The sequence below is a fragment of the Streptomyces sp. Pv4-95 genome (genome assembly GCF_045782725.1).
Taxonomy (GTDB): Bacteria; Actinomycetota; Actinomycetes; order Streptomycetales; family Streptomycetaceae; genus Streptomyces.
Genome location: NZ_CP127172.1, coordinates 2,918,602 through 3,149,287 on the forward strand (window position 1 = coordinate 2,918,602; position 230,686 = coordinate 3,149,287).

Genomic DNA, 230,686 nt, shown 5'->3' on the forward strand with positions numbered 1-230,686 from the left:
GCGGATCAGGGAGCAGCTGTCCGGGCGCATGACGGCGTTCGTCGGGCACTCCGGCGTCGGCAAGACCACCCTGGTCAACGCGCTGGTCCCGGACCGCAGCCGGGCCGTGGGCCACGTCAACGCGGTGACCGGCCGCGGCCGGCACACCACCACCTCGGCCCTGGCGCTCCCGCTGCCCGGCGACTCGGGCTGGGTCATCGACACCCCGGGCGTACGGTCCTTCGGCCTGCACCACGTCGACCCCTCGCGGGTCATCCTGGCCTTCCCCGACCTCGTGCCGGGTACCGCCGAGTGCCCGCGCGCGTGCAGCCACGACGAACAGGACTGCGCGCTGGACCAGTGGGTGACCGACGGGCACGCCGATCCGGCACGCCTCTACTCACTGCGCCGGCTGCTGGCCACCCGCGAGCGACGCGAGGGCGACTGACTCCTGGGTTTGCTGCCGCCCCGCCGAGGTGAACGAATAAACTCACCAAGTCCGGCGAAGCGGTCACCGACTGACGGAGGCACAGGAATATGGCGTGGCTGCTGGTCGTGGTGGCGGGAATCCTGGAGACGGGCTTCGCGGTCTGCCTCAAGCTGTCACACGGCTTCACCCGACTCTTCCCCACCATCGCCTTCTGCGCCTTCGCCCTGGGCAGCTTCGGTCTGCTGACGCTCGCCCTGCGCAAACTCGACGTCGGCCCGGCCTACGCGGTCTGGACCGGCATCGGCGCGGCCGGCACGGCGATCTACGGCATGATCTTCCTCGGCGACGTGGTCTCCGTCCTCAAGCTCATCTCCATCACCCTCGTCATCGTCGGCGTCATCGGACTGCAGCTGTCCGGGGCGGCGCACTGAGGGGTTCCGACACCCGCTGACGCTGCCGACGGGCGCCCGTGGACGGTGACCGGCGGGGCTCCCGTCTCACCCGGGGCGAACCGCCTCTCCACCGGGCAGCCGGGCGAACGCCCCTCGCACAAGCCGCGACACCGCGTCCGTCTCGGCCTCCCGACGCGCCTGGGCCGGGCTCCCCACGGCGGACGGCCCGGCGCCGGGCCCCGCCGGGGCGACCACGCAGGACAGCGTCAACCGCGCCGCCGTCTCGCACGCGGCGCCCAGGGCGGGGAGTTCCTCCTGCGGCCAGTCCGGCTCGAGTGCCGCGACCGCCCGGTCGCAGAAGCGGCCGACCAGTTCGCCGGGCCCCGGCAACGGCCGCTCGGCGGACGGCACGGCGCGCTGTCCGGGCAGCCTCGGGCGGGGACCGCGCTGCGGCGCGCCGGGCGGGGGTGGCAGGCGCTCGCTCCAGCAGCCCGTCAGCGCGGCTCTGACCAGCGGGTTGGCGCGCGCGGTGCGCAGCGTCCAGGCCGCCGCGGCCACCACCCGGCCCGCCGCGGCATCCCTCGGTGCGGCGGCCTCGGGAGCCGGCCCGGTCTGCCGCAGCACCCGTTCCACTCCTTGGAGATAGCGCTCGGTCTCCCGGCTGACGAGGGCGCGGGCGAGCCCTTCCTTGCTGCCGAACTCGTTGTAGAGGGTCTGCCGGGACACCCCGGCAGCGGCCGCGACGTCCACCATCCGGACAGCCGCCCACGCCCGGGTCGTCAGCGCCTTGTAGGCGGCATCCAGCAAGGATTCTCGCGCAGCGGGCATCCGTCGCCTCCCCGGCAGCCGGCCCATGCGGCCGGTGTGCGCACAGAATTGACGGGGCGCCAGGGACTGTCAAGGGTCACCGCAGGGCGGGCCGGAAGGCACCACACGCCTGGCCCGGCATGGCCGTGTGGCTCCTGCGTATACCAGTGGATACTGTTCGCACATGCCCGACTATCACGATGATCTTCGCCTCGGCCATGTCCTCGCGGACGCCGCGGACGCCGCGACCATGGAGCGGTTCAAGGCTCTCGACCTCAAGGTCGAGACCAAACCCGACATGACCCCGGTGAGCGAGGCGGACAAGAACGCCGAGGAGCTGATCCGTGGCCACCTCCAGCGCGCCCGGCCACGCGACGCGGTGCTCGGCGAGGAGTTCGGCAGCGAGGGCTCCGGTCCACGCCGCTGGATCATCGACCCGATCGACGGGACGAAGAACTACGTGCGCGGCGTGCCGGTCTGGGCGACGCTGATCGCGCTGATGGAGCGCGGCGAGGGCGGCGACCGCCCGGTGGTCGGCATCGTCTCCGCACCGGCCCTGAACCGCCGCTGGTGGGCCGCCGAGGGCCTGGGGGCCTACACGGGCCGGAGCCTGACCTCCGCGACCCGGCTCCAGGTGTCGAAGGTCGGCAGCATCCAGGACGCCTCCTTCGCCTACTCCTCGCTGACCGGGTGGGAGGAGCGCGGCAGGCTCCCCGGTTTCCTCGATCTGACGCGGGACTGCTGGCGCACCCGCGGTTACGGCGACTTCTGGCCGTACATGATGATCGCCGAGGGCTCGGTGGACATCTGCGCGGAGCCGGAGCTGTCCCTGTGGGACATGGCGGCCTGCGCGGTCGTCGTCCAGGAGGCCGGCGGCCGGTTCACCGGCCTGGACGGCAAGCCCGGCCCGCACAGCGGCGACGCGGCGGCCTCCAACGGCCTGCTCCACGACGATCTGCTGAATTACGTCGGCGACGCAGGGCACTGACCTGCGAAGGGGCGGATGCGCGGACAACCGTCCGCGATCCGCCCCTTGTTGCATCCGCCTGGGCATGTGAACATGAGAATCCGCCAGTTTGTGAACTTGTGAAATCTTTCGCAAGGCGCATTCACCAAGGAGGTGGCTCCACTCCATGCCCATGTTCGTCAAAGACGCCATGAGCACGGTGGTCCTCACCATCGGGCCCGCTCACACCCTCCGCCAGGCCGCGCAACTGATGGCGGCCCGACGCGTCGGCGCGGCCGTCGTCCTCGACAGAGACAACAGCGGCCTCGGCATCCTCACCGAGCGCGACATCCTCAACTCCCTCGGCGCGGGCGACAACCCCGACCGGGAGACCGCCCAGACCCACACCACCTCGGATGTGGTCTTCGCCGCCCCCGACTGGACCCTTGACGACGCAGCGGACGCGATGGTGCGCGGCGGCTTCCGCCATCTCATCGTGCTCGACGACCACGAGCCGGTCGGCATCGTCTCGGTCCGCGACATCATCCGCTGCCGGTCGCACGCCGTCGAACGCGTCGACGCCGTACCCGCCTGAGCCGAGCCCGCCTCGCCTCCGGCCCGCCGAACGGGCCGGAGGCACTCACGGACGCACGAAGAGGCCGGAGCCCCATGGCGTCCGGCCTCTTCGTTTGTTACGGCAAGCGGCCCTTGTGCGAGCCCCGCGGCCGGCACCACGTCGCTGCTGCGACGGGATCGGGCCGCGAGGAACGGTCAGCCGCGCAGGGCCTGTACCGCGGCGTCCAGCCGCTTGCCGTAGTCCGCGTCCGCCTTGCGGAAGTTCTCGATCGCGCGCTGCGCGATGTCGTCACGGGAGACCTTCGCGATGAAGCCCGCGAGGTTGTCGATCAGGCGCTCCCGCTCGTCCTCGGACATCAGGCGGTAGAGGTCCCCCGCCTGCACGAAGTCGTCGTCCTCGGCATGCGAGGGGGCCGCGGTCTCGCCCGACCGGCCGGTCACCGCGACCGGCTGCCACAGCGGCCGACCGGTCTCGGCCGGACCACCGAAGCTGTTCGGCTCGTAGTTCTTCTGGCCCTTGTGACGGCCGTCGTAAAGGGCGCCGTCCCGGCCGTGGCTGCGCGCCTCGGTGGCGTGCGGGCGGTTCACCGGCAGGTGGTCGGCGTTGATGCCGACGCGGTAGCGGTGCGCGTCGCCGTACGCGAAGAGACGGCCCTGGAGCATCTTGTCGGGGGACGGGCCGATGCCCGGCACGAAGTGGTGCGGGGAGAAGATCGACTGCTCGACCTCGGCGAAGATGTTCTCCGGGTTGCGGTTGAGCTCCAGCTTCCCGATCTCGATCGGCGGGTAGTCCTCGTGCGGCCAGATCTTGGTCAGGTCGAACGGGTTGAAGCGGTAGTCGGCCGCATCGGCCGCCGGCATGATCTGCACCTGCACGGTCCAGCTCGGGAAGTCACCGCGCTCGATGGACTCCCGCAGGTCCCGCTGGTGGCTGTCGGGGTCCTCACCGGCGAGCTTGTTGGCCTCGTCCTGGGTGAGGTTCTTGATGCCCTGGTCGGTCTTGAAGTGGTACTTGACCCAGAACACCTCGCCCGCTTCGTTGTTCCACTGGAAGGTGTGCGAGCCGTAGCCGTTGAGGTGACGGTAGGAGGCCGGGATGCCGCGGTCACCGAACAGCCAGGTCACCTGGTGGGTGGACTCCGGCGAAAGCCCCCAGAAGTCCCAGACGTTGTCCGCCTCCTGCGAGCCGGTGTACGGGTCGCGCTTCTGGGTGTGGATGAAGTCCGGGAACTTGATGGCGTCCTTGATGAAGAACACCGGGGTGTTGTTGCCGACGAGGTCGTAATTGCCCTCTTCGGTGTAGAACTTCAGCGCCCAGCCGCGCGGGTCACGCACCGCGTCCGCCGCGCCGAGGTTGCCCGCGACGGTCGAGAAGCGCAGGAAGGTCTCGGTCTGCTTGCCGACCTCGGAGAGGAACTTCGCCCGGGTGTACTTCGTGACGTCCGCGGTCACCGTGAAGGTGCCGTACGCACCGGCGCCACGGGCGTGCACGATGCGCTCCGGGATGCGCTCGCGGTTGAAGTGCGCGAGCTTCTCGATCAGGAGCTGGTCCTGAATGAGACCAGGGCCGCCGATGCCGGCCGTCTCGCTGTTCTGGTTGTCCGCGACCGGGGCCCCGGTCTCCGTGGTCAGCGGTCCGGTGGTGCTCTCTACCGACACGTGCGCCTCCTGAAAGTTCATTTCACCTGCCCTGGGCTTGCGCCGGAGTCGATCCTACATTGGACATTGTCTAAGTCAAGAAGAGGACGAAACTCGTACCGGATCCGGCCATGGACGGCCGCTGCTACTCTGGCCCTATCTGACTGATAGGTGATTGGCATGAGTGACCTGCTGGAACGACTCCGGGGACGCGGCTGGCGGCTGACCGCACAGCGACGCGTCGTGGCCGAGGTCCTCGACGGGGACCACGTCCACTACACCGCTGACGAAGTACACGCGCGGGCGAGCGACCGGCTCCCCGAGATCTCCCGCGCCACCGTCTACAACACGCTCGGCGAGCTGGTCTCGCTCGGCGAGGTCATCGAGGTGAGCACGGACGGCCGCGCCAAGCGGTACGACCCGAACGCCCACCACGACCACCAGCACCTCGTCTGCTCGCAGTGCGGCACGATCCGCGACGTCCACCTCCAGGGCGACCCGCTCTCGGCCCTGCCGGAGCCGGAGCGCTACGGCTTCCAGGTGTCCGAGGTCACCGTGACCTACCGGGGCGTCTGCCCCAACTGCAGCGCCGGCTCCTGACACCGGAGCCGGCCGCCCGTTCCGCGCGGCCCGAGCCCGCGCCCCCGAGGGGGCGCGGGCTTGTTGGCGTGCGCGAGAGCAACAGGCGGCCCCACCGAGCAGACACCGAGACATGAGGGCGTCCGTCCGTACCGGGATCCCGGCGGGGGCCCCGCGAGGGCCGCAGGGCGCCGCCCCTCCGTACGCGAACATGACGAAGGCCCGGATTCTCGAAGAATCCGGGCCTTCGTCTTTCAGTAGCGGGGACAGGATTTGAACCTGCGACCTCTGGGTTATGAGCCCAGCGAGCTACCGAGCTGCTCCACCCCGCGCCGTTGTGTCCTTACTTTAACCCCAGGCCGACGACCAGCGCAAATCCCTTGCCGTGGGCCCAGGGCCAGGTCTCCTCGACCCGGCCCTGGGCTCGCGGCGCCACACTAGGCGCTGAGCTCCTCCTGAAGCGCCGTACGCAGCCGTGCCGCCCGCTCCGCGACCTCCGGCGGCCCCAGCTCCACCGACCGCGCACACCAGCTCTGCGCCTCGGCCAGCGCGCCCCTGCGAGCGGCCAGCAGCGCCAGCCGCAGGGCTGCGCGGCCGTGCCCGGCATCGGCGGCCCGCTGCCACCACAGGGTGGCCTCCGGGAGGCTCCCCTCACGGGCGAGCAGCAGCCCGAGATTGAAGGCGCCGTTGCTACTGCCGGCCTCGGCCGCCGCGCGGTACCAGGTCGCGGCCTCGACCACATCCCCCCGAGCCGCCGCGAACATGCCAACTCGAACCTGCGCACGGCGATGCCCCTGCTGGGCGGCCCGCTCGTACCACTGCCTGCTCTCGTCGTCCGGCTCCCGCCCGTCGTCCAGCCGCCCGGCGTCGCGCGCCTCCACGGACCTGCGGTCCAGCAGGTCGGCGAGCCGGAAGGCCGCCTCGGGGCTGCCGCCCCCGGCCGCGCAGCGCAGATGGCGCTCCGCGTCCTGGGTGTCGCCCTCACGCAGCTGCACCATGGCGACCTGCAGCGCCGCCTCGGTGTGCCCGGCCGCCGCCGCCCGCTCGTACCAGGCGTGCGCCATCCGGTCCTCACCGCGCCCTGCGAACAGGATGCCGAGGTTGAACGCCGCGTCCACGCTGCCCGCCTCGGCCGCCTTGGAGAACCACGGCTCGGCCCCCGCCGCGTCGCCACGCTGCAACAGCAGGATGGCGAGCGCGTTGGCCGCCTCGCGGTGCCCCGCGTAGGCGGCGCGGCGGTACCACTGCTCACCGCGCCCGGCCCGGCCCTGCTCGGCGCAGAGCAGCCCGATGTTGTAGGCGCCGTTGACGTCCCCGGCGTCCAGCGCGGCGCGGTACCAGCGCTCGGCGGTCTGCAGTTCGCCGCGGTCGGCGTGCAGCGCACCCAGGGCGTTGGCGGCATTGCCGTCGCCGTCCTGGGCGGCGCGCCGCCACCACTCCGCCGCGCTCTCCTCGTCACCGGCGTCACGCAGCAGGAAGCCCAGCGCGCAGGCCGCCCGGGCTTCGCCGTCCTTGGCCGCGGACAGATACCAGCGTCCGGCCTCCTGCACATCGCCCCGGTCCTCCAGGAGCGCGCCCAGTTGCAGTGCGGCGCGCCGGTGGCCGCGCGCGGCGGCCTGGCGGTACCACTGCTCGGCCTCGGCGGCGCGGGTCAGCTCGCCGTACGCGGGCTCCACCGCGCGGTCGGTGTCGCGGCCGTCCTCGATGACGCGGGCCAGGCGGTACGCGGCTTCGCGGTGGCCGCGTTCGGCGGCGGCCCGGAACCAGCGCTCGGCCCCGATGTCGCCGCGGTGCTCCAGCAGGTCGGCGAGGGCGTACGCACCCAAGTAGTGCCCGGACTCGGCGGACTGGCGCAGCCAGTACTCGGCGGCGGGCTCGTCGCCCCGCTCGCGGTAGTGCCTGCCCAGTGCGTGCGCGGCCGCGGCGGAACCGGCGACGGCGGCGATCCGCCACCAGCCGGCCGCCTCCTCGGTGTAGCCCCGCTGGTGGAGCAGGACACCGAGGTTGTTGGCCGCGGCGCGGTCACCGGCCGCGGTGGCGGAGCGCAGGTGCGGCTCGGCGCCGTCGAGGTCACCGCGGCGCAGCAGCATCGCGCCGAGCGCGCTCATGGCGGCGGTGTCGCCCGCCTCGGCGGCCCGGCGGTGACCGGTCTCGGTCACCGCGTCGGACGCGTCGGACACCTCGGCGGCCTCCATCGCATCCAGCCGCAGCTCGGATTCGCGCCCGTCGTCGGGCGCATGCACAAACCGGTCTGTCTCCAACAACCTTGCCTTGTCCCCCATAAGAGCCATCGTCGCATCACCCGTAACCCGCGTACACCTGGAATACCGCAGCCAGTGAGGTCACTTCAGCGGTTTGTCGACTTCCCGACACGGCGACTTGTCAAACTCAAGCACACAGGTTTCCCACAACGGCCGTTCGACTCGGCCGTGACCCGCAACCCGACCCGAACGCATGACGAAGGCCCGGATCCTTGAGGATCCGGGCCTTCATCTTCAGTAGCGGGGACAGGATTTGAACCTGCGACCTCTGGGTTATGAGCCCAGCGAGCTACCGAGCTGCTCCACCCCGCGCCGTTGTGTCCTCAAGCTATCACGGGGCCGCGGGGGCCTCTGACCACCGCGGATGTGCGGCCACCGGTTCGCACCGGCGGCCGCACCCCGGCCTGCTCCCGGCCGGATCGCGTCAGTCGCCCGACTTACCTGCCTTCTCGGATGCCTCGGCGGCCCGGTCCAGCGCCGCCTTGAGCTTCTTCTGGGCCTCGCCGTAACCGGCCCAGTCACCCGAGGAGCGCGCCTTCTCGCCCTCCTCGTAAGCCTTCTGGGCGTCGCCCAGGGCCTCCTGCACCGTCTGGTCGGACGGTGGCGGCTGGGTCGTGTCGCCGCCGGCGGGCGGTTCCTCCGTGCCCGAACTGGGGGCCTTCTTGCCGAACACGACATCCAGCGCGTCCTTGAGGGAGTTCTCCAGCACCGGCTTGTTGTCGCCGTAGCTGACCAACACCTTCTTCAGCAGCGGGTAGTTGGTGTTGGCGCCCCGCAGGTAGACCGGTTCGACGTACAGCAGTCCGCCGTCCAGGGGCACGGTCAGCAGGTTGCCGTACTCGATCTCCGAATCACCGAGCTTCTTGAGGATGTTCAGCTCGTTGGCGATGCTCGGATCGGAGTTGAACTTCGACTGCACCAGCTGCGGTCCCGGCACCGGTGTCTGCGACGGCAGTTTCAGAAGTCTGATCTTGCCGTAGTCGCTGCTGGTCGCATTGGCGTCGACGGCCATGAAAGCGCCCAGGTTGTCGCGTTTGCTGGGCGTGAAGGTCGTCGTCAGCGAGAAGGTCTGCCCCTTTTGATCCGGCATCTTCAGGCTCAGGTAGTACGGCGGTACGGCGTTGCCCGACTTCGTCGTCGGGTCGTTGGGGATCTGCCAGCGCTCGGAGCCGGTGTAGAAGGTGCCCGGGTCCGTGACGTGGTAGGTGGTGAGCAGCTGCCGCTGCACCTTGAACAGGTCCTGCGGATACCGCAGATGCTCCTTGAGCGACGGGCTGATGGAGCTCTTCTTCTCGACCGTGCCGGGGAAGGACTTCATCCAGGTCTTGAGAACCGGGTCCTTGGTGTCCCACTGGTAGAGCTTGACCGAGCCGTCGTAGGCGTCGACCGTCGCCTTGACGGAGTTGCGGATGTAGTTGACCTGGTTCTGCTGAGCCACCACCGCCCGCTGTCCGTCGGTGAGCGAATCGGCGGTGGTGTCCCCGAGCGTGGTGCGCGAGGCGTAGGGATAGCCGTTGCTGGTGGTGTAGGCGTCCACGATCCACTGGATCCGGCCGTCTATCACCGCCGGGTAGGCGTCGCCGTCGATCGTCAGCCAGGGGGCGACGGATTCGACCCGCTCCTTGGGCGTGCGGTTGTACAGGATCCGCGAGCCCTCACCGATCGCGCCGGAGTAGAGGATCTGCGGCTCGCCGAACGCCACCGCGTAGGCGGCGCGGTTGATCGGGTTGCCGAGGTTCACCCCGCTCCTGCCGGTGTAGCTGTAGCTCTTCTCTCCGCTGTCGTCGGAGTAGTCCAGCTCCTTCTGCGGACCACCGACGATGGAGTACTGAGAGGTCTTCTCGCCGTAGTACACCCGCTGTTGGTACTTGCCGAGCTGCCCCTTGGCCGGCAGATCGGACTCGGTGTACTTCGGACCGCCGCCCTCGGCGGGCTCGGTGCCCTTCGCGGCGACCGCGCCGTAGCCGTGGGTGTACTTGAAGTGGTCGTTGATCCAGTTGCGCTCGGGGATACCGGCGATGTTCAGCTCGCGCAGACCGATGACGGTGTCCTGCTCGGCGCCGTCCTTGTCCTTGTACCGGTCGACGTCGAGGGTGGAGGGGAACTGGTAGTACCCGCGCACCTGCTGCTGTTGCTGGAAGGCCGGCGAGACCACGTTGGGGTCGAGCAGACGCATGCTGGCCGTGGTGTCGGCGTCCTCACGCAGCCGCTCACTGTCCGCCTTCGTGGCCGGCTTGTAGTTGCCCTTGTAGGGCGTGACCCCCGAGTCCTGGATGTCGTACGCGTCCCGCGTCGCCTTGATGTTCTGCTTGATGTACGGCGCTTCCTTGGCCTGCTCGTTCGGCTGGACCTGGAACTTCTGCACGATCGCCGGATACAGCCCGCCGATGAGGATGGCGGAGAGCACCATCAGGCCGAAGCCGATCACCGGCAGCTGCCAGGTGCGGCGCCAGAGGGTGGCGAAGAACAGCACCGCGCAGATCACCGCGATGCAGAACAGAATCGTCTTCGCCGGCAGATAGGCGTTGGCGTCGACATAGCGCAGACCCGTCCAGTTGTCGGCCGACTTCAGGCCGCTGGACTTCACCGCCAGGCCGTACCGGTCGAGCCAGTACGCGATCGCCTTGAGCGAGACGAAGATCCCCAGCAGCACCGAGAGATGACCGGTCGCCGCGGCCGTCGCCCGGGATCCGGGGCTGGTCAGCCGCAGCCCGCCGTAGAGGTAGTGGGTCAGCGCGGCGGCGATCAGGCACAGCACCGCACAGGCGAAGCCGAAGCTCAACAGGAAGCGGTACCAGGGAAGATCGAATGCGTAGAACGAGACATCCATCCCGAATTGCGGGTCTTTCTGGCCGAACGACACGCCATTGACCCACTGCAGCCAGGTGCGCCACTCACCCGACGCGGACGCACCGGCGATCAGGCCGACCACGGCACCGATCGCGATCAGCGCCCACTTCTTGAACGGGGCGATGCTCATCCGATAACGGTCCAGGCTCTGCTGCTCCGTGGACATCGCGCTGAGCGGTGGCCGCAGCCGGTGCGCCAGCCAGACGTTGACGCCGACGGCCGACGCCATCAGCACGCCGAAGAAGAAGAACAAACCGATCTTGGTCCACAGGGTGGTGGTGAAGACCGACGAATAGTGGACCGAGCGATACCAGAGCCAGTCGGTCCAGAACCCCGCGAACATCACGAAGAGCATGGCCAGCACGGCCAACACACCCAACGTCATGAGCAGGGTCCGGATCCGCCGGGACGGTCGGCCGACTCTGATCCGTGGCCCTGTCGGGCCTCCGCCGCGGTCCGGCATCTGGAAAGCCAAGGTGCGCACCTCGAAGTTCGCTGTCGTGTTGAGCAGGCCCGGCGATAGTAGGACCCACTGATGCAACTTACGAAGGCTTTACTCGGTTCCCGATTTCCGGGGTTCACAAGGCACGATGTTGAGCATGACCAACCTCCCCGTTGACGGCACCCCCCTCGCCGCCAACCCACTGACCCGCGCGGTGCTCGAAATCGACGAGTACAGCGCCGGGCTCGGCTGGGATCAGCCCGCCCGACTGTTCGCCCTCGTCGACACCGCCAAGCTGCGCGCCCAGGAGCCCTCGCTCGCCGCGCAGCTCGGCATCGACGACTCCACCACCACCTCCCTGACCCCCGTCGAGCAGGACGAGATCCCGGCCGGCGTCCCGCTGGACGAGTTCCTGGCCACCATCGCCTGGCCGGAGGCCGTCACCGGCTGCGCGATGACCGTGGAGCGGCTGATGCTGCCGCCGTCCGCGGAGGACTCGGTGCCCGAGGGCCTGGACGACGCGCAGCTCGCCAAGTGGGTCGCCGACCACCCGGACCGTCAGGAGGTCCGGATGACGGTGGGCGTGCTGCGGGACGGCTCGCGGGAATCGGCGCTGCGGCTGCGCGAGAAGGACTCGACGTCCGAAGTGCTCACCGGCGCCGCCCTGGTGCCGGGCCTCGCGGACGCGCTGTCCGCGACGTTCGAGGGCTGAGCCACCCGATCACGAAGCCCCGGCCGACGACGGCCGGGGCTTTCGGGTCTCCGGGCGGGCGGCGGGACCCGCCGGCCTACGACCGGCCTGCCGGGCTGCAGCTCGGCAGGCCGTCGGTGTCACCCGAGCGGATCTTCTGCAGTGCGCTCACCGCGTCGCCGATGGTGTTGACCTTGACGAGGGTGAGGCCGGGCGGGGTGTCCTTGGCGGCGGTCGCGCAGTTGTCCTTCGGCGTCAGGAAGAACTCCGCGCCCTTGTCCCGAGCGCCGACCGTCTTCATCGAGATGCCGCCGATCGGCCCGACCTTGCCCTTGTCGTCGATCGTGCCCGTACCGGCCACGAACTTGCCGCCGGTCAGATCCTGCGGCGTCAGCTTGTCGACGATGCCGAGCGCGAACATCAGCCCGGCGCTCGGCCCGCCGACGTCGGCCAGCTTGACGTCGATGCTGAACGGGAGGATGTGGTCCACCTCGGCCTGGATGCCCACGATGGCCCGGCCGTCCTCCGCCTTCTGGGTGGTGAGCGTGATGTCCTTCGTACCCGTCGAGGGCCGCTTGCCCTGCTTCTCGGCCGCGGCCGCCGTCTTGGCGGGGATGATGGTGAAGCGGACCTTCTCGCCCGGCTTGTGCAGGGTGACGAGCTTGGCGACGCCGGCGGCCTCCGTGACCGGCTTGCCGTCCACCGCCTTGATGACGTCACCGGCGTGCAGCCGGCCGTCGGCCGGCATGTCCTTCACCACGGAACCCACGACGGTCTGGGTGGCGACGGGGATCTTCAGCTGGCGCAGCGCGGACGCCTTGGCGCTCTCCTGGGACTGGCTGAACTCCTCGGCGTTCTCCTGATCGGCCTCCTCGGCCGTCTGCCCCTCGGGGTAGAGGGTCTTGTGCGGCACCACGGCGTTGTCGTGCTCCAGCCAGCCGTAGACCGCCTCGAAGAGGTTCATGGTGTAGTCGGGGCCGGTGACCCGGACCGTGGTCATGTTGAGGTGACCGGTCGTCGGGTACGTCTTGCGCCCGGAGATCTCCAGCACCGGCTCGCCGCTGTGCTCACCCAGGGTGTTGACCGTCGGGCCCGGCGACATCTCCGCATACGGCACGGGGATCAGCACCCCCGCGCAGAGCAGCGCGATCAACATGAGGGTCGAGGCGAGCAGCGTCGCGGTGCGGCGTGGCATGGAACGACAGTACGGGACGGGTATGACAACCGGCCCGCGGGGCCGTCCGTCCGGGGAGCTGCCCCGGGCCTCCCCCGCATGGCGGGCCGTCACTCCTCAGAGCGACGGCCATTGCTCGTGCGTACGACCGGGGAACGTCAGGCCGCGTCCGAGGCGGGCTCGGAAGCGGAACGTTCCCTCTCCATCGCGTCGCGGAACCGGGCGTACCCCGCGAGCTCCGCGACATCCCCCGTCTTGCGATTTCGCTGCGCCCAAGTGCTCCACACCACGGCAACCATCGCAGCGAGAACCGGAATCAACAACCAGAGGAGTGCACCCACAGCGGCCTCCCGACCCTTTGCGCGACCGCAAATCGACGAATAAGCAGATTACCCATCCAACAGGTCAACGCTCACGCCAGGGGGTGGGTTACGCAACCGGAACGCCGGGGCACCTATTCGGCCCCGCGTTCGGAAAACGAGGCCCGGCCGGGGGCCGTTGCCTCGATGGGTGGCGCGTCAGACGCCGACCCATTCCTCCGTACCGTCCGAGAAAGTCTGGTGCTTCCAGATGGGGACCTGGTGCTTGAGGTCGTCGATCAGTTTCCGGCACGCCTCGAACGCCTCGCCCCGGTGCGGGCAGGACACGGCGACGACGACCGCAATATCTCCGATGGCCAGTTCGCCCACCCGGTGGACGGCGGCCAGCGCACGGACCGGAAAGTCGGCGATGACCTTCTCGGCGATGCGGCGCATCTCCGCCTCCGCGGACGGGTGCGAGGAGTAGCCGAGGCCGTCGACGTCCGCCCCGCCGTCGTGCGAGCGGACCGTGCCGACGAAGAGGGCCGTGCCACCCGCCGCGTCGTCCCCGACGGCCGCGAAGACCTCGTCCACGGACAGCGGGGCCTCACGGATCGCGAGCAGCCGTATGGGGTCCGCGGCGCCCTGCTCACCAGGGTGCTCACGGCCGGACGACGAGGGGGTGCGCGTGCCAGACATACTCCCCATCGTGCCCCACCGGGAGCGCCCGGGGGAATCGCCGTTTCCACCGGGGCTGCGGCCGCGGCACTGGAGGCTCGTACAGCCCGCCGCCGGCCGGGTCAGATGCGGCGGCGGGCCTTGCGGGCACGCCTGACCAGCGCGGCGGTACCCAGCAGGGCGACGGTGGCGCCCGCCGCGCCCGCGGCGGTGGCGTCCTTGCGGCCCAGCCTGCGGCCCGCGACGGTGTGCCGACCCGCGACCTCCTCCAGCAGCTCGGCGAGCACCTCCTCGTTGGTCCACCGGGGGCGCCAGCCCGCGTCGTGCAGGCGGCTGCCGCTGACCACCCAGGGGTGCATCGTGTACGCGAGGTCCCCGGCGGGCGACGGTGTCAGGCCGATGCGGTGCAGGCGGGCCGCGGCGCCCAGGGCCACCGACGACGGCAGCTCCATGCGCCGGATGCCGCTCAGCTCCTCGACCTCCTCCTGTTCCAGCCAGCCGTCGCAGCCGACCGCCAGCTCCCCGTCGACCTTCTCGAGCGCCGCGTATTCCAGGGCGCTGACCAGGTCCTCGACGTGGCAGAACTGCCAGGTGGGCCGCGATCCGGCGACCACCAGGAGGCGGGGCGATTCGAAGTAGCGGGTCAGGGCGGTGTCGGTACCGCCCACCAGGACGGTGGGGCGCAGCACGGTGACGTTCAGGCCCGGGTGTGCGCGGGGGGCGCGGTAGGCGAGGTCCTCGATCTCCATGAGGTCCCCGACACCGGTGGCGTCGGCCGTGGCGCGCAGCTCGGCGTCCTCGGCCAGCGGAACGTCGTTGTCGGGCAGCGCCCCGTAGACCATCGCGGAGGTGCACAGCACGACCCGGTGGACGCCTGCCGCGGCGGCCGCGGTGAGGACGGTCTGGGTGCCGCGCACGTTGTAGGCGGTGCGGGCGGTGGCGTCGGTCTCCAGGTCGAGGTCGAGTGCCAGGTGGACGACGACGTCCGCGCCGCGCAGCTTCTCGGCGATGGCGGGGTCGCGTACGTCCAGGACGTGCCAGTGGGCCTCCGCGACGTCACCGCGCCGCTCGTCGATGGCGATGACCTCCTTGACCTCGTCGGATTCGGCGAGGGCACGGGTCAGGAGCGCGCCGACTCCGGAGGCGGCTCCGGTGACGGCCACGACGGGCCGGCGCAGCGGCCGGTCCGTGGCGCCGCCCGCGGTGCCGCCCGCCTTGTCGGGCGTGGCCGCAGCGTTTCGCGCTGCGCGAACGGTCGGATCTGGGGAACTCACCGGGCGTCTCCAGCGGTTGTCTTCAGTACGTACGCGTGCTCACGCGTGCCGTACCAGGTGGCGTCCATCCTGCCGCAGCCACCGCGACAGCGAAGCACCGAGCCCCGAAGCGGTCCGGGTGTCTACGCTGGAGGTGATGTCGGGCAGTCGCCGTCGGCCCCGGCCGGCGGCCCTACGAGCCGAGGAAACCCGTGAGTGACACCCCATTTGGATTCGGCCTTCCGCCGGAGGAGCCGGAGGACGGCGACAACGGCAAGAAGAAGGGCGGCCAGGGAGGTAGCCAGGACCCCGCGGACCCGTTCGGGTTCGGCGGCGGGAGCGGCGGCGCGGACAATCCGTTCGCGGCGCTCTTCGGCGGCATGGGCGGACCCGGTGGCGAGATGAACCCTGGCGATCTGGGCGCCGCGTTCCAGAAGCTCGGCCAGATGCTCTCCTACGAGGGCGGCCCGGTGAACTGGGACATGGCCAAGGACATCGCGCGGCAGACCGTCGCGCAGGGCGCCGAGGACGGCAGCAAGGACGCGAGCCTTTCCCCTGGTGAGCGGTCCGCGGTCGAGGAGGCCGTGCGGCTGGCCGACCTGTGGCTGGACGGTGTGACGTCGCTGCCGTCGGGCTCCGGCTCGGTCGTGGCGTGGAGCCGCGCCGAGTGGGTCGAGGAGACCCTGCCGGTGTGGAAGGACCTGGTCAACCCGCTCGCCGAGCGCGTCGGGGCGGCCATGGGGGATGTGCTGCCCGAGGAGATGCAGGCCATGGCCGGCCCGCTGCTCGGCATGATGCGCTCCATGGGCGGCGCGATGTTCGGCACCCAGATCGGCCAGGCGCTGGGCGTGCTGGCGAGCGAGGTCGTCGGCTCGACGGACATCGGGCTGCCGCTCGGCCCGGCCGGCAAGGCCGCCCTGCTGCCCGGCAACATCGCGTCGTTCGGCGCGGGCCTGGGCGTGCCCGAGGAGGAAGTGCGGCTCTATCTGGCCCTGCGCGAGGCCGCCCACCAGCGGCTCTTCGCCCACGTCCCGTGGCTGCGCTCGCATCTGTTCGGTGCCGTCGAGGGCTACGCGCGCGGCATCAAGGTCGACACCACCAAGCTGGAGGACGTGGTCGGCCAGATCGACCCGCAGCATCCCGAGGAGCTGCAGAACGCACTCCAGCAGGGCATGTTCCAGCCCGAGGACACCCCGGAGCAGAAGGCGGCACTGGCCCGCCTGGAGACGGCGCTCGCCCTCGTCGAGGGCTGGGTGGACGCGGTGGTGCACGCCGCCTCCAAGCCGCATCTGCCCTCCTCGGACAAGCTCCGTGAGACGTTGCGGCGGCGCCGTGCGAGCGGCGGCCCGGCCGAGCAGACGTTCTCGACGCTGATCGGCCTGCAGCTGCGTCCGCGCCGTCTGCGGGACGCCTCCCGCCTGTGGGCCTCCCTGACGGACGCCCGGGGGCTGGAGGGCCGCGACGGCCTGTGGGAGCACCCGGACATGCTGCCGACGGCGGCCGATCTGGACGACCCGGACGGCTTTGTGCACCACGAGCAGCCGGACTTCTCCGAGCTGGACAAGATGCTGGGCGAGGCCGCGAACGGCGCCAAGCCCGACCTGGCCAAGCCCGCCGCGGCATCGCCCGAGGCGCCGGCCGCCGAATCCGAGGGCAAGCCCGAGGCGTCCGGCGAGGGCCCCGCGGACGGCCCCGACAAGGGCACCGGCGAGGGCAAGGGTGACGGCGACAAGTGAGTCTGCGTGAGGAGGCGGCGCGGGTCCTCAAGGAGTGGCCCGCGCCGTCGTCCGACCAGGAGCAGCTGCGGCTGACCTATCTCGACCACCTCGCCGCTCATCCGGACGGCATGTGGAAGCCCTGCAAGGAAGGGCACGTCACGGCGAGTGCCCTGGTGATCGATCCGGCCCGCGGCCGGGTCCTGCTCACCCTGCACCGCAAGCTGCAGATGTGGCTGCAGATGGGCGGCCACTGCGAGCCGGAGGACACCTCGTTGGCCGAGGCGGCGCTGCGTGAGGCGCGGGAGGAGTCCGGGATCGCGCAGGGGCTGACGCTGCTGCCCGGCGGCCCGGTGCGGCTGGATCGTCATCACACGCCCTGCGCCTGGCACTTGGACGTCCAGTACGCGGCGCTGGCCCCGGAAGGAGCGGTCGCCGCGATCAGCGACGAATCGCTGGACCTGCGGTGGTTCGCCTACGACGAGGTGGCGGGCGTCGCCGACGCGTCCGTGGTGCGCCTCGTCGACAGGACCCGCGCGCTGCTCTGAGGGCCCGCTGCCGCCCATCGGGCGACAGACAGCGCCGCGGCGCCCGTCCCGGACCGGGACGGGCGCCGCGGCGTTGCGTCAGTTGGTGAAGATGTTGCCCTGGTTCTGACCGTGGGCGCCGTGCTGCCCCATGCCGAACTGGGCTGCCACACCGGACCCGATGACGGCCTGCTGCGGCGGCAGCAGCTCACTGGGCTGGACGAGGGCGTACCCCTGCCCCAGGAAGCTCAGCTCCCAGCCCTCGCCCGTCCCGCCGCGGCGCCGCCACACCCCGGAGGAGTGCGTCTGCGCCTGCATCTGCACCCGCAGCGAGGCGGACCAGGCGACGACGGCGTCGGCGTCGGCGTTGACGTACGTTTCCGGCGTCACCTGGAGCATCAGCGGCTGGCCCGAGGTCATCAGCGCGACCTTGCCACGGCCGGTGATGTTGAGCTGGTACTTGCCGGTGCCGGAGATGCCGTACTGGCTGTCGACGGAGACGACCTCCCAGTGCAGGCCGGAGTCGAGCGCCAGGACATAGCTGCTGTCGATGGTCAGACCGTCGTGGTCGACATCGACGACATGGACGTACTGCGCGAGGTTGGCGAGGTAGACCGTGCCCTGGCCCGAGACCCGCATCAGGTCCAGGCCCTCACCGGACCCCGCGCGGGTGCGGCGCTGTCCCTGCGTCTGGTAGTTGCCGTCGAATTCGAGCAGGCCCTGATAGGCGACCATCGTGCCCTTGCGGGCGAGAAGGTCCTCGTGGCCCTGGAGGGCGACGCGCAGCAGCTGCTCGTTCTGCAGCGCGTAGCGGTCCTGGGTCTGTGCCTCGGTGAAGGCGAAAAGCGGACTTTGCATGGCGTGTTCGGTCCTCCCCCTCAGCCCCGGGCCCGGAGCCGGTCGGTGCTGTCCTCGCTGGGCTGGACGACGACGAAACCCTGCCCGGAGAAGCCCAGTTGATAGGCCTCGCCGCTGCCGCGCCCGATCATCGACGACGCCTTGAAGCTGCGCTTGCCCTTCATCTTCAGATGCGTGGACCACGCGACGAGCGCGTCCGGGTCCACATACGTCTCGTCCTCGCCGCGGCCGCAGTCGACGACGATGGGCGTGCCACGGGAGGTCAGCGCCACCCAGCCGGTGCCGGAGATGGCGACGTTGAAGAGCCCCTGGCCGGCGAACTTCGCCATCCCCTTGACGCGCTGCACGCCCCACTGGAGGTGCGCGTCGAAGGCGAGGAGATTGGTGCCGTTGACGGAGAGCGCCTCACCGTTGAGGTTGATGCAGACCACGTCGGCGCCGTAGTCGGCGAGGTAGAGCAGGCCGTCGCCGGTGCACTTCATCAGCGGGGCGCCCTCGCCGGTCAGCCACTGGGAAGCCATCTGGCGTACGGCGGGCGGGTTCGGCTCGTACTGGACGAACCCTTCGTAGGCCACCATCGAGCCCGTGCGCGCGAAGACGTCCTGGCCGCTCTGCATGGCGATCTTCACCATGGCACTGCCGTGGTTCTCCATACGGGCGGCGGGCGGGGTCGGGACGTAGCCCGAGAGCTGTTGCTGGTTCATGTTCACGGGCTCCCTCAGACCTCGTAGGGCTGGACGACGATGAAGTTCCCGGGCGCGCCCCGGAACTGGAGGTTCACGGTCTCGCCGGAGTGGCCGGGGAAGGCGTGGCGGCGCAGGCTCACCTGGCTGGAGATGATCACCTGCGAGGCCGCGGACCAGGCCACGATGGCGTTGGCGTCGGCGAAGGTGGTCGGGGTGACCGGCAGCACGACCGGCATCCCCTGGGTCTTGACGACGACGGTGCCCGTCCCCTGGAACTGCATGGTGAACAGGGCGCCACCGGGGATGCCGTGTCCCTCGATGCGGCGGATCTCGTGCTGCAGCGACTCGTCGAAGGCGAGGACGCTCTCGGCCGACACGCAGATGGCGTCGCCCTGCAGCTCGATGGGGTGGATATGGGCGCTGTTCTCGGCGAAGAACACCTGGCCCTGGCCCGAGCAGCGCATGAGCTGCATTTCCTGGCCGGTGGCGTTGCCGACGATCCGACCGCGGAAGCCGGCGCCCTTGTAGCTGAAGTCGACCTTGCCCTGGTAGAGCACCATGCTGCCCTGGCGGGCGAGCACCGCTTGGCCCTCGACGCCGAGGTCGACGCGGATGAGCTTGGGGTTCTGCGGCGTCCACCGCTGACCGGTCGGGGCTTCCTTGTACTTCTCCAGGACGGTGCCCAGATCGGGGCCGGCGCCCTGGGGCACCGGGGCCTGGCCCGGATGCGGGGCGCCCGGCGGCTGCTGCTGGCCATAGGGGGCGGGCTGGGCCGGGTACTGACCCGGCTGTCCGCCGTACCCGCCCGGGGCCGGCTGGCCGTACGGGGCCTGCGGCGCGGGCTGGCCGTAGGGCGCTTGCGGCGGCTGCCCGGGCGCGCCGGGCGGCGGCACGGGGGCACCGGGCGGCGGGGCCATCGGCGCGGCGATGGTCGGCGCGCTGTGAACCTGCGGGGCGGTGGGCTGCTGCGGCTGCGGCACGGTCGGCTGCGGCGGCTGCGCGGCGGGCTGCGGAGCGCCCTGGGGCGGGCCGAAGTCCGGCGCGGGCTGCGGCGGCACGGGTGCGGCCGGGGCCGCGAACGTCGGCGCGGGGGCGGCCCCGGCCGGTGGCGCGAACCCGGGAACGGCCTGCGCGGCGGGAGGCTGTTCGGCCTCCGCCTCCTCCGCGACCTCACCGCCGAAGTTCTTCAGCAGCGCCTCCAGGCCGCCGTCGAAGCCCTGCCCCACGGCGGCGAACCGCCACACGTCCTTGAGGTAGAAATCGCCCAGCATGACGGCGCGCTCGGTGCTGAACTCGCTGCCGTCGAAGGAGTAGCGGGCGACCTCTTCACCGCCGGCGACGATACGGATGTAGCCGGGGCCGACCTGCGACATCTGGCCCGCGCCGTCCAGCGCGGCGCTGAAGGACAGCTTCTGCACCTGCTGCGGGATGCGGTCCAGGGTGACCCGGAAGGACTCGGTGTCGCCGGCCTGCGGACCCAGCTGCTGGATCCCCTCCTCCGGCGACTTGGGCTGGTTGAAGAAGATGAAGTAACGGTCGTCGGACAGCCGCTCGTTCGCGTCGAGACCGAAGCAGCTGATGTCGAAGGTGAGCCCGGAACCGGCGATCTGCACACCGACGTACAGATCCGTCCCCGGTGTCAGGTCACTGATCTTGGCCTTGTGGCCCCGCTGGAATTCCCTGGCCATACGTAACGACCGTCCCCCGCTCCCGCTGTGAGTTCCTGTGCGCGCCAGGCTAACCGCTGACGCCGACAACGGGCGATGCCGGGGAGCGGTCGATCCTGCCGGGCACGGCTCTCATTCGTCGCGGGCGACGGGCAGATGAGGCAGCCGGTCGGCCGCGACCACGCCTTCGAGATAGCCGCGGGCCCGCTCCGTGCGCGGGTAGGACTCCAGCAGCCGCCAGAACCTGGGCCCGTGGCCGGGGACGAGGAGATGCGCGAGCTCGTGCAGCAGGACGTAGTCGACGACGTACTCCGGCATGCCCTGCAAGCGGTGCGACAGACGGATGCTGCCCTCCGCGGGGGTGCACGATCCCCACCGCGTGTTCTGGTTGGTCACCCAGCGCACCGAGGCGGCGCGGGCCCGGCCCTCCAGATGCTGGCCGGACAGCCGCTCGGCCCGCTCGGCAAGCTCACCGTCGCCCAGCATGCGCTTGCTCTCCTGGGCGGCGAGCTTGTCCAGCATGACGGTGACCCAGCGCCGCTCCTCGGCCTCGGACATACGGGCCGGAATCAGGACAACGGTGCGGTCGCCCTCGCGGTACGCGGAGACGGTTCTGCGCCGTCGCGAACTGCGGCGCACCTCGACCGCGCTCGTGCCCGGGCTGTGCACCGTCGGGCTCGGAGCAGCCCGGCGCGAGCTTTCTGCGGCACGGCGCAAGGGCGTCTCCCCGGAGCCGCGAGGGGAAGAGTCGGCGGGCACGTGCCCGACGTTACCCGCTGGAGCTGCGGGAAGTCCCGCCCCGCGGACGGTTCGCCCGCGAAACACTCCATGGCGGGCACGGCTTGTACGACTATTACCCACCGCCTGTGGACAACTTTCCGCACCGCCGCGGCGCACGGCGCATGCTGACAGCCGGACCACGAAGAACGGGGGCGGATATGCATCCGATGCTCAAGCCCGCGCTGCGGCGCGGCTGGCGGGACAGGGAAACGGTGCGGTTCGGCGTGGCGCCGGCCCACGCGGTGGTCGTCGGCCCGGTCGACACCGCCACCGGCAGCTTCCTCTCAATGATCGACGGCACCAGAAGCATGCAGCAGCTGGTCGAGGAGGCCCGGTCACTGGACCTGCCTCCGCAACACGCCCGGGGCGTCGTCGACCGGCTCGGCGCCGCGGGACTGCTGGAGGCACCCACCGCGGGCGGACCGGCCGCCGACGCGGTACGGGCCGACGGCCCCGCCTGCGAGCGCCTCCGGCCCGACCTGGCATCCCTGTCCGTACAGCACCCGGAAGCCGCCGGCGCCCTCGGCCGGATAGGGGCCCGCCGGGCGGTCCGCGTCCGGATCCGCGGTACGGGACGGGTGGGTGCCCAGGTCGCGGCGCTGCTCTCGGCCGCCGGGATCGGCCGGGTGGACGTACTGGACGGCGGTTCGGTCGCGCCCGCGGACGTCACACCGGGCGGGCTGCCCGCGGAGCGGATCGGCGAGCGGCGCGACGTGACGGCCCGGCGGCTGGTCCACCAGTCGTCCCCCTGGTCCCGCAGACCCCGCCCGCTCGTCCCGGTGAGCGACTCCGGCGAACCCGGCCTGTCGCTGACGGTGCTCACCCCTCGCGACGGCCTCGGCGCCTACGCCCCCGACCCCGTACTGTCCGAGCCGCTCCTCACCGCCGGAATCCCACACCTTTACGCGGGCGTGATCGAGGGCACGGGTGTGGTGGGACCTCTGGTACTGCCCGGCGGTTCGGCCTGCGCGCGCTGCGACGAACTGCGGCGCACGGAGGAGGAACCGGCCTGGCCGCGGCTGCTCGCGCAGTGGCGGTCGGGGCGCGCGTCGCCTGCGGTGCCGGCGTGTGACGCCGCGCTGGCGACGGCGGTGGCGGGGCTGACCGCCGTGCAGGCGCTGACGTTTCTCGACGGTGGCCTGCCGCCCTGTACGGGTGCACGGATGGAGGTCGCGCTGCCGTGCGCGGACGTACGCACGGTGCGGATCGAGCCGCATCCGGAGTGCGAATGCGGTGCAGCTCGCCTCACTTGTGGGGCGGGCCCCTCGGATCCGCGGCCACAACACGCCACAATGACGGAGTAACCCCGGTAGGGGGACAGTGTGAGTTGGAGGGGCGCATGTCTGATCTTCCCCGCAAGGCGGTCACCCGCACCGCCAAGCTGGCCGCGCTGCCACTGGGGTTCGCCGGCCGCGCCACCTGGGGCCTGGGCAAGCGGATCGGTGGCAGGTCCGCCGAGATCGTCGGCCGAGAGCTTCAACAGCGCACCGCGGAACAGCTCTTCAAGGTGCTCGGAGAGCTCAAGGGCGGGGCGATGAAGTTCGGGCAGGCACTGTCCGTCTTCGAGTCGGCACTGCCCGAGGAGATCGCCGGACCCTACCGCGCCGCCCTGACGAAACTTCAGGAAGCGGCGCCGCCGATGCCGACGAGCACGGTCCACTCCGTGCTGGCCGAACGCCTCGGCGAGGACTGGCGGGAGCTGTTCGAGGAATTCGAGGACAAACCGTCCGCCGCGGCATCGATCGGGCAGGTCCACCGGGCGGTGTGGCACGACGGCCGCGAGGTGGCCGTCAAGGTGCAGTACCCGGGGGCGGGCCAGGCCCTACTGTCGGACCTGTCGCAGTTGAGCCGTTTCGCCCGGCTGCTGGGCCCGCTGATCCCCGGCATGGACATCAAACCGCTGATCACCGAACTGCGCGACCGGGTGTCGGAGGAACTGGACTACGCCCTGGAGGCGGAAGCTCAGCGTGCGCACGCCGAGGAATTCGCCGACGATCCGGATGTACTGGTGCCCGCCGTGGTCCACCAGAGCGACCAGGTGCTCGTCACCGAATGGATGGACGGAGTGCCGCTGTCCGAGGTGATCGCCGACGGCACCGACGAGCAGCGGGACCGGGCCGGCCAACTGCTGGCGCGCTTCCTCTTCTCCGGACCGGCCCGCACCGGCCTGCTGCACGCCGACCCGCACCCCGGCAACTTCCGCCTGCTGCCCAAGGACGACCCGGACGGGACCGGAGAGGAATGGCGCCTCGGCGTGCTGGACTTCGGCACCGTCGACCGGCTGCCCGAGGGCCTGCCCCCGACGATCGGCACCTCACTGCGGATGACGCTGGACGGCGAGGCCGAGGCGGTCTATCAGCAGCTGTGCCAGGAGGGCTTCGTCAAGGAGACCATCGACCTCGACCCGGACGCGGTCCTCGACTATCTCCTGCCGATCATCGAACCGGCGCAGGTGGAGGAATTCACCTTCACCCGCAGCTGGATGCGGAACCAGGCCGCCCGGATCGGTGATCCCCGCTCCCCCGCGTACCAGTTGGCCAAGAGGCTCAACCTCCCGCCTTCCTACCTCCTGATCCACCGGGTCACCTTGAGCACCATCGGCGTGCTGTGCCAATTGGGGGCGACGGTCCGGCTGCGCGAGGAGCTGGAGGCATGGATGCCCGGATTCATGGCCGCCGAGGAAGCGGAGATCGCGGAGTTCGGCGAGCACCTCACCGAGGAGGCCGCGGAGGACACCGTCGGGGAGAGCACGGCCTGAGCACACCGGTCCGGTCGGCACACCGGCCGTCCGGCCCTCTTCCCACCACGGCGATCACACCAGGATCAGCGCCGCTCACCTGCGCCGGACGTCATCGGCACGCCCCGGCACTGCCGGAGGCCCCGGCAGCGTCGACGCTCACCACCAGGACGAATCCAGCCGACCTTCGATGGCCCGGATGTTCTCCCGCGCGCAACGGTCGCAGAAGTAGCAGCGCTCACCGTTCTCGACGGAACAGGTCCAGGTCGGCGAGGCACCCTCGGCGACGGCGCCACAGCGGGCGCACACGATGCTCTCCGTACTCAACTCCGGTTGCTCATGTGTCCTCTGGTCCACCATCCGACGATATCCCCGCCGACCTCGCGAACCCGGATACAACGCACCACGGGGCCCGCCCTCTCGGACGGACCCCGTGGCGGCGCGGCACGGTCGTGCGGCGTTACTGCATCACGGCCATGGCCAGCGCGCGGCGGGCACGCAGCGACGCGCGTTCGGCGCGACGCTGCATACGCCGCGCGGCGGCGAGCCGGTGGGCCCTGCGTTCGGATTCGGCCTCTTGCAGGCGTTCATGCATATGCGCACGAGCCAGGGCTTCTGGGATGAGTTGCATGGCGAGGTTCCTGTTCTGACGCGACTCGGTCGCGCTGGAGTTCACGGGGGCGGGTGTCTCGGTGAAAGAGGGGTTCATCGTGGGGTCCTGCTTCTTGGGATCCCGTGTGACGGGACGGTCGATCGTTCCTGTGCCGGTGATGCTCATGCCGCAACCGGGTTCTTGCGCGGACGGCCACGCGGACGCTTCCGCGGTACGACGACGCCCTGGACGAAGAGTTCGCCGCCCCAGACGCCCCACGGCTCACGACGGTCCTTGGCGCCGGCGAGGCAGGCCTCACGGACGGGACAGGTCTGACACAGGGTCTTGGCGTACTCGACGTCGGCCGGGGACTCGGCGAAGAAGACCTCGGGGTCGTAGGTCCGGCACGGTACAGCGGCGCCGAGGCGGTCGATCTCGTCGTCGAGCTCGGTGAGGGGCAGCAAGGAGTTCTCCTGAGGGTCGGGCGGAGGGATCAGGTCGGTCGCTACGGACGGGGTGTGCGTCTGGAGTTGCACGGTGGTGTGTTCCTCGTCTGTCGGCCCGGCTGGTGGCTGGGCGCGTTGGGCAAAACAAAAGGGCCGCGGATCCCGGTGTGGGTTCCGCGGCCCTGGAAGGTGCCGACCTGATCGTGCCGATCAGGCTGGATCTCTCCAGGGTTCGAGGCCGCGGTAGGCCCACATTTCATGCTTCGTCTGGTACGTCTTCGGGGATCCGGCACCATTGGCCGCCTCGAAGGCAAAGGCATTCGCCACTGCCGCCGCTGCTACCGCAGGTGCCTCGCTCGGTCGCGCGGTGCGCTCGCCGGCCGTCAGGACGGCGAGGGACTCGGGGCGCGCGACCTCGGAACCGGACAGGCGGCCGAAGCCGGACAGACCGGTGCCAAGGAGCGAGGAGCCGAGAGCGCAGGGGGCGACGACCGAGAGATCGGTCATTTTGTCCATCTCGATAATGCTGATCACTGGGCTCGCCTCCTCTCGGCGTCTCGGTGGACCGGGAATCCCGTTCCAAACATGTTCAAGTACAGCACGGATCCATCGGAACTCGGAAGCCCGTCGTTTCCGTGCTCCCGAAGGCTATGGCGATGCGCTCCGCGCGCGCAAACTATTTTTCCGACGAGTTTTTCGCGCCGTCCTCGGAGTCGTCCTCCGAAGCCCCCGCGAGCTCCTCGCCGGCGCAGAGCGCCAGCACATCCGTACCGAAGCGGTCCAGCTTGCGCCGTCCCACTCCTGAGATGCCCGCGAGCTCCGCTTCGGTTCCCGGAACGGCCTCGGCAATCGCCATCAGCGTCTTGTCGGTGAACACGCAATACGCGGGCTGGCTCAGCAGGCCGGCCTGCTCGGCCCGCCAGTCGCGCAGGCGCTCGTACAGCCCCTCGTCGAGGTCGGACGGGCAGTCCTCGCAGCGCATCAGCTTCATCTCGCCCGCGTCCGTCAGCGTCTTGTTGCAGACGCGGCAGCGCGCGGGACCGCGAGGCTTGCGCCGCCTTGCCCCCGCCGCCTCCGCGCCACGCTCCACACCGCCTACAGCCGCACCCGGCACGCGACGCCCGGCCGAGGCACCGGAGCCGGGCCGCAGGCCGCTGAGGAACCGGCTCGGCCGCCGCGAGGCCCGGCCGCCGGGAGAGCGCGCCAGCGACCAGGAGAGACCCAGATGCAGGCGGGCGCGCGTGACGCCGACGTAGAGGAGCCGGCGCTCCTCCTCTATCTGCTCATCAGTCTTGGCGTAGGTGATCGGCATCATGCCCTCGGTGAGGCCGACCAGGAAGACAGCGTCCCACTCCAGGCCCTTCGCGGCGTGCAGCGAGGCGAGCGTCACCCCCTCGACGGTCGGGGCGTGCTGGACGTTGGCGCGTTCGTCCAGCTCGGCGACGAGGTCGGCGAGGGTCGCCGAGGGACGGGCCTTGGCGAAGTCCTCGGCGAGCCGGACCAGCGCCGCCAAGGACTCCCAGCGGTCCCGCACCGCGCCCGAGCCCGCCGGCGGCTCACCCGTCCAGCCCATGTCGCTCAGCACCGCCCGCACCTCGGACGGCAGGTCGACGGCGTCGTCGAGCAGCGCGTCGTTGGAGCCGAAGCGGGCGGCGCCCCGCAGCTTGATGCCGGCCTCGCGCACCTCGGGCCGCTCGAAGAACCGCTCGGCACCGCGCAGCTGATACGGCACACCGACATCGGCGAGCGCCTGCTCGTAGACCTCCGACTGGGCATTGATACGGAAGAGAACCGCGATCTCACTGGCCGGCACACCGGAGGCGATGAGGTCCCTGATACGGCGGGCGGTGCCCTCGGCCTCGGCGGGCTCGTCGGCGTACTCCACATAAGCGGGCTCGGGCCCGGCCTCGCGCTGCGACACCAGCTCCAGGCGGTGCTCGGCGGCCCGGCCCTTGGCCTGTGACAGCAGCCCGTTGGCGAGGTGGACGACCTGCGGCGTGGAGCGGTAGTCGCGGACGAGCTTCACGACCGTCGCGTTCGGATGGCGGGTGCGGAAGTTGAGCAGGTGGTCCGGGGTGGCGCCGGTGAAGCTGTAGATCGTCTGGCTGGCGTCGCCGACCACGCAGAGGCTGTCGCGGTCGCCCAGCCACAGGTCGAGCAACCGCTGCTGCAGCGGGCTGACGTCCTGGTACTCGTCGACGACGAAATGCTGGTACTGCGAGCGGACCTGCTCGGCGATGTCGTGCCGGTCCTGCAGCACCCCGACGGTGAGCAGCAGGACATCCTCGAAATCGATGGTCCCGCGGTCCCGCTTGAGCTGTTCGTAGGTGCCGTAGATCTGCCCGATCTCGGCCGGGTCCCGCGGGGCGTCACGGCCCGCCTTCACCACCGCGGCCGGGTAGTCCGCGGGGACGGTCTGGGTGACCTTGGACCACTCGATCTCGCCCGTGACATCGCGCAGCTCGTTGCGGTCCAGGCGGATGCGGCAGCGGGCGGCGGCCTCCGCGACGAGCTGGATCTTGCGTTCCAGCAGCCGCGGCACGTCACCGCCGACGGCCTTGGGCCAGAAGAACTGGAGCTGACGCAGCGCCGCCGAGTGGAACGTCCGGGCCTGCACACCGCCCGCCCCCAGCTGGCGCAGACGTCCACGCATCTCGCCCGCCGCACGCGCGGTGAAGGTGACGGCCAGCACACTGGCGGGCTGGAGAATGCCGGCCCGCACGCCGTACGCGATGCGGTGGGTGATCGCGCGGGTCTTGCCCGTACCGGCGCCGGCCAGCACACACACCGGACCGTTCAGGGCCGTCGCCACCTCACGCTGCTCGGGGTCGAGCCCGTCGAGCACCGCGTCAGGAGAGTCGGGGACCTGCGGGAAGAGAGAGGCGTCCGTTGCTGGTGTCACCCCGCCATGCTGCCAGGTCCGCGAAGCAGCCCGGAACGTTGTCCACAGCTGCAGGAAAGCGGTCGTACGAGCTCGAAGCCCTGTGGACGAACGACGACCCGAGACCGCGCCGGACGGGGCTCGGGGCCCCATCCGGGGGGGGGGGTGGGACCCGGGACCCACCCCCACCAGGCGCCCGGCGGATTCCTGTCCTGGTGGGGGCCGGTTTGCCGTGGGTCGGAAGGGGCTCGGGAATGGTCTGGGTACGGTGTGCGTTCTTTCCCTTGTCGCCATGTCGGCTTCGGCTCCCGGCGGCATCGAACCCAGACTTATCGAAGGAGCGCGGGACGCATGGCGGGCACTGTGACGATGTACAGCACGACCTGGTGCGGTTACTGCCGTCGGCTGAAGGGCCAGATGGACCGCGAGGGCATCGCGTACACCGAGATCAACATCGAGACCGACCCGGAGTCCGCGGCCTTCGTGGAGAAGGCGAACGGCGGCAACCAGACGGTGCCGACCGTGCTCTTCCCCGATGGTTCGACGCTGACGAACCCGTCGCTGGCGCAGGTCAAGCAGAAGGTCGGCGCCTGAGCGCACGCGCAGTGAGCGGCCTCACAGGGGCCGCCCGCGAGGGGCCGTCGATCGGTTCGTTGGTCAATTCAACGGACCGATCGGCGGCCCTCTCGCTTGCGCAGACCTCACGCGCCCCCGCTCGACCGATCATGCGGACGCCCGACAAACCGGTCGCCCGGCCATTGGGCCGCCCGGCCATTCGATCGCCGGGCCACCCCCCTTCTCGGGCGGAGGGCCTCAGGGCTTGGGGAGCGGCTTGCCGTACCAGAGTTCGATGAGGCGGGCGGCGATGGAGATGCCGTAGGGCGGCAGGACCTCACCTGATTCGAAGGCGGCACGCAGGTCCTCGCGGGAGAACCACCGGGCCTCTTCGATCTCCTCGCCGTCCACCTGGATCTCGGAGGACGTGGCGCGGGCCATGAAGCCGAGCATCAGGCTGGACGGGAAGGGCCAGGGCTGGCTGGCGACGTAGTCGACCTCGCCGACGACCACACCGGCCTCTTCGAAGACCTCCCGGGCCACCGACTGCTCGATGGACTCCCCCGGCTCGACGAAGCCGGCGAGGGTGGAGAAGCGTCCCTCGGGCCAGTGGACCTGGCGTCCGAGGAGGGCCCGGTCCTCCTCGTCGGTGACGAGCATGATCACGGCCGGGTCGGTGCGCGGGTAGTGCTCGGCGCCGCAGGCCGGGCAGCGGCGGATGTGGCCGGCGGCCGCGATGACGGTGCGTTCGCCGCAGCGCGAGCAGAAGCGGTGCAGTCGCTGCCAGTTCTCCAGGGCGACGGCGTGCACGAGCAGTCCTGCGTCCCGCGGCGACAGCAGCAGTCCCGCCTCGCGCAGGCCAGCCGGGCGCGCGGACTGGTCCATGCGGCCGGGGAGGGAGTCCTTCTGCAGGGCGAAGTAGCTGACTCCGTCGTCGTCGGTGCCGAGGTAGTAGCGGTGCGCCTCGGTCATCGGCGCCTCGAAGGACGGCGTCATGATCAGCTCGGTGCGGCCGTCGGGGGTGTCGTCGATCAGCGCCTGGCCGCCGGACACCACGAAGACGCGCGTCGTCGGGTGGCTCCAGGCCGCCGCGAGCCAGGCTTCGTCGAGCCGGTGGTGCGCGGAGCGGTCGATTCCGCTCGGCGCGCTGAAGGTGAGCGGCCGGTCGGCGCTGTGGTCGGTCCAGGTGGTCACTGCTGTTTCCAACTCCCCCTGTGGCGTGGGTGGTTGCTGCGTGCGGGCGCCGATCGGTACGGCTGTGGGGGCACCTCCCGTGCTGTTCAGGCTACGGGGAGAGCACGGGTCAAGCGGTGCTCCAGTTCTCCGCCAGGTCACCCCAGAGGTGGGCGGCCGTCTCGACGCCCTTCATCAGCAGGTCGAGTTCGACCTTTTCGTTCGGGGCGTGCCAGCCGTCGGAGGGGACGGAGATGCCGAGGAACAGCACAGGCACGCCGAGGACGTCCTGAAGGTCGGCGGCCGGTCCGGAGCCGCCCTCGCGGGTGAAGCGGATCTTCTGGTCGAAGGCCCGTCCCATGGCGCGGACGACGGACTGGAGCGCGGGGTGGTCGAGCGGGGTGAGGCAGGGCCGGGTCGCGCCCCAGAAGGTGATGTCGTGGCGGATGCCGGCGGGGAGCCTGGCGGCGACCCAGTCCCGGACGGACTGCTGGACGGCTTCCGCGTCCTGTCCTGCGACCAGTCGGAAGGACAGCTTGAGCTGGGCTGTGGACGGCACGATGGTCTTGCCGCCGGGGCCCTGATAGCCGCTGCCGATGCCGTTGACCTCGGCGGTGGGGCGGGCCCAGAGGCGTTCCAGGGTGGTGCTGCCGGTCTCTCCGAGGGTGGCGTGGGAGTGCGCGGTGCGCAGCCATGCGGCTTCGTCGAAGGGCAGCTCGGCGAAGAGGGCGCGTTCGCGGTCGGTCAGTTCGATCACGCCGTCGTAGAAGCCGGGGATGGTGACGCGGCGGTCGTCGTCGTGGAGGGCGGCGACGAGGCGGGCGGCTTCGGTGGCGGGGTTGGGTACGGCGCCGCCGAAGGAGCCGGAGTGGATGTCCTGGTCGGGGCCGTACAGGTCGACCTGGCAGTCCGTCAGGCCGCGCATGCCGGTGCAGACGGTGGGGGTGTCCTCGGACCACATGCCGGTGTCGGAGACGATCACCGTGTCGCAGGCGAGGCGGTCGGCGTGCTTCTGGATGAGGGCGGGGAAGTTCGGTGAGCCGGACTCCTCCTCACCCTCGATGAGCAGCTTGAGGTTGACGGCGGGGGTGGTGCGGCCCGTCGCGGCGAGGTGGGCGCGGACGCCCAGGGTGTGGAAGAAGACCTGGCCCTTGTCGTCGGCGGCGCCGCGGGCGTAGAGCCTGCCGTCGATGATCTGCGGCTCGAAGGGGTCGGTGTGCCAGCCGTCCTCGACGGCGGCGGGCTGCACGTCGTGGTGGCCGTAGACGAGCACGGTGGGGGCTGCCGGGTCGCCGGAGGGCCACTCCGCGTAGACGGCGGGCAGGCCGTCGGTCTCCCAGACCTCGGTGGTCGGGAAGCCCGTTTCGGCGAGCTTCGCGGCCAGCCAGCGGGCGCTGCGGCGCACGTCGTCGGCGCGCTCCGGGTCGGCGGAGACGGAGGGGATGCGCAGCCAGTCGGCGAGGTCGCCGAGGAAGGTGTCGCGCCGACCGGTGAGGTACGCACGGACGGCGCTGTCCGGGGTTGTGCTCATACGCCCGAGCCTATCGGCCTTCCGGGGGAAGTCCGTCGTCGGTCTCACCGAGCAGGATGCGCTCCAGTCCGGCTCTGCCGGGCAGCCTTGGGGGTCTGACGACTTCGCCGCTGCGGACGTGGAGGAAGGCGGCATCGACGGCGGAGGGGCGCAGGCCGTGGCGCTCGGCCCAGGCGAGGCGGTAGATGGCCAGCTGGAGTGGGTCCGCGGTGCGGGTGCGGCCGGTCTTCCAGTCGATGATCTCGAAGTGGTCGCCGTCGGGGCCCGGGGTTTTGTAGACGGCGTCGATGCGGCCGCGGATGAGGCGGCCGGCGAGTGTGAGCTGGAAGGGGGCTTCGACGCGGTACGGGGTGCGGTGGGCGTACGGGGTGCGGGCGAAGGCTTCCTTGAGGGCTTCCAGCTCGGCTTCGTCGGCGATCTCGGTGGGTTCGTCCGGGTCGGCGCCCGGCAGCTCGTCGGGGCCGAGGAGCGGCAGGGGCAGCTCTTCGAAGCGGGATTCGACCCAGGCGTGGAAGCGGGTGCCGCGCCGGGCGGCGGGCTGGGGCGGGCGGGGCATGGGGCGGGCGAGTTCGCGGGCGAAGCCGTCCGGGTCGGCGGCGAGGCGGAGGAGCTGGGAGGCGCTGAGGGCGAAGGGCAGGGGGACGTCGCGGACGGTGGCGCGGGCTCGGCGGAGTTCGGCGGCGAGGGCGCCGAGGTCGCGGTCCCAGGATCCGACGGTGCGGCGTTCCTCGGGGAGGAGGGAGCGGGGGGTGGCGTCGAGGGGGCCGGGGAGGCTGAGGTCTCCGGGGGTTTCGGAGGCGGCGGGGGTTTCGGGGTCGGCCGACTGCGACCGAGGGGTGTCCGGTGCGGAGCGCTGCGCGATGATGTGCGGCCGCCGCGGGGCGTTGCCAGTGCCGGTGCCCGTGTCTGTTCCGGTGCCGGTGCCAGTTTCGGTGCCGGCGAGCGGCCCCTCGATCCGGTCGTCGAAGGGGTCGGCGGCGTCGAAGGGGTCGGCTTCGGGGACGTCGTCGCCCGCAGGCCCTGCCTGGTGCCCCTCCTCCAGGGTGTCGTCCGGCGGCGGGGGCCCTTCCGGGTCGTACGCGCGGAGCCCACCGGAGGCAGCGTGCAGCGCGGCGCCCGGAGCACCCGGCGCCTCCTCCCGCAGGTCCGGCTCGCCCGGCCCCTCCGGCCACTCCGGCCCGTCCAGCGGCTCCGGCCCGTCCGGCCACTCCGGCTCGTCCGCCCACATCGCCTCGTCCGCCCACTGCGCGCCGTCCCGCGGGCCCGGCGCCTCCGCGGAGGCCGCACGGTGCTGCTGCCCGGTCGGGGCCGGCCGCTCGCGTCGTGCCAGGTGGGCGCGGACCGTGGCGGCCGCGGCGCGGCGGCGGGCGGTGGCGGTGGGGTCCAGGGGCAGGGGCCAGTCCTGTTCGGTGGCGGCTTCGGAGAGGGCGGGGTTCTCCGCGTCCTCCTCGGGGGCGTCCGCCCATGCCTCGATCTCTCCGTGGCCCGACTCGCAGTGTGCGCGCAGCGCGTCGAGGAAGGCGGAGGGGCCGCGTGGCCGCTTCTGGTTGGGGCCCCACCAGTGGCCCGAGCCGAGGAGGAGGGAGCGGGGGCGGGTGAAGGTGACGTAGCCGAGGCGGAGTTCTTCGGTCTCCTGGTGGTGCTTCATCGCCTCCTTGAAGTTCTTCAGGCCGCGGGCGGTCCAGTCCTCGATGTCGGGGAGGGTGGCGTGGTCACCGCGCAGGGCGTGCGGGAGGACCTTGGGCTGGGTGATCCAGGACTCGCGGGCCTGTTCGCTGGGGAACTGCTTGCGCACCAGGCCGGGTACGGCGACGACGTCCCATTCGAGGCCCTTGGACTTGTGGGCGGTGAGCACCTTGACGGTGTTGCCGCCGCCGGGGAGGGAGCTGTCCAGGCCCTTTTCGTGCTGGACGGCGGTGCGCAGGAAGCCGAGGAAGGCGAGCAGGGTCGCTTCGCCGTCGAGGGCCGAGCCGCCTTGCTGGGAGGCGAAGCCCGCGGCGGTGTCGAGGAAGGTGCCGAGGGTTTCGCGGCGGCGGGCGGCGAGGGCGTGCGGCGACGCGGACAGTTCGACTTCCAGGCCGGTGACGGCCAGCACGCGGTGCAGGACGTCCATCAGGGGGTCGCTGAGCGAGCGTCGCAGGTCGCGGAGTTCGGCGGCGAGGTAGGCGAAGCGGACCCGGGCGTCGGCGGAGAAGGGCAGGCCGTCGTCGGGTCCTTCGGTTTCCAGGAAGGTGTCGAGGGCGTCCGCGAGGGAGATCGTTTCGGCCGGGTCGACGCCTTCGACGGCCTCGGCGAGGCGTTGGTCGGGGTCGTCGGTGGGGCCGCCGTGGTGGGCGAGGGTGCGGGCGCGGCGGCCCAGGAGGGCGAGGTCGCGGGGGCCGATGCGCCAGCGGGGGCCGATCAGCAGGCGGACCAGGGAGGCGTTGGCCGTCGGGTCCTGGAGCACCTCGCAGACGGCGACGAGGTCGGCGATCTCCGGGAGGTGCAGCAGGCCGGAGAGGCCGACGACCTCGACGGGGACGTCCCGGGCGACCAGTTCGCCCTGGATGCGGGCGAAGTCGCCGGCGGTCCGGCAGAGCACCGCGATCTCACCGGGTGGGGTGCCGGTGCGGACGAGGTGGGCGAGGGAGTCGGCGATCCAGGACAGTTCCTCGGCGTGGGTGGGCAGCAGGGCGCAGCGGACGATGCCGTCGCGTTCGGCGCCGGGGGCGGGGCGGAGGGCTTCGACGCCGGCGTGCATGTCGCGCAGCGGGGCGGCGAGGCCGTTGGCGAGGTCGAGGAGCCGGCCGCCGCTGCGGCGGTTCTCGCTCAGCGCGAAGCGGTGGGCGGGGGTGCCGTCGGCGAAGGGGAAGTGTGCGGGGAAGTCGTCGAGGTTGGCGACGGAGGCGCCGCGCCAGCCGTAGATGGCCTGGCAGGGGTCGCCGACGGCGGTGACGGCGTGGCCGGTACCGGCGCCGAAGAGGCCGGAGAGCAGCAGGCGCTGTGCGACGGAGGTGTCCTGGTATTCGTCGAGGAGGACGACGCGGAATTCCTCGCGCAGGATCCGGCCGACGTCGGGGCGGGTGGTGGCGAGCGTCGCGGACAGGGCGATCTGGTCGCCGAAGTCCAGCAGGTCGCGGCGGCGTTTCTCGCTGCGGTAGGCGGTGACGAGGTCGAGGAGTTCCCGGCGGCCGCGGGCGGTTTCGGGGACCTTGCGCAGGTCGGCGTTGGAGAGACGGACGCCGTCGAGGGCGCTGAGCAGGTCGGTGTCGTGGGTGCGGAGCCGGTCGGGCGCGACGAGGTGTTCGGCGAGTTCGCCGTCGAGGGCGAGGAGGTCCTCGACGAGGGAGGGCAGGGACTTGGTGAGTGTGGGGTAGGGGCCGGGGGCGGCGCGCAGGACCCGGGCGGCGAGCTGGAAGCGGGTGGCGTCGGCGAGGAGGCGGGCGCTCGGTTCGAGTCCGATGCGCAGGCCGTGGTCCTTGAGGAGCTGTCCCGCGAAGGCGTGGTAGGTGGAGATCCGTGGCTCTCCGGGGGGCTGGTCGGCTCCGGGGCCTTCGGGGAGGAGGTCGGGGTCGGTGACGCCCGCGGCGAGGAGGGCGGCCCGGACGCGTTCGGCGAGTTCGCCGGCGGCCTTGTTGGTGAAGGTGAGCCCGAGGACCTGTTCGGGGGCGACCTGGCCGGTGCCCACCAGCCAGACCACCCGCGCGGCCATCACCGTCGTCTTGCCCGATCCGGCTCCGGCGACGATGACCTGCGGGGCGGGCGGGGCGGTGATGCACGCCGTCTGCTCCGGTGTGAACGGGATGCCGAGGAGCTCTTTGAGCTGCTCGGGGTCGGTGATGGGGGCCTGCACATCGGAAACCGTAGCGGGCCCCACTGACAGTCCCGGCGGGCCGGGTCTCGAAGCGGCGGGCGGCGGGCGGTCGGGTAGCCGCCTGCCTCGCCGGTCCCGTCGCCGGTCGTGAGCCCGCGGCGGGCGGCCCGTATGGCGCCGGTCCCGCGGATGCCCGGTGATGGTCGTCACTCCACCACGTGGCGTCCCTCCGGCTGGGCGCTGCACGAGGCGCGGAAGGTGCAGTGGGTGCAGTGGGTTCCGGTGGTGGGCGTGAACCGTTCCTCCAGGACGCGGCCGGCGGCCGTGGCGAGCAGGTCGCCGACCCAGTCCCCTTCCAGCGGCGGCTGGGCCTGGACGGTGGGCCGCGCCTCGCCGCCGTCCTTCTGCGGCGCGCCGAGGCGCAGGTGGACCAGTTCCGCGCCGCCGGGGTCGGGGGTGCGGCCCTCGAAGGAGTCGTCGACGGCGCCTTCCCGGACGGCGAGCTGGTAGACGGCGAGCTGGGGGTGGCGGGCGACCTCGGGGCCGGTCGGTTTCTGCTTGCCGGTCTTGAAGTCGACGACGTAGGCGCGGCCCTGGGGGTCGCGTTCGACGTGGTCCATGCTGCCGCGGATGCGGACCTGGTGGTCGCCGGCTTCGAGGGTGACGTCGAAGCCGTGCTCGGTGGCGACGGTCTCGCGGCCGCGTTCGTCGCGTTCGTTGACGTGCCAGCGCAGGAAGCGCTCCAGGGCGGCGCGCGCGTTGTCCTTCTCCTGGCGGGACTTCCAGGGCGCGTCGAAGGCCAGCGCGTCCCATACGGAGTCCAGGCGTTCCATGAGGACGGTCAGGTCGGCGGGCGTGCGGCCGGAGGCGACTTCGTCGGCGAGGACGTGGACGACGTTGCCGAAGCCCTGGGCCGCCGTGGCGGGGGTGTCGGCCTTGACCTCCCGGCCCAGGAACCACTGGAGGGAGCAGGTGTTGGCGAGTTGGTCGAGGGCGCTGCCGGAGAGCACGACGGGCCGGTCGCGGTCGCGCAGCGGGACGGCGCTGTGGGTCGCGTCGTGCAGGCCCCACCAGCTGTCGGGGTGGGCGGCCGGCACCAGTGCGTTGCCGTCGTCGTCGCGCAGGCCGGCCAGTTCGGCGAGCCGCTGTGCGGCGGCCTCGCGCAGCGCGGGGCTCGCCTCGGGGTCGACGGTGGTGGCGCGCAGTTCGGCGACGAGGGCGGCGACGGAGAGGGGGCGGCGGGGGCGGCCGGTGACGTCCTGGGGTTCGACGCCCAGTTCGGTCAGGAAGCGGGACGGCTGGTCGCCGTCGTCGGCGGCGGCTTTCACGGCGGTGACCACGAGGCGTTCGGCGGCGCGGGTGGCGGCGACGTAGAACAGTCGCCGCTCCTCGGCGAGCAGGGCGCCCGGGGTGAGGGGTTCGGCGAGGCCGTCGCGGCCGATCCGGTCCGCTTCCAGGAGCGAGCCGCGGCGGCGCAGGTCGGGCCAGAGCCCTTCCTGGACGCCGGCGACGACCACGAGGCGCCATTCCAGGCCCTTGGAGCGGTGGGCGGTCATCAGGCGCACGGCGTCGGGTCGGACGGTGCGGCGGGTGAGGGTGTCGGCGGCGATGTCCTGGGCGTCGAGTTCCTCCAGGAAGTTGAGGGCGCCGCGGCCACCGGTGCGTTCCTCGGCGCGGGCTGCGGTCTCGAAGAGGGCGACGACGGCGTCCAGGTCGCGGTCGGCGTTGCGGCCGGCCGCGCCGCCGCGGCGGGCGGCCCGCTCCAGGCGCTGCGGCCAGGGTGTGCCGTCCCACAGTTCCCACAGGGCCGCTTCCGCGGTGCCGCCGCCGGCGAGGAGTTCGCGGGCCTTGCGCAGGAGGAGACCGAGGCGTTGGGCGCCCCGGGCGTACGCGGGGTCGTGGGCCACCAGGCGCTGGGGTTCGGCGAGTGCTCGGGCGATCAGTTCGTCGGAGGGTCGGGGCAGGGCCCGGCCGGCCGCGCGTTCCTCCTCGCGCAGGGCGCGGCCCAGGCGCCGCAGGTCGGCGGAGTCCATGCCGCCCAAGGGCGAGGTGAGCAGCTCCATGGCGGTTTCGGCGTCGATCCGGGCGGCGGGGTCCTCGTCGGCGGCATCGCCACCGGGGTCGATACCGGGGCCGTCGCCGGTGGCGGAGTCGGGGCCGGTGGCGGTCCCGGCATCCGTTCCGGCGTCGGCATCGGTGGCGGCCTCGACGATCGCGGTGGCATCCGGGCCGGTGTCCAGCGCCGCCCTGGCTGCGGCCCGCAATGCGCCCAGGAGCGGGGCAACGGCGGGTTCGTGGCGCAGCGGCAGGTCGTCGCCGTCGATGTCGAGGGGCACTCCGGCGGACGTGAGGGCGCGGCGTACTGAGGGGATGGACCGCCCGCCGGCGCGTACGAGGACGGCCATCTCGCCCCACGGCACGCCGTCCTCCAGGTGGGCGCGGCGCAGGATGTCGGCGATGTTGTCGAGTTCGGCGCCCGGCGTCGGATAGGTGTACGCCTCGACGCGGCCGCCTTCCCGTACGGGTGTCGGCTCGCGGTGGGCGCGCACCTTCCGGGCCGGGAGCCGGGTGAGGGGCATTCTGCGGGTCAGCTGCCGGGTGGCGGCCAGCAGGGTGGCGCCGGCGCGCCGGGAGGTGCGCAGGACCGCGACCGGTGCCGGGGAGCCGTCGCCCCGCGGGAACGTCACGGGGAATTCGAGGATGCCGTTGACGTCGGCGCCCCGGAAGGCGTAGATCGACTGGTCGGGGTCCCCGAAGGCGACGAGGGTGCGGCCGGGGGCGCCGGGCGTGGGCGCCGCGGGGTGGCCGGCCAGGGCGCGCAGCAGCCGGACCTGGGCGACGTCGGTGTCCTGGTATTCGTCGACGTAGACGGCGTCGTAGGCGGCGCCGAGCCGGGCCGCGACGTCGGTGCGCTCGGCGAGCAGCACCGCGCGGTGCACCAGCTCGGCGTAGTCCAGTACGCCTTGGGCGTCCAGGACGTCGAGGTATTCGGCGAGGAAGCCGGCCGCGGCGCTCCAGTCGGGCCGGCCGGTGCGCCGGGCGAAGGCGCCGAGGGCGTCGGGGCCGAGGCCCAGTTCGCGGCTGCGGGCGAGCACCGCGCGGACCTCGTCGGCGAAGCCGCGGGTGGTCAGGCAGGCGCGCAGCTCGTCGGGCCAGTTCACCTGGGCGCGGCCGGCGGCCGCCAGCTCCGCTTGGCCTTCGAGGAGTTCCCGGACGACGAGGTCCTGCTCGGGGCCGGACAGCAGCCGCAGGGGGTCGGCGAAGAGGTCGGCGTCCTGGTGGGCGCGGACCAGGGCGTAGCAGAAGGAGTGGAAGGTGGTCGCCTGCGGGACGCCGCCGCGGCGGGCGGGGCGGCCCTGCGCGGGGAGGCCGGCGGGCAGGGCGTGCGGGCCCAGGCGGGCGGCGAGCCGGTCGCGGAGGGCGACCGCGGCCTTGCGGCTGAAGGTGAGGACGAGGATGCGTTCGGGGTCGCCGCCGGCGCGCACCCGTTGCGCCACGGACTCCACCAGCGTCGTCGTCTTTCCCGTGCCGGGGCCGGCGAGGACCAGCAGCGGGCCGTGCCGGTGGTCAACCACGGCGCGCTGGGCTGCGTCCAAGACAGGAGGATCCACCGGTCCCGGCGGGGTACGCACCAGTCGGTACGCGCCGGAGGCATCCCGCCGCGCCGCCCGGTGCGGCTGCGTCGGAGGGATGGCCGAGAAGGAGGAGCTCACGTGGATCGCCGGTCCTGGAAGGAGGTGCTGGTCGTGGTGCGGTGGGTGACGCCTGGCCGCGCGCCCCGGGGAGGAGCGGCGGTGCGGGCCGAGGTGCGCTGCGCGCCGGAGGGCGGGGCAGCGGTGACGGCAGTGCCCGACGGTACGCCAGGCCGGGCCGGGGTCGCAGCGGACGCCACGGCCGGGCGGACGGGTCCGGCGGCCGGGCCGGCTGGCCCGGTGGGTGTGCTGTCGACGGCGGGCGCGGGTGCGCTGTGCTCGGGGCGGCTCGCGGGTGTGCCGAGAATCATGGCCGCCGTGCCGACCGTTCCCGGCGTCCGGTGCGTCCGGGACATGCCGGACGTGCCGGGACTTCTGGGCGTTCCCTGCCGCTCGCCCGCGCTAGCCGTCCCCGCCGCCCCGGCCGTCCGAGCCGTCCCCCGCGTCCCGGCCGTCCCAGCGGGCCCGCCGCATGTCGAGCCGCGGTATGTGTCCCTCGGCCGTCCGCGACGCGCCGCGCAGGGGCGTGCCCTCGTCCCGGTAGTGCGCCAGCGCCCGCAGCTCGCTGCCCGGCAGCAGCGCACCGTCCGCGCGGACCACCCTCCACCACCGCACGGCGCCTCCGTAGAGAGACATCACCCGCCCCACCTGCCGGGGCCCGCCGGCGGCCGGCGGGTCCTCCCCGGCCAGCCACTCCGCGACATCGCCGTAGGTCATCACCCGGCCCGCCGGGATCAGCTCGGCGACACCGAGCACCCGCTCGGCGTACTCCGGCAGCTCCACGGGCCCGGCGCCGCGCCCCGAGGGCGCGGCGGCACCGGGTGTGCCCTCGTCGTCCGCGCCGTGCGCGGCCGCCGTATCTCCGGTCCCACTCATTCGGCCCATCCTGCCGCACCCCACCGACAACGGCCCCCGGTCCGGGCCCCGGTGGGCGGCCCGGCGTGTCCCGCGGCCGGTGGCCGCGCGGGGCGCGGGCGCGGTGCGGGGGCCCGCGTTCCGCTTTCCGCGTCCCCGAAATGCACCCTGATGCCCCGCTCCACCGCCCGGCCGTGCCACCATCTTCCGGACGGTGACTGGTGATACGAGATCAAGAAGAGACGGACGAGCAGCAGGGTGCGGTGCCTCCACGGGAGGCGGGCGCCCCTGACGCGCTGGCCGTCGGCGCCTCCGACGCCGCCCAGGAACCGACCGCCCGGACCAGGCGGTCGAAGCGGCGGCAGGCGGCGGAACAGGGGAAGCACCAACGGGAGCCGGCCACGGCTTCCGCTACCGAAAAGGCGAGCACGATCGAGAAGGCCGAACGACCCGACGATTCCCGGAGACCGGAAGGGCCCACGGAGCCCGAGCCCCCCGAGCTGCGGAAGGAGGAGCGCGAGCAGCCTCAGGCCGAGGACCGGGACGCCGAGGACCGGGATACCGAGGCGGGCCGCGGCACGCCCCGGACCGGCTCGCACCGCGCCGACCTGGTGGCCGACGAGTGCGGCGAGTTCCACGTCGACCGCGTCTCGGGCGACGAGCCGCTGCTGCCTGCCCGCGTGCACCGCCCCGCCGACCTGCTGCGGCTGCTGCTCGGCATCGCCGGGATCGCGCTCGTCCTGGGCCTGGCCACCTTCGCGCACGGCACCACCCAGGGCCTGGAGAACGACATCGGCAAGGGCGCCGGACAGGCGCCGCAGCTGCTGATCAACCTGGCCGGACTGACCTCCAGCGTCGCGGTGCTGATCGTGCCCGTGGCGTTCGCCGTCGAGCGGCTGATCAAGCGGGACGGCCTGCGGATCGCGGACGGCGTGCTCGCCGCCGTACTCGCCCACGGCGTGTCGCTCGCCACCGACCTGTGGGTCGCCGAGGCCGCGCCGCCGTCCATCCGGGACGCGCTCACCCAGCCCCTGGAGAACGGCGCGCTCACCCCGCCCGTGCACAGTTACCTCGCGCCCGTCATCGCCTATATGACGGCGGTGGGGATGTCGCGGCGTCCGCGCTGGCGGGTCGCGATGTGGTTCGTACTGCTGCTGGACGCCTTCGCGGTGCTGGTCGGCCGCTACACCACCCCGTTCGCGATCGTCACGACCGTGCTGATCGGCTGGACCGTCGCCTACGGCACCCTCTACGCCGTCGGCTCCCCCAACGTCCGACCCACCGGCCAGAACCTCCTCGCCGGGCTGCGCCGCGTCGGCTTCCACCCGGTCAGCGCGATGCGCGCGGAGGACGCCGCCAACCCGGACAGCCCCGACAGCCCCGAGCACGCCGACCGGGGCCGCCGCTACATCGTCACCCTGGAGGACGGCCCGCCGATCGACGTCACCGTCGTCGACCGCGAGCAGCAGGCCCAGGGCTTCTTCTACCGCGTCTGGCGCCGCCTCTCGCTGCGCGGCATCAACCAGCGCCGCAGCCTGCAGTCGCTGCGCCAGGCCCTGGAGCAGGAAGCGCTGCTGGCGTACGCGGCGATCGCGGCCGGCGCCAACGCCCCGAAGCTGATCGCCACCTCCGAGCTCGGCCCGGACGCGGTGATGCTCGTCTACGAGCACGTCGGCGGCCGCGACCTCGACGCGCTGGCCGATGAGGAGATCACCGACGCGCTGATGCACAGCGCCTGGCGGCAGGTCGAGGCCCTGCAGTCCCGGCGGATCGCCCACCGGCGGCTGGTCGGTGACGCCCTTTTGGTGGATCGTTCCGGCAACATCGTTCTGACCGAGCTGCGCGGCGGTGAGATCGCCGCCGGCGACCTGGTGCTGCGGATGGACATCGCCCAGCTGCTGACCACCTGCGGCCTGCGGGTCGGCGCCGAGCGGGCGGTCGCCGCGGCCGTCGAGGTGCTCGGCCCGGACGCGGTCGCCGACAGCCTTCCGCTGCTCCAGCCCATCGCGCTCAGCCGCACCACCCGCGCGACGCTGCGCCAGCTCGCCCGGGAGCGCTCCAAGCGGGAGCGTGAGGCGGTGCTCGCCGCGTCGGAGGCCGCCAAGGAGGCCCGGGAGGCGCTGGCCGCCGCCGGGACGAAGGACCGCAAGACCCTGCGGGCCGAGAAGATCGCGGAGAAGAACGCCGAGAAGCGGGCCCTGGACGAGGCCACGGAGGAGGCCCGCGAGGAGGACCTGCTCTCCCAGATCCGGCAGCAGGTGCTGCTGATCCGCCCGACGGCGGTGATCGAACCGGCCCGGCTGGAGCGCCTGAGCCCGCGCATCCTCATCAGCTGGATCGCCGGCGCCTTCGCCGTGTATCTGCTGCTCTCCCAGCTCACCGACTTCAACCTCGGCGATGTGATCAGCGAGGCCCAGTGGGTGTGGGTGCTGGTCGCGATGTTCTTCTCGGCGCTCACCTACATCGCCGCGGCGATGAGCCTGCTGGGGTTCGTCACCGAGAAGGTGTCGTTCGTGCGCACCGTCGTCGCGCAGATCGCCGGCAACTTCGTGAAGCTGGTGGCGCCCGCGGCGATCGGCGGTGTGGCGCTCAACACCCGCTTCCTGCAGCGCGCGGGCGTCCGTCCGGGCCTTGCCGTGGCGAGTGTCGGCGCCTCCCAGCTGTTCGGTCTCGGCAGCCACATCCTGCTGCTGCTGACCTTCGGCTATCTGACGGGCACCGAGCGCACCCCGCAGATCTCGCCCTCCCGTACGGTCATCGCCGGCCTGCTGACCGTGGCCGTGCTGGTCCTGATCGTCACCGCGGTGCCGGCCCTGCGCAAATTCGTCTCGACGCGGGTGCGGTCGCTGTTCGCGGGAGTGGTCCCGCGGATGCTGGACATCCTCCAGCGGCCGCGGAAGCTGGTCACGGGCATCGGCGGGATGCTGCTGCTGACCGCGGCGAACGTGATGTGCCTGGACGCCTCCATCCGCGCGTTCGGCGGCGGCGACAAGATCAGCTACGCCAGCATCGCGGTCGCCTTCCTCGCGGGCAACGCACTGGGCTCGGCCGCGCCGACCCCGGGCGGTGTGGGCGCCGTCGAAGGCGCGCTGATCGGTGCGCTGACGTTCGCGGGGCTCACCGCCGACACCGCGTTCCCGGCGGTGCTGCTGTTCCGGCTGATGGTGTTCTGGCTCCCGGTGCTGCCGGGCTGGGTGGCCTTCAACTACCTGACCCGCAAGGGCGAGATCTGAGGACCCCGGCGGGGCGCCGCAGGGTGCTCAGGGCGACGGCGTGAAGCCTTCGGACCAGTCAAGGTGGAACGGCGGGCCGGGCGCCGTGGGGTTCCATCCCTCGCGAAGGGCCGCCTCGATGGCGCGGGCGACGTCCGACGGCAGGACGGGACCGGCCTCACGTCCGAGCCAATTGCCCGGATGCGGCTGGTTGGTGGTGACCACGAGCGGTGCGCCGGCGGCGTCCGCGTGCTCGACCGCGAACCTGCACGGTGTCCAGGCCAGGGACTGGGCGTAGGTCGGCCTGCGTCGCAGTCGCCAGCGGTAGGCCGTGCCGTCGACAACGATGCGTCGTGCTCCCTTGCGGCCCAGCGCCATGACTCCTCCTCGACCCGGGGGGATCCTAGCCAGGCCGGGTCATCTGCCGCCTCGGTCCGAGGGCCTGCGGTCCCCTGCCGTGCCGAGTCCCTCGGGCTCGGGGAGCCGGTAGAACGCGGCGGCGTTGCTCCACAGGACCGCGTCGGCGTGTTCCTCACCGACGGTCCGCACGATGAGCCCGAAGTCGGCGTCCGCGAACGGGCGGCGGGCGCGCGTGGACGGGAGATCGGTGCCGACCATCAGCGCGGTGGGATCGGCCTTCATGATGGCGGTCATGGTGTCGGCCGGGTCGAGGTCCACGCGTCCAAATCCCGTGGCCTTGACCTTGACGCCCTTCTCGACCAGCTTCAGCAGGTGCGGCAACCCCTCGCGGTGCAGGCCGAGGTGGTCGATGCTGACCGCGGGCAGTGCCGTCAGGGTCGACGTCAGGTCAGGCAGGTCACGTGCGTCGATGTAGAGCTCGGTGTGCCAGCCGGCCACGTCGTGGACGCGGCGGGCGAGCCGGTCCAGCGTGTCGAGTGTGGCCGATCCGCCGCGGCGTACGTTGAAGCGGACCGCCCGTACCCCGGCGGCGTCGAGGCGGGAGATCTCCTCGTCCGTCACCGTGGCCGGGACCTGCGTGACCCCGGCGTAGGCGGGGCCGAGCGCGGTCAGCGCGGCTTGCAGATAGCCCTGGTCGAAGCCCTGGAAAGACCCCGAGACCACCGCGCCGCCGCGGATCCCGAGTCCGGCGACGCGCTCGCGATACTGCTCGACGGTGAACGCCGCCGGCAGATAGCCGTCGTTCTCGACCAGCGGGAACCGCGGGTCGATGATGTGCAAGTGGGCGTCGAAGACGGGACGTTCGAGCCGCTGCTGATCACTCTCGCTCATGCCGGCACCTCCGCGGTCGCGTTCAACCCTCGGTCCGAGGGGCGTACAGGTCGAGATCCCAGTTCTGGCCGACGAGATCGTGGCCGAAGCTGTGGTGGTTCTCCTCGTCGGTGAGGGTGAACCCGAAACTCTCGTAGATCCTGCGCGCGGACACCAGTACGTCGTTGGTCCACAGCGTCACCCGCCGGTAGCCGGCCTCACGCGCGAAGGCCAGGCATTCCTCGACGAGACGGGTGCCGAGGCCAAGGCCCCTGGCAGCCGGGGTGACGAGCAGAATCCGCAGCTTGGCCACGCCTGGTGCGTCTCCGGCGACCAGGAAGACGCAGCCCGCACGCTCGCCGTCCACCTCCGCGATCCAGGCCGCCTCGGTGGCCGGGTCGTGCTGCGCGCCGTACTCGCCGACGATCTTCGCCACGAGCGCCTCGAACCCGGCGTCCCAGCCGAACTGCCGGTCGTAGACCTCTCCGTGGGCCATCACCGCCCAGCCCAGATCGCCCGGGCGGTCGGCCCGGCGCACCACGACGTGCGGGTGCCGGCCTTGCCTCGCCATGGTGACCCTCCGATGCCCATCCTTCACGAACCGCAACTGACACGACCGTGTCAGTAGCTTTAGGCTAGGCGCATGCCCCCGAAAGCGCCAACGCCGTCCGCGCGGCAGGTCGAGCTGCTGGAGGCCGCCTACCGGTACGCGCTCACCCACGGCCTGTCCGACCTGTCCCTGCGCCCGCTGGCCGAGGCCATCGGCTCCAGCACCCGGGTGCTGATGTTCCTGTTCGGCAACAAGGACGGCCTGGTGCGGGCGCTGCTGGCCCGCGCGCGCACCGACGAGCTGGCGATCCTGGACCACCTCAGGCGGGCCGACGGGCCGGTCGGCCTGGTACCGGCGGTCGACCAGGTCTGGGCGTGGCTCGCCGCCGGCGAACACCGCCCGCTGCTGCGGCTGTGGGCCGAGGCGTACGCCCGCTCCCTCGTCGAGCCCGATGGCGCCTGGGCCGGCTTCGCCCGCGCCACCGTGCAGGACTGGCTCGATGTGCTGGCGGACTGCCAGCCGGCGTCGGAGCGGGAGGGCGAGGACGGCGCCACCCGCCGCACCCTCGCCCTGGCGGTACTCCGGGGCGCCCTGCTCGACCTCCTCGCCACCGACGACGAGCCCCGGGTGACCGCCGCCGTCCGACAGCAGCTCACCCTAATGCGCGGCTGAGGCGGGCAAGGCCCCCTACCGCTCGGACGACGCCGCCAACGGCGTCCAGGCAGCAAAAAGCGGGCTGCGACCAGAAGTCGCAGCCCGCTACGTCGAAGCGATCAGTAGATCGGCTTCTCCGGCTCGACGGTGTTGACCCAGCCGATGACGCCGCCACCGACATGCACCGCGTCGGCGAAGCCGGCGGACTTCAGGACCGCGAGGACCTCGGCGGACCGGACACCGGTCTTGCAGTGCAGGACGATCTTCCGGTCCTGCGGGAGGTCCTGGAGGGCGGTGCCCATCAGGAACTCGTTCTTCGGGATCAGCCGGGCGCCCGGGATCGAGACGATCTCGTACTCGTTCGGCTCGCGGACATCGATGATGTCGATCTTCTCGTCGGCGTCGATCCACTCCTTGAGCTGCTTCGGAGTGATCGTCGAGCCGGCCGCCGCCTCCTGGGCCTCCTCGGACACGACGCCGCAGAAGGCCTCGTAGTCGATGAGCTCGGTGACGGTCGGGTTCTCGCCGCAGACCGCGCAGTCGGGGTCCTTGCGGACCTTGACCTGCCGGTAGGTCATCTCCAGCGCGTCGTAGATCATCAGGCGGCCGACGAGGGGGTCGCCGATGCCCGCGAGAAGCTTGATGGCCTCGTTGACCTGGATGGAGCCGATGGAGGCGCACAGCACACCCAGCACGCCGCCCTCGGCGCAGGAGGGGACCATGCCGGGCGGCGGGGGCTCCGGGTACAGGCAGCGGTAGCAGGGGCCGTGCTCGCTCCAGAACACCGACGCCTGGCCGTCGAAGCGGTAGATCGAACCCCAGACGTACGGCTTGTTCAGCAGCACGCAGGCGTCGTTGACCAGGTAGCGGGTGGCGAAGTTGTCCGTGCCGTCCACGATCAGGTCGTACTCGGCGAAGATCTCCATGACGTTCGTGGAGTCCAGCCGCTCTTCGTGCAGATTGACCGTGACGTGCGGGTTGATGCCCAGGACGGTGTCCTTGGCGGACACGGCCTTGCCGCGGCCGATGTCGGCCTGGCTGTGGATGATCTGGCGCTGGAGGTTCGACTCGTCGACCTCGTCGAACTCCACGATGCCCAGCGTGCCGACGCCGGCCGCGGCCAGATACATCAGCGCGGGCGAGCCCAGGCCACCGGCGCCGACACACAGCACCTTGGCGTTCTTCAGCCGCTTCTGCCCGTCCATCCCGACGTCGGGGATGATCAGGTGGCGGGAGTACCTGCGGACCTCGTCGACGGTGAGCTCAGTAGCTGGCTCGACCAGGGGTGGCAGCGACACAGAAGACCTCAACAAGGGATTGGTCGATCTCAATACGATGGTTCTTCCCGTAACACTGCCACGCCCTTCTTCATTCCGAGACACCCGGTCCGATGCGCGAGACGAATTCGTCCCAGTAGCCGGGCAGCGACTCCCAGGCATTTCCGCCCTGGTCACGGCGGTCGGTGAAGTACACCGTGCCGGCGCCCTGCCAGCGCGCGATCCGCAGCGCCTCGTCCAGATGCGTCCGCGGCACGCCGTGGACGAGGTGGCAGAACCGCTCCGGCGGGTAGTCGGCGGTCCACTCGGCCACCTGTGACCAGCGGTAGTCGGCCCAGGCTCCGGTGAAGGTGACCAGCTGGTCGGCGGACTCGGCATAGCCGGGGAACGGGTGCGAGCCGTGCCCGAAGACGAGGTACGAGTCGTCGAGGAGCGTGCGCAGGGTGGTGGCGATCCGCCGGGTCTGGGGCAGCAGTGTCCGGTCCGTGGGACAGCGGTCCATCCAGAAGCCGTCCACCTTGTACCACTCCAGATAGCGGTGGGCGTCGGAGATCAGCTCGCCGAAGGGGCGCGCACCGCGCCCCGTGTCGAGGTGTCCCAGCAGCCGGACACCCGTCTCGCGAAGGCGGGCGGCGGCGGGCATGCAGTGCGGGTCGGGGCGCGCGCCGGGGCCGTTGGAGACGTTGAGCACCGCCCAGTGCACCGGTGCCACCGGGACGTAGCCGTGGCCGGGCCGGTCCCGTAGGGGTTCCGGCGGCAGTACGAACCCGCGTGAGCAGCGGAGCAGTTCGGCCCATTCGGTGGGCGCGAGCAGCGGGTGGGCGAAGCCCGGCACCCCGACGCCGAGCGGGCCGGTGCCGGTCGGGGCGCGGGTGGTGTCCGCGGGGGTGCTCAGATACGACATGCGGCCTCCATCCAGATGTCGGCGAGGGACTCCTCCAGGCCGATCCGCGGGCGCCAGCCGAGCCGGTCGCGCGCGGTGCGCACGTCCGCCTGCTGCCAGGTGCCGCAGCCGTCGGGGTAGGGATAGGTGGCGGGCGGTGCGCCTGCCGGGTGTTCGGCGGACGGGCCGGGGATGACCAGCCGCGCGGGCGGTGAGTCGAGTTCGTGCAGCGAGCCGGCGAACCCGGCGACGCGGGCGAGGACGGACGCGGCCTCGCGCAGCCGTACGGCGCGGCCGGTGCCGATGTTGACGACGCCCTGCGCCGCGGAGAGCGAGGCGGCGTGCACCGCGCGGGCGATGTCGCGGACGTCGACGAAGTCCCGCTGGACGCCGAGACCGCCGAGTTTCAGCTCGCTGTCGTTGGCCTGCATGGCACGGCGCATGGCCTCGGCGAGCCGGCCGAGCGGTGAGCCGGCCGGGGTGCCGGGGCCCACCGGTGAGAAGACCCGCAGCACGACGGCGTCGAGGCCGGAGCCCAGGACCAGCTCGGTGGCGGCCAGTTTGCTCACGCCGTACGGCCCTCCGGGGCGGGGCACGGCGTCCTCCGCGGTGGAGGAGCCGGGCTGCGAGGGCCCGTACTCGGAGGCGCAGCCCAGGTGGACGAGCCGGGCGCCGCAGCCGCTGCGGCGCAGCGACTCGCAGATGGTGGCGACCGCGACGGTGTTGTGGCGGGTCAGGTCGCGGGCGCCGCCGCGGGTGGCGCCCGCGCAGTTGACGACGACGCCGGGGTGGACGGCGTCGAGGAAGCGGGTGAGCGCGCCGGGGCTGCCGGTGGCCAGGTCGAAGCGGACGTCGGCGTCGTCGCCCCGCCCGAGGGCGGTGAGCTGGACGGCCGGGTCGGCGAGCAGACGGTCGGCGACGTAGCGGCCGAGGTAGCCGTTCGCGCCGATGAGCAGCACCCTCATCGTGCAACCCCCCGGTGCCCGTGGCGTGTGGTCGGGTGGACGTTCATGTGTCGCGCTCCTATGGCGGATGGGAAGTGGTGCGTCGGCTTCGGCCGCGGGTTCCGCGTCCGCCCTGGGGGCGGCCACGTGGGGGGTGGGTTCTGCGGCGAAGGGGGCGAAGCGGCGGAGGCGGGGCGCCGTTTCGGGGGTGGTGCGTGGTGTGGGGGCCCGTGAGGGCGGTTCGTGCGGGGTGCCGCGGCGGTGTGGGGGCCGAGGGATATCCCGAGGGTCACGGCCGGTCCGCCTCCGCGGCCGGGGCGGGCGAGTGCGCCCAGGCTCCGGTCAGCGCGCGCAGGCCGTACAGGAGCAGGCCGAGTGCGGCGGCGGTGCAGGCCACGGCGGGGACGGCGGCCGGTCCCGCGGCCGTGGTCAGCGCCTCCACCGGGCGGCCGAGCGGGGCGAGGCCCGGGAGCCGGGCGGTGAGGACGGTGACCACGGCGAGTGCTTCCAGGGCGGCGGCCGAGGCGAGCCCCGCCGCGGCCGCGTCGCGGAAGCCGTGCACGGTGAGCAGCCGGGCGAGGAAGAGCAGCACGCCCAGGGCGGTGGCCGCGGCGATCTCCCTCGCGCCGGTGCCCCCGAGGAGCAGCCCCGTGCCGACGAGCAGCGCGACCTGTGCCGTGAGGAAGAGTCCGGTGGCACCGAGCAGTAACGGCCGTACCCGTGCGGCGAGTTCGCCGAGTCCGCGGCTGGTGGCGAGGCCGCGCCTGCCGCGTACCGCGAAGAAGCGGGCGCACCAGGCCGCGGGGGCGACCGCGAAGGCGAGTGCCACGGCGGTGGCGACGGCCGGGTGGGGGTGTGCGTGCGGCAGGTCCGGGCCGCCGGCCAGCAGTTCCGTCAGCAGCCAGTCGCCGCAGAGGGCGTAGCCGGCGGTCCAGCAGATCCACGGTGTCGCGGAGGCGCCGTGCCGGCGTGCCCGCAGGGGACCGGACCGTACGCTCAGGCGCACCGCGAGGGCGACCAGGACGACGCCGGCGAGGGCGACCGCGGGCCGGGTCCACCAGGTGGTGGGGGCTGCGGAGGCGAGTGCGGCGACGGCGGCCGCGCAGACGGCGCCGGGCAGGAGGTGCAGGACGGCGCGCACGCTGCGGGAGCGGGGGGCGGGCTCCGGCCGGGGCGCGGCGACGGGGGCGGGCTCGGCGCGCGGGACCCGGGCGTAGAGCTCTTCGGCGAGGGAGAAGACGTCGCGGTGCCGGCAGCGTGCGGCGGTGCGGTCGGTGACGCCGTGTGCCTCCAGGCCCGCGGCGATCTCCAGTGCGTCGACGGCGCGTGCGCACAGTTCCTGGTGGCGGTGCATCAGGGCCCTGACGGGGTCGGCGGGGCCGCGGCGGGGCGGTCGCGCGGCGGGTTCCTTGCGGGTGGCCGGTGGCGGGGAGGGCGCCGCGGACTGCTGACCGTCCAGGCCGGCCGTGGGTGTGGCGGGCCGGTCGTCGGTGTCGATCGTGCCGATCGGAGCGGCGGACCGGCCGTCCCGGACGCCGTGGCCCCGGGGGGTGAGGGGGCCGTCGCCGGGCGCGGTGCGCTGTGTTCGGGGCGCGGTCATGCCGTGTCTCCTCTTCCTGTCCCTGTGGCCTGGGCGCGGACGGCTTGGGCCGAACAGGAGAGGGCGGCGCGGCGCCGCGGCGGACGGGCCGCCGGGCGCATGCGGCCGGCCAGGGCCGGGCGCACTCCGGTGCAGACGGGGAGGGCTGCCCGGCCGGCGGCTCTGCGATGGCCGTGCGCCACATCCGTCATACCCGTCGCCAACGCCACGCCGATCACGCCCACGGCACACACCACGTCCAGCACGCCCGTCACCACCGTCATGTCCATCACGCTCACCACGTCCGCCTCATCGCCTCTGGTCTTTGTTCGTCGTCCGCCGCGCCGGGCCGATATCGGTCCGGCCCGCGCGCGGGCCGCGGCTCCTCGCGTCCGCTCATGGGCCCGCCGTTCGCCCGGGCGCCGGGAAGCCGCCGGCTCCGACCGGCACACCGGCCGCGGGAGCGTCCCCCGCGAAGAGGGAGAAGCCGTCGCCGTCCCGCGAACCGTCGGCGGCGCCTTGACCGGCACCCGCACGCCTCGGCGCCCCGCCGTCGGCAGGGCCCGCGCCGCGCTCGCAGTACGCACCGGCCTCGCCGTACGCGCCCAGCGGCTCCGCCGTTCTCGCGGACGGCACCGCTCCCCCGCCCGGGTGCTCGGCCGTCGCCCGTAGCGTCCGCACCGCCGCGCGCTCCGCCTCGGGCGTCGCCCAGCTCGGTGTGCGCCCGGCCGACGCGGCGCGGGTGGCCGCACCGGGCGCGGCCCAGCGGCCGGGGACGTGGGACTCCGCGGGGCGGGCGAAGGGGTGCGGCACACCGTGGGCGTCCAGCGCGCCGGACTCCGCCGCGCGGCCGGGAGCGCGCGACATCAGCTCCAGGTAGATGCCACGAAATGCCGCGACGTTCTGCTCGACCGTGAACAGCTCCAGCGCCCGCGCACGGGCCGCGGCACCGAGCCGTGCCCTGCGGGCCGGGTCGCCGAGCAGCGCCCGGCAGGCGTCGGCGAGGGCCCGGGGGTTGCGCGGCGGGACCACCAGACCGGTGCCGCCGATGGCCTCGCAGACCGCGCCGACGTCGGTCGAGACCGTGGCCCGACCGCAGAACATCGCCTCGACCAGGGAGCGGGGAAAGCCCTCGATGACGCTGGAGAGCACCACCACCGCACCGGACGCGTAGGCGTCCTCCGGGGTCGGCACCTCCGGGCTGCCGATCTCCTCGAAGCTGACCGGGTTCTCGCCGACGGTACGGGCGTCGGCGGCCTCGTCGGGGAACAGTTGGGCGGCCAGGGCCCGGCAGTGCGCGAGATAGCCGGGGGCCTGCGGATCGCGGCCCGGCCCGCCGACGATCCGCAGCGTGGCGTCCGGCTCGGCCTTGCGGATCTCGGCGAAGGCGTGCAACAGGGCGACGATGTCCTTGGCGGGTTCGATGGCGCCGACCCACACCAGGGTCTTGGAGTCGTCGGCCGCGGCGTCCGGGACGGCGGCGAAGCGGCGGGCGTCCATGCCGGGGTAGACCGTGCGCAGCCTGGCCCGGTCGGCGCCGCAGCGCTCCTGCCAGCGCCTCGCGTGGGTGTTGCCCGGCGTGATCAGCGCCGCCCGGGCGTAGGTCTCGGCGGTCAAGGCCCCCTGGAAGGCGGCGAGCAGGGCGCGCACCGGGGCGGTCAGGGGGGATGCGGCGCGCGCGAGGTAGTGCTCCCGCAGCCGTACGCCGTACTCGGTGACCAGCAGCGGGGTACCGAAGAAGCGTTTGGCCAACAGGCCGGGGAGGGCCGCCGCCCCGGCGGAGGTGGCGTGGCAGAGTTCCACACCGCCGAGCCCGCGGCCTCGGTCGTCCTCGCCGCCGCTGTCGCGGCAGTTGTCGCCGTACCAGTCCAGCGACAGCGGACGCAGGGCGATTTCCAGCTGCTCGGTGACGGCGAGCAGGTCCTGGATCTGTGCGCCCTGGGCGGCGGGCAGCCCGCGGGGAGCGCGGCAGGCGCGCTCCAGGAGGCGTACGGCTTCCTCGGAGCGGAGCAGTGCGGGGAGTCCGCCGTGTTCGCGGGCCAGTTCGGCGAGCCCGTAGAGACCGGTGGCGAAACGGTCCGCCTGCCCGTTCGCGGTGTCGGTGGCGGACTGCGGGCCGCCGGTCGCGTCCGGGGTGTGCACCGGGGTGAACGCCGCGGTGAGGTTGCCGAAGTGCTCGGCGAAGGCACGGCGTTGTCGCCGGCCCGCGCCGCGGCCCCGGCGCTCCTCGGGATGTCTGCGGTGCTCCTCGGGGAACTCGCCCCACAGCGGCGCGCTGCGCACCAGCCCGACGTGCGGGGGCAGTTCGACCCGGCCGCGGGCCTCCTGGCGGGGGTCGGTGCTCAGGGCGTAGATCTCGAATTCATGGCCGGTGAGCCCGCGCACGAGCCGGTCGCACCACACGCGCGACTCACCGGATGCATACGGGTAACCACCCTCGGTGAGCATTCCGATGCGCACGAGTGCACCCCCGTCCTCCCATATCGGCGTCCTTGGCGCGGCGGACTCGCCGCCACCTGCAGGAAGAAGCTACGCAAAGGGGCCGGTGGTGCGATGGACGGTTGTCCATCGCACCACCAAAAGGGGTGAACGCGCGTAACTTTCCCCTTCGGGGCGCGTTTCAACGCGCTATGTGAGGGGCAAGGCACCGTGCGTAGCGGACCCGGCGGGCCGCGACCTGCGGGGCGGGCGCCCGAAACGGCCTCCGGTGGCTGCCGGGAGGCCCCTGCGGAAGGCGTCGTACAACCGGTCGACGGCCGCTCTGCGGCACGGCGACAGCGGCCGACACCCCGCGATGGGACCCGTGCGCGCACGGGCGGCTTCCGACGAGAGCGGCCGCGCGCCGTCCCGGAAGGTCAGCGTTGCGTCGGGAACGGCCAGGAGTTGGGCCGGCAGGTGGCGCCGTCCGTGGTCAGGAACTTCGTCTGCTGCATCATCACGGGCGCGAGGGCGCCCTGCCGGCTGCAGCCCTCGTGGTTGTGCCCCAGCCGGTGGCCGACCTCGTGGTTGATCAGCATCTGACGGTAGGCGAACATCTCGTTCCGGCCGTAGGTCTTGGCGCCCTGCGCCCAGCGGTAGGCGTTGATCATGACGCGGTCGGTGGCCGCCGAGTCACAGGAGACGTTGTCCTGGGTGGTGTCCAGACCGGACTTCGCGCACCACTTCGCGGTCGTCCCCGGGCTCGCGAGCGTGATCACGAAATCGGCGTCGCCCGAGCCCACCCGCTGGAAGGCGCGCTGACCGCCGTGCGCCCAACTGCGTTCGTCGTTGAGGGTCTTGTGCACCGCCTGGGCGAACAGCTCACCGTCCAGGGGCATTCCGTCCTCGATGTCGACGCGGTAGCGCAGCACCTGCCCGCGGCCGGGTGCCTTCGCGTCGCCGCCGGCCGGGGTGAACGTCCCGTCGGCCGTCAGCTTCGGGTCGAGCGGAAAGGCCTGCGCCATCTTCTGGGCGTACGAGGCGGGCTTGGCGTCCGGCTTGGCAGGGGCCTGCGTCGGGGCGGCGTCGTCGAGACCGTCCGCCCTGTCCGGGCCGCTGCGGGGCTGTACGTCGCCGTCCTTGTGCTGCTCGGCGACCTGTCCGGCGATGACCACGGCAAGCACCGTCGTCACGGCGGCCGCCGCCGCGCCGGTGAACGTCCGCCCCTTGGCGCCCTTTTTGGCGGCTCGCATCGCCTCGGCGCCGTGCAGCGGGGCCGGCTCCGTCTCGCCGTCCTCGTCCATGCCGTCCGCGCCGAACCCGGCGCGCGGGTCCTGGTCGTCGGCCTCGGTGTCCTGGTCGGACTCGCGGTCGAAGACGACCGACCGTCCGGTGAACCGCCCGCCGGGCGGCACGCCGTCCCGGGTTTCGCCGTCGTCGCCGTGCGGTCCCGCGCCCCGGCCCGCGCCGGGCGCACCGGCCCGGAAGACGTCGTCGTCCGCGAAAGCCTCCACATATTCGCGCCGCGGCCCCGGCGCGCCCTGCGGGGCGAGCGGGGTGACGAGTCCGCCGATGGCGGGCCCGCCGAAGCCGTCGGGGACGCGCGCGCCGGAGCGCGGCCCGCCTGCCGGGCCGAATCCGGTTGCCCCGGCAGCGCCGTGCCTCGCGCCGGCCTCGGGCTCGGCCGCCCGGGGCCGCGGGATGCGGGGTCCGCCGGACGCCGGGGACGCGCCCCAGCCGCCGCCGGGCTCCCGCTGTTCGGGGTGGCCGCCGCGCGTACCGGGCTCCCATGACCCGCTACCGGATCCGCCACGGCCGGGCTCGCCGGAGCCCGAAGGCCCGGACGGCCATCCGTCGCCCTCCGCCCGGCCGCGCCGACGCCGCCCCGGCCCCGGGGAGGCGCCGCGGCCGTCGGCGCCCGGCCGGGCATCCGGGTCGGGCGCACTGTGCATGTCGGGCACGCCGTACGGATCGGCGGGCCCCGGTGTGTCTGCTGGATTCTCCGGCCGGCGGCGGCTATGGCGTCCCACTGGGCGTGTCAGCTCCTGCCCGCGTCGGCGGTCTTCTCGGTCACATCGCTGTCGAGCAGCTCGCGGAAGGCCCGCGCCACCGCCTCCGGGTATTCCATCATCGCCACGTGTCCCGCCTCCGGCAGCGTCAGCAGCCGCGCCCCGCGGAACGCCGCGGCCGCCCGCCGGGCCATCCGGTAGCCGACCAGGCGATCGCGTCCACCGTAGACGAGGAGAGTGGGGGCGAGCACCCGTTCGGCCTGCCGCCACAGATTGTGCTGCCCGCCGAGGGTGTAGGCGTCCACCAGTCCGCGCGCGGAACGCTCCATCACCTCCCAGAAATAAGGGAGTTCGAGGCGCCGTGCGTATTCGTCGACGGCCGAGGTCAGGCCCTCGGGGGTGACCCGGCCGGGGTCGCCGTAGCAGAGCGAGAGCACCTCGCGGGTGCGGCGCTCGGGCGTCCATTCGCGGGTGAGCCGGCTGAAGAGCCGGGCGATGCCGGGGACGGCGAGCAGCGCGGTCGGCACCGCCGACAGCTGCGGCCGCAGCTCGGGAAGCGCGGGCGAGATCAGGGTCAGGGTGCGGACGAGGTCCGGGCGGACGGCTGCCACCCGGGTGACCGCGGCGCCGCCCATGGAATTGCCGACGAGGTGCACCGGCCCGTGCCCGGTGGTGTCGAGATAGCGGATGACCGCGCGCGCCTGCGCGGAGACGGAGTAGACGCCGTCGTCCGGCGGGGGTGAGTAGCCGAAGCCGGGCAGGTCGAGCGCCTCGCCGTCCACCCGGTCGGCGAGCAGCGGCATCAGGGCGGACCAGTTCTGCGAGGAGCCGCCGAGGCCGTGGACGAACAGGGCGGGCTCGCGGGGGCCGGAGCCCTCGCGCCGGCCCGGGGCCGTGCCGTCCGGCGACCGCACGGTGACCGTCAGGCCGGGCAGGTTCACGGATCGCACCGTCTCGCCCGCGCCACCCGCCCGGGGGCCCGGTCCGGCTGGCGGGACCGGGAGGGCGGCCCGGGTGTCCGGCGACTCGGTCGAAGACATGGGCACGATGTTACGAGATGATCACGCGGCCGATTGTGTGTTCGCTGTCACACACCGCATCGCGCTGCCGCGGTCACTCTCCTAGGCTCGTAGCAAGGGCACGCTGCCCGGCCCCTGCTTGATGCCCGTGCGAGGGAGGGAGCCACCATGCCCGTCGACCCGACCGATCCGGAAGCTTTCGAGGGCGAGGACGACGTGAACGACGCGACGGAGATCGATGTGGAAGCGCCCGAGAACGATGCCGTGGAACAGCACGCAGACGTCGAGGCGCAGTGGGACGAGGCCCTCTCCGACGCCGACCCGGCCTCCGCGAACGAGGCGGATCTCGCGGAGCAGGCCCGCGTCGTGGAGCTCAACGAAGACGAATACCGATGACCTGGGCTGTTATGTCAGCTTCGAGCGGCGTCCACGGAGCGAAATTCTCACCTCCGACGACGCACAGCCGCATTACCCAAAAGTACGATGGCGGGCGTGACGCACCATCTTGCGTGCGCCGCGTACGGAACCACTTCTGGGAGGCAGCGTGAGCGCCATCGAGCAGACCGAGGCGGCACGCCCGCGGGGCACACGCCTGCCACGCCGAGCCAGGCGCAATCAGCTTCTGGGCGCGGCCCAGGAAGTTTTTGTCGCGCAGGGCTACCACGCGGCCGCCATGGACGACATCGCCGAGCGGGCGGGCGTCAGCAAGCCGGTGCTCTACCAGCACTTCCCCGGCAAGCTCGACCTCTACCTCGCCCTGCTCGACCAGCACTGCGAGTCCCTGCTGCACTCGGTGCGGACGGCGCTGGCGTCGACGACCGACAACAAGCAGCGGGTCGCGGCGACGATGGACGCCTACTTCGCCTATGTCGAGGACCCGGGCGGCGCCTTCCGCCTGGTCTTCGAGTCGGACCTCACCAATGAGCCGGCCGTCCGCGAGCGGGTGGACAAGGTCTCGCTGGAGTGCGCCGAGGCCATCAGCGCGGTGATCGCCGAGGACACCGGCCTGTCGCGGGACGAATCGATGCTGCTCGCCGTGGGCCTGGGCGGCGTCTCGCAGGTGGTCGCGCGCTACTGGCTCTCCTCGGGGAGCAAGGTCCCCCGCGACAACGCGGTGCAGCTGCTGACCTCGCTCGCCTGGAAGGGCATCGCCGGCTTCCCGCTGCACGGCTCGGACGCCCACTGACCCGTCCGGACCACCCGTGACCCTATGCGACGCCGGTCGCGGCCTTGTGCCGCGGCCGGCGTCGCGCGTGTTCGCCGCCGGGGGGCGCGCGTGTTCGCTGCGGGCGTGCCCCAAGGCGTCCTGCCGACCCCCGCGCCGGGCTAATGTGTGCTGCGTACGGCGCGGATGACCGCGCACCCTCCCCCAGCTGACGCCGGGGGACACCCAGACCGTCGGAGGGACATAAGCCGTGGAGGTCAAGATCGGCGTGCAGCACGCACCCCGCGAGATCGTTCTGGAGAGCGGGCAGTCTGCCGAAGAGGTCGAACGCGCGGTGGCTGACGCGCTGGGCGGCAAGTCACAGCTGCTGAGCCTGGTGGACGACCACGGTCGCAAGGTCCTGGTCCCGGCGGACCGTCTGGCCTACGTCGAGATCGGCGAGCAGACGGCCCGCAAGGTCGGGTTCGGCGCGCTCTGAGCGGGGGGCGCCGCATGCGGCGCCCGCAGTTGTCGCGAGCGGCGGCCCGGGGGAGTTCCCTCCCCGGGCCGCCGCTCGCGTCGTTCGGCCCCTCCCCCGGGCGCTCCGCTGCCCGCCCGCATTCCGCTTGTGCCCGGCCGCGGACGGCCCGGCTGCCGCCGTTCGTGTCATCGCGGCTGCTCTGATCAGGCACGGCTTGCCCGACAGGAGGGTTGCCGGGCATACCCCCTGGGTACGACCGCCTACGACCGATTTGTTCGACCGATCGGCCTGTCACGCGGGAGGGAACAGCATGATCTGGGAAGCGCTCGGCGCCGTGATCGTCGGCTTCGTCATCGCCCTGTCCGCCATGCGATGGCTGTCCGACCGGTTTCCCGCGCGCACCCTGACGCTCGCCACGGGCCCGGCCGCCGCACTGTTCGGCGCGCTGCTGACCCGCTCCATCCTCGGCCCCGGATACCCCGCCCAGGTGCTGGTCGCCGCGATCGCCATGAGCGCGGCCCTGCTCTCGGTGCTGCTCCGCCCGGGACGGCGCGGCGCCACGGCGCTGAAGAGCCACCGCACCGCCTGAGGACCCAGGGCAGCCCTCGGACGGTCGGGCTCCGTACGGCGAAGGACCGGTGACCCGCGGGTCACCGGTCCTTCGCCGTACCTCGTCCTGTTACGCCGCGAGCCCGAGCGCCGCCATCCGCTTGGTGTGCGCCTCGGTGATCCGCGAGAACATCCGGCCGACCTCGGCCAGGTCGAAGCCGTCCGCCACGCCGCCGACCAGCATCGTGGAGAGCGAGTCACGGTCCGCCACGACCCGCTGCGCCTGGGACAGCGCCTCGCCCATCAGCCGCCGCGCCCAGAGCGCGAGGCGCCCGCCGACGCGCGGCTCGGCCTCGATCGCGGCACGGACCTTCTCGACGGCGAACGACGCGTGGCCGGTGTCGTCGAGAACGGCCAGCACCAGGCCGCGGGTGTCGGAGTCCAGCCGGGCCGCCACCTCGCGGTAGAAGTCACTGGCGATCGAGTCACCGACGTACGCCTTGACCAGGCCCTCCAGCCAGTCCGACGGCGCGGTCTGGCGGTGGAACTCGTCCAGCGCGGCGGCGAACGGCTCCATCGCCTCGTTCGGCTCCGCCTCGATCTGCGCCAGCCGCTCCCGCAGCCGCTCGAAGTGGTGGAACTCGGCCGATGCCATCTTGGCCAGTTCGGCCTTGTCGTCCATCGTCGGCGCGAGCTTGGCGTCCTCGGCCAGCCGCTCGAAGGCGGACAGCTCGCCGTACGCGAGCGCGCCGAGCAGGTCGATCACGGCCGCGCGGTAGTGCGGGTCGGCGGATGCCTGCGCCCAGTTCTGGGCGGCGATCCCGGTGTGTTCTTGCGCGTCAGCAGCGGCGTTGTCAGGCGTCTCCATGACGGGCACAATAGCCCGCTCGGCCGCCCTGGGAAGGCCCTGGTCAGCCACCCGGGCACACCGTGCGGGGCCCGCGGCGCGGTGTCCCGCAGGACGTGATGAATTCCTCACTCATACAAGCCTTCGGGTGCCGCGCCTCATCCGGGGTACAGTGGTATTGGCCCGCCGAGTATCGGTGGGTCGTTCCACGAATGCGGATGCCCGGTCGGTGGCCCGATCGGCTCCAAACCGACCGCCCTCCCCCGCGGCGCGTACCCAGACGTACGGACCGCAAGAGGGACACCGCTCGCGGCTGGAGTGCCTGAGCGTTGGCAGTGGTCCCGCACCATCCGGCTGTATCAAGCCGGCCCCCGTACGAACCCGTACGAAGGTGCGGTACGACCCCCTTCGCCGCCTCACGCCGCGTCTCACAGAAGAGGCAAGATTCTGTCTACGTTCCGAGAGCTCGGGATTTTCCCCGAGACCGCCGAAGCCCTTGAGGCAGTCGGCATCGTTTCCCCCTTCCCCATCCAGGAGATGACGCTCCCCGTTGCCCTCTCCGGCAGCGACGTCATCGGCCAGGCCAAGACCGGCACCGGCAAGACCCTGGGTTTCGGCCTGCCCCTGCTGGAGCGCGTCACCGTCCCGGCGGATGTCGAGGTGGGCCGCGCCAAGCCCGAGCAGCTGACCGAGGCGCCGCAGGCCCTCGTCGTCGTGCCGACCCGCGAGCTCTGCCAGCAGGTCACCAACGACCTCCTCACGGCCGGCAAGGTGCGTAACGTCCGCGTGCTCGCCATCTACGGCGGCCGTGCCTACGAGCCGCAGGTCGAGGCCCTGAAGAAGGGCGTCGACGTCGTCGTCGGCACCCCGGGCCGACTGCTCGACCTCGCGGGCCAGCGCAAGCTCAACCTCTCCGAGGTCAAGAGCCTGGTCCTGGACGAGGCCGACGAGATGCTGGACCTGGGCTTCCTTCCCGACGTCGAGCGGATCATCCAGCTGCTGCCGACCAAGCGGCAGACGATGCTCTTCTCCGCGACGATGCCCGGCCAGGTCATCTCGCTGGCCCGCCGCTACATGTCGCAGCCCACGCACATCCGCGCCGCCGCGCCGGACGACGAGGGCCAGACCGTCGCCAACACCACCCAGCACATCTTCCGCGCCCACTCCATGGACAAGCCGGAGATGGTCTCGCGCATCCTCCAGGCCGACGGCCGCGGCCTGGCGATGGTGTTCTGCCGTACCAAGCGGACCGCTGCCGACATCGCCGACCAGCTCGCCAAGCGCGGCTTCGCGTCCGGCGCGGTGCACGGCGACCTCGGCCAGGGCGCCCGCGAGCAGGCGCTGCGCGCCTTCCGCAACGGCAAGGTCGACGTCCTGGTCTGCACCGACGTCGCCGCCCGCGGCATCGACGTCGAGGGTGTGACGCACGTCATCAACTACCAGTCCCCCGAGGACGAGAAGACCTACCTGCACCGCATCGGCCGTACGGGCCGCGCGGGCGCCAAGGGCACCGCCGTCACGCTCGTCGACTGGGACGACATCCCGCGCTGGAAGCTGATCAACAAGGCGCTGGACCTCCCGTTCGACGAGCCGGAGGAGACCTACTCGACCTCCCCGCACCTCTACGAGCTGCTGAAGATCCCGCAGGGCACCAAGGGCGTGCTGCCGCGTGCCGAGCGCACCCGCGCCGGCCTGGCCGCGGAAGAGGTCGAGGACCTGGGCGAGACCGGCGGCCGCGGCCGCGGCGGCCCGCGCAAGGCCGCCGCTGCCGCCGAGGTGGTGGAGGAGCGCCCGCAGCGCACCCGCACCCCGCGCCAGCGCCGCCGCACCCGTGGCGGTACGCCGCTGGACGGCGCGCCCGAGGCCAAGGCCACCGGCTCGCTGAACACCGCCGAGGGCACCGAGGCACGCCAGCCGCGGCGCCGCCGCCGGACCCGTGGTGCCGCGCAGGGCGGCGCAGGCGCGCCGGCCGCCGTGCAGGCGTCCGAGGTCGCGGACAAGGTCGCCGACGCGGCCGCGGTCGCACCGGCACAGAGCGCACCGGCCGGTGACGCGACGGAGGCCCCGGCCAAGCCGCGCCGCCGCCGCACCCGTGCCGCGCGCCCCGAGAACGGTGAGGCGGCCGCGGTCGCCACGGCCGAGGGCACCGCCGTCGCCGCCGAGGCGGTCGCCGTGACGGACGCCGTCGAGGCGCCCGCCAAGCCGCGCCGCCGCACCCGGGGCGCCGCCAAGGCCGCCGCGGAGACCGCGGTGGAGAGCGTGCAGGCCGTGGTGGACACCGCACCGGCCGAGGACGCCGCTCCGGTCAAGCCCAAGCGGACCCGCAAGAGCGCTGCCGCGAAGGCCGCGGAGGCTGCCGTGGACACCGCCGAGGGTGTCGCTCCGGTGAGTGACGAGGCCGCTCCGGCCAAGCCGAAGCGCACCCGTAAGGCCGCCGCGGCCAAGCCCGCCACGGACGCGCCGGACGCCCCGGCCGAGGATGCCCCGGTCAAGCCCAAGCGCGCCCGCAAGAGCACCGCCGCCGCGAAGCCGGCGGAGGAGCCCGCCGCGGACGCCCCGGCCAAGCCGAAGCGGACCCGCAAGGCCGCCGCGGCCAAGCCGGCCGTGGACGCGACGGACGCTCCGGTCGTCGAGGGCGAGGCCAAGCCGGTCCGCCGGCGCACCCGCGCCAAGGCTCCGGCCGCCGAGGTCACGCCCGAGAGCTGACCCGGACCACCTGACGGCCCGGCCCCGCACTTCGCGGGGGCCGGGCCGTCGGCGTTCCCGGCCGCGGCGGCCCGTCATGCCAGGTGCGTGCGAAAGGCCGCTCCCCGTACCGCGGACCGCCCGCGGGGGGGGCGACCGCCCGTGGGCCGCGAGGACTCCGCCTCGGTCGCACCGCGAGCCCGTCCCGCTAACCTCGCCTCATGAGCAGGCCGCCCAGTCTCACGTTGCCCCCGTGCGCCCGCGCGTACCGACTCGACACCGAGCGCGGTGAGTTCGCGGTGCACGACGCCCGGCCCGAGGGCGCCGTCACCCCGGTCGGCACCGCCCTGGTGGTGCCCGGATTCACCGGCAGCAAGGAGGACTTCATCGCCCTCCTCGCGCCGCTCACCGCGGCCGGCTTCCGAGTGGTCGCGGTCGACGGCCGCGGACAGCACGAATCCCCCGGTCCGCGCACCGAAGCGGCTTACGCGCAGAAGGAGTTGGCGCTGGACGTCCTCGCCCAGGCGCGGGCGCTGGGCGGCGGCGAGGAGGCGCCCCTGCACCTGCTGGGGCATTCGCTGGGCGGGCTGATCACCCGCGCCGCGGTGCTGCTCGACCCGGCGCCGTTCCGTTCGCTGACCGCGCTCAGTTCGGGCCCCGGCGCCATCGACGGGTCGCAGCAGAGCCGGGTGCTGACGCTGATCGACGCGCTCGGCCGCTGGGACATGGAGACGGTCTGGCAGGCGATGCGGGCGCTGGATCCGCCCGAGGCGGCGGACTCCGCGACGCCGCCGGAGGTCGGCGAGTTCCTGCACCGCCGTTGGCTCAACACCGCCCCCGAGCAGCTGGTCGCGACCGGCCGGCAGATGATCGAGGAGCCCGATCGGGTGGCCGAGCTGGCGCAGCTGCCGACGGCCAAGCACGTCGTCTCCGGGGCCGTCGACTACGCCTGGCCGGTGCCCTCGATGGACGCGATGGCCGAGCGGCTGTCCGCCCGCCGGACGGTGATCGAGGGGGCCGAACACTCCCCGAACGCCGAGTGCCCGCAGGCCACGGCCTCGGCGCTGGCGGAGTTCTGGCGGGACAACGGCTAGCGACGCGGGTGGGCCGAGTGGCCGAGGGCTGCGGGGCCGGGGAGGACAGCGGCACCCGGCTCGGTGAGCATCGAGGGGAGCGGTCCGTCGGGCGGCCGCCCCGTCCGCGCAGGGAGGCCATCAGCATGACCGAGAACCGGCAGCATGCGGAGCAGGGCATCGCGCTCACCCGCGTCTTCGAAGCGCGCCGCGAGCTGGTGTTCCGCGCCTGGACGACTCCCGAGCACTTCGCCTACTGGTTCGGCGGGGAGCTTCAGGTGCCGGTGGACCGGATGGTGATGGACGTCCGGCCGGGTGGCGCCTGGGGCCTGGTCATGCGGGCTCCGGACGGGCGCGAGATGCCGTTCTCCGGCGTCTACCACGAGGTCGCGGCACCCGAGCGGCTGGAGTTCACGATCACGGACACCCCGACGCCGACCGAGCCGGACGAGTTCGTCCGCGTCACCCTCACCGACCTCCAGGGCCGCACCGAGATGGTGTTCCACCAGGACGGCGGCAATCTCACCGCGGAGCAGTACCGGCAGGCGGAGGCGGGCTGGGCGGGCTTCTTCGACCGGCTCACCGAGCTTCTCGCCCGGGCCTGAGCCGGTACGGGCCGAAGGCCGGCACCCGCCCGGCTAGTACTGCCCCTGGACGTGCTCCCAGAAGCCGTCCCGCAGGACCCGCCGCAGGTCGGCGTGGCCGCGCAGCGAGTGCCGCAGCAGGGCCTCCGCGGCGGTCAGCAGCTCCTGGTCGACGGTGCCGGGCAAATACGGGTGACCGGGCAGCAGGTCGGCGACCCACTCGCGGCCGCGTTCGGCCAGCCACTGGGCAGCGATCCGGGCGCCGACGAAGCGCACCTCCTCGCGGGCGGGCGCCGGGCCCTCGCCCGCCGACGTGTCCGGGCATTCGACGCCGGCCCGCCGCGAGACGTAGGGCTTGCAGAAGTCCAGGTCGAAGGTGCGCTGGCTGTCGACCTCCCACAGCAGCGGTTCCGCCTGGTTGCGGCCGCCGGGGGCCTCGATGCCCCACAGGTGCACGCGTGCGCCGTAGCCCTGTGCCGCCTCCACCGCGGAGACCAGGTCCTCGTCGCCGCCGATGAGCACCGCGTCGCTGATCGCGCGGTGCCGGGCCAGCGACTCCAGATCCGTACGGATCAGGGAGTCGACGCCCTTCTGCTGGTTGTTGGCGTTGAGGTTGCCGAGCCTGACCTTCACATCGGGCAGCTCCGCGATGCGCTGCTGCTCCTGGGTGTGGATGCGGCGGCGCGCGCCGTCGTACCAGTAGACCCGCAGCAGCCGGCTGTCCGGAAAGATCATCCGGGCCCGGTCGATGAACGCCTCGATGATGCCCTCGGCGTCCAGGTCGAACGCCCTGCGGTCCTCGGTGCCGGTGACCAGGCGTCCGGCCGCGGCGTACACATAGCCCGCGTCCACGAAGGCGGCATGGGTGGACGGGGTGGTGGCGACCTCCGCGAGAACCCGGGTGAGCAGCTCATTGGTGCGCTCGATACCGGCTTGCAGCGCGGCGAGGTCTGGGGAGCCCGTGGGCTGGACGTCGTTCATACCGCGTCCATTGTCCGGGCGGTCACTCTGCGGGCACAACCGCTCTCGCTACCGGCGAGTACTTAGACCGTCGAAAATTTTCTTTAGCGTAGGGAATGATTCTCGGGGCACCCCTGTTGTAGCCCCTGGAAGGTCCGGCAGCGAAGCCGGGCATTCCCGATGAAAATAGTTCTCCTCAGGAGGATCACAGACGAAGGGAGAAGCCGGTGCGCTTCGAGATCATGCGTTTGGACGACGTCGACGGCACGGCCGTGGACAGCACCGTCGTGGACGCCGCCTCCGTCAACCGGATCGTGCAGCAGGCCGCCTCGATCGGCCAGCGCATCTACATCCGCCCGGCAGATACCGCCGCTCGTTAACGCCGACTCCGCCCGCCCGATGAACAGCTGAACGCAGACGCCGCAGCGCCCCCGTACGAAACACGTCGTACGGGGGCGCTGCGCTGCCGGGGGGCCGGGCGCCCGCCTCAGGAGCCCTGGATCACCTGCGTGACGCCGTTGATGATCTGCTGCACGGCGAGCGCGGAGAGCATCATGCCCGCCAGCCGCGTCACCAGCACCACACCGCCGTCCTTGATGACGCGGATGATCACCAGCGAGAACCGCATCACCAGATAGAGCACGACATGGATCGCGACGATCGCCGTCCAGACCGCGAACTGCGCCGACGCCCCGTGGGCGTGCTGCACCGCCAGGATCACCGACACGATCGCGCCGGGCCCGGCCAGCAGCGGCATCCCCAGCGGCACCAGGGCGACATTGACGTCCTTGGTCTGGGTCGGCTCCTCCGACTTGCCGGTGAGCAGGTCCAGCGCGACCAGCAGGAGCAGCAGACCACCGGCGATCATCAACGCGGGCGTCGAGATGTGCAGCCGCCCCAGGATCTGCCGGCCGAAGATGCCGAAGACGGCGATGACGCAGAAGGCGACGGTGGCCGCCTGCCAGGCCATCCGGCGCTGCACCTTGGCCGGCCGGCCGGAGGTCAGGGCCAGGAAGATCGGGGTGATCCCCGGCGGGTCCATGATCACGAAAAGCGTGACGAAGAGAGTACTGAAGACGGCGACGTCGAACACGGTGATGGCCTTGCGAGAGGTGGTACGGGACGAACGGAACAGGGCGCGGCGAGGGCAGGCCCCGGTGGGGGAAAAGGACAGCGGGGCGGCGCGCGGGCCGGGGCGGACCCCGGCGCGCGCCTGTGCGGCCGCGGCGGGGGCTACCGGTCGGGGCTCAGCCGCCCGCGCCGGGGACGGGGAAGGCGCCGGTCGCGCGGCGCACGATCTCCCCGTAGATCTCAGGGTCGGTGGTGTGGTCACCGAGGCTGCAGGTCTTGCGGCTGCCGTGATAGTCGCTGGAGCCGGTGGTCAGCAGCCCGAGGTCGCCCGCGAGGGCGCGCAGCCGGGCGCGGGCCGGCCCGTCGTGGTCCATGTGGTCGACCTCGATGCCGTCGAGGCCGGCCGTGGCCAGTTCGGCGATCGCGCTCTCCGGGACGCAGACACCGCGCTTGACGGCCATCGGGTGCGCGAAGACGGTGACCCCGCCCGCGGCCTTGACCAGCCGGATCGCGTCGAACGGATCGAGTTCGTGCTTTTCGACGTAGGCCCGGCCGTCATTGCCCAGCCACTGCGGCGTGAAGGCGTCGGAGACCGAGGCGACCACACCCAGCTCCACGAGGGCGCTGGCGACATGCGGGCGCCCGACGGCACCGCCGCCGGCGATCCGCGCCACCTGCTCCCAGGTGATCGGCACCCCCAGCTCGCGCAGCTTGGCGACCATGCCCTGGGCACGCGGGACGCGGTCGTCGCGGACCAGCTCCCGCTCTCGGGCGAGTTCGGGCTCGTCGGGGTCGAAGAGGTAGGCGAGCATGTGCAGGCCCACGCCGTCGAGCCGGCAGGAGAGTTCGGCACCGGTGACCAGGGTGAGCCCCGCGGGCAGCGCCGCGCGCGCCTCGGCGTGGCCGCCGACGGTGTCGTGGTCGGTAAGCGCGACGACGTCCAGACCGCCGGCCGCGGCGTTGCGCACGAGTTCGGCGGGGGTGTCCGTACCGTCCGATGCCGTGGAGTGGGTGTGCAGATCGATGCGCACGACGCGAACTCCAGACTTCCTGCGGGACGGGCACGGCGGCACGGGCCTGGTGGCACCGACGCCGAGGGGGGACCTCAGAAGGATACCGGCCGGGTGCGCGTGACCTCGTCGGGAGGGAGGGGGGACCCGGCCCCGCGGACACCCCGGGGCCGGGCCTCGGTCAGTTCAGGATCCGCGGCGAGAGCGCCCCGCAGGGCAGCAGGTCCACCTCGGCGCCGGCCTCCCGCAGATCGGTCAGCACCAGCTCGTCGTACATCAGCAGGGCGGACTGTTCCGGCCAGGCGATCGCCCACAGCCACAGCCCGCGCGCCTCGCCCGCGAAGACCGCTCGGTCCGGGGGCGCGCCGTCGACATGCCACATCGGGGTCGGGCGGCCGGCGGCCAGGACCTTGGCGTGCGCCGGCTTGTCCACACACATGCCGGGGCCGGGGTCGGGGCCCTCGATGCCGGCGTAGCGCGCGCCGAGTCCGACGCCCAGTTCCTCGGCGATGAGCAGGAGTTCGCCGGGTCCGCCGAGCGGGCCGGGCCCTGAGCAGGCCACCGCGGTCGCCCGTCCGCCGCTGCGCTCGTCACCGGCGCAGGCGACGCCGGTGAACAGCCAGCCGACCGGCAGGGGCCACGGCATCCATACGGGCACCTGGGCCCGGTGCACGACGACACCGAGCGCTTCGACGCTCGGCGGAACGACCGGCTGGAGTGGGTGCACGCTGCCGTGCACGGCGCACTCCCAGGTGTCGTGGAAAAGACCGGGCGCCCGGACCCGGCCACCGCACTTCGGGCAACTGGGTTCGCCCCTCATAGGGCCCAACGGTCCTCCAGCGCCGCCGTCGCGTCAAGGACGATCACCCGTCCGATGTGCCTGATATCACGCCCCGCGCGGATCAAGACGGCCTTTTCGGCCGCCTTGTAGTTGTAACTTGCATCCTTTAGTCCAGCTAACTTATTATGTGTATACATCAACGATCTCTGGGCGGCGGCTCGCCCGGAACCGCGAAGTCCGGCAACGGGAAGGGGACCCGCAGCATGAAGAGCAGCAGCCGCGGCGGCACCGAGAAAGATCCCTTCGAAGAGGGCGGAGTGTCCCTCCTGCGCCAGCCCAAGGCCGTCTGGGCCACGGCCGGCGCCTCGGTCGTCGCCTTCATGGGCATCGGCCTGGTCGACCCGATCCTGCCCTCGATCGCCCAGGGCCTGCACGCCTCGAACAGCCAGGTCTCCCTGCTGTTCACCTCCTACTTCCTGATCACCGCCGTCGCGATGCTGATCACCGGCTTCGTCTCCAGCCGCATCGGCGGCCGCAAGACCCTGCTGGCCGGCCTCGCACTGGTCGTGGTCTTCGCGGCGCTCTCGGGGATGTCCGGTTCGGTCGGCGAACTGGTCGGCTTCCGCGCCGGCTGGGGCCTGGGCAACGCACTGTTCGTGTCCACCTCGCTCGCCGTGATCGTCGGCGCGGCGGCGGGCGGCAGCGCGGCCGCGATCCTGCTGTACGAGTCAGCGCTGGGCCTCGGCATGGCCTGCGGCCCGCTGCTCGGCGCGATCCTGGGCGACCTGAAGTGGCGCTACCCCTTCTTCGGCACCGCCGTCCTGATGGCCATCGGCTTCATCGCGATCACGGCGTTCCTCAAGGAACAGCCCAAGCCGGCCCGCAAGACCTCGCTGCTCGACCCGATCAAGGCCCTCGGCCACGGCGGGCTGGCGTCCGCCGCCGTCTCGGCGTTCTTCTACAACTACGCGTTCTTCACGGTGCTGGCCTTCACGCCGTTCGTGCTGAACATGTCGCCCTACAAGTCGGGCGGCGTCTTCTTCGCCTGGGGCGTCCTGCTGGCGGTCTTCTCGGTGATCGTCGCGCCCCGGCTCCAGCACCGCTTCGGCTCACTGAAGGTGCTGGGCGGCTCCCTGGTCCTGCTCGCCGCCGACCTGCTGGTCCTGGGCTACGGGGACCACACCACCGCCATCGTCTGCACGGTCCTCTCGGGCGCCTTCATCGGCCTGAACAACACCGTCTTCACCGAGCTGGCGCTGGGCGTGTCGGACGCGCCGCGGCCGGTGGCGAGCGCGGGCTACAACTTCGTGCGGTGGTTCGCGGCGGCCGCGGCGCCCTTCCTCGCGCCGAAGATCGAGGAGTGGACCGACATCCACATCCCGTTCGTGGTCGCGGCCGTGGCGGCGGTGATCGGTGCGGCGATCGTCGCCGTCCGCCGCCGTGCGCTGACCCTGCGGGCCGAGGAACTGGAGCCGCGGCACGCCACCGAGGACGGCGTCACCGTCTTCGCCGGCTGACACCCCGATGCCGTACGCACGGCCGTGGAACCGCCCCGGGCGCCGCTCCACGGCCGTGTGCGGGCGAGCGGCGGCCCCGGGAGCGGGAAGGTGACATCGAGCACTCCGGCGGGGCCGTCCGGCACCTCAGCCGTCGAGCGGCACGCCCTTGCGCAGCGGGTCGCGCAGATCCGTGCCGTGCTTCAGCCAGCGTTCCTCCAGCGCCTCGGCGCCGTGCACCCGCTTCCAGGCGGCTTCGTTGGGCGTCATCGGCAGCAGCGGCAGAAAGCGGACGGGCTCCAGCGGCTCGTCCAGCTCCAGATCCTCGACCAGTCCGCCGGGCGCGCTGACCAGCACCGAGGTGAAGGCGGCCCCCGGCCACAGCGGCTCGCCCACGTCCAGCGAGGCGCCCGGGGCGACGATCAGCCCTTCGACCTGCGGAGACGCGGCGAGCACGGCGAGCGGCCTGAGCACCTTGTCGGTCTCCGCGCTGCCGGGTCGTACGGACAGCACGAGTTCGGCACGGGGGCCGCGCAGCGGGTCCGCGAGGACGGCCGTGGGGTCGGCCATCGGCTGGGCCGACATCCCGAGCGTGGCGTAACGGACGACCCCGTCGCCGACGAAGCGGAGCACCTCGATACGGTCGGTACCGAGAAACGTGACGGCGGCGCGCGCGTCCGGCTCACCCAGGGCCGTGCGCAGCCGGGCTTCGACCAGCTCAAGAACGTCAGACATGCCGCGAGCATAAGACGCGTGGAGAACACGCAAAGCGGCACCGTAACGCTTCAGGCGGCTGATAGCCTTGCCGTCTGGTCAGGGAATGACGTCGTCCCCCAACGGGGACCGGCCGGAGGAGGTGGGACTGCGGTGGATCCGAGTCGACCGTGCAGTACCGATAGTTCTCCTGTCATCCCCCTCGCGCAGCGAATCTCCTGATCCGAGAGCTTCCGTACCCCGCCGCCCAGCGGCGAAACCCGTGAAGTGCCTTTGCGCCGGATGTAGATGACGGAAGAGCGCCTTCGACTCTTTGTTCTGTTTTCTGCGAACTGCCGTCAGCACCACCGCACGGAGCGCCGCCCGCTTTGCGGACGTACGGCCGATGACGCCTCGTACGTCCACGTTCCGGGCAGCGTTACCTCCCCGCGCCCTGGCTGACGGCCGGCCCGTGAAGGAGCCTGCCATGTCGATGATCCGCGACCTGCGCGCCGCCGTCCGCCCGTCCCGGCGCCGCGACGACTCCCCGTACAGCTACCCCGCGACCACCTCCGCCTGCGCGAACAGCGCCATCGTGGACTGCGGCGTCTACCGCGAGGGGCGCCGGGTGCGCGAGCACCTCGCCCCGGCCGAGGCGATGGCGAGCGTGCGTGCCGACGGCGGTTTCGCCTGGATCGGCCTGCACGAGCCGACCGAGGCCGAATTCGCCGGCATCGCCCAGGAGTTCGGCCTCCACCCGCTCGCCGTGGAGGACGCCGTCCACGCCCACCAGCGGCCCAAGCTGGAGCGCTACGACGACACCCTCTTCACCGTCTTCAAGACCGTCCACTACGTCGAGCACGCCGAGCTGACCGCGACCAGCGAGGTGGTGGAGACCGGCGAGGTGATGTGCTTCACCGGCCGGGACTTCATCGTGACGGTCCGGCACGGCGGGCAGGGCTCGCTGCGCGCGCTGCGCCACCGCCTCCAGGACGACCCGGAGCTGCTGGCCAAGGGGCCGTCGGCCGTCCTGCACGCCATCGCCGACCAGGTGGTCGACGGCTACATCGCGGTGGCCGGGGCGGTCCAGGACGACATCGACGAGGTGGAGATCGACGTCTTCAGCTCGGGCACCAACGGCAAGGGTTCGTCCAAGGGCGGCGACGCCGGCCGGATCTACCAACTCAAGCGAGAGGTGCTGGAGTTCAAGCGGGCGGTGTCGCCGCTGCTGCGGCCGATGCAGCTGCTGAGCGAGCGCCCGATGCGGCTGGTCGACGCCGACATCCAGACCTACTTCCGGGACGTCGCCGACCACCTGGCGCGGGTCAACGAACAGGTGCTGTCCTTCGACGACCTGCTCAACTCCATCCTCCAGGCCAACCTCGCGCAGGCGACGGTCGCGCAGAACGAGGACATGCGCAAGATCACGTCCTGGGCGGCGATCTTCGCGGTGCCGACGATGATCGCCGGCATCTACGGCATGAACTTCGAGTACATGCCGGAGCTGCACTGGAAGTTCGGCTATCCCGCCGTCCTGCTGGCCACCGTCGCGATCTGCTTCGGTATCCACCGCGGCTTCAAGCGCAACGGCTGGCTCTGACGCCGTACAGAAGCTGTATCCGGGAGCGCCAGACCGGCCCCGGGGCGTCCCGGGGCCGCCCATTAGGCTGAGCCGTATGACGGAGACCGTGTCGCAGGCCCTGCAGGATCGGGCGCTCATCGAAGAGGCCACGAAGAAGTCCGGCCTCATCTGGGTGCGGGGGACGACGGGCCCGGCACGTGCGCTGTGGCACGTGTGGGTCGACGGCGCCGCCTGCCTCATCGGCGACGGCGAGGGCGAGCAGCCCCTCGCCGACCTCGGCCTCACCGACGGGGGCACCGCCACCGTCACCGTGCGCAGCAAGGACAAGGGCGGCCGGCTGGTCGCCTGGCAGGCCCGGGTCGCCGAGCCGGCGCCGGAGAGCGAGGCATGGTCGGCCGCCGTCGGCGAGCTGAAGGGCAAGCGGCTCAACGCACCGGACGCGGACACCCTCACCCAGCGCTGGGCGCGCGAGTGCCGGGTGCTGCGGCTGGAGCCGACCGGGGAGACCGAACAGCGCCCCGGGGCCATGCCGGACGGTGCCCATACGGCCCCGCCGCTGCCGTCGCCCGCCATCACCCGGCGGCCCGTCCCCGCCGCACTGCCGAAGCTGCTGCGCCGGGGCCGCAAGGGCTGATCCGAGGGCGGCCACGGGGCGGCGTCCGATCACCGCGCGGGCCGTACGCCCCCTTGCCGCCGCGAAGGGTCGTCAGCCGTCGCCGGAGATCCGGTGGCCGTAGTCGACGACCTGGTCCTTGGCCGGGGCCTGGAGCGGCACGCTCTTGCCCCAGTCGGCGAGCCGGACCACACCCGCGCCGCCCGCCCGGTGCAGCCGCAGCGGATACGGCGTGCCCTCCAGGGAGACGTCCAGGGTGCCGCCGGAGCCCGCGGCGGCGGCCAGCCGGATGGCGCGGACCCCGTCGATGTCGGTGTGCTCACCCGTCGTCAGCTTGCCCCGGAGCCCCAGCAGGCTGCTCAGCAGCATGTCCTTGTCCGTGAAGCCGCTGAAGCGCTTGTAGACGGGATCGGCGGCGGGCACTTTGACGTACTTACCGCCGAGTTTGGCCGCCGCGGCCGCGTCGGGGGTGCCGGCCTTGGCGTTCTTCTCGCCGGCCCAGAAGGCGGCATCGGCCTTCAGATAGAGCGCGTCGCCGACCCTCAGCAGCTGGAACGCCGCCGCCTTCGTCGTCAGCTCGCCCTTGGCGCCGTTCTTCGCCAGCCGCATGTCGAGCTTGTAGGTCCGGCCCTGGCTCACGACGTTGCCGGACAGCCGGACCGTCTCGGCACGCTCGGCCGCCGCCCGCGCCTTGGCCTCGACCTTCGCGGCGGGCAGCTTTCCCATCCCGTTGGTGCCGGCGTCCGGGTCCTCCTCGGCCCCGCAACCCGCCAGCGCCGCCGCCAGGCCCGCGCACACCGCCCCCACGAGCGCCGCCCGTCGGATGCGACGGCGGCCGGCCAGGGGTCGGGGGCTCGCCCCCGAGGGGATTGCAGTCACGTCGGCTCTGCCTCCTGATGCGGTGACCTCGACAGCAGACGGCAGCGTACCTGGGCCGTCGGCGGTTTTCGGCGGGGTGCCCGGCCGGACGCCATACGGCCGTTCCACCGGGGCGGCGGCGACCCGGGCGCGTTAGCCTGAACCCGGACCGAGGCCATATTCCAGGCAGAACGGGAGAAAGGTAGGCCCCTGCATGGCGGTGGTCTTCGTCTCCCATCTCTCCGGCGTCGCCGTCTTCGATCCCAACGGCGACCAGGTCGGCCGGGTCCGTGACCTGGTCGCGATGCGACGGGTCGGCAACCGCCCGCCGCGCCTGCTGGGCCTCGTCGTCGAGGTGATCAGCAGACGCCGGATCTTCCTGCCCATGACCCGGGTGACGGGCGTGGAGTCCGGCCAGGTCATCACCACCGGCGTGATCAACATGCGGCGCTTCGAGCAGCGGGCCTCCGAGACCCTGGTGCTCGGCGAGCTGCTGGACCGCCGGGTGCGGGTGGTCGAGACCGGTGAGGAGGTCACCGTCCTCGACATCGGGATCACCCAGCTGCCGGCCCGCCGAGACTGGGAGATCGACAAGGTCTTCGTCCGCAAGGGCAAGGGCGGCGCCCTGCGGCGCAAGGGCGAGACGCTGACCGTGGAGTGGTCGGCGGTGACCGGCTTCTCGCTGGAGGAACACGGGCAGGGCGCGGAGAACCTCCTCGCCACCTTCGAGCAGCTGCGGCCCGCCGACCTCGCGGGCGTGCTGCACCACCTCTCCGCCAAGCGGCGCGCCGAGGTCGCCGCGGCGCTCGCCGACGACCGGCTCGCGGACGTCCTGGAGGAGCTGCCCGAGGACGACCAGATCGAGATCATCGGCAAGCTCCAGGACGAGCGGGCCGCCGACGTCCTGGAGGCGATGGACCCCGACGACGCCGCCGACCTGCTCTCGGAGCTTCCCGAGGAGGAGAAGGAGCGGCTGCTGGCCCTCATGCGGCCCGAGGAGGCCGCCGACGTCCGCCGGCTGATGTCGTACGAGGAGCGCACCGCGGGCGGCCTGATGACCACCGAGCCGATCGTGCTGCGCCCGGACGCGACCGTCGCGGACGCGCTGGCCCGGGTCCGCGACCCGGACCTCTCCCCCGCGCTCGCCGCCCAGGTCTACGTCTGCCGGCCGCCGGACGAGACCCCCACCGGGAAGTACCTGGGCCTGGTGCACTTTCAGCGGCTGCTGCGGGACCCGCCGTTCACCCTCGTCAGCTCGATCGTCGACACCGATCTGCCGCCGCTGCCCCCCGACACCCCGCTGCCCGAGCTGACCAGCTATCTGGCGACGTACAACATGGTCGCCGCGCCCGTCGTCGACGAGAGCGGCGCGCTGCTCGGCGCGGTCACCGTCGACGACGTGCTGGACCACCTGCTGCCGGACGACTGGCGCGAGGCGGAGATGCACGGCGAGACGGCGACGGGTGTGAGCGGCGAGGCGTATCTCAGGGAGGCCGGGAATGGGCGCTGAGGAGCGGGAGAGCGCCAGGGAGCGGTCACGGGTCCACGGGGCGTCCGCGGTCCGCCGGGGAGCCCCTGAGCGGCCGCGGGTGCGCCTGGACCAGCCGCGGGCGCCGCGCCGTACGCTCTGGCCGGAGTACGACCCGGAGGCCTTCGGGCGGCTGTCGGAGAAGATCGCCCGCTTCCTGGGGACCGGCCGGTTCATCGTCTGGATGACGGTCATCATCATCCTGTGGATCATCTGGAACGTGGGCGCGCCCAGCGGGTGGCGGTTCGACGAGTACCCCTTCATCTTCCTGACCCTGATGCTGTCGCTGCAGGCCTCCTACGCGGCGCCGCTGATCCTGCTGGCCCAGAACCGGCAGGACGACCGGGACCGGGTCACCCACGAACAGGACCGCAAGCAGAACGAGCGCTCCATCGCCGACACCGAGTACCTGACGCGGGAGATCGCCGCCCTGCGGCTGGGCCTGGGCGAGGTCGCCACCCGCGACTGGATCCGCTCCGAGCTGGCCGACATCATGAAGGAACTGGAGCTGCGGCAGATGGTCGACGCGGAGAGTGACGAACGCGACCGCTGACGGCCTTTCCGGAGGCCCACTCCAGCGCCGTACCATCGGTGCATGGCTACCGACACGCCCACAGGCTCCGCGTCGAGTGCGTCCGCTCCCGGCGAAGATGCCGTCCGCGCCGCCCTCGCTACGGTCAACGACCCCGAGATCCACCGCCCCATCACCGACCTGGGGATGGTCAAATCGGTGGAGATCGCGGCGGACGGCGCGGTCACGGTCGCGGTCTATCTGACCGTCTCCGGATGCCCGATGCGCGAGACCATCACCACCAACGTGCGTGAGGCGGTCGAGGGCGTCGAGGGCGTCACCGGTGTCACCGTCGAGCTGGACGTGATGAGCGACGAGCAGCGCAAGGAGCTGGCGACGTCGCTGCGCGGCGGCACCGCCGAGCGCGAGGTCCCGTTCGCCCAGCCCGGCTCGCTGACCCGGGTGTACGCCGTGGCCTCCGGCAAGGGCGGCGTCGGCAAGTCGTCGGTGACGGTCAACCTCGCCGCGGCGATGGCCGCGGACGGCCTGAAGGTCGGTGTCGTGGACGCCGACATCTACGGTCACTCCGTGCCCCGCATGCTGGGCGCCTACGGCAAGCCCACCCAGGTCGAGAACATGATCATGCCGCCGTCGGCGAACGGCGTGAAGGTCATCTCGATCGGCATGTTCACCCCCGGCAACGCCCCCGTCGTCTGGCGCGGCCCGATGCTGCACCGCGCGCTGCAGCAGTTCCTCGCCGACGTCTACTGGGGCGACCTGGACGTCCTCCTGCTGGACCTGCCCCCGGGCACCGGCGACATCGCCATCTCCGTGGCGCAGCTCGTGCCGAACGCCGAGATCCTCGTGGTCACCACCCCGCAGCAGGCCGCGGCCGAGGTCGCCGAGCGGGCCGGCTCGATCGCCGTGCAGACCCACCAGAAGATCGTCGGCGTGGTCGAGAACATGTCCGGGCTGCCCTGCCCGCACTGCGACGAGATGGTCGACGTCTTCGGCACCGGCGGCGGTGAGCGGGTCGCCGAGGGGCTGACGAAGACGACCGGCACCCAGGTCCCGGTGCTCGGCTCGATCCCCATCGACGTGCGACTGCGCGAGGGCGGCGACGAGGGCAAGCCGGTCGTCCTGACCGACCCCGACTCCCCCGCCGGCGCCGCCATCCGCGCCGTCGCGGGCAAGCTGGGCGGCCGTCAGCGCGGCCTGCAGGGCATGTCGCTGGGCATCACCCCGCGCAACAAGTTCTGAGGAGGTCCGGCGGCGGGGGCACGCGCTCCCGCTGCCGGCACGGTGAAGGGGCGGGCCCGCTGCGGGCCCGCCCCTTCACCGTGCGTGCGGGCGACCGGCGTCCGCGGGCCCGCCCGCGCCGCTCAGCCCTCGTACCCGGCGAGATCCTGGATCACCGAGAAGGCCACGCCGTACGCGCTCATCCCGCGCCCGTAGGCGCCGATGTGCACGCCGTCGGCGTCCTCGCTCGCGGAGCCGGCCAGCACCCAGCCGTACTCCGACTCGCGGTAGCGGAACGGTGTCGGCACGCCGTCGACCGGCAGTATCAACTCGCTCCAGCTCTCGCCGTCGAGATCGTCCGCCAGCTCCCAGGCGATCATCGTCTGCTGGTCCAGCCAGTCGTCGCGCAGCGTGCGGTCCATCTGCGACGGCCAGGTCTGCGCGAGCAGCCCCGACCCGGCGAGCCAGGCCGCCGTCGAGACCGATGTGGCGTCCAGGACGCCGGTGCCGTCGGCACTGCGCCGTACCGGGCGGTCGGCGACGGTCACGACGACCGCGAACCGCTCGGTCTCCTTCGTCGTTTCCACCCTTATGGTGGGCGTCTCGCCGTGCCCGGTCGCACCGTGCTCCACGGTGCCGTCCGCGGCCACGCCGACCCGCATCAGCCAGCGTGGTCCGGTGAACGCCTCATCGAGGCCGTACCACGGGAACGCGGCCAGCAGATAGCCGTCGACCTTCCGGCCGACGTCGGCGGACACCGCTTGTGCCGCTGTCCGACTCGTCGTCTCCATCTGCGCGGAGCCTCCTTGTTGCCCTGCGTCGTGGGCGGCCCGCCCCCCTCAGGCGACCTCACCCCGGACACCGGGAGCATAGCCATACGGGTCAACACAGCCGGGCATACGTGAGTATCAGGTGGCGTCGGCGTCGAAAGGCGGACGCTCTCCCTGATCCACGCCGGAGCTCCTTTTGACCATGTCAGGGCGGCCGGAGGCAGCGGCCGGGGCTTCCTTGGACAGATTCGGGCCTGCGCCATTCGAGGGCGCGGCGGACGCGTCGCCGTCGCGGCTGTGCACCGCGTCGGTGACCTCGGCCATCTCCTTCTTCAGGTCGAAGCCGTTACGGATCTCCTGAAGGTCCTTGAGGCCGTACTCGTCCTTCTCCAGGACGTGCTTGCGCACGAAGTTCTTGGGCTTGAGGTCGTCGAACTCGAAGTCCTTGAACTCCGGGCCCAGCTCGCTGCGGATGTCTTCCTTGGCGCTGTCGGAGAACGCCCGCACCTTGCGGATGAAGCCCGTCACGTCCTGAATGACCTTGGGCAGTTTGTCCGGGCCGAAGACGAGCACCGCAAGGATCACGAGCGCTACCAGCTCGAGGGGTCCTATGTCGAAGAACACCTTGCGGCTCCTTGGGGTATCGCGGCCTCGGGGGCCCGGAGGCCAGGCCGTCTCTCACGGTACCTGGCCCGTCGCCCCGGGCGGGAGTCACCCGCACCAACACCCTGCAAACGATCAGTCCGTGCTGGAGGAGCCCAGCGTGAGCCGGACGGACCGCTCCTCCCCGTCCCGCTCCACGGTCAGCAGCAGGCTGTCCCCCGGCCGGTGGCTGCGGATCTTGACGATCAGTTCCTCGCCGCCGTGCACCGGAGCGCCGTCCACCTCGGTGATCACGTCACCGGGCCGGATCCCGGCCTTGGCGCCCGGACCACCGGGGGTGACCGGCGCCTTCGCGTCCTTGCTGCGGGCGCTCACCCGGGCGCCGTCCCCGGTGTAGTCCATCTCCAGCGTGACGCCGATCACCGGATGCGTGGCCCGCCCGGTGTTGATCAACTCCTCGGCGACCCGCTTGGCCTGATTGATCGGTATGGCGAAGCCCAGCCCTATGCTGCCGCCCTGCGCGCCGCCGTCCAGGCCGTTGCCGCTGTCGGCCGCCCGGATCGCGCTGTTGATGCCGATCACCCGCGCCTTGGCGTCCACCAGCGGCCCGCCGGAGTTCCCCGGGTTGATGGGCGCGTCCGTCTGGAGGGCGTCGACGTAGGACACATCGCTGCCGTCGCCCTTCTCGCCGCCCGCGGTGATCGGGCGCTGCTTGGCGCTGATGATGCCGGCGGTGACGGTGTTGGCGAGGTCGTAGGGTGCGCCGATCGCCACGACCGGATCGCCGACCCGCACCGTGTCGGAGTTGCCGAGGGCCAGCGGCCGCAGCCCCGTGACGCCCTCGACCTGGACGACCGCGAGGTCGTAGCCGCCGTCCTGGCCGATGACCTTGGCCTTGGCCGTCTGGCCGCCGCTGAAGGTCACCGAGATCTCCCCGCCCGTGCCGGCCGGTTCGACGACGTGGTTGTTGGTGAGGATGTGGCCCTGCCGGTCGAGGACGAAGCCGGTGCCGGTGCCCTGTTCTGCGCTGCCGCGGACGTGCAGGGTCACCACCCCGGGCAACGCCGTCTGCGCGATCCCGGCGACGCTCTCGGGGTTGCGGCCGCCCTGCTCGCCGGCGGCCTGGGGCAGCTCGATGTCGCTGAGGCCGCCGTTGCGCTCGATGTACGCGCCGATGCCGCCGCCGACCCCGCCCGCGAGGAGGGCGAGCACCACCGCGCCGATGGCAAGCGTCGCGCGCCGGCTGCGCCGGGCACCCGGCGGAGGCCCGGCCGGGCCTCCGTGCTGCGGGGCGCTCCAGGGGTCGTACTGCTGCCAGGCGCCCTGCGGGGCAGCGGCGTTGCCGGGTCCTGCTCCCTGCCCGTGTGCCGTGAGGTCCGGAGAGGGCTGAGCCTGGGGCTGGGGCTGCGGCTGAGCCTGGGGCTGGGGCTGGGGCTGGGGCTGGGGCTGCGCGGCGAACGGGCCGGTGGGGGCGTGCGGAGCTGCCCCGGCCTGCGGCTGGAGTGCCGCCGGGGGCTGATGAGCCGCTGCGGTCTGGGGGTGTGGCTGTTCTGGCGGCAGCGACTGGTCGCCTCCGGAGCGCTCCGCGCCCGCCGACCGTGCGCCGGCGGCGCGGGGACCTCCGCCCCCGGGCTGCGGCATGAACCCACCGTCCGCACCGTCGCGCGGGGTGTCCCCGACCTCGGCACGGGCGCCCGCGGCCTCCTGACCAGGGGCCTGCGGGGCGGCGGGCCGCGGAACGGCGGTCTGTGGGGCGGAGGTCTGCGGGCTGACGGTCTGTGGGGCGGAGGTCTGCGGGTCGGTGGGCCGGCCGACAGCGGTGCCGTGCGGGAGGTGGTGAGCGCCGGTGTGCCCGTCCGGCGCGGTGTGCGCCCCGTCGAGCGCTCCCCCGCCGCTGCCTATGCCTGCCGTTGAGGGCGTGGCCGCGCCTGCGGCTGTGGAGGCCGCGGTGCCTGCTGCGAGCTGCGGACCGGACGGCGCGCCCTGCTGAGGCACGCCGGGGTAGGCAGCGCCCGCCTGCGGCACCGGCGGAGCCGGCGGGGAATGCGGCGCTCGGGGTGGCTGCGGGACCTGCGGAGGCATGGCGCCGGAGGGGGTCGGCGCCGGCGCTCCGTACGGGGGCTGCGGCCCGGCGGGCGGCGGCATACGCGTGCCGTGCGCCGGAGTGGGAACCGGGCGCTGCACGGGCGGCGCGGGCGCCCACGGGCCGGGACCACCGTACGGAGGCGTGCCGTACGGGTCCTCGGGATGCAGCGGCTGCCGGATCTGTGCATCAACACCCGCCCCGTCCGAGCCGGTCTGACCGGCAACCCCCTGGGCCCCGTCAGCACCCAGGCTCCCGGCCCCTGAGGCGGAGAGAGCCGGATCGGGTGCTGATGCGGGCGCAGCAGGCGCAGCAGGCGCAGCAGGCGCAGCAGGCGCAGCAGGCGCAGCAGGCGCAGCAGGCGCAGCAGGCGCAGCGGCAACGTGCGTCGGAGGGGAAGGTGACGCGTCGGCAGGCTCCGAGACGGAGGACGTCGCGGGGGAAGACGTAGCGGGGGCCTGTTCCCCAGGCCCGGGGACCCCAACGGAGGCAGCCGTGGCGGATGTAGCTGTGGCGGAGACCGCCATGGCGTCGGGCGTCGCGGCGGAAGGCGTCGGCGCCCCGTGCGACCCGGCCTCGCGCGCCCCGGCGTCGGGCGTCGCGGCGGAAGGCATTGGGGCGGCGGGCGTGGACGCGGTGTCGGGGCTCGCGGTGGCTGGCGTGGGGTCCGGCAGTTGTGCGCGCGGGTCGGCAGCCTCCTTCTCCCCTGCGTCCGCAGGAATCTGACGGAGCGTCACAGTTGACGCGGCGCGGGGGTGGCCTTCGACCGGCCCGGCTCCTGCCTCAGGGCCCGGCGCGTCCGCTCCCGCAGGAGCAGTGACGCCCGTGGACTGCTTTTCGAGGCGCACCGGGTTCGCCGTAGCGCCGCGGGTCTCGCGCTCGGTCGTGGCGAGTCCGTCCGTCGTTTCGACCGTTTCGGCCGCCTCGGGGCCGCCGTGCGGCGCGGGCGCCGGGCTCGCGTCCCGCTGCTGCCCACGCTCCGGCGGACGAACGGTCCAGTCGCCGTCCTCCCGCGGCCCGGCGGACGAGCCTGACGCGGCGCCGTGCACGACAGCGCCGTCCGGCACGCGGGCACCCGGCGTGAGGGCTTCCATCGCGGTGCCGGCTGGGGGAGTTGGGGTGTGCGGGCCGGTCTCGGCGGACGGTTGCGGGCCCGGAGTGTGTTCCGGGCGGCTCCACCACTTCAGCTTCGGCCCGGCGGCCTTACCGTCGTCCATGCTCTCCCCACCATTTCGCCCGCCGCGATAAGCGAGCCACCGCCACCTCGCGGCCCACCCCGAACAGGGGTGCGCCGCCCAACAGCGATTCAACCAGTTCCGCGCGGGCCTGCGCAGGGTCCGGTCAGTGCTGGGCGGGGGTTGTGCCCTGAGCAGCGGGGCCGGGGGACGCCGCCGAGCCGACCAGCGGCCGCTTGGGCTCCAGCGGCGGCTGCGGCTGGGGGCGCTTGGCAGTCGCCTGGCTCTCGGCCGCCACCGGCGCGAGGTGGTAGGCCGAGCCGGGGCCGGTCGCGGCTATCAGCGGCGACAGACCGAACCGGCCCGCCGTCGGGCTCGGGGCCATGAAAGAGCGGGAGGGCACGGCCGTGCCCGGGCCGTAGAGCCCCAGCGAGCTGGGGGCGGGAGCCGATGCCTGCGCTCCGGCCTGTGGTGAGGAGACGGACCGGGCATTGCGGTTGACGAGGAGCTCCTCGCCGCGGACCGGCGAGCCACCGGCCGGCGGGGTGGCACTGAGGGGAACGGCGGTGCCGGTGCCCTCGCCACGCCCGGCGGGCGTGTCGACGGCAGCCTCCAGCGGGAGCGCGCCGCCGAGTGCGAAGGCCGCGAGCGAGACCGCCCCGGCGGCCGCGAAGGCGAATCTGCGCCGCTGCGGAGCGGGCCGCTCGGTGTCGTGGACGCGGAAACCCTGCTGACGGGGCCGCGGGGGGACCGCGGACATGGCGTGGCCCTCGGAGGGGAGGTAGCCGAACGGGCCACCCGTCGCGAAGTCACCTGGGCCCAAGCCACCCGCGCCGAGTCTGCTGCCAGGACCGTTCTGATCGCCGCCGGGCAGCCCCTGGAGGCGCGCCAGCAGACCCTCGGACGGGCCGGGGGGCGCCGTCTCGGCGAAGACGCTCTTCAGTCGGCGCTGGGCGTCGGCCTCGGCCTTGCACTTACCGCACGTGGCGAGATGGGCGAGCACCCGCTCGCGCGCGTCATGCCCCAACTCACCGTCGACCAGGGCTGCGAGGCGGTCGCCGAGATGCTGTTCGGAAGGGGACGGACGGCCAGTACCGCTCACGCGATCCCGACCTCCCCGGTGGACACCACGGCCAGCGACCGCTGCTGCTCACGCTCTTCGGCGCGCGCCGCCGGGGAGCGGTGCTTGAGCGCCTTGCGCAGGTGGGAGCGGCCCCGGTGGATCCGGCTGCGGACCGTGCCGAGCTTGACGCCGAGAGTCGCGGCGATCTCCTCGTACGACAGACCCTCGATGTCGCACAGCACGACGGCTGCGCGGAACTCCGGCGCGAGGGTGTCCAGCGCCTGCTGCACATCCGCGTCGAAGTGGGTGTCGTTGAAGTGCTGCTGCGGGGAGGGCTCGCGGCTGGGCAGCCGCTCGGCCGCGTCGTCGCCGAGCGCGTCGAAGCGGATGCGCTGGCGGCGGCGGACCATGTCCAGGAAGAGGTTGGTCGTGATGCGGTGCAGCCAGCCCTCGAAGGTGCCGGGGGTGTACGTCGACAGCGACCGAAAGACGCGGACGAACACCTCCTGCGTAAGGTCCTCGGCGTCGTGCTGGTTGCCGGTGAGGCGGTAGGCAAGGCGGTAGACCCGTGCACTGTGGGTGCTGACGATCTCCTCCCAGCTGGGGGGAGTCCACGCCTGCACATCCGCGTCCTCAGCGAAGGTCGCGGTGGGTGCGGAATCGGTGGTGGTGGCTCCTCCCATGCCCTTGGGGCCATGGGCACGGAAACGGTCAGCGGTGTTTGTCACGGATTTCGGCTCGGCGGACGACCGACGCAAGCGCCTCAGCACTCTGCGGTCACCCGCTGCAGCCGCACCTCCCCTGGTGGCTCTGGTGGTGTCCAGTAGAGCCCCTACCATATCCACCTCGCCCGTTAGCTCCGGATAAGCAGATTTGACCTGCATTTGGTCCTGCTTCCCGTCTTGCTGCATGTCTCGCGCGGTCTTCACCGGTGCATCCCCCCTGCCTCTTGATAACGCCCGGTCCCATCTGCGGGTTCCCGCACGCAGCGGATACAGTCACGGTTGCGTCAACTACGGGGACAGGAGAGGGCCATTACCGGCAACCGGCAGACGAGCTTGGCTTTCGCCGAGGCGTACGGCGCCGGGACCATCGACGGCACCACCGAAGCCGCCCTGCGCTGGTCCCGGGACCGCGCGCGCGAGGCAGGCATCCGTACGGTGACGACCGGCACCGGTGCGGCCCTGCGCATGCTCGCCGCCACCGCCGACGCCAAGGCCGTCGCCGAGATCGGCACGGGCACGGGCGTGTCGGGCATCTACCTCCTGCACGGAATGCGCCCGGACGGGGTGCTGACCACCGTCGATCTCGAACCGGAGCGGCAGACGTTCGCCAAGCAGGCGTTCCGCGAGGCGGGCTTCGCCGGCAACCGCGCCCGCTTCATCCCCGGCCGTGCCCTGGACGTCCTGCCCCGCCTCGCCGACGGCGGATACGACCTCGTCTTCTGCGACGGGGACCTGGTCGAGTACCTCGAATACCTCGCTGAATCGTTGCGTCTGCTGCGCCCCGGCGGCCTGGTGTGCTTCGAGGGCGTCTTCGCGGACGGCCGCACGGTCGACTCCGCGGTGCAGCCCGCGGAGGTCCTGCGGCTGCGCGAACTGCTGCGGGCCATCCGGGAAAGCACCACCCTGGTGCCGTCGCTACTGCCGGTGGGCGACGGACTGCTCTGCGCGGTCAAGCGCGGCTGACCGCTCCGCCCGCCCCGCGCCCCCTCCGGCCCCGCGACGCCTCTGCCCCGCCCTCACTCATGAGGACGGCTTTCTCATCGTCGGCCGCCCCTGAATCGGGTGCGACGGAATCCACGACACCCAAGGGCCGATGACAGCCACGCCCCGCCAAGACCGGGATGAAGGGGATGGCGGGGATGGCGGGATGACACAAACGAAACGGCCCCGGCACGCGGCGCGCATTTCTGCACGCCACCTGCCGGGGCCGGGGTATTCGGCTGGGGATACCGGGGGTCAGCCCCCGGGGAACCGCAGCGATTGAGCCGCCCTCGTCAGACGGTGACCTTCTCCAGGGCCTCACCCAGGGCCTTGGCTTCGTCGGGTGTCAGCTCGACGACGAGTCGCCCGCCGCCTTCGAGCGGAACGCGCATGACGATGCCCCGCCCCTCCTTGGTCACCTCGAGCGGGCCGTCGCCCGTCCGCGGCTTCATGGCCGCCATGCTCGTTCCCCTTCCTGAAACCAGCTCATCGCAGCCGACAACCCACGTGTCACCGGCATCGAACACATTGCTTCCCAGTCATTATCCCGCATCGAACGACCCGATGACCAACATCGGCCTGCATCCCTTTGGCAACGCGCTCTCTCAAAACCACTCAATTCGGGGAGGCGGCTGCGATACTGCGCCACCCGCACACGTCCGACGCGCCCGGATTCTTTGACGTACGTCACATGTCGGCAGCCGATGATCTCCGGCATCCTGAGCGCTGGCTGCCATTACCAGGCAGTACGAGCTGCGACGGAGGGGACTCCCACTATGGCCGACACCGTGCTCTACGACGTGACCGACGGACTCGCGACGGTCACTCTCAACCGCCCCGACGCGATGAACGCGCTCAACATCGAGGCGAAGGTCCAACTGCGGGACACCCTTCAGCAGGCCGCCGCCGACCCGGCCGTCCGCGCCGTACTCCTCACGGCCACCGGGCGCGCCTTCTGCGTCGGCCAGGACCTCAAGGAGCACATCGGGCTGCTGGCCGAGGACCGGGCCAACGGCTCGGGCAACACCATGAACACGGTGCGCGAGCACTACAACCCCATCGTCACGGCGCTGACCGAGATGCCCAAGCCCGTGGTCGCGGGTGTCAACGGCGTCGCCGCGGGGGCGGGCGCCGGGTTCGCGCTGGCCGCCGACTACCGGGTCGTCGCCGACTCCGCCTCCTTCAACACCTCCTTCGCTGGCGTGGCGCTGACCGCGGACTCCGGGGTGTCCTGGACGCTGCCCCGTCTCATCGGCCACGGCCGGGCCGCCGACCTGCTGCTCTTCCCGCGCAACGTCAGCGCCCAGGAGGCCTTCGACCTGGGCATGGTCAACAAGATCGTCCCCGCCGCGGAGCTGGCCGCCGAGGCCGCGGCCGTGGCCCGCCGCCTGGCCGAGGGACCGACCGCCGCCTACGCCGCGCTCAAGGAGTCACTGGCCTACGGGGCGGGCCATTCGCTCGCCGAGACGCTCGGCAAGGAGGACGAACTGCAGGGCCGGGCCGGAGCCTCGGAGGACCACGGGATCGCGGTCGAGGCATTCGTGAAGAAGGAGAAGCCGCGCTTCCTGGGCCGCTAGGAAGGTCCGTCGCGCCTCGGTAGCTCGGGACCGTGGCTGCGCCGTCAGAAGGCCACCGGCGCGCCACCGGTCCGCGGCGACTCGGCTGCCGGTCGGCCACATGGCCATGGCCCATGCGGCCGCACGCACTCGCTCGGGCCGGTGGCAAGCCACAGCCCGCAAAGCCGTCGGGAGCGGCCCCACCTCGCCGGCGGCCCAGGGCGCGGGATCGCCTGGCCGTCGGGCAGCGTGGGTGCCGGGCCGTCCCGCTTACTCTCCGGCTCGGCCCGCCGCCTCCGTGGCGGCTCGGGCGTGGCAGTCGGCCAAGTGGTCGTTGACCAGGCCGCACGCCTGCATCATGGCGTACGCCGTCGTGGGGCCGACGAAGCGGAAGCCGCGCTTCTTGAGGTCCTTGGCGAGAGCTGTCGACTCCGGGGTGACCGGCTGGAGGTCGGCGAGGGTGCGGGGCGCCGGACGGCCGGCCCGGTCCGGGGCATAGGACCAGATGAGGGCGTCGAGTTCGCCGGGGGCCAGCTCGGCGGCGACCCTGGCGTTGTTGATCGTCGCGGCGATCTTGGCGCGGTTGCGGATGATGCCGGGGTCGGCGAGCAGCCGTTCGGCGTCGGTATCGGTGAAGCGCGCCACCTCGGGGATGCGGAACCCGGCGAACGCGGCGCGGAAGCCGGGGCGGCGGCGCAGGATCGTGATCCAGGACAGCCCGGACTGGAACGCCTCCAGGCTCATCCGTTCGAAGAGGGCGTCGTCGCCATGGACGGGCAGACCCCATTCGGTGTCGTGATAGTCGCGGTAGTCGGCCATCCGCTCCGATTCCATGCCCCAGGGGCAGCGGGGAACGCCGTCCGGAGCCGTCACCACGCCGCTCACGACCGCTCCCCACTCTCAGTGCCGTCAGGGCCGTCAGGGCCCTCGGAGGAGCCGGGAGGCTGCGGGGCACCACTGCCGGGCCGCGCGTCCGCCACGGGACCGCCTGCGGGCCCTGCGTCCTCCACCGGGCCCGGCGGGACGGGGCCGGGCGGCACGGGGCCGGGCGCGGGCTCCGCGGCCCGGTGCGCGCCGCCCGGGACCGCTCCGCGGGCCTGCATGGCCGCGGCGTGCGCGCCGGCCAGCGCGGACTCCAGCTCGGCGATGCGCGCGTCGCGCTCCGCCAGCTCGGCGCCGAGGCGGTCGAGGACGTCGTCGACCTCCGCCATGTGGTAGCCGCGGACCGTCACGGGCAGGCGGACGGCCTCGATGTCGGCACGCGCCACGGGGCGCTCCGCCGGCAGCGGATCGTAGAGCCGGTCCGGCGCGGCATCGCGCAGCCCGCCGCCGCGCCCTTCGCCGTCACCGCCGCCCACGACGACGAGCGTGACCGCTGCGACGACCACGACCATCGCGATCAGCAAGAACCAGAACACGACCAACTCCCCGAACTGTGCGCCTGCACTGATCGTGCCATGCGGGTGTGACAGTTAGGGTCGCTGGCGGACCACGGAGAAGGAGTCAAGGAATGCTGCGGCTGGGGAATCGCGAGTTCGGCGCGCACGAGCCGGTGATCATGGCCATCGTGAACAGGACGCCGGACTCCTTTTACGACCAGGGCGCCACGTTCCGCGACGAGCCCGCCCTCGCCCGTGTCGAGCAGGCGGTGGCCGAGGGCGCCGCGATCATCGACATCGGCGGCGTCAAGGCCGGCCCCGGCGAGGAGGTGAGCGCCGAGGAGGAGGCGCGCCGCACGGTCGGGTTCGTGGCCGAGGTGCGCAGGCGTCACCCGGACGTGGTGATCAGCGTCGACACCTGGCGGCACGACGTCGGCGAGGCGGTCTGCGAGGCGGGCGCCGATCTGCTCAACGACGCCTGGGGCGGCGTCGATCCCCAGCTCGCGGAGGTCGCGGCGCGGCACGACGTCGGCCTGGTGTGCACGCACGCGGGCGGCGCCGAGCCGCGTACCCGCCCGCACCGGGTGACCTACGAGGACGTCATGGCCGACATCCTGCGGGTGACGCTCGGACTGGCCGAGCGGGCCGTGGAGTTGGGGGTCCGGCGGGACGCGATCATGATCGATCCGGGGCACGACTTCGGGAAGAACACCCGGCACAGCCTGGAGGCGACCCGCCGCCTCGGCGAGATGTCGGAGACCGGCTGGCCGGTGCTGGTCTCGCTGTCCAACAAGGACTTCGTGGGCGAGACGCTGGACAGGCCGGTCAAGGAGCGGGTGCTCGGCACTCTGGCGACGACCGCGGTGTCGGCCTGGCTGGGCGCGCAGGTCTACCGCGTTCATGAGGTCGCCGAGACCCGACAGGTGCTGGACATGGTGGCCTCGATCGCCGGCCACCGGCCCCCGGCGGTCGCCCGCCGGGGACTGGCCTGAGGCCGTTTCCGGGGCCTGAGGCTGGTGCCTTCGGCCCGCGACGGCCCGCTCTCAGCCGCCGACCTCCTTGGTCACCAGCGCGACCGCCTCGTCGACGTCGTCGCTCAGGTGGAAGAGGTCCAGGTCGCGCATGGACGCCTTCCCCTGGGCGATGAGGGTGTCGCGCAGCCAGTCGACCAGCCCGCTCCAGTACGACGTGCCGAACAGCACGATCGGGAAGCGGGTGACCTTCTGCGTCTGGACGAGGGTGAGCGCCTCGAACAGCTCGTCCAGGGTGCCCATCCCGCCGGGCAGCACGACGAAGCCGCTGGCGTACTTCACGAAGCAGGTCTTGCGGACGAAGAAGTAGCGGAAGTCGACCCCGAGGTTGACGTATTCGTTGAGGCCCTGCTCGAAGGGCAGCTCGATGCCGAGGCCGACGGAGACCCCGCCCGCCTCGTGGGCGCCCTTGTTGGCGGCCTTCATGGCTCCGGGTCCGCCACCGGTGATCACCGCGAACCCGGCGTCGACCAGGGCCCGCCCGATCCGCACCCCGGCGTCCCACTCCGACGAGCCCGGCGCGGTACGGGCCGAGCCGAAGACGCTGATGGCCGGGCCCAGCTCGGCCAGCGCTCCGAAGCCCTCGACGAACTCCGCCTGGATGCGCATCACGCGCCACGGGTCGGTGTGCACCCACTCGGAGGGGCCCGCGGTGTCCAGCAGCCGCTGGTCCGTGGTGCTGCCCTGCACCTGCCCGCGTCGGCGCAGTACGGGACCCAGCCGCTGCACCTCCGGGGTCGGTTCACCCTCGAGGTCGGCCATGATGTGCTCCCTCCGCTGACAGATCGTTTGCCGCATCAGCGTAGATCCACGGACGCGCGCAGCAGGGGAAATCGGCCGGTGAACGACCCGCAGGTGGGTGCTCGGGCGGGCGCCGGGGCCGCTCAGTCCGTGAGCCAGGCGCGCAGCCGCTCCTCGCAGTGCAGGATCCGGTCCACCTCGACCCGCTCGTCCTTCTTGTGCGCGAGAAGGGAGTAGCCGGGGCCGTAATTGACGGCGGGCACGCCGAGCGAGCTGAAGCGGGAGACGTCGGTCCAGCCGAACTTGGGCATCGCGGTGCCGCCGACGGACTCCATGAACGCCTTCGCGGCCGGGTGGGACAGGCCGGGCAGCGCGCCCGGGGAGTGATCGTCGACGATGAACTCGTCCACCGGGCAGTCCGCGAAGACCTCGCGGACGTGGGCCAGCGCCTCGTCGGGGGTGCGGTCGGGCGCGTAGCGGAAGTTGACGGTGACGGTGCAGGCGTCCGGGATGACGTTGTTGGCGACGCCGGCCTCGACGCGGACGGCGTTCAGCCCCTCGCGGTACTCCAGGCCGTCGATCACCGGGCGGCGCGGTTCGTACGCGGCGAGCTTCGCCAGGATCGGCGCGGCGGCGTGGATGGCGTTGGCGCCCATCCAGCTGCGCGCGGAGTGGGCCCGCTCCCCGGTGGTGCGCAGCAGGACCCGCAGGGTGCCCTGGCAGCCGCCCTCCACCTGGCCGTCGGAGGGCTCCAGGAGGACGGCGAAGTCGCCGGTCAGCCAGTCCGGGTGCGCGTCCGCGACGTGGCCGAGGCCGTTGAGGTGCGCCGCGACCTCCTCGTTGTCGTAGAAGACGAAGGTCAGGTCCCGGTTGGGTGCGGGCACGGTGGCGGCCATGCGCAGCTGGACGGCCACGCCCGACTTCATGTCGCAGGTGCCGCAGCCCCACAGGACGCCGTTCTCGTCGAGCCGGGAGGGGACGTTGTCCGCGATCGGCACGGTGTCGAGGTGTCCGGCGAGCACCACGCGCTCGGCGCGGCCCAGCTGCGTGCGGGCCACGACGTTGTTGCCGTACCGGTCGACGGTCAGGTGCGGCAGCGCCCGCAGGGCGTGCTCGACGGCGTCGGCGAGGTCCTTCTCGTTCCCGCTCTCGGACGGGAAGTCGACGAGCTGCGCGGTGAGCGCGGCGGCGTCGAGCGAGAGGTCGAGGGCGGCGTGGTCTGTGGAGCGCTCCATGGGGCCGACCCTATCCGGCGGCCCTCCAGTACGGTGGGCTGCGTGTCCGCCCAGCCCAAGGTCCCCGTCCGCCGCAAGCGCCTCTGGCGTGCCGGCGCCGCTGTCGCCGTGCTGATCGGGCTGGCGGCCTACCTCTTGGTGCAGTACGTCACCGGCGGTCCGGGAGCACCGCGCTGCACGGTGCGTGCCGAGGGGGACGCGAAGGGCTACGAGCTCTCCCCCGAGCAGGCCGCGAACGCCGCGACGATCTCGGCCGTGGCGTCCTCGCGCGGGCTGCCGGAGCGGGCGCGGACCATCGCGCTGGCGACGGCGATGCAGGAGTCCGGGCTGCGCAACATCGACTTCGGCGACCGGGATTCGGTCGGCCTGTTCCAGCAGCGGCCGTCGCAGGACTGGGGCACGGTCAAGCAGATCATGGACCCGGTGTACGCGGCCGGGGAGTTCTACACCCACCTGGCGAGGGTCCCGGGCTATTCCCGGCTGCCGCTGACCGTCGCCGCGCAGAAGGTGCAGCGCAGCGGCTACCCGCAGGCGTACGCCAAGCACGAGGTGAACGCCGCCCGGCTGACCGGCGCGCTGACCGGCCGGGACGGGGCGGCGATGACGTGCACCCAGAGCCGTCCGGTGAACGGGCAGGCGGGCGACGCGGCGGCGGTCCGGGCGAAGCTGGCCCGGGATTTCGGTCCCGAGGTGCTGCCGCGGACGGACGGCGCGGGCGGGCGCGGCGCGAGCGGCGGGCGCGGCGTGACGGTGCCGGTGCGGCAGACCGGGGTGGGGACCGACGGCGAGGGCCCGAAGCGGGGTTGGGAATTGGCGATGTGGGCGATGGCCCACTCCGCCGAGCTGCGTATCGAACAGATCTCTTACGCCGGTCGGACGTGGATCGCGGCCGATGCGGGGAAGGGCTGGCAGAAGAAGCCGGCCGGTTCCGAGGCGTCTGCGGGGCGCTCCGCGGGTGACGTTCGTATCATCACCGCGCAATAGTCCGAGGGTTCCCCCGAAAGGGGCGCCGGCAGCAATTCCCCTTCTCCGTACGGGAGTTCATCGCATCCGGCCGGGCATTTCCATCAATTCCCTTGTCATACAAGGGCCGTGACGTTTCCGCACGGCCGCTCGGCTTGCGCATATTGCCCGCCTTCATCCAGGACTGATTATGTGACGCGTTACCAACTCTTTACCTGAGTTGACCGCAACCTTCGGGGATCTGACGCGGTAGTCAGTGCGTCCGCCAGGCGGACATGGCACATCTGTCAGAAGTACGAGTCCCTCTCCGTAAAAGGAGCACCATGTCCCTCCCCGTTACGCGTCGGATCGCCCGAGCCGCCCTGCTCGTCGCCGCAGGCGCCGCTCCCGTGGTCGCAGTGGCCGGTACCGCGAACGCCGCGGACCAGACCAAGGCAGCCGACCTGGGCGGACTGACCCAGCTGGACTCCGCGAGTGCCAGTGAGACCCTCAACAAGACCGTCAAGGACGGCGGCGGCCTGCTGAACTCGGTCGGCGAGACGGCCGCCACGGAGCTCGCCCCCGCGGCCGTCGAGGCCACCGGCCCCCTCGTCGGGGACGCGGCTCCCGCCGCGCACAAGGCCGCCACCTTCGCGCAGGCCGAGGTCGCCAAGCACGCCAAGGACGGTTCGGCGACCGACGCGATGCCCGCCGGCGCCCCCAAGGGCCTGGTGTCCGTCCCGGTCCAGGGGCTGCTCGGCGGTCTCCCGATCGGCGGCTGAGCCACCGGTCGCGCACACGACGCGCAGGGGCCCGGGGAGTTCACACTCCCCGGGCCCCTGCGCGTTGCGTTGCGGTCCGCTCCAGGCGGTCAGCGGGTCATTCCGCGAGGCGGCGCACCGCGGCGTCCACCCGCTCGTCGGTGGCGGTGAAGGCGACTCGTACGAACCGCTCCCCCGCGCTGCCGTAGAACTCGCCCGGAGCGACCAGGATGCCGCGCTTGGCGAGATCGCCGACGGTGTCCCAGCAGGGCTCGTCGCGGGTCGCCCAGAGGTAGAGCGAGCCCTCGCTGTGCTCGATACGGAAGCCGGCGGCCTCCAGGGCGGTGCGCAGCACGGCGCGGCGGCGGGCGTAGCGCTCGCGCTGCTCCGCGACGTGCGCGACATCGCCCAGCGCCGCGACCGTGGCGGCCTGGACGGGCGCCGCGACCATCATTCCGCCGTGCTTGCGGATCTGCAGCAGCTCGCCGAGGACGGCGGAGTCCCCCGCGAGGAAGGCGGCGCGGTAGCCGGCGAGGTTGGAGCGCTTGGAGAGCGAGTGGACGGCGACGATGCCCTCCAGGGAGCCGCCGCAGACGTCCGGGTGCAGCACCGAGACCGGGTCGGCCTCCCAGCCCAGTTCGAGGTAGCACTCGTCGCTGAAGAGCAGCACGCCGTGCTCGCGGGCCCAGGCGACGGTGCGGCGCAGCTCGTCCGCGCTCAGCACCCGGCCGGTGGGGTTGGACGGGGAGTTCAGCCAGAGCAGCTTCAGGCCCGCCGGGTCGAGGTCGGTGGGGTCGTCGTAGACGACCGGCTCGGCTCCGGCGAGCCGGGCCCCGACCTCGTACGTCGGGTAGGCCAGGCGCGGGTAGCCGACCTTGTCGCCGGGGCCCAGGCCGAGCTGGGTCGGCAGCCAGGCCACCAGCTCCTTGGAGCCGACGATCGGCAGCACGTTGGTGTGCTCGACGCCGCGGGCGCCGAGGCGGTCGGTGACCCAGGCGGTGAGCGCGTCGCGCAGGGCGGGCGTGCCCCACACCGTCGGATAACCGGGGCTGTCCGCCGCGTCGGTCAGGGCCTGCCGGATCACCGCGGGCACGGGGTCGACCGGGGTGCCGACGGACAGGTCGACGATGCCGTCGGCGTGTGCGGCGGCCGTGGTCTTGTACGGCTCCAGCCGGTCCCACGGGAAGACGGGGAGGCGGGATGAGACTGCGCCCACGATGCTCTCTTTCTCGGACGGTGCTGACGCGGGGCGACGGCGGAAACGCCTCGGTCCCGCACGGGGAGCCGTACGGGACCGGGCGGCGCCGTGCGACCTGCCCCGGCAAAGGCCGGGGTATCCCCAACGACCTCGGAGGCGAGAGGGAGCGGGCGGCTCCCTCTCGATCCCCTGATCGTTACTGGTTCTGCGGCGGCAGCGCTGCGATGAAGGCGTGGTCGCGCTCGATCAGGCCGAGCTTGCTGGCGCCACCGGGCGAGCCGAGCTCGTCGAAGAACTCCACGTTCGCCTTGTAGTAGTCCTTCCACTCCTCCGGGGTGTCGTCCTCGTAGAAGATCGCCTCAACCGGGCACACCGGCTCACAGGCCCCACAGTCGACGCATTCGTCCGGGTGGATGTACAAGGACCGGGAGCCCTCGTAGATGCAGTCGACGGGGCACTCCTCGATGCATGCCTTGTCCTTGACGTCGACACAAGGCTGCGCGATGACGTAGGTCACGCTGTCGTTCCTCCTCGGTAGGGCCGGCGGACCGATTGGCAGTACCGCCGCAGGGCGCGCGGGAGCGCGGCGTCGTCGATGCCCGCCACCTAGTATCTCCGTTCCCGGGCGTGGGACGAACAAGAGGGGCGGGTAGAGCGATGGAATTCATGACCGGTGGTCGTGCGGAAGTCCGCATCACCCTTGCTGACGTGGGAAAAAGGGTATCCGTTCGCCGCCTGACCGGCGGTGGAGCGGGAGAGCCCGCGTTCACGGACGCGGTCGGGGTTCTCACATCGTGGGACGAGGGTGTGCTGAGCATCACACGTCGCTCGGGTGAGACCGTCAGGATCGACGAATCGTCGCTGGTCGCCGCCAAGGTCGTGCCCGCCGAGCCGGCGCGCAGACGCGGCCCGGCAGCCGGGGTCCGTGAGCTGCAGGAGGTCGCGGCCCGTGGATGGCCGGCAATTGAGACGGAACGTCTCGGGGGCTGGACACTTCGGGCCGCCGGAGGCTTCACCCGGCGTGCCAATTCGGTTCTTCCCCTCGGCGACCCCGGACTGCCCCTCGATGCCGCGCTGGCGCACGTCCAGCAGTGGTATGGCGAGCGCGGGCTGCCCGCGGTCATCGTCGTCCCCACCGGAGGAACGGGCGCCGGCGAGACGCTGGCGGCCGAGCTGGCGGAGCGCGGCTGGACCGATGAGCGGCACACCACGTTCCGTATCGCGGCCCTCGCCCCGCTCGCCGACACCACCGCGGACACCGCCCGCGTCGCCCTCGCCCGGGAGCCGGACGCGGACTGGCTCGCCATGTACAACCGGACCGACGAGACCACCGCGGAGGCGGTGAAGGTGCTCACCGGCGGGCCCTCGGTGTGGTTCGCGAAGGTCCCCGCCGCGGACGGCGGGACGGCGGCGATCGGCCGGCTGGTGGTCGACGGCCGCTGGGCGGGCTTCGCCGCCCTGGAGGTGGCCCCGGCACAGCGGCGCAGCGGGTTCGCGACCCTCGTGATGGCCGCGCTCGCCGAGCGGGCCCTGCAGGAGGGCGCCTCGGCGGCGTATCTCCAGGTCGAGGCCGACAATGCCGGGGCGCGTGCGCTGTACGACCGGCTCGGCTTCACCGACCACCACGGCTACCACTACCGGCGCGCCCTTCCGGGCGACGCCCGCTGACCGGGATTTCTCCGCCATGTCCGATGAACCCCGTCCGAAGCCGGACGGCGCCCGTGAGGAGCGGCGGCGGCAGTTCGCCGAGGCCGCCCGCGAGGAACGGCCCGACCTCGCCGTGCTGTGCCTGCTGATCGCCGCCGAGGCCGACCCCGCGCTGGACGAGGCGGCCATGGACGCCGCACAGATCGAGCTGGACCGGCTGGCCGGCGAGCTGCCGTACGCTCCCACCGGCGGCGCCGGCGCCTGGGCGCGCAATCTCGCCGAGCTGCTCGGCGAGCGCTGCGGTTTCCGCGGCGCCGCCGGCGACTACCGGCGGCTGGAGTCGTCGCTGCTGCACGAGGTGCTGCGGCGCCGGCGCGGCCTGCCGATCCTGCTGTCGGTGGTGTGGATGGAGGTCGCTCGCCGGGCCGGGGCACCGGTCTACGGCATGGGCCTGCCCGGCCACTTCGTCGTCGGGTTCGGCGATCCGTACGGCGAGCACGTGCTGGCCGATCCGTTCGACGGCGGGCACCCGCTCACCGATGAGGACGCGGCGGTGCTGGTCGCGGGGGCGACCGGCGAGGCGCTGACCGGGCCGATGCCGGCGCCCGCCACCCCGCTGGACATCGTGCTGCGCATCCTCAACAACATCCGGGCCTGGGCGCAGGCCCGGCCGGAGCACAGCGCGGTGCAGCTCTGGGCGCTGGAGCTGTCGCTGCTGCTGCCGAGCCATCCGGCGCGGCTGCGTCTCGAACGGGCCCAGTTGCTGGTGCAGCGCGGTGAGTTCCTCGCGGGGGCAGCGGAACTGGAGGAGTACGCGCTGGTGGTGGAGGCGGTCGAGCCGGCCACCGCTCTCACGCTCCGCCGGCAGGCCGCCACCGCCCGCGCCATGCTCAATTGATCCGCGGGGCGGGGGGCGGGGGCGCCTGGCGGCGGGGGGCCGCGGCGTCCGCGGCCCCGTCCGTCCGCAGGCCGTCACCTGCCGTCCCGGCGGCCGGCGTACGACGGACGATCAGTGCCGTGGCGTCGTCCTTGAGGTCACCGTCGGTGAACTCTTCCAGGTCGGCCCGGAGGGTGCGGGCCAGTTCTGCCGGCTCCAGCCGGGTCCAGGCGGCCAGCCGGTCGCCCAGCGGGTAGAACTCGCCGTCCCGGCCGCGTGCCTCGGTGACCCCGTCCGTGCAGAGCAACACCCAGTCGTCGGGCCGGGGGTGCACGCGTACGCTCCGGCGCGGTTCGCCGCTCAGGGTGCCGAGGCCCAGCGGCAGTCCGCCCTCCCCGTCGCTGCGCTCGTGGACTTCGGCGTCGCGCACCAGGTAGTAGGGGATGTGCCCGCAGGACAGCACCCTGCCCTCCTCCTGGGCGCCCACCTCCATCAGCAGCGCGGTGACGAAGCGTTCATCGGTGCCCTGCTCGGCCGAACGGGTGTTGTAGCGGGTCAGGGCGCGCTCCATGCGTTCGGCGACCGACTCCAGGGACTCCTGGTAATGCGCGGCCTCCCGGAAGGAGGCCAGCACCTCCAGGCCCGCGCCGATGGCGGGCATGCCCTTGCCCTGCACGTCGCCGATCATCAGGCGCAGCCCGTGGGGCGTCTCGACGGCCTCGTAGATGTCGCCGCCGACGCGGGCGCCCTCCTGCGCGGAGACGTAGAAGCCGTACGCCTCGAACGGTCCGGCGCGCAGCGGCAGCTCGCGCAGCATGGCGCGCTGCACCGTGTCGGCGACGAGGCGGGTACGGGCGTGCAGCGCCTCGCGCTGCAGCCGGGTGCGGCACAGCACCACGGAGAAGAGGGCCACCAGGAACGCCCCGAATATCCCCACGACCCGGCTGGCCGGGGCCCAGTCGGGCACCGTCAGGATGTCCACGTACGTCAGGCACACCGCGTAGACCGCTCCCACGACGAGCGTCCAGCGGAAGGAGCAGCGCAGTGCGGCGACCAGGGGGGCGACGCCCAGGAACGCCGAGATGTGCAGCTCCGGACCGGTCGTCGCGTCCAGAACCGTCACGATGACGACGGCGAGGATCAGCAGCAGCGCCGGGTAGCGGCCGCTGTCCGTGGGGCGGGTGGCAGGCATAACACTTCCAGCCTGCGGGACGCCGCCCGACACCGCACCGGGGCAACGGTCCCGGCGGGGTTCGCGGGGCGGTGGCTCGCGCCCGTCGCCGTCCGCGCATCACCGCCGGGGCGGCCGGCCACGGTGGCACGACAGGGGCCCTCGGGTCTCCCGGCGTGTGCCGAGGAGAACCGAGGGCCCGCTGCCTGCGTTGACCGCGCGGTGCGGCGGTCAGCTGCCGTTCGTCTCGATGGTCTGGATCCGCTCGGCGGGGGTCCGCCCGAGCAGGGCCTTGCCCACCGCGCTCGCCACCTCTTCGACGCTGACCGGGTGCCGGGAGCCGTCGCCCTTGGTGACCATGATGCCGTTGAAGGTGTCGCCGTAGAGCTGCTTGAGCGCGGGCCGGTCGTAGTAGGGCACCAGCCCCCCGTCCACGATCTTGAAGGACAGGAACTTCGGGATCGACTTCTGCGGGCTGAAGGAGACCGTGTGGGCCGCGTCCGTGCGGACCGTCACGAGACCGGACATCGCCGGCTCGGCGAACTGCTTCATCGCCCGGTCCACCGCGGCCTTGCCGACCTTCGGCTGCTGCATGCCGGCGGCCAGCACCACGGGGGCGTCGGTGCCGGTCTCGGCGCGCTGACGGTACGCCTCGGCGACCTTCGCCTTGGACGACTCGACGTCGATCGACTTGTACGGCGAGCCGTAGTGCGGCACCGCCTTGCCGTTCCGGAAGACGATCCCGCCGTCCTTGGCGGCGCTCGCGGAGCCCGCCGCGTTCTGCAGCGCGATCTCCAGCTTCTCATCGTCGACGATCATGGCGGGCTTGGCCGCGCGGGTGCCGCCGAAGAGCGAGCCGATGACGGAGACCGGGTTGTAGTCCCGGCCGGCGGCGTTGCGGACCGTCGTCTGGGTGTCGACGTCCAGGCCCGCGCGAGCCGGCTGGAGCGTCTGGGACCGGCCGTCGACGGTGAGCTTCAGCGGCTCGGCACGGCGGTCCTTGAGCGCCGCCTCCAGCCGCTTGACCGCGTCTTCCTTGGTGGTGCCGCCGATGTCCACACCGAGCACGGTGGTGCCGTTGGGCACATCGGCGTGGTCCAGGAGCAGGCCCGCGCCGTAGGCGATGCCCGCGAGGACCACGACGCCGACGCCCACGAGGACGATCTTGTTGCGGCCCTTCTTGGGCGGGTTGATCGGCTCCGGGATCTTGGGACGCGGCGCCGGAGCGGCGCTCTCGCCCGGACCGGAGCCACCGGCGCCGAACGCCGGGGGGGAGGCCGGGCCGTCCGCCCCCGGGACCTTCGGGATGCCGCTGACGAGGGTGTCGCCGGAGACCCGGCCGTGCGATCCGGTGCCGCCGCGCGGGGCGTCGCGGTCGTCGGCGGGGCCGCCCTTAGGGCCGGTGGCCCGCCCGCCGGCGATGCCGCCGGTGACGCCGAGGCCGCTGCCAGGTCCGGTCAGGGACGCGGGGGGCTGTGGGGTGAGCTCGGCGGTGTCGTCGACGCGCGGGGCACCGCCGGGGCCCGCCGCGGGGTCGCTGAAGCCGGGCGGAAGGTTGAGCGCGGAGTCGCCGCGCGCCGGACCCGTCGTCGGTCCGCTCGGGCCGGGGGCGTCGAACGGGCTGTGGTCGCGCGTGGGACCGCCGCCACCGTCGAACGGGGAACCGCCGCCCCGGGAGGCGCCACCGTCGAACGGCGTACCGCCGCCCTGCGCGCCACCGCCGTCGAACGGTGAGCCGCCGTCGAACGGCGAACCGCCCTGGGGCGCCCCGCCGTCGAACGGCGAACCGCCGCTCTGCGGAGCCTGGCTGTCCGAGAAGTAGGGCAGGTCGGGGCGCTGCGGGGGCTTCGATCCGGACGGCCTGCGCGGCGGCGTCGTACCGGACGCGCCGAGCGGGCGCGGGGTCTGGCCGCCCGCGGGGGGCGGCGGCGGCGCCGCGTGCGACCCGGTGGTCGACGACGAGCCGGCGGGCCCGGCCTTGCGCGGCGCGAACCAGTCGCTGGTCTTCTCGGGCGGGCCGCCCGCGGGGGCTCCGTCCGACGGGGCGCCGGGCCGCGGGGTGTTGCCGGTGCGTTCCGCGTTCCGCTCGGCTCCGCGCGGGGGGCGGGGCGTTCCGCCGGACCCGGCGGCGCCGCCGGAACCAGCCGATGCGTTCATGCCGGACTCCTCACCGACGGGCTTGCGCACGACGACCGGCGGGATGGGGCGCGACCCCGGAATGTTGATCTTGATCCGCGTCGTCAGCGTGGTCTCGGTCTTGGGCTCCGCCGGTTGCGCCGCGGCGCCGGCCGCCGACTCGTCGGCTTCTCTCCTGGGCGAGCCGTAAGGCGGCGTCCCCGAGGGGTACGCGGCTCCGCCGCGGCCCTGGGGGCCGGAGGACGAACTGTCAGATTCACGACTCAAAGCAGGTTCTCCCGGTTGGCTCCGCCGCTCGTCAGAGATGATCCCCGACCTCAGGCCGGGAGGTGCCCCCAGGGCGGCGCGGCGGCGCGCACCACCATACTGGCCGCCGCCGACGGACACCCGAAGAGCGTACGAACACCGACCGCACGGGCGAACCCCCGGCACCGGATTCGTTCGCGGCGACCCTCGGAGCGCAGGTCAGGATATGGGCCACGTCATCCGCCAACTCCGCCGTGGCGTACGCCCGTAGCCCTCATCCGGGCGCTGGTGGCACAGATCACAGCCATCAGAATTCCGCCCAGCAGGAAGACGTACGAGCCGATTCCCGCGCCGAAGAGGAAGTCACCCTCCGGCCGGGCCTCACCGAGCAGCAGGAAGATCGTCACCAGCCACGCGGCACCCGGAACCAGGACCCCCGCGGTGGTGCCGGTCGCCCTGGCGCCACCGTAGAAGAGACCACCCGTCCCGGCCAGCGTCAACACCAATCCACCCGGGAGCCAGGCCGCTTGCAGGAGTGTCCCGGCCAGCCCGACGAGCACGCCCGCGACGAGCAGCAGGACATACAGGGCAACCCGGCCGGGTGTCAGCGGGGCGGACAGCGCGGCGCTCGCGGCCGGCCGGACCGGACCGCCGGTCCCGGCCCCGGACGCGCCGCCGGCTCCGGCCCTCGACCGGCGGCCGCCCTTGCCCGCGGACCCGCCACCCTTCGCCGCACTCATTCCGCCGCCTCCTCTGTCCGGGCACTGCCATCCGTACCCGAAATACCGGCCATACCCGCCATTCCACCGATTCCCGCGAAGAGATCGCCCTCCCGGGTCCCCTCGGCCACTCCCGCGTCCCCCTGCACGAGCTGATAGTGCTCGGTGCGGAACACCGGCTGGCCCAGGTCGTTGGAGAGCGCGAAAAACGGTCCGGACACGGCGATCTGGGTGTAATGCGCCCGCATCGCGGCGGTCTTCGCCGCCGCGTGGTCCGCCTCCCCGACGATGGACGCCGTGATCTCGCCGTCCGGAACCACACCCGGTACGTCGCCGGCGGAGGCGACACCGGGGAAGGCGTGGCCCGCGGCGCGCAGCTGCTCCAGGCCCTCCTCGACCACCGAACGGGAATTGCGGTTCCAGTAGATCTTCGCGATCGCGTGCGTCGGACCCAGGTCGGGGCGGAAGCCCTCCTGCGCCGCCAGCTCCGCGCCGCGCATCGCCACGCGGTGCGCCTGGATGTGGTCGGGGTGGCCGTAGCCGCCATTCGGGTCATAGGTGACCAGCACCTGGGGCCTGACCTCGCGGATGACGGCCACCAGATGAGCGGCGGCCTCGTCGAGTTCGGCCCGCCAGAAGGCGTTGTGCCGGTCGTTCTGGGGCGCGCCCATCATGCCGGAGTCGCGATAGCGGCCCGGTCCGCCGAGGAAGCGGTGGTCGGTGACGCCCAGGGCGGTCATCGCCGCGGCGAGTTCGCCGACGCGGTGCGGGCCGAGAGTGTCGTCCCGATCCGGGGTGAGATGGGCGAGTTCGGGCGGAATGACCTCGCCCTCCTCGCCGCGGGTGCAGGTCACGAGCGTGACCAGCGCGCCCTCGGCCGCGTACTTGGCCATGGTGACGCCGTTGTTGATCGACTCGTCGTCCGGGTGCGCGTGCACCAGCAGCAGACGACGGGCGGGAAGGTCGGTCATGGGGACAGCCTACGAGCCGCCCGGTCGGGATTCAGCACGTGATCCCGGTCGGCGGCCGTACGCCCGAACGATGTACGGGCGCCGGCCGGCGAACGGCTCAGAACTTGATGTTGCCGAGCATTCCGGCGACGTTCGTCGTCAGTTGCTTGATCGTCGGAGCGATGGACGAGCTGGACAAGTAGAAGCCCAGCAGCATGCAGACGAATGCATGCCCGCCCTTCAACCCTGACTTCTTGACGAGCAAGAAGACGATGATCGCCAGCAGCACCACCGCCGAAATCGAGAGTGCCACGGCGGCTCACCTCCAAGTACGCATGGACCGGACAGAGTTGATGGTGCTCGACCGCCTCGACGGATCTCACACCGGGGTATGCCATGGGCTCTTTACCCCGTTCCCATGACGCGCAAGGGATCATAACTTTCCGTCCGCGCGCATATGTCGGAGCACAGAAGCAGAACAGGGGCGCACGCGATCCAAACGAGCGCGACCGTGTGAGCCCGAACACCCTTAGGCTCCCCCCATGACCGGACAGCTTCCCTTCCCCCGGCAACACGCCCGTACACAGCGCTTCACGCTGGGCGCTCCGCGCGGCTACGCCCTCTCCCCGGACGGCGCGCGCGTCGTCTTCCTCCGCTCCGCAACGGGTACCGACCGCACTCAGCAGCTCTGGGTCCTCGACCTGAACGAGGGACGCGAGTTCACCGCCGCCGACCCGCGGGCGCTGCTCGCCGGCGCGGACGAGGAGCTCTCCCCGGAGGAGCGGGCCCGCCGCGAGCGCACCCGCGAGGGCTCGGCGGGCATCGTCGGCTACGCGGTGGACTCCGCGGTCGAGTTGGCCGCCTTCCCCCTTTCCGGGCGACTGTTCGTCTCCGAGCTGCGGGCCGGCACCACGCGCGAAATCCCCGTCCAGGGGCCGGTGGTGGACCCGCGCCCGTCGCCGGACGGCCGGCACATCGCCTTCGTGGCGGACGGCGGGCTGCGGGTGGTCGCGGCCGACGGCAGCGCCACGGCCGACGGCTCCGACGGCTCCGACGCCACCGGGGACGGGGCGGCCGGGCGGCCGGGCGCGGACCGTCTGCTGGCGCGGCCCGACGGCCCCGAGGTCACCTGGGGCCTGGCGGAGTTCATCGCGGCCGAGGAGATGGGCCGCTACCGGGGCTTTTGGTGGTCACCGGAGAGCGACCGGCTGCTGGCCGCGCGGGTCGACGAGTCGCCGGTGCGGCGCTGGTGGATCTCCGACCCCGCCCATCCCGACCGCGAACCCACCCGGGTCCCCTACCCCGCAGCCGGCACCGCCAACGCCAAGGTCTCACTGGCGATTTTCGGCCTGGACGGCTCCCGCACCGACGTCACCTGGGACACCGAGCGCTACCCCTATCTGGCGCGCGTGCACTGGTCCGCGGCCGGTCCCCCGCTGCTGCTCGTCCAGTCCCGCGACCAGCGCGACCAGCGCTATCTGACCGTCGACACCACGACCGGCGCGACCCGCACGGTGCACGAGGACGAGGACGAGGTGTGGGTCGAGCCGTTCCCGGGGGCGCCGGCCTGGACGCCGGACGGCCGGCTGGTACGCATCGCCGACGAGGGCGGCGCGCGCAAGCTGTTCGTCGGCGACCGCCCGCTGACCGGTGCGCCGCTGCACGTCCGGGCCGTCCTGGACATCGGCGAGGACGAGGTGCTGTTCTCCGCGAGCGGCAGCGAGATGCACGACATCGGGGTCTACCGCGCCTGGTTCCGCGGCAGCGGCGACCAGGGCGGCTGGGAGCGCGTCGGCACCCGCCCGTACCCCACCGTGTCCTCCGCGGTGCGCAGCGGCTCGCTCGTGGTGCTGTCGCAGGCGTCGCTGGAACGGCCGGGCGCCCAGGTGGAGGTGGTGCGGCTGGACGCGGACGGCGGTGAGAAGACCCTCGCCACGATCGGCTCGTACGCCGAGGAGCCGGCCCTCACCGCCCGCCCCCGCCTCGTCCTCGCCGGTGAGCGGCAGATCCCCTGCGCGGTGCTGCTGCCGGACGGCCATCGCGAGGAGGACGGTCCGCTGCCGGTGCTGCTGGACCCGTACGGCGGTCCGCACGGCCAGCGGGTGGTCGCCGCGCACAACGCCTATCTGACCTCCCAGTGGTTCGCCGACCAGGGTTTCGCGGTGATCGTCGCGGACGGCCGGGGCACACCCGGCCGCTCCCCCTCCTGGGAGAAGGCGGTGTCGCGGAACCTCGCGGACGTCACGCTGGAGGACCAGGTCGACGCCCTCCAGGCACTGGCCGGGTCGCTGCCGCTGGATCTGGAGCGGGTCGCCATCCGGGGCTGGTCCTTCGGCGGCTACCTCGCGGGGCTCGCCGCGCTGCGCCGGCCCGACGTCTTCCACGCGGCCGTGGTGGGCGCCCCGGTGACCGATCTGCGGCTGTACGACACCCATTACCAGGAGCGGTATCTCGGCCACCCGGACGAGGAGCCCGAGGTCTACGCGGCCAACTCGCTGCTCACCGACGAGGGCCTCTCGGGGGCCCGGGAGCCGCACCGTCCGATGCTGATCGTGCACGGTCTGGCCGACGACAACGTGGTCGTGGCGCATTCGCTGCGGTTGTCCTCGGCGCTGCTGGCGGCGGGCCGCCCGCACGAGGTGCTGCCGCTGTCCGGGGTGACGCATATGACGCCGCAGGAGCAGGTGGCCGAAAACCTGCTCCTGCTGCAGGTCGACTTCCTCAAGAGGTCCTTGGGGATGAGCTGACCGGCGGCAGGCCCTCCGTCGCTGCCGCCCGGCCTCACCAGCCGGGCGGCAGCCTCGACGGCGGGGGCGGGGCGTGCCGGGGCCGCCGGTCGCCCGCGGCCGGCCCGTAGGCGACCACCGCGTCCCCCGGTGCCGTGCGCCCCGCAGGCGCGCCGGACCGGGCCGCCGCGGCCAGCGCGACCAGCCCGGCGACCGCCACCAGGGCCCCGGTGCCCAACTCCAGCCGGGAGGCGGCGGGCAGCACCGCGAAGCGGGCCAGCTGCCCCGTGTGCGCGGCGAAGACGAGTGTGGCGGCACCCTGGGAGGCCAGCAGGGCACCGGTGACCATCGCGGCCGGCCTGGCCCAGGGGGCGCGGCGCAGGGTGCCGGCCGCGGCCGGCACCGCCAGCAGGGCGAGCACCAGCGCCTGCCAGTGCACCGGAGGCTGCAGCAGGGCGCGGAAGACGGAGGCGTCGCCGATCAGCCCCTTGCAGTAGGTGTCCCAGCCGAGCCGGCTCCACCAGTGGACCTCCCAGGCCGCGACCGCCGCCCCGGCGGCGCCCAGCGCCCACCCGGCGGCGGCCGCGGGCCCCTTGCGCGGGCCTCCGGGCTTCCGGGGTGCCGTGCCGCGGGGGGTACGGCCGACGACCCCGTAGGCCGCGTGCGCCCCCCTGGGGAGCTCGTACGAGGCGCGCTCCGGCCGATACTCGGGCCGCCGCCCGGCGGCGAGCACGACGAGCAGCACCGCGGAGAGCGCGAGTTGAGCGATGGCGGTGAGCCGGGCCTGCCCGGTGAGCCCGCCGTCCAGCCCTTGCAGCCGGCCCGCCCCGAGGACCCAGAGCAGCGGCAGTCGCAGCAGGACCGTGGCGACGGCGATCGCGAGCAGTCCGCCCGCGGCCACCGCAGGGGCGACGGCGTCCCGCACCGAGGCGACGGCCGCGGCGAGCGCGCCGAGCACCAGCAGCGGGTCGAGCGCGCAGGTGGCCCAGGCGGTGAACTCGCGTGGCCGCCGCGCCTCGCCGAGCCAGGTCCACCAGACGTCCGCGGGCTGCTGGGCGACGGAGAGGTCCCTGATGATCCATCCCGTGCCGAGCAGTGCGAGCAGCAGGCAGGCCAGGCCGCCGATGCCGCGCGCCCCACGGGTGAGAGCGCTTCCTTGCGGTGTGGACACGGCCTGTCCCCCCGTCCGTGTCGATGTGCCGGCCTCCCGGCGCCGATCTCCGCGCGCGGCGCCTACCGCAGGTCTACTCCTGTCCCGGCACGGGGACAACAGCCGGGGTGGCCGAGCGCCTCGGGGGCCGCCCCGCGCGGGCCGGGAGGCGAGGCCGGGGGGCGGGCGGGAGCGCCGGCGCCGACGCTCACCGAACCCGGACAAAACGATGACCGGCCGGGACGCCGCCTGGCGGTCCCGGCCGGTCTACGGCACCCGCACGGCCGTACGTTGTTCAGCATGCCGCGTCCGTATATCGGTGTTGCGACAGTGAAGTTGCCTTCATGTTAAAGCAGTTGGTGGCGATATGTCCCCCATGCCGTACATTGCGGTCGCCTGTCAAGCACGCCCGTGCGTCAATCTGCGCAATCTTCGCTCAAGAAGCGGACGACCTGCGCATCAGCACACCGCATCCCCTTGACTCCGCCATAAATCACTTGCGAAAGTCCGCTCATCCAGCGGTGCGAATCGGCGCCGCCTCATGTTCCAAGAGAACTCTGCGCGGGGGCACTTCGCGATGACTAGTCCATCCCAGACCGCGGCTACCCAGTCCGACACCCCAGGACTCGGCCCCGAGGGTCTGAAGAAGGAGAAGGACCGTACGGGCGGTGAGCTCGTCGGCCGTTCTCCTGGCCAGCTGATGTGGATGCGCTTCAAGCGCGACCGCACCGGCATGGTCTGCGCGATCGTCGTGCTCGCCTTCTTCGTCGTCGCGGCTCTGGCACCCGTCATCGCCTCGCTGTACGGCAAGAACCCGTACACGCTCTACGGCAACGACAACTTCGACCTGCTCGACGAGTTCGGCTACCCGGTCGGCCCCAACGGCGGCATGTCCGGCGAGTTCTGGTTCGGCATCGAGCCGTCGCTCGGCCGCGACCTGTTCACCCAGCTGCTCTACGGCATCCGCACCTCGCTGGGCATCTCGGTCGCGGTGACGGTCCTGGTGGTCGTCACCGGCACGATCCTCGGCGTCACCGCCGGATACGTGGGCGGCAGGACCGACTACTGGCTCGGCCGCGTGATCGACTTCCTGCTCGCCTTCCCGAGCCAGCTCACGTTCGTGGCGTTCATGCCGGTCGTGGTGGCGATCTTCGTTCCGCCGTCCGACGAGACACCCACCTACGTCCGCGTGGTGGCCCTGATCCTCGTGCAGTGGGGTCTGGGCTGGATGGGTCTGGCCCGTCTGCTGCGCGGCCAGGTGCTGTCCCTGCGCGAGCGGGAGTTCGTCGAGGCCGCGAAGATCACCGGCGCGTCCCCCTGGCGGATCATCCGCAAGGAACTGCTGCCCAACGTGGTGACGCCGATCCTCGTGCAGAGCACCTACATGCTCCCGCTGTTCGTCACGGCGGAGGCCGGCCTGTCCTATCTGGGCGTCGGCATCATGGAGCCGACCCCCGACTGGGGCCGGCTGTTCCACACGGCCGGCAACGTGTACGAGAACGACCCGACCTTCTTGCTGTTCCCCGGCGCCGCGATGGTGATCTTCGTGCTGTGCTTCAACCTGCTCGGGGACTCGGTCCGGGACGCCTTCGACCCCAAATCCGGGCGCTGATCGTCCACTTGAGGGGGGCGGCTGTCACCCCCGCGCCGGTCTCCCACCGGATGCCTCGGCAGCACATCTGGACACCAACTGACAGGCAGGTGCTTGGAACCTCATGAACGCTCTATCTACGCGCAGAGCACGCGCACTGGTCGTGGCCCTCGCGGCCGGCTCAATGGCCCTCACCGGCTGCAGCAGCGGCAGCAGCGCGGGCAAGGACCAGTCGCAGACCGACAAGGACGCGGCGGGCCAGTCGAAGGCCGTGCCGCTCGGCAAGGCCGCCGAATCGGTCGGCCCGGCCGCCCCGGTCAAGGGCGCCAAGCCCGGCGGCACCATCCGCGTCTACCAGCGTGACAGCTACAACCACCTGGACCCGGCGCAGATGTACGTCAGCGACATGAAGGTCCTGTCGCAGCTGATCTTCCGCGGTCTGACCACCTTCAAGCAGGACGACAAGGGCAACGCGACGGTGGTGGGCGACCTCGCCACCGACTCGGGCCAGATGTCCGACGGCGGCAAGACCTGGAAGTACACGCTCAAGGACGGCGTGAAGTTCGCCGACGGCACGCCGATCACCTCGAAGGACATACGCCACACCTTCGAGCGCCAGTACGCGAAGTTCATCACCGACGGTCCGACCTACATCCAGCAGTGGCTGTCGGGCTCGGGCACCAGCTACCGCAAGGCGCTGCCGGACGGTCCGTACAAGGGCGACCACCTGCCCAAGAGCGTTCTGGACACCCCGGACGACAAGACCATCGTCTTCCACTTCAAGCAGCCGCAGTCCCAGCTGCCGTACGCGCTGACCATGCCGGGCTACAGCGCGGTCCCGGAAGGCGCGAAGGACACGAAGGACAGCTACGACGTCGCGCCGGTCTGCGCGGGACCGTACAAGATCGCTTCGTTCAAGTCGGGCAAGTCCATGAAGCTGGTGAAGAACACCAACTGGGACCCCAAGACCGACCCGATGCGCCACCAGTACCCCGACGGGTACGACATCTCCTTCAACCACCAGGCCTCGGACTCCACCAAGCGCCTGATGGCCGACCAGGGCGAGGCCAAGAACGCGGTCAGCTTCACCAACTCGGTGGAGCCGACGCTGACCAAGCAGGTGCTGGAGAACGCCAGTGCCAGCAAGCGCCTGGTCCAGGGCTACCAGCCCTACGTCTGGCAGATGAACTTCAACATGGACCGCATCAAGGACAAGAAGATCCGCGATGCGATCACCTACGCGCTGCCGAACGGCCAGATCGTGCGCGTCAACGGCGGCAGCTACGGCGGTGAGATCGCCGGCGGTCTGCTCGCCCCGACCGTCGCGGGTTACCAGAAGGGCTACGACCCGTACGGCAAGATCAAGCACCCGAACGGTGAGCCGGAGAAGGCCAAGAAGCTCCTCAAGGAGGCCGGCAAGACGGGCATGAAGCTCGTCTATGCCTACTCCAACACCGAGGCGCGCCAGAAGGAAGCCGTCGTCATCGAGGACGCGCTGACCAAGGCCGGCTTCGACGTGCAGAAGAAGGAGGTCGACGCGGCCTCCTGGTACGAGCAGATGGGCAAGGTCGACAACGGCTTCGACATCTACATGACCGGCTGGGGCCAGGACTGGGCGGACGCCTCCACCGTCATCCCGCCGTCCTACGACGGCACCGCCATCCAGGACGGCGCCTCGAACTACTCGCACGTCAACGACAAGCACGTGAACGCCGAGATCGCCCGCATCTCCAAGATCGCGGACGCGGCCAAGGCGACCGAGGAGTGGGAGACGCTCCACAAGTACATCGTGGAGAAGGTCAACCCGGCCGCCCCGGTGTTCTACACCAAGGTGCTCCAGCTGCACGGCTCGAACATCGGTGGTGCGCGCTACAACGTGGACGCCAGCTACATCGACCCGACCACGCTGTTCCTCAAGAAGTAGGCACCTTCGAAGGTGGCCCGGAGAGCGCGCGCACGGCGGAGCGCGCGTTCTCCGGGGCCTTCCCCGTCACCCCTCACACCCACTGCCGCCGCCGTCCTGAGAGCAGCGAATCGTCATGCTTCCCTTCCTATTTCGCCGGACGTTCGGCGCGGTCGTCACCCTCGTCCTGCTGAGCGCCTTCACCTTCTTCGTGTTCTTCGCCGTGGGCGACCCGGCCACGATGTCCTGCGGAAAGAACTGCACCGCTGACAACATCGCCCTCATCCACCAGAACCTCGGCCTCGACAAGCCCCTGCCGCAGCAGTACTGGGACTTCCTCTCGGGCATCTTCACCGGCCGCGACTACACCATCGGCCGCTGCGACGCCCCCTGCTTCGGCTACTCCTTCGCCACCAAGCAGGACGTCTGGTCGACGATGATGGACCGGCTGCCCACCACGGCGTCGCTGGCCATCGGCGGTGTCGTCGTCTTCCTGACCATCGGACTCGGTGCGGGCCTGCTCGCCGCATGGAAGCGCGGCACGATGCTGGACAAGACCGTCACCGGCGTGTCCATGGTCCTCAGCTCGGTGCAGATCTACATCCTCGGCCCGATCGTGCTCGGCATCTTCGTCTACAGCGGCGTGATGGCCTCCCCGAAGTACGTGGACTTCACCAGCAACCCGGCCGGCTGGTTCATGGGCCTGCTGCTGCCGTGGCTGGTCATGTCGACGATCTTCACCGCGCAGTACACCCGTATGTCGCGCTCGACGATGATCGAGCAGCTCCAGGAGGAGCACGTCCGCACGGCCAAGGCCAAGGGCATGCCGGCGCGTTATGTCTTCATGCGCTACGCCTGGCGCGGTTCGCTGATCCCCATCGTCACCATCCTCGGCATGGACCTGGGGTCGCTCTTCGGCGGCGCCATGATCACCGAGTACACGTTCTCGCTGGCGGGCATCGGCCGGCTGGCGATCAACTCCGTCACCACACTCGATCTGCCCATGGTGCTGGGCGTGCTGATCTTCAGCGCCGCCCTGATCCTGGTGTTCAACATCATCGTGGATGCGACGTACGCCTTCATCGACCCGCGCGTGCGCCTGTCCTAGGAGAGCCTGAAGTGACCACACTCACCAAGACCGAGGGAAAGCCGGTCCCGACCGGATCGGACCCCTTCCTCTCCGTCCGCGACCTGTACGTGCGGTTCTCCACCGAGGACGGCATCGTCAAGGCGGTCGACGGCCTCTCCTTCGACCTCGAACGCGGGCAGACGCTCGGCATCGTCGGCGAGTCGGGATCCGGCAAGTCCGTCACCAACCTCGCCGTCCTGGGGCTGCACAACCCCAAGTCGACCGAGATCGCGGGCGAGATCACCCTGGACGGCCAGGAGTTGACCGGGGCCAGGGAGAAGACCCTGGAAAAGCTCCGCGGCAACAAGATGGCCATGATCTTCCAGGACGCGCTGACCGCGCTGTCGCCGTACTACACGGTCGGCCGGCAGATCGCGGAGCCGTACATCAAGCACACCGGCGCCAGCAAGCGCGAGGGCCGGCAGCGTGCGATCGAGATGCTGACCAAGGTCGGCATCCCGCAGCCCACCCTCCGGGTGGACGACTACCCGCACCAGTTCTCCGGCGGTATGCGCCAGCGCGCCATGATCGCCATGGCGCTGGTCTGCAACCCCGAGCTGCTGATCGCGGACGAGCCGACCACCGCCCTGGACGTCACCGTCCAGGCGCAGATCCTGGACCTCCTCAAGGACCTCCAGCAGGAGTTCGGCTCCGCGATCATCCTGATCACGCACGACCTCGGAGTGGTGGCCAACACCGCGGACGACCTGCTGGTGATGTACGCCGGCCGGGCGGTGGAGCGGGGCTCCGTCAAGGAGATCCTCACCCAGCCCCAGCACCCGTACACCTGGGGCCTGTTGAGCTCCATGCCGCGGCTCTCCTCGGACGTCAGCGAGGCCCTGCACCCGATCCCCGGCACCCCGCCGAGCCTGCTCACCCCGCCGTCCGGCTGCGCCTTCAACCCGCGCTGCGGTTTCGTCCACGAGGTCGGCGGCAGCCGCTGCACCGACGAGCGGCCGGTACTGGAGCTGGGACGCGCCTCCGCGTGCCACCTCGGGCCCGAGCAGAAGCAGACCTTCTTCACCGAGCAGATCAAGCCCCGGCTGGGCTAGGGAGCCACCACCATGACAGACCACGTCACCCTCCCCGCGCCCCGCGACGCCGCGCCCCCGCAGGGCGAGCCCCTCCTCACCGCCGAGGGGCTGACCAAGCACTTCCCGATCTACGGCGGTTTCCCGTTCAAGCGGAAGGTCGGTGCGGTACAGGCGGTCGACGGCGTCGACCTGACCGTGCACGCGGGCGAGAGCTTCGGCCTGGTCGGTGAGTCGGGCTGCGGCAAGTCCACCACCGGGCGGCTGCTCACCCGGCTGATGGAGCCGACCTCCGGCAAGATCACCTATGCGGGCCAGGACATCACGCACGCCAACCGCAAGGCACTGGCGCCGGTCCGCTCGCAGATCCAGATGATCTTCCAGGACCCGTACGCCTCGCTCAACCCGCGGCAGACGGTCGGCACCATCATCGGTGGCCCGATGGAGATCAACGGGATCAACCCGCCCGGCGGCCGGGAGAAGCGGATCCGCGAGCTCCTGGAGACCGTCGGTCTCAACCCGGAGCACTACAACCGCTTCCCGCACGAGTTCTCCGGCGGCCAGCGGCAGCGCATCGGCGTGGCCCGCGCGCTCGCGCTGGAGCCGAAGCTGATCGTGGCCGACGAGCCGGTCTCCGCGCTGGACGTCTCGATCCAGGCCCAGGTCGTCAACCTGCTGCAAAAGCTCCAGCGCGAGCTGGGCATCGCGTTCCTGTTCATCGCGCACGACCTCGCGATCGTGCGGCACTTCAGCGAGCGCGTCGCGGTGATGTACCTCGGCAAGATCGTCGAGGTGGGCAGCCGCGAGGAGATCTACAACCGGCCACGGCACCCTTACACGCACGCGCTGCTCTCGGCCGTGCCCGAGGCCAAGCTGGTGGAGTCCGAGGAGGAGGACCGCGAGCGCATCCGCCTCGCCGGTGACGTCCCCTCCCCCGTCAACCCGCCCTCCGGCTGCCGGTTCCGTACGCGCTGCTGGAAGGCGCAGGACAAGTGCGCGTCCGAGGAGCCGCCGCTGGTGCAGCTCGGCGGGAACCAGGCGGGGCACCTCACCGCCTGCCACTTCCCCGAGGAGCCCACGACCGCGGCCCGCGGCGAGGACATCATCCTCGACCCGGCACTGGCCGCGATCGAGGACGCCGCATCGGCCGAGGAGACCGGGAAGACCGACAAGACGCTCTGACCGGCCCTCACCGCCTGTGCGACAGGCAGGAGCCCGCCTCCCCGCGGTATGACGGGAGGCGGGCTCCTGCGTTCGCGCGCGGGCGCACACGGCCGGGCGGCACCCGCGGCCGGCGGCTACTCGCTGGGCACCACGTGCCGCTCCTCCGCGAAGTGGCAGGCGGAGTCGTGCGCGGCCGGGGTGCCGCCGTCCCGGAACGCGTCCGGCACGTCGAGCGGCGGCACCACCCGCGCGCACACTTCCTGGGCCTTCCAGCAGCGCGTGCGGAAGCGGCAGCCGGAGGGCGGGTCGGCGGGCGAGGGGACGTCTCCGGTCAGCAGGATGCGCTCCCGCTGCTCGCGGGCCTCGGGGTCGGGCACCGAAACGGCGGAGAGCAGGGCCTGGGTGTAGGGGTGGGTGGGGTGGTCGTAGATCTCCGCCTCGGTGCCGATCTCGGCGAGCCGGCCGAGGTACATCACCGCCACCCGGTCGGAGATGTGCCGCACGACGGACAGGTCGTGCGCGATGAAGACGTACGACAGGTCGAACTCGGCCTGGAGCTGCTCCATCAGGTTGATGACCTGGGCCTGCACGGAGACGTCCAGTGCCGAGACCGGCTCGTCACAGATGATGATCTCGGGGTTGAGGGCCAGACCGCGGGCGATGCCGATGCGCTGGCGCTGGCCGCCGGAGAACTGGTGCGGATACCGGTGGATGTACTCGGGGTTGAGGCCCACGACGTCGAGGAGGTCCTGGACCTTCTTGCGCCGGTCGCCCTTGGGGGCCACCTCGGGATGGATCTCGTACGGCTCGCCGACGATGTCACCGACCGTCATCCGGGGGTTCAGGGACGTGTAGGGGTCCTGGAAGACCATCTGGATGTTGCGGCGCACGGCTTTCAGCGCCCGGGCGGACAGCTTGCCGATGTCCTGTCCCTGGTAGCTGATCCGGCCGGACGTCGGCTGCTCCAGGCCGACCAGCATCTTGGCGACCGTCGACTTGCCGCAGCCTGATTCGCCGACGATGCCCAGCGTCTCGCCCTTGCGCAGGTCGAAGGAGACGCCGTCGACGGCCTTGACCGCGCCGACCTGGCGCCGGATCACGATGCCCTGGGTCAGCGGGTAGTGCTTGACCAGATCGCGGATCTCCAGGATCGGCTCGCCGACCTCCCGTACGGCCACGCCGTCCGGCTCGTGGCTCCGGCCGGCCTGCCCGGTGGCGCCCTCCGGTGGCCGCGGGGGTCCCGGCGGCCCCGGCGGCACCGTGCCCTGCCCGCCGCCGTTCGCGACCCGGCCGGTGTCACCGTGCTCCATCGAGGGTCTCCTTCCAGAAGTGGCAGGCGCTGGCGCGGCCGGGCCCCACGTCGTACAGCGGGGGCCGGTCGGTGAGGCAGACGTCCCGCGCCAGCGGGCAGCGCGGGTGGAACGGGCAACCCGAGGGGATGGACGTCAGGTTGGGCGGCAGCCCCTTGATCGCGTACAGCTCCCGTCCCTTGTGGTCCAGCCGCGGGATGGAGTCCAGCAGCCCGCGGGTGTAGGGGTGTGCGGGCGCCTTGTAGAGCTGGTGGACGGGGGCGGTCTCCACGATCCGGCCGGCGTACATCACCGCGATCGTGTCGGCGACGTCGGCGACCACGCCGAGATCGTGGGTGATCAGGATCAGGCCCATGGTGAATTCGCGCTGCAACTCCGCGAGCAGATCCATCACCTGGGCCTGGACGGTGACGTCCAGCGCCGTCGTGGGCTCGTCCGCGATGATCAGGGCCGGCTCCAGGGCCAGCGCCATCGCGATCATGATGCGCTGCCGCATGCCCCCGGAGAACTGGTGCGGGTAATCCCCCACCCGGTCCTTGGCCGCGGGGATGCCCACCCGTTCCATCAGCTCCACGGCCTTCGCCCGGGACCGCTTGCGCGACAGGCCGGCGTGGACCTCGTACATCTCCCCGAGCTGCGCGCCGACACTGAGCACCGGGTTCAGCGACGACAGCGCGTCCTGGAAGATCATCGCCATCTTCGCGCCGCGGACCTTGCGGCGCTCTTCGTTGCCGAGCTTGAGCAGATCGCGCCCCTGGAAGAAGATCTCCCCGCCGGTCACATAGCCCGGCGGGGAGTCGAGGATGCCCATCACGGCCTGCGCGGTGACGGACTTGCCGGATCCGGACTCGCCGAGCACCGCCAGCGTCTGGCCCGGCGCCACGCGGTAGGTGACGCCGTTGACGGCCTTGGCGACACCGTCCCGGGTGCGGAACTCCACCCGCAGATCGCGGACGTCGAGCAGCGGAGGTTCCTCGGTCGGCGACTGGTCGTGGTCGGTCATCTGCCGGCTCCTCAGCGCAACTTGGGGTCGAGGGCGTCGCGCACCGCGTCGCCGAGCATGATGAACGCCAGCACCGTGATGCTCAGGGCGCCGGCCGGCCACAGCAGCATGTGCGGGGCGTTGCGGATGAAGGTGGAGGCCGCGGAGATGTCGATGCCCCAGGAGACGGTCGGCGGCTTCAGGCCCGCGCCGAGGTAGGACAGCGTCGCCTCCAGGGCGATGTACGTACCGAGCGCGATGGTGGCGACGACGATCACCGGCGCGATGGCGTTCGGCGCGATGTGCCGCAGCAGGATCCGCCCGTTGCCGGCGCCGAGGGCACGCGCGGCCTGGACGTAGTCGTTCTGCTTGGCGGTGACCACGGCGCCGCGTGCGATGCGGGAGATCTGCGGCCAGCCCAGGAGCACGATGAAGCCGACCACCGGCCAGACGGTCGAGCTGACGACCACCGAGAGGAAGACCAGGCCGCCCAGGATCACCGGGATTCCGAAGAAGATGTCGGCGAGCCGGGAGAGCAGGGTGTCCCCCAGGCCGCCGAAGAAGCCGGCCAGCCCGCCCAGCAGGCTGCCCAGCAGGGCGGCGCCGGCCGTGGCGCAGACGCCGACGGTGATGGACGCGCGGGCGCCGTAGACGACTCGGGTGTAGACATCCCTGCCCTGGGTGTCGAAGCCGAAGGGATGGCCCGGCTCGGCGCCTTCCTGCGCCTTCGCCAGGTCGGCCTTGTAGGGGTTGCCGTCGGCGATGAGCTGCGGCCAGATGGCGATGACCACCAGGAACAGGATCACCAACCCGGAGACCACGAAGACCGGGTTGCGGATCAGGTCGTGCCAGGCGTCGCTCCACAGGCTGCGCGGCTTGCCGGTGGGCGCGCCGTCGGGCGGCCCCGCGGACGGGGCGCGCTCCAGCGACTCCGCCTCGCCGATGGCCAGCGCGGCGGTACCGCCGTCGCCGTGGGTGATGGCTTCCTTGGGTACGAACGGCTCAGGCATAGCGGATCCTCGGGTCGAGGACGGCGTACAACAGGTCGACGAGGAGGTTGGCGGCGAGGAAGACCAGGACCAGGATCGTCACGAAGCCCACCACGGTCGGTGAGTTCTGCCGCAGAATCCCCTGGTAGAGCTGGAACCCGACGCCATGGATGTTGAAGATGCGCTCGGTGACGATCGCCCCGCCCATCAGCGCGCCGATGTCGGTGCCGATGAAGGTGACGACCGGGATCAGGGAGTTGCGCAGCAGGTGGCGGGTGATGACGCGGTGCCGGGGCAGCCCCTTCGCGACGGCCGTGCGCACATAGTCGGCGCGGGTGTTCTCCGCGATGGAGGTACGCGTCAGCCGCGTCACATACGCCAGGGAGACCAGGGCCAGCACCACCCCCGGCAGCAGGAGTTCGTTCAGCGGCGCGTCGGAGGAGACGGTCGGCTTGACCCAGTTCCACTGCACCCCGAAGAGGAACTGCAGGAGGTAGCCGCTGACGAAGGTCGGAATGGAGACCACGACCAGGGTGAGGACGAGGACCGAGGTGTCGATCGTCCGGCCGCGCCGCAGGCCGCTGAACACCCCGAGCACGAGGCCGATCACCATCTCGATCACGACGGCGATGAGCGTGAGCCGCAGCGTGACCGGGAATGCCTCGGCCATCAGCTCGGTGACCGGCTGCCCGTTGAACGCGGTGCCGAAGTCACCCTGGAAGATCTGCCCCATGTAGTGCAGGTACTGCTTCCACAGCGGCTGGTCGAGGTAGAGGTCGGCCCGGATCTGGGCGGCGGTGGCGGGGTCGGGCGCCCGGTCGCCGAACATCGCGGCCACCGGGTCGCCCAGCGCGTACACCATGAAGAAGATCAGGAACGTGCTGCCGATGAACACCGGGATCATCTGCAGCAGCCGCCGGATCACATAGCGTCCCATGAGGGCTCCGGATTCTGGAGTACGAGCGGACCGGGAACGAGCGGGCGCCGCCCCGTCAGCCGACCTTGATCTGCTGGTAGACGGGAACGCTGAACGGGTTCAGGGCGACATCGCTGATCCGGTCGGAATAGCCGCCGCTGCCGTTCTGGTACCAGAGCGGAACGGCCGGCATCTGGTCGGCGAGGATCTTCTCGGCGTCCTGGAATTTCGCCACGGCGTCACCGATGTCCGTCGCGGCATTCGCCTCGTTGACGAGCTTGTCGAATTCGGCGTTGCTGAACTTGCCGTCGTTGGAGGAGGCGTTGGTGTAGTACAGCGGCTGCAGGAAGTTCTGGATCAGCGGGTAGTCCATCTGCCAGCCGGCCCGGAAGGGGCCGGTCATCCGCTGCGCCGTGATCTTGTTGCGGAAGTCGGCGAAGGTGCCGACGAGGGCGCCGACACATGCGTTGTCGCTGTCCAGCGAATTGTTGATGCTGTTGCAGATCGCGTCGACCCAGTCCTTGTGCGACCCGGTGTCGGCGTTGTAGCTGATGGTCATTTTCCCGCCGGGGAGACCGCCGCCTTCTTTGATCAGCTTCTTGGCCTCGTCGGCGTTGAATTCACACGCGTCGCCGCACAGGCCCGCCTTGTACCCGCCGTCCTCCTTGAGCACCGGAGAGGTCCAGTCCGTGGCGGGTGTCCTGGTCTTCTGGAAGATCTCGTCGGTGATCTGCGCGCGGTCGATCGCCATCGAGATCCCGCGCCGGACCTTTTCCTTCCCCGGCCCGTTCCAGTTCTTGTCGTACATGGGGAAGGTGAGTGTCTGGATGATTCCGGCCGGCTGGTTGATGTAGCGGTCGCCGAGGTCTGCCTTGACGTTCTTCAGCTGCGCCGCGGGCACATCGTCGACGAGATCGAGATTGCCCGCCTGAAGGTCGGTGTAGGCGGTGTTGTTGTCGGTGTAGACCCGCAGGTCGATGCCGCCGTTCTGGGCCGGGTCCTTGCCCGGGTACTTCTCCCACTTGCGCATCTTCAACGCGGAGCCCTTGACATAGGAATCCACGACGTACGGGCCGTTGCCGACCGGTTTCTTCACCCAGGCGTCGTGATCGCTGTAGAAGGTCTGCGGAAGCGGCATGAAGGCCGAGTAGCCGAGCGTGTCGGGCCAGCTGGAGAATTTCTGGTTGAGCTTCACGGTGAAGGTCTTGTCGTCCTTCACCGTCAGCCCGGACATCGTCTGGGCCGTCGGGGTGCCGCTCTCCGGGTGGACCTCGTCGAAGCCCTCGATGTACTGGAAGAACGGCGCGTTCTTCTGCTTGTTGGTGAGCAGCGCGCCGTAGTTCCAGGCGTCCACGAAGGACTTCGCGGTGACCTTCTCGCCGTTGCTGAAGGTCCAGCCGTCCTTCAGCGTCACGGTGTAGTTCTGCGAGTCGGACGTCTCGATCTTCTCCGCGATGACATCCTCCGCGGCGCCCGACTGCGGGTTGTACCGCTTGAGACCCCGGAACAGCATCTCCAGGACCTTGCCGCCCTGCACCTCGTTGGTGTTCGCGGGCTCCAGCGGGTTCTGCGGATCTCCCCAGGAGGCGCTGACCACCCCGGCGCTGTCCGCACCGCCGCCGCTGCCGCCGCCACAGGCCGTGGCTGCCAGGGCGAGGGCGACGGCGCCTACGGCCCACTGGGCGCGCGTGGCTCCACGCATGGGTGCCTCCTCAGGTCCTCGGTCACACTTAGCCCACATAAGAACCCAAAAGAGGACGTACTGCACTCCGGCGTTGTCCGCCACTGCTCCGAAAACCCGAGAAACCCCCCGTATGCCCGATCGTGAGCGCCCGCGACCGCCCGCCGCCGGCGCCTGCCGCGCGTCCTACGCGTGGTGCACGGACTCCACCGTGAAGATCCGCGGCTCGAAGCTCTCCGCGATGCCGGCGGCCTGCGTCATGTGCTCGCGCGCCACCGGATCGGCCAGCATCGCCCGGAAGTGCTCCTCGCTCTCCCACTGCGCGTAATTGACGACCCGTTCGCCATCGGTGCTTGCATGGATGTTCGCCGAGAGGAACCCCGGCCGGTCCTTCATCGTCTCCTCGGTCGCCCGGCTCAGCACCGCCACCAACTCCGCCTGCCGCTCGGGCGCGACGACGAAGATGTTGATCAATGTGGCGATGCCCCGGCCGGTCTCGATCTTCGTGATCTTCGTGGTATCCGTCATGCCGCCATCCTGCCAAGGGCCACTGACACCGTGCCGGGGACGCCTCAACCGGCTCGGGCTCCACAGCAGTTCGACGGGCGGCAGGAACGCGGAACGCCCCGCCGGACCAGGGTCCGACGGGGCGTTCTCCGCACCGGGCGCCGAGGGCGCCCGGTGACGGACTCAGCGCTTGGCGCGCGACGCGGAGCGGCCGCGCTCCTTCTGGTCCAGGACGACCTTGCGGATACGCACGGTCTCCGGGGTGACCTCGATGCACTCGTCGTCGCGGCAGAACTCCAGCGACTGCTCCAGGGAGAGCTTGCGCGGGGGGACCACGTTCTCGGTGGTGTCCGCGGAAGCCGCACGCATGTTGGTGAGCTTCTTCTCCTTGGTGATGTTCACGTCCATGTCGTCGGAGCGCGAGTTCTCACCGATGATCATGCCCTCGTACACCTCGGTGCCCGGCTCCGTGAAGATCACGCCGCGCTCCTGGAGGTTGATCATCGCGAACGGCGTCACCGAACCGGAGCGGTCGGCGACCAGCGAGCCGTTGTGGCGGGTGCGCAGCTCGCCGAACCACGGCTCGTGGCCCTCGAACAGGGAGTGCGCGATGCCCGTACCGCGGGTCTGGGTCAGGAACTCCGTACGGAAGCCGATGAGGCCACGCGAGGGGACGATCCACTCCATACGGATCCAGCCGGAGCCGTGGTTGGTCATGGTCTCCATGCGGCCCTTGCGGGTGGCCATCAGCTGCGTGATCGCACCCAGGTGCTCCTCGGGGGAGTCGATCGTCAGGCGCTCGATCGGCTCGTGCAGCTTGCCGTCGACCTCCTTGGTGACGACCTCGGGCTTGCCGACGGTCAGCTCGAAGCCTTCCCGGCGCATGGTCTCGACGAGGATGGCAAGCGCCAGCTCGCCACGGCCCTGGACCTCCCAGGCGTCGGGACGCTCGGTGTCCAGGACACGGAGCGAGACGTTACCGATCAGCTCCTTGTCCAGGCGGTCCTTGACCTGGCGGGCGGTGACCTTGTGGCCCTTGCCGCCCTTGCCGACCAGCGGCGAGGTGTTCGTGCCGATGGTCATGGAGATGGCCGGCTCGTCGACCGTGATCAGCGGCAGCGCGATCGGGTTCTCCGGGTCGGCCAGCGTCTCGCCGATCATGATGTCGGGGATACCGGCTACGGCGCAGATGTCGCCCGGGCCCGCCTTCTCGGCGGGCTTGCGGGTGAGTGCCTCGGTCATCATCAGCTCGGTGATGCGGACGTTGGACATCGTGCCGTCACGCTTGATCCACGCGACGGTCTGGCCCTTCTTCAGCTCGCCCTGCTCGACGCGGAGCAGCGCGATACGGCCGAGGAAGTTGTCCGCGTCGAGGTTGGTGACGTGGGCCTGCAGCGGCAGCGAGTCGTCGTACTGCGGGGCCGGGACGTGCTCCAGCAGCGTGCTGAAGAACGGCAGCAGGTCCTCGCTGTCGGCCGGGACGGTGCCGTCCTCCGGCTTGGTCAGCGACGCGACGCCGTCACGGGCGCAGGCATAGACGATCGGGAACTCGATCTGCTCCTCGTCCGCGTCCAGGTCGAGGAAGAGGTCGTACGTCTCGTTGACGACCTCGTCGATCCGGGAGTCGGGACGGTCGGTCTTGTTGATGCACAGGATGACCGGCATCCGCGCGGACAGCGCCTTGCGCAGCACGAAGCGGGTCTGGGGCAGCGGACCCTCGGAGGCGTCGACGAGGAGGACGACCGCGTCCACCATCGACAGGCCGCGCTCGACCTCGCCACCGAAGTCGGCGTGGCCGGGGGTGTCGATGATGTTGATCGTGACCGGGTCCCCGCCGTCCTTGGGGTGGTACTTCACGGCGGTGTTCTTCGCCAGGATCGTGATGCCCTTCTCACGCTCCAGGTCGTTCGAGTCCATCATCCGGTCGTCGAGATGCTCGGCGGCGTGGGCGGCGAAGGCACCTGCCTGCTTGAGCATGGCGTCGACGAGGGTCGTCTTGCCGTGGTCGACGTGGGCGACGATGGCTACGTTACGAATGTCGTGGCGGGTGGGCATACTGGCGGCGCTTCTCCCGGAATCGTGGGTGGCGACGCGTCCATCCGGTACGCGCGCCTGCCGGGCATGAAGACGCCACGGCCTCACCCCATCGTACGGGGCTGCGGCGGCGTTGGCCGCCCCAGCCCGTACGTACGCCCACTGACCTGCGGTTTCTTACCTATTGTTCGCTATCCCTTGGTGTAGCCGATGTCCTGGAAGCGGGGTGCGGCCAGGCCGAAGGCCCCGACGTTGGCGAGCGACTTCCTGGTGGCCACCAGCTCGGGCCGCTGATACAGCGGAATCGATCCGGCGGCGGCCCAGATCCGGGCGTCCGCCTGCGCCACCAGCTTGCGCGCGGCGCCCTCGTCCAGCTCGGCGGTGGCCTGCTCGAAGAGCTGGTCGATGTGGTCGGTGCCGACCCGGGTGTAGTTCTGCTCGACGGTCAGCGAGCCGTCGGCGGCCGGCTGCGGCTTGGCGTAGATCGGCCGGGCGTCGGTCGCCGGGTAGGCGGTGCCGGGCCAGGAGTAGAGCGCCATGTCGTAGTCGCCGGAGGCGATGTGGTCCTGGAAGTAGCTGGTGTCGGCGACCCGCTGGATCGCGGTCTGCACACCGATCTTGCCGAGCATCCTGGCGATCCGTTCGCCGACCGTGCGCAGCTGCTCGGAGCCCGCGCCGTCGGGAAGCACGAAGCGCAGGGTGAGCGGCTTGCCGTGCTTCTTCAGGACCGGGGCCTTGGCGGCCTTGCGGCCGGGGTCCCGGTCCGCCGGCTGCTTCGCCACCCGGTCCGCCTTGGCGTCGGAGGTGTCGGCGGCCCGCTCGGCGGCGGAGCGGGGGCCCGCGTAGCCCGCCGCCCGTCCGGCCGGCTCCTCGTCCCGGGCGTCGGAGGCGGCCAGCGAGGCCGCCGCCGCGTCACGCTTCGCGGCGGCCTCGGCCTCGCGTGCCTGTGCCGCGGACATCGGCCGGGCGGCCGCACTGCCGCCGGACCCCGGCAGATGCCGCCGCTGGCCCGTCTCGATCATCTCGGCGGCGCCGAGGGCCTTGGCCGCACGCTTCCGGTACCGCTGGGCCTTGGTGTGGGCGCGGGACGAAGTGTCCCCGTCGGCCTTCTCGTCCTGCTCGGCGGCCTCGGCCTTGTAGAAGGAGGCGCTCTGCCGCAGCAGGGCGGCCTGCTGGACCTCGGAGCCCACCGCGCCCGCGGAGGACAGCGGCGCCTCGGCCGCCGCCGGGCGGACGTCCGCCTCGTGGTCGTTGCTCCGGGCGAGGGCGTCCGCGCCGGCCGGCCGCTCGGCGTTGCGGCCGTCGTCGGCCTCGGCGGCCGCGGACGCGGAGGCGGCGGGCGCCGAGGCGTCGTCCTGCTTGGCCGGCTCCGGACTGACGTCCGGCTCGGCGCCGGTGCCCGGCTTCCAGCCCGCCTCGGCGAGGAGGGCCTTGGCGGCGCCGGCGTCGCGGCCGCCGAGCGCGTCGCTGTGGTCCTCGTAGCCGGACTGCCCGGCCATCCGCAGATGGTTGCCGAGCGGCCTGGCGGGCAGTCCGAGCGGCTTGAGGACCGTGTCGGCCAGCGCCTGCCGGTCGATGGCACGGGCCACCGCGCGCCGCACCCGCTCGTCGGTGAGCGGTCCGGTGCTGCCGTTGAGGGCGAGCTGGGTGTACGCGGCTCCCAGGGCCTTGCGGACCGTGTAGCCGTTCAGCGTGGCGTTCTCGGCGGCCGCCTTCGCGTCCGTGCGCTCCCCGGCCGCCTGCGGGCCGGCGTTGCCGGAGTCCCTGCCCTTTCGGGCGGCGGACGCGGCCGCGCGGTGGGCGGAGGCGACCTTGCCGGCGGCCGTCGGGTCGACCTCGGCGACATCGACGCTTCCGGCGGCCAGCGCCGCCGACCGCTTGTCGCGGGGCAGCGCCTGCAGCACGAGCCTGTCGAGCCTGGCGCGCTCGCCCCACCACTGCGGGTTGCGCACCAGGGTGACCCGGCCGCTCCCGGTGTCCTGGCTCTTGATCCGGAACGGTCCGGCCCCGACCTTGAGCTGCTTGCGCGCCGTGTCGTTGAAGGCGGTGGCGTTGCCCATCACGCTCTTGGGATAGAGCGGCGTGAAGAGCGACCGCCAGTCGGCGTACGGCTTGGCGAAGGTCACCTTGACCTCGTGGGCGTCGGCGCCCTTTTGGACCTTCGCGATCCGGTCGTAGCCGACGTTGCGGGCGCTCCAGAAGGCGTTGTCCTTGCCGCGCAGCGCGTGCCACTGGGCGATGAAGTCCGCGGCGCCGACGGCCCGTCCGTCGCTCCACCGCGCCTTCGGGTTGATCTTGTACGTGACGACCTGCTTGGGCTCGCGGGCACTGATGTCCGCGGCCCGGAGGTAGTCCGGGTTGCGCTGCGGTCTGCCGCGCCCGTCGACGGTGAACAGGCTGGGCAGCACGGCACCGGCGATCCGCGCCGTGGTCGTGTCGGCGTCGGCCTGGTACGCGTTGAGCGTGCCGGGCATCGAGTCGACCGCCCAGCGCACGGTGCCGCCGTCCTTCAGCTGGCCGCGTGCCATCCGGCCGATGTCCTGGGATGCAGCGGCGGACGCCTCGGAGTCGTCGCCGCTGCATCCGGTCAGGACGGGCAGCGGGAGCAGCACGCCCGCCGCGATGAGCGCGGCACAGCGGCGCCCGCGGCAGGCCGCGCGGCCTGCAAGGCTGTCGTGGTCGGTCATGACTGTTACCTCCGGGCTCGCCCGTGCCGCGCCGCCGCCCGGGCCCTCTCCGGCGCAACACGTTCGGCCGACTTTGCGGCTCATCACATCTATGGCACCCCCACTGAAGGCGACCGATCCCCGCCCGGGCGCCCGACACGTCGGCCGCCCCTGGAAGGCCACTCGCCCGGCCCAACGCCGGTTACCGGGCGCGCCGGCCGCCCGCGGCACCCGCCCGGCCGCCCGTGCGCGGCCCTCGGCGCGGCCCGGCGCGCGGCAGCCGAAACGCACCGGTTCGTCGCCGTAATCGCGACGGATCCCTTCCCAACCCCGACTGTGACGCGCGACACTCGCAGGCGCATGAGATCGCCCACCACACCTTCGGAGGTGAGGGCACGTCATGTCCCTTCACGATGAACTGACGGCGATTCAACACAGCCTGGACGACCTCGTCCGATCGGTGGCCCGGCTGGAGGAGCAGGTCGGGGCCGGGCTGGACATCCGCCGGGTGCGCAGCGACACCGATCATCTGCGCGAGAGCCTGACCCTGCTGAAGGAGAGCGCCGCGGGGGCCGGCCCCGCCGCCGGACGCCCGGCCCTCGCGATGGTCTCGATTCCCGACACCCCCTACGACTCCACGCTGTGGGCCGACGCCGAGGACGAGGGTCTGGGCGCGCGCGATCGCCGGGCGCCCTAGGAGTCGTCCGACGCCCGCCCTTCTACCCCTTCCAGCCCCGCCCCGACGGAGCGCCCTTCACGGAGACCGACGTTGGCCACTGGCACCGAACCCTCACCGCACACGGGCGCGACGGGCGTGCACGACGCCTCGCGTGCCGCCATCCGCGCCCGCCATCTGCGGACCGACCGCTGGTGGCTGGCCCCGGCCGTCACCGCCGCCGGGTTGCTCGCGTTCGTCGTCTACTCGACGTGGCGGGCCTTCGCGAACGCCGACTACTACAGCGCGCCGTACGTCTCGCCGTTCTACTCGCCGTGCCTGGCCGACAACTGCCGCACCATGCAGGGCGGGCCCAACTGGGATCTCTTCGGCAGCTGGTGGGGCCTGTCCCCCGCGCTGCTGATCCTGATCTTCCCGCTGGGCTTCCGGCTGACGTGCTACTACTACCGCAAGGCCTATTACCGGGGATTCTGGGCGTCGCCGCCGGCCTGTGCGGTCGCCGAGCCGCACAAGAAGTACACCGGTGAGACCCGCTTCCCGCTGATCCTGCAGAACCTCCACCGCTACTTCTTCTACTTCGCGGTGCTGGTCGCCTGCGTGCTGACGTACGACACGGTGCTGTCCTTCCGCGACGAGCACCACGCCTGGGGCCATATGGGCCTCGGCTCGTTGATCTTCCTCCTCAATATCGCGCTGATCTGGGCGTACACCCTCTCCTGCCACTCCTGCCGGCACATCGTCGGCGGCCGGCTGCGGCACTTCTCCCGGCACCCGGTGCGCTACCGGCTGTGGGGCTGGGTCGGGAAGCTCAACGAGCGCCACATGCTGCTGGCCTGGTCCTCGCTGATCAGTGTGGGCCTCGCCGACTTCTATGTGTTCCTCCTGGCCACCGGGGCCTTCGACGATCCGCGGTTCTTCTGAGGACCGCTCCATCCAGTGAAAGGTGTGCCTTCTGATGGCGCATGTGGACCGGCAGGCTTGGGACGTGGTCGTGGTCGGCGCCGGCGGAGCCGGGCTGCGCGCCGCCATCGAGGCCCGCGAGGCGGGCATGCGGACGGCCGTGATCTGCAAGTCCCTGTTCGGCAAGGCCCATACGGTGATGGCCGAGGGCGGCATCGCGGCCAGCATGGGCAACGTCAACGACGGTGACAGCTGGCAGGTGCACTTCCGGGACACCATGCGCGGGGGGAAGTTCCTCAACCACTGGCGGATGGCCGAACTGCACGCCCGCGAGGCCCCGGACCGGGTGTGGGAGCTGGAGACCTGGGGCGCGCTCTTCGACCGCACCGCCGACGGCCGGATCTCCCAGCGCAACTTCGGCGGCCACGAATACCCGCGCCTCGCCCATGTCGGCGACCGTACGGGCCTGGAGCTGATCCGCACCCTCCAGCAGAAGATCGTCGCCCTCCAGCAGGAGGACGAGCGTGAACTCGGCTCCCACGAAGCCCGGTTGAAGATCTTCCAGGAGTGCACCGTCACCCGCGTGCTCACCGAACCGGGCGACGGCGGGCGGGTGGCCGGCGCCTTCTGCTACGCCCGCGAATCGGGCCGCTTCTTCGTGCTGGAGGCCCCGGCCGTGGTGCTGGCCACCGGCGGCATCGGCAAGTCCTTCAAGGTCACGTCGAACTCCTGGGAGTACACCGGCGACGGCCACGCGCTGGCGCTGCTGGCCGGGGCCCCGCTGATCAACATGGAGTTCGTGCAGTTCCACCCCACCGGCATGGTCTGGCCGCCGTCGGTGAAGGGCATCCTCGTCACCGAATCGGTGCGCGGCGACGGCGGGGTGCTGCGCAACAGCGAGGGCAAGCGGTTCATGTTCGACTACATCCCGGACGTCTTCAAGGAGAAATACGCCCAGTCCGAGGAGGAGGGCGACCGCTGGTACGACGACCCGGACCACCACCGCAGGCCGCCCGAGCTGCTCCCCCGCGACGAGGTCGCCCGCGCCATCAACTCCGAGGTCAAGGCCGGCCGCGGCTCGCCGCACGGCGGTGTCTTCCTGGACGTCTCCACCCGGATGCCGGCGGAGGTCATCAGGCGCCGGCTGCCGTCCATGCACCACCAGTTCAAGGAGCTGGCGGACGTGGACATCACCAGCGAGCCGATGGAGGTCGGCCCGACCTGCCACTACGTGATGGGCGGGGTGGAGGTGGACCCGGACACCGCGGCGGCGACCGGCGTGCCCGGTCTCTTCGCGGCCGGCGAGGTCGCGGGCGGCATGCACGGCTCCAACCGGCTGGGCGGCAACTCACTGTCCGACCTGCTCGTCTTCGGCCGGCGGGCGGGTCTGCACGCGGCCGGGTACGCCGCGGCGGCGGCCGACCGGCCGGCCGTCGATCCGCTGCAGATCGACGCCGCCGAAGCCGAGGCGCTGCGCCCCTTCAGCGCCGAGGACGCACGCCAGGACGCCGGACGGGACGCGGGCCCGGCCGAGAACCCGTACACCCTGCACCAGGAACTCCAGCAGGCGATGAACGACCTGGTCGGCATCATCCGCAAGGGGGGCGAGATGGCCGAGGCGCTGGACCGGCTGGCGGACCTGCGGGTGCGGGCCCGGCGGGCGGGCGTCGAAGGGCACCGCCAGTACAACCCCGGCTGGCACCTCTCCCTCGACCTGCGCAACATGCTGCTGGTCAGCGAGTGCGTGGCCCGGGCGGCGCTGGAGCGCGAGGAGAGCCGTGGCGGGCACACCCGCGACGATCATCCGGAGATGGACCGGCGCTGGCGCAACGTCAATCTGGTCTGCCGGCTCGCCGATCCGCTCGACGACCGGGCGGACGCGGACCCGGCGCTGGGCCGGATCCGGCTCACCCGCCGGGAGACCCCGCCGATCCGCCCCGATCTTCTCGCGCTCTTCGAACGGGACGAGCTGGCCAAGTATCTGACGGACGAGGAGCTGAGCCGGTGAGCGGGCAGCAGGAAGCGGAGCGGTCCGACGCCTACACGGCGCACTTCAAGGTGTGGCGCGGGGACCCGGAGGGCGGCGGCCTGGAGGACTTCCGGGTCGAGGTGAACGAGGGCGAGGTGGTGCTGGACATCATCCACCGGCTGCAGGCGACCCAGGCGCCCGACCTCGCGGTCCGCTGGAACTGCAAGGCGGGCAAGTGCGGTTCGTGCAGCGCGGAGATCAACGGCCGGCCGCGGCTGCTGTGCATGACCCGGATGTCGGTCTTCGACCGGGCCGAGACGGTCACCGTCACCCCGATGCGGGCCTTCCCCGTCATCCGCGATCTGGTGACGGATGTGTCGTTCAACTACGAGAAGGCGCGGGAGGTCCCGGCGTTCGTGCCGCCGGCGGGGCTGGCGGCCGGTGAGTACCGCATGCGGCAGGAGGATGTGAACCGCTCGCAGGAGTTCCGCAAGTGCATCGAGTGCTTCCTGTGCCAGGACACGTGTCATGTGGTGCGCGATCACGAAGAAAACAAGCCCGCCTTCGCCGGTCCGCGCTTCCTGATGCGGGTCGCCGAGCTCGACATGCACCCGCTGGACGCCGCCGCCGACTCCGGCCTGGACCGCAGGCGCACCGCCCAGGACGAGCACGGCCTGGGCTATTGCAACATCACCAAGTGCTGTACGGAGGTCTGCCCGGAGCACATCAAGATCACCGACAATGCGCTGATCCCGCTGAAGGAGCGCGCCGCGGACGCCCGGTACGACCCGCTGGTGTGGCTCGGGAGCAAGATCCGGCGGCGGCGCGAATGACTCCTTCGCGCCCGAGGGGGGCCATTCCGGCATGATCTGACGGGCCATCACTTGGCTGGATCTTGTCTCACGGCGCGGCCTCGCCTCCGCGATATACAAACGGAATGAACTTTCCGAAAATGAGCCGGCGTCGGCTCCTCGCCGGCCTGGGCGGCGTCCCCCTGGCGGCCGGGCTGCCCGCCGCGCGCGACGATCGGGCCGCGCGGCCGGGCGAGGCACCGGCGGAGAGGCGGACGACCGTGCTCCGCGGCGCGGACCTCGCACTCACCATGGACCCCGAGGTCGGCGACGGCCCGCTGGGCCTGCTGGAGGACGGCGTCGACGTCGTCATGCGGGACGGCACGATCGCGGCGGTGGGCCGGGCCCTCGACGTGCCGCCGGGCGCGCGGGTGGTCGACGCCGCCGGCACCTTCGTCCTGCCGGGGTTCGTCGACCTGCACAACCACCTGTGGCAGTCGAGCATCCGCGGCGGCTGCGCCACCCAGGACGTGCAGGGCTGGCTGGCCGCCTGCAACCGCAGCACCCTGCCCAAGATCGACGCCCAGGACATGTACCGCTTCGTCCATCTCGCGGCCCTCGACGCCCTCCAGACCGGCGTCACCACCCTCGTCGACTGGGTGCACGCGATCCCCTACGACACCAGCGCCTCCTACATCAGCGCCCTGGACGACTCCGGGCTGCGGTTCGTCTACGCGATGGCGCAGAGCGCCGCTGACCGCGACCTCCTGCCCCGGGTCGCCAAGGAGCTGCTGGGCCCGCTGCCGCTGGCGTCGGCCCAGGTGTCGGCGCATGCCGGGATGTCGCTCCTCAAGGAGGTGCGCCTGCTGCACGAGACGGCCCGTGACATGGGAGTGATGTTCAACTGCCATGTCCTGGAGCACCGCGGCGACCGCGCCGAGGAACCGATCCGTGCCCTGCGCACGGCCGGTGCGTTCGGCCCCGACCTGCTGATGAACCACGCGATCCACCTCACCGACGAGGAGATCGCGCTGACCGGCGAACACGACGTACGGGTGGCCCACTGCCCGCTTAGCAACATGCGGCTGGCCTCGGGCATCATGCCGCTGCCCGCCCTGCACCGGCACGGGGTGCGGGCCGGGCTCGGTCACGACGGCGGGACGAACGACACCTCGGACATGTTCGGCGTGATGAAGGCGGCCGTCGGCCTCCAGCGGGCGCGGCACGAGGACGCCGAGATCCATCCGACGATCCCGGCCGTCCTGCGCATGGCGACACTGGGCGGCGCGGAGTGCATCGGGATGGCCGACCGGGTCGGATCGCTGACCCCGGGCAAGCGCGCCGACGTCGTCGTCCTGGACCCCGGCACGCTCAACTTCGCCCCGCGCTTCGACCGGGTGAGCCAGATCGTCCTCAACGGCCAACCACCCAACGTCCGTGACATCTTCATCGACGGCCGCCTGCGGAAGTTCCGCGGCGAACTGGTGGGGGTGGACACCGAGCGGGTGGTCCGCGAGGCGGAGAAGGCGGCCGCGCACCTGCGCGCGTCCTGACCCCCGCCACGGTCGAGGTGCCCCGGCCCCGGGGCACCTCCACCCGACTCAGAACAGGCTCAACAGCGCTTCCGTCGGATCCGGTGCCGCCGACTCGCCGTCGGGCAGGGCCAGTTCGAACCAGACGGTCTTGCCGCGCGGGGTGCGGCGACTGCCCCAGCCATCGCTGAGCAGGCCGACCAGCTGCAGTCCGCGGCCACCCTCGTCGGTGTCCCGGGCGCGCCGACGACGGGGCTGGGCGAGGTCGGCGTCCCACACCTCGCAGACCAGGGTGCGATCCAGCAGCAGCCGCAGCCTGATCTCCCCGTGGCCGTGCCGCAGCGCGTTGGTCACCAGCTCGCTGACCAGCAGCTCCGTGGTGTCCACCAGGGCTTCCAGGCCCCAGTCGGTGAGCTGGTCGCGGGCCAGCTCACGGGCGCGGGCGACCGAGCGGGCGTCGGGCGCCAGATTCCAGTCGCCCACCGCGTCCTTGGGCAGGCCGTGCACCCGGGCCATCAGCAGCGCGATGTCGTCCTCGCCGTGCGAGGTGTCCATGACGCTCAGGACGTGGTCGCAGGCGTCCTCCAGCGGGCGGTCGGCGTCCGAGAGCGCCGCCCGGAAGGCCCGCAGGCCCTCCTCCAGGGGATGCTCGCGGGACTCCACCAGGCCGTCGGTGTAGAGGGCGAGCAGCGCGCCGTCCGGGAGGTCGACCTCGATCTCCTCGAAGGGCTCCCCGCCGACGCCCAGCGGCATCCCCGGCGGTACGTCGAGCAGCAGGGCGTCCTCGCCGTCCTCGACCAGCACCGGGGGCAGATGTCCGGCGTTGGCGAACGTGCAGCGCCGGGTCACCGGGTCGTAGACCGCGTAGACGCAGGTGGCCAGATAGACCTCGGAGAGATCCGCGGCACCGGCTGCGCGGGCCGTCTCCGCCGAGGAGCCCGACCGGCCGCGTGAGGACCGCGCGCCCGTCCGGCCGTCACCCCCGCCGCCGAGCCCCCGCGCGATCTCGTCCAGCGCCGAGAGCACCTCGGCCGGCTCCAGATCCAGCAGCGCCAACGTCCGCACGGCGGTGCGCAGTTCACCCATCGCCACGGCGGCGCGCAGCCCGCGGCCCATGACGTCGCCGACGACCAGCGCGGTGCGGTGGCCCGGCAGCTCGATGACGTCGAACCAGTCGCCGCCGACCTCGGTGGCGGTGGTTCCGGGCAGATAGCGGCAGGCGATGTCGAGGCCGGCGGCCTCCGGGTCGCCGGGCGGCAGCAGGCTGCGCTGCAGTATCAGCGCGCGCTCGTGTTCGCGGCGGTAGAGACGGGCGTTGTCGATACAGACCGCGGCGCGCGCGGCCAGTTCGACGGCGAGCGCGGTGTCGCGCTCGCCGAACGGTTCACTGCCCTTCGTACGGGAGAACTGCACCAGCCCGACGACGGTGTCCCGGGCGACCATCGGCACCGCGAGGGTGGAGTGCACCACCGCGCCCAGCTCCTGCCGGTCGTCGCACTCCCGGCTCGGGATGATCTGCGCCTGCCCGGTACGGAGGGCGCCGGCGCACGGGGAGTTGAAGGGGTAGCGGTGGACCGCGCCGACGGCCACCGGGTCCTGACTTCCGTCCGGGGAACAACAGGTGGACGTGGCGAGCGGGGCGTCCGACACGGCACTGGCGAACGCGACCCTGCGCAGCTCCGCGCTGCCGTCGCTCATGCCGGGCGGGGCCTCGTCGCCGGCCAGCAGACCTTGGTAGAGGTCCACCGACGCCAGATCGCAGAACTGCGGGACGGCGACGTCGAGCAGCGTGCGGGCGGTGGTCTCCAGGTCCAGGGAGTTGCCTATCCGGGCGCCGGCCTCGTTGAGCAGCGCGAGGTTGCGCCTGGCGTTGGCGGCTTCCCGTTCGGCGCGCCGACGGCCCGTCACATCGGCGGCGAGCGCCGCGATGCCTATGGGCCGGCCGCTGGCGCCGTGCAGCCGGTAGAGGGAGATCGACCAGCGACGGCGCTCCTCCTCGCCGGGCACCAGACCGACCACCTGCATCTCGGCGACCGACTCCCCGGTCTCCAGGACCCGGCGCAGCGCGGCGGTCAGCCGGTCGGCCTCGCCGGGCGGCAGGAAGTCGTGCGGGCTGCCGCCGCGGTACTTGTGGGCGGGCCCGCCGAAGACCGTGGCGAACCGCTCGTTGACCCGCATCAGCTTCAGATCCGTGCCGAACAGGGTGAAACCCATGGGAGATTGACCGAAAACGGCCTGCGCGGCCGCGAGGTCGGTCTCGATGCCCCGCAGTGCCCGGACGTCGACGACGAGGCAGACCGCGGCGCGCTCGCCGAGCTCCGTCTCGGACGGCATCACATAGATCTCCGCGAGCCCCTCGGCCTGGCCGCCCTCTTCCCTGCGGTAGGGCACCAGACCGGTCCACTCGCGGCCGTCGAGGATCTCGGAGACCTTGCGGTGCCCGGTCTCGCGCAGTTCGCCGGGGACGAACGCCTCCACGGGGTCCTTGCCGACGGCGTACTGCGCGGGGATGCCGAGCATGTCCGCCGCGCGCTCGCTCCACTGGTCGATGCGCCCGTCGGGCCCCAGCGAGAACGAGGCCACCCGGATGTAGTCGTAGATCGATCCGGGTTGGCTGCTCTGCCAGATCGGCAGACCGTGCGGGTCCCGCGCATGCGGGCGTGCACCTGGGCCACCGGGGCTGTCCGCACCGCCCTGACCATCGGCCTGCGCGGGTCCTGCCCCGCCAGATGACATCTCGCTCACGAGCCCCGTCCCCTCCAGCTCATCGTGCCCGGACCGGACCAGCCGAGTATCCAGCACCTCGGCTATCCGGAACACGGTCTTCACGATCACAGCACAGTCTCGATCGCAGGCCATCGACGGGATGTCGATGAAATGGCAACGATCAGGACTTCATCTGTCTCCTAACCAGCCACCGACAGCTCGAACCACACTGTCTTGCCACTCTTTCCCCGCCGGGTGCCCCAGCGCCGCGAACTGCAGGCGACCAGCTGCAATCCACGACCGCCCTCGTCGTCGGGGGACGCGGTGCGCTCAAGGGGCGGATCGGGCAGCGGATCGCTCACCTCGACGAGCAGTCCGCCGCTGCTGAGCAGCACCATGCGGACGCCGATCGGCCCGCTGGCGTGGCGCAAGGAGTTGGTGACGAGCTCGCTGACGAGCAGCACGGCCACATCCACGGCGCCGTCGACCCCCCAGTCGTCGAGCACCTCCCGCACCGCGCTGCGAGCGGTGCGCACCGCGCCCGGATCGGCCGGGAAACTCCATTCCGCAATCGGCGAACCGGAGGCCATGCCGCGTCGGCGGGCACCGGAAGAGGCCGCCCCCAGGCCCCCTGCCGCTGCGCTGTCGCTCACGCCGATCACTTCCCAGCCCGAAGGGACCCCCAGGCTCGCCGCACTAAAGGGGGTTAATCACGGCATACCCGGTATCGATGAGTAAATATCGCCGTCAAACGGGCACACTGGCGCCAAAGGGGCTTCGAGCAGTGGTGAGCCGCGCGATACCGCATGCGCCTTGCGGCACCCGGGTGACGTCGCTCCGGCGGGCGAGCCGGCACGGCGGCGTCCGCCATGGCAGGCCGCCCGCCACGCTCACGACCGCGGACGCCCCACCGTCGCCGTCGCCACCAGCCGCCGCATCGCCTCGTCGACCGCGGGCCGGTCCTGGTCCAGCCAGTCGACCTGCCCCTCCTCGCCGGGCAGCAGCCAGCGCAGCTCGTCGTGATCCTGGAGCGGGCGCGGCTCACCGGACAGCAGCCGGGCCGTCCACACCCGCAGGACGAAGCCGGGCCGCAGCACCCACTCCCCCGGGATGCGCTCCTGCACCACCGCCTCGACACCCAGCTCCTCGCGCAGCTCGCGTGCCAGCGCCTGCTCGGGTGTCTCGCCGTCCTCCACTTTGCCGCCTGGCAGCTCCCAGCGGCCGGCCAGGGCGGGCGGTGCGCTGCGCCGGGCGGCCAGTAGCCGCCCTCGGTCGCACACCGCTCCGCCCACCACTACGCGCAGTGTCGTCATGCGCGGCAGCCTACGTCCCCCGCTTCCGTCCCGCTCCTCGCTCCTCACCGCTCAGGTCGTCGCGCGGCCAACCCTCTCGACCACGTAAAGCCGCTGGTGGCCACGGGTATCGAGCCGGTCGGCCACCCGCTCCGCCTCCGCCCGGGTCGCATAACGACCGACCCGATAACGGTTGCCGCCTTCGTCCTGGCGGATGACGAGCCAGGGCAGCACGGCTCCACTGTCGGTCATTGCGCCCCTCCGTCCGCCGGGCAGCGCGCCGTCGCGCGCCCCTCCTGTGCTGATGCCGAAATCGCAATCCGCATATGCCCGAGCGTACGCCCGACCTTTACGCACCGGATACGGAATTACACAAAGAGGTACTGAACCGGCCATCCGCAGGCTTCCCAGGCGACCGGAGAAGCGCGGAGGCGTCGGGGAACGGACGGGTGGGCCGGACGCGGAACGCGGAGACTCCGGGCCCCGCAACGGGGCCCGGAGTCCCGGGAGATCGTGTGCGCGGAGTCGTCAGGCGCCGACGGGTGCCTTGTCGTCGCCCGACCGCACCTGGTCGGCTTCCGCCGCCTCGGCGGCCTCCGCCGCCCGGGTCTCGGCCTCGACCTGGACCAGCGACGGGTTGCGCCAGGAGCTGCGGACGCCCCAGTAGTAGAAGGCGAGGGCGATCAGGGCGACCACGAGGATGTCCCAGCCCTCGGGCAGATAGCCCTTGCCGCCGAAGTCCTTGCCGCCCGCGTACGAGACGGTGGCCATGACCAGCAGATACGCCACCATCCAGGCGCCGGCCTTGAGGTGCGGCAGCAGACCGGCCCACGGCTTGCGGCCCTGGGTGAGCGGCTTGCCGATCTCGTACCAGGCCCAGACCGGCAGACCCACGGCCATGATCAGGATGACCTTGCCGGTCAGCGGCCAGCGGCCCCAGTAAAGGACCAGCGAACCGAAGATCATCGCGATCGGTGCGACGAACGGCATCGCCCGCAGCTTGACCGGGCGCTTGAGGTCCGGCGAGAGGCGGCGCAGCGACATCACCGCGACCGGGCCGGTGATGTAGGAGATGACGGTCGCGACCGAGACGATCTCGGCGAGCGAACCCCAGCCGCGGAAGACCGCGAGGAAGAGGAAGGCGATCGCCAGGTTGAGGACCAGCGCCGGACGCGGCACACCGGTCTTCTTGTCCACGCGACCGAAGATGCCCGGCAGGTGACCGTTCTCCTGCACGCCCTGGATCATGCGCGAGGTGGTCGCCGCGTAGATCATGCCGGTGCCGGACGGGGAGACGAAGGCGTCGGCGTACAGCAGCAGCGCCAGCCAGTTCAGGCCCCAGGCCACCGCGAGGTCGGCGAGCGGAGAGTTGAAGCCGAGACCGGCCCAGCCGCCGCCGGCGGTCAGCTTGTCACCGGGCACCGCCATCAGGAACGCGACCTGCAGGGCGACGTAGATGACCAGCGCGATCACGATCGACCAGACGACCGACTTCGGCAGCGACTTGCCCGGGTTGCGGGCCTCGGCGGCGAGGTTCAGCGGGGACTGGAAGCCGTTGTAGGCCCAGACGATGCCGGACACGGCGACCGCGGTGAAGACCGAGCTCCAGCCGTTCGGCGTGAAGCCGCCGTGGGCCTGGATGTTGCCGGTGTCGAAGTGCGCCAGCATCAGCGCGCCCGCCGTCATCACCGGCACGACGACCTTGAACACGGTGATCGCGGTGTTGGTCTTCGCGAACAGCGTGATCGCGAACCAGTTGAGGAAGAAGTAGAAGATCAGCAGGACGCTGGCGAGCCCGACACCGGTGCCGGTCAGCTCCTTGCCGTCGTACAGGGCCCGCGTCCAGCCGAAGTCCCAGGAACTCATGTACTGGACGGAGGCGGTGGCCTCTCCGGGAATGACGGAGACGATCGCGATCCAGTTCGCCCAGGCCGCCAGGTACCCGGCGAGCGAGCCGTGCGAGTACTGGCCGTAGCGGACCATGCCGCCGGCCTTGGGGAACATCGAGCCGAGCTCGGTGTAGGTGAGCGCGATCGTGAGCGCGACCACCGCGCCGATGACCCAGGCGAGGATCGCGGCCGGTCCTGCGATGGCGGCGGCCCGCTCGGCTCCGAAGAGCCAGCCGGAGCCGATGATGGACCCGAGACCCGTGGCGGTCAGGGCAATGGTCCCGAGGGACCGGCGGTAATGCGAGTGCGAGCCCTGCTCCGCGCTCGCCGTCTTCGTCGTGCTCACGTGCTTGGTCTCCTGGTCTTCCCCCGTGCCGTGCACAAACTTCGCCATCGTAAGAGCGAATCGGAAGATCAGATTCCCCTGCTCGGCCAAAACCCCCACCCGGCTGAGGGGGTGTGAGGTTTCCAACACCAAGATCCATCTGCCATTACAGGAAGAAGGCGGACAAATGGGGCGATGGGAGGAGAGGGCAACGAGGAATGGGAGGCGTTGCCGACGGGGGAAGTGGCACGGCACTCACGCCCGGGCGAGCGGTTGCGCGCGAGCCCGAACGTCTCGAAACGGCCCGGCACAGCCCGCCCAGCGACAAGGTCGGAGGGGGCGGCCTGCCACGGGCCGAGGCCGAGAGGTGGAGGGAGCGAGGGCAGACGGGTACGGGCAAGCGGGCGCAGGCAACCCCTGGAGCAGCCAGACGCCGACGCGGCGGGACACCGACACCTCACGCGGGCGGACACGAGTGAGCACCGCAGAATCCGACAGCCGTCCGACAGCCAAAGCAGCCCCGAGCACTGGCGCCCGGCACGCAAGTGCCGACAGGCCGATGGAAGCAGCCAGCCCGACAGGGCACCTCAGAGGCGCACATCAGGCGCGGGCAGGTGCGCGAGGCCGGGTGCGCACGGGCGATTGACGGGTCGGCACCGGAGGAGGAGGAGGCAGCGAGCTGGCCGACGGGGCGCGGGGGGGGCGAGGCGGGCGGTGCGCACCGGCGGTTGAGCAGTCAGACGTCACGGACGTCGGTCACACGATGACCGACCGGGCGCGGGGCGGCGGGGCACGGACCGACGGGACGGGCGGGTGCTCGGGGGCGGGTGAGCAGTCGGGCGTCACAGAAGTGCTGGTCGCGAGACAGCCGACCGAGCACGGGGCGGCCAGACGGGCGAGTGCACGAGCCGGGCGCGCGGAGACGATTGGTCGGTCGGCACCGGAGGAGGCGGCGGCAGCGAGATGGCGACCTGCGGCGGCTGACGGTCCGACGGGACGGACGGGTGCGCGCGGGCGGTTGAGCGGGGAGACGTCGCGGACGTCACTGGTGACGTAACTACCGACCAGGGCGCGGGGCGGCGGGACGCGGGCCGACAGGACGGGCGGGCCGTCGCCCCGGCTACCGCCCGCCCGTCGGCCGTCAGCCCCTCAGCCCCTCAGCCCCTCAGCCCCGCAGCCCCGCAGCCCCGCAGCCCGTCAATGGCCGGCCCCTCGCCCCAGCGGCTATCTGACCGGCAAGTGGTACGAGACGCGGTGGCGGTCGGCGAGGGTGATGACGTCGGCGGTCTCGACCGGGCGGCCGCCCGCGTAGTAGGTGCGCGAGATGACCAGGACCGCGTGGCCCGGCACCCCGCCGAGCGTCATGGCCTCTTCCGCGAGGCCCGGGCGGGCGCCGATCTCCTCCACGACGTTGTCCACCACGAGGTCGATGGCCGCCATCCGCTCGACGACCCCGCGCCCCGCCAGCGGCCCCTCCTCCGGCAGCATCACGGGCGTCCGACCGGTGACTTCCAGCGGCTCCCACGAGGTGGAGAGCATCGAGGGCTCACCCTCCGCGCGGAAGAGGTAGCGGGTCCGCATCACCTTCGCCCCGGACGGGATGCGCAGCCTGGCGGCAATCGACGAACTGGCCGCCTCCTGGCCGCTGTTGGACTCCCAGGTGCCTCTCACCCGGTCGTCCGTCTGCTCCTGCCGGAACGGCGTGCAGACACCGCCGGAGCGGTAGCCGGCGCGGGCGATACGACGCGGAACGGGCTGCTCGCGCACATAGGTGCCCGACCCCGAACGCCCTTCCACCAGCCCCTCGGCCATCAGCACCTTGCGGGCCTCCAGCGCGACGGTGTCCGAGACGCCGTACTCCTCGCGGATCCGGGCCTGGGAGGGAAGGCGGGTGTGCGGAGGCAGCACCCCTTCGACGATCTTCTGGCGCAGGTCGCCTGCGACACGGAGGTACGCGGGCTGTTCACCGAAAGGCACGTGCCCCTCCCAACAGCTTGACAGTCAGCAACAGAGTGGCAACCGCGTGTTGTTGACCGCAACCTAAGGCCAGGAAATCACCCGATGTGATGAAGCGCAGCTCAGCAGGCATACAAAGCGGTATCGGTGATCGCGGCTCTCGCGCGCCCGCGGCCCGACGCACCGCCCCGGCGCTCTCCGCCCGCGCTTCACGCCCCCAACACGCCCCTGTACGCCCTCACCTCACGGCCCCTCATCTCCGACTCCGCTCTCCGCCGCGTACCTGGAGCGCGGCCCCGGAGGTGTCATGATCGTGGGCGGGACGCCACCCCGCCCTCCGGTCGTCCGCCCCGCCGGCCCCTGGGCAGTCGCCCGCCCGCTCAGCACAAGGACCACCGCTCCACCCGTCCGACCAGCAGGTATATCCGTCTCTCATCGGGATTCCGTCCCACGGCGACCCGCCCGGGGGAACCCGGGGGACGGAAACAGAAAGAGGAACAGGAAGAGGCTCCCCATGTCCGAAGACTCCAACGCCCCCACGTCCCCGGCCTCTCCGCCCGCCGGCCCGGCCCTCTCCCCCATGCCCGAGGACTGGCAGCGCGCGCTCGCCGTCGTCGCGCACCCCGACGACCTCGAATACGGCGCCGCGGCGGCCATCGCCGAATGGACCGCCGCCGGGCGGGAGATCACGTACCTCCTGGTCACCCGAGGCGAGGCCGGTATCGACGGACTCGCCCCCGACGAGTGCGCGGTGATCCGGGAGGCGGAGCAGCGGGCCGGCGCCGCGCTCGTCGGGGTCGACACCGTGGAGTTCCTCGACCACCGCGACGGGGTGATCGAGGCCGGTACGGCGCTGCGCCGTGACCTGGCCGCGGCGATCCGCCGCCACCGCCCCGAACTCCTCATCACCCTCAACCACCACGACACCTGGGGCGGCGTCCACTGGAACACCCCCGACCACCGGATCGTGGGCCGCGCCGTCCTGGACGCGGCGGGTGACGCCGGCAACCGCTGGATCTTCCCCGAGATCGGTGAGGACGAGGGCCCGGCGCCCTGGGGCGGTGTCCGCTGGGTCGCCATCGCCGGCTCCCCCCACCCCACCCACGCGGCGGAGGTCGGACCGGGCATCGACCGGGCGGTCTCCTCGCTCGCCGCCCACGGCGCGTACATCAGGGGACTGGGCGGCGAACAGGACCCGGCCACCTACGCCCGCGGGTTCGTCGAGCAGATGGTGCGCGCCGGCGGCGAGCGGTACCGGGGGCGTCCCGCCACGCTCTTCGAGCTCTACCCTCGCTGACACCTCACCGCCGAAGGGTGCCCCGGGAGGCGCTGCGCGCCACTCCGCGGAGGCACCCTTCGGTGCGTCTCAACCGCCGCCCTCCCCCGCCGCCGTGGCCACGAATCCGGCCACCAGCCCGGCAACCTCCGCGGGCCGCTCCAGCAGCATCGCGTGCGTTCCGTCGACCCCGGCGACCGTCACGCACGGGTACGTCCGCGCCAGCTCCCCGAGATCCGTGCGCAGCCCATCCGTATAGGCCGCCATCATCTCGTCGAACCACGACGGCATGCCCGGGACCGGCGGATTGGGGCGCAGAGCCCGCGCGATCAGCAGGGGGCGCGTCACCCGCCGGTACAGCGCGAACAGATCGAGCCCCGCCATCTCCCGCTGCGCCTGCACGGCCTGCCCGTGCCCCGGCCGCAGGAACAGCCGGCCGTCCGCCGTCGCCTGGAGAGCGCGGCGCACCCCCGCCTCCATGAGGTCGGCCGGTATGCCCAACTGCTCGGCCATGGAAGCGTGATAGCCCAGCACACCCGTCAACGCCTCTTCGGCAAAAGGGCGTCCACCGCTCTGCTCCGCGAAGTCCCGCGCCTCGGCAAGACGCTCGCGCACGTACGCCGGATCCAGCCCGGCATACTGCTCGGCCCGCCCCATACCGTGCCCGTCGAGATTGACCGCCGCGGGTGTGGCGGCGTTGCGCTCCAGGCACAGCGCGGCGATCATCCCTCCCATCGAATGGCCGACCACCACGGCGTCCGGCACCCCGCGCGCCGCCAGCACCGCGGTCACGTCGTCCACCGCCGCGGCGAGAGTCCACGGCTTCGTGCCGTCCCCCGACCGCCCGTGGCCCCGCAGGTCCATCGCCAGCACCCGGTGCCCCTCGGCCAGCACGGGCGCGGCCCGTTCCCAGTCGAGCAGCGTCCGCCCGGCGCCGTGCAACAACAGCACCGCCGGGCCGTCCCCGCCGAAATCGCGGACGGCCAGCTCCACGCCGTCGCCCGCCGTACACACCAGATCCTCGCCCGTTGTCCGCGTCATGCCCTCACGTTAGGCGGGCGAGATCGCCGCAAGATCGTTCGTGAAGTGGATGCTTCGGCGAGCGTTTTCGGTCCACAATGGATCAACCCCCTTTTCCTGCTGCCCGGTTCACGCCTTCGGGCCCGGTAACGACTCACGGCCCGGGGCAGGGACCTTCCTTGCCTCTGCGCAGAGCGCGGGCGTACTCCGCACCGGTACCCGTGATCCACGTGTCCGGGGCGTGGCCGTTGGCGGCGCAGACGAAGGAGGGGGCGTACACGGATCGGTACCCGCCCACATCCGACAGCTGACCGGTCACTTCGAAGGGCTTGCCGCCCGGCCGCTCCAGGACCATCTCCGCGGTGCTGCCGCCGACCTGGTAGTGAATGCGGTAGCGCCAGCGGCAGTGGCCCCGCTCCGTTTTCGCCCTGAGCAGGAACGCCTCGCTCTCGTTCTGCTTGAGCGTGATGTGCCGGGCCTGCGAGCCGGTGAAGTACGGAGCTCCGGCCTTGGCTCCCTCCGTCTGCGCGGTGAGCCGGGGCAGCGGGGAGTCGATGGTCACTTCCAGGGGGATGACCTTCGATTCGCCCTGCGCCGGGGAGAGCACGAGGCTGCCGCCGAGGGGCGGCGAGCACTTCCCGCCCTCCAGCTCGGGCACGATGTCGGTGATCCGGACCTGCTGCGCGGCGCGCCCCTCCAGGGTGACCATCCACTCGCTCTCGCCGACGTCGAGGATGTCTCCCTTCTGCCGCCACTGTCCGCTGTAAAGCACCTTCCCGAAGCGTCCGCCGCGGTCCCCGCGGACCAGGTACTCACCGGAGACCTTGACGTCCTTGACCTCGACGACATGGACGGCACCCTGCGGCGAGATCCGGTCCGGCAGCCGGTCGAGCGGCAGGACGGCCTTCACGGCGCCGGTCAACGTGTCCTGGAAGGTCACCGTCACCACCGTGAGCAGAATGCCGGCGAGCCAGGTGGCGGGACTCCGCAAGTGGCGCAGCCTGCTTGGGGTTTCGGTCGCGGCACCGGCCCTCCCGGGGCGGGCCCGCCCCGCGCCGCGGCGGACGCTCAGCCGAGTGAGCGCTCCGGTCCTGCGGACCACCCGTCGGTCACTCGGCATGCGTCAGCCGTCCTTCCTCCACGCTCGGTTTCGTACGGATTCGTCGACGCGAGGTGGCCAGGAGCGCGCCCAGGCACACGGCGCCCGTGACCCACCCCCACGCGGTGCCGAAGCGAACGGCCTCGGAGAGGGCAATATCGAAGGAGGGTGCGAAACTCATCCCCCGCTCACGCGGGGCGTGCTCCCTCAGCAGCACGCTCTCCACGAACGCGGCCGCCACGGAGGCGAGCAGCGTCGCGTACCAGCAGCGCAGGAAGAAGCGCATCGGATGTCCGTCCGGGGCACGCCGGACCACGATGCGCAGCGCCACCGCCAGAACGGCGAGCAGGACGAGGCAGACGGCGAGGGTCGCGCGCCATCCGGGGGATTCCTCGGTCGCGAGCGGACGCAGCCGCAACGCCGGGTAGAGGAGCCCGCTCCACTCCGCGATCAGCTCCGGAGGACGGTAGGGGAACCAGAGTTCGGGGTCGAAGGTGAGCGAGGGGGTCTGCTCCCACGTGCGCACGTTCGCGTGCCGCAGGACGGCGCCGCCGGCGACGGCGAGCAGCACCACCGGAATGAGCCCCGCGAACACCACGTCCCGGCGTTCCCGCGCCGTCGCGAGGGCCGGCTCCGGTGCCTCGTTCCCCCCGGGAAGGCCGGTGCTCCCCACCAGTGCCTGGACGGGCGGCCACCGCCGCAGGAGCCATAACTCCATCCAGACCATGACCGGCATCCACGCCACCCACAGCGCGAACTCCACGGGCGCGGACGGCGCCCCCGTCATCCGGAGGCTGACGAGCCACTCGTTCTGAGTCCACATCGCCGACGTCGACGCGGGGTCCAGGACCGGGACGAGCAGCTCCGCGACCCCTGCGGCCAGCAGCGCGGCGCCGATCAGCGCCGCGACCGCGCCGACCCGCGGCCGCATCCCCGGCACGGCCCTGAGCACCGCATACGTCAGTACGGCGCAGAGGACGACGTAGACCAGCTGAGGCCCCCAGCCGCCGACATGACCGAGATCCCGCACAGCGAACCCGGCGACGTCCAGGCCCAACACCCGGACGGGACCGTCGGGAAGACGCGACGCGTCGCCGCCCACGGCGCTCAGCCGCACCGGATGGACCGCGAGGAGGAAGAACGCCTGGGACATGGCGCAGCCCCCGGCCAGCATCATCGACAGACGGCGATCCACCGTGGCACTCCCCCGAGTCACCCGCGCGCGGCAACGGACCCACCGGCACGGATCAGCACAAACCATGACTGACCAGCACAGACCGGCAGTGTGACCCGTAAGCACGCGGCCACCCCTGCATCATGGCTGCTCGCTCCCGGGCTCGCAGCGCATTTCCCGCGACCGCTGGAAACATCCCGCTGAGGCCCCTCCGACCCCGGCACCGCCCCGGCACGGAAAGAGCGAGGGGCCGGCCCCCGCAGGAGCCGACCCCTTGCGACCTGCCCGTCCGGCAGGTCAGTGACGCGTGGTCACGTCATCCGCTCAAACGTTGAAGCGGAATCCGTAGTACAGAGCTCCCACCTGAGGAAACGCGGATCTTGCAGGGGTCATCCCAGCACCATCCCAGCACGGGCGTTCTATCTCAGCACCATGTAGACGACCCCGCTCTCGTACTCCTACGCAGCTCGGTTGCCGGCGCTCCAGCTCGCCTCCTCTGGCGGGAGGGACGTCGCGCTCGGGGACGCGGGCCGCATAGCGTGCTGTAGAACTTCCCGGCAGCGACCCCACGCGCTAGGCAACAGATGCCCGTAGATGTCCACCGTGGTCTTGACCGAGCGGTGGCCCAGCCAACGCGAGACCTCGTGGATCGGCACACCGTTGGCCAGGGCCGTGGAGGCGAAGAAGTGCCGCAAGCTGCGGGGCGTGTACTTGGCGTTGCCGTCCAGATCGACCAGGCCGGCCGCGAGGCACGCCCCCTTGAACTGGTGGCCGTAGGAGGAGATGGACGGCATCACGCCAACGCCAGGCTGATGCGGGGCAAAGAAGGTCTCGAGCCGAATCCGTCTCCCCTTCTGCCCGGTGAAGACCACGGGCATCGGCTTCCATTTGAGGAGGTGAGCGTCGATCTCCTGCTCGATGAACAGGGCGGTTGGGACGTCTCGGCACTCCTTCTCCAGCTGATGCTTGAGCGGCAAGAAGGGCGTCTTACAGTGCTCCTGGTGCGCCTTGGCGCTGACCTGCCATCGGATCCTGACAGAGCCAGGCCGCCTGCACTCGGTGGAAAAGGCCAGGGCTTCGCTGGGACGCTGACCTGTGCCGGACTGAAGGTAGACGGTGAGGCGGAACTTCGGCGCGATATGCGCAGCGATCAAATCCACCTCGGCTGGCGTCGGAACTTCGTCCTCATCCACCGCCAGCACAGCCCTACGGGATACCCGGATACCCCGCGCTGGGTTCTCCGTGATGCGCTTGTCGACGACGGCCGCCTCCATGATGGCGGCCACCATCACCATGCGGTCGTTCACCGTCGATGCAGCCAGCCCTGCACCACCTCGGTAGATGTCCTTGACGAACTTCTCAAAGTCCCGCCGCGCAAGCCCAGCCAAGGGCTTTCAGCCAAGGCGCGGCCCAAGATGGTTGCGGACGAACCCTTCGTAGTTGCGACGGGTCGCCTCACCGATGACTCGCCGCTCAAGCCACCCCTCGGCCCAGACCGACAAAGACATGGCACCGCGCGCAGGATCGACTCAGACGCGGGCCTTCTTGTCCCTCTCCACGCCGGAGGCGAAGGCGTCCGCACCGTCCAGGCCGATCCTCCGCGAAAACGACTCCTCCCGCTGTCGCCCTCTCCTGCCGCCTGGCTCCCGATACCGCACGGTCCACGCGTGACCGCATCTTGGGCGTGTGCAGGGATAGTTCCGATCACGGACATCCCGCTTGCACCTCTGAAAGACGCTCGCCACCCAAGTCCCCAATTCTGCAGCCGGCCCCAGCACCTCAGATCATCGCCAGCGCCTCACAACCGAACAAGATGCACGTCACTAATCCGCCCTTTTCGGCGAACGTGACCCTTCAGTCCCAGGCTGAACCAACGGCCCTGCCGGTTTGGCTCCTTGGCGTAGGAGGCAACACGGCCTCAGGAGCACTGGGATATGCGGGTCAGGAGACGCCAGCCACGGGACAGCAACCCAAGTCGACGAGGGCTGCGTCGCTACACCAAATCTGGTTTGTCACAGTGAGCCCACCGAGCTGGGATTGTCTTGCCCGGAAGGGCCTTCGCAGTAGAGGTCGTCGGCTGCAAGTGTCCGGTACGTGATGCCTTCGCAGCTGTTGAGGTCTACGGCGAACCGGCTCTCCGCTTCATCCTCCAGGTACATCCGGACCATGCGTGCGCCGCCGCGTTTACGCTGCCTCTCGACGCTATGCGTCACATCGGAGATCGCGCGGTTGGCTTCGATGGCGTAGCGCTTCCCCAGCTTGAAGAGCGTGAAGTGGTTCTTCACCCGCGCGATGAGCGTGGCGTCCCAGGATGTCGGCGGGCTGACGAAGAAGCGCAGCCGCACGGTGTCCGAATCGTGGATCGATCGCGCATCCAACCAGCCCTCGTGGGATACCCGGTCGAGATATGGATGCAGGAGTGTGTTCTCGGCGCTGTCCGGCCGCTTGTTCCCCTTGATCGAATTGCACTGCTCGCATACGGGGACAAGGTTGAGCGGATCGACACACAGGACAGGGAAGTGACTCTTCGGCATGAAATGGTCAAGTTGGCGAACGGTGCCCTGTCTGCATAACGGGCATCGTTCGTTGGGCGGAGCGGCCATCAGCTCGTCACGTATCACCCGCCCCCCGACGGTCTGCGTGCCGTTCTCGTAGGCCCAATCCACGAAGGCGTCGTCGGCGATCTCGGGAACCTTAAAGCCCTTCGGGTCAAGGTCGTGCAGCTTTCTGGCAGCGGCAGCCTCACGAAGCGCCTGGCCAGCCATCTGCACGGCGTTGGCCGCGTTGAGAAGCCGCTCACGCCGCTCTTCGGCCTTGGTACGAGCGACACATGCCTGATAACTGTCACTCGCCTTCCGCATGGGAACCTTCAGGGGCCACATCAAAGGGGCCCATCCGTCTTCTCTGCGAGAAGGACCCGGACCAACCCTTTTGCCTCTCCGCCGAGCTTGCCGTCGAAGTGAGCAAGAACCTCTTCGTATGTGTCCAGCGCGGCCACTGCTTTGCCGATTTCCGAGTAGAAGCCGGACTCCATCACTTCCAGCCCGAACACCTCGTGGGTGAGCACGCCCACGTTTTCGCCGTACGTCTCGATCATCGGGCGCTCGGAGCGGCTGCTCTCGCCCTGGCGTATGAGCTTGTATACGCAGGACTGTGGCACCGTCTGGAGTACGACTGGCGAGTGTGTAGCAACTACTGCGACTCCGTTGCGCGCGGACAACAGGTTGGACAGCGCCTGCATAAAGGAAGCCAGCAGCGGCGGATGCAAATGGGCTTCGGGCTCGTCCAGTAGGACTAGGGACTGCTCAGCCACGAGATGCACGAGCCGTGTCATGGTCAGCGTGACGATCGCGTGACCTGAGCTCATACGTCCGAAGGCAGAAGTCAGGTCCCGTACGTGGGCTTCTGTGACTTTCATGCCGTCTCGTATGTCGCGGGCGTAGGCCGCGATGGCGGAGTTCGCAAACTGCGGGTCTCGGCTCAACAGCGTTATGGCCTCGCGCCAGCGCACGAGGTCGCGCGAGTTGATGACTGCATGGATTCCAGCGTTGAAGGCCGCTTGCAGTCGTTGCTGCTGGGTACCGGCAGGCAGTTCATCGAGCCAGGTGCTTTGGAGGCCGACGTAGGTGTACTTCACCGCTTGGGGATCGCTCTCCTCGACCACTTCGACGAAGGGATCGAAGGCACTGAAGGTGACCGAGACCACGTTCACGAACGTCTCGCCGGTTGCGGACGTGGGCGTCGGTAGCACATCCACGCGGCCGAGTTCCGCGTGCCTCTCGGGCCAGACGACCGCAGCGGCAAGGTTCCGCAGCAGGGTCGTTTTGCCAACTCCGTTGCGGCCAATGAGGACGTGAATATTGCTAGACGGCGTGGAGCCAGGATCGATCTTGAAGTCGAGAGTGCTCTCAGCCCCATGCCGCGGTGCTGTGTAGCGGAACCGGTACTCGGTCAGTCGGACTCCGCCGCGTGCGATCCGGTTGAACTGGGCCCTGACCGTCTGTTCCTCGATCGTCCGCAACAGTGATGATCGTGTCACTGAGTACTGCATAGCGGTCTCAAGAAGGTCGGGGTTGAAGGCGACGTCGGAGAGCCCCCGGAGGATTCCTTCGCGCCTCTCGTGTCCAAGCTTCTTGATGTTGTCGTAGTAGCGATCACTCTGCCCAAGGGAGAAGAGTTCACCCGGTGGCGAGCCATCGTAGACCCCGGCACGGATGGGGCTGGGGCCGTCTTCCTGCCCAGCGACGGCGATCTTGACGAAACCCAGGTTCGTCTGCGTCTGTGAGTCTCTGTACCAAAGCGTGTAGCCGGTGCGGAAGCCGAAGTCATCCCAGTCGTCGGCTACTAGGACCACGGCCTCGGGGCCTGAGCGCACAGGCGTGTCTTGGGGCAGGACAATGAACTTCACCGGGTCGAGCCTCCGGTTCTGCGGCGGACACCCGCACTACGGTCGAACTGAGTTTGGACCCTATCGCCTCGCTCTGACAGAGCGATCACGACGAGATCAGTTCAAGGTTGTGTGCCCGTCTGGCAGCTCACGCCGCCGGCCCACGTCGTGCCCCTGTTTGCGCTAGTACGTCGTGCGAGGGGCTCCTCCTGTCGCTCCTTCAGGCCCACTCTTCCTCTGCAAGTGGGGCGTCATTTAGCTGGTCACGAAGGCTCCGCCAATTTGGCATGACCCTATCCATGAGCTTGGTGAAGCGCTCATCGTGGTTGCGTTCCAAGTAGTGCGTCATCTCGTGGACAACGATGTACTCGAGGCAGCCTGGAGGCTTCTTCGCAAGCTCGACGTTGAACCAGATGCGCCCGGTCTCACGATTACACGAGCCCCACTTGGTCTTCATCCGCTTGAGATTCCATCGCGGCACCGAAACCTCGAGGGCTGCTTCCCACTTGGCAATCAAACCCGGGAGCACATGCCGAAGCTGCTCCCGATACCAGCGGTCCAGCAAGTCCCGCCGCCGTTCAGCTGTTGTGCCGACCGGGACGTACAGCAGCAGTCGTTCACCGTCTAGTTCGAAGTGAGCCCGCCCTGGACGCTCCACGACCTTCATCCTGCGGCGAACGCCCCACACATAGTGGGACTCACCTGTGACCATCTCTCGCGTGGATTGCCGTTCGGCGGATCGAAACTGCTCTCGTTGCTCTTTGATCCACGACAGGCGTTGGATTACAGCGAGTCGCACTTGCTCATCGTCGAGCTGGCGCGGCGCTGCTACACGGACGCGCCCCAGTGGTGGGTAGACACCGATGTGCAGGTTCTTGATATTCTTGTAGATGATGTCGACATCGATGCCACGGACGGTGAGAGAGGCGTTAGCGGTACTCATGGCGCGCCTTCAGCAATTCCAGCAGCTCATCAAGTCGGTCGAAATCGGCGGTCAGCGCTTGAATGAGCGCGCGTCTAACCTTCTTTTCCTTCATCGTGTTGCCTACCCACGAGTCGGGCTTGGTATGGAGGATGGTGGTGTCCACAAGCACAGCCAGGTCCGGTGACGGACCGAAGAAATCAATCAGAGCACGGCGAGCCCCATTGTCAGCCCACTCCGGATACTCGGTGTCCGACTCGCCCTTGCCGAGTTTGGACGCGTGTTCCAGGAGCTTCGCGAGATAATCCTTGTAGTCCAGAGCGCTTTGCCGCCGTTCCTCGAGTATGGAGTCGAGCAGCTCCGACATCTTGTCGTAGTACTTGGGGTTCATCGGGCGCTCGTCGATGATCACCGCGCGCATGTTGTTGGTGATCGTTTCAGCCACCGCTTCCGGGTCCTTCTTGATGCCTGCGGGAAGCTTGTCGAGCGCGCCAGCTCCCATCTCGACGATCAACTGAACCAGTCCGGCTTCCTGGAAATCAGATACCACCTCGGAGGGGCTGGCGTTGATGTAGGTGTCCAACAGGTGTCGCATGCCGGCCTCGTACTGCTTGAAGTCAACATTCTCACCGGCACCGAGCTTCACCTCATCACGCACGTTGGCGTAGTGGGCGACCTCTTCCTTGATCGCTGCGGCTTCAGCGTCCTTGTACCTAGCGGCCTGCATTTCGTTGGCGAGGTTGCCGTACGCGCGGGTTACGGCCGCCACAGACTTGTAAAGCCTAACGCGCTTGGGTTCATTAGCCTTGAGCTGCTCGGCGTTGCCTTGCTCCCCGGCGCAAAAGTACTGCTGGTACTGAAGGGTGTCCTTTGGTGGTTCAACCAGCTCGCAGAGCGCTCGGATGTTCTCCAGAGCCTCATCAAGGTCGGACCGGGCCTTCTCGAGTCGGTCTGGCAACAGCCCCTCGATGTCCTTCTTGTCGTAGCCCTGCAGAGCAGCACCGGTGTAGTCCTTGATCGCTGACTCAAGGGAGTTGAACAAGTCGCGGTAGTCGACGATATAGCCGTAGTCCTTGTCCTCGCCGTCGAGGCGGTTGACTCGGCAGATCGCCTGAAACAGGCCGTGGTCCTGCATCTTCTTGTCGATGTACAGGTACGTCGCACTCGGGGCGTCGAATCCGGTCAGGAGCTTGTCGACGACGATAAGCAGCCGCATCTGAGCCGGGTCATTGATGAAACGTTCCTTAACGTCCCTATCGAACTGCTCGACCTTGCCCATCGCCTTGTCCGGGGGCTCGTTGAAGTGATCCGCGAGCATCTGCCGGTAGATCTCGTACTGGCGCAGGCGCTCGGTCGCGCCGTGGCCTGAGTCTTCCTTGGCGATGTCACTCGCCTGCGGTGTGTACGACGTGATGATGGCGCACTTGCCCTTGAACCCGGCCTGAATGAACAGCTCGTAGAACTTGCACGCCTGGTAGATGCTTTGACTGACGAGCATGGCGTTGCCTCGGCCATCCATCAGCCGCGGCTTGGTCTCCATGTCGAACAGGATGTCGTTGACTATCTCCCGGGCTCGCGGTTCCGAGCTGGCGACCTTCTGCACGGTGCCCCAGCGCTTCTTGAGCTCGGCACGCGAGAGGTCCGTCATGCCGCGAGTCTTGGCCTCAAACCACTGGTCGACCTTCGCCGGCGAGGTCAGGTCCTGGTCGATGTTGCGCGCTTCGTAACGCAAGTCGAGCACGACACCATCGGCAACGCCCTCGTTGAACCTGTAGGTGTGAATAAAGCTGCCGAACCGCTGGACAGTGGTGTCCTTGTCCTCTTTGAGGAGAGGTGTGCCCGTGAAGCCGATGAACATGACACCAGGCATAAGCGCCTTCATAGCATCGTGCATCTTGCCTGATTGCGTACGGTGGGCTTCGTCCACGAAGACGAAAAGGTTGCCCTTGGCCTGGAAGTTCTTGGGGACGGTTGCTGTGAGCTCACGAATGAACTCACTCTCAGCTTCATCACGGGCGGACTCGTCTTCTGAGCCACGGAACTTGTGAACCAGCGAGCACATCAGCCACTCTTCGCTCGCATTCAAGGTGGCGAGGAGATCAGCGCTGCTCTTGGTCCGGTAGATGGGCTCTTTGGCTCCCTGGAAGACCTTCTGAATCTGGTCATCCAGTTCGGTCCGGTCAGTGATCAGCAAGACCCGTGGGTTTGTGCCAACTTGAGACTCCCGGATCCACTTAGCCAGCCACACCATAGTCAACGACTTGCCGGAGCCCTGGGTATGCCAGATGATGCCGCCCTCGCGCTTGACGATCCGCTCCTGAGCCGCCTTGACGCCGAAGTACTGGTTGTGCCGACAGGTCTTTTTCTGCCCCGCGTCGAAGACCATGAAGTCGTGAACCAGCTCGAGTAAGCGCGCCTTCGAGCAGAGCTGCGTCAAGGCCCGATCGAGGGGGGAGGCGATGTCGGACGGTTCACGCCATGCGAGCCAGTACTTCTCCGGCGTATCGATGACGCTGTAACGCAGCCCCTCCACGTCGTTGCCGGCCATGACGAGCTGCACCGTCGTGAAGAACGAACGGATGAACTCAGGACGCTGGTTCCCGATGCTCTGGCGGATGCCTTCAGAGACGGCGACCTTTGAGCGCTTGAGCTCGATCGTCCCGAAGGCGATGCCGTTGACGTACAGCACGATGTCTGGGCGCTTCGTGTGCTGCCCCAGCACCGTCACTTCCTCAGCCAGAGCGAAGTGGTTGGCTTCGGGGCAAGCCCAGTCGATAAGCCAGACCGTCTCCGTCTGCTCGCCGACACCGGGCTTGACTTTCGCGCCGTACCGGAGCAGGTCGTAGACGTCTCGGTTCGCCTCATACAGATCACGACCGCCACCGAGCGAGGCGTCGCTCTTCAGGTTGTCGATCGCCTTGTTGATGAGGTTGTCGCTATAGCCCCGAGCGCGGAGGTTCTGAGTGAGCAACTCGACATCGACATTGGAGTTTGCCGCACGGCAACCCCAGATGCCGAGGTACTCGTAGCCCAACGAGTCTTGGAACAGCTTGACGACGCGGTTTTGAGTCGTCCGCTCCGGCTGGCCGACGTTGCTCATGCTGCGCTCTCCTTGGCGGGAAGGCGGGTGCGGCCGGTGAGGCGCTGTTGCATAAAGCCCTGCTTGATGGCTTGCGTCTTGGAGAGCAAACGATCAAGCGCTTCAACATTACGGTCGACTGCGTCAATTGCCGTCACAATCCTGCGCTGGTTGGTTTCGTTGGGAACCCAGACAGGAAGGCGTTGCAGTAGTTTTGTATCGAGCACGCCAGTTCCGCTCCCAGCTGACGACACCAGATCGAGCACATGGGCACTCCGAGCTTGCAGCGCGTACACGAGGTACTCAGGTAGGACACCAGGCTTAGGAACCAGCGCTTTAACATCTTGATTGAAGCTGACCGGTCGAGTTGCCATCCCAATGCGCGTCTCGCGATGCAAGGCCATGCCGCGCACGAGGACGAGAGTTGCACCGGCCGGAGCGAGCTTGCTGCCTGCTTGCACTCCAGCTGCAGTAAGATGTTGATCGGAATCGTGCACACGAGAATGCCTAAGCGTTGCTGCGCTGATCCACGGGATCGTTCCGCCCCAGTAAGTGGGGTTGTTTCGGTTGGGAGTTCCCCCCGACAACCAGGTCGTGATTTCCCCGAGTGCAGCGTTACGTCCGGTTGACAGTGAACCTTGCAGGGCGGTCTTGCCAGTTAGAAGTTCTTGCAGCATGCCTCGCTTGATCGCCTGCTTCTTGTCAATGAGCGCGCGCAGCCTCTCCTCCAGCCGCTCCACATCTGTCAGCGCACGGGCGATACGCCGCTGTTCCTCGATCGGCGGCAGCAGGATTTCAATGGACCTCAGGCGAGTCAGGTTGAATCCGGGGATCGAGCTGCCGATCGAACCTTCCAGGATCTCCCGCTGCATGGCCGGACCAGAGAAGAGATAGTATAGAAACTCCGGCTCCGCAATCTCTGGATTTGGCGTCAGCTTCATCTGTTTGTTGGAGATCACATACTTGTCGTATTCCGAAGAGCCATCGATCAAACCTACTTGATTGATTGTGCCCCACGAGGTGAAGATCAGATCACCTTTATAGACGGTCGAGCGGGAAAACTCGGCAGCCTTTTCCTGAGTCAGGAAGACGAGATTCTTGTCGTTGATCCGGACAGCAGAGTCAGCACTCAGGTTGCCACCACGGATGACCGGCACTCCGAAAGCACGGAAAAACCTCGACCCGATGCTGGACCCAAAAGGTCCCGTGGCCAGCGAATTCGGGCTTGGAGCCGCGACATCGGCAACACTAACCACTTTCCAGCCATCCATCACACCACCCCCATGTCGGCGAGGTGCCCCGCAACGAGGCTTTCCAGCTTTGCGAGATCGGTCACCAGGTCTCCGGCCGTTGCGGCGTACCGTTCACCGAGCTGCTGGATCCGTGAGACGAGCGCGAGCGTGAGCAACTCAGCCTCAGACGCCACACGGCTGGCGACCGTCGCATACCACTTGTCGTCAAGCACAAGCTGCTTGATCTCAGGTTCGGTGAGGTCGCCGTACTTCTTGAGAGTCGCGAGATCGAGAGCAGCCTGGGCCTCCTTGGCGGCCTTTTTGGCGACAGACTCTTCGTTGTACAGCTTGACCAGGCGCTGCAACGCCTTGATCTCTTCAGGGTCAGCTCCCTCATGCCGGGCCACCTTGAGCCGTGTCGAAGCAAGTGGCTTGGAGATCTTGCCGTCCTCCATCGCCTCGGCAAGCAAACCGTCCTCTACGGCGTGCTCCTCGATGTACTCCTCTACAGCACGGCTTGCCTCTTCGGCTGCCGCGTGCAATGCGTCGACCTTGGCCTGCTCGTTCGCAAAGTAACGAGCGACGACAAGCGCTGGCGGGATCAGGTCCATCTTGTACTTGGTGACGCTGCGCCCCGAGCCAATGACAAGGTCCGGGGTCTCGGAGAGCTTGCGTTCCTTGTCCTCGATGGTCTTGCGGGGCTTCGCCGCCTCACACCACCCGTCGTTCATGACCAGGAAGACATCGTCGTGCATGACTCCGTGCCAATAGTCCATAAGTTGCTCGTAGACGCTGTACTCGTCGAGCAGAAGGGTGTTCTTGAACCGGGCCAGTAGATCGTCTCCAATACGAGCGATCAGGTCCTTGGGGACAGTGTTCGGGGTCAGCGCTTGCAGGACCGGCCGATGCGCGGTGAACCAGTCGTCAACCTGGCCGCGGATGTCCGTGACGAACTTCTGGAACTCGTCGGAGTCCAGGATGGTCTGCTGCACTTCAGCCACACCGACCGCAAGATCGCTGTAACCAGGGCGGTTTGACTTGAAGAGCGTGGTACGAAGGCTTGGGAACGCCTCCCAATACCCGTTGAGTGCGTCCAGGTCGCGGTCCGGGATCCCTCCGTGCATGTGGGCGTGAAGATCCTGGATGTCCTCCGGCTCGGAGGAGTCAATGTACCGGGGGATGTTGAGGTTGTAGTCGTTCTTCGGATCAGCGATCTCGCGGAGCGGCACCATGCGCGAGTAGCGCTCGATCTCGGTCTGCTTGTTGAAGACGTCGACAATCTTGTGAAGGTCCTGGCTCCGGAGCCGGTTTTTGTTGCCGTCCTTGATGAAGCCCTTGGAAGCGTCGATCATGAACACGCCAGTGCGCGCCTGGGCGTTCTCCTTGGCGAGGACGATGATGCATGCAGGAATGCCGGTGCCGTAAAAGAGGTTCGCGGGCAGACCAATGATGCCCTTGATGTAGCCGCGGCGCAGCAACTCCTTACGAATGCTCGCCTCGGCATGGCCGCGGAACAGCACACCGTGGGGCAGAATAACGGCCGCCTTGCCCGTGCTCTTTAGCGACTTGAGGATGTGCAGCAGGAAGGCGTAGTCGCCGTTCTTCTCCGGCGGCCGGCCGAACTCGAAGCGACCGTAGTCGTTCTCCAGGCCGTTGCTCCACGACTTGATTGAGAACGGCGGGTTGGCGACGGCGAAGTCGAAGGTCTGGAGCCGTGCGCCCTGGGTGAACTGTGGGCTGGTAATCGTGTCACCCTTGCGGATGTCACGGTCCTCGTAGCCGTGGAGGATCATGTTCATCTGGGCCAGCGCCCAGGTGGCGTTGTCCTTCTCTTGGCCGTAGATGGTGAGGCCACGTGGGGCCTCGTCAGCGACCTTGAGAAGCAATGACCCGGACCCGCACGTGGGGTCGTAGACCGTGTGGTCCTGCCGGGTGCCCGCTCCCATACCGACGACCTTGGCGAGTACCCGCGAGACCTCGGCCGGGGTGTAGAACTGGCCCTTCGACTTACCCGACTCCGTTGCGAAGTGCCGCATCAGATACTCGTAGGCATCGCCCAGCAGGTCATCGCCCTCAGCACGGCTACCCCGGAAGTCGAGATCAGCGAAGATCGTCACCAGCTTGGAGAGGCGATCCTGCATCTCCTTGCCCTTGCCGAGCTTCTCCTCGTCGTTGAAGTCGGCCAGGTCGATGACCTTCTCAAGCCCGTTGGACTCGGCGAGCTTGCCGATGATCTTGTTGATCTTGTCACCGATCTCCTTGTCTCCCTTGAGAGCAACCATGTCATCGAAGGATCCGCCGACGGGGACGTCGATCAAGGAGTTCGGATCGGACTTGGCCTTGTCCGTCACGTACTTTACGAACAGCAGCGTCAGGATGTAGTCCTTGTACTGGCTGGCGTCCATGCCGCCACGCAGCTCGTCGCAGCTCCGCCACAGCGAGCTGTACAGGTCGGACTTCTTGAGGGCCACTAGCACGCCACCCCCTTGCCAGCGCCAAGCCCAGAGCCTGATCGCGGTCTCGCGGTGAGCTGTACGTGCGACCTGTCCATTCTTCGGCGCCCATCCTTCGTATGTCAGTGCGCGACAGCTTTGCCACTAGAGGCAAAGCCAAAGCTGAGTGCCCCAACGATAGCGCCGGGTTCTCTCACAAGATGCCGTCAGTCCGCGGCACCCAAGGGCCTAGCTCGTGTCATACGCGATGAGTTGGACTAGGTGCCTTCACAGACACCAGGGTGTGGAGGTCAGCCCCTGATCGAGGGGTGAAGGTCGCAGGGCGAGTGGCGGCCCGGCTGAGCCAGGCGGCCGTTTTCCCGCCGAGGTGCACCTCCTCATGCCCCAACGTCCGCCTGCATCAACCTCGGCCTAGCCGCCCGACAGTCCTGCAAAGCGCAATGTCAGCACGGGACAACATCCCGGGGGCCATATGTGCCGGCAGGTGGTCGAATCCGGCCCTCCGAGGCAGCGCCCAGCACCAAAAGCACCGTCGGACCTTCAATGAGCCGCAAAAGGGGCCCATCTTGGATTGACGGACCCCTCTTGACCTGCGACTTCACAGGACAACAATTTAGTTGAAACTTCAATTAAACATTGAAGCGGAACTCCACCACGTCCCCGTCCTGCATCACATATTCCTTGCCTTCCATCCGGGCCTTGCCCGCCGACCGTGCCACCGCGACCGAGCCCGTTTCGACCAGGTCGGCGAAGGAGATGACCTCGGCCTTGATGAAGCCCTTCTGGAAGTCGGTGTGGATCACGCCGGCTGCCTCGGGGGCGGTGGCGCCCTTCTTGATGGTCCAGGCGCGGGTTTCCTTGGGGCCTGCCGTCAGGTACGTCTGGAGGCCCAGGGTGTTGAAGCCGACGTGGGCGAGGGTGGCGAGGCCGGGCTCCTCGGCGCCGACGGACTGGAGGAGCTCCATGGCGTCCTCCTCGTCCAGCTCGGCGAGGTCGGCCTCCAGCTTGGCGTTGAGGAAGATGGCCTCGGCGGGGGCGACCAGGGCGCGCTGCTCGTTCTTGAAGTCCTCGTCGGTCAGCTCGTCCTCGTCGACGTTGAAGACGTAGAGGAAGGGCTTGGTGGTGAGCAGGTGCAGGTCGTGCAGGAGCTCCTCGTTGCCCGAGCCCTGGACGATGCCCGCGGAGAAGAGGGTGTCGCCCTTCTCCAGGATCTCCTTGGCCTCCTCGACCGCCTTGACCTTGGGGGCCACGTCCTTCTTGATCCGCGACTCCTTCTGGAGGCGCGGCAGCACCTTCTCGATGGTCTGGAGGTCGGCGAGGATCAGCTCGGTATTGATCGTCTCGATGTCGTCCTTGGGCGAGACCTTGCCGTCGACGTGGACGACGTTCTCGTCCTTGAAGGCGCGGATGACCTGGCAGATCGCATCGGACTCGCGGATGTTGGCGAGGAACTTGTTGCCCAGGCCCTCACCCTCGGAGGCGCCGCGGACGATGCCCGCGATGTCGACGAAGTCGACGGTCGCCGGGAGCACCTTCTGCGAGCTGAAGATCTCGGCGAGGGTGGCCAGCCGCGGGTCCGGGACACCGACGACGCCGACGTTCGGCTCGATGGTGGCGAACGGGTAGTTGGCCGCCAGCACGTCGTTCTTGGTCAGGGCGTTGAACATGGTCGACTTGCCGACATTCGGCAGACCGACGATTCCGATCGTGAGCGACACGGTGGCGACTTCCCGGTGCGAGGCGGTGAGGGCGGTGAGCGGCTCCCTGAGGGGCCGATCCACCAGTCTACGGGGCGGCCGGCCGACCGCGCCCCGCCCGGGGCCGTACACCGCCGAGCCGGTGGCCGTGGGTCGAACGGAGCGCCAAGCTAGGTGAAAACGCGTGTCCCATAGCCTGTTGATCGCACTTGTCTGCCTACCGTTGGCGAGTGGAGCAACACGAAGCGCGCAGCCCTCAGCCCAGTCCGCAGCGGAGAGGCCGTCCGGCCACGGGTCAGGACGCCCGGCTTCCCCGCCCCACAGACGCCGTCTCGCCCCGACCGGCCGGTCTTCGGCCCGCGGCGCGGGCCGCGAGGCCGTCCGCCGCGCAGGCGTCGGCCCGCGGCCCCGCAAAGGCCGGTGCCCGCGCGCCGACCCGTCCGGCTCCGGGCGGACCCGCGCAGCCGGGCGGACCCGCGCAGCCGGACGGACCCGGTCCGCAGATCGGGGGTGAGACCTCGACGGTCTACCGCGCCCGGCCACGGCACCGCGGCCCGCTGGCTCCGGTGGCCGCCGTGCTGCGCCGGCTGCCGGCGCCCAAGCTCACCGGCCTGGGGTGCTGGCTGCTGGCGACTCTCGCGCTGCTGGCGTTCGCGGCGGTGGACGGGCTGCTGTTCGGCGGCTCGCAGGCCGCGTACGGCGTGTTCTTCATGCTGGTCAGCGCCTGTGCGGCGCTGTGGGTGCGGCCCTACGACCTGATCACCGCGCCGATCGCGCTGCCCATCGCGTTCGTCGTGGGGACGGTGCCGATCCAGCGTGGCAGCCACGGGTTCGGCGGGATGCTGATGGGCGTCTTCACCGTCCTCGCGATGAACGCGGGATGGCTCTACGCCGGCACCGTGCTCTGCGCGCTGCTGGCGCTCTTCCGCAAGGCCCTGATCATCGCCCGCCGTCGGCTCGGCCGGCCGGTGTCCCGACCGCAGGGCGCGGGTCCCGCGGGCCGGGATCCTGGGCGGCAGCCGGCGAAGGGGCGTCCGCAGCGGGTGGCCCGCCAGCCCGGGCGGCGTGCGCAGCCATGGCGGCCCCGACAATCCCCGCGTTGTTCTGAAGCTGCGCCGGTACGATCTCGGCCCTGATGTCCTCCAGCAGGGGCAGGAACTTCTCCGCCTTGCGGCTGACCCCGCCGCCGATCACGAACAGCTCGGGCGAGAAGAGCATCTCCACGTGCGCGAGGTATTTGCGGACGCGGCGTGCCCAGTGCTGCCAGGTCAGGTCCTCGTCCTCCTTGGCCTTGGTGGAGGCGCGCTTCTCGGCGTCGTGACCGCGCAGTTCCAGGTGGCCGAGCTCGGTGTTGGGGACGAGCCGGCCGCCGGTGAAGACGGCGCTGCCGATGCCCGTGCCGAGGGTGAGCACGATGACCGTGCCGCTGCGGCCGCGGCCCGCGCCGTAGCGCATCTCGGCGAGACCCGCGGCGTCCGCGTCGTTGAGGAGGGTGACCGGGCTGCTGCCGGACGCGCCGCCGATCCGGCTGGTGAGCAGGGCGGCGGCGTCGACGCCGATCCAGTGTTTGTCGACATTGGCGGCGGTGCGGGTCGTACCGCCGGTGACCACGCCGGGGAACGTGGCGCCGACCGGGCCCTGCCACCCGAAGTGGTCGACGACCTCCCGGACGCTGTCCGCGACGGCCTCCGGGGTCGCCGGGTGCGGGGTCAGCACCTTGTGGCGCTCCTCCGCGAGGTCGCCGCGCTCCAGATCCACCGGGGCGCCCTTGATGCCTGATCCGCCGATGTCCACACCGAAGACCTTCATGGGAAAAGGCTAGGTCCTGCGGGGCGGATCCGCGTGGAGAACCCGGCGAAGGGCGGCGGGCGGAAGGCCGGCGTGGACCCGGCGGGGCCGGGTCCACGCGAAGCCCGCTGTGCTCAGCCCTCCACGGCCGACCGGGCCTCGGCGCGCAGGTCGCGGCGGAGTTCCTTGGGCAGCGAGAAGGCGATGGACTCCTCGGCGGCCGTGATCGTCTCGACGTCTTCGTAGCCGCGCTGGGCGAGCCAGTCCAGGACGCCGTGGACGAGGATCTCCGGGACGGAGGCGCCGGAGGTGACACCGACCGTGTTCACGCCCTCCAGCCATGCCTCGTCGATCTCCTCGGCGTAGTCGACGAGGTGGGCGTCGCGGGCGCCCGCACCGAGGGCGACCTCGACCAGGCGGACGGAGTTCGAGGAGTTCTTGGAGCCGACGACGATGACGAGGTCGGCCTCCGCGCCCATCTGCTTCACCGCGACCTGGCGGTTCTGGGTGGCGTAGCAGATGTCGTCGCTCGGCGGCGAGAGGAGGTTGGGGTAGCGGCCCTTGAGCGCGCCGACGGTCTCCATGGTCTCGTCGACGGAGAGCGTGGTCTGGGAGAGCCAGACGACCTTCTCCGGGTCGCGGACCTCGACGTTCTGCACGTCGTCGGGGCCGTCGACGATGGTGATGTGCTCGGGGGCCTCGCCGCTGGTGCCGACGACCTCTTCGTGGCCCTCGTGACCGATCAGGAGGATGTCGTAGTCCTCACCGGCGTACCGGACGGCTTCCTTGTGGACCTTGGTGACCAGCGGGCAGGTGGCGTCGATGGTGGCGAGCTTGCCGCGTTTGGCCTCGTCGTGGACGACCGGGGCGACGCCGTGGGCCGAGAAGATGACGATGTTGCCCTCGGGCACCTCTTCGGTCTCCTCGACGAAGATCGCGCCCTTCTTCTCCAGGGTCTTCACGACGTACTTGTTGTGCACGATCTCGTGGCGTACGTAGACGGGCGCGCCGTACTGCTCCAGGGCTTTCTCGACGGCGATCACCGCGCGGTCCACGCCCGCGCAATAGCCACGAGGGGCGGCGAGCAGGACCCGGCGGGTCTCCCCGCGACGCGAAGCGTCTCCGCTCGGATTGGAGGCGGGCGGCGGGCTGGGCGTAGCAGTCATGCGTCCCATCGTACGGCCGTACCTCAACCCCCAAAGATCGCACCGGTGACCGAGACTGAGGAACGTGCCCTGCCCGGCGTCGAACATCCGGGCGGGGCCCGGCACACCAGAGGGAGGCATGATGCCGAGGACGTTCGGCGAGACGGGTGAGGGCGCGGAGGGGCACGGCTCGGGGACCCCCGGCGGGGGCGGGAGCAGCGCCGAGGCCGGATCGCTGCGCCGGACGCTGACGTTCCGGGATCTGATCGTCTACGGGCTGCTGTTCATCGCGCCCATGGCCCCGGTCGGCATCTTCGGCACGCTGCAGGCCAAGTCGCACGGCGCGATCGCGATGGTCTACATCGTCGCGACCGTCGCGATGGCCTTCACCGCCTACTCGTACGCGCAGATGGTGCGGGTCGCCCCGCAGGCCGGATCGGTCTACACCTACGCCCGGGTGGGGCTGGGCCCCGGCCCGGGGTTCATCGCCGGGTGGATGGCGATGCTGGACTACCTGCTGATTCCGGCGGTCGCGTATCTGTTCTCCGGGATCGCCATGCACGCGCTGGTGCCTTCGGTGCACGAATGGGTGTGGACGGCGATCGCGGTGGTGGTGACGACGCTGCTGAACCTGTGGGGGGTACGGACCGCCGCGATCGTCGGGTTCGCGGTGCTCGCGATGGAGATCGCGGTGCTCGCGGTGTTCGTGGTCGCGGCGGTCGTCGAGCTGAGCGCCCATGGGGCGCAGCGCGGCTGGGCGGCGCCGCTGTCGGGCGAGGGCGGCTTCTCGATGAGCGCGGTGCTCGCCGCGGTGTCGGTGGCGGTGCTGTCGTATCTGGGTTTCGACGCGATCGCCTCCTTCGCGGAGGAGGCGAAGGGCGCGCCGGGTTCCGGGCTGCTCGGGTCCGACAGGGTGGCGCGCGCGGTGCTCACCTGCCTCGCGGTGGCCGGCGTGCTGTTCGCGGTGCAGACGTACCTGGCGGCGCTGCTGGCGCCGGTGAGCGCGGCGGAGCTGGCGGCCCACCCCGGGGAGCAGGGCGAAGCCTTCTACACCACGGTCGACTCGGCGGTGGGCGACTGGCTGCACGACCTGGTGGCCGTCAGCAAGGCGATCGGTGCGGCGTTCGCGGCGCTGGCGGGGCAGGCCGCGGCGGGCAGGCTGCTGTTCGCGATGGCCCGGGACCGGCGGCTGCCGGGGGCGATGTCGAAGGTGGACGCGGGCAGCGGGGTGCCGCGCCGGGCCCTGCTGGGCGCGGCCCTGGTGACGCTGGTGGCGGCGGTCTGGGCGGCCCGCAGGGACGACGGGCTGGATCATCTGTCGTCGATCGTGAACGTCGGGGCGCTGACCGCGTTCGCGCTGCTGCACGCGTCGGTGGTCGGCTGGTTCCGGGTGCGCAAGCGGGCCGAGGTGCCGAGCGTGCTGCGGCATGTGGTGGTGCCGGTGCTGGGCTTCGCGGTGGTCGTCGCCGTGATCGTCGAGGCGTCGGCGACGGCGCAGATCGTGGGCGGCGTCTGGTTGGCGGTGGGGCTGGTGGTGCTGGCGGTGCAGTACCGGGGCGAGCGGGAGGCTTCGGGCCCGCCGGTGTGAGGAGAGGCGGGCCGGCGAGTGCGCCGGGCCCGGAGGAGCCGGACCAACGGGTTCGGGCCAAGGGGATCCGGCCGCTGCCGGGCTCGCGGCCGCTGCCCGCTGTCGGTGGCCGCCGATACCCTCGCTCGTATGGCTGTCTCTACGTCCCCGGAAGCGCCGATCCCGGTCGGCGAGGTGTCCCGGCTCATCGGCGGGTGGATCGACCGGCTCGGCGCGGTGTGGGTCGAGGGGCAGATCACCCAGCTCTCCCGGCGGCCCGGCGCGGGCGTCGTCTTCCTGACGCTGCGCGACCCGTCGTACGACATCTCGGTGAGCGTGACGTGCTACCGCCAGGTCTTCGACCGGGTCGCCGAGGTGGTGAGCGAGGGCGCCCGGGTCGTGGTGCACGCCAAGCCCGAGTGGTACGCCCCGCGCGGGCAGCTGTCGCTGCGGGCCGCCGAGATCAAACCGGTCGGCGTCGGTGAACTCCTCGCCCGGCTGGAGCAGTTGAAGAAGTCGCTGGCCGCCGAGGGGCTGTTCGCGGCCGACCGCAAGACGTCACTGCCGTTCCTGCCGCAGCTGATCGGCCTGGTCTGCGGCCGGGCAAGCGCCGCGGAGCGGGACGTCCTGGAGAACGCCAGGCACCGCTGGCCCGCGGTCCGCTTCGAGGTGCGCAATGTGCCGGTCCAGGGGGTGCACGCCGTGCCGCAGGTGATCGAGGCGGTCCAGGAGCTGGACGCGCACCCCGAGGTGGACGTGATCATCGTGGCGCGTGGTGGCGGCAGCGTGGAGGACCTGCTGCCGTTCTCCGACGAACAGCTCGTCCGGGCGGTGGCCGCGGCCCGCACCCCCGTCGTCTCCGCGATCGGGCACGAACCGGACAGCCCGCTGCTGGACCTGGTCGCCGACCTGCGCGCGTCCACCCCGACCGACGCCGCCAAGAAGGTCGTGCCGGACGTGGGCGAGGAGCTGGCCCGGGTCGCGCAACTGCGCGAGCGGGCACTGCGCGCGGTCCGCGGCTTCGTGGAGCGCGAGGAGCGGGGGCTCGCCGCGGCCCTGCACCGGCCGTCGATGCAGCAGCCCCGGCGCATGGTCGAGGAGCGCGAGGAGCAGGTCACGGCGCTGCTGGAGCGGGGCAGGCGGACGCTGGGGCACCTGCTGGACCGCGCGGACTCCGAGCTGGCGCACACCCTGGCAAGGGTGGTCGCGCTCTCCCCGAAGGCGACGCTGGAGCGGGGGTATGCCGTGCTCCAGAAGCCGGACGGGGCGGCCGTGCGCTCCCCGGAGGAGGTCGGGGCGGACGAGGAGTTGCGGGCCAGGGTGGCCGAGGGCGAGTTCCGGGTGCGGGTGGACGGCGTTCCTGGCGCTGTCACACCCCCCGCATAGGGTGGGAGACATGGCGAAGGCGAAGACGGACGGCATGGCGGACGCCGAGCGCGGGGCTGCGGCCGGCGCGGAGACCGAGGTGGCCGCCGTGGACTCCACGCTCGGCTACGAGCAGGCGCGGGACGAACTCATCGAGGTGGTCCGCAGCCTGGAGGCGGGCGGTACGACCCTGGAGGAGTCCCTCGCACTGTGGGAGCGCGGCGAGGAGCTGGCGAAGGTCTGCCGGCGCTGGCTGGACGGCGCCCGGGCCCGGCTGGACGCGGCACTTGCGGAGTCCCCGGAGGGGGCGGACGCGCAGCGTGGGTAGCGCGGCGGGCGGGTTAGCTCAGCGGGCGCGTGCCGCCGGGAGACCGGTGCCCGGTGGCCTCCGGGGCGCCGAATCCGGAACGTACCGGCGCGCCGGCCGAGCCGCCGCTGCGGCGACGGCACAGGCGGCGCACGGCACAGGCGGCGCACGGCAGACGCCGACCCGAGGCCACGGGCGTCCCGAGCCCGGCCCGGAATGCGCCCCTCGCCCGTCTCGCCCTCCTCACCCCTATCGCCCCATGTGAACCGACTCACACTTCCCAGGTTTTAGTTGAATGTTCACACATTTTCGCTACAGTGATTCACGTAGCCCCCTCAGGCTCGTCGAAGAACCTGAACCCCAGCCGACTCACCGAGGTGCCCTTTATGTCTCTCGCCCTTGACGCCGCCGCTCAGGACCTCCTCTTCCGCGAGGCCCAGACCGCCAACACGTTCACGGACGAGCCGGTGACGGACGAGCAGGTCCAGGCCATCTACGACCTGGTGAAGTACGCCCCGACCGCCTTCAACCAGTCGCCGCTGCGGATCACCCTGGTCCGCTCCGAGGACGCCCGCCGCCGCCTGGTCGAGCACGCCATGGGCGCCAACGGCCCCAAGACGCAGTCCGCCCCGCTGACCGCGATCCTCTCGGTGGACCTGGACTTCCACGAGCACCTGCCGCGCCTCTTCCCCGCCGCCCCCGGCGTCAAGGACGCGTTCTTCTCCGAGCTCGCCGCCCGTGAGGCCGCCGGCACCCAGAACGCCACCCTGCAGGCCGGCTACTTCATCGTCGGCGTGCGCGCCGCCGGCCTGGCCGCGGGCCCGATGACCGGCTTCGACTTCACCGGCATCGACAAGGAGTTCTTCGGCGACGGCAAGCAGAAGTCCTTCCTCGTCATCAACATCGGCAAGCCGGGCGCCGACGCCTTCTTCCCGCGCTCGCCGCGCCTGGAGTTCGACGAGGCCGTCAGCACCGTCTGAACCGTCCCGCGCGACTCCCCGTACGACGACGAGGCCGCCGCACCCCTCACGGGTGCGGCGGCCTCGTCGTATGCGTATCTCCTGCCGGGACGTCCGGATCCCGCCAGGGACCGTCGCCTCTCAGCCCTTCTTCGCCTCCAGGGAGGCGGCCAGCTCCGCGAGCCTGCCGTACGGCGCGGTGCCGGTGACGACCGTGGTCACACCCGGCTCGGTACGGACCAGGGCGTTGTACTTCTCGCCCTTGTAGCGGTCCCACTTCGCGCTGCCCACGGCCTGCTTGCCCGCGGCCTTCGTCGCGCCCAGGGTGACCTTCTTGACGAACTCCTTGGCGGGCGCGTCGCTCTGCTCGATCGCGGCGTACTCCTGCTCGGGGTCCAGCATGCCCAGGTGCCAGGCGCCGCCCTTGCCGTCGTTGCTCGCCTCGTACGAGACGGAGGTGGCGCGCCACGTCTTGGGGAGCCCCTTGGGCACCGCGACCGGGTACGGCGCCGCGCGCCGGGCCGTGATGGCCTCGACGCGGTAGTCGACGGTCCGGACCGCGTTCTTCTCGGCGGTCCGGCTGTCGTCGTGCGGGATGAACACATAGATCGCCCCGACGAGAGCGCCGATCACCGCCAGCGACAGGACCATGTCCCGCACCGTTTGCCTACCTCGCATACCTGCCACGCCCCTATGGTCCCCCATGCCTCCGACGCGTCGGACGGGCCCCCCGGAGACCGCCGTCACACCGCCGCCCCGGCCGCGCCCCGGCCCCGCCGCAGGCAGCCCGCGCACGGCCGCCACCAGCCCGTTCGGCCCGCCGTGCGGGGCCCGCGGCGCCGCTCATGCGAAGGGCCCCCTGCTCATTTTCGTGACGTACCGATAAAGTCATGACCACCCTCACTTCCACGGCCGTCGCCGTACAGAAAGGTGCGCTCGATGACCGAGCATCATCTCCCGCCTCCCCTCGAGGTCAGCCCCGAGGCTCCGGATCGCAACCTCGCCCTGGAGCTGGTCCGGGTGACCGAGGCCGGCGCCATGGCCTCGGGCCGCTGGGTCGGCCGGGGTGACAAGAACGGCGCGGACGGCGCTGCGGTCAAGGCCATGCGCGCCCTGATCCACACCGTTTCGATGAACGGCGTCGTGGTCATCGGGGAGGGCGAGAAGGACAACGCCCCGATGCTCTACAACGGTGAGCGTGTCGGCGACGGGACGGGCGCGGAGTGCGACGTCGCCGTGGACCCGGTGGACGGCACGACGCTGACCGCCAAGGGCATGGCCAACGCCGTGTCCGTGATGGCTGTCGCCGAGCGCGGCACGATGTTCGACCCGTCCGCGGTCTTCTACATGGACAAGCTCGCCACCGGCCCCGAAGCCGCCGACTACGTCGACATCAACGCCCCGGTGGCGGTGAACATCCGCCGGATCGCCAAGGCCAAGCGATCCGCCGTCGAGGACGTCACCGTCGTCATCCTGGACCGGCCGCGCCACGACGGACTGGTCAAGGAGGTCCGGGAGGCCGGCGCCCGGATCAAGTTCATCTCCGACGGCGACGTCGCGGGCGCGATCATGGCGGCCCGCGAGGGCACCGGCGTGGACCTGCTGCTGGGCATCGGCGGCACCCCCGAGGGCATCATCGCGGCGTGTGCCCTCAAGTGCCTGGGCGGCACCCTCCAGGCCAAGCTGTGGCCGAAGGACGACGAGGAGCGCGGGCGCGCCCTCGACGCCGGCCACGACCTCGACAAGGTGCTGCAGATCGAGGACCTGGTCAGCGGCGACAACGTCTTCTTCGTCGCCACCGGCATCACCGACGGCGACCTGCTGCGCGGTGTCCGCTACCGCGCCGAGAACGCCTACACCCAGTCGCTGGTGATGCGTTCCAAGTCGGGCACCATCCGCCAGATCGACTCCCAGCACCGGCTGTCGAAGCTCCGCGCGTACAGCTCGGTGGACTTCGAGCGCCCCAGCTGACGCACCGGCGGGGCCACCACCCCGCCGGACACAACACTTCGCCCCCGACGGAGGTCTCCGTCGGGGGCGAAGTGTGTGAGCCGAAGCCGTTCGGCGCCGTCAGCCCACCGCGGGCATGTGGGCGGCTCGCTGGAGCTCGGTCTCCCGGCGCCGCCGCCGGGCGAGCACGACCCGGCGCTCGGCGGCGGTCAGGCCGCCCCAGACGCCGTACGGCTCGGGCTGGAGCAGCGCGTGCTCCCGGCACTCGACCATCACCGGACAACGGGCGCACACGCGTTTCGCGGCCTCTTCCCTGGCCAGTCGCGCGGCGGTCGGTTCCTTGGACGGGGCGAAGAACAGCCCGGCTTCGTCCCGACGGCACACCGCCTCCGAATGCCAGGGGCCGGCGTCGTCGCGAGCGGCAACTCGCTGGGCCGGCACGACGGCGGCATCCTGCAGGGGCTGATGCGGTAGCAGCACGGTCTACTCCTGACGACGGCTTCGGCGAGAAAATCACCCTTGCCCGTCTCGCTGCGCACGGCTTTTCGCACCCCGCAGCCGTACGAGAGACGATGCACCAGCCCTACCCGCTGTACGCACGCTTATGCACACGGTGGCCGCCGGAGAAAGCCGTCTCAGTCCTCGCGGTCCTTACGGAAGCGGTCGCGGCGTCCGTGGAGGTCGTGGTGCAGCCGGGCGCGCCGGTCGAGGCGCTGCTCGCGGAGCCGGTCACGCAGATCACGCAGCAGGGCGCCGCGCTTCGGCTTCGCCTCCACGCTGCCCAGCAGGGCGAAGCCGTTGACCTGCACCTGCGGGGCGTCGGCCTCGGCCGCGTCGTGCGTCTCCACCTCGAAGGCGCCCAGCACGCCGGAGCCGCTGCTGCGCAGCGTGATGTTCTCCGGGACCCGGATCTCGACGCTGCCCAGGATGGCGGTGACGGTGATCTGGACCTGCTGCTGAGGGAAGACCGCCTCGGTGAGATCGATCTCCACACTGCCGAAGATTGCCACGGCGTTGATCCGCGCGGGGACCTGCCAGCGACCCTTGCGGACGGAGGCGCTGAAGACCGCGACCAGGTTCTGGTCCGGGACCGGAGGGCCGGCGGCGTACGCCCCCGAGGCGGGGCGCGGACCGCTGTCGGCCGCCACCGGCAGGTCGCGTACGACGGGCTCCAGCTCGCCCATCGTCTTGGCGCGGTAGACCAGGTCGATCCGCTCGGCGTGCTCCTCGGCGTCCAGCCTGCCCTCGGCCAGCGCCTCGCGCAGGATGCCGGCGATGCGGTCGCGGTCCGCGTCGGACGCGCGGATCTCGGCCTCGGCCACGGGCCTGGACGGTTGCGCCGGCTGCCGGTCGCGCTTTTCGAGCGGAACGGGCGGGGTCGCGGAGCCGGGCTCCGGGGTGTCGTCAGCAGCGTTCACGGCAGCAGCCTACCGAAACGCGATAGATCGCGACAGGGTGTGGCGCGACGGGACTCGCACCCCGGGGCGCCCCGGGCGCGACCCGGTCCGCCGCCAACTGAGCCTTACCTCACAGCGGCGTCCGGGCGCCAGGGTTCTACCCTGGTCAGGCGCTGCCGTAGATGCCAGCCGAGACCCCTCCAAGTAAGGAATGACTCCGAAATGCCGGAATTCGCCTACACCGACCTGCTCCCCACCGGCGAGGACAACACCCCGTACCGCCTGGTCACTTCGGAGGGCGTGAGCACCTTCGAGGCCGACGGCCGCACGTTCCTCAAGGTCGACCCGGAGGCGCTGCGCAAGCTGGCGGCCGAGGCGATGCACGACATTTCGCACTACCTGCGCCCCACCCACCTCGCCCAGCTCCGCAAGATCCTGGACGACCCCGAGGCCAGCGCCAACGACCGCTTCGTCGCGCTCGACCTGCTGAAGAACGCCAACATCGCCGCGGCGGGTGTGCTGCCCATGTGCCAGGACACCGGCACCGCGATCGTGATGGGCAAGCGCGGCCAGCACGTGCTCACCGAGGGCGGCGACGAGGAAGCCCTCTCGCGCGGCATCTACGACGCCTACACCCAGCTCAACCTGCGCTACTCGCAGATGGCCCCGCTGACGATGTGGGACGAGAAGAACACCGGCTCCAACCTGCCGGCCCAGATCGAGCTGTACGCGACCGACGGCGGCGCCTACAAGTTCCTCTTCATGGCCAAGGGCGGCGGCTCGGCGAACAAGTCGTTCCTCTTCCAGGAGACCAAGGCGGTCCTCAACGAGACCTCCATGATGAAGTTCCTGGAGCAGAAGATCCGCTCGCTCGGCACGGCCGCCTGCCCGCCGTACCACCTGGCCATCGTCGTCGGCGGCACCAGCGCCGAGTACGCGATGAAGACCGCCAAGTACGCCTCCGCCCACTACCTGGACGAGCTGCCGGCGGAGGGCTCCCCCACCGGCCACGGCTTCCGGGACAAGGAGCTGGAGGAGAAGGTCTTCGAGCTGACGCAGAAGATCGGCATCGGCGCCCAGTTCGGCGGCAAGTACTTCTGCCACGACGTCCGCGTCGTCCGGCTCCCGCGCCACGGCGCGTCCTGCCCGGTCGCGATCGCCGTCTCCTGCTCCGCCGACCGCCAGGCCGTCGCGAAGATCACCGCCGAGGGCGTCTTCCTGGAGCAGCTGGAGACCGACCCGGCGCGGTTCCTCCCGGAGACCACCGAGGAGGAGCTGACCGAGGGCGCGGGACCCGACCTCAACGCGGTCGCCATCGACCTCAACCGCCCGATGGACGACGTGCTCGCCGAGCTGACCAAGCACCCGGTGAAGACCCGCCTGTCCCTCACCGGCACCCTGGTCGTCGCCCGCGACATCGCGCACGCCAAGATCAAGGAACGCCTGGACGCCGGCGACGACATGCCGCAGTACCTCAAGGACCACCCGGTCTACTACGCGGGCCCGGCCAAGACCCCCGAGGGCTACGCCTCCGGCTCCTTCGGCCCGACCACCGCGGGCCGGATGGACGCCTACGTCGAGCAGTTCCAGGCTGCCGGCGGCTCCAAGGTCATGCTCGCCAAGGGCAACCGCTCGCAGCAGGTCACCGAGGCATGCGGCAAGCACGGCGGCTTCTACCTGGGCTCCATCGGCGGCCCGGCCGCGCGGCTGGCCCAGGACTGCATCAAGAAGGTCGAGGTCCTGGAGTACGAGGAGCTCGGCATGGAGGCCGTCTGGCGGATCGAGGTCGAGGACTTCCCGGCCTTCATCGTCGTCGACGACAAGGGCAACGACTTCTTCCAGGACCCGGCGCCCGCCCCGACGTTCACCAGCATCCCCGTGCGGCAGGGCAACTGACCGTCCGAGCGTCCGAGAGCCCCTGGCGTGCCGCCGGGGGCTCTCCCCGTTCCACCTCCCCGCGCCGTGCGCGTCATGTCACCGACTGGCGCGCCTCCGGGTCAGGGGCCACCGGCGGCTCCTTGCCGTCGCCGAAGAACTCTTTCTTCTTGTGCACCCGGACGACATTCGCCCCCTCCCGGTCCATGCCGTCGATGAATTCCAGGTTGAGCGCCGCCGCAGAAAAGGCAGCGATATCCCGATTCTCAACGAAGTACGGAATATCTTCCGGGAATTACATGACCCCTCCCCCGACCAGCTGCGGAAACCACACCCACAGCCCCGGCCGACCAATACCGTCCGGCCGACACGCCCCAACTACCGTCCATCCCGACGATGTTCGGCACCCCTCGGCGCGAACGTCCATGACCGTGAGGTGCGCACGACGCTGACCGGGAAGTGCCCGCGGCAGCCGTATCCGCCCCGTGCTCGGCGGGCACCCGTCATGTGTCGGAGAATCTCTTTCGACCACGAAGTCGAAGAGAACGGCATGCCCCATGGCACACCCGAACCGGCCGAGGACTCCCCCACCGGACCGAACTGAACTGCCGTCAGGCGAAGGAGCAATGGTCGGACTCTTCTGGGCCGACGCCGACGGGTGCTGGCTGGGTGCCCCTGCCGGGGCCGGAGGGTCCGCGGTGCGGCTGACCGATGACGGCCTGCTGGCCGTCGGCGAGGTCCGCGACGCGTGGCGCTGGTCGCAGGTGAGCCAGGTGTCCGTGCCCGACGCGCCCTCCCGGTCGCACCTGAGGCGCCGTATGCGGAAGGCGGCCGATCTGGCGGCCACTGCCTCCGGGTTCGGCGGGCCCGAGGCCGCGCCACGGATGACGGTGCGCGTCACCCACGCGGAGGGCGCGAGCGAATGGCCCGTCTCCTGCGCCGCCGCCGCGGCCTACACCCACCGCGAGGTGGAACTCTCCCACCAACTCCTCGAAGCGTTCGCCTCCGGAGCCCTGCGCCCGTCGCTCATCACCGACTGGTGGCGTACGGCGGACTCCTCCGCGAACCTGAGATCCCTTGCCCGCGAGTCACTCCTGGAGGAGTGGGCGAGCCGCGCCTAGCCCCTCCTGACACGCCTGGTGCCGAGGGCATCGGCAAGGGGGCCAGGCGTGGCTGAGGGCGTACACATCGACCGGTTCACCCGCCACGACATCGACCCGCGCCCGGTCCTCCGTCACGGCGCCGTCGCTCCCCCTGGTGTAAACGCGCAGCGTCATCAGCGAACGCCGCCCCTCCGAGCGCGACTTCCGGTCCGCACTCACCAGGTCACCTCGACGAGCCCGCGCTGTCGCGCCTCGTGGGCGACGTAGTAGGGACGGACGATCGGCGTCGCGTCCCCGTCCACCGACGGTTCGGCGGAGCCGCGCCGACGGGCCGCGCCGACGGGGCGCGGCAGCTGTGGCGGGCCCACGGGCCAAACGAGGACCGTACGGACGGTCACCCGGCAGGTGTGCGGGTCCAGCAGAGCACGCACCCGTTCAAGGCAACGGGCAATAAAATGAACCATGTTGATGCTTCCGAGGTTGGAGTGGCGGCCGAGCCCCGGGGCCGTGGCAGCGGCCGCCGGGGCGATTACCGTGAGTGCCTCGATGATCGCTCTGTGATGACTAGGATCGACAGAGCGTTGCCGTCCCACGCGCAGTCAGGGGACGGGGAGGGACGGACACATGAAGTTCCAGCCGCACGACCTCTCACCGGAGCGCTCAGCACGTGACCTGTTCGGTGCGAGACTCCGCCACCACCGCGAGAAGGCGGACCTGTCCCTGAGGCGTCTCGCCGAGGTGCTGAACTACAGCAAGTCCCATCTGGCCAGGATCGAGCGGGCGGAGTCGCTGCCGTACGACGACCTGCCGTCGAAGCTGGATACGTGCTTCGGCACGGAGGGGCTGTTCGTGAGCCTGTACGAACTCGCCAGGAGGGAACCGTTCCCGGGCAAGTACCGCCGGGTGATGGAGATCGAGAGCCGGGCCGCGGTCATCGAGACGTTCGTGAGCGCCGCTGTGCACGGCTTGCTCCAGACACCGGAGTACGCGGAGCAGTTGATGCGGGGCGTACACCCGCACGCTCCGGACCCGGAGATCGACTCCATGGTGCAGGCCCGGATCAACCGACAGGCACGCCTGGACCACGCCAAGCCGCCCCGCTACTGGTGCATCCTCGGCGAAGCGGTGCTGCGCTGCCCGGTGGGTGGACCCTGGGTCATGCACCACCAGTTGTCGTCCCTGATCGAACGTGGGACGGCGCCGCACATCACCCTTCAGGTGCTTCCGTTCACCGTGGGCCAGCACCCCATGATGCTCGGCGGCTCCCTGGAACTCTTCACAGTGCCCGATGAGCCACCTGTCGCCTACGAAGAGGGCAGCAGGTCCGGAGCGCTCGTCGAGCACCGAGAGGCGGTTGCGGAGAGCCGCGAGTCCTACGATCTGCTCAGGGCCATGGCCCTCTCGCCGCGGGACTCCGAGGCGATGATCCGAGCGGCAATGGAGGACTGGAAGCCATGCGGACCACTGCGGACCTGAACGCCGCCACCTGGCGCAAGAGCAGCTACAGCAACGGCGACGGGGGCACCTGCCTCGAAGTCGTCGACAACTTCCCCGGCCACGTCCCCGTCCGCGACTCCAAACACCCACACGGACCCGCCCTGCTCATCCCCCACGACAGCTGGACGGCCTTCATATCCGGCGTCAGGAGAGGCCACTTTCCGGGCAACTCCTGAAGCCATCCGACGATCTGCGCAGGGCCCCACGGCCCTCTTTGGAGGACTGGACGCCATGCGGACCACTACGGACCTGAGCACCGCCGTCTGGCGCAAGTCCAGCTACAGCAACAACGACGGTGGAGTATGCCTCGAAGTCGTCGACGGCTTCCCCGGCCACGTCCCCGTCCGCGACTCCAAACACCCACACGGACCCACGCTGCTCATCCCCCATGACAGCTGGGTGGCCTTCATATCCGGCGTCAAGACCGGCCGCCTTCCGGGCGACGCCTGACGGCCAGGCCCCCCTCCGGGTGATATCGGTGGCCGGGCGGCCCGAGTGGGAACAGATCGTGGATTGCGGGCACTGAGATAGGTATGAGCGAGAACAGCAGCCCCGGCGACTTCAGGACCGAGCACGACTCCATGGGGGAGGTGCGGGTGCCCGCGCACGCGAAGTGGCGGGCGCAGACGCAGCGCGCGGTGGAGAACTTCCCGATCTCCGGGCAGCGGCTGGAGCGGGCGCACATCGAGGCGCTGGCGCGGATCAAGGCCGCGGCGGCCAAGGTCAACGCCGACCTGGGAGTGCTGGACAAGGAGGTCGCGGAGGCGATCGTGTCCGCGGCCGGGGAGGTCGCCGACGGCCGCTGGGACGAGCACTTCCCCGTCGACGTCTTCCAGACCGGCTCCGGCACGTCGTCGAACATGAACACCAACGAGGTCGTCGCGACGCTCGCGACCGAGCGGCTGGGCCGCCCGGTCCACCCCAACGACCATGTCAACGCAAGCCAGTCCTCCAACGACGTCTTCCCCTCCTCGATCCACATCGCGGCGACCGCGGCGGTCACCCATGACCTGATTCCGGCGCTGGAGCATCTCGCGGCGTCCCTGGAGCGCAAGGCGGAGGAGTTCGCCGAGGTGGTGAAGTCGGGGCGTACGCACCTGATGGACGCGACGCCGGTGACCCTCGGCCAGGAGTTCGGCGGGTACGCGGCGCAGGTGCGGTACGGCGTCGAGCGGCTGCGGGCGTCGCTGCCGCGGCTGGCCGAACTCCCCCTGGGCGGCACGGCCGTGGGGACGGGCATCAACACCCCCGAGGGCTTCTCCGCCGCGGTGATCGCCGAGGTGGCGCGCGCCACCGGGCTGCCGCTGACCGAGGCCCGCAACCACTTCGAGGCGCAGGGCGCGCGCGACGGGATCGTGGAGACCAGCGGGCAGTTGCGGACGATCGCGGGCGGCCTGACCAAGATCTCCAACGACCTGCGCTGGATGGCTTCGGGCCCGCGTACGGGCCTCGCCGAGATCAGCCTGCCCGATCTGCAGCCCGGCTCGTCGATCATGCCGGGCAAGGTGAACCCGGTGATCCCCGAGGCCGTCCTGATGGTCGCGGCCCAGGTCACCGGCAACGACGCGACGGTGGCCGCGGCCGGCGCCGCGGGCAATTTCGAGCTGAACGTGATGCTGCCGGTGATCGCCAAGAACGTGCTGGAATCGGTGCGGCTGCTCACCCGTGCCTCGCGCCTGCTGGCGGACCGTACGGTCGACGGCATCACCCCGCATGTCGAGCGTGCCCGGGAGTACGCCGAGTCGTCCCCGTCGGTGGTCACCCCGCTCAACAAGTACCTCGGCTACGAGGAGGCCGCGAAGGTCGCCAAGCGGTCGCTGGCCGAGCGCAAGACGATCCGTCAAGTGGTCATTGACGGCGGTTACGTCGAACGTGGCGTGCTCACCGAGGAACAGCTCGACCAGGCGCTGGACGTGCTGCGGATGACGCACCCGTAACACCCGGTGCGGCTCAGATCACGGCGCGCGTAACTCCGCGCGCCTAAGATCTGCTCATGACAGCGGACATGGTGGACACGACGGAAGGCGAGACGGCCGGCACCCGTGAGACGGCCGGTTCGGCAGGGCGAGGGCGCTGGGCGCCGGGCGATCACATCCTGTGGCGCTATCGCGACAACGCCGAGGGCGACCGGTTCCACATCTGCCGTCCGATGACCGTCGTCCAGGACACCGAGGAGCTGCTCGCGGTGTGGATGGCACCCGGCACCACCTGCGTCAAGCCGGTGATCGCCGATGGCACGCCGGTGCACCGCGAGCCGCTGACCACCCGCTACACCAAGCCCCGGCGCACCGCTCGCGATCACTGGTTCGGCACGGGTGTGCTGAAGCTGGCCCGGCCGGGCGACCCGTGGTCGGTGTGGCTGTTCTGGGAGCGCGACTGGCAGTTCAAGAACTGGTACGTCAATCTGGAGGAGCCGCGCCGCCGTTGGTCGCGCGGTATCGACTCCCAGGACCACTTCCTCGACATCTGCGTCTACCCCGACCGGCACTGGGAGTGGCGGGACGAGGACGAGTTCGCGCAGGCGCAGCGGGACGGTCTGATGACGTCCGCGCAGGCCGCCGAGGTCAGGTCCGCCGGGCGCGCCGCGGTCGCGCACATCGCGGCCTGGGGCGGGCCGTTCGGGGACGGCTGGGAGGACTGGCGGCCCGATCCGGCGTGGGAGGTGCCCAGGCTTCCGGAGGACTGGGACCGGGCGCCGGACCGTTTGCGGTCGTGAGGGCGGGTACGCGTCCAAGGTGAGGGAAGGGGCGAACCATGGAAAGGTGCGCCCTTGGGCGATGCTGTTTCTCCCGGGCCGATCCCCCTTGCTGTGCCGGGGGTCTTCAAACGTAGGATCGTCCTCCGCAAGACTGCACAGGCGCAACTCCAGAACTGGACAACGAACTTGACTGCGGTCGCAGGAGGGGCGAGGTCGTGAGCGCTACGAGCTACGACGGATATGAGGGCCTGAACCGGTTAGCACTGGACCGGGCCGGCCAGGCCGAGGCGTTCGACGCGATCGGTGACCGGTACGACGAGGCCTTTCCGCACAAGGAGGGCCAGCTCGCGTCGGGCGCCTGGCTCGCCGACGCGCTGCCCGCAGGCTCGCGCATCCTGGACCTCGGATGCGGTACGGGCGTGCCGACCGCTCGGCAGCTGTCCGACGCGGGACACCGCGTGGTGGGGGTCGACCTTTCCCCCGCGATGATCAAACTGGCCCGGGACAACGCCCCGGCCGTCGAATTCCACCGGCTGGACATCGCCGATCTGCGCAACGGCCGGCTGGGCGGCCCCGGCTCCTTCGACGGCATCGCCGCCTTTTTCGCGCTCCTGATGCTGCCGCGTGCGGAAATCCCTTACGCGCTGCGCATGGCGCATGATCTGCTACGACCGGGCGGCCTGCTGGCCCTGTCCATGGTCGAGGCGGATGTCGACGACTTCACGATTCCGTTCCTGGGCAACTCGATCCGGGTATCGGGTTATCTGCGGGACGACCTGCGCCGAGTCGTGCACGACGCAGGCTTCGAGGTCACCGGGGAGGACTCGTATGCGTACGCCCCGGCGAGTACGGACGTACCACCCGAGATCCAGCTCTTTCTGCACCTGCGACGCGCTTGAGACGCCGCGCGTCAGCCGCGCAGCCCCGGACGGATGGAACCCCACGCGTGACGGAGCACCCCACCTCCCCCGAATCGCGGCAGTCGGCCCCGACCGCCGCGTCTTCGGTGTCCCCTTTGCGGGGGCCCACCGGTACGGCGCCGCTCGGCGCGGTCCCCGACCCCCGCAGCGCCCTGCAGCGGCCGGCCTCGCCGGGGTTCGCCCCGGTTCCCGGTACGGGCTTCGCCGTGCGCGGGGGTGACGACATCGGCATGCACGGCGGCGCCGGGGACCCCGCCGGCCCGGCCGCGCCCGGGTTCACCGGCGCGGTCGCGGCGTGTGCCGGTGCGGCCGGTGGCCGGGACGACGAGCCGGTCACCGATCACGGGGCGGCGGAGCGCGACGCGGCCGCGGACGCCGGCCGGGACGCCGCCGGGCACGCGACGGGCCGCGACCCGTTGAGCTCCTACGGAAACTCCTACAGCTCCTACAGCGACCCGTATGCGGAGGTGGCGATGCCGGTGTCCGGACGGCCGGCCGGAGTGCCGGACGCGGATCGCAACGCGGCCCGTGGCGCCGCGGACCGGGGCCGCGAGGACACGTCCCCGCCGCCCGCTCCGCATGCCGGCCGGGCGGCCGAGGAGGGCGGCGCGGACTCCGAGCGGGCCGCCGTACGCCACGCCGCCGTCGGCCGCGCGGGGACGCCCGAGCCGGGCGAGGAACCGCGGCCCGGCGGCAACGGCATCGGCCGCCCCCGCGAGGGCGGCAGGTCGGGCCGGTCCCGGCCGCGTGACGCCGATCCGTCCGGCCCGCCGTCGGTACCGCCGCCGGCGTCCCGCGGCGGTGGCCCCGATCCGGCGGGAGCGCGCGGCGGGGACGCGGCGCGGGCGATGGCCGGTGGCGGCGGAGCCGCCGTGCCGCCGCAGCAGAGCGCGGAGGCGCCGTCGGCTCCCCCGGCCAGGTCCGGGCATCCCGGCGAGAGCGGGGAGGTGGCAGCGGCCCGGCAGGCGGGCGGCGACCGGCTGCGCTTCATCGGTGCGGCGACCCGGCGGATCGCCCGCGGCATAGACCTCGACGAGATCGTGCTCGGCCTGTGCCGGGCGACGGTCCCGACGTTCGCCGACGCGATCCTGGTGTACCTGCGCGATCCGCTGCCGGTCGGCGACGAGCGGCCGACCGGTCCCGTGGTGCTGCGGCTGCGCCGTACCGACCGCATTCCGGAGGAGCCGGACACCAACGGCGCCCGGCTCCCGGTACTGCCCGCGCAGCCGGACCTCGGGCCCGCGATGGGCGGCAGCGCTGCCGAACTGGCCGAGGTGCGGCCCGGCGGGCCGCTGGCGGAGGTGCTGCGCGGCGTGCGGCCGCTGTTCGGTGAGGCACAGGCGGCGCGGACGGCGCTGCCCGAGCTGCTGGGCCCCGACACCCGGCTGCCCGGCGGGCATCGGGTGATCCTGGCGCCGCTGCGGGGCCGCCGGCGGGTGATCGGTGCGGCGGTGTTCCTGCGCCGCCCGGACCGGCCGCCGTTCGAACCGGACGATCTGCTGGTCGCGGCGCAGCTGGCGACGCACACCGCACTGGGTGTGGACAAGGCCGTGCTCTACGGCCGCGAGGCGTACATCGCCGACGCGCTGCAGCGCACGATGCTGCCGGACTCGCTGCCGCAGCCCACCGGCGTGCGGCTGGCCAGCCGCTATCTGCCGGCCGCGGAGACCGCGCGGGTGGGCGGCGACTGGTACGACGCGATCCCGCTGCCGGGCAGCCGGGTGGCGCTGGTGGTCGGCGACGTCATGGGCCACTCCATGACCTCCGCGGCGATCATGGGGCAGCTGCGGACGACGGCACAGACGCTGGCCGGTCTGGATCTGCCGCCGCAGGAGGTGCTGCACCATCTCGACGAGCAGGCGCAGCGGCTGGGCTCGGACCGGATGGCGACCTGCCTCTACGCGGTGTACGACCCGGTGGCGCACCGGATCATCATCGCGAACGCGGGGCATCCGCCGCCGGTGATGCTGCACCGCGGCGGCCGCGCGGAGGTGCTGCGGGTGCCGCCGGGCGCGCCGATCGGTGTCGGCGGGGTCGATTTCGAGGCGGTGGAGCTGGACGCCCCGGCGGGCGCCACGCTCGTGCTGTACACCGACGGCCTGGTCGAGTCGCGGATCCGGGACGTGTGGACCGGCATCGAGCAGCTGCGGGAGCGCCTGACGGAGACGGCCCGGCTGACGGGCCCCAATCCGCCGCCGCTGGAGCCGCTGTGCGACGAGGTGCTGGACATGCTGGGTCCCGGCGACCGCGATGACGACATCGCGCTGCTCGCGGCCCGGTTCGACGGCATCGCGCCGAGCGATGTCGCGTACTGGTATCTGGACCCCAAGGCCCAGACCGCCGGTCAGGCGCGCCGGCTGGCCCGGCGGGCGCTGGCGCGGTGGGGCCTGGACGAGCTGACCGACCAGCTGGAGCTGCTGGTCAGCGAGGTGGTGACGAACGCGGTGCGGTACGCGGAGCGGCCGATCACGCTGCGGCTGCTGCGGACGGACGTGCTGCGCTGCGAGGTGGGCGACGACGTGCCGCAGCTGCCGCGGCTGCGGCAGGCCAGGCCGTCCGACGAGGGTGGCCGCGGGTTGTACCTGGTCAACCGGATGGCGCGACGCTGGGGCGCGACCCGGCTGAGCATGGGCAAGGTCGTCTGGTTCGAGCTGTCGATGCCGCCGGGTACACCGCGCGCCTGACCGCGCACCGTCCCACATATTGGACCCCGTCCGAGATCGGACGGGGTCCAACTCTTGCCGACATGCCGTCGGCGGAGTTGACTGCTTGAGTGGACAAATAGGGACCGACCGACCACTCATCCCCTGCAGTCGTCCAACGGGAGGCATTCCTCCAATGACCAGCTCCGCGCACAACGTCCCGCGCACCACGACCAACGCCGGCGTTCCGGTGGAGAGCGACGAGCACTCGCTGTCGGTGGGGCCGGACGGCCCGATCCTGCTCCAGGATCACTACACGATCGAGAAGATGGCCCAGTTCAACCGCGAACGGGTCCCCGAACGTGTGGTGCACGCCAAGGGCAGCGGCGCATACGGCACCTTCCAGGTCACCAACGACGTCAGCCAGTTCACCAAGGCGGACCTCTTCCAGCCGGGCAAGAGCACCGAGATGCTGGCCCGCTTCTCGACCGTCGCAGGTGAGCAGGGCTCCCCCGACACCTGGCGCGACCCGCGCGGCTTCGCGCTCAAGTTCTATACCGAGCACGGCAATTACGACCTGGTGGGCAACAACACCCCGGTCTTCTTCGTCCGCGACACGATCAAGTTCCAGGACTTCATCCGGTCGCAGAAGCGGCGCCCGGACAACGGGCTGCGCGACAACGACATGCAGTGGGACTTCTGGACGCTGTCGCCGGAGTCCGCCCACCAGGTCACCTGGCTGATGGGCGACCGCGGCATCCCCAGGACCTATCGCCACATGAACGGCTACGGCTCGCACACCTACATGTGGGTCAACGACGGCGGCGAGAAGTTCTGGATCAAGTACCACTTCAAGACGGACCAGGGCATCGACTTCCTCACCCAGGAGGAGGCCGACCGGATCGCCGGCGAGGACGCGGACCTGCACCGCCGCGATCTGTTCGACGCCATCGACAGCGGCAACGCGCCGTCCTGGACGCTGTATGTGCAGGTCATGCCGTTCGCGGACGCCCCGGACTACCGCTTCAACCCGTTCGACCTGACCAAGGTGTGGCCGCACGGCGACTACCCGCTGATCGAGGTCGGGCGCATGACGCTCAACAGGAACCCGGAAGACTTCTTCATCCACATCGAGCAGGCGGCCTTCGAGCCGTCCAACCTGGTGCCGGGCATCGGCCCGTCCCCGGACAAGATGCTGCTGGGCAGGCTGTTCTCCTACCCGGACACCCACCGGTACCGCATCGGCCCGAACTACGCGCAGCTGCCGCCCAACCGGCCGCACGTCCCCGTCCACTCGTACGCCAAGGACGGCCCGATGCGCTTCGACCCGGCGCGGGTGGCCCGGCCGTACGCACCGAACTCCTACGGCGGTCCGGCGGCCGACGTCGCGAACTACGGCGAGCCCGCGGGCTGGGAAACCGCCGGGGAGATGGTGCGCGAGGCGTACACCCTGCGCCGCGAGGACGACGACTTCGGGCAGCCGGGCACGATGGTCCGCGAGGTCCTCGACGACGCGGCCCGCGACCGGCTGGTGGGCAATGTCGCCGGCCATCTCCTGAACGGTGTGAGCGGCCCGGTGCGGGAGCGCGCGTTCCAGTACTGGCGCAACATCGACAAGGGCGTCGGCGACCGTATCGCCAAGGCGGTCAACGGCGGCTGACCGCAAGTCCGCCGACCGCACAACACCGCGGCCCCCGCATCGATGCGGGGGCCGCGGTGTGTGTGGCAGCGGCGCGAGGCCGTCAGTCGAAGCCCGGCAGACCGTTGGCGCCGTTGCCTTCGGGATCGTCGCCGGTGTCGCCGCCTTCGGTGCCGCCGTTCGGCGGTGCCGGGCCGGACGGCGTCGTGGAGGGCGGGATCGACGGCGTACCGCTCGGCGTGTGCGACGGCGTCCCGCTGGGCGTCGACGGTGTCTGCGAGGGCGTGTTGCTCGGCGACTCGGGCGTCGACGGCGTCTGCGACGGGGTCTTCGTCGGCGGCGGGGTGGTGGTCGGGGGCACTCCCGCGCCGAGGTTCGTGTCGAGGTCGAAGTCGGCGCCGGTGTTGCCGCCGAGCGCGCCCGCGGTGTAGTCGGCCCACACCCTGGCGGGGTAGCCGCCGCCGTTGACGCGGCCGCCGCCCCCGACGCCCTTGAGCGTGACCTGGGCGCCCTGGCGGACCTTGTCGTCCGACGCGGCCGCCTCACCGAACATGCCGACCGCGGTGACCAGCTTGGGCGTGTAGCCCACGAACCAGGCCGACTTGTTGTCGTCGGAGGTGCCGGTCTTGCCCGCGGCCTCGTAGTCGGTGTTCTTCACGGCGTCCGAGGCGGTGCCGTCGTTGACCACGCCCGTCAGGACCGAGGTGAGGGTGTCGGCGGTCTTGCGGGACAGGATCTGCTCGCCGATCGGGTCCGGCAGCTGCTGCTCCTCGTCGGTGCCGTGCACGGCCTTGGTGACCAGCGCCGGGGTGACCTTCTTGCCGTGGTTGTCGAGCGTCGCGTAGGCCCCGGCCATCTGGAGCGGGCTGGCTCCCATGGTGCCCAGGGTCATGGCCGGCTTGACGTCCATCTTGCCGCCGTCCATGCCCAGGCCGACCGCGGTCTTCTTGACCTGCTCCAGCCCGGCGTCCTGGCCCATCTGCGCGAAGACGGCGTTGACGGAGTTGTTGGTCGCGGTCTGGACGCTGATCTTCCCGTACTCGCGCTCGTCCTCGTTGGGCGGCGCGAAGGGAATCGTTCCGCCGACGACCGGGCGGCGGTTGCTGCCGTCGTAGACCGTGTCCGGGGTGATCGGCTCGCCGTCCTGGGTGGTGGCGTTGTTCTCCATGGCGGAGGCGAGGATCAGCGGCTTGAAGGTGGACGCCGGCTGGTAGTCCGAGCGCAGCGCGTTGTTGGTGTAGTGCTTGGTGTAGCCCGCGCCGCCGTACATCGCCACGATGTGGCCGGTCTCGGGGTCCACCGAGGTGGCACCGAGCTGGGCGTCGGCGTCGACCTTGCGCTTCTTGGGGTCGAGGTCGTCGGTGAGCTTGTGCTTGACGGACTTCTCCAGCTGCCGCTGCTTGTCCTTGTCGATGCCGAGGGTGACGGTCCAGCCGCCAGCCTCGAACTCCTTCTCGTCGACGCCCTTGGCGAAGAGTTCCTTCTTGGCCGCCGTGATGAGGTAGCCGGTCTGGCCGTCGAGTCCGGGCAGCGGCTTGGGATCGTCCGGCTTGTCGAACTTCTGCTTCCTGCGCTCCGCCGCGGGGAGCCACTTCATCTCGACCATGTTGTCGAGGGTGTAGGCCCAGCGGTCCTTGACCCGGGCCTTGCCCGCGGCGGTCGCCGTGCTCCAGTCGTACTGGCTCGGCGCCTGGAGCAGCGAGGCGAGGTAGGCGCCCTGCGAGACGCTGAGCTTGTCGACGTCGACGCCGTAGTAGGCCTGCGCGGCGGCCTGGATGCCGTATGCGCCGCGGCCGTAGTAGCTGGTGTTGATGTAGCCCGCGAGGATGTCGTCCTTGTTGAACTTGTTGTCCACCTTGAGGGAGATGACGATCTCCTGGAGCTTGCGGCTGACCGTCTGCTCCTGGCTCAGGTAGTAGTTCTTGACGTACTGCTGGGTGATCGTCGAGCCGCCCTGCTTGCCCTGTCCCCGCAGGGTGTTCAGGATGCCGCGGGCGGTGCCCTTCAGGTCGACGCCGGAGTCCTGGTAGAAGGTCTTGTTCTCGGCGGCGACGAAGGTGCGCTGGACGTCCTTGGGTATTCGGCTGAGCGGCACGCTCTCGCGGTTGACCGCGCCGACCCGGGCCATGACCTTGCCGTCGGCGTACTTGTAGACGTTGCTCTGCGCGGTGGCCTGCTTGTTGCCGTCCGTCGGAACGTCCACGTAGAGGTACAGGCCGATGAAGCCCAGGATGCCCAGCAGGCATGCCCCGAGGAAGGTCCCGAGGATCTTCTTCCAGGTGAAGAAGCGGCGTATGCCGCCTCTCTTCTGTTTCGGTTTGGCCCGGCGGGCGCTCCCCTGCTGCGCCCTTCTCACATCCGCTCGGCCCATCGCTCCCGCAACTCCAGTCGTTCCGCCCCCGGATAAGTCAGCTGTCGAAGCTAACACCGCATCTGTCAACAAATACTCATCGATCAAGGCTTTTCCCGACGTGACAATCAGCACCCGATGCGGGGGAACCGGGACAGGGGTGTCATCCATCGCCCTGGACCCGCCGGGGCGGGACGGGGTAAAGTGCTATCACTTTGCTAGACCCGCGGCATCAGTTGCGCCGCACCGGAAGAAACGGGGACCCCTATGTCCGACCAGACGCCCACGCCCGACCGGGCACCTGCCGCTCCGGCCGCCGACCCCGGCGCCGACCTCGCCGTCGACGCTCCCGAGATGCCCCAGCCGCAGGTCCGCGAGACCGCCGCGCACAGCATCCCGGGCGGCGTCGCCCTGCTGCTGACCGTGCTCGGGGTCTTCCTCGGCATCGCGATCATCATCGTCGGCGGCATACTCGGCTCCGGCGGCAACAACGCGGCCGGTGTGCCGATGGTCGTCGTCGGCATCCTGCTGCTGATCGGCTCCTTCTTCTGCATGACCGGCGTGAAGATGGTCGCGCCGGGCGAGGCCCGGGTCATCCAGCTCTTCGGCCGGTACGCCGGCACGATCCGCACCGACGGCCTGCGCTGGGTCAACCCGCTCACCACCGCACGCAAGATCTCCACCCGCGTCCGCAACCACGAGACCGCGGTACTGAAGGTCAACGACGCCTACGGCAACCCGATCGAGCTGGCCTCGATCGTCGTGTGGAAGGTCGAGGACACCGCGCAGGCCCTCTTCGAGGTCGACGACTTCCTGGAGTTCGTCGCCACCCAGACCGAGGCCGCCGTCCGGCACATCGCGATCGAGTACCCCTACGACGCCCACGAGGAGGACGGCCTCTCGCTGCGCGGCAACGCCGAGGAGATCACCGAGAAGCTCGCCGCCGAACTGACCGCCCGGGTCCAGGCCGCCGGCGTACGGATCATCGAGTCCCGCTTCAGCCACCTCGCCTATGCCCCCGAGATCGCCTCCGCGATGCTCCAGCGGCAGCAGGCCGGCGCGGTCGTGGCGGCCCGCCAGCAGATCGTCGAGGGCGCGGTCGGCATGGTCGAGCAGGCACTGGCGCGGATCAACGAGCAGGGCATCGTCGAACTGGACGAGGAGCGCAAGGCCGCCATGGTGAGCAATCTGATGGTCGTGCTGTGCGGGGACCGGGCCGCCCAGCCGGTACTCAACACGGGCTCGCTCTACCAGTGAGCGAGGACACCCCCGAGGAGTCCGCCGCCGAGGGCGGCCGGGCACCCGCGCGACGGCCGCAGCAGCGCAAGCAGGTGCTGCTGCGGCTCGACCCGCTGATCCACGACGCGCTGGCGCGCTGGGCGGGCGACGAGCTGCGCAGCACCAACGCGCAGGTCGAGTTCCTGCTGCGCAAGGCGCTCGGGGACGCCGGGCGGCTGCCGAAGGGCGCGGGGGCGATTCCGCGGCGCGGCCGGCCGCCGAAGGGAGAGCCGCCCGCCGCCCCCTCGGACAGGAGCTGAGGAGGGGCTCGGGGTGGGCGAGCGGCCCCCCGGGGGACTGCGCCGGGACCCGGTCGCTATGCATGCCGCGTATACACTCCGGCTACACCCGCCGCGTAGAGTGGCCGCATGTCAATCGGTCATACGCTGCTCGGCCTCCTGGAGTCCGGCCCCCGCCACGGCTACGACCTCAAGCGGGCCTTCGACGAGCACTTCGGGCAGGACCGCCCGCTGCACTACGGCCAGGTCTACTCCACGATGTCCCGGCTGCTGAAGAACGGCCTGGTCGAGGTGGACGCGGTGGAGGCCGGGGCGGGTCCCGAGCGCAAGCGGTACGCCATCACCGACGCCGGGGTCACCGATGTCGCGCAGTGGCTCACCCGCCCCGAGAAGCCCGAGCCCTACCTCCAGTCGACGCTCTACACGAAGATCGTGCTGGCCCTGATGACCGGCCGCGACGCCGCGGAGCTGCTCGACACCCAGCGCTCCGAGCACCTGCGGCTGATGCGCGGGCTGACCGAGCGCAAGCGCACCGGCGACCTCGCCGACCAGCTGATCTGCGACCACGCGCTGTTCCATCTCGAAGCCGATCTGCGCTGGCTGGAGCTGACCGCAGCCCGGCTGGACCGGCTGGCGGAGGCGGTGCGCGCATGACGCCGGAGGGATCCCTGCTCTCCGCGGAAGACCTGCACAAGACCTACGGCCCCACCGCCGCGCTGGCCGGCGCGGAATTCTCCGTGCACCCCGGCGAGGTCGTCGCCGTGATGGGCCCCTCCGGCTCCGGCAAGTCCACGCTGCTGCACTGCCTCGCCGGGATCGTCCTGCCGGATGCGGGCACCGTCCGCTACGGCCCGCACACCCTCACCGGCATGAGCGACGCCCGGCGCAGCGCCCTGCGCCGTACCGACTTCGGCTTCGTCTTCCAATTCGGGCAACTGGTACCGGAGTTGACCGCTCTGGAGAACGTCGCGCTGCCGCTGCGGCTGAACGGCACCAAGCGCAAGGAGGCCGAGGCGCGGGCCGGCGAGTGGCTGGAGCGGCTGGAGGTCGACACCGTGCGCGACCGGCGGCCCGGTGAGATATCCGGCGGCCAGAGCCAGCGCGTCGCGGTCGCCCGCGCCCTCGCCGGCCGGCCCCGGGTGATCTTCGCGGACGAGCCGACCGGCGCCCTGGACTCCCTCAACGGCGAGCGGGTGATGGCCCTCCTGACCGACGCCGCCCGCGACACCCACGCCGCCGTCGTCCTGGTCACCCACGAAACCCGGGTCGCCGCCTACTCCGACCGCGAGATCGTCGTCCGCGACGGCCGGGTGAAGGACATGCTTGCGGGCGTGCGATGAGCCCGCTGCGCGCCCGCTCCGGCACCGACGGCGGACGCGGCACCGCCGAACGCCCGGCACCGACCGCCCTCCCCCGCACCGGACCCGCCGTCTGGGCCCGCGACCTCGCGATGGGCATGCGGTTCGCGACCCGCGGCGGCCGCGAGGGCTGGATCCGTACGGCCCTGACCGCCGCGGGCGTCGCCCTGGGGGTGGGCGTCCTGCTGCTCGGCGCGTCCGTGCCGTCCCTGCTGGACTCCTGGCACGGCAGGGAGAAGGCACGCGAGAACCTGGGCCAGGAGCACGACCCCCGGCCCGCCGACGACACCCTGCTCTACACCTCGGCGGACACCACCTTCCACGGCACGCAGATCCGCGGCCGGCTGGTGCGCCCGGACGGCGCACACCCGCCCGTGCCACCCGGCGTCGACCGCCTTCCCGGCCCCGGCCGGATGCTCGTATCGCCCGCCCTCGCCCAGCTGTTGGACTCCCCCGGCGGGGCGCTGCTGCGCGACCGGCTGCGCTTCGAGGTCGCCGGCCACATCGGCGACGAGGGTCTGCGCGGACCGAAGGAACTGACCTACCTCGCGCAGCCCGCCACCCTCCGCGAGGCCGACGGCTACCGCATCGACCACTTCGGCAGGAGCTGGCAGGCCCCTGCGCTGCGGGCCCCGGTCGCACTGCTGGTGGTCATGTCGAGCGTGGCGCTGCTGATGCCCGTCGTGGTCTTCATCGGCACCTCCGTCCGGTTCGGCAACGAACGCCGCGAGCGCAGGCTGGCCGCGCTCCGGTTGGTCGGCTCCGATGTCCCCACCACCCGCCGGATCGCGTCCGGCGAGTCGCTCTTCGGGTCTCTGCTGGGGCTGGCCGCGGGGGCCCTGCTCTTCCTGGGCGCGCGGCAGCTCGCGTCCGTGATCACGCTGTGGGATGTCAACGTCTTCCCCTCGGACGTGAGTCCCGGCCCACTGGCCACGACGCTGATCGTGCTCCTCGTGCCGATCGCGTCGGTCCTGGTGACGCTGTTCGCGCAGCGCGGCGTCACCGTGGAACCGCTGGGCGTGGTCCGCGACCGCGCCGCCGTCCGCCGCCGGCTGTGGTGGCGGGTGGCGCTGCCCGCCGCGGGCGCCCTGCTGCTGCTCCCGCTCGCCCGGGAGCGGCCGTGGACCGACACCCCGCTGAACACCGTCCGGCTGGCGGCCGGTGCGATGCTCCTGCTGCTCGGGGTCACCGCGCTGCTGCCCTGGCTGGTCGACGCGGTGGTGCGCCGCCTGCGCGGCGGCCCGGTGCCCTGGCAACTGGCCACCCGAAGGCTCCAGTTGAGCAGCGGCTCGGCCACCCGCGCGGTCAGCGGGATCACCGTCGCGGTGGCCGGCGCCATCGCCGTCCACATGCTCATGACCGGGATGCAGGCCGGCTACGCCGAGGCGTACGCGCGGTCCGGCAAACTCCCGCAGATCGGCCTGTGGGGCGGCTCCGGCAATTGGCCGCGGACCGAGCGCGCGCTGACCGCGCTGCGGGCCACCCCCGGTGTGACCGCGGTACGCGGCACGGTCGACGCGAACCTCGGCGCCATGCCCGTCGCGGGCCGGGACCCCGACCGCTCCCCCATGGCGACGGTCGCCGTCGGCAGCTGCGCCGAGCTGCGCAGGCTGGCCCGGGTCGGCTCCTGCCGGGACGGCGATGCCTTCGTCACCGACGCCCGGGAGAAGGACTCCCCCGTCGCGCCCGGCGCCACGGTCGATCTCAACGCCACGTTCACCCGGGAGGGCCCCGCGATCCCCCGGCCCTGGACGGTTCCCCGCACGGCCCGCACCACCCGGCTCCTCGCCCCCGGACACGGGCCCGGCCTCTTCTCCTACGACCTCCTGGTCACCCCGTCGGTGCTCGACACCGCCCGGCTGTCCTCCCCGAACATGGAGCTGAAGGTCGACTTCGACCGGGGAACCAAGGACGCGGTGGAGCACATCCGCAACACCGCCGCGCGCATCGACCCGACGATGACCGAGTACTCCACCCTCGACAATCCGCATGACGCGCAGTACTCCAGCGTCCGCGACGGCCTGTTCGCCGCCGCCGTCGTCACGCTGCTGCTGATCGGTGCGGGGCTGATCATCTCCACCGTCGAGCAGCTCCAGGAACGCCGCCGGCTGTTGTCCGCCCTCGACGCCTTCGGCACCCGCCGCGCCACGCTCGCCTGGTCGATCCTGTGGCAGACCGCCCTCCCGGTCACGCTCGGCCTGGGCCTCGCGCTCGGCTGCGGGCTCACCTTGGGCACCCTGCTGCTGACGATGATCGACACGGCGGTGACGGTGGACTGGCCGGTGGTGGCGGCGATGACCGGCATCGGTGCCGGGGTGATCCTGTTCGTGACCGCGCTGAGCCTGCCGGCCCTGTGGCGCCTGATGCGGCCGGACGGCCTGCGCACGGAGTAACCGCCCCCCGGCGGGGCCGCTTCGGCCTTGGGCTCCAGGGCGTGTCCGCCAGGCGGGACTTTGCGGACACGCCCTAGCCCTTCACTATCCGGACCGGCAGTCCCCGCAGGGCCTCGCGCAGCGCGTCCGCGAACTCCTCGAACTCGCGATGCCGTGCCGAGCCGCTGCGCATCGCCAGCGCGATCCGCCGGGCGGGCGCCGGGTCCGCGAAGTACCCGGTCGTCAGCTGGTCGTTGCGGCCGGTCTCCACCCGCAGCGCGGTGCGCGGCAGCAGTGTCACGCCCATTCCGCCGGCCACCAGCTGGACCAGCGTGGACAGCCCCGCCGCGCTGGTCGTCACCGGGGTGCCCTCGTCCCGGCCGGCCTCGCGGCAGATGTCCAGCGCCTGGTCCCGCAGGCAGTGGCCCTCGTCGAGAAGCAGCAGGTCGAGTTCCTTCAGCGCCTGCCGCGGGATGTCCCCGCGGCCGCCCAGCCAGTGCTCCTTGGGCGCGACCAGTACGAAGTCCTCTTCGAAGAGGGGGAGTTCGGTGACCTGCGGGACGCCGAGGGGCACCGCGAGCAGCAGCAGGTCGAGCCGCCCGTGGGCGAGCCCGTCCAGCAGGGACGCGGTCTGCTCCTCGTGCACCTGGAGGTCCAGGTCGGGATACGTCTCGTGGACCAGCCGCAGGACGGTCGGCAGCAGATACGGCGCGACGGTCGGGATGACGCCCAGCCGCAGCACGCCGGTGAACGGCGCGCGGGCCGCCTCGGCCTCGTCCATCAGGTCGCCGACCGCGTCCAGGACGGTTCGGGCGCGGGCCGCCACCCTCTCCCCCGCGGGCGACAGCAGTACCTTGCGCGTCGTACGCTCCAGCAGCTGCACCCCGAGCACCTCCTCCAGCGAGGAGACCGCCCCGGAGAGTGCGGGCTGGCTCATGCCGATCTCGGCGGCCGCCTCGCGGAAGTGCAGATATTCGGCTACCGCGGCGAACGCCCGCAGCTGGGAGAGGCTGGGCTGCCGGGGCCTGCCGCCCGGGCTGGCGGGAGAAGCCACTGATAACCACCTCCGATCAAGATTGACCAGTCTAGCCAGTCTTCTGATCAATACCGGGGGCGCCCCCGGTACGCGAGCACAGGGGCGGCGCGTGACGGGCGCCACTGATAGCCGGACCCGATCAACGCATCACGATGCGGCTATTTCCCTGATCAATAACGCCTGTGGCACTGTGTAACCCGTCCAAGCCCCAAGGAAAGCCCCCGAATCCCCAATAAGGGGTTCTGTGTGGGCTGTTACTCCCCCACAAGGAGAGCGCGTGCTCACTGTCGGTGACAAGTTCCCCGAGTTCGAACTGACCGCCTGCGTCTCGCTGGAGACCGGCAACGAATTCGAGCAGATCAACCACAAGACCTACGAGGGCAAGTGGAAGATCGTCTTCGCGTGGCCCAAGGACTTCACCTTCGTGTGCCCGACGGAGATCGCCGCCTTCGGCAAGCTGAACGAGGACTTCGCCGACCGCGACGCCCAGATCCTCGGCTTCTCCGGTGACTCCGAGTTCGTGCACCACGCCTGGCGCAAGGACCACCCGGACCTGACCGACCTGCCCTTCCCGATGCTCGCCGACTCCAAGCACGAGCTGATGCGCGACCTGGGCATCGAGGGCGAGGACGGCTTCGCGCAGCGCGCCGTCTTCATCGTCGACCAGAACAACGAGATCCAGTTCACCATGGTGACCGCCGGCTCCGTCGGCCGTAACCCCAAGGAGGTCCTGCGGGTCCTCGACGCCCTGCAGACCGACGAGCTGTGCCCCTGCAACTGGTCCAAGGGCGACGAGACCCTCGACCCGGTCGCGCTCCTCTCGGGCGAGTGAACAGCGGACAAGCGAACAGGAGGCTGAGCTGACATGGCTCTCGACGAACTCAAGTCCGCCATACCGGACTACGCCAAGGACCTGAAGCTGAACCTCGGCTCGGTCATCGGCAACAGCGACCTTCCGCAGCAGCAGCTGTGGGGCACGGTCCTGTCCTGCGCGATCGCCTCGCGCTCGCCGAAGGTCCTGCGCGAGCTGGAGCCGGAGGCCAAGGCCAACCTCTCCGCCGAGGCGTACACCGCCGCCAAGTCGGCCGCCGCCATCATGGCGATGAACAACGTGTTCTACCGGACCCGGCACCTGCTGTCGGACCCGGAGTACGGCACGCTGCGCGCCGGTCTGCGGATGAACGTCATCGGCAACCCCGGTGTCGAGAAGGTCGACTTCGAGCTGTGGTCGCTGGCCGTCTCCGCCATCAACGGCTGCGGCCAGTGCCTCGACTCGCACGAGCAGGTGCTCCGCAAGGCCGGTGTGGACCGCGAGACGATCCAGGAGGCCGTCAAGATCGCGTCCGTCCTGCAGGCCGTCGGCGCCACCCTCGACGCCGAGGCCGCGCTCGCCGAGTGACGCACCACCGCACGCAGTGAGGTGCGGCGGCGCCGGTGCACAGCCGCACGCCACAGCACAGAACCCCGCAGACGAGTTGTCTGCGGGGTTCTGTGCGTCAGTTGGGGCTGCGTAGGGGAGCTGGGGCTCCGCCGGGGCGCTGCGAGCCGCACAGCGCCCCGGCGGCCCGCGGCTACTCCTGCGGCTGTTCGGTCCGCACCCGGACCGGCGTCGGCGTCGGTGTCGGCGCCGCCCCGAGCGCGGTCGCGCCGCGCGGCGCCGGCGTCATCCGCAGCGCCTGCTCCCTGGAGTAGGAGCGCAGATAGCCGACGACGGTGTTGGTGACGGCCACCAGCGGGACCGCGACGACCGCACCGCCGATCCCCGCGATCAGACCGCCCGCGGCGACCGACAGGATCACGGCGAGCGGATGGACCCGGACCGCCCGGCCCAGGATGAAGGGCTGCAGGATGTGCCCCTCGATCTGCTGCACCGCCAGCACGACCGCCAGCACCATCAGGGCGGTGAACACGCCCTGGGTGACCAACGAGACCACACACGCCAGCGCGCCCGAGACCACCGCTCCGACGAGCGGGATGAAGGCGAACAGGAAGATGAAGACGGCGAGCGGTACGGCCAGCGGCACATCGAGGAACCAGAGCCCGATGCCGATGAAGATGGCGTCGATCAGCGCGACCACCACCGTGCCGCGCACATAGGCGGTCAGCGTTCGCCAGGCACGCGGCCCCGCGCCCGCCATGCCCGCCCGCGCCACGCCCGGGACCAGCTTGAGCAGCCAGGTCCAGATCCGGCGGCCGTCGTAGAGCAGGAAGAGGGTGGTGAACATCGCCAGCAGGATGCCCGTGAGGACCTCCAGGACGACGGTGACGCCCTCCAGGCCCGCCGATGTGATCGCCTCGGTGTTCGCGCCGACCGCGTCCTGCAGGTTCTTCGCGATGTGGTTGATCTGACTCTCGGTCACATGGAACGGGCTCTTCAGCAGCCAGCCCTTGAGCTCGGTGATGCCCTCCTGGATACGGCTGGACACCGAGTCGATGTTGTCCTGGACCTGCCACACCACGAACCATCCGACCAGCCCCATCACGACGAAGCCGCCGATGAAGGTCAGCGCGGTGGCCAGCCCCCGCGCCAGTCCCCGGTTGCGCAGCCACCCGACGGTGGGCTGGAGGAGAGCGGTGATCAGCAGCGCCGCGACGAAGGCCAGGACGACGAGTTCGATCGTGGTGATGACGCGGGCGAGCACCCACAGCGTCCCGGCCAGGACCAGCAGGCGCCAGCCGACCTCGGCGGAGACCCGCACGCCCCACGGCACCGCGTCCACCGGGTCCGGGCGGGGCGCCACGGCCGGGGCGTATGCCGGCGGTGCGGGCACCGACTCCGGCGTTCGGGCAGCGGTCGGTGCCGCTTCCTGCGTGCCGGGGTGCGGCACACCGTCCACGGCGTCCGGCAGCTGTTTGCGGGCCGGGCCCGATCCTGCCGCACCGTCCGCCGCAGGGGAGCCGTTGGCCACCGGCCGCGTGGCGTCCGGCGTGCCGGATTCCGTGGTCCCGCCACGGCCGTCCGCGTACTCGGCACTCCCCAGCGCGTCGGAGTCGCCGGCCACCGCCGCTGCTTCCGCGCGGCGGCGCTGGTCCTCCAGCCGCTGCGACAGCCGCGTCAGACCGGCGCCGAGGTCACCGATCCACTGAGGCAATCTGGACATGTCGCTTCCTCTTCCCCTCCCGTCCCCCAACACTGACGGCACGACGTTACCCGGCGCGGACGCACGAAACCCCCGACGCTCGCGCGGTCGGGGGTTTCGGAAGCGCTGTGATGCTGCCGGTACGGCTCCCGGAGGGCCTAGTACCAGTTGTTGGCCTGCCAGAACGACCAGGCACCGCAGGGGCTGCCGTAGCGGTCGTTCATGTAGTTCAGGCCCCACTTTATCTGCGTGGCCGGGTTGGTCTGCCAGTCCGAGCCGGCCGAGGACATCTTCGAGCCGGGCAGGGCCTGCACGAGTCCGTACGCGCCGGAGGACGCGTTGCTGGCCTGGTAGTTCCAGCTCGACTCGTGGTCCACGATGTTGCTGAAGCACTGGAACTGCTCGCCGGGGATCATCTGGCGCGCGATGGCCTGAGTCTCGGCGACGGTGTAAGAGCCCTTGACCGTGAAGTCGCCGGCGTCGCGCGCCGAGGAGCGGGACGCTGCCAGCTTCTCCTCGCGCTCCTTGGCGGCCTTCTCCGCCTTTGCCTTCTCGGCAGATTCCTTCTTCTCCTGCGCGGTCTGTGCGGCGGCCTTGCGTGCCGACTCCTGCGCGGACTTGAGGGCTGCCGCATCGGCCTGGGTGGACTGCTCGTCCGCCTGCTGCGTCAGGGACGCCGTCTGCACCTGGGCCTGCTGGCCCGCGGGGATGTCAGCGATCGTCGCGTCGGCCGCGGTGGCCTCGGTGTTGCCGACCGAGCCCTGGTCGCTGCCTGCAGCGACGCCGACTACGGCGCCGACGGTGGTGACCGCGGTGGCGGAGGCCACGGCGAATCCCCGGACCGAGATCCGGCTCACACGTTTTCCTTCCAGCATCGCCCGCATAGGTGACCTCGCGGGCGCAATCGTGCCCCTGGCGCTGGTCTCCCCTTGTTCCGGCCACCGTTGAGCGGTGGCGGCCGACTGGTCACGGGAGGCACTGGCCCGGTACGTCCCCCTCGGGGGTCCGCGTGGTGCTTCGGGCGGCATGCGACGACTCGCTATGAAGTTCGGATGGTGCTCGCCTCCCCGGAGGGAGGCCGCTGTGTCGCATGCGGGGCCTGACAGGACCCAGACTCTGCCCGAACGAGATGCCGCGAATCAATTCTCCGTTGCGTGTGAAAGCTCACACCTCGTTTACACCTGGGGATTTTCGGATATCCCCGCGCGACAGAACGCCGCCCGGCTAAGCTCCTTCGCTTTTCCGGGCGGCGCCATGGTTCACAAACGGTCAGATCCTGCCGTCCTCCAGCATTTCGGTCACCAGTGCCGCGATCGGCGACCGCTCGGAGCGGTTCAGCGTGACGTGTGCGAACAGCGGATGGCCCTTCAGCTTCTCGACCACCGCGACCACACCGTCATACCTCCCCACCCGGAGATTGTCCCGTTGTGCGACGTCATGGGTCAGTACGACCCGGGAGTTGGCGCCGATACGGGACAGAACCGTCAAAAGGACGTTCCGCTCCAGCGACTGGGCCTCGTCGACGATGACGAACGCGTCATGCAGCGACCGGCCGCGGATGTGGGTGAGCGGCAGCACCTCCAACATGCCGCGCCCGACCACCTCTTCGATGACGTCCTTGCTGGTCACCGCGGACAGCGTGTCGAAGACGGCCTGAGCCCAGGGGCTCATCTTCTCCGCCTCGCTGCCCGGCAGATAGCCCAGCTCCTGGCCGCCGACGGCGTACAGCGGCCGGAAGACCATCACCTTGCGGTGCTGCTGACGCTCCAGCACGGCCTCCAGACCCGCGCACAGCGCCAGCGCCGACTTGCCCGTGCCGGCCCGGCCGCCCATCGAGACGATCCCGACATCCGGGTCGAGCAGCAGATCCAGTGCGATCCGCTGCTCGGCGCTGCGGCCGTGGATGCCGAACGCCTCCCGGTCGCCCCGCACCAGCCGGACCGCACCCTCCGGGGTGACCCGGCCGAGCGCCTTGCCGCGCTCGGACTGCAGCACGAGTCCGGTGTGCACCGGAAGTTCGGCCGCGTCCGGCAGATGTACGGACTCGGCGGCGAACAGATCGTCCACCTGCTCGGCGGGGACGGTCAGCTCGGCCATCCCCGTCCAGCCGGAGTCGGTGATCGCCAGTTCGGCGCGGTACTCCTCGGCCAGCAGACCGACCGAGCTGGCCTTGATGCGCAGCGGCAGGTCCTTGGAGACGACGGTGACGTCGTACCCCTCGGCCTGGAGATTGCGCGCCACGGCCAGGATCCGCGAGTCGTTGTCGCCGAGCCGGAAGCCGGCGGGCAGGATCCCCGGATCGGAGTGGTTCAGCTCGACCCGGAGGGTGCCGCCGAGCTCCCCGATGGGGATGGGCGCATCGAGTCGGCCGAATTGCACCCGGTACTCATCCAGCAGGCGCAGCGCCTGCCGCGCGAAATAGCCGAGCTCGGGATGGTGCCTCTTCGCCTCCAACTCCGTGACCACAACGACCGGCAGCACGACTTCGTGCTCCTCGAAGCGGGACATGGCGCCTGGATCCGCCAGCAGGACGCTGGTGTCGAGGACGTAAGTGCGCCGGCCGTTGTCACGGCGCTTTTTGCTGTTCACCACGGGTGGACGAACCCCCTCGGATGAGGTCGGGGTGCGACGGCGTCGCGGGGGACAGGACCGGGTTCTGGCCACGATGCGAGGGCCGAACGCCGGCCCTCCGCGTCGTCCGTGCGGTGCGCACGAGCGTCCGTGTTGTGCAAAGGGCCTCCCGGGCGGACGGCCCCATGCCGCCCGCTGAGATGCGACGCCCGATGTCTGGTTCCGGACGCCGACCTGGAAGGGATATGCCCTGTCAGCCCCTCACCCATGCCCGTGCATATGACGCCCGGCCGGTGAACCTTTGGTGACACGCGAACGCTGAGCGGCGGAGAGGCGGGAGAGACGGATGTGCCGCGAAGGGTGACGCGGGGGCCGGTTGGGCTAACGGCGGCCCCCGGGACGCGAACGGGCCCCGGAGAATTCTCCGGGGCCCGTTCGGCTAGAAGCCGTAACGGCGGTGCCGGGCGGCGTAGTCGCGCAACGCCCGCAGGAAGTCGACCTTCCGGAACGCCGGCCAGAAGACCTCGCAGAAGTAGTACTCCGAGTGGGCGCTCTGCCAGAGCATGAAGCCCGACAGCCGCTGCTCGCCGCTCGTGCGGATCACCAGGTCCGGGTCCGGCTGGCCGCGCGTGTAGAGGTGCTCGGAGATGTGTTCGACGTCGACGATCTCGGCGAGCTCCTCGAAGGAGGTGCCGCGCTCGGCGTGTTCCAGCAGCAGCGAGCGCACCGCGTCGGCGATCTCCTGCCGGCCGCCGTAGCCGACCGCGACGTTCACCAGGATGCCGCTGTTGTCGACGGTCTCCTGCTCGGCTTCCTTGAGCACCTGCTGGGTACCGGAGGGGAGCAGATCGCGGTTGCCGACGTGGTGCACCCGCCAGCGGCCGTCGGCCGCCAGGTCGCGCACGGTGTTCTCGATGATGCCCAGCAGCGGGGTCAGCTCGTTCTCGGGCCGGTCGAGGTTGTCGGTGGACAGCATCCACAGCGTGACGACCTCGACGTCGGTTTCCTCACACCAGCCCAGCAGCTCACTGATCTTGGCCGCGCCCGCTTGGTGGCCCTGCTCGGTCGTGCGCCCGTCGGCCCGCGCCCAGCGGCGGTTGCCGTCCAGGATGACGCCGATGTGCTTGGGCACCTGGGTGTGGTCCAGGCGGCCCTCCACCCGGCGCGCGTACAGCCGGTAGACCAGATTGCGCAGTGCAGGCGGATACGGGATGCGCACCCCGGAAGATCGCAGCATGTGTGGTCCAGCCCCTCCGTGCCGATGGCGGTCGCCCCGTCGCCTCAAGTGGGCAACTTTACTTCTCGGGTGTATCGACAGCCCAATCAGGTGTGTCACAAGTACGTGATAGGGAGATGAGCATGACTGGCACATCTGACTACCGCGCCGTGGATTCGCGCTATGACTCCATGGAGTACCGGCGCACGGGCCACAGCGGCCTCAAACTCCCCGCTATCTCCCTTGGACTCTGGCACAACTTCGGGGACGACCGCACCCTGAGCTCCCAGCGCGCCATCCTGCGTCGTGCCTTCGACCTGGGCATCACCCACTTCGACCTGGCCAACAACTACGGCCCGCCGCCCGGTTCCGCGGAGCTGAACTTCGGCAAGATCTTCGCGCAGGACTTCCGTCCCTACCGCGACGAGATCATTCTCTCCACGAAGGCCGGATATCGGATGCACCCCGGTCCCTACGGCGAATGGGGTTCGCGGAAATATCTCCTCTCGTCGTTGGATGCGTCACTGAAGCGGATGGGTGTCGATTACGTCGATATCTTCTACTCGCACCGCTTCGACCCGGACACGCCGCTGGAGGAGACGATGGGCGCCCTGGCGTCCGCGGTCCAGCAGGGCAAGGCGCTGTACGCCGGCGTCTCGTCCTACAACGCCGAGCAGACCCGCGAGGCGGCCCGGATCCTGCGCGGGATGGGGGTCAGGCCCCTCATCCACCAGCCCTCGTACTCGATGATCAACCGCTGGACCGAGGACGACGCGCTGCTGGACACCCTCGAGGCCGAGGGCATGGGCTGCATCTCCTTCGCCCCACTGGCGCAGGGCCTGCTGACCGACAAGTACCTGCAGGGCGTCCCGGAGGGCTCGCGCGCCTCGCAGGGCAAGTCCCTGGACCCGGGCCTGCTGTCCGACGACGTCGTACGCCGGCTCCGCGGCCTGAACGACATCGCCACCCGCCGCGGCCAGTCGCTGGCGCAGTTGGCTCTGCGCTGGGTGCTGCGTGACGAGCGGATGACCTCCGCGCTGATCGGTGCGAGCAGTGTGGCGCAGCTGGAGGCCAATGTCGCGGCCCTCGACGCACCCGGGATCACACCGGACGAGCTGGCCGAGATCGACGAGTTCGCCAAGACCACGGACGGCGTGAACATCTGGGCCAAACGGGGCTGACCGCGGCCGGGGCCCGGGTGCCGGGGCCGGGTGCTGAGACCCGGGGCCGCGGCTCCGGGCTCCGGCTCCGGGCGCGGCCTCCGGGCATGCGCCCACCCGCCGGGCCGCCCTCGGGCACAAAAAAACGGGCCGGTCCGTGGGGGGGGATACGGACCGGCCCGAGGGGGGGATCCCACCATAACCCTGCGGGGGTCGTGCTCCGCGCACCCCCGGGAATCGCGGCGTGGCTCCGGCTGAGCGGGGGCCCCGGGCCCGGAAAGGTCTCGCTCGGAGGCCGCGGGAATCAGGTGGCCGCGGACGCTCCCAGCAGCAGGCCGCAGAAGGCACCGGAGATCATGAACGGCCCGAGGGGCATGGTCGCCTTCCGGCCCTCGGGCCCGAGGAGCAGCAGCCCGGCGCCGTAGAGGGCCCCGATCAGCACCCCCGCCGCGCCGCCCGTGACGAGGGTGGGCCAGCCGTACCACCCGAGGGCGACCCCCAGCCCCAGAGCCAGCTTGACGTCTCCCAGCCCCAGTCCGGCCGGTCTGAGCACGAACAGCAGCAGATAGAACCCCCCGAGGACCAGCCCGCCGAGCAGGGCACGCCGCCACGCCCCGGTCTCCCCCGTCAGCCATCCGACCACCCCCAGGACCCCCGCGACCGCGGCGGCGAGCGGCAGGGTCAGCTCGTCGGGGAGGCGCCGCACCCGCCGGTCGACGGCCACCAGCAGCACCGCGACCGGCGCCGCGAGCAGCCAGGCGGCCAGCTCCGGCCGCGGTCCGGTGGCCGCCGCCAGGGCCGCGCAGACCAGCGAGGTGACCGTGACCGTCGCCGGCACGCCCGGCCCGTACGTCCCGCACCGCGCGCAGCGCCCCCGCCCCAGCCAGCCCCGTGCGACCCCGGTGATCGGGTGCCCTTCCGGGCAGGCCGCGCGCCACTCCTCCTCGGGCTCGACACTCAGCCGGTGGGCCGGTCGCGGTATGAGCAGCCCGGCCGCGGCACCGTAGGCGGCGGCGAGCACCATCAGCATCACTGACACGCGTCGACCTTAGAACGGGGAGCTGATAGAACGTCGCCCATGGCGCGTTGGGAGAACGGCCCGGGGATCCTGCACGGCGCGGCCACCGATATTCCGGTGGAGATCGCTGCGTCCTACCGCGCCCGCACCCGTGGCCTGCTGGGCCGCGACGGCATCGAGGGGGCGCTGCTGCTGACGCCCGCGAGCGGCATCCACACCTTCCGGATGCGGTTCGCGCTCGATATCGCGTATCTGAGCCGGGATTTCACCGTGCTGGCCGTACGCACCATGCGGCCGGGGCGCCTGGGGGTGCCCCGGCCGCGGGCGCGGCATGTCCTGGAGGCGGAGGCGGGAGCGATGGCACGCTGGGGCCTGCGCCCGGGGCTGCACCTCACGGTGGTCCCCGACAACACGCGCTGACCGTACGGACGTTCCCACGTGCGCAAGTCAGCGACGCCGCCTGCACGCGGATTCAGCTGGTGGCTCGTCTCCCTGCCGCGAACCCCTTCTCCCAGGGCAGGAGCAGGCAGGTGGGGCCGCGCGATGCACTTCCAGCTGATCGCGTGCGTGCGGTGCGTAAGTGACCATAGGGCAGATGTCCTCACGGGGCACTTATCCCCATATGTACTATCTGCCGGGTCAACGTCCCGTACTTCGCCGCGCAATGGTCCGCCGTTCACCCTTTCCGGTCGGCAACCGGCGCCGCGCCCCGGGGTCCGCGCATCGCGGGCCGCCGCCGTACGGCGGACGCTCAGGAACCGTCGCGCGGGAAGCTCACCTCGACACGGCGATTCTTCTTGCGGCCGGCCTCCGTGTTGTTGTCGGCAATCGGATACTGCTCGCCGTAGCCGCGGATCTGGAAGGTGACCGAGGAGTCGAGCTCCTTGGCCAGCTCCCGCTGGACGGCGTTGGCGCGGTCCTTGGAGAGCACCAGGCCGTGCCCGGCGGAGCCGAGGTTGTCGGTGAACCCGAACACCCGCAAGCCCGTGGCGTTCTGCTTCTCGATCTCCTCGGCGATGGTGGCGATACGGGAGAGCGCGTCCGGCGTCAGCTTCGCGCTGTCCTTGCCGAAGAGGACCTCGGCCTGCAGCGCGAAGGTCACGTTGTCGTTGGTGTCCTGCCGGCGCTCGGAGCCGTCGTCGGTCTCGACGATCGACTTGATGTTGAGCACCTTGGAGGGCGCCAGCTCGGCCCCTTGGACCATCTTGAGGTCGGGGTCGTGGGCGTCGATCCGCACCGGGGGATCGGAGTCCTCGGTCACGCCGGGCGGGTCGGCCTGGGCGGCCGGCACTGACAGCGCCGCGGTCAGCAGCAGCGCGAGGGCGGCCGTGACGGCCGTACGGGCGGCGCGGGGCGCACGCGGGGTCCGGGTAGGGGTCATCGGCCGGCTCAGTCCGTGATCTGCACGCTGGCCGGCGGCATCGTCGGCAGCTGGAAGTCGACTTCGGTCACCTTGGCGGGCGGCGCCGGGAACTGTGCGAAGACCGGGCGGCTGGAGCCGGGCATCAGACCGCTGAGTCCGGTGGTGCACAGGCACTCGCCGTTGGTGTCGCGCAGCACCAGGTACCTCTTCTTGCCCGCCTTGTCCACGAGCGTGGCCCCCGAGATGGAGGAACGCGAGCGCATCTCCGTCTCGTTGGAGCGCCAGTCGATGGCGTTGAAGGCGCGGGTGCCGCGGTTGGTCACCGTGCCGTTGACCGTCACGAAGCCTCCGGAGTCGCGGACGACGGAGTGCAGGGTGACGACCACGCCGTCCGGCCCCTTCATCTCGCCGATCACCTTGTCGGAGTCGGCGGCGGGCGCGCCGGTGTCGCTCTTCTTCGGGGCGGAGCTGTGGGCCGCCGGCTTCTTGTCGTCCGTCGCCTGCGACCCGCCGCCGTCGCCACCGCAGCCGGCCACGACGAGAGCCAGGCCGACAGCGCTCGCCATGGCGACCGCTCCCCTGGCGGCCTTCGTGGTGCGCCGAATGCTCATGGATCGATTCCTTTGATCGTCGATTGCTCGGTCAGGTCGGGTCGTCGGGCGGGCCCGGCCGGGAGGTTCGGTGACCGGGGAGCGAGGTGGAGCCGGTCAGCGGGCGAGACGTACGGAGAACAGGTCGGAGGCGTCGGGGAGATCGTGCGGCGTGTCCGGATCGAGCGGCACGCTCTTGCCGTCGCAGAGGAGGGTGACCGGCGACGGCTTGTCCCCCTCGTCCTCGCCGTCCTTGCCCGCCGGGTCGCCCTTGCCGTCCTCGCCGTCCTTCCCGGCCGTGCCGCCGGTGGTATCGCCGTCGTCCGACGGCGGTGCGTCGATGGTGCAGCGGGGGCCGACGACGGACTGCGCCGTCGCCGACGCGTGCCGGTTCTCGGTCCCCGGGATGACCGAATCACCGACGGTGTTACGGGTCTTGACGGTCACGGCGAAGGACGTGGGCCAGGAGTCCGGGGTACAGGCGGAGACGGCCGCGTCGTTCTCCCCGGCGAACCAGTCCGCCGCCGCGCAGGCCGCCGCGGAGGGAACGCCGCGGCCGTTCAGCAGCTCCTCCCAGGCCGATGCGTCGCCGCCGCCGCGGATCGCGTCGAGAAGGGCGGTGCTCAGCTGATCGCGGTACTTCTGTCCGGCGGCGAGCGCGGCCGCGTCGGCGGCGGTCTGCGCCCCGTTGCGGGTGGCCGCGGCCTGGCCGACGGCGAAGAACGCGAGCGCGAGAAAGAGCAGGCCCCCCACCGCCACGATGTAGAGCGGAAAGGCCTGCCCCGCGTCGCGCCGTCGGCGGCGCGCAGTGTGGGCCGTCACGGCCGTGGCGGCAGCTAGATGCCGACGACGTCGGAGATCTTGTTCGCGATGGCGTTCGCGATCTGACTGCCGAAGTCCGTGGTCGACAGGACCAGGACGATCGCCACGACCACCGCGATGATCCCCAGGTACTCGATCGAGGTCTGTCCCCGGTCGTTCCCCAAAACCCGCTTCGCCATCGTCTTCCCCTCCATGGGCGGCCGTCCCGCTCTGGTCCGGCCGGTCTGTCCCCGTGGTGTCGGCGCGGTCGGCCGCGCTCTTGACACGAAGAAAGTACGCCGGAACAGGGTTCCCGGAACAGGGATTCCGAACCCCGTCCTCGTTCGGGAACGCGCGCGGGAGGCACAATGGCGTGTTTCGGCCACTCAGTCGCACCTCGACCACCCCCGTTCCCCCTCCGGGACCATCCGGCGCTCCGGCGCCTTGGCGGACCGGCCGGCCCGCCCGCACCGCGGTGCGAGGGGAGCCGCCAGCGCACCCACTGTGGCACAACTCGTTGCTCCTGCGAAGGTGTTGGCGAGAAGCGGTGGGTCCATCGGTGTCATCCGGCCGGGTGGTGCGCCGCGGCGGCGGGCGGGTGCGGGACCCGGGCCGTGCGGACCCCGCGCGGGACGGGGCGGCCGGGCAGCCGCCGGGCCGTGGAGCGTTGGCCGTACGCCGAGGTGCGTGGATGCCGGAGCGGACACGGCGGGCGGCGCGAGCGGGCATCCGCCTTGCGGATGCACATCTCGTCGGCGGCGTCCGGGCCGCGGCGCAGCCATGTGTCAATCACCCATCAGGGAACCGAAGTTGGTGCCGGAGCCCAGGAAGAAGCCGGCGATCAGCAGGATCATCGTGGCCGGGACCATGAAGGTCGTGATGATCATCGTGGCCTTGGGGACCGCCCGGGCGGCACGCCGGCGGGCGTTCTGGGCGTCGGTGCGGCGCATGTCGTTGGCGATCTGGATGAGGGTGTCGACGATCGGCGAGCCCAGCTCCTCGCCCTGCTGGAGGGCCGTGACGAATTGGGCGACCTGTTCGGAGTCGTTGCGTTTGCGTAGTTCCTCGAATGCCTCGCGCCGGCTGACGCCCATGTCCATCTGACGCAGGGTGATACGCAGTTCGTCGGCCCAGGGTCCTTCGTACTTCTCCGCGACCCGGTCCAGCGCCTGACGGAAGCTCAGACCCGCGCTGACGACGACGGCGAGCACATCGAGGAAGTCCGGAAGCGTGCGCTCGATGGTGTCCTTGCGCTGGCGGATGGCGGCCCAGATGCCGACCTCGGTCCAGAAGAGGCCGAAGAGCACCATCAGAACGCCGAGCAGCGGCTGATCGCGCAGGAACATCACCAGCGCGCCGCCGAAGCCCAGGGCCCCGTAGACGGCGCGGCGTGCGGCGTAGCGGTCGACGGTCAGGCCACCGGGGTTGCCCGCCAGGTCGATGCGGCGACGGACCCGGGCGACGCGCTTGTCGCCCATCAGCCGCAGCACGAGCGGCGCGTAGCGCATGCCCGTGCGGTCCACCGCGGAGCCGACGGCGGTGGTCCTGGTGGAGCCGACCTCCAGGGACAGCGCGAGGTCGGGCGGGAGCCTGGCCTCGCGGCGGTAGAGCGCGATACCGCAGCAGATGCCGACGACCGACAGGGCGAAGGCGGCGGCCAGCAGTGGTCCGATTCCCATGGCGATACCCGATACCTAGATGTCGATCTTGGCGAAGCGACGGATGAAGAAGAAGCCCAGTGCGTACAGGACGAACGCCGCGACCACCGCGAACTGCCCGAGGAAGGAGGACGTCATCCGGTCGATGGCGCCCGGCGCGATCCGGTTCATCAGCAGCAGGGTGCCGATGCCGAGCAGCGGGACGACGTAGGCGGTGACGACGACCTGGGAGAGCTGGGTGCGGACCTCGCGACGGGTCTCCTTGCGCTCCTCCAGGGTCGTGGTGAGGTTGCGCAGGGAGCCGACGACGGTGCCGCCGGCGCGGTGCGAGAGCACCAAGGTGGTGACCAGGACGACGAGTTCGCGGGAGGGCAGCCGTTCGGCGAGCTCACCGAGGGCCTCGTCGACGGAGTGGCCGACGGCGAGCTTGTCGGAGACCTTGGCGAGTTCCTCACCGGCCGGGGCCTCCAGTTCCTCGGCCGCCATGCCCAGCGCGGTGCGCAGCGCCAGCCCGGCCTGGGTGGCGTTGGCGAGGATCCGGGACAGCTCGGGGAGCTGGTTGATGAACTTCTCGATCCGCTTCTGGCGCTGCCAGTTGAGGAAGGCGAACGCGGCCCACACGGCGGTCAGCGCGGCGATCGGGCCGAAGAACGCGGCGAGGGTGGCCTGCGCGATCAGCCAGAGCGCGACGACCGTGCCGAGCATCGCGACGAAGAACTCGCCGGGGGTGATGTCCAGGCCGGTGGCCGCCAGCCGCAGCGCGAGGCGGCGGCCGAAGCGGGTGTCGCGCAGCGCGCGGTCCACGGACGGGAAGCGGCGCCGCCGCCCGGTCCGCGGCAGCCGGCGCTCGTCGGCGAGACGGTCGACGACCGCCTGCCGCTGGGCGCGCCCGGCCGCGTAGGTCCGTACTCCGGCGACGGCCAGGACGACGCACAGCAGCGTGGCGCCGACGGCGAGCAGGGCCGGGTCGTTCAGGCCGGTCATGAGGTGGCCCTCCGGGTGTTGAGCTGGTCGCCGCTGGTGGCGACGCCGAAGGCGGGCGGGGCGGGTTCGCTCGCCATGAAGAGGCGTTCGGCGACCCGGGGCGGCAGCGGGTAGTAGCGGAACCGGCCGTGCACGACGCGGTCGCCGCCCATCGGCTCGGCGTCGAAGCGGCAGACGGTGGCGATCCGGTAGTCCTCGTGGCCGCGGGAGTCGAGGACGGCGATCTCGGTGATCCGGCGGGAGCCGTCGGCGTGCCGGCCGAGCTGCACGAGGCAGTCGACGGCGCTGTTGATCTGGTCCCGCAGCGCCTCGAACGGGATCTTGACGTCCGACATGGAGGCGAGCGTCTGCAGGCGCATCAGGGCGTCCTCGGCGCTGTTGGCGTGCACGGTGGCGAGCGAGCCGTCGTGTCCGGTCGACATCGCCTGGAGCATGTCGAGTGTCTCGCCGCCGCGCACCTCGCCGACGATGATGCGGTCGGGGCGCATGCGCAGGGAGTTGCGGACCAGGTCGCGGATGGTGATGCGGCCCTTGCCCTCGACGTTGGGCGGCCGCGACTCCAGCCTGATGACGTGGCTCTGCTGGAGCTGGAGTTCGGCGGCGTCCTCGACGGTGATGATGCGCTCGCCGTCGGGAATCAGGCCGGAGAGCGCGTTGAGCAGGGTCGTCTTGCCCGCGCCGGTGGCACCGGAGACGACGATGTTGAACTTGGCGCGCACCAGCCCCGCGAGCAGCATCAGCATCTGCTCGTCGAGCGTGCCCATGCCGATGAGTTCGGCGAGGGTGTAGGCGCGCGGGAAGCGGCGGATGGTGAGGGTGGCGCCGTTCAGCGCGAGCGGCGGGATGATGACGTTGACGCGCTCACCGGAGGGCAGCCGCGCGTCGACCATCGGATTGGACTCGTCGACCCGCCGGTTGACGGTGGAGACGATCCGCTCGATGGTCTGCATCAACTGCTCGTGCGAGGCGAAGCGGACGGGCAGCAGCTCGACCCGGCCGGACCGCTCGACGTACACCTGGTCGGGTCCGTTGACCATGATCTCGGTGATCGAGGCGTCCTCCAGGAGCGGTTCGAGCACGCCGAGACCGAGCGCCTCGTCCACCACCCGGCGGATCAGCTGGGAGCGCTCGGCGGTGGACAGCACCGGGCCCTCGCGGCTGATGATGTGGCCCAGTACGCGCTCCAGCCGGGACCGGCGTTCGGCGGCGGCCAGCGAGGACATCTCGGCCAGGTCGATCTCTTCGAGCAGCTTGGCGCGGTAGACGGCGACCAGGTGGCTGTCCTGGCGTGCCTCCGACGGCGCTTCGGGTGCGACGATCCGGGCTTTCAGACTCATCGCGGGGCTGCTCCTTCGTCACTGATCACGGGTGCGGGCCCGGCGGCCGGGAGCGGTCCCAGGGCGCGGGGTGCGGCGGGGCGGGGCATGGTGGCGCTGCGGCTGGCCGAGCCGAAGTCGACGCCGGGGACGAGGGAGGGGATCCGTACGGTCGCGGTGGCGCGCACCGCTTCGCCGGAGCCGCCCACCGAGATCGTCGTGTCGTCGCCGAGCCAGCCACTCATCGCGGCCCGGCCCGCGGCCTGCGGAGTGGCCTCGCGGTCGGCCTCGTCCAGGGACGCCGTGCGGGCCGCGGCGCGTGCGGCCGTACCGGCCTGCTGGACGGCGTACGCGCCCAGGCCCAGCTGGATGACGCCCAGGGCGACGGCGAGCAGGATCGGCAGGAAGCCGAGGAACTCGATGGACACCTGGCCGCGGTCCCGGCCGTGGCCGCGCAGCCGGGCGGTCCTCCGCCCGGCGCCCGCGGGGCGCGCCGCGCCGCCCGCCCGCCCGTCTGTCGACGCCGTCCTCATCGTCCGCTCTCCTTCACCGCGCCGGCCGTGCCGGTGACCGTCCAGGGGAAGTCGGCCGCGCCGGGGAACAGCACCGGGACCTTGATGCGGACCGTCGCCTTCCACAGCCCGGCCTCGGTGTGGCAGGAGGTCGCGGCGCCGCTGCGCCAGGAGGAGGGAAGATCGTCCTCGGCGGCGGTGCGGCAGGCCCCCGCGCCGCCGGTCTCGGTGGCGGTCGCGGCGCGCGCACCGCGGTCGGCGGAGTTGGCGGCGAGCGAGTAGGTGTAGCCGACGAGCACGAACTGCCAGAGCAGCGCCAGCACCACCGCGATCAGCGGAAGCAGCCCGAGGAACTCCACCGACACCTGCCCCCGGTCGCTGCCGCCCAGCGGGCGCCGCACCGCTCAGCCCTCCTCGTACGGACCGGCCGGGTCGAACGGCCCCGCGCTCCGGGCCGACGACGGGCTGCGCCGCGCGCCGAACCGCGCCCGGGGGCCTGCCGCGGGCCCCGGGACGGCGCCACCGGCCGGCTGCGTCCCCGCCGGTGCCCCCGCGGTGATGGCCTTGCGCTTGCCGCGCCCGGTCAGCGACGTCCGCGCCCGGTGACTGCCGCGCCCCTGCCGCACGGCCGGCGACTCGACCAGGCCCAGTTCGCCGGCGAGCGCCCACAATGCCTGCTTGACCGTGGACCTGCCGTCGAGATCCTGCATCCGGCCGGCGTCGACGCAGGGCTGGAGCTCCTTGAAGGCGGCGGGGACGGCGGTCCTGGCCACCTGGGTGCCGGTGGCCCTGGCGACCAGCGGCGGCTGGATCTCGGTATTGCGGGTGAGGCGGTTGACGACGGTGGTGGTGTCCTCGGCCTTGCGGATCTGGAGCCGGTCCCACAGCCGCACCTGCCGTTTGGCGGCCCGCACGGACACCACGTCCGGAGTGGTCACCAGCAGCGCCACATCGGCGAGTTCGACGGCCGCGGCACTGGCGGACTGCATCTGGGCGCCGCAGTCGACGACCACCACTTCGTAGCGGGAGCGCAGGGCCGTGACGATCTGGCGGGCGGCCCGGTCGTCGACCTCCTCGCCGCGTTCGCCCTCCTCCGGGGCGAGGAGCAGCCCCAGCCCGGTGTGGTGGTCGTGCACCGCGTCCTGGAGGACCCGCACCGAGATGTCCTCGATGCCCGCCAGGTCGACGACGGAGCGGCGGAACTGGACGTCCAGATAGGAGGCGACATCGCCGGACTGGAGGTCCATGTCCACCAGCGCGACGCTGCGGCCCGCGGCCCGCGCGGCCAGGGCCAGCTGGACGGCGGCGACGGTGGTGCCGACCCCGCCCTTGGCTCCGGTCACGGTCACCAGCGTGCCGCTCGGCCCGGCGGTCGCCTCCTGGCCGCCCCCGAGGTGCACCCGCACACCGGCCGACCACTGGGCGGCAGCCTGCACCCGGCCCGCCAACTCCTCGTAGGTGAAGGGCAGTCCGACGATGCCCCGGGCGCCGGCGTCCATCGCCGCGGAGAACAGGGCCGGGCCTGCGTCGGTGGTGATCAGCACGACGCCGACGGACGGGAAGCGCAGGGCCACCTCCCGGATCAGCTCCAGGGCAGGGACCGGCCCGATCCGTTCGTGGACGAGGACGACTTCGGGGAGCCCTTCGACGGCGGCCGGGGAACCGGCGGGCGGCGCATCGGAGGCCGCCGCCCCGGCCAGCGCGGCGAGCAGAGCGGTGGAGTCGCCGACGACGGGGAGGGGAGCGGCGTCCGGCAGCCGGCCGAGCAGTTCGCTCACGGCTCGCGTGGCGTCGGGTTCGCCGACTGCCGGAAGGATACGGATGGTCACCTGGGCCTCCGGTTCACTTGTCGCCGTCGAGGGTGTAGGTGCGCTCGCCGGGTGGGATGGTGGCGTCGCTGTCGGGTGCGAGCAGCGCGAGGCGTACGTGGGAGGCGAAGGACTCCGCGTACGCGACGCGTTGGGCGTCCCGGGTGTCCAGGGCGAAGGTGATCGGTACCGCCTCGCCCGCCTGGCGGGTGCCGGCGGTCTGCCCCGGGTCGGTGGCTTCCAGAGGCGTGAGCTTGCCGACGTCGATGACCTGGGCCCCGGCGACGATGACCTTGGAGACCGGCTTGTCCTCGGGGCGCTTGCCCTCGAAGGTGGCGTAGATGTTCACCCGCGCACCGGGGTTGATCTTTCCGGCCACACCGGTGGCCGCGTCGATCATGATGGCGATCTCCTGCTGCCCGGACTTCAGCGCCGGGCGCTCGACGACCATGTCGTCCTGCAGCAGCGACCCCTTCTTCAGCGGGGTCACCGCTATCTTGCCGCTGACCTGGTCGAGGTCGGTCACGGCGGTGGACGGCAGCCATCGCTTCGGCATGCTCACCTTCTCGAACTGCCCCGGATCCAGCGGTTTATAGGCCGCGACATCCGTCTTCAGCCGGTACGCCGTCGTCTCCGGCCCGACCTTGGACTCGACGTTCCTGATCACCGACAGCACGCCGAGAAACGCGCCGATCGCGCAGAGGACCGACACGAGCAGCAGGATCACTCCGCGGCGCTGGCGAGAGTTCATGGGGAAGGGACCTCGATCGGGACGAACGGCAGGGGCGGCGGTGTCGGCGGGGCAGGTCGGCGGGCGCCACGGGAGTGGAGGGCCGGTCGGCGGGGGTCAGCGCACGTGGGCCACCGTCCGCGGGCTCGCTGCGGCGTCCGGCCCGTCGGGGAATCCGGGACCGCCGGGCAGGCCGGGGCCGGTGGTGAAACCGGGGGCTCCGGTGGAGTAGGGCACTCCGGTGCCCGGCTGATACGGGCCTCCCGTCACCTCCGGCCCCCGTACGTCCAGCCGTCCTGGCTCGCCGCCCGCGCCGCGACCGCCGGGCACCCCGGCCGGCGCGACGGGTGACAGCCCGCGCTGCCGCAGCGGGGAGGGAGGCGTGGCGGCCGGGGGCGGCTCCGAAGCAGGCGGTGCGGCGGCAGTTGACGGTGTGACGGGAGTGGGGGCTGCCACGGAGGCGGTCGGTGCGGCGGAAGCGCCCGCCGCCGGGCCCGCTATGGCCGCCGGCGCCCCGGCGCCCCGCCCGCGCGCGCCTCCCGCGGACCCCGCTCCCCGCAGCGGCGCCGCGCAGAACGCGCAGTGGTCGCCGATCAGTTCCACGCCGCACCACCGGCAGGGCTCACGGCGTACGGACGCGACCAGCTGGTAGAGGACCGACAGGTCGGGGATGGCGGCGGCGAATTCGATCAGCTTCTGGGTGCCCCACCAGCGCGGGGACTCGGCGGGCAGCCGGTCCTCGTGGACGCCCTGCACCTGCCAGGCGGGGGCGAGCACCCCGCCCACCCATTCCGCGGCGAGCCGACCGCGGGCGACGGTGAGCCGGGTGGGGTAGCCCGGTGCGGGCAGTCCCGGGTCGGCGCTGTGCCGGTCGATGTGCAGCAGCTGCGGCTCCGGATGGGCGAGCACCGCGAAGTGGGAGCCCGGCAGCCAGGACTTCATGTGGGAGCGGACGTCCACCTCGACGCGGTCCAGGCCGCCGATGCTGCCCAGCAGGGCGCCGGCGTGCACGTAGTGGGACAGCAGCCGCGCCGCGCAGGCCAGTACGCCGGGGCTGAGGTCGGAGAGGGACAACTGCCGCAGCTGACGGGCGAGTACGGCGACACCCAGCGGGGGCAGGGGCAGCGGCAGGATGGCGATCCGGTCGCTCTCCAGGACCGCGCGCAGGGTGTGCAGACGGCGGATGTGCTCCGGCGGGCAGGCGGAGGAGTAGAGGACGATGAGCTGTCCGTGGTGCTCCAGCACGGCACTGGTCTCCGTCAGTGCGTCGTCCAGCGACTGGAGTTGGGGTGCCTGGATGACGACGGCGGCCGGGGTCTGCCGGTCGATGGCGGGCAGCGCGAGGTCAGGGCTGGTGACTGCAATCGCGGTCGGCACGTCGCTCCCCCACTCCTTCCGGCCTCCGGGGGCCCCGGGACCGCGGATCGGCACAGCTCTGCGCCATCGGCGCCATACGCTCAGCACTTTATCCACGAGATACGCCCCAAGAGAACACGTTCTGGGCTACTCGTCATGGCCGTTCTCCCGCCGGGAATGGGCGTATACCCCCGGGGAAACCGCGCATACCGCCGGGGCACCCGCGCGGGAACGTCAGGTTCCGCCAAGAGTCTTGACAGGATCAATGGTCTGGACCACGTTGTACCGCAGCACAGGGGCCCCTGAGCGCGCATCCGCACCACTCGCCCAACTCCCCCCCCACACGGAGGCAGTCGTGGTTCGCGCACGATCAGGAAAAGTGAAGAGAAGGCTGCTCGCGGGGCTCGCCGCCGCGGCGTTCACCTCGGCCGGCCTCATGGCCGCCGGCACCGCCCAGGCGTCCGGGGAACACCGGGCCGCCCCCGCATCGGACACCGCCGCGGACACCCGCGCGGACGCCGCCGCGGTGCCGAAGCACGCGGTCACCGGCTACTGGCAGAACTTCGACAACGGCGCCACCGTCCAGAAGCTCAAGGACGTCGACGACGCCTACGACATCATCGCCGTCTCCTTCGCCGAGGCCACCGCCGAGCCCGGCGCCCTCACCTTCACCCTCGACCCGGCCGTCGGCTACGGCTCCGTCGACGACTTCAAGGCGGACATCAAGGCGAAGCAGGCGGCCGGCAAGTCGGTGGTCCTGTCCGTCGGCGGCGAGAAGGGCGCGGTGTCCGTCAGCGACGACGCCTCCGCCAAGAACTTCGCCGACTCCCTGAACGGCCTGATGGACACCTACGGCTTCGACGGCGTCGACATCGACCTGGAGAACGGCCTCAACTCGACGTACATGACGCAGGCGCTGAAGGCGGTGCACGCCGCGCACGGCGATCTCGTGGTGACGATGGCCCCGCAGACCATCGACATGCAGTCGCCGCAGAACGAGTACTTCAAGACGGCACTCGGCATCAAGGACTTCCTGACGGTCGTCAACATGCAGTACTACAACAGCGGTTCGATGCTCGGCTGCGACGGCAAGGTCTACGCCCAGGGCTCGGTGGACTTCCTGACCGCGCTCGCCTGCATCCAGTTGGAGGGCGGCCTCGACCCGTCCCAGGTCGGCATCGGCGTGCCGGCCTCCTCCAGCGCGGCGGGTGGCGGCCATGTCGCCCCCTCCGTGGTCAACGCGGCGCTGGACTGCCTGACCCAGGGCAGCAACTGCGGCTCGTTCAAGCCGTCCAAGACCTACCCGGGTCTGCGGGGTGCGATGACCTGGTCGACGAACTGGGACGCCGCGAACGGCAACGCCTTCGCCACCCAGGTCGGCGCGCACGTGCACGGGCTGCCGTAGCGCCGGGCCGCCGGACGCACCCCCGATCGCCACCCCCCACCGCCAGGTCCCGTGCACGACACGCACGGGACCTGGCGTCCTGTTCAGGGTGCGAGCCGGTTCAGCGGCGGGCCGCCGACGGCTTGGGCAGGGCACAGCCTTCCTTGCCCAGGTCCAGCTTGTTGCCGACGCCGAAGCACTTCGGTATGCCGTAGGTCTGCTGCGCGTAGTTGATGCCCTGGTGGACGGTCACCTCGCCGTTCTCGTCCACCTCGCAGGGGTTGTTGACGGTGCACTCCGCGCCGTCCTCGTTGCCCGTGTTGTTGATGGCCGCGACCTTGCCGCTGGCGGTGTCGATCACCGGCGAGCCGGACGTCCCACCGATCGTTTTGCACTCCGGGGTGTACCGGACCGAGTCCTTCCAGGTCCACTCGCCTTCCTTGAGGGTGTGGGCGAACCCGTCTACGGAGCAGGAGTAGATCTTCTTCCAGTAGCCGGAGACCACGCTGATGGCGGCGCCCTGCGCGGGGTGCTCGGTGGCCAGTTCCAGGGGCTTGATGCCGTACCGCTGCTCGATCTGCGCGTAGGTCGAGCCGGTCTCGTACAGCGACACATCGGTGTCGGTCATCGTGGCGTACGCGATCTTGGTGGCCTTGATCGTGCCCACCGCGCTCGCGGACGCGCTGAGCAGGGTGAAGCTGCGGGTGGACGGCTGGTCGACGATGACTTCGCCCGCCCCCGGCATACCGCTTTCGAGGCAGTGGCCGTTGGACATCACCAGTGCCGGGTCGTTCGCCTGGGAGTCGGGCATCCGCACCACGGAGCCCGAGCAGTTGCTCAGCGCGACCGTGCCCGCGAAGTTCACCGCCTTGGGCCTCGGCTTCTGCCGCGCCTCGGCCGCGGCCGGGTGCAGGGCCGTGGCCACCGTCGGGTCCACGCCGGGCCGCGCCGCCTTGCCGGGGTGGGGGGCCGCGCCGGCTGTACCGGCGGTGCCCATCAGGACTGCGGCTCCCAGTACGGCCGTGGCCAGGGTGCCGACGAGAGGTCGATTCATGTGGGGTCCTCTCAGCATGCGTCACCGAGGGACACCACACCTGGGCGCCCCTCGGTTTGTCGTGCGCATTGTCCGCGCGCGGCACGCACGAGGCAATGAACTTGCCTGAATCCACGGCAAGTTGGCGGAACGTGGGCATCTCGCGGCCCCTGCGCCGACGCACGCCGCACGGCCACATCTGGCCGCCGAACGCCTTGACCCGGCCATGCCAAGGGCCAACACTGGCGCGGTCGCTTCGCCTCACACCCCACAGGAGACCGCATGCGACCACGCCTCCGCGGCGGACGTATCACCGTCCTCGCCGCACTCCTCTCCCTCGCCCTCGCCGCGCCGATGGCCGACGGGGCCCAGGACTCCCCGCACACCGACCCCGCGGCCGCCGGCCTTCCTCTCGGTGCGGCGGAGGAGGAAATCCCGCACCAGTACGAGGTGACCGCACCCGGCACCGGGGAGCGCCCGCAAGCACCCGGCAAGCGGGACGCCCGGGGCATCGCCAACGCGCTCGCCACGACCGGCGCCGCCGTGGACGAGGTGCACGCGCACGCCGTCGTCATCACCGCGGACCGCGCCCAGGCCGCCGCCGTGCGCCAACTCGGCTACCGGCTGAAGAAGTTGCCCGACCCGCCGGGCGTCACCGCGGGCCCGTCCGCCGGCCGCGTCAAGGACTTCCCCTCCGGCTATGCGAACTACCACAACTACGCGGAGGCGACGAAGGAGATCGACGGGCTCGTCGCCAAGTACCCGGACCTGCTGAGCAAGCAGGTCATCGGCACCTCCCACGAGGGCCGCGACATCCTCGCGCTCAAGCTCAGCCGCAACGTCGCCGAGGACGAGGACGAGCCGGAGGTGCTCTTCACCGCGCACCAGCACGCCCGCGAGCACCTCACCGTCGAGATGGCGCTGTACCTGCTGGGCGAGTTCACGTCCAAGTACGGCACCGACCCCCGGATCACCAAGGTGCTGGACTCCCGCGAGATCTGGATCGTCCCGGACCTCAACCCGGACGGCGGGGAGTACGACATCGCCACCGGCTCGTTCCGCAGCTGGCGCAAGAACCGCCAGCCCAACGCCGGGGCCGGCAGCGTCGGTACGGACCTCAACCGCAACTGGGACTTCAAGTGGGGCTGCTGCGGCGGCTCGTCCGGCAGCCCGTCCTCCGAGACCTACCGCGGCCCGTCCGCCGCGTCGGCCCCCGAGGTCAAGGTCGTCGCGGACTTCGTCCGCGGCCGCAACGTCGGCGGCAGCCAGCAGATCAAGGCCGCCATCGACTTCCACACCTACAGCGAGCTGGTCCTGTGGCCCTTCGGCTACACCGACGACGACACCGGGCCCGGCATGACGCAGGACGACCACGACGCGTACGCCGCCATCGGTACGGCCATGGCCGAGAGCAACGGCTACACGCCCGAGCAGTCCAGCGACCTCTACATCACCGACGGCTCGATCGACGACTGGCTGTGGGGCGACCAGAAGGTCTTCGCGTACACCTTCGAGATGTACCCGGCCTCCGGCAACGGCGGGTTCTACCCGCGTGACTCGGTGATCCCGAAGGAGACCGCCCGCAACCGTGAGGCGGTGCTGCAACTGCTGGAGACCGCGGACTGCGTGTACCGCGCGATCGGCAAGGAAGAGCAGTACTGCAAGAAGAGCTGACCGGCAGCCGAGCGCCCCGGCCCCCGCTGCGGGGACCGGGGCGCCGGTGTGACACGGGCGGCCTGTTCGCTAGACGACCAGGCTGACCAGCGCCGCCACCACGAACCCGGCGACCGAGAGCACCGACTCCAGCACGGTCCAGGACTTCAGGGTGTCGCGCTCGGAGATGCCGAAGTACTTCGACACCATCCAGAACCCGCCGTCGTTCACGTGCGAGGCGAAGATCGAACCGGCCGAGATCGCCATGATGATCAGCGCCAGGTGGGCCTGCGACATGCCCTGCCCCTCGACGAGCGGGAGCACGATGCCGGCCGTGGTGACGATGGCGACCGTGGCCGAGCCCTGGGCGACGCGCAGCACCAGCGAGAGCAGGTACGCCAGGACGATCACGGGCAGACCGACGTCGTGGAAGGTGTCGGACAGCGCGGTGGCGACGCCGCTGCCCTTCAGCACGGCGCCGAAGATGCCGCCGGCACCGACCACCAGCAGGATGTTGCCGACCGGCTTGAGCGAGGCGGTGGAGACCCGCTCCAGGGACTGCCGGGACCAGCCGCGCCGGGTGCCCAGCAGGTAGTACGACATCAGCAGGGCGATCGTCAGGGCGACGAAGGGGTGCCCGAAGAACTCGATGACCGAGCGGAGGGTGGAGGGCTCCAGGGCGATGGAGGAGAAGGTCGCCAGGAGGATGAGGATCAGCGGGGTGCCGATGATCGTCAGCACGGTGCCGAGCGGCGCCGGCTTCTCGTGCGGCACGACGCCGGTGGCCTTCTGCTCCGCGGCGACGGCCGCGCGGGCCTCGTCGGCCGCCTCGACCATGTCCTGCGGGACCTCGACGAAGATGCGCTTGCCGATCCAGGCGGCGTACGCCCAGGCCGCGAGCACCGCGGGGATGCCGCAGATGAGGCCCATCAGGATGACCCAGCCGAGGTCGACCTTGAAGAGTCCGGCGGCGGCGACCGGGCCCGGGTGCGGCGGCAGGAAGGCGTGCGTCATCGACAGGCCCGCGAGCAGCGGCATGCAGTAGAGCAGGATCGACTTGCCCGAGCGCTTGGCGGCGGCGTAGACGATCGGCGCGAGGACGAAGATGCCGACGTCGAAGAAGACCGGGATGCCGAAGATCAGGCCGGTCAGGCCCATCGCGAGCGGGGCGCGCTTCTCGCCGAACAGCCGCAGCAGCCGGCTCGACAGCATCTCCGCGCCCCCGGAGACCTCCAGGATCGCGCCGAGCATGGTGCCCAGACCGATGATGATGGCGACGTGGCCGAGGATGCCGCCCATGCCGGTCTCGATCATCGAGACGACGTCGGACTTCTGGACGGTGCCGAAGAGTTCGGTGACCGACAGGCCGGCGCTCAGACCGACCGCGATGGAGACACCGAGCAGAGCCACGAACGGCTGCAGCCGGACCTTGATGATGAGGAACAGCAGCAGAACGATGCCGAGGGCGGCGACCGTCAGCAGGCCCGCGGTGCCCGGTATCAGGGCGAGCAGGCCACCGGTGTGCGGTGGTGGCGGGGCGGGGGCCGCGGCAGCAAGGTACATGGGGTGACTCCGTTGTCAGGCAGGTGTTTTCCAGGCAGGGGGGACCGCGGCAGGGCGCCCCGTCGGTACGGGGCGCCGCGCCGTGCGGCGGTTGTTTCGGGTGCGGTGGTGCTAACGGCAGGCCGGGCAAGGGGTTCGGTGCCTCAGCTCAGGACCGCGAGGGCGTCGATCTCGATGAGCAGGCCCTTGGGCAGCCCGACGTAGACCGTGGTGCGGGCGGAGGGCGCCTCCTTGAGGCCCTCGGCCTCGAAGTAGGCGTTGTAGATCTCGTTCATCTCGGCGAAGTGGTCGACGTCGGTGAGGTAGACGCGCATCATCATCACGTCGTCCCAGGTCGCGCCGCCCTCTTCGAGGATGGCCTTGACGTTCGCGAAGGTCTGCAGGGTCTGCTCGCGCAGCGTGGGCCCGGCCGGGGTGGGGGCCTGGCCCTCGACGGCCGGGAGGAATCCGACCTGGCCGGCGACCTGAAGGATGTTGCCCTTCTTGACGCCGTGCGAGAACTTCGCCGGCGGGGTCGTGTGGGTGGCCGGGGTGAGTGCGGTCTTCTCGGTCATGTGGTTCAGGCTTCCTTTACGGGGCCGGCTGTGGGCTGGGGAATTGCGGTTCCGGAGTACTCCCGGCTGATGGTGTCGGCGGTGCGCCGTACCAGCGGGAGCAGGGTGAGGAGTTCATCGGCGGTGACGACGACATTCGGCGCGGAGACCGACATGGCGGCGACCAGGCGTCCGTCCGCACCGCGGATCGGTGCCCCGATGCAGTTGATGGACTCCTCGTGGCCACCGAGGTCGGTGGCCCATCCCTGTTCGCGGACCTTGGCCAGTTCGGCCAGGAAGGCCGTGGCGTGGGGCGTCGAACGGGACGTGTAGAGGGGGTAGTCGAGCTTTTCCGCGAGGGCGCGGCGCTCGGCTTCCGGCAGGTCGGCGAGGAGCAGCTTGGCCACCGCGGCGACGGTTATCGCGACCGGCTTGCCGATCCGTGAGTACATCCGGACCGGGTAGCGGCTCTCGACCTTGTCGATGTAGAGGACCTCGTTCTCCTCGTAGACCGCGAGGTGGACGGTGTGTCCGCATTTCTCGTTGAGGGCGAGGAGGTGCGGGTGGGCGATCTCGCGCACGTCGAGGTTCTCGACGGCTTCCTGGGCCAGGGCGAAGAGCCGCGCGCCCAGGCGGTAGCGCTGGTCGGGCTGGCGGTAGACCATGCCGTGCTCGTGGAGCGTACGCAAGAGGCGCAGTGCGGTGGATTTGTGGACGCCGAGCCGGACCGAGACCTGTTCGAGGTTGGCCGGTCCTTCCGCGAGCAGCGGAAGGATGCTCAGCGCGCGATCGACTGTCTGACTCATGACCGAACCTCGCTCCGCCCGCCCCGCGGTGTCTGCGGGGCGTGCTGTGTGATGGCTCTCTCGCTGCGTACGTTCACTGTGCCGGTACCTCCACCCGTGCGGTGCGCAACCCCTCTGTCGTCCAACCGGGGCCGAGTCGCAGTGTGCCCCAGTCGGCGGGCGGGAGGTCCGCGAGGCGGTCGGCGAGGGCCCGGGTGGGCGGCACGCCGAGGTCGCCGGGGACGGTGAGGGAGGCGGCGGCCATCAGGTGGCCGTGCCGGATCCGGGCGAAGACGGGCAGTTCCCTGAGGGTGGCGGAGAGGAACCCGGCGGCGAAGGCATCGCCGGCGCCGACCGGGGCGACGACGTCCACGGCCAGGGCGGGGGCGTAGGTGACGGCGTCCGTTCCGTCCGGCTGCCGGGTGTGGACGGTGGCGCCCTGCGAGCCCTGCTTGACGACGAGCGTCGCGGGCTCGGGGAGGGCCGCGCGGATCGCGTCGGGGCCGTGCAGATCCCAGGCCGCCTCGGCCTCGTCCTCGCCGACGAAGACGAGGTCGCAGCCGCGGGCGAGTTCGAGCAGGATCTCCGGGCCCTGGACGGGGTCGCGCCAGAGTCCGACGCGGTAGTTGACGTCGAAGGAGACGAGGGGGCGGCCCGGGGTGCGCCGGGTGAGGGTGCGCAGCACGTCGAGGCAGCTGTCGGAGAGAGCCGCGGTGATGCCGGTGAGGTGCAGGATGCGCGTGTCGTGCAGGGCGCGCCCGTCGAGGAGGCCGGGGCTCATGGCGGAGGCCGCGGACCCGGCGCGGTAGTAGAGAACCTCGGCGCGGTCGGACGTCTCTCCGTCCACGCCGGTGGCGCGCTCGCCGGCGGTGCGGAAGTAGATGCCGGTGGGGCGCAGCGGGTCGCGCTGGACGGCGGCGACGTCGACGCCGCAGTCGGCGATGGCCCCGACGAGGTGGTCGCCGAAGCCGTCGGCGCCGACGCGGGAGATCCAGCGGGCGGAGTGGCCGGTGCGGGCCAGCGCGCAGGCGACGTTGGACTCGGCACCGCCGATGGCGCGGTCGAAGGACGGTACGTCGGCGAGCCGCCCCGGGCGAGTGGGCAGGAAGGTGACCATGGACTCGCCGAGACAGACGACGTCGACGTCCGGGCCGACGGTGTCGCTGACGTTCGAGGACCTGGTCACGATCGGTTGCGCTCCTTCGCTGTGCCTGGGGCGGGCCGGCGAACGGAGCCGGTCCGTCGCCCTGCCCGAGGGGCTTGCGGGCGGTCCGCCGGACCGGTCTGCCGGCGTTGTGCCCTCTGCTTTCTCGCAGGTTTCTCACCATTGACCCGGTGATGGCTCGGATGTTAGACAGCTGTAAGCGATATGCGCAATGGGTGTTGCAGAGGATGCAACAAGATATTGAGGAGGCCCCATGGCCGGCGAGCGGCTCGCGAAGGGACTCAGGGAACTCGCGGAGGAACGCGTCGACCACCGCTTCAAGGCGCTCCCCCCGGACGCCGAGGGCAAGACCGTCGGCGAGCTGGCCGCCGAGCGCAGGAACCTCTTCCACGACGGCTTCACCACGCCCGTCCTCGCCCTCTCCGCCGAGTCGGTCGAGCACAATCTGGCCCTCATGGAGACGTACGCCACCCGGCACGGACTGGCCTTCGCCCCGCACGGCAAGACCTCCATGGCGCCGCAGCTCTTCGCCCGCCAGCTGGAGCGCGGCGCCTGGGGCATCACCGCCGCCGTCCCCACCCAGGTCCGGGTCTACCGCGCCTACGGCATCCAGCGGATCTTCCTGGCCAACGAGCTCGTCGACGCGGCCGCGCTGCGCTGGCTCTCCCACGAGCTGGACGCCGACCCGGACTTCCGCTTCATCGCCTACGTCGACTCACTGCGCGGCATCGAGCTGATGGACGCCGCCCTGCGCGAGGCCGGCGCCTCCCGTCCCGTGGACGTCGTCATCGAGCTGGGCGCCGGTGAGGGCGCCAGGACCGGTGTGCGCACCGAGACCGAATGCTTCGAACTCGCCGACGCCATCGCCGGCGTGGACACCCTGCGCCTGGTCGGCGTCGCCGGCTACGAGGGCGAGGTGCCGGACGCGACGACCGAGCGGGTCGGCGCCTGGCTGCGCCGGCTGGTGGCACTGGCCGTGGAGTTCGACAAGGCCGGCCGGTTCGCCGATCTCGACCAGATCGTCGTCAGCGCGGGCGGCAGCGCCTGGTTCGACGCGGTCGCCGAGGTCTTCGACGAGATCCCCGAACTGTCCGCCCCGGCACTGAAGCTGCTGCGTTCGGGCGCGTACGTCTCGCACGACGACGGCCACTACCGGCATGTGACCCCGTTCAACCGGGTCCCGGAGGAAGGCACCCTGCAGCCCGCCTTCCGCCTCTGGGCACAGGTCGTCTCCCGCCCCACCCCGCAGCAGGCGTTCCTCAACGCCGGCAAGCGCGACGCGGCCTACGACCTGCACCTGCCCAAGGCCCAGGTCGTACGCTCCGGCCGGGACGGCACGCTGCGGGCGGCGGACGGGATCACCGTCACCGGCCTGTCCGACCAGCACGCGTGGGTCGCCACCGAGCACGCCGGCGACCTGGAGGTCGGCGACTGGGTCGGCCTGGGCCTCTCGCACCCCTGCACGTCCTTCGACAAGTGGCAGCTGATCCCGGTGGTCGAGCAGGACGGCACGGTCACCGACTACGTGCGCACCTTCTTCTGACCCCGGCCCCGCCCGGGGCCCGGAACGGGCCCCGGGCGAGGGCGTGCGGGTGCCGCCCCGCCGGCGGCACCCGCACGGCCGGGAGAGCCCCGAGAACACCCGAACAAGCCCGAGAGCCCGAGAAAGGCCCCACCCATGGACACCGTGCTCCGCGACGTACGCGTCATCGACGGGTCCGGCGGTCCGTCCTACCGCGCCGATGTGGCCCTGGCCGACGGCCGGATCGCCGAGATCCACCGCGAGACGGACAGCGGCCCCCGCCCCACCGCGGCCCGCACGGTGGAGGGCCACGGCCTCGCCCTCTCCCCCGGCTTCATCGACATGCACGCGCACAGCGACCTCGCGCTGCTCCGCGACCCGGGCCACGAGGCGAAGGCCGCCCAGGGCGTCACCCTCGAAGTCATCGGCCAGGACGGCCTGTCGTACGCGCCGGTCGACGACCGCACGCTCGCCGAGGTCCGCGCCCAGATCACCGGCTGGAACGGCGGCGGCCCCGGCAGCACCGACATCGACTTCAGCTGGCGCACCGTCGGGGAGTACCTCGACCGCCTCGACCACGGCTTCGACGGCAACGGCATCGCCGTCAACGCCGCCTACCTCATCCCGCAGGGCACCGTCCGGATGCTCACCATGGGCTGGGACGACCGGGACGCCACCGCCGACGAGGTCGCGCGGATGAAGCAACTCGTCGCCGAGGGAATGGAGCAGGGCGCCGTCGGACTCTCCTCGGGCCTGACGTACACGCCGGGCATGTACGCCTCGGACGCCGAACTGACCGAACTGTGCCGGGTGGTGGCCCGCTACGAGGGCTACTACTGCCCGCACCACCGCTCCTACGGCGCGGGCGCCCTGCAGGCGTACGAGGAAATGGTCGACCTCACGCGGGAGGCCGGCTGCAAACTGCATCTGGCGCACGCCACCATGAACTTCGGTGTCAACGAGGGCCGCGCCCCGGAGCTGCTGACCCTGCTGGACCGGGCGCTGGACGGCGGCGCGGACATCACCCTGGACACCTACCCCTACACCCCCGGCTGCACGACGCTGGTCGCCATGCTGCCGAGCTGGGCGAGCGAGGGCGGCCCGGGGGCGATCCTGGCCCGCCTCCGGGACGACGCCACCGCGGAACGCCTCCGGCACGTCATGGAGGTGGAGGGCGCGGACGGCTGCCACGGCGTACCGATCGAGTGGGACAGGATCGAGATCTCCGGCGTCAGCGACCCGGCGCTGTCCGGCTACGTCGGCCGGACCGTGGCCCGCAGCGCGGCGGAACGCGGCGAGGAGCCCTGGGTCACCGCCCGCCGGATCCTGATCGAGGACCGGCTCGGCTCGACCATCCTCCAGCACGTCGGCCACGAGGAGAACGTCCGGCAGATCATGCGGCACCGCGTGCACACCGGCGGCAGCGACGGCATCCTCCAGGGCGACAAGCCGCACCCGCGCGCCTACGGCACCTTCCCCCAGTACCTCGGCAAGTACGTCCGCGAGGAGGGCGTGCTCGCCCTGGAGGAGTGCGTCGCGCACCTCACCTCGCGCCCCGCGGCCCGCCTGCGACTGCCCGACCGCGGCCTGGTCCGCGAGGGCTACCGCGCCGACCTGGTCCTCTTCGACCCGGACACGGTCGCCGCCGAGTCGACCTTCGAGGTCCCACGGGCCCTGCCGACCGGCATCCCGCACGTCCTGATCGACGGCCGCTTCGTGATGGCGGACGGCAAGCGGACGGACGTGCTCGCGGGGCGTTCGGTGCGGCGTACGGCCTAAGCCGTGTCCGAAGCCGGGTCGGCGGCCGGCTCGGGCACCGGGTCGGCGGCCGGCTCGGCCGCCCACGGGCTGGGCGGCGGGGCGACCGGGCCGGTGGGGACGCGGGCGTGCTCCTGGAGGACGGCCAGCACCAGGTCGTGCAGCGCCTGCTCGTTGTTGGTGAGCCCGGCCCCGAGCGCCGCCGCCCGCTCCTCCCGTTCCGGGCTCCGCCGGATGGTGTAGAAGATCACCGGCCCGTCGTAGACACCCTCCTCCTTCAGCCGTTCCACCATCGCGAAGCCCGCGGACCGGTCCCGGCCCCTGCTGATGTCCGAGATCAGCAGGTCGGGCTTGCGGTGCCGGATGGCGGTGGCGGCGGCGGTGCTCCTCGTCTCGTGCCGCACCTGCACCCCGAGGGTCTCCAGCACCTCGCGCGCCGCGGCCTTGCGCTCCGGCTGGTCGTCGACCCACAGGACGTCCAACGGCGGCCTGGCGTACGCGGCCTGCGCACCGTAGCCGGGCTGCTGGTATCCGGGCGGTGCGGCGTATCCGGCCTGCTGCCCCTGCGTGTACCACCCCGTCGACTGGTATCCGCCCTGCGGTTCGTACTGCTGCGGGGCCAGATCCTGCAAGGGCGGGGGCAGCTGCCGGTAGGACGCCGGCTCGGGGTACTGCTGCGCGGGCGGAGAGCCGTACCCGGCCGGAGCCTGCTGCCCGGCCGGCTGCGGCTGGGCCTGCCCGGCCGGCGGAGTCGGCAGGGACACCCACCCCGGGCCGTCCCCCGGCCAGGCGAGCGGCGGGCCGAACCCCATGCCGGAGCCGTCCGGGTGCGGCAGCGGCAGGCCGCGCCACAGCGGCTCCCACTCCCTCGACATGCGGGTGGGCTCGCCGGCGGAGCCCAGCGGGCCCTCGCGCAGCCGGTAGAGCAGCCGGTCCGCGTCGGGGCGCGCGGTCAGCTCGTCGACGAGTGAGGTGAACGCCGGGTTGACCACCAGGTCCGGGAACTCATTGGGCAGTTGACGCTCCAGTGCCGCGAGTGCCACCTCTCCGGCGGCATCGAGCAGTTCCGGCAGCCCCATGTCGTAGGAGGCGAGGAAGTCCCGCGCCGCCGCCAGCTCCTCGGCGGACACCGCGCCCGCCGGCGCGAGCAGCGTCCGGCGGACGTCGCGGTAGCGGCGGAATTCGGACACCACATCGCCGTCGATGGTGCCGGACGGACCGGTCATCATCCGGTAGAAGTCGGGATAGAAGTACTGGAGCAGCAGGGTCCTGATCACCGCGCCGGGCCCGAAGTCCCGCCAGACCGGGTTCAGGGTGGCCTCCAGCACGAAGCCGTTCATCAGGCGCTTGATGCGCCGGGGGTTGCGGCCCGAGCGCTGGGCCAGGAGGTCCACCAGCGCGTCGTCGAGCAGCGGCTCCACGCCCGCCGTCCGCGCGCACCAGCGGATGTAGTCCTTGACGCCGGGGCCGTCGGCGGCCGGGATCCGGTAGCTGGTCTGGAAGATCTTCTCCATGAACGCGGAACCGGCGGGCGAGAGGTCGCGCAGCAGCCCGTTCGGCCCCATCGCCGACCTGTCGCAGCCGACGACGAACGCCAGCCCCGGCACGTCCAGATAGACCTTGACCGCCTCGCAGACCGCCAGGACCGTCTCCTCCGAGCAGCGGTCGAGATCGTCGATGAAGACCACCAGCAGCCGACGCGGCCGGAAGTCGTCGGTCTCGGCCCACTCCTGCACCAGGTCACCGATCGCGCCGCGCATCTCGTTGCGGGCCTGGGAGTTGACCGACAGGCTCTTCCACAGCTCGTCGACCAGGCCCGCCACACCGAGCGGGCCCGCGGCGACGGTCATCAGCGCGCGCAGCACCCGCAGCAGGGCCCGCCGCTCGGACACCCGCTGCAGGCCGCGTCGCAGCACCCGCCGGTCGAACCGCATCAGGACGGACTTGATCAGCCCTTCCAGCGCGTCGGCGCCGGTCGAGGTCCAGGCGTTGTACCAGACGGTGTGCACCTCGGGCGCGTGCGCCAGCTCGGCGTCGACCAGCCGCATCAGGCTGCTCTTGCCCATGCCCCAGCCGGCGTCGACGGCGAGGGTGAAAGGGGTGGAGGCGCGGGAGGCGACAAGCAGCCCGGCGAGCTGGCGGGCCGCCCGGCCGGCGCCGAGCAGGTCCTCGCCGGGGTCGGCCACCGGCTCGTCGTTGAGCAGGGCGAACGGCCCGTGCGGGGAAGCGGGCGGCGGCGCCGAGCGGGGTAACCCGGTGGGCTCGAAGACGCCGGTCGGAGCCGGCGTCGGCATCGGCGTCCGCGCGGCGGCCGGTCCGGGTCCGGCCCCCAGGGGAGGAGTGGCCATCGTTGCCCCCGATGTGGTCGGCTCGTCGTCGGTGGTGCCCGGGTGCGGCCCCCGGCCCGGGCGCTCCGGCTCCGGCTCCGTTTCGGCTCCGGCTCCGGCTCCGGCTCCGGCTCCGGCTCCGGCTCCGGCTCCGGCTCCGGCTGGATCTTGACCGCCCGGTCGCCCGGAGCGTACCGCCGCGGCGCTCCCGCCCGCCCGGCTCCCACGAAATCCGTGCACCGCGCGGCGCCCGCACGGACTCCCGCGCCCCGCGGGGCGCCCGCTGGTCACGTGGCGTGAGGAACCGCACACCATGCGCCGACCAGGGTGGGGAAAAACACCGAGCGGCCTGCGAAGGGCGGCCGTAAGGTGGCGGACATGCAGGTGATCCAGTCAACGAAGCTCGCCAACGTCTGCTACGAAATCCGTGGCCCGGTGCTCGAGGAGGCCATGCGGCTGGAGGCGGCGGGTCATCGCATCCTCAAGCTGAACACCGGCAACCCGGCGGCGTTCGGCTTCGAGTGCCCGCCCGAGATCCTGGAGGACATCCTCCGCTCGGTCGGCACCGCCCACGGCTACGGCGACGCCAAGGGCCTGCTCTCGGCCCGCCGGGCGGTCATGCAGCACTACCAGACCAGGGGCATCGACCTCTCGGTCGACGACATCTACCTCGGCAACGGCGTCTCCGAGCTGATCCAGATGTCGATGCAGGCACTGCTGGACGACGGCGACGAGGTGCTCGTACCGGCCCCCGACTATCCGCTGTGGACGGCCTCGGTGTCGCTCTCCGGCGGTACGGCCGTGCACTACCGCTGCGACGAGCAGGCGGACTGGATGCCGGACCTCGCCGACATCGAGCGCAAGGTCACCGACCGCACCAAGGCCATCGTCGTCATCAACCCCAACAACCCCACGGGCGCGGTGTACGACGACAGCCTGCTGGAGGGCATCGCGGAGATCGCCCGCCGCCACAACCTGATCGTCTGCGCCGACGAGATCTACGACAAGATCCTCTACGACGGCGTCACGCACACCCCGTTCGCCTCGCTCGCCCCGGACCTGCTGACCCTGACCTTCAACGGGCTCTCCAAGTCCTACCGGGTCGCCGGCTACCGCAGCGGCTGGCTGGCGGTCTGCGGCCCCAAGGCGCACGCCACCTCGTACATCGAGGGTCTGACGATCCTGGCCAACATGCGGCTGTGCGCCAACATGCCGGCTCAGCACGCCGTCGCCACCGCCCTCGGCGGACGGCAGTCGATCAACGACCTCGTCCTGCCCGGCGGGCGCCTGCTGGAGCAGCGCGACGCCGCCTACGAGCTGCTCACCGGCATTCCCGGGATCACCTGCGTCAAGCCCAAGGGCGCGCTGTACGCCTTCCCGCGGCTCGACCCCAAGGTCTACAAGGTCAAGGACGACCGGCAGATGGTCCTCGACCTGCTGCGGGCCGAGAAGATCATGATCGTGCACGGCACCGGCTTCAACTGGCCGGAGCCCGATCACTTCCGCCTGGTGACCCTCCCCAACAAGGACGACCTGACCGACGCCGTCACCCGGATCGGCTCCTTCCTCGACGGTTACGGACAGTACTGAGGCGGAGCAATTTTCTGTACGGCCCATAACTTTAGACAGCGTCTAAGCTAGGATGGCCTCCTAGACTTTCTTCAGGAGGCCGTCCCATGTACGAACCGATCCGCAACAAGTCGGTCCACAGCATGGCCGGTGACCCGGACTTCCCGCACCGCTCCCGCGAGGAGGAGCTGGACATCCGGCTGGCCGGACATCTGACCGCGCTGCTCACCGTCACCGACGAACTGCACGCGCTGGCCCCGCGCGCCGGCGGCGCACTCGACGCCGCCGAGCTGACCGCGGCCGCCGACCGCATCGTCGAGCAGGTCGCCCGTCTCAGCGGCGGGCACCACCCGCTGCGCGCCGAGCCTTCCGGCGGCGATCCGTCCCGCATCCCGGCGCTGCACCAGCGCGCCCGCATGCTCGCGGGGAACGCCCTGTCGGTTGCCACCTCCCGGCACGACGCCGCGGCGATGGCCCTGACGGCCGAGCGCCTGGAGGCGCACACCACGGCGCTGCCGGATCTCGCCACCGCCTGACAGCGAGCCCGGCAAACGCGCCGGGGCCCCGCACCAAGTGCGAGGCCCCGGACGGATGTTGAGCGATGCGGTGACTAGCCGAGGCGCTGGACCAGCGCGCGGTACTCGTCCCACAGCTCCTTCGGCGTGTGGTCACCGAAGGTGTTGAGGTGCTCGGGGATCAGCGCCGCCTCCTCGCGCCACACGTCCTTGTCGACGGTGAGCAGGAAGTCCAGGTCGGCCTCTTCCAGATCGAGGCCGTCGGTGTCCAGCGAGCCCTTCGCCGGGAGCACGCCGATGGGCGTCTCGACACCCTCGGCCGTGCCCTCCAGCCGCTCGACGATCCACTTGAGCACCCGGCTGTTCTCGCCGAAGCCCGGCCACACGAAGCGGCCCTTGTCGTCCTTGCGGAACCAGTTGACGTAGTAGATCTTCGGCAGCCGGTCCCCGGCGCCCGCCCGCGCGGCATCCTGCCCGACCTTGACCCAGTGACCCATGTAGTCGCCCATGTTGTAGCCGCAGAACGGCAGCATGGCGAACGGGTCGCGGCGCAGCTCGCCGACCTTGCCCTCGGCCGCGGCGGTCTTCTCACTGGCGACGTTGGCGCCGAGGAAGACGCCGTGCTGCCAGGTGAGCGACTCGGTCACGAGCGGCACCGCGCTGGCGCGGCGGCCGCCGAAGAGGATCGCCGAGATCGGCACGCCCTTGGGGTCCTCCCACTCGGGCGCGATGATCGGGCACTGGCCGGCCGGGACGGTGAAGCGGGCGTTGGGGTGGGCCGCCGGCGTCTCGGACGCCGGGGTCCACTCGTTGCCCTTCCAGTCCGTGAGGTGGGCGGGCAGCTCTTCGGTCATGCCCTCCCACCAGACGTCGCCGTCGTCGGTGAGCGCGACGTTGGTGAAGACGGAGTTGCCCCACAGCGTCTTCATGGCATTGGCGTTGGTGTGCTCGCCGGTGCCGGGCGCGACGCCGAAGAAGCCGGCCTCGGGGTTGATGGCGTAGAGGCGGCCGTCCTCACCGAAGCGCATCCAGGCGATGTCGTCGCCGATGGTCTCGACCGTCCAGCCGGAGATCGTGGGCTCCAGCATCGCGAGGTTGGTCTTGCCACAGGCGCTCGGGAAGGCGGCGGCGACGTACTTGGCCTCACCCTGCGGCGGGGTGAGCTTGAGGATCAGCATGTGCTCGGCGAGCCAGCCCTCGTCACGCGCCATGACGGAGGCGATGCGCAGCGCGTAGCACTTCTTGCCGAGCAGGGCGTTGCCGCCGTAGCCGGAGCCGAAGGACCAGATCTCGCGGGCCTCGGGGAAGTGCGAGATGTACTTGGTGGAGTTGCACGGCCACGGAACATCGGCCTCGCCCTCGGCCAGCGGCGCGCCGAGGGTGTGCACCGCCTTGACGAAGAAGCCGTCCTCGCCGAGTTCGTCGAGGACCGGCTGCCCCATGCGCGTCATGGTGCGCATCGAGACGGCGACGTACGCGGAGTCGGTGATCTCCACGCCGATGGCGGACAGGTCGGAGCCGAGCGGGCCCATGCAGAACGGGACGACGTACATCGTCCGGCCGCGCATCGAGCCGCGGAAGACGCCCTGCTCACCGGTGAAGATCTCCCGCATCTCGGCGGGGGCCTTCCAGTGGTTGGTCGGGCCGGCGTCCTCCTCCTTCTCGGAGCAGATGAAGGTGCGGTCCTCGACCCGCGCGACGTCGGTGGGGTCGGAGGCGGCGTAGTACGAGTTGGGTCGCTTGATCGGGTCGAGCTTCTTGAACGTGCCCTTGTCGACGAGCTCTTCGGCCAGCCGCTCGTACTCCGACTCCGAGCCGTCGCACCAGACGACCCGGTCGGGCCGGGTGATCGCTGCGATCTCGTCGACCCAGGCGATGAGGCCCTGGTGACGGGTCGGGAGGGAGGCGCCCCCGGCGGGTTTGTCGGAGGGCTGGGCTGAGGGAGCCGCGTTGTCGCGCGCCACGATCGCTCCTAGATGAGGGGTATGGACGGATTGCTGCCCGGATTGCCCCGGGATGGATCCGCTGATCTTGAAATGTCTGCCCCTTGGGGGCCGCGACCCGGATGCTTCGTGACCGCTCATCCGGTGCCGACCGCACTCATTTGATCATCCGACCCTGAGCGAGTTCTGTCCAGAGGGCGCTTTCGTGACCGTCACCACTTCAGGACGAATCCGTAACTTACGGTGGCGTAGATAGCATTGCCGCCATGACTTCCGCGCCCGACGCCACCGAGAGCCACTCTTCCCGCGTGCCTCACACGGCAGAAGCGGTCGCCGCAGTCGCCGCGGCCGCCGCGCCGCTCAAACCGAAACTGCGCGGCTGGCTGCACGCCGGAATGTTCCCCGCGGTGCTGCTCGCCGGCATCGTCCTCACCGCACTCGCCGACAGCACCCGCGGCCGCCTGGCCTGCGCCGTCTTCGCGCTCAGCGCGTGCCTGCTCTTCGGCACCAGCGCCCTCTATCACCGCGGCAACTGGGGCCCGCGGGCCGACGGCGTGCTGCGCCGCCTCGACCACGCCAACATCTTCCTGATCATCGCGGGCACCTATACGCCGCTCACGGTGCTCCTCGTGCCCGGCACCCGCGGCCAGACGCTGCTGTGGTCGGTCTGGGGCGCCGCACTGGGCGGCATCCTCTTCCGCGTCTTCTGGGTCGGCGCACCACGCTGGCTCTACACCCCCTGCTACATCGCCATGGGCTGGGCCGCCGTCTTCTTCCTCCCCGACTTCCTGCACGCGGGCGGAGTCGCCGTCCTCGTCCTCGTCATCGTCGGCGGGCTGCTCTACAGCGCCGGTGGCGTGATCTACGGAATCAAGCGCCCCAATCCCTCACCGCAGTGGTTCGGCTTCCACGAGGTCTTCCACTCCCTGACGCTGGCGGCCTTCGTGGTCCACTACGTCGGCATCTCCCTGGTGGCGTATTCGCGCAGCTGAGCCCGCCCGCCTCCGGGCCGGCTCCCCTCTCCCGCGCCACCGTGGCCGCGGCCTCATGGCGGCGGCCACGCGCCGTACCCAGGCCACCGGGACGTCCGGCACCACGGCGAAATCCCGACCAACGGCGCCGAACGCGCAGCCCCCGCCACCCCACACGGCGGCGAGCAGGAAACCCACAAGAACCCCAGGTCGCACACCGACCCCCACCCTTATGTTCACCGTGCGTGACCGACCACTCGCCACAGCGTGACACACGCCACTGACAAGCCGGGTTTCGTGGACGGGCCGGAGACGGGCAGTGCGGGAGCGCGATCACCGGACCGGCAGGAGAGGGGGCGGCGACCGCGGTACCACCGCACGCGCCGCGCACCGCCCCGCAGGCCGAGGAACAGTCGCGGCGCCCTCACCGAGAATGACGTCCATGGTCCCCGCCCGCGCCTTCGCCACCACCCCGTCCGGCACCCCGAAACCCGGGCTGCGCGAACGCAAGAAGATCAAGACCCGCCGGGCGATCCGCCGGGCCGCCTACCGGCTCTTCGAGGAGCTGGGGTACGAAGCGACCCCCGTCGGCCGGATCGCCGAGGCAGCGGACGTCTCACTCAGCACGTTCTTCCGGTACTTCCCCACCAAGGAGGACATCGTGCTGACGGACGAGTACGACGCGCTGCTGGAGGCCGGCATCCGCGCCCGCCCGCACGACGAGCCGGTGGTCGACTCGCTCCGGCACGGCGCCCTCGCCGCGTTGCGCGAGCTCGCCGGCCAGGACCGCACCGACCTCCGCCGGCGCGGCCGCCTGATCCGCGACGTCCCGGCGATCCGCGGCCGCACGGCGGAGATGACCGCCCGGGACACCGCGACGATCAGCGCCATCCTGGCCGAGCGCACCGGCCGCCCGGCCGATGACCTGCACCTGCGCGTCATCGGCGCGGCCGCGGTCGCGGGCCTTCAGGAGGCGCTGCTGCACTGGGCCGAGGACGGCTGCACCACCCGCCTGGAAGACCTGATCCACCAGACGATGGACGTCCTGGCTCGCGGACTGACCGTGTGAGGCCCGGCGGGACGGGCTCCGGGGGGGCCACCCGCCCGGGAGCGTCACGCCGACCGAATCACCACCCACGGGAGCGGCGCGGAGAACCGCGCGCCCCACCAGGTGACCCGCGCCCCTTACGGCCGCAGTCGCTCCGCCAGTTCCGCCGGGTCGGTCGTGGGCCGCTCACAGGTGAAGCGGCGGCACACGTAGGCGGCCGGCTGCCCGTCCACCAGGGGCCGCTCCATCAGGAGCGGTACCTGGCCGGCGTCGTCCGAGCCGGGTTCGCCGAGGGCGACGACCGCACCGGGGGCGGTGCCCAGCAGGGCGGCGCGGTGCAGCGCGGCGGTGGCCGGGTCGCCGGGCGCGCCGACGACGGCGACCTCCCGCGGCCCGTCCAGCGCCGCCTCGCCGACGGCCAGTCCCCAGCCGATGAACCGGGGGGCGCGGGCACTGAGCGCCGTGACGATTCCCAGGGCCCGCTCCGCGGCATCCCGGTGGAGGGAGCTGCCGGTCAGGGCGGCGTACGACAGCAGGGCGCCGGCCGCCGCCGTCCAGCCGGAGGGCGTGGCGTTGTCGGTCGGGTCCTGCGGGCGGCGGATCAGTGCCTCGGCGTCGGCGGCGGTGTCGTAGAGCGCACCGTCCTCGGCGGTGAACTGGACGAGCACGGTGTCCAGGAAGAAGCCGGCGAAGTCCACCCAGACGCCCTCCCCGGTGACCGAGGCCAGCGCCAGGAAGCCCTCGGCGACGTTCGCGTAGTCCTCCAGGACACCGGAGTTGGCGCCGGGCGTGCCGTCACGGGAGGTGCGGTGCAGCCGGGCCTGCCAGTCCATGTGGACCCGGACCAGCAGGTCGGCCGCGTCGGTGGCCGCCTGGATCAGGTCCGGGCGGTCGAAGTAGGCGCCGGTCTCGGCGAGCGCGGCGATGGCCAGCCCGTTCCAGGAGGCGACGATCTTGTCGTCCCGGCCCGGCCGCTCCCGCTCCTCCCGCGCCGCCAGCAGCCGGCGCCTGACCGACAGCAGCCGCTCGTCGTCCACCGGGTCATCGGTCGCGGGGAGTTGGAGGACGGAGGCGCCCTCCTCGAAGGTGCCCTCCTCGGTGACGCCGAACGCCTCGGCGGCGAACTCCGCGTCCTTGTCACCGAGCACCGCGCGCAGCTGCTCCGGCGTCCAGACGTAGTAGGCGCCCTCGACGTGCTTGCCGGTGCCGTCGTCGCTGTCCGCGTCGAGCGCGGAGGCGAAGCCGCCCTGCGCCGTACGCAGCTCGCGGACCATGAAATCGGCGGTCTCGATCGCCACGCGGCGGGCGAGGTCCGAGCCGTCGGCCCGCCAGAGGTGGGCGTAGGTCCGGCACAGCAGGGCGTTGTCGTAGAGCATCTTCTCGAAGTGCGGAACGGTCCACGTCGCGTCCACGGCGTAGCGGGCGAAGCCGCCGCCGAGCTGGTCGTAGATGCCGCCGCGGGCCATGGCCTCGCCGGTGGCCTGCACCATTTCCAGGGCCGCCGCGGAACCGGTCCGTGCGTGGTGGCGGAGCAGGAATTCCAGCGCCATGGACGGCGGGAACTTGGGCGCGCCGCCGAATCCGCCGCGGGTCGCGTCGAATTCGCGGGTCAGGCCCATCAAGGCGGCGTGCAGGTCCTCCGGGGCCGGCGTCCGCTGATCGCCCGCGGGCAGCGTCGCCGACAGCGAACGCCCCGCCAGATCGGCCACGATCCGGGCGGCGACCTCGCCGACCTCCTCGCGGCGGTCGGCCCACGCGCTGCGCACGCCCTCCAGGACCTGCGCGAAGGAGGGCATGCCATGGCGGGGCTCGGGCGGGAAGTACGTACCGAAGTAGAACGGCTCTGCGTCGGGGGTGAGGAAGACGGTCATGGGCCAGCCGCCCTGGCCGGTCGCGGCCTGAACGGCCTCCATGTAGACGGCGTCGACGTCCGGCCGCTCCTCGCGGTCGACCTTGACGGACACGAAGTGCTCGTTGAGCAGGGCGGCGGTGGCCGCGTCCTCGAAGCTCTCGTGGGCCATGACATGGCACCAGTGGCAGGAGCTGTAGCCGACGCTGAGCAGCACCGGCACACCGCGCCGCCGCGCCTCCTCGAACGCGTCGGTGGACCACGGCCACCAGTCGACCGGGTTGTCGGCGTGCTGGAGCAGATACGGGGACGTCTCATGGGCCAGGCGGTTCGGCATACGGCCATCCTCTCCCAACCGGGGTCCCGGAGTCGGGAGCGGAGGGAGTTATCCACAGCCCTGCCGTAATTCGCGTGGACGGGGAACACTGTGCGTACGGCGGCGATCACCGCCGGGGCGTGGCCGCGGGCCTGCGGCGACCTTCCGGAGCGGGTCGGGCCGTGCACGACCACCGGGGGTCAGCGGGAGCACGCTGAGGTCCAAAGACCGCTGGAACTGCTGAATTGCCGGAACTGCTGGAGGGGGACACACATGCCGGGCTCACTGGCTGTGCTGCGTGAGGGCCACCGGGCCGAAGCGGACGGGCTGTTGGCGCGGGCCGTCGAGGAAGAGGTGCGGCGCTCGGGCGGCCGGCTCGACGGCGGCACGCTGCTCGGCAGAGCGCGGGCGGCACTGGAGGATCTGGCCGGCGCCGCGTCCGAGGAGTACGCCGAGTACGTCCGGGCGCTGGACGAGACCGCGGCAGGCCACCGGCCGCTGAGCGAGCGGCTGTCGCGCAAGGAGCTGGCCACCCCTGCGGTGGCGACGGCCGTCGCGGCGCTGGCCGCCTTCGGCACGGACCTGGCCTACGGCACGGGCGGCGGCGCCGCACTGGGCGCGGGATCCGCCGTGGTGGTGGCGGGTGCCGCCGCCACGGTCGTGAAGCTGACGGCAGGACACTGGCCGGCCGCCCATCGGCAGGCGGGCATGCGGGGGCAGCCCGGCGGCCTGGAGCAGCTGCGGCTCCAGTGGCTGACGGCCTTCGAGGTGCGTGGCATCCGGCCGTTCCTTGACCAGCAGCGGATGCTGGCGGCGGCGGCCCGTGGCGGCGCCTCGGCGTCCGCCGGGGGCCCTCCCGCCGGGAAGAATGCGAGCGCGTGGGGATCGGTCGCCGCGAACGCCGGCCGGGTGGTGCCGCAGCTGCGCGGGACGGACCGCAGCGCGGCCGCCCGCCAGCGGTCCGTACTGGAGCAGTCCTTCTCCCAACTGCCGCGCGCGGATGCCCCGTTCGCGGGCCGGCGGGCGCAGCTGACGCAGATCGCCCAGTGGGTGCACGCCGCCCGCGCGAGCACCGAGACCCGGCCGACGGTGGTGGTGCTGCACGGCGAGCCGGGCTCGGGACGTACGGCGCTGGCCGTGCGGGCGGCCCACCAGCTGCGGGATCAGTTCCGCGGGGCGTGCGTGGTGGATCTGCGCGGCGAGACGCCCGGCGAGGTGCCGCTGCCGACGCGGGACGCGCTGCTGCACCTGCTCAACCGGCTGGGCGCACCGCGCGAGCAGCTGCTCTTCCGCGAACGCCCCTCCCAGGAACAGCACGTCAAGCGGCTGACCGACCTCTATCACCAGCATCTGACCGGCCTCCCGGTGACGGTGCTGCTGGACGACGCCTCGGATCCGGAGCAGGTACGGACGCTGGTACCGGACCACTCCGACAGCCTGGTGCTCGTCACCTCCCGGACGCCGCTGGAGCTGCCGGAGGACCTCCAGGCTTGGGTGCATCATCTGCCGGTGGGCCCGCTCGACGCGGCGGGCACCGAAGAGCTGCTGCGGGCCGCCACTCCGCCCGACGAGGCGGCGGGCGAGGCCGGCCCCTACGACTCCCGGGCGATCGACGAGATCTCCGAGCTGTGTGCGGGCCTGCCGCTGGCCCTGCGGGTGGCGGGCTCCTCGCTGGGCTCGCGCACCCCTGCCTCACTGGCAGCGGACCTGGCGGCCCGCGGGCCGGTGGCACCGGTCGAACGGGCCCTGGGCCTTCGCTACGCCGACCAGTCGGAGGCTGCCCGGCGGCTGCTGCGACGGCTGGCCCTGGTGGGGCACGCCTCGCTGGGCGCGGCAGCCGCGGCGGCGCTGCTGGGCGTCGAGGTCCCCGAGGCGGAGCGTCATCTGTCCACCCTCGCGAAGGCCGGCCTGGTCGAGCATGTGCGCGGCGAGCGCTACCGGCTGCACGCGCTGGTCCACCGCTTCGCGCACGCCCGACTGGTGGACGAGGAGGAGCCGGGTGAGCGCGGCGCGGCCCAGGAGCGGCTGATCCGGGGCTACGCGGAGCTGGCCGACTCGGTGATCCGCCTCGTCGACGGCCGTACGTCCACGCGCGCCGACCGCTTCGGTTCGCACGGCTTCACCTCCCTGGACGCCGCCCTGCAGTGGCTGGACGACGAGTCCAGCTTCATCACCGCCGCGCTGCGGCACGCCGACCAGGACGTCGACCAGGCGGCGGTCTCGCATCTGCTCGGCGCCCTGGCCGACTACTGCCTGCTGCGCGGGGATCTCTACCGCCTGGGCGAGCTGAGCGAGCTGACCCGGGCCGTCGGCCAGGGGCTGCTGGTCCGCTCGGTGCAGTGGCGTACGGGCGTGGCGGCCCGGCAGTTGGGCGAGCTGGACACGGCTCGGACGACGCTGTCGTCGGTGGTGGACCTGTATTTCGAGGCGCAGCATCCGGCGGGCGCCGCCCGCGCGCTGCGCGACCTGGGGATCACCCTCCAGCAGCAGGGAAACCTGACCGACGCCGCGGCAAAGCTGCGGGAGGCGCTGGGCATGCAGTCCGGCACCGACATGCACGGAGACCGGGCCTGGACGCTGCACGCGCTCGCCGCGGTCGAGCGGGACCGGGCGCGGATCGCCGAGGCTCTGGAGCTGCTGCGCGAGGCCCTGGCGCTGCACGAGGAGAGCGAGAGCGTGCACGGCCAGGCGTGGGCCCATTTCCAGCTCGGCCAGGTGTATCTGCGGATGGGCGATGTGCCTCGGGCGGACGCCGCGTTGCACTCCGCGATGGAGCTGTACGGCCGCACCCACGACGAGCGCGGCGCGGCCTGGGCGATGACGCAGCTGGCGCGCGGCCGGCTGGTGGACGGCGATCCGGGGCCGGCCGTCGATCAGCTCCGCCAAGCGCTGCCCCTGCACCACCAGCACGAGGACGCCCGGGGCGAGGCCTGGACGATGTACTACCTCGGCCAGGCCCTGGAGGAGCGCGGCGAGCACGACGCCGCGCTGCGCCAGCTGGAGCGCTCGCGCACGATGTTCAGCCGGATGCAGGACGGCTATGGCCTGGCCTGTGCACGGCACCATTCGGGGCGGGTGACCCGCGATCTGCGGGCGGCGCAGACCGGCTCGCTGCGCAACAGCGGCTTCGCCCGTCAGTTGCTGCAGGACGCCCGCAAGGACTTCCAGCGGATCGGGGTGCCGCACGGCGAGGCATGGTCCTGCCTGGAACTGGTGATCATCGACGCGGGCAACGGCCGCACGGCCCAGGCACTGGAGCTGGCCGACGAGGCGGCGCAGATATTCGCCGGCTACGGCGACCGGCGCGGTGAGGACTGGGCGCGCTTCCTGCGCTGCACGCTGCTGCCGTTCGCCTCACCGGGCGGTTCCGTGGTGGGCACGGCCGTCGCACAGGAAGAGCTGGCACAGCTGGTGCGGGAGGGGCATCCCGCTCGGGATTCCAAGCTGGAGGACTGCGCGGAGACCTTCACGCTGCTGCTGGAACGCGGCGTGGAGCCGGAAACGGGGTGGCAGGCATGGCAGCTCGGCATGGTGCCCAACCGCCACGCGCGAGAGGTCATGGGGGTGCCCGTCACGCAGACCCCCGCCGAGTGACGTCCCCGGCCAAGGGTGCTCCGGCGCTCCGCCCGGCTCGCTGACCGCGCGGTCAGCGAGCCGCCGGAGGCGTCAGCCGGCCTTCGGCTTCGGGGCCGCCGGGGCGGCGGAGGCGGTCGTGGCCGTCTCCCCCTCCTCGGGCTGCTCCTCGAAGTCCACCTTCTTCATCTGCTTGTTCATGGACTTCATCAGCAGCCAAACGGCACCGCCGATGATCGCGAAGACGATGAAGCCGAGGACGCCGGGGGTCACCTTGTTCTTGTCGAAGCTGTCGGCAAGGGTGACGAAGTGCGTCATGGCGAGGGTGCTTGTCGCGCTCATCATGGGCTCAATTGTTGCGGATGCCCGCGAAGAGGTCGTCCTCGGGGAGGGAAGTGTCCACGAGCGACTTCGCCAGCTCGTAC

The 230,686-nt window shown here is 71.2% G+C and carries 196 protein-coding genes, 2 tRNA genes and 1 pseudogene (2 of these 199 running past the window's edge); 80 read left to right on the top strand and 119 right to left on the bottom strand.

The window, feature by feature from the left end; translation table 11 throughout:
• Both rsgA and QOM21_RS12800 read left to right on the top strand, forming a co-directional pair.
• Positions 1-427: the final stretch of a ribosome small subunit-dependent GTPase A gene (rsgA, locus tag QOM21_RS12795; protein WP_407550023.1), read on the top strand. It extends 581 nt beyond the left edge of the window; the window shows 427 of its 1,008 coding nt (coding positions 582-1,008); its start codon lies beyond the left edge, outside the window; its stop codon occupies positions 425-427.
• Positions 428-516: 89 nt separating this feature from the next.
• Positions 517-840, top strand: coding sequence for a DMT family transporter (locus QOM21_RS12800; protein WP_407550024.1), 324 nt, complete (start codon positions 517-519; stop codon positions 838-840).
• 66 nt (positions 841-906) lie between these two features.
• On the opposite strand, the gene QOM21_RS12805 is transcribed toward QOM21_RS12800, so the two are convergent.
• On the bottom strand, positions 907-1,629 hold the full coding sequence (locus QOM21_RS12805; protein WP_407550025.1) for a TetR/AcrR family transcriptional regulator: 723 nt from the start codon (positions 1,627-1,629) through the stop codon (positions 907-909).
• A gap of 163 nt (positions 1,630-1,792) precedes the next feature.
• On the opposite strand from QOM21_RS12805, the gene hisN reads away from it, so the two are divergent.
• Positions 1,793-2,596: a histidinol-phosphatase gene (gene hisN / locus QOM21_RS12810; RefSeq protein ID WP_407550026.1), complete on the top strand. Its 804-nt coding sequence runs from the start codon at positions 1,793-1,795 to the stop codon at positions 2,594-2,596.
• Positions 2,597-2,747: 151 nt separating this feature from the next.
• Complete coding sequence (locus QOM21_RS12815) at positions 2,748-3,149, top strand: cyclic nucleotide-binding/CBS domain-containing protein (protein ID WP_407555655.1); 402 nt, start codon at positions 2,748-2,750, stop codon at positions 3,147-3,149.
• Positions 3,150-3,325: 176 nt separating this feature from the next.
• Here the strand turns inward: QOM21_RS12815 and QOM21_RS12820 are convergent, their stop codons facing one another.
• On the bottom strand, positions 3,326-4,810 hold the full coding sequence (locus QOM21_RS12820) for a catalase (RefSeq protein WP_407550027.1): 1,485 nt from the start codon (positions 4,808-4,810) through the stop codon (positions 3,326-3,328).
• A gap of 138 nt (positions 4,811-4,948) precedes the next feature.
• Between QOM21_RS12820 and QOM21_RS12825 the strand changes: the two genes are divergently transcribed.
• Complete coding sequence (locus tag QOM21_RS12825) at positions 4,949-5,368, top strand: Fur family transcriptional regulator (RefSeq protein WP_393896646.1); 420 nt, start codon at positions 4,949-4,951, stop codon at positions 5,366-5,368.
• A 237-nt stretch (positions 5,369-5,605) separates the two neighbouring features.
• Here the strand turns inward: QOM21_RS12825 and QOM21_RS12830 are convergent.
• The 4 genes from QOM21_RS12830 to QOM21_RS12845 all read right to left on the bottom strand — a co-directional run bounded on the left by QOM21_RS12830 (position 5,606) and on the right by QOM21_RS12845 (position 10,921).
• Positions 5,606-5,679 (bottom strand) — tRNA-Met (locus tag QOM21_RS12830).
• Between the two features lie 105 nt (positions 5,680-5,784).
• Positions 5,785-7,638, bottom strand: a complete 1,854-nt coding sequence (locus QOM21_RS12835) for a tetratricopeptide repeat protein (RefSeq protein ID WP_407550028.1) — start codon at positions 7,636-7,638, stop codon at positions 5,785-5,787.
• A 208-nt stretch (positions 7,639-7,846) separates the two neighbouring features.
• Positions 7,847-7,920 (bottom strand) — tRNA-Met (locus tag QOM21_RS12840).
• Between the two features lie 112 nt (positions 7,921-8,032).
• Positions 8,033-10,921, bottom strand: a complete 2,889-nt coding sequence (locus tag QOM21_RS12845) for a UPF0182 family protein (protein ID WP_407555656.1) — start codon at positions 10,919-10,921, stop codon at positions 8,033-8,035.
• A gap of 136 nt (positions 10,922-11,057) precedes the next feature.
• On the opposite strand from QOM21_RS12845, the gene QOM21_RS12850 reads away from it, so the two are divergent.
• A complete protein-coding gene (locus tag QOM21_RS12850) occupies positions 11,058-11,612 on the top strand; it encodes a PPA1309 family protein (protein ID WP_407550029.1) in 555 nt (184 codons plus the stop codon).
• Between the two features lie 76 nt (positions 11,613-11,688).
• On the opposite strand, the gene QOM21_RS12855 is transcribed toward QOM21_RS12850, so the two are convergent.
• The 3 genes from QOM21_RS12855 to QOM21_RS12865 form a co-directional block, all read right to left on the bottom strand.
• Positions 11,689-12,786 carry a PDZ domain-containing protein gene (locus QOM21_RS12855; RefSeq protein WP_407550030.1) on the bottom strand — a complete coding sequence of 366 codons (1,098 nt, stop codon included), beginning with the start codon at positions 12,784-12,786 and terminating at the stop codon, positions 11,689-11,691.
• Positions 12,787-13,283: 497 nt separating this feature from the next.
• Positions 13,284-13,763 carry a molybdenum cofactor biosynthesis protein MoaE gene (locus QOM21_RS12860; RefSeq protein ID WP_407550031.1) on the bottom strand — a complete coding sequence of 160 codons (480 nt, stop codon included), beginning with the start codon at positions 13,761-13,763 and terminating at the stop codon, positions 13,284-13,286.
• 101 nt (positions 13,764-13,864) lie between these two features.
• Entirely contained in the window at positions 13,865-15,016 is a 1,152-nt protein-coding gene (locus tag QOM21_RS12865) for an SDR family oxidoreductase (RefSeq protein WP_407550032.1), read from the bottom strand.
• 191 nt (positions 15,017-15,207) lie between these two features.
• Between QOM21_RS12865 and QOM21_RS12870 the strand changes: the two genes are divergently transcribed.
• A complete protein-coding gene (locus QOM21_RS12870; RefSeq protein ID WP_407550033.1) occupies positions 15,208-16,731 on the top strand; it encodes a zinc-dependent metalloprotease in 1,524 nt (507 codons plus the stop codon).
• On the top strand, positions 16,728-17,258 hold the full coding sequence (locus QOM21_RS12875; protein ID WP_407550034.1) for an NUDIX hydrolase: 531 nt from the start codon (positions 16,728-16,730) through the stop codon (positions 17,256-17,258). Before QOM21_RS12870 ends, QOM21_RS12875 begins: the two co-directional genes overlap by 4 nt.
• 78 nt (positions 17,259-17,336) lie before the next feature.
• On the opposite strand, the gene QOM21_RS12880 is transcribed toward QOM21_RS12875, so the two are convergent.
• The 4 genes from QOM21_RS12880 to QOM21_RS12895 all read right to left on the bottom strand — a co-directional run bounded on the left by QOM21_RS12880 (position 17,337) and on the right by QOM21_RS12895 (position 21,207).
• Positions 17,337-18,095 (bottom strand): AIM24 family protein, encoded by a 759-nt coding sequence (locus QOM21_RS12880; RefSeq protein ID WP_407550035.1) that lies wholly within the window; start codon positions 18,093-18,095, stop codon positions 17,337-17,339.
• A gap of 20 nt (positions 18,096-18,115) precedes the next feature.
• A complete protein-coding gene (locus QOM21_RS12885; RefSeq protein WP_407550036.1) occupies positions 18,116-18,799 on the bottom strand; it encodes an AIM24 family protein in 684 nt (227 codons plus the stop codon).
• 14 nt (positions 18,800-18,813) lie between these two features.
• On the bottom strand, positions 18,814-20,469 hold the full coding sequence (locus QOM21_RS12890; RefSeq protein WP_407550037.1) for a TerD family protein: 1,656 nt from the start codon (positions 20,467-20,469) through the stop codon (positions 18,814-18,816).
• 111 nt (positions 20,470-20,580) lie between these two features.
• Complete coding sequence (locus tag QOM21_RS12895; RefSeq protein ID WP_407550038.1) at positions 20,581-21,207, bottom strand: M48 family metallopeptidase; 627 nt, start codon at positions 21,205-21,207, stop codon at positions 20,581-20,583.
• Between the two features lie 188 nt (positions 21,208-21,395).
• On the opposite strand from QOM21_RS12895, the gene QOM21_RS12900 reads away from it, so the two are divergent.
• Together QOM21_RS12900 and QOM21_RS12905 are read left to right on the top strand one after the other, a co-directional pair.
• The gene (locus QOM21_RS12900; protein WP_407555657.1) at positions 21,396-22,532 is read left to right on the top strand and encodes a ThiF family adenylyltransferase; all 1,137 of its coding nucleotides are present in this window, start codon (positions 21,396-21,398) and stop codon (positions 22,530-22,532) included.
• Positions 22,533-22,567: 35 nt separating this feature from the next.
• Positions 22,568-23,986: an ABC1 kinase family protein gene (locus QOM21_RS12905; RefSeq protein WP_407550039.1), complete on the top strand. Its 1,419-nt coding sequence runs from the start codon at positions 22,568-22,570 to the stop codon at positions 23,984-23,986.
• A 138-nt stretch (positions 23,987-24,124) separates the two neighbouring features.
• Here the strand turns inward: QOM21_RS12905 and QOM21_RS12910 are convergent, their stop codons facing one another.
• The 5 genes from QOM21_RS12910 to QOM21_RS12930 form a co-directional block, all read right to left on the bottom strand.
• On the bottom strand, positions 24,125-24,325 hold the full coding sequence (locus QOM21_RS12910) for a hypothetical protein (RefSeq protein WP_407550040.1): 201 nt from the start codon (positions 24,323-24,325) through the stop codon (positions 24,125-24,127).
• Positions 24,326-24,425: 100 nt separating this feature from the next.
• Positions 24,426-24,743, bottom strand: coding sequence for a hypothetical protein (locus QOM21_RS12915; RefSeq protein ID WP_407550041.1), 318 nt, complete (start codon positions 24,741-24,743; stop codon positions 24,426-24,428).
• Positions 24,740-25,093: a WhiB family transcriptional regulator gene (locus QOM21_RS12920; RefSeq protein ID WP_026169602.1), complete on the bottom strand. Its 354-nt coding sequence runs from the start codon at positions 25,091-25,093 to the stop codon at positions 24,740-24,742. The genes QOM21_RS12915 and QOM21_RS12920 overlap by 4 nt, the downstream gene beginning before the upstream one ends.
• A 120-nt stretch (positions 25,094-25,213) precedes the next feature.
• The gene (locus tag QOM21_RS12925) at positions 25,214-25,537 is read right to left on the bottom strand and encodes a hypothetical protein (RefSeq protein ID WP_398558032.1); all 324 of its coding nucleotides are present in this window, start codon (positions 25,535-25,537) and stop codon (positions 25,214-25,216) included.
• A gap of 142 nt (positions 25,538-25,679) precedes the next feature.
• A complete protein-coding gene (locus QOM21_RS12930) occupies positions 25,680-27,905 on the bottom strand; it encodes an ATP-dependent DNA helicase UvrD2 (RefSeq protein WP_407550042.1) in 2,226 nt (741 codons plus the stop codon).
• A gap of 330 nt (positions 27,906-28,235) precedes the next feature.
• On the opposite strand from QOM21_RS12930, the gene QOM21_RS12935 reads away from it, so the two are divergent.
• A complete protein-coding gene (locus QOM21_RS12935; protein ID WP_393896663.1) occupies positions 28,236-28,478 on the top strand; it encodes a mycoredoxin in 243 nt (80 codons plus the stop codon).
• Positions 28,479-28,697: 219 nt separating this feature from the next.
• Here QOM21_RS12935 and nudC read toward each other — a convergent pair whose 3' ends face one another.
• The 5 genes from nudC to QOM21_RS12960 all read right to left on the bottom strand — a co-directional run bounded on the left by nudC (position 28,698) and on the right by QOM21_RS12960 (position 39,504).
• Positions 28,698-29,633 carry an NAD(+) diphosphatase gene (nudC, locus tag QOM21_RS12940; RefSeq protein ID WP_393896664.1) on the bottom strand — a complete coding sequence of 312 codons (936 nt, stop codon included), beginning with the start codon at positions 29,631-29,633 and terminating at the stop codon, positions 28,698-28,700.
• Between the two features lie 109 nt (positions 29,634-29,742).
• Positions 29,743-31,143 (bottom strand): dipeptidase, encoded by a 1,401-nt coding sequence (locus QOM21_RS12945; protein WP_407550043.1) that lies wholly within the window; start codon positions 31,141-31,143, stop codon positions 29,743-29,745.
• Between the two features lie 10 nt (positions 31,144-31,153).
• The gene (locus tag QOM21_RS12950; protein WP_407550044.1) at positions 31,154-34,975 is read right to left on the bottom strand and encodes a UvrD-helicase domain-containing protein; all 3,822 of its coding nucleotides are present in this window, start codon (positions 34,973-34,975) and stop codon (positions 31,154-31,156) included.
• A 167-nt stretch (positions 34,976-35,142) separates the two neighbouring features.
• On the bottom strand, positions 35,143-38,649 hold the full coding sequence (locus QOM21_RS12955; RefSeq protein ID WP_407550045.1) for an ATP-dependent helicase: 3,507 nt from the start codon (positions 38,647-38,649) through the stop codon (positions 35,143-35,145).
• A gap of 381 nt (positions 38,650-39,030) precedes the next feature.
• Positions 39,031-39,504, bottom strand: a complete 474-nt coding sequence (locus QOM21_RS12960) for an MGMT family protein (RefSeq protein ID WP_407550046.1) — start codon at positions 39,502-39,504, stop codon at positions 39,031-39,033.
• 200 nt (positions 39,505-39,704) lie between these two features.
• Here QOM21_RS12960 and QOM21_RS12965 point away from each other — a divergent pair, with 200 nt between their 5' ends.
• Entirely contained in the window at positions 39,705-42,716 is a 3,012-nt protein-coding gene (locus tag QOM21_RS12965) for a flippase-like domain-containing protein (protein ID WP_407550047.1), read from the top strand.
• 27 nt (positions 42,717-42,743) lie between these two features.
• Here the strand turns inward: QOM21_RS12965 and QOM21_RS12970 are convergent, their stop codons facing one another.
• From QOM21_RS12970 to QOM21_RS12980, 3 genes are read right to left on the bottom strand one after another with little or no spacing between them, the layout of a single operon-like run.
• A complete protein-coding gene (locus QOM21_RS12970) occupies positions 42,744-43,073 on the bottom strand; it encodes a hypothetical protein (RefSeq protein ID WP_407550048.1) in 330 nt (109 codons plus the stop codon).
• Positions 43,074-43,112: 39 nt separating this feature from the next.
• A complete protein-coding gene (locus QOM21_RS12975) occupies positions 43,113-43,946 on the bottom strand; it encodes an amidohydrolase family protein (RefSeq protein ID WP_407550049.1) in 834 nt (277 codons plus the stop codon).
• 22 nt (positions 43,947-43,968) lie between these two features.
• Positions 43,969-44,496, bottom strand: coding sequence for a GNAT family N-acetyltransferase (locus QOM21_RS12980; RefSeq protein ID WP_407550050.1), 528 nt, complete (start codon positions 44,494-44,496; stop codon positions 43,969-43,971).
• Between the two features lie 72 nt (positions 44,497-44,568).
• Here QOM21_RS12980 and QOM21_RS12985 point away from each other — a divergent pair, with 72 nt between their 5' ends.
• Entirely contained in the window at positions 44,569-45,147 is a 579-nt protein-coding gene (locus tag QOM21_RS12985) for a TetR/AcrR family transcriptional regulator (RefSeq protein ID WP_407550051.1), read from the top strand.
• A gap of 101 nt (positions 45,148-45,248) precedes the next feature.
• Here the strand turns inward: QOM21_RS12985 and moeZ are convergent, their stop codons facing one another.
• From moeZ to QOM21_RS13025, 8 genes are all read right to left on the bottom strand, one after another.
• Positions 45,249-46,427 (bottom strand): adenylyltransferase/sulfurtransferase MoeZ, encoded by a 1,179-nt coding sequence (gene moeZ / locus QOM21_RS12990; protein ID WP_407550052.1) that lies wholly within the window; start codon positions 46,425-46,427, stop codon positions 45,249-45,251.
• 70 nt (positions 46,428-46,497) lie between these two features.
• A complete protein-coding gene (locus tag QOM21_RS12995; protein WP_407550053.1) occupies positions 46,498-47,310 on the bottom strand; it encodes a spherulation-specific family 4 protein in 813 nt (270 codons plus the stop codon).
• Positions 47,298-48,254 carry an NAD-dependent epimerase/dehydratase family protein gene (locus tag QOM21_RS13000; RefSeq protein ID WP_393896675.1) on the bottom strand — a complete coding sequence of 319 codons (957 nt, stop codon included), beginning with the start codon at positions 48,252-48,254 and terminating at the stop codon, positions 47,298-47,300. Before QOM21_RS13000 ends, QOM21_RS12995 begins: the two co-directional genes overlap by 13 nt.
• 268 nt (positions 48,255-48,522) lie before the next feature.
• Complete coding sequence (locus QOM21_RS13005) at positions 48,523-49,833, bottom strand: hypothetical protein (RefSeq protein ID WP_407550054.1); 1,311 nt, start codon at positions 49,831-49,833, stop codon at positions 48,523-48,525.
• Positions 49,830-50,102 (bottom strand): hypothetical protein, encoded by a 273-nt coding sequence (locus QOM21_RS13010; RefSeq protein WP_407555658.1) that lies wholly within the window; start codon positions 50,100-50,102, stop codon positions 49,830-49,832. Before QOM21_RS13010 ends, QOM21_RS13005 begins: the two co-directional genes overlap by 4 nt.
• Before the next feature lie 106 nt (positions 50,103-50,208).
• The gene (locus QOM21_RS13015) at positions 50,209-52,272 is read right to left on the bottom strand and encodes a DUF3492 domain-containing protein (RefSeq protein WP_407550055.1); all 2,064 of its coding nucleotides are present in this window, start codon (positions 52,270-52,272) and stop codon (positions 50,209-50,211) included.
• A gap of 395 nt (positions 52,273-52,667) precedes the next feature.
• Positions 52,668-54,182, bottom strand: a complete 1,515-nt coding sequence (locus QOM21_RS13020; protein WP_407550056.1) for a DUF3152 domain-containing protein — start codon at positions 54,180-54,182, stop codon at positions 52,668-52,670.
• Positions 54,183-54,268: 86 nt separating this feature from the next.
• The gene (locus QOM21_RS13025; protein ID WP_407550057.1) at positions 54,269-55,279 is read right to left on the bottom strand and encodes an alpha/beta fold hydrolase; all 1,011 of its coding nucleotides are present in this window, start codon (positions 55,277-55,279) and stop codon (positions 54,269-54,271) included.
• A 147-nt stretch (positions 55,280-55,426) separates the two neighbouring features.
• Between QOM21_RS13025 and QOM21_RS13030 the strand changes: the two genes are divergently transcribed.
• The 4 genes from QOM21_RS13030 (at position 55,427) to QOM21_RS13045 (ending at position 57,472) form a co-directional block, all read left to right on the top strand.
• On the top strand, positions 55,427-55,654 hold the full coding sequence (locus tag QOM21_RS13030; RefSeq protein WP_407550058.1) for a hypothetical protein: 228 nt from the start codon (positions 55,427-55,429) through the stop codon (positions 55,652-55,654).
• Between the two features lie 148 nt (positions 55,655-55,802).
• Positions 55,803-56,444 carry a TetR/AcrR family transcriptional regulator gene (locus QOM21_RS13035; RefSeq protein ID WP_407550059.1) on the top strand — a complete coding sequence of 214 codons (642 nt, stop codon included), beginning with the start codon at positions 55,803-55,805 and terminating at the stop codon, positions 56,442-56,444.
• Positions 56,445-56,673: 229 nt separating this feature from the next.
• Positions 56,674-56,901, top strand: a complete 228-nt coding sequence (locus QOM21_RS13040; RefSeq protein ID WP_393896399.1) for a DUF3107 domain-containing protein — start codon at positions 56,674-56,676, stop codon at positions 56,899-56,901.
• Between the two features lie 292 nt (positions 56,902-57,193).
• Positions 57,194-57,472, top strand: a complete 279-nt coding sequence (locus QOM21_RS13045) for a hypothetical protein (protein WP_407550060.1) — start codon at positions 57,194-57,196, stop codon at positions 57,470-57,472.
• A gap of 90 nt (positions 57,473-57,562) precedes the next feature.
• On the opposite strand, the gene QOM21_RS13050 is transcribed toward QOM21_RS13045, so the two are convergent.
• Positions 57,563-58,300: a ferritin-like fold-containing protein gene (locus QOM21_RS13050; RefSeq protein ID WP_407550061.1), complete on the bottom strand. Its 738-nt coding sequence runs from the start codon at positions 58,298-58,300 to the stop codon at positions 57,563-57,565.
• Positions 58,301-58,816: 516 nt separating this feature from the next.
• On the opposite strand from QOM21_RS13050, the gene QOM21_RS13055 reads away from it, so the two are divergent.
• The 3 genes from QOM21_RS13055 to QOM21_RS13065 all read left to right on the top strand — a co-directional run bounded on the left by QOM21_RS13055 (position 58,817) and on the right by QOM21_RS13065 (position 62,642).
• Positions 58,817-60,985 (top strand): DEAD/DEAH box helicase, encoded by a 2,169-nt coding sequence (locus QOM21_RS13055; RefSeq protein ID WP_407550062.1) that lies wholly within the window; start codon positions 58,817-58,819, stop codon positions 60,983-60,985.
• Positions 60,986-61,185: 200 nt separating this feature from the next.
• Entirely contained in the window at positions 61,186-62,058 is an 873-nt protein-coding gene (locus QOM21_RS13060; RefSeq protein WP_407550063.1) for an alpha/beta fold hydrolase, read from the top strand.
• 125 nt (positions 62,059-62,183) lie between these two features.
• Positions 62,184-62,642 (top strand): SRPBCC family protein, encoded by a 459-nt coding sequence (locus QOM21_RS13065; RefSeq protein WP_407550064.1) that lies wholly within the window; start codon positions 62,184-62,186, stop codon positions 62,640-62,642.
• 33 nt (positions 62,643-62,675) lie between these two features.
• Here QOM21_RS13065 and QOM21_RS13070 read toward each other — a convergent pair whose 3' ends face one another.
• The gene (locus QOM21_RS13070; protein WP_407550065.1) at positions 62,676-63,602 is read right to left on the bottom strand and encodes an NYN domain-containing protein; all 927 of its coding nucleotides are present in this window, start codon (positions 63,600-63,602) and stop codon (positions 62,676-62,678) included.
• 206 nt (positions 63,603-63,808) lie between these two features.
• Between QOM21_RS13070 and QOM21_RS13075 the strand changes: the two genes are divergently transcribed.
• Positions 63,809-63,961, top strand: a complete 153-nt coding sequence (locus tag QOM21_RS13075; protein ID WP_407550066.1) for a hypothetical protein — start codon at positions 63,809-63,811, stop codon at positions 63,959-63,961.
• 107 nt (positions 63,962-64,068) lie between these two features.
• Here QOM21_RS13075 and QOM21_RS13080 read toward each other — a convergent pair whose 3' ends face one another.
• The 3 genes from QOM21_RS13080 to QOM21_RS13090 form a co-directional block, all read right to left on the bottom strand.
• Positions 64,069-64,674: a MarC family protein gene (locus tag QOM21_RS13080; RefSeq protein ID WP_407550067.1), complete on the bottom strand. Its 606-nt coding sequence runs from the start codon at positions 64,672-64,674 to the stop codon at positions 64,069-64,071.
• A gap of 154 nt (positions 64,675-64,828) precedes the next feature.
• Positions 64,829-65,683: a PHP domain-containing protein gene (locus QOM21_RS13085; protein WP_407550068.1), complete on the bottom strand. Its 855-nt coding sequence runs from the start codon at positions 65,681-65,683 to the stop codon at positions 64,829-64,831.
• 160 nt (positions 65,684-65,843) lie between these two features.
• Complete coding sequence (locus tag QOM21_RS13090) at positions 65,844-66,482, bottom strand: DUF6758 family protein (RefSeq protein WP_407550069.1); 639 nt, start codon at positions 66,480-66,482, stop codon at positions 65,844-65,846.
• 224 nt (positions 66,483-66,706) lie between these two features.
• Between QOM21_RS13090 and QOM21_RS13095 the strand changes: the two genes are divergently transcribed.
• Positions 66,707-67,960, top strand: a complete 1,254-nt coding sequence (locus QOM21_RS13095; protein WP_407550070.1) for an MFS transporter — start codon at positions 66,707-66,709, stop codon at positions 67,958-67,960.
• A 126-nt stretch (positions 67,961-68,086) separates the two neighbouring features.
• Here the strand turns inward: QOM21_RS13095 and QOM21_RS13100 are convergent, their stop codons facing one another.
• A complete protein-coding gene (locus QOM21_RS13100; RefSeq protein ID WP_407550071.1) occupies positions 68,087-68,674 on the bottom strand; it encodes a suppressor of fused domain protein in 588 nt (195 codons plus the stop codon).
• A 445-nt stretch (positions 68,675-69,119) separates the two neighbouring features.
• Between QOM21_RS13100 and QOM21_RS13105 the strand changes: the two genes are divergently transcribed.
• Both QOM21_RS13105 and QOM21_RS13110 read left to right on the top strand, forming a co-directional pair.
• Positions 69,120-70,232 (top strand): magnesium and cobalt transport protein CorA, encoded by a 1,113-nt coding sequence (locus QOM21_RS13105; RefSeq protein WP_393896386.1) that lies wholly within the window; start codon positions 69,120-69,122, stop codon positions 70,230-70,232.
• 76 nt (positions 70,233-70,308) lie between these two features.
• Positions 70,309-70,848, top strand: coding sequence for a hypothetical protein (locus QOM21_RS13110; protein ID WP_407550072.1), 540 nt, complete (start codon positions 70,309-70,311; stop codon positions 70,846-70,848).
• A 72-nt stretch (positions 70,849-70,920) separates the two neighbouring features.
• Here QOM21_RS13110 and QOM21_RS13115 read toward each other — a convergent pair whose 3' ends face one another.
• On the bottom strand, positions 70,921-71,706 hold the full coding sequence (locus tag QOM21_RS13115; RefSeq protein WP_407550073.1) for a hypothetical protein: 786 nt from the start codon (positions 71,704-71,706) through the stop codon (positions 70,921-70,923).
• A gap of 193 nt (positions 71,707-71,899) precedes the next feature.
• On the opposite strand from QOM21_RS13115, the gene QOM21_RS13120 reads away from it, so the two are divergent.
• The 3 genes from QOM21_RS13120 to QOM21_RS13130 are packed head-to-tail and all read left to right on the top strand — an operon-like array spanning position 71,900 to position 74,984.
• Positions 71,900-73,195 (top strand): magnesium transporter MgtE N-terminal domain-containing protein, encoded by a 1,296-nt coding sequence (locus QOM21_RS13120; RefSeq protein WP_407550074.1) that lies wholly within the window; start codon positions 71,900-71,902, stop codon positions 73,193-73,195.
• Positions 73,185-73,766 (top strand): DUF1003 domain-containing protein, encoded by a 582-nt coding sequence (locus QOM21_RS13125; RefSeq protein WP_407550075.1) that lies wholly within the window; start codon positions 73,185-73,187, stop codon positions 73,764-73,766. Before QOM21_RS13120 ends, QOM21_RS13125 begins: the two co-directional genes overlap by 11 nt.
• A 42-nt stretch (positions 73,767-73,808) precedes the next feature.
• Positions 73,809-74,984: an Mrp/NBP35 family ATP-binding protein gene (locus QOM21_RS13130; protein WP_407550076.1), complete on the top strand. Its 1,176-nt coding sequence runs from the start codon at positions 73,809-73,811 to the stop codon at positions 74,982-74,984.
• 122 nt (positions 74,985-75,106) lie between these two features.
• Here the strand turns inward: QOM21_RS13130 and QOM21_RS13135 are convergent, their stop codons facing one another.
• From QOM21_RS13135 to sigE, 5 genes are all read right to left on the bottom strand, one after another.
• Positions 75,107-75,754 carry a hypothetical protein gene (locus QOM21_RS13135; RefSeq protein ID WP_407550077.1) on the bottom strand — a complete coding sequence of 216 codons (648 nt, stop codon included), beginning with the start codon at positions 75,752-75,754 and terminating at the stop codon, positions 75,107-75,109.
• A 117-nt stretch (positions 75,755-75,871) separates the two neighbouring features.
• Positions 75,872-76,357 carry a sec-independent translocase gene (locus tag QOM21_RS13140; RefSeq protein ID WP_407550078.1) on the bottom strand — a complete coding sequence of 162 codons (486 nt, stop codon included), beginning with the start codon at positions 76,355-76,357 and terminating at the stop codon, positions 75,872-75,874.
• A 114-nt stretch (positions 76,358-76,471) separates the two neighbouring features.
• Positions 76,472-78,481: a trypsin-like peptidase domain-containing protein gene (locus QOM21_RS13145; RefSeq protein WP_407550079.1), complete on the bottom strand. Its 2,010-nt coding sequence runs from the start codon at positions 78,479-78,481 to the stop codon at positions 76,472-76,474.
• 1,279 nt (positions 78,482-79,760) lie between these two features.
• On the bottom strand, positions 79,761-80,696 hold the full coding sequence (locus tag QOM21_RS13150; RefSeq protein ID WP_407550080.1) for a zf-HC2 domain-containing protein: 936 nt from the start codon (positions 80,694-80,696) through the stop codon (positions 79,761-79,763).
• Positions 80,693-81,385, bottom strand: a complete 693-nt coding sequence (sigE, locus tag QOM21_RS13155; protein ID WP_407550081.1) for an RNA polymerase sigma factor SigE — start codon at positions 81,383-81,385, stop codon at positions 80,693-80,695. Before sigE ends, QOM21_RS13150 begins: the two co-directional genes overlap by 4 nt.
• Positions 81,386-81,661: 276 nt before the next feature.
• Between sigE and QOM21_RS13160 the strand changes: the two genes are divergently transcribed.
• Positions 81,662-82,345, top strand: coding sequence for an O-methyltransferase (locus tag QOM21_RS13160; RefSeq protein ID WP_407550082.1), 684 nt, complete (start codon positions 81,662-81,664; stop codon positions 82,343-82,345).
• 311 nt (positions 82,346-82,656) lie between these two features.
• On the opposite strand, the gene QOM21_RS13165 is transcribed toward QOM21_RS13160, so the two are convergent.
• Positions 82,657-82,824 (bottom strand): DUF3117 domain-containing protein, encoded by a 168-nt coding sequence (locus QOM21_RS13165; protein WP_003985072.1) that lies wholly within the window; start codon positions 82,822-82,824, stop codon positions 82,657-82,659.
• Between the two features lie 315 nt (positions 82,825-83,139).
• Between QOM21_RS13165 and QOM21_RS13170 the strand changes: the two genes are divergently transcribed.
• Positions 83,140-83,940 carry an enoyl-CoA hydratase-related protein gene (locus tag QOM21_RS13170; RefSeq protein WP_407550083.1) on the top strand — a complete coding sequence of 267 codons (801 nt, stop codon included), beginning with the start codon at positions 83,140-83,142 and terminating at the stop codon, positions 83,938-83,940.
• A gap of 249 nt (positions 83,941-84,189) precedes the next feature.
• On the opposite strand, the gene QOM21_RS13175 is transcribed toward QOM21_RS13170, so the two are convergent.
• Both QOM21_RS13175 and QOM21_RS13180 read right to left on the bottom strand, forming a co-directional pair.
• On the bottom strand, positions 84,190-84,804 hold the full coding sequence (locus tag QOM21_RS13175; RefSeq protein WP_407550084.1) for a DNA-3-methyladenine glycosylase I: 615 nt from the start codon (positions 84,802-84,804) through the stop codon (positions 84,190-84,192).
• Complete coding sequence (locus QOM21_RS13180; RefSeq protein WP_407550085.1) at positions 84,801-85,337, bottom strand: DivIVA domain-containing protein; 537 nt, start codon at positions 85,335-85,337, stop codon at positions 84,801-84,803. Before QOM21_RS13180 ends, QOM21_RS13175 begins: the two co-directional genes overlap by 4 nt.
• Before the next feature lie 92 nt (positions 85,338-85,429).
• Between QOM21_RS13180 and folP the strand changes: the two genes are divergently transcribed.
• Positions 85,430-86,290: a dihydropteroate synthase gene (gene folP, locus QOM21_RS13185; protein ID WP_407550086.1), complete on the top strand. Its 861-nt coding sequence runs from the start codon at positions 85,430-85,432 to the stop codon at positions 86,288-86,290.
• 51 nt (positions 86,291-86,341) lie between these two features.
• Here the strand turns inward: folP and QOM21_RS13190 are convergent, their stop codons facing one another.
• Together QOM21_RS13190 and dapE are read right to left on the bottom strand one after the other, a co-directional pair.
• Positions 86,342-87,091 carry a TIGR00730 family Rossman fold protein gene (locus QOM21_RS13190; RefSeq protein ID WP_407550087.1) on the bottom strand — a complete coding sequence of 250 codons (750 nt, stop codon included), beginning with the start codon at positions 87,089-87,091 and terminating at the stop codon, positions 86,342-86,344.
• Positions 87,092-87,213: 122 nt separating this feature from the next.
• Positions 87,214-88,305 (bottom strand): succinyl-diaminopimelate desuccinylase, encoded by a 1,092-nt coding sequence (gene dapE, locus QOM21_RS13195; protein WP_407550088.1) that lies wholly within the window; start codon positions 88,303-88,305, stop codon positions 87,214-87,216.
• Positions 88,306-88,347: 42 nt separating this feature from the next.
• On the opposite strand from dapE, the gene QOM21_RS13200 reads away from it, so the two are divergent.
• Positions 88,348-89,289, top strand: coding sequence for a heavy metal transporter (locus QOM21_RS13200; protein ID WP_407550089.1), 942 nt, complete (start codon positions 88,348-88,350; stop codon positions 89,287-89,289).
• Positions 89,290-89,591: 302 nt separating this feature from the next.
• Positions 89,592-90,029, top strand: a complete 438-nt coding sequence (locus tag QOM21_RS13205) for an ATP-binding protein (RefSeq protein WP_407550090.1) — start codon at positions 89,592-89,594, stop codon at positions 90,027-90,029.
• 97 nt (positions 90,030-90,126) lie between these two features.
• On the opposite strand, the gene dapC is transcribed toward QOM21_RS13205, so the two are convergent.
• Positions 90,127-91,224: a succinyldiaminopimelate transaminase gene (dapC, locus tag QOM21_RS13210; protein ID WP_407550091.1), complete on the bottom strand. Its 1,098-nt coding sequence runs from the start codon at positions 91,222-91,224 to the stop codon at positions 90,127-90,129.
• A 178-nt stretch (positions 91,225-91,402) separates the two neighbouring features.
• Positions 91,403-91,723 carry a ferredoxin gene (gene fdxA, locus QOM21_RS13215; RefSeq protein ID WP_030573070.1) on the bottom strand — a complete coding sequence of 107 codons (321 nt, stop codon included), beginning with the start codon at positions 91,721-91,723 and terminating at the stop codon, positions 91,403-91,405.
• Positions 91,724-91,863: 140 nt separating this feature from the next.
• On the opposite strand from fdxA, the gene QOM21_RS13220 reads away from it, so the two are divergent.
• Positions 91,864-92,874, top strand: a complete 1,011-nt coding sequence (locus QOM21_RS13220; RefSeq protein WP_407550092.1) for a GNAT family N-acetyltransferase — start codon at positions 91,864-91,866, stop codon at positions 92,872-92,874.
• Positions 92,875-92,890: 16 nt separating this feature from the next.
• Complete coding sequence (locus QOM21_RS13225) at positions 92,891-93,751, top strand: tetratricopeptide repeat protein (RefSeq protein WP_407550093.1); 861 nt, start codon at positions 92,891-92,893, stop codon at positions 93,749-93,751.
• Here the strand turns inward: QOM21_RS13225 and QOM21_RS13230 are convergent.
• The 5 genes from QOM21_RS13230 to QOM21_RS13250 form a co-directional block, all read right to left on the bottom strand.
• Positions 93,744-94,922: a PP2C family protein-serine/threonine phosphatase gene (locus QOM21_RS13230; RefSeq protein WP_407550094.1), complete on the bottom strand. Its 1,179-nt coding sequence runs from the start codon at positions 94,920-94,922 to the stop codon at positions 93,744-93,746. The two genes, QOM21_RS13225 and QOM21_RS13230, sit on opposite strands and share 8 nt — an antisense overlap.
• Before the next feature lie 210 nt (positions 94,923-95,132).
• The gene (locus QOM21_RS13235) at positions 95,133-97,304 is read right to left on the bottom strand and encodes a hypothetical protein (protein WP_407550095.1); all 2,172 of its coding nucleotides are present in this window, start codon (positions 97,302-97,304) and stop codon (positions 95,133-95,135) included.
• Positions 97,305-97,519: 215 nt separating this feature from the next.
• Positions 97,520-98,023 carry a DUF6113 family protein gene (locus QOM21_RS13240; protein ID WP_407550096.1) on the bottom strand — a complete coding sequence of 168 codons (504 nt, stop codon included), beginning with the start codon at positions 98,021-98,023 and terminating at the stop codon, positions 97,520-97,522.
• Positions 98,020-98,973: an N-acetyl-1-D-myo-inositol-2-amino-2-deoxy-alpha-D-glucopyranoside deacetylase gene (gene mshB / locus QOM21_RS13245; RefSeq protein ID WP_407550097.1), complete on the bottom strand. Its 954-nt coding sequence runs from the start codon at positions 98,971-98,973 to the stop codon at positions 98,020-98,022. The genes QOM21_RS13240 and mshB overlap by 4 nt, the downstream gene beginning before the upstream one ends.
• A gap of 97 nt (positions 98,974-99,070) precedes the next feature.
• On the bottom strand, positions 99,071-99,265 hold the full coding sequence (locus QOM21_RS13250; protein WP_393896359.1) for a hypothetical protein: 195 nt from the start codon (positions 99,263-99,265) through the stop codon (positions 99,071-99,073).
• A gap of 229 nt (positions 99,266-99,494) precedes the next feature.
• Between QOM21_RS13250 and QOM21_RS13255 the strand changes: the two genes are divergently transcribed.
• Positions 99,495-101,699: a prolyl oligopeptidase family serine peptidase gene (locus tag QOM21_RS13255; RefSeq protein ID WP_407550098.1), complete on the top strand. Its 2,205-nt coding sequence runs from the start codon at positions 99,495-99,497 to the stop codon at positions 101,697-101,699.
• Between the two features lie 34 nt (positions 101,700-101,733).
• Here the strand turns inward: QOM21_RS13255 and QOM21_RS13260 are convergent, their stop codons facing one another.
• Positions 101,734-102,849, bottom strand: a complete 1,116-nt coding sequence (locus tag QOM21_RS13260) for a hypothetical protein (protein WP_407550099.1) — start codon at positions 102,847-102,849, stop codon at positions 101,734-101,736.
• A 556-nt stretch (positions 102,850-103,405) separates the two neighbouring features.
• On the opposite strand from QOM21_RS13260, the gene QOM21_RS13265 reads away from it, so the two are divergent.
• From QOM21_RS13265 to QOM21_RS13285, 5 genes are all read left to right on the top strand, one after another.
• Entirely contained in the window at positions 103,406-104,440 is a 1,035-nt protein-coding gene (locus QOM21_RS13265; RefSeq protein ID WP_407550100.1) for an ABC transporter permease, read from the top strand.
• 103 nt (positions 104,441-104,543) lie between these two features.
• A complete protein-coding gene (locus tag QOM21_RS13270; RefSeq protein WP_407550101.1) occupies positions 104,544-106,343 on the top strand; it encodes an ABC transporter substrate-binding protein in 1,800 nt (599 codons plus the stop codon).
• A gap of 115 nt (positions 106,344-106,458) precedes the next feature.
• Positions 106,459-107,430, top strand: coding sequence for an ABC transporter permease (locus QOM21_RS13275; protein ID WP_407550102.1), 972 nt, complete (start codon positions 106,459-106,461; stop codon positions 107,428-107,430).
• Positions 107,431-107,441: 11 nt separating this feature from the next.
• Positions 107,442-108,503, top strand: coding sequence for an ABC transporter ATP-binding protein (locus QOM21_RS13280; RefSeq protein WP_407550103.1), 1,062 nt, complete (start codon positions 107,442-107,444; stop codon positions 108,501-108,503).
• A gap of 12 nt (positions 108,504-108,515) precedes the next feature.
• Positions 108,516-109,664 (top strand): ABC transporter ATP-binding protein, encoded by a 1,149-nt coding sequence (locus QOM21_RS13285; protein ID WP_407550104.1) that lies wholly within the window; start codon positions 108,516-108,518, stop codon positions 109,662-109,664.
• A gap of 116 nt (positions 109,665-109,780) precedes the next feature.
• Here the strand turns inward: QOM21_RS13285 and QOM21_RS13290 are convergent, their stop codons facing one another.
• The 8 genes from QOM21_RS13290 to QOM21_RS13325 all read right to left on the bottom strand — a co-directional run bounded on the left by QOM21_RS13290 (position 109,781) and on the right by QOM21_RS13325 (position 120,752).
• On the bottom strand, positions 109,781-110,956 hold the full coding sequence (locus QOM21_RS13290) for an ABC transporter ATP-binding protein (protein WP_407550105.1): 1,176 nt from the start codon (positions 110,954-110,956) through the stop codon (positions 109,781-109,783).
• Entirely contained in the window at positions 110,943-111,959 is a 1,017-nt protein-coding gene (locus QOM21_RS13295; protein WP_407550106.1) for an ABC transporter ATP-binding protein, read from the bottom strand. The genes QOM21_RS13290 and QOM21_RS13295 overlap by 14 nt, the downstream gene beginning before the upstream one ends.
• Positions 111,960-111,970: 11 nt before the next feature.
• Positions 111,971-112,948 (bottom strand): ABC transporter permease, encoded by a 978-nt coding sequence (locus tag QOM21_RS13300; protein ID WP_407550107.1) that lies wholly within the window; start codon positions 112,946-112,948, stop codon positions 111,971-111,973.
• Positions 112,941-113,864 carry an ABC transporter permease gene (locus tag QOM21_RS13305; protein ID WP_407550108.1) on the bottom strand — a complete coding sequence of 308 codons (924 nt, stop codon included), beginning with the start codon at positions 113,862-113,864 and terminating at the stop codon, positions 112,941-112,943. Before QOM21_RS13305 ends, QOM21_RS13300 begins: the two co-directional genes overlap by 8 nt.
• Before the next feature lie 55 nt (positions 113,865-113,919).
• Complete coding sequence (locus tag QOM21_RS13310) at positions 113,920-115,545, bottom strand: ABC transporter substrate-binding protein (RefSeq protein ID WP_407550109.1); 1,626 nt, start codon at positions 115,543-115,545, stop codon at positions 113,920-113,922.
• Between the two features lie 165 nt (positions 115,546-115,710).
• Positions 115,711-116,052: an antibiotic biosynthesis monooxygenase family protein gene (locus QOM21_RS13315; RefSeq protein ID WP_407550110.1), complete on the bottom strand. Its 342-nt coding sequence runs from the start codon at positions 116,050-116,052 to the stop codon at positions 115,711-115,713.
• A gap of 162 nt (positions 116,053-116,214) precedes the next feature.
• On the bottom strand, positions 116,215-118,086 hold the full coding sequence (gene typA, locus QOM21_RS13320) for a translational GTPase TypA (RefSeq protein WP_407550111.1): 1,872 nt from the start codon (positions 118,084-118,086) through the stop codon (positions 116,215-116,217).
• Between the two features lie 170 nt (positions 118,087-118,256).
• Positions 118,257-120,752, bottom strand: coding sequence for an ABC transporter substrate-binding protein (locus QOM21_RS13325; protein WP_407550112.1), 2,496 nt, complete (start codon positions 120,750-120,752; stop codon positions 118,257-118,259).
• A gap of 379 nt (positions 120,753-121,131) precedes the next feature.
• Between QOM21_RS13325 and QOM21_RS13330 the strand changes: the two genes are divergently transcribed.
• The 5 genes from QOM21_RS13330 to QOM21_RS13350 all read left to right on the top strand — a co-directional run bounded on the left by QOM21_RS13330 (position 121,132) and on the right by QOM21_RS13350 (position 126,620).
• Complete coding sequence (locus tag QOM21_RS13330; RefSeq protein WP_407550113.1) at positions 121,132-121,428, top strand: hypothetical protein; 297 nt, start codon at positions 121,132-121,134, stop codon at positions 121,426-121,428.
• Positions 121,429-121,500: 72 nt separating this feature from the next.
• Entirely contained in the window at positions 121,501-122,328 is an 828-nt protein-coding gene (locus QOM21_RS13335; protein WP_407550114.1) for a hypothetical protein, read from the top strand.
• A gap of 34 nt (positions 122,329-122,362) precedes the next feature.
• Entirely contained in the window at positions 122,363-124,315 is a 1,953-nt protein-coding gene (locus QOM21_RS13340; protein WP_407550115.1) for a fumarate reductase/succinate dehydrogenase flavoprotein subunit, read from the top strand.
• The gene (locus QOM21_RS13345) at positions 124,312-125,109 is read left to right on the top strand and encodes a succinate dehydrogenase/fumarate reductase iron-sulfur subunit (protein WP_407550116.1); all 798 of its coding nucleotides are present in this window, start codon (positions 124,312-124,314) and stop codon (positions 125,107-125,109) included. Before QOM21_RS13340 ends, QOM21_RS13345 begins: the two co-directional genes overlap by 4 nt.
• Positions 125,110-125,213: 104 nt before the next feature.
• A complete protein-coding gene (locus QOM21_RS13350; RefSeq protein WP_407550117.1) occupies positions 125,214-126,620 on the top strand; it encodes an amidohydrolase family protein in 1,407 nt (468 codons plus the stop codon).
• 48 nt (positions 126,621-126,668) lie between these two features.
• Here the strand turns inward: QOM21_RS13350 and QOM21_RS13355 are convergent, their stop codons facing one another.
• From QOM21_RS13355 to QOM21_RS13380, 6 genes are all read right to left on the bottom strand, one after another.
• Positions 126,669-129,335, bottom strand: coding sequence for a SpoIIE family protein phosphatase (locus tag QOM21_RS13355; protein ID WP_407555659.1), 2,667 nt, complete (start codon positions 129,333-129,335; stop codon positions 126,669-126,671).
• 170 nt (positions 129,336-129,505) lie between these two features.
• Positions 129,506-129,895, bottom strand: a complete 390-nt coding sequence (locus QOM21_RS13360) for an ATP-binding protein (RefSeq protein WP_407555660.1) — start codon at positions 129,893-129,895, stop codon at positions 129,506-129,508.
• A gap of 300 nt (positions 129,896-130,195) precedes the next feature.
• The gene (locus QOM21_RS13365; RefSeq protein ID WP_407550118.1) at positions 130,196-130,618 is read right to left on the bottom strand and encodes a (deoxy)nucleoside triphosphate pyrophosphohydrolase; all 423 of its coding nucleotides are present in this window, start codon (positions 130,616-130,618) and stop codon (positions 130,196-130,198) included.
• 51 nt (positions 130,619-130,669) lie between these two features.
• Entirely contained in the window at positions 130,670-130,849 is a 180-nt protein-coding gene (locus tag QOM21_RS13370) for an SPOR domain-containing protein (protein ID WP_393896336.1), read from the bottom strand.
• Positions 130,850-131,125: 276 nt separating this feature from the next.
• On the bottom strand, positions 131,126-132,832 hold the full coding sequence (locus QOM21_RS13375; RefSeq protein ID WP_407550119.1) for an APC family permease: 1,707 nt from the start codon (positions 132,830-132,832) through the stop codon (positions 131,126-131,128).
• A gap of 1,203 nt (positions 132,833-134,035) precedes the next feature.
• A complete protein-coding gene (locus QOM21_RS13380) occupies positions 134,036-134,788 on the bottom strand; it encodes a GntR family transcriptional regulator (RefSeq protein ID WP_407550120.1) in 753 nt (250 codons plus the stop codon).
• A gap of 493 nt (positions 134,789-135,281) precedes the next feature.
• On the opposite strand from QOM21_RS13380, the gene QOM21_RS13385 reads away from it, so the two are divergent.
• Complete coding sequence (locus QOM21_RS13385) at positions 135,282-136,064, top strand: PIG-L deacetylase family protein (protein ID WP_407550121.1); 783 nt, start codon at positions 135,282-135,284, stop codon at positions 136,062-136,064.
• 69 nt (positions 136,065-136,133) lie between these two features.
• Here the strand turns inward: QOM21_RS13385 and QOM21_RS13390 are convergent, their stop codons facing one another.
• From QOM21_RS13390 to ychF, 11 genes are all read right to left on the bottom strand, one after another.
• Complete coding sequence (locus QOM21_RS13390; protein ID WP_407550122.1) at positions 136,134-137,084, bottom strand: alpha/beta fold hydrolase; 951 nt, start codon at positions 137,082-137,084, stop codon at positions 136,134-136,136.
• A gap of 133 nt (positions 137,085-137,217) precedes the next feature.
• Positions 137,218-138,054 (bottom strand): hypothetical protein, encoded by an 837-nt coding sequence (locus QOM21_RS13395; RefSeq protein WP_407550123.1) that lies wholly within the window; start codon positions 138,052-138,054, stop codon positions 137,218-137,220.
• A gap of 118 nt (positions 138,055-138,172) precedes the next feature.
• Positions 138,173-139,357: a hypothetical protein gene (locus QOM21_RS13400; RefSeq protein ID WP_407550124.1), complete on the bottom strand. Its 1,185-nt coding sequence runs from the start codon at positions 139,355-139,357 to the stop codon at positions 138,173-138,175.
• A gap of 437 nt (positions 139,358-139,794) precedes the next feature.
• Complete coding sequence (locus QOM21_RS13405) at positions 139,795-140,724, bottom strand: tyrosine-type recombinase/integrase (protein WP_407550125.1); 930 nt, start codon at positions 140,722-140,724, stop codon at positions 139,795-139,797.
• 624 nt (positions 140,725-141,348) lie between these two features.
• Positions 141,349-142,197: a hypothetical protein gene (locus QOM21_RS13410; RefSeq protein WP_407550126.1), complete on the bottom strand. Its 849-nt coding sequence runs from the start codon at positions 142,195-142,197 to the stop codon at positions 141,349-141,351.
• A 20-nt stretch (positions 142,198-142,217) separates the two neighbouring features.
• Positions 142,218-143,744, bottom strand: coding sequence for an ATP-dependent nuclease (locus tag QOM21_RS13415; RefSeq protein ID WP_407550127.1), 1,527 nt, complete (start codon positions 143,742-143,744; stop codon positions 142,218-142,220).
• Positions 143,745-143,943: 199 nt separating this feature from the next.
• The gene (locus tag QOM21_RS13420; protein ID WP_407550128.1) at positions 143,944-144,666 is read right to left on the bottom strand and encodes a M48 family metallopeptidase; all 723 of its coding nucleotides are present in this window, start codon (positions 144,664-144,666) and stop codon (positions 143,944-143,946) included.
• Entirely contained in the window at positions 144,653-147,745 is a 3,093-nt protein-coding gene (locus tag QOM21_RS13425; protein WP_407550129.1) for a type I restriction endonuclease subunit R, read from the bottom strand. The genes QOM21_RS13420 and QOM21_RS13425 overlap by 14 nt, the downstream gene beginning before the upstream one ends.
• Positions 147,742-148,995 (bottom strand): restriction endonuclease subunit S, encoded by a 1,254-nt coding sequence (locus QOM21_RS13430; protein ID WP_407550130.1) that lies wholly within the window; start codon positions 148,993-148,995, stop codon positions 147,742-147,744. The genes QOM21_RS13425 and QOM21_RS13430 overlap by 4 nt, the downstream gene beginning before the upstream one ends.
• On the bottom strand, positions 148,995-151,427 hold the full coding sequence (locus QOM21_RS13435) for a type I restriction-modification system subunit M (protein WP_407550131.1): 2,433 nt from the start codon (positions 151,425-151,427) through the stop codon (positions 148,995-148,997). Before QOM21_RS13435 ends, QOM21_RS13430 begins: the two co-directional genes overlap by 1 nt.
• 611 nt (positions 151,428-152,038) lie before the next feature.
• Positions 152,039-153,127, bottom strand: coding sequence for a redox-regulated ATPase YchF (ychF, locus tag QOM21_RS13440; RefSeq protein WP_407555661.1), 1,089 nt, complete (start codon positions 153,125-153,127; stop codon positions 152,039-152,041).
• 638 nt (positions 153,128-153,765) lie between these two features.
• Between ychF and QOM21_RS13445 the strand changes: the two are divergent.
• Positions 153,766-153,984 (top strand): annotated as a pseudogene (locus QOM21_RS13445) (DUF6542 domain-containing protein); the annotation flags it as partial.
• A gap of 61 nt (positions 153,985-154,045) precedes the next feature.
• On the opposite strand, the gene ppgK reads toward QOM21_RS13445, so the two are convergent.
• A complete protein-coding gene (gene ppgK, locus QOM21_RS13450; RefSeq protein WP_407550132.1) occupies positions 154,046-154,915 on the bottom strand; it encodes a polyphosphate--glucose phosphotransferase in 870 nt (289 codons plus the stop codon).
• A 113-nt stretch (positions 154,916-155,028) separates the two neighbouring features.
• The gene (locus QOM21_RS13455; RefSeq protein ID WP_407550133.1) at positions 155,029-156,060 is read right to left on the bottom strand and encodes a 4-hydroxy-3-methylbut-2-enyl diphosphate reductase; all 1,032 of its coding nucleotides are present in this window, start codon (positions 156,058-156,060) and stop codon (positions 155,029-155,031) included.
• A 121-nt stretch (positions 156,061-156,181) separates the two neighbouring features.
• On the opposite strand from QOM21_RS13455, the gene QOM21_RS13460 reads away from it, so the two are divergent.
• The 4 genes from QOM21_RS13460 to QOM21_RS13475 all read left to right on the top strand — a co-directional run bounded on the left by QOM21_RS13460 (position 156,182) and on the right by QOM21_RS13475 (position 160,258).
• Entirely contained in the window at positions 156,182-157,627 is a 1,446-nt protein-coding gene (locus QOM21_RS13460; RefSeq protein ID WP_407555662.1) for an APC family permease, read from the top strand.
• Positions 157,628-157,756: 129 nt separating this feature from the next.
• On the top strand, positions 157,757-158,992 hold the full coding sequence (xseA, locus tag QOM21_RS13465; protein WP_407550134.1) for an exodeoxyribonuclease VII large subunit: 1,236 nt from the start codon (positions 157,757-157,759) through the stop codon (positions 158,990-158,992).
• A gap of 10 nt (positions 158,993-159,002) precedes the next feature.
• On the top strand, positions 159,003-159,299 hold the full coding sequence (locus QOM21_RS13470; protein ID WP_407550135.1) for an exodeoxyribonuclease VII small subunit: 297 nt from the start codon (positions 159,003-159,005) through the stop codon (positions 159,297-159,299).
• Positions 159,300-159,664: 365 nt separating this feature from the next.
• Positions 159,665-160,258, top strand: coding sequence for a malonic semialdehyde reductase (locus QOM21_RS13475; RefSeq protein ID WP_407550136.1), 594 nt, complete (start codon positions 159,665-159,667; stop codon positions 160,256-160,258).
• Positions 160,259-160,378: 120 nt separating this feature from the next.
• On the opposite strand, the gene QOM21_RS13480 is transcribed toward QOM21_RS13475, so the two are convergent.
• The gene (locus QOM21_RS13480) at positions 160,379-160,915 is read right to left on the bottom strand and encodes a DUF4245 domain-containing protein (RefSeq protein WP_407550137.1); all 537 of its coding nucleotides are present in this window, start codon (positions 160,913-160,915) and stop codon (positions 160,379-160,381) included.
• A gap of 261 nt (positions 160,916-161,176) precedes the next feature.
• On the opposite strand from QOM21_RS13480, the gene glpX reads away from it, so the two are divergent.
• Positions 161,177-162,208 (top strand): class II fructose-bisphosphatase, encoded by a 1,032-nt coding sequence (glpX, locus tag QOM21_RS13485; protein WP_393896323.1) that lies wholly within the window; start codon positions 161,177-161,179, stop codon positions 162,206-162,208.
• A gap of 99 nt (positions 162,209-162,307) precedes the next feature.
• Here glpX and QOM21_RS13490 read toward each other — a convergent pair whose 3' ends face one another.
• Positions 162,308-162,667: a WhiB family transcriptional regulator gene (locus tag QOM21_RS13490; protein ID WP_407550138.1), complete on the bottom strand. Its 360-nt coding sequence runs from the start codon at positions 162,665-162,667 to the stop codon at positions 162,308-162,310.
• Positions 162,668-162,822: 155 nt separating this feature from the next.
• The gene (locus QOM21_RS13495) at positions 162,823-163,605 is read right to left on the bottom strand and encodes a DUF1707 domain-containing protein (protein WP_407550139.1); all 783 of its coding nucleotides are present in this window, start codon (positions 163,603-163,605) and stop codon (positions 162,823-162,825) included.
• A gap of 201 nt (positions 163,606-163,806) precedes the next feature.
• On the opposite strand from QOM21_RS13495, the gene QOM21_RS13500 reads away from it, so the two are divergent.
• Entirely contained in the window at positions 163,807-165,480 is a 1,674-nt protein-coding gene (locus QOM21_RS13500) for a fumarate hydratase (protein WP_407550140.1), read from the top strand.
• A 605-nt stretch (positions 165,481-166,085) separates the two neighbouring features.
• The gene (locus QOM21_RS13505) at positions 166,086-166,580 is read left to right on the top strand and encodes a hypothetical protein (RefSeq protein WP_407550141.1); all 495 of its coding nucleotides are present in this window, start codon (positions 166,086-166,088) and stop codon (positions 166,578-166,580) included.
• 197 nt (positions 166,581-166,777) lie between these two features.
• Here the strand turns inward: QOM21_RS13505 and QOM21_RS13510 are convergent, their stop codons facing one another.
• Complete coding sequence (locus tag QOM21_RS13510) at positions 166,778-166,993, bottom strand: hypothetical protein (RefSeq protein ID WP_407550142.1); 216 nt, start codon at positions 166,991-166,993, stop codon at positions 166,778-166,780.
• A gap of 193 nt (positions 166,994-167,186) precedes the next feature.
• On the opposite strand from QOM21_RS13510, the gene QOM21_RS13515 reads away from it, so the two are divergent.
• The 8 genes from QOM21_RS13515 to QOM21_RS13550 all read left to right on the top strand — a co-directional run bounded on the left by QOM21_RS13515 (position 167,187) and on the right by QOM21_RS13550 (position 175,979).
• Positions 167,187-168,038, top strand: a complete 852-nt coding sequence (locus QOM21_RS13515) for a Scr1 family TA system antitoxin-like transcriptional regulator (RefSeq protein WP_407550143.1) — start codon at positions 167,187-167,189, stop codon at positions 168,036-168,038.
• A complete protein-coding gene (locus QOM21_RS13520) occupies positions 168,017-168,235 on the top strand; it encodes a DUF397 domain-containing protein (RefSeq protein ID WP_407550144.1) in 219 nt (72 codons plus the stop codon). The genes QOM21_RS13515 and QOM21_RS13520 overlap by 22 nt, the downstream gene beginning before the upstream one ends.
• A gap of 55 nt (positions 168,236-168,290) precedes the next feature.
• Positions 168,291-168,509 (top strand): DUF397 domain-containing protein, encoded by a 219-nt coding sequence (locus QOM21_RS13525; protein ID WP_407550145.1) that lies wholly within the window; start codon positions 168,291-168,293, stop codon positions 168,507-168,509.
• 83 nt (positions 168,510-168,592) lie between these two features.
• Positions 168,593-169,996, top strand: a complete 1,404-nt coding sequence (locus QOM21_RS13530; RefSeq protein ID WP_407550146.1) for a class II fumarate hydratase — start codon at positions 168,593-168,595, stop codon at positions 169,994-169,996.
• Positions 169,997-170,052: 56 nt separating this feature from the next.
• A complete protein-coding gene (locus QOM21_RS13535) occupies positions 170,053-170,775 on the top strand; it encodes a DUF402 domain-containing protein (RefSeq protein WP_407550147.1) in 723 nt (240 codons plus the stop codon).
• Positions 170,776-170,972: 197 nt separating this feature from the next.
• Complete coding sequence (locus QOM21_RS13540; protein WP_407550148.1) at positions 170,973-171,656, top strand: class I SAM-dependent DNA methyltransferase; 684 nt, start codon at positions 170,973-170,975, stop codon at positions 171,654-171,656.
• Positions 171,657-171,703: 47 nt separating this feature from the next.
• On the top strand, positions 171,704-174,361 hold the full coding sequence (locus QOM21_RS13545) for a SpoIIE family protein phosphatase (RefSeq protein ID WP_407550149.1): 2,658 nt from the start codon (positions 171,704-171,706) through the stop codon (positions 174,359-174,361).
• Positions 174,362-174,515: 154 nt separating this feature from the next.
• A complete protein-coding gene (locus tag QOM21_RS13550) occupies positions 174,516-175,979 on the top strand; it encodes a catalase (protein ID WP_407550150.1) in 1,464 nt (487 codons plus the stop codon).
• Positions 175,980-176,061: 82 nt separating this feature from the next.
• Here the strand turns inward: QOM21_RS13550 and QOM21_RS13555 are convergent, their stop codons facing one another.
• Complete coding sequence (locus QOM21_RS13555; RefSeq protein ID WP_407550151.1) at positions 176,062-178,329, bottom strand: transglycosylase domain-containing protein; 2,268 nt, start codon at positions 178,327-178,329, stop codon at positions 176,062-176,064.
• Between the two features lie 246 nt (positions 178,330-178,575).
• Here QOM21_RS13555 and QOM21_RS13560 point away from each other — a divergent pair, with 246 nt between their 5' ends.
• The 5 genes from QOM21_RS13560 (at position 178,576) to QOM21_RS13580 (ending at position 183,576) form a co-directional block, all read left to right on the top strand.
• Positions 178,576-179,565: an SPFH domain-containing protein gene (locus QOM21_RS13560; RefSeq protein ID WP_407550152.1), complete on the top strand. Its 990-nt coding sequence runs from the start codon at positions 178,576-178,578 to the stop codon at positions 179,563-179,565.
• Positions 179,562-179,846: a hypothetical protein gene (locus QOM21_RS13565; protein ID WP_407550153.1), complete on the top strand. Its 285-nt coding sequence runs from the start codon at positions 179,562-179,564 to the stop codon at positions 179,844-179,846. The genes QOM21_RS13560 and QOM21_RS13565 overlap by 4 nt, the downstream gene beginning before the upstream one ends.
• Positions 179,847-179,954: 108 nt before the next feature.
• Positions 179,955-180,479, top strand: coding sequence for a PadR family transcriptional regulator (locus QOM21_RS13570; protein WP_407550154.1), 525 nt, complete (start codon positions 179,955-179,957; stop codon positions 180,477-180,479).
• A complete protein-coding gene (locus tag QOM21_RS13575; RefSeq protein WP_407550155.1) occupies positions 180,476-181,165 on the top strand; it encodes an ABC transporter ATP-binding protein in 690 nt (229 codons plus the stop codon). The genes QOM21_RS13570 and QOM21_RS13575 overlap by 4 nt, the downstream gene beginning before the upstream one ends.
• Complete coding sequence (locus tag QOM21_RS13580; protein ID WP_407550156.1) at positions 181,162-183,576, top strand: ABC transporter permease; 2,415 nt, start codon at positions 181,162-181,164, stop codon at positions 183,574-183,576. Before QOM21_RS13575 ends, QOM21_RS13580 begins: the two co-directional genes overlap by 4 nt.
• A 73-nt stretch (positions 183,577-183,649) precedes the next feature.
• Here QOM21_RS13580 and QOM21_RS13585 read toward each other — a convergent pair whose 3' ends face one another.
• Entirely contained in the window at positions 183,650-184,609 is a 960-nt protein-coding gene (locus QOM21_RS13585) for a hydrogen peroxide-inducible genes activator (RefSeq protein ID WP_407550157.1), read from the bottom strand.
• Positions 184,610-184,868: 259 nt separating this feature from the next.
• Here QOM21_RS13585 and QOM21_RS13590 point away from each other — a divergent pair, with 259 nt between their 5' ends.
• On the top strand, positions 184,869-185,423 hold the full coding sequence (locus QOM21_RS13590; protein WP_407550158.1) for a peroxiredoxin: 555 nt from the start codon (positions 184,869-184,871) through the stop codon (positions 185,421-185,423).
• A gap of 33 nt (positions 185,424-185,456) precedes the next feature.
• Positions 185,457-185,990, top strand: a complete 534-nt coding sequence (locus tag QOM21_RS13595; protein WP_393896305.1) for an alkyl hydroperoxide reductase — start codon at positions 185,457-185,459, stop codon at positions 185,988-185,990.
• 172 nt (positions 185,991-186,162) lie between these two features.
• Here the strand turns inward: QOM21_RS13595 and QOM21_RS13600 are convergent, their stop codons facing one another.
• The 4 genes from QOM21_RS13600 to QOM21_RS13615 all read right to left on the bottom strand — a co-directional run bounded on the left by QOM21_RS13600 (position 186,163) and on the right by QOM21_RS13615 (position 191,479).
• Entirely contained in the window at positions 186,163-187,692 is a 1,530-nt protein-coding gene (locus QOM21_RS13600; RefSeq protein WP_407550159.1) for an AI-2E family transporter, read from the bottom strand.
• A 137-nt stretch (positions 187,693-187,829) separates the two neighbouring features.
• Positions 187,830-188,528: a transglycosylase SLT domain-containing protein gene (locus QOM21_RS13605; protein WP_407550160.1), complete on the bottom strand. Its 699-nt coding sequence runs from the start codon at positions 188,526-188,528 to the stop codon at positions 187,830-187,832.
• A 412-nt stretch (positions 188,529-188,940) separates the two neighbouring features.
• On the bottom strand, positions 188,941-190,263 hold the full coding sequence (locus QOM21_RS13610; protein WP_407550161.1) for a PhoH family protein: 1,323 nt from the start codon (positions 190,261-190,263) through the stop codon (positions 188,941-188,943).
• A gap of 418 nt (positions 190,264-190,681) precedes the next feature.
• The gene (locus QOM21_RS13615) at positions 190,682-191,479 is read right to left on the bottom strand and encodes an isoprenyl transferase (RefSeq protein ID WP_393896301.1); all 798 of its coding nucleotides are present in this window, start codon (positions 191,477-191,479) and stop codon (positions 190,682-190,684) included.
• Positions 191,480-191,601: 122 nt separating this feature from the next.
• On the opposite strand from QOM21_RS13615, the gene mgrA reads away from it, so the two are divergent.
• Entirely contained in the window at positions 191,602-192,639 is a 1,038-nt protein-coding gene (gene mgrA / locus QOM21_RS13620; RefSeq protein ID WP_407550162.1) for an L-glyceraldehyde 3-phosphate reductase, read from the top strand.
• Between the two features lie 283 nt (positions 192,640-192,922).
• Here mgrA and QOM21_RS13625 read toward each other — a convergent pair whose 3' ends face one another.
• Positions 192,923-193,657: a prepilin peptidase gene (locus QOM21_RS13625; protein ID WP_407550163.1), complete on the bottom strand. Its 735-nt coding sequence runs from the start codon at positions 193,655-193,657 to the stop codon at positions 192,923-192,925.
• Positions 193,658-193,696: 39 nt separating this feature from the next.
• On the opposite strand from QOM21_RS13625, the gene QOM21_RS13630 reads away from it, so the two are divergent.
• Complete coding sequence (locus tag QOM21_RS13630; protein ID WP_407550164.1) at positions 193,697-194,056, top strand: DUF192 domain-containing protein; 360 nt, start codon at positions 193,697-193,699, stop codon at positions 194,054-194,056.
• Between the two features lie 331 nt (positions 194,057-194,387).
• On the opposite strand, the gene QOM21_RS13635 is transcribed toward QOM21_RS13630, so the two are convergent.
• From QOM21_RS13635 to QOM21_RS13690, 12 genes are all read right to left on the bottom strand, one after another.
• Positions 194,388-195,017: an OmpA family protein gene (locus tag QOM21_RS13635; protein WP_407550165.1), complete on the bottom strand. Its 630-nt coding sequence runs from the start codon at positions 195,015-195,017 to the stop codon at positions 194,388-194,390.
• Positions 195,018-195,025: 8 nt separating this feature from the next.
• Positions 195,026-195,610 (bottom strand): hypothetical protein, encoded by a 585-nt coding sequence (locus QOM21_RS13640; RefSeq protein ID WP_407550166.1) that lies wholly within the window; start codon positions 195,608-195,610, stop codon positions 195,026-195,028.
• Between the two features lie 96 nt (positions 195,611-195,706).
• Complete coding sequence (locus QOM21_RS13645; protein WP_407550167.1) at positions 195,707-196,411, bottom strand: pilus assembly protein TadG-related protein; 705 nt, start codon at positions 196,409-196,411, stop codon at positions 195,707-195,709.
• Between the two features lie 14 nt (positions 196,412-196,425).
• Positions 196,426-196,590 carry a membrane protein gene (locus tag QOM21_RS13650; RefSeq protein ID WP_033266190.1) on the bottom strand — a complete coding sequence of 55 codons (165 nt, stop codon included), beginning with the start codon at positions 196,588-196,590 and terminating at the stop codon, positions 196,426-196,428.
• A 585-nt stretch (positions 196,591-197,175) separates the two neighbouring features.
• Complete coding sequence (locus tag QOM21_RS13655; protein ID WP_407550168.1) at positions 197,176-198,069, bottom strand: DUF5936 domain-containing protein; 894 nt, start codon at positions 198,067-198,069, stop codon at positions 197,176-197,178.
• A 15-nt stretch (positions 198,070-198,084) separates the two neighbouring features.
• Positions 198,085-199,032: a type II secretion system F family protein gene (locus QOM21_RS13660; protein ID WP_407550169.1), complete on the bottom strand. Its 948-nt coding sequence runs from the start codon at positions 199,030-199,032 to the stop codon at positions 198,085-198,087.
• Positions 199,029-200,369, bottom strand: a complete 1,341-nt coding sequence (locus QOM21_RS13665; protein WP_407550170.1) for a CpaF family protein — start codon at positions 200,367-200,369, stop codon at positions 199,029-199,031. Before QOM21_RS13665 ends, QOM21_RS13660 begins: the two co-directional genes overlap by 4 nt.
• On the bottom strand, positions 200,366-200,881 hold the full coding sequence (locus QOM21_RS13670; RefSeq protein WP_407550171.1) for a TadE family protein: 516 nt from the start codon (positions 200,879-200,881) through the stop codon (positions 200,366-200,368). Before QOM21_RS13670 ends, QOM21_RS13665 begins: the two co-directional genes overlap by 4 nt.
• Positions 200,878-201,261 (bottom strand): TadE family protein, encoded by a 384-nt coding sequence (locus QOM21_RS13675; protein ID WP_407550172.1) that lies wholly within the window; start codon positions 201,259-201,261, stop codon positions 200,878-200,880. Before QOM21_RS13675 ends, QOM21_RS13670 begins: the two co-directional genes overlap by 4 nt.
• A 3-nt stretch (positions 201,262-201,264) precedes the next feature.
• Entirely contained in the window at positions 201,265-202,689 is a 1,425-nt protein-coding gene (locus QOM21_RS13680; protein ID WP_407550173.1) for a CpaE family protein, read from the bottom strand.
• Between the two features lie 13 nt (positions 202,690-202,702).
• On the bottom strand, positions 202,703-203,419 hold the full coding sequence (gene cpaB, locus QOM21_RS13685; protein ID WP_407550174.1) for a Flp pilus assembly protein CpaB: 717 nt from the start codon (positions 203,417-203,419) through the stop codon (positions 202,703-202,705).
• A 96-nt stretch (positions 203,420-203,515) separates the two neighbouring features.
• Positions 203,516-204,775 (bottom strand): hypothetical protein, encoded by a 1,260-nt coding sequence (locus QOM21_RS13690; protein ID WP_407550175.1) that lies wholly within the window; start codon positions 204,773-204,775, stop codon positions 203,516-203,518.
• Between the two features lie 334 nt (positions 204,776-205,109).
• Between QOM21_RS13690 and QOM21_RS13695 the strand changes: the two genes are divergently transcribed.
• Positions 205,110-206,159 carry a chitinase gene (locus tag QOM21_RS13695; protein ID WP_407550176.1) on the top strand — a complete coding sequence of 350 codons (1,050 nt, stop codon included), beginning with the start codon at positions 205,110-205,112 and terminating at the stop codon, positions 206,157-206,159.
• Between the two features lie 100 nt (positions 206,160-206,259).
• Here QOM21_RS13695 and QOM21_RS13700 read toward each other — a convergent pair whose 3' ends face one another.
• The gene (locus tag QOM21_RS13700) at positions 206,260-207,192 is read right to left on the bottom strand and encodes a trypsin-like peptidase domain-containing protein (RefSeq protein WP_407550177.1); all 933 of its coding nucleotides are present in this window, start codon (positions 207,190-207,192) and stop codon (positions 206,260-206,262) included.
• A gap of 261 nt (positions 207,193-207,453) precedes the next feature.
• On the opposite strand from QOM21_RS13700, the gene QOM21_RS13705 reads away from it, so the two are divergent.
• Positions 207,454-208,845 (top strand): M14 family metallopeptidase, encoded by a 1,392-nt coding sequence (locus tag QOM21_RS13705; RefSeq protein WP_407550178.1) that lies wholly within the window; start codon positions 207,454-207,456, stop codon positions 208,843-208,845.
• Between the two features lie 69 nt (positions 208,846-208,914).
• Here QOM21_RS13705 and QOM21_RS13710 read toward each other — a convergent pair whose 3' ends face one another.
• The 4 genes from QOM21_RS13710 to QOM21_RS13725 form a co-directional block, all read right to left on the bottom strand.
• Positions 208,915-210,387: a GntP family permease gene (locus QOM21_RS13710; protein WP_407550179.1), complete on the bottom strand. Its 1,473-nt coding sequence runs from the start codon at positions 210,385-210,387 to the stop codon at positions 208,915-208,917.
• Between the two features lie 143 nt (positions 210,388-210,530).
• Entirely contained in the window at positions 210,531-210,941 is a 411-nt protein-coding gene (locus tag QOM21_RS13715; protein ID WP_393896282.1) for a RidA family protein, read from the bottom strand.
• A 5-nt stretch (positions 210,942-210,946) separates the two neighbouring features.
• Entirely contained in the window at positions 210,947-211,726 is a 780-nt protein-coding gene (locus QOM21_RS13720) for an IclR family transcriptional regulator (RefSeq protein WP_393896281.1), read from the bottom strand.
• A gap of 73 nt (positions 211,727-211,799) precedes the next feature.
• Positions 211,800-212,822, bottom strand: a complete 1,023-nt coding sequence (locus tag QOM21_RS13725) for a sugar kinase (protein ID WP_407555663.1) — start codon at positions 212,820-212,822, stop codon at positions 211,800-211,802.
• 301 nt (positions 212,823-213,123) lie between these two features.
• Between QOM21_RS13725 and QOM21_RS13730 the strand changes: the two genes are divergently transcribed.
• Positions 213,124-214,413 (top strand): amino acid deaminase, encoded by a 1,290-nt coding sequence (locus QOM21_RS13730; protein WP_407550180.1) that lies wholly within the window; start codon positions 213,124-213,126, stop codon positions 214,411-214,413.
• A 135-nt stretch (positions 214,414-214,548) separates the two neighbouring features.
• Positions 214,549-216,171 (top strand): amidohydrolase family protein, encoded by a 1,623-nt coding sequence (locus tag QOM21_RS13735; RefSeq protein WP_407550181.1) that lies wholly within the window; start codon positions 214,549-214,551, stop codon positions 216,169-216,171.
• Here the strand turns inward: QOM21_RS13735 and QOM21_RS13740 are convergent.
• Positions 216,168-218,498 (bottom strand): P-loop NTPase fold protein, encoded by a 2,331-nt coding sequence (locus QOM21_RS13740; RefSeq protein WP_407550182.1) that lies wholly within the window; start codon positions 218,496-218,498, stop codon positions 216,168-216,170. The two genes, QOM21_RS13735 and QOM21_RS13740, sit on opposite strands and share 4 nt — an antisense overlap.
• Before the next feature lie 357 nt (positions 218,499-218,855).
• Between QOM21_RS13740 and QOM21_RS13745 the strand changes: the two genes are divergently transcribed.
• Together QOM21_RS13745 and QOM21_RS13750 are read left to right on the top strand one after the other, a co-directional pair.
• Positions 218,856-220,067: a pyridoxal phosphate-dependent aminotransferase gene (locus QOM21_RS13745; RefSeq protein WP_407550183.1), complete on the top strand. Its 1,212-nt coding sequence runs from the start codon at positions 218,856-218,858 to the stop codon at positions 220,065-220,067.
• Positions 220,068-220,153: 86 nt separating this feature from the next.
• Positions 220,154-220,582, top strand: coding sequence for a hypothetical protein (locus QOM21_RS13750; protein WP_407550184.1), 429 nt, complete (start codon positions 220,154-220,156; stop codon positions 220,580-220,582).
• 74 nt (positions 220,583-220,656) lie between these two features.
• On the opposite strand, the gene QOM21_RS13755 is transcribed toward QOM21_RS13750, so the two are convergent.
• Positions 220,657-222,525 carry a phosphoenolpyruvate carboxykinase (GTP) gene (locus QOM21_RS13755; protein ID WP_407550185.1) on the bottom strand — a complete coding sequence of 623 codons (1,869 nt, stop codon included), beginning with the start codon at positions 222,523-222,525 and terminating at the stop codon, positions 220,657-220,659.
• A 245-nt stretch (positions 222,526-222,770) separates the two neighbouring features.
• Here QOM21_RS13755 and trhA point away from each other — a divergent pair, with 245 nt between their 5' ends.
• Positions 222,771-223,496: a PAQR family membrane homeostasis protein TrhA gene (gene trhA, locus QOM21_RS13760; RefSeq protein WP_407550186.1), complete on the top strand. Its 726-nt coding sequence runs from the start codon at positions 222,771-222,773 to the stop codon at positions 223,494-223,496.
• A 421-nt stretch (positions 223,497-223,917) separates the two neighbouring features.
• Positions 223,918-224,544: a TetR family transcriptional regulator gene (locus QOM21_RS13765; protein ID WP_407550187.1), complete on the top strand. Its 627-nt coding sequence runs from the start codon at positions 223,918-223,920 to the stop codon at positions 224,542-224,544.
• Positions 224,545-224,660: 116 nt separating this feature from the next.
• On the opposite strand, the gene QOM21_RS13770 is transcribed toward QOM21_RS13765, so the two are convergent.
• Entirely contained in the window at positions 224,661-226,709 is a 2,049-nt protein-coding gene (locus tag QOM21_RS13770) for a thioredoxin domain-containing protein (protein ID WP_407550188.1), read from the bottom strand.
• Between the two features lie 252 nt (positions 226,710-226,961).
• On the opposite strand from QOM21_RS13770, the gene QOM21_RS13775 reads away from it, so the two are divergent.
• A complete protein-coding gene (locus tag QOM21_RS13775; protein ID WP_407550189.1) occupies positions 226,962-230,282 on the top strand; it encodes a tetratricopeptide repeat protein in 3,321 nt (1,106 codons plus the stop codon).
• A gap of 72 nt (positions 230,283-230,354) precedes the next feature.
• Here QOM21_RS13775 and QOM21_RS13780 read toward each other — a convergent pair whose 3' ends face one another.
• A complete protein-coding gene (locus QOM21_RS13780) occupies positions 230,355-230,606 on the bottom strand; it encodes a hypothetical protein (RefSeq protein ID WP_407550190.1) in 252 nt (83 codons plus the stop codon).
• Between the two features lie 4 nt (positions 230,607-230,610).
• Positions 230,611-230,686: the 3' portion of a mycothiol conjugate amidase Mca gene (gene mca, locus QOM21_RS13785; RefSeq protein ID WP_407550191.1), read on the bottom strand. Its footprint extends 797 nt past the window's final position; the window shows 76 of its 873 coding nt (coding positions 798-873); its start codon lies off the right edge, out of view — the gene reads right to left on this strand; the stop codon is at positions 230,611-230,613.

Coding starts and splice junctions, on each gene's coding strand:
- QOM21_RS13670 (WP_407550171.1), bottom strand. CDS start 200,881: ATGAGGACGGCGTCGACAGACGGGCGGGCGGGCGGCGCGGCGCGCCCC.
- QOM21_RS13475 (WP_407550136.1), top strand. CDS start 159,665: ATGTCTCTCGCCCTTGACGCCGCCGCTCAGGACCTCCTCTTCCGCGAG.
- QOM21_RS13325 (WP_407550112.1), bottom strand. CDS start 120,752: ATGACCGACCACGACAGCCTTGCAGGCCGCGCGGCCTGCCGCGGGCGC.
- QOM21_RS13655 (WP_407550168.1), bottom strand. CDS start 198,069: ATGGGAATCGGACCACTGCTGGCCGCCGCCTTCGCCCTGTCGGTCGTC.
- QOM21_RS13635 (WP_407550165.1), bottom strand. CDS start 195,017: ATGACCCCTACCCGGACCCCGCGTGCGCCCCGCGCCGCCCGTACGGCC.
- QOM21_RS13065 (WP_407550064.1), top strand. CDS start 62,184: ATGACCGAGAACCGGCAGCATGCGGAGCAGGGCATCGCGCTCACCCGC.
- QOM21_RS13070 (WP_407550065.1), bottom strand. CDS start 63,602: ATGAACGACGTCCAGCCCACGGGCTCCCCAGACCTCGCCGCGCTGCAA.
- QOM21_RS13730 (WP_407550180.1), top strand. CDS start 213,124: ATGGCCGGCGAGCGGCTCGCGAAGGGACTCAGGGAACTCGCGGAGGAA.
- QOM21_RS13225 (WP_407550093.1), top strand. CDS start 92,891: ATGTCCGATGAACCCCGTCCGAAGCCGGACGGCGCCCGTGAGGAGCGG.
- QOM21_RS13350 (WP_407550117.1), top strand. CDS start 125,214: ATGAACTTTCCGAAAATGAGCCGGCGTCGGCTCCTCGCCGGCCTGGGC.
- QOM21_RS12960 (WP_407550046.1), bottom strand. CDS start 39,504: ATGAGTGGGACCGGAGATACGGCGGCCGCGCACGGCGCGGACGACGAG.
- QOM21_RS13100 (WP_407550071.1), bottom strand. CDS start 68,674: ATGTCTGACGTTCTTGAGCTGGTCGAAGCCCGGCTGCGCACGGCCCTG.
- QOM21_RS13425 (WP_407550129.1), bottom strand. CDS start 147,745: ATGAGCAACGTCGGCCAGCCGGAGCGGACGACTCAAAACCGCGTCGTC.
- QOM21_RS13770 (WP_407550188.1), bottom strand. CDS start 226,709: ATGCCGAACCGCCTGGCCCATGAGACGTCCCCGTATCTGCTCCAGCAC.
- QOM21_RS13315 (WP_407550110.1), bottom strand. CDS start 116,052: ATGACGGATACCACGAAGATCACGAAGATCGAGACCGGCCGGGGCATC.
- QOM21_RS13125 (WP_407550075.1), top strand. CDS start 73,185: ATGGGCGCTGAGGAGCGGGAGAGCGCCAGGGAGCGGTCACGGGTCCAC.
- QOM21_RS13055 (WP_407550062.1), top strand. CDS start 58,817: ATGACGCTCCCCGTTGCCCTCTCCGGCAGCGACGTCATCGGCCAGGCC.
- QOM21_RS13010 (WP_407555658.1), bottom strand. CDS start 50,102: ATGGACATGACGGTGGTGACGGGCGTGCTGGACGTGGTGTGTGCCGTG.
- QOM21_RS13120 (WP_407550074.1), top strand. CDS start 71,900: ATGGCGGTGGTCTTCGTCTCCCATCTCTCCGGCGTCGCCGTCTTCGAT.
- QOM21_RS13705 (WP_407550178.1), top strand. CDS start 207,454: ATGCGACCACGCCTCCGCGGCGGACGTATCACCGTCCTCGCCGCACTC.
- QOM21_RS12975 (WP_407550049.1), bottom strand. CDS start 43,946: ATGAGCGAGAGTGATCAGCAGCGGCTCGAACGTCCCGTCTTCGACGCC.
- QOM21_RS13005 (WP_407550054.1), bottom strand. CDS start 49,833: ATGACCGCGCCCCGAACACAGCGCACCGCGCCCGGCGACGGCCCCCTC.
- QOM21_RS12835 (WP_407550028.1), bottom strand. CDS start 7,638: ATGGCTCTTATGGGGGACAAGGCAAGGTTGTTGGAGACAGACCGGTTT.
- QOM21_RS12850 (WP_407550029.1), top strand. CDS start 11,058: ATGACCAACCTCCCCGTTGACGGCACCCCCCTCGCCGCCAACCCACTG.
- QOM21_RS13390 (WP_407550122.1), bottom strand. CDS start 137,084: ATGACGCGGACAACGGGCGAGGATCTGGTGTGTACGGCGGGCGACGGC.
- QOM21_RS13110 (WP_407550072.1), top strand. CDS start 70,309: ATGACGGAGACCGTGTCGCAGGCCCTGCAGGATCGGGCGCTCATCGAA.
- QOM21_RS13775 (WP_407550189.1), top strand. CDS start 226,962: ATGCCGGGCTCACTGGCTGTGCTGCGTGAGGGCCACCGGGCCGAAGCG.
- QOM21_RS13135 (WP_407550077.1), bottom strand. CDS start 75,754: ATGGAGACGACGAGTCGGACAGCGGCACAAGCGGTGTCCGCCGACGTC.
- QOM21_RS13340 (WP_407550115.1), top strand. CDS start 122,363: ATGGCGCATGTGGACCGGCAGGCTTGGGACGTGGTCGTGGTCGGCGCC.
- QOM21_RS13165 (WP_003985072.1), bottom strand. CDS start 82,824: ATGGCGGCCATGAAGCCGCGGACGGGCGACGGCCCGCTCGAGGTGACC.
- QOM21_RS12995 (WP_407550053.1), bottom strand. CDS start 47,310: ATGTCGTATCTGAGCACCCCCGCGGACACCACCCGCGCCCCGACCGGC.
- QOM21_RS12945 (WP_407550043.1), bottom strand. CDS start 31,143: ATGAGCACAACCCCGGACAGCGCCGTCCGTGCGTACCTCACCGGTCGG.
- QOM21_RS12805 (WP_407550025.1), bottom strand. CDS start 1,629: ATGCCCGCTGCGCGAGAATCCTTGCTGGATGCCGCCTACAAGGCGCTG.
- dapE (WP_407550088.1), bottom strand. CDS start 88,305: ATGGAGCGCTCCACAGACCACGCCGCCCTCGACCTCTCGCTCGACGCC.
- QOM21_RS12820 (WP_407550027.1), bottom strand. CDS start 4,810: ATGAACTTTCAGGAGGCGCACGTGTCGGTAGAGAGCACCACCGGACCG.
- mshB (WP_407550097.1), bottom strand. CDS start 98,973: ATGACCGACCTTCCCGCCCGTCGTCTGCTGCTGGTGCACGCGCACCCG.
- QOM21_RS13650 (WP_033266190.1), bottom strand. CDS start 196,590: ATGGCGAAGCGGGTTTTGGGGAACGACCGGGGACAGACCTCGATCGAG.
- QOM21_RS13095 (WP_407550070.1), top strand. CDS start 66,707: ATGAAGAGCAGCAGCCGCGGCGGCACCGAGAAAGATCCCTTCGAAGAG.
- QOM21_RS13270 (WP_407550101.1), top strand. CDS start 104,544: ATGAACGCTCTATCTACGCGCAGAGCACGCGCACTGGTCGTGGCCCTC.
- QOM21_RS13525 (WP_407550145.1), top strand. CDS start 168,291: ATGCGGACCACTACGGACCTGAGCACCGCCGTCTGGCGCAAGTCCAGC.
- QOM21_RS13045 (WP_407550060.1), top strand. CDS start 57,194: ATGATCTGGGAAGCGCTCGGCGCCGTGATCGTCGGCTTCGTCATCGCC.
- QOM21_RS13050 (WP_407550061.1), bottom strand. CDS start 58,300: ATGGAGACGCCTGACAACGCCGCTGCTGACGCGCAAGAACACACCGGG.
- QOM21_RS13725 (WP_407555663.1), bottom strand. CDS start 212,822: ATGGTCACCTTCCTGCCCACTCGCCCGGGGCGGCTCGCCGACGTACCG.
- QOM21_RS13295 (WP_407550106.1), bottom strand. CDS start 111,959: ATGACCGACCACGACCAGTCGCCGACCGAGGAACCTCCGCTGCTCGAC.
- QOM21_RS13205 (WP_407550090.1), top strand. CDS start 89,592: ATGTCCCTCCCCGTTACGCGTCGGATCGCCCGAGCCGCCCTGCTCGTC.
- QOM21_RS12935 (WP_393896663.1), top strand. CDS start 28,236: ATGGCGGGCACTGTGACGATGTACAGCACGACCTGGTGCGGTTACTGC.
- QOM21_RS13480 (WP_407550137.1), bottom strand. CDS start 160,915: ATGCGAGGTAGGCAAACGGTGCGGGACATGGTCCTGTCGCTGGCGGTG.
- QOM21_RS12845 (WP_407555656.1), bottom strand. CDS start 10,921: ATGCCGGACCGCGGCGGAGGCCCGACAGGGCCACGGATCAGAGTCGGC.
- QOM21_RS13030 (WP_407550058.1), top strand. CDS start 55,427: ATGCCCGTCGACCCGACCGATCCGGAAGCTTTCGAGGGCGAGGACGAC.
- QOM21_RS13600 (WP_407550159.1), bottom strand. CDS start 187,692: ATGTCCAGATTGCCTCAGTGGATCGGTGACCTCGGCGCCGGTCTGACG.
- QOM21_RS12970 (WP_407550048.1), bottom strand. CDS start 43,073: ATGGCGCTGGGCCGCAAGGGAGCACGACGCATCGTTGTCGACGGCACG.
- QOM21_RS13290 (WP_407550105.1), bottom strand. CDS start 110,956: ATGGAGCACGGTGACACCGGCCGGGTCGCGAACGGCGGCGGGCAGGGC.
- hisN (WP_407550026.1), top strand. CDS start 1,793: ATGCCCGACTATCACGATGATCTTCGCCTCGGCCATGTCCTCGCGGAC.
- QOM21_RS13660 (WP_407550169.1), bottom strand. CDS start 199,032: ATGACCGGCCTGAACGACCCGGCCCTGCTCGCCGTCGGCGCCACGCTG.
- QOM21_RS13765 (WP_407550187.1), top strand. CDS start 223,918: ATGGTCCCCGCCCGCGCCTTCGCCACCACCCCGTCCGGCACCCCGAAA.
- QOM21_RS13370 (WP_393896336.1), bottom strand. CDS start 130,849: ATGACCGACAGTGGAGCCGTGCTGCCCTGGCTCGTCATCCGCCAGGAC.
- QOM21_RS13275 (WP_407550102.1), top strand. CDS start 106,459: ATGCTTCCCTTCCTATTTCGCCGGACGTTCGGCGCGGTCGTCACCCTC.
- QOM21_RS13455 (WP_407550133.1), bottom strand. CDS start 156,060: ATGACTGCTACGCCCAGCCCGCCGCCCGCCTCCAATCCGAGCGGAGAC.
- QOM21_RS13575 (WP_407550155.1), top strand. CDS start 180,476: ATGACGCCGGAGGGATCCCTGCTCTCCGCGGAAGACCTGCACAAGACC.
- QOM21_RS13230 (WP_407550094.1), bottom strand. CDS start 94,922: ATGCCTGCCACCCGCCCCACGGACAGCGGCCGCTACCCGGCGCTGCTG.
- QOM21_RS13300 (WP_407550107.1), bottom strand. CDS start 112,948: ATGCCTGAGCCGTTCGTACCCAAGGAAGCCATCACCCACGGCGACGGC.
- QOM21_RS13715 (WP_393896282.1), bottom strand. CDS start 210,941: ATGACCGAGAAGACCGCACTCACCCCGGCCACCCACACGACCCCGCCG.
- QOM21_RS13515 (WP_407550143.1), top strand. CDS start 167,187: ATGAAGTTCCAGCCGCACGACCTCTCACCGGAGCGCTCAGCACGTGAC.
- QOM21_RS13595 (WP_393896305.1), top strand. CDS start 185,457: ATGGCTCTCGACGAACTCAAGTCCGCCATACCGGACTACGCCAAGGAC.
- QOM21_RS13665 (WP_407550170.1), bottom strand. CDS start 200,369: ATGAGTCTGAAAGCCCGGATCGTCGCACCCGAAGCGCCGTCGGAGGCA.
- QOM21_RS13430 (WP_407550130.1), bottom strand. CDS start 148,995: ATGGATGGCTGGAAAGTGGTTAGTGTTGCCGATGTCGCGGCTCCAAGC.
- QOM21_RS12905 (WP_407550039.1), top strand. CDS start 22,568: ATGTCTGATCTTCCCCGCAAGGCGGTCACCCGCACCGCCAAGCTGGCC.
- QOM21_RS13640 (WP_407550166.1), bottom strand. CDS start 195,610: ATGAGCATTCGGCGCACCACGAAGGCCGCCAGGGGAGCGGTCGCCATG.
- QOM21_RS13265 (WP_407550100.1), top strand. CDS start 103,406: ATGACTAGTCCATCCCAGACCGCGGCTACCCAGTCCGACACCCCAGGA.
- QOM21_RS13020 (WP_407550056.1), bottom strand. CDS start 54,182: ATGCACAGTGCGCCCGACCCGGATGCCCGGCCGGGCGCCGACGGCCGC.
- QOM21_RS12825 (WP_393896646.1), top strand. CDS start 4,949: ATGAGTGACCTGCTGGAACGACTCCGGGGACGCGGCTGGCGGCTGACC.
- QOM21_RS13710 (WP_407550179.1), bottom strand. CDS start 210,387: ATGTACCTTGCTGCCGCGGCCCCCGCCCCGCCACCACCGCACACCGGT.
- QOM21_RS12980 (WP_407550050.1), bottom strand. CDS start 44,496: ATGGCGAGGCAAGGCCGGCACCCGCACGTCGTGGTGCGCCGGGCCGAC.
- QOM21_RS13460 (WP_407555662.1), top strand. CDS start 156,182: ATGCCGAGGACGTTCGGCGAGACGGGTGAGGGCGCGGAGGGGCACGGC.
- QOM21_RS13240 (WP_407550096.1), bottom strand. CDS start 98,023: ATGAGTGCGGCGAAGGGTGGCGGGTCCGCGGGCAAGGGCGGCCGCCGG.
- QOM21_RS13570 (WP_407550154.1), top strand. CDS start 179,955: ATGTCAATCGGTCATACGCTGCTCGGCCTCCTGGAGTCCGGCCCCCGC.
- QOM21_RS13555 (WP_407550151.1), bottom strand. CDS start 178,329: ATGGGCCGAGCGGATGTGAGAAGGGCGCAGCAGGGGAGCGCCCGCCGG.
- QOM21_RS13365 (WP_407550118.1), bottom strand. CDS start 130,618: ATGACGACACTGCGCGTAGTGGTGGGCGGAGCGGTGTGCGACCGAGGG.
- trhA (WP_407550186.1), top strand. CDS start 222,771: ATGACTTCCGCGCCCGACGCCACCGAGAGCCACTCTTCCCGCGTGCCT.
- QOM21_RS12985 (WP_407550051.1), top strand. CDS start 44,569: ATGCCCCCGAAAGCGCCAACGCCGTCCGCGCGGCAGGTCGAGCTGCTG.
- QOM21_RS12855 (WP_407550030.1), bottom strand. CDS start 12,786: ATGCCACGCCGCACCGCGACGCTGCTCGCCTCGACCCTCATGTTGATC.
- QOM21_RS12885 (WP_407550036.1), bottom strand. CDS start 18,799: ATGAACCAGCAACAGCTCTCGGGCTACGTCCCGACCCCGCCCGCCGCC.
- QOM21_RS13420 (WP_407550128.1), bottom strand. CDS start 144,666: ATGAGTACCGCTAACGCCTCTCTCACCGTCCGTGGCATCGATGTCGAC.
- typA (WP_407550111.1), bottom strand. CDS start 118,086: ATGCCCACCCGCCACGACATTCGTAACGTAGCCATCGTCGCCCACGTC.
- QOM21_RS13550 (WP_407550150.1), top strand. CDS start 174,516: ATGACCAGCTCCGCGCACAACGTCCCGCGCACCACGACCAACGCCGGC.
- QOM21_RS13535 (WP_407550147.1), top strand. CDS start 170,053: ATGACAGCGGACATGGTGGACACGACGGAAGGCGAGACGGCCGGCACC.
- QOM21_RS13500 (WP_407550140.1), top strand. CDS start 163,807: ATGCCGGAATTCGCCTACACCGACCTGCTCCCCACCGGCGAGGACAAC.
- QOM21_RS13745 (WP_407550183.1), top strand. CDS start 218,856: ATGCAGGTGATCCAGTCAACGAAGCTCGCCAACGTCTGCTACGAAATC.
- QOM21_RS13735 (WP_407550181.1), top strand. CDS start 214,549: ATGGACACCGTGCTCCGCGACGTACGCGTCATCGACGGGTCCGGCGGT.
- QOM21_RS13580 (WP_407550156.1), top strand. CDS start 181,162: ATGAGCCCGCTGCGCGCCCGCTCCGGCACCGACGGCGGACGCGGCACC.
- glpX (WP_393896323.1), top strand. CDS start 161,177: ATGACCGAGCATCATCTCCCGCCTCCCCTCGAGGTCAGCCCCGAGGCT.
- QOM21_RS13330 (WP_407550113.1), top strand. CDS start 121,132: ATGTCCCTTCACGATGAACTGACGGCGATTCAACACAGCCTGGACGAC.
- QOM21_RS13170 (WP_407550083.1), top strand. CDS start 83,140: ATGGCCGACACCGTGCTCTACGACGTGACCGACGGACTCGCGACGGTC.
- QOM21_RS13255 (WP_407550098.1), top strand. CDS start 99,495: ATGACCGGACAGCTTCCCTTCCCCCGGCAACACGCCCGTACACAGCGC.
- QOM21_RS13025 (WP_407550057.1), bottom strand. CDS start 55,279: ATGTCTTCGACCGAGTCGCCGGACACCCGGGCCGCCCTCCCGGTCCCG.
- QOM21_RS13000 (WP_393896675.1), bottom strand. CDS start 48,254: ATGAGGGTGCTGCTCATCGGCGCGAACGGCTACCTCGGCCGCTACGTC.
- QOM21_RS13780 (WP_407550190.1), bottom strand. CDS start 230,606: ATGATGAGCGCGACAAGCACCCTCGCCATGACGCACTTCGTCACCCTT.
- ppgK (WP_407550132.1), bottom strand. CDS start 154,915: ATGAAGGTCTTCGGTGTGGACATCGGCGGATCAGGCATCAAGGGCGCC.
- QOM21_RS13305 (WP_407550108.1), bottom strand. CDS start 113,864: ATGGGACGCTATGTGATCCGGCGGCTGCTGCAGATGATCCCGGTGTTC.
- QOM21_RS12800 (WP_407550024.1), top strand. CDS start 517: ATGGCGTGGCTGCTGGTCGTGGTGGCGGGAATCCTGGAGACGGGCTTC.
- QOM21_RS13105 (WP_393896386.1), top strand. CDS start 69,120: ATGTCGATGATCCGCGACCTGCGCGCCGCCGTCCGCCCGTCCCGGCGC.
- folP (WP_407550086.1), top strand. CDS start 85,430: ATGCTGCGGCTGGGGAATCGCGAGTTCGGCGCGCACGAGCCGGTGATC.
- QOM21_RS13310 (WP_407550109.1), bottom strand. CDS start 115,545: ATGCGTGGAGCCACGCGCGCCCAGTGGGCCGTAGGCGCCGTCGCCCTC.
- QOM21_RS13410 (WP_407550126.1), bottom strand. CDS start 142,197: ATGCGGAAGGCGAGTGACAGTTATCAGGCATGTGTCGCTCGTACCAAG.
- QOM21_RS12815 (WP_407555655.1), top strand. CDS start 2,748: ATGTTCGTCAAAGACGCCATGAGCACGGTGGTCCTCACCATCGGGCCC.
- QOM21_RS13530 (WP_407550146.1), top strand. CDS start 168,593: ATGAGCGAGAACAGCAGCCCCGGCGACTTCAGGACCGAGCACGACTCC.
- QOM21_RS13630 (WP_407550164.1), top strand. CDS start 193,697: ATGGCGCGTTGGGAGAACGGCCCGGGGATCCTGCACGGCGCGGCCACC.
- QOM21_RS13285 (WP_407550104.1), top strand. CDS start 108,516: ATGACAGACCACGTCACCCTCCCCGCGCCCCGCGACGCCGCGCCCCCG.
- QOM21_RS13130 (WP_407550076.1), top strand. CDS start 73,809: ATGGCTACCGACACGCCCACAGGCTCCGCGTCGAGTGCGTCCGCTCCC.
- QOM21_RS13385 (WP_407550121.1), top strand. CDS start 135,282: ATGTCCGAAGACTCCAACGCCCCCACGTCCCCGGCCTCTCCGCCCGCC.
- QOM21_RS13740 (WP_407550182.1), bottom strand. CDS start 218,498: ATGGCCACTCCTCCCCTGGGGGCCGGACCCGGACCGGCCGCCGCGCGG.
- QOM21_RS12860 (WP_407550031.1), bottom strand. CDS start 13,763: ATGTCTGGCACGCGCACCCCCTCGTCGTCCGGCCGTGAGCACCCTGGT.
- QOM21_RS12910 (WP_407550040.1), bottom strand. CDS start 24,325: ATGGTGGACCAGAGGACACATGAGCAACCGGAGTTGAGTACGGAGAGC.
- QOM21_RS13220 (WP_407550092.1), top strand. CDS start 91,864: ATGGAATTCATGACCGGTGGTCGTGCGGAAGTCCGCATCACCCTTGCT.
- QOM21_RS13505 (WP_407550141.1), top strand. CDS start 166,086: ATGGTCGGACTCTTCTGGGCCGACGCCGACGGGTGCTGGCTGGGTGCC.
- QOM21_RS12900 (WP_407555657.1), top strand. CDS start 21,396: ATGCTCAAGCCCGCGCTGCGGCGCGGCTGGCGGGACAGGGAAACGGTG.
- QOM21_RS13145 (WP_407550079.1), bottom strand. CDS start 78,481: ATGCCGCCGCCCGCCGGGCCGCAGCCCCCGTACGGAGCGCCGGCGCCG.
- QOM21_RS13520 (WP_407550144.1), top strand. CDS start 168,017: ATGCGGACCACTGCGGACCTGAACGCCGCCACCTGGCGCAAGAGCAGC.
- QOM21_RS13470 (WP_407550135.1), top strand. CDS start 159,003: ATGGCGAAGGCGAAGACGGACGGCATGGCGGACGCCGAGCGCGGGGCT.
- QOM21_RS12880 (WP_407550035.1), bottom strand. CDS start 18,095: ATGCAAAGTCCGCTTTTCGCCTTCACCGAGGCACAGACCCAGGACCGC.
- QOM21_RS13090 (WP_407550069.1), bottom strand. CDS start 66,482: ATGAGGGGCGAACCCAGTTGCCCGAAGTGCGGTGGCCGGGTCCGGGCG.
- QOM21_RS13355 (WP_407555659.1), bottom strand. CDS start 129,335: ATGTCATCTGGCGGGGCAGGACCCGCGCAGGCCGATGGTCAGGGCGGT.
- QOM21_RS13190 (WP_407550087.1), bottom strand. CDS start 87,091: ATGGCCGACCTCGAGGGTGAACCGACCCCGGAGGTGCAGCGGCTGGGT.
- cpaB (WP_407550174.1), bottom strand. CDS start 203,419: ATGAACTCTCGCCAGCGCCGCGGAGTGATCCTGCTGCTCGTGTCGGTC.
- QOM21_RS13060 (WP_407550063.1), top strand. CDS start 61,186: ATGAGCAGGCCGCCCAGTCTCACGTTGCCCCCGTGCGCCCGCGCGTAC.
- xseA (WP_407550134.1), top strand. CDS start 157,757: ATGGCTGTCTCTACGTCCCCGGAAGCGCCGATCCCGGTCGGCGAGGTG.
- QOM21_RS13750 (WP_407550184.1), top strand. CDS start 220,154: ATGTACGAACCGATCCGCAACAAGTCGGTCCACAGCATGGCCGGTGAC.
- QOM21_RS13615 (WP_393896301.1), bottom strand. CDS start 191,479: ATGCTGCGATCTTCCGGGGTGCGCATCCCGTATCCGCCTGCACTGCGC.
- QOM21_RS13560 (WP_407550152.1), top strand. CDS start 178,576: ATGTCCGACCAGACGCCCACGCCCGACCGGGCACCTGCCGCTCCGGCC.
- QOM21_RS13360 (WP_407555660.1), bottom strand. CDS start 129,895: ATGGCCTCCGGTTCGCCGATTGCGGAATGGAGTTTCCCGGCCGATCCG.
- mgrA (WP_407550162.1), top strand. CDS start 191,602: ATGACTGGCACATCTGACTACCGCGCCGTGGATTCGCGCTATGACTCC.
- QOM21_RS12890 (WP_407550037.1), bottom strand. CDS start 20,469: ATGGCCAGGGAATTCCAGCGGGGCCACAAGGCCAAGATCAGTGACCTG.
- QOM21_RS13700 (WP_407550177.1), bottom strand. CDS start 207,192: ATGAATCGACCTCTCGTCGGCACCCTGGCCACGGCCGTACTGGGAGCC.
- QOM21_RS13720 (WP_393896281.1), bottom strand. CDS start 211,726: ATGAGTCAGACAGTCGATCGCGCGCTGAGCATCCTTCCGCTGCTCGCG.
- QOM21_RS12915 (WP_407550041.1), bottom strand. CDS start 24,743: ATGAGCATCACCGGCACAGGAACGATCGACCGTCCCGTCACACGGGAT.